Annotated in this window: 196 protein-coding genes, 1 tRNA gene and 1 riboswitch (1 of these 198 cut by a window edge); of the genes, 101 read left to right on the forward strand and 96 right to left on the reverse strand. The window is 63.9% G+C overall.

The window, feature by feature from the left end:
• Positions 1-130 precede the first annotated feature (130 nt).
• From tal to AC1DE1_RS06950, 4 genes are all read right to left on the reverse strand, one after another.
• On the reverse strand, positions 131-1,096 hold the full coding sequence (gene tal, locus AC1DE1_RS06935; protein WP_477176909.1) for a transaldolase: 966 nt from the start codon (positions 1,094-1,096) through the stop codon (positions 131-133).
• A 30-nt stretch (positions 1,097-1,126) separates the two neighbouring features.
• On the reverse strand, positions 1,127-2,431 hold the full coding sequence (locus AC1DE1_RS06940) for an NAD(P)/FAD-dependent oxidoreductase (protein WP_477176881.1): 1,305 nt from the start codon (positions 2,429-2,431) through the stop codon (positions 1,127-1,129).
• A 53-nt stretch (positions 2,432-2,484) separates the two neighbouring features.
• Positions 2,485-4,653 (reverse strand): primosomal protein N', encoded by a 2,169-nt coding sequence (locus AC1DE1_RS06945; RefSeq protein WP_441604760.1) that lies wholly within the window; start codon positions 4,651-4,653, stop codon positions 2,485-2,487.
• 473 nt (positions 4,654-5,126) lie between these two features.
• Positions 5,127-6,263: a DUF3667 domain-containing protein gene (locus AC1DE1_RS06950; protein ID WP_441604759.1), complete on the reverse strand. Its 1,137-nt coding sequence runs from the start codon at positions 6,261-6,263 to the stop codon at positions 5,127-5,129.
• Positions 6,264-6,402: 139 nt separating this feature from the next.
• Here AC1DE1_RS06950 and AC1DE1_RS06955 point away from each other — a divergent pair, with 139 nt between their 5' ends.
• Positions 6,403-7,770, forward strand: coding sequence for an MATE family efflux transporter (locus AC1DE1_RS06955; RefSeq protein ID WP_477179032.1), 1,368 nt, complete (start codon positions 6,403-6,405; stop codon positions 7,768-7,770).
• A 127-nt stretch (positions 7,771-7,897) separates the two neighbouring features.
• Complete coding sequence (gene sppA, locus AC1DE1_RS06960) at positions 7,898-9,760, forward strand: signal peptide peptidase SppA (RefSeq protein ID WP_441604757.1); 1,863 nt, start codon at positions 7,898-7,900, stop codon at positions 9,758-9,760.
• A 111-nt stretch (positions 9,761-9,871) separates the two neighbouring features.
• Here the strand turns inward: sppA and AC1DE1_RS06965 are convergent, their stop codons facing one another.
• Both AC1DE1_RS06965 and AC1DE1_RS06970 read right to left on the reverse strand, forming a co-directional pair.
• Positions 9,872-10,693, reverse strand: a complete 822-nt coding sequence (locus AC1DE1_RS06965) for an ABC transporter ATP-binding protein (protein ID WP_477176883.1) — start codon at positions 10,691-10,693, stop codon at positions 9,872-9,874.
• 58 nt (positions 10,694-10,751) lie between these two features.
• Positions 10,752-10,970, reverse strand: coding sequence for a hypothetical protein (locus AC1DE1_RS06970; protein WP_441604755.1), 219 nt, complete (start codon positions 10,968-10,970; stop codon positions 10,752-10,754).
• A 92-nt stretch (positions 10,971-11,062) separates the two neighbouring features.
• Between AC1DE1_RS06970 and AC1DE1_RS06975 the strand changes: the two genes are divergently transcribed.
• Together AC1DE1_RS06975 and AC1DE1_RS06980 are read left to right on the forward strand one after the other, a co-directional pair.
• Positions 11,063-11,845: an SDR family oxidoreductase gene (locus tag AC1DE1_RS06975; RefSeq protein WP_441604754.1), complete on the forward strand. Its 783-nt coding sequence runs from the start codon at positions 11,063-11,065 to the stop codon at positions 11,843-11,845.
• Between the two features lie 326 nt (positions 11,846-12,171).
• Positions 12,172-12,441: a hypothetical protein gene (locus tag AC1DE1_RS06980; protein WP_477179033.1), complete on the forward strand. Its 270-nt coding sequence runs from the start codon at positions 12,172-12,174 to the stop codon at positions 12,439-12,441.
• A 1,128-nt stretch (positions 12,442-13,569) separates the two neighbouring features.
• Here AC1DE1_RS06980 and AC1DE1_RS06985 read toward each other — a convergent pair.
• The 3 genes from AC1DE1_RS06985 to AC1DE1_RS06995 all read right to left on the reverse strand — a co-directional run bounded on the left by AC1DE1_RS06985 (position 13,570) and on the right by AC1DE1_RS06995 (position 17,702).
• On the reverse strand, positions 13,570-14,199 hold the full coding sequence (locus AC1DE1_RS06985; protein WP_477176884.1) for a DUF4124 domain-containing protein: 630 nt from the start codon (positions 14,197-14,199) through the stop codon (positions 13,570-13,572).
• A gap of 24 nt (positions 14,200-14,223) precedes the next feature.
• Positions 14,224-15,168 (reverse strand): DegV family protein, encoded by a 945-nt coding sequence (locus AC1DE1_RS06990; protein ID WP_441604752.1) that lies wholly within the window; start codon positions 15,166-15,168, stop codon positions 14,224-14,226.
• Between the two features lie 119 nt (positions 15,169-15,287).
• Positions 15,288-17,702 (reverse strand): acyl-CoA dehydrogenase, encoded by a 2,415-nt coding sequence (locus AC1DE1_RS06995; protein WP_477176885.1) that lies wholly within the window; start codon positions 17,700-17,702, stop codon positions 15,288-15,290.
• Between the two features lie 179 nt (positions 17,703-17,881).
• Here AC1DE1_RS06995 and AC1DE1_RS07000 point away from each other — a divergent pair, with 179 nt between their 5' ends.
• The 3 genes from AC1DE1_RS07000 (at position 17,882) to AC1DE1_RS07010 (ending at position 23,898) form a co-directional block, all read left to right on the forward strand.
• Positions 17,882-18,673, forward strand: a complete 792-nt coding sequence (locus tag AC1DE1_RS07000) for an AMP nucleosidase (RefSeq protein WP_441604750.1) — start codon at positions 17,882-17,884, stop codon at positions 18,671-18,673.
• A 353-nt stretch (positions 18,674-19,026) separates the two neighbouring features.
• Positions 19,027-21,999, forward strand: coding sequence for a TonB-dependent receptor domain-containing protein (locus AC1DE1_RS07005; protein WP_477176886.1), 2,973 nt, complete (start codon positions 19,027-19,029; stop codon positions 21,997-21,999).
• Positions 22,000-22,071: 72 nt separating this feature from the next.
• Positions 22,072-23,898: a tetratricopeptide repeat-containing sulfotransferase family protein gene (locus AC1DE1_RS07010; RefSeq protein ID WP_477176887.1), complete on the forward strand. Its 1,827-nt coding sequence runs from the start codon at positions 22,072-22,074 to the stop codon at positions 23,896-23,898.
• 24 nt (positions 23,899-23,922) lie between these two features.
• Here AC1DE1_RS07010 and AC1DE1_RS07015 read toward each other — a convergent pair whose 3' ends face one another.
• Together AC1DE1_RS07015 and AC1DE1_RS07020 are read right to left on the reverse strand one after the other, a co-directional pair.
• Positions 23,923-25,503 carry a tetratricopeptide repeat-containing sulfotransferase family protein gene (locus AC1DE1_RS07015; RefSeq protein ID WP_477176888.1) on the reverse strand — a complete coding sequence of 527 codons (1,581 nt, stop codon included), beginning with the start codon at positions 25,501-25,503 and terminating at the stop codon, positions 23,923-23,925.
• Complete coding sequence (locus tag AC1DE1_RS07020) at positions 25,500-27,080, reverse strand: tetratricopeptide repeat-containing sulfotransferase family protein (RefSeq protein ID WP_477176889.1); 1,581 nt, start codon at positions 27,078-27,080, stop codon at positions 25,500-25,502. The genes AC1DE1_RS07015 and AC1DE1_RS07020 overlap by 4 nt, the downstream gene beginning before the upstream one ends.
• 159 nt (positions 27,081-27,239) lie before the next feature.
• On the opposite strand from AC1DE1_RS07020, the gene AC1DE1_RS07025 reads away from it, so the two are divergent.
• Positions 27,240-28,562, forward strand: a complete 1,323-nt coding sequence (locus AC1DE1_RS07025) for an aspartyl/asparaginyl beta-hydroxylase domain-containing protein (protein WP_477179034.1) — start codon at positions 27,240-27,242, stop codon at positions 28,560-28,562.
• Between the two features lie 20 nt (positions 28,563-28,582).
• Here the strand turns inward: AC1DE1_RS07025 and AC1DE1_RS07030 are convergent, their stop codons facing one another.
• The gene (locus AC1DE1_RS07030) at positions 28,583-29,503 is read right to left on the reverse strand and encodes a sulfotransferase family protein (protein WP_477179035.1); all 921 of its coding nucleotides are present in this window, start codon (positions 29,501-29,503) and stop codon (positions 28,583-28,585) included.
• Positions 29,504-29,698: 195 nt separating this feature from the next.
• Between AC1DE1_RS07030 and AC1DE1_RS07035 the strand changes: the two genes are divergently transcribed.
• Positions 29,699-30,661 carry a quinone oxidoreductase family protein gene (locus AC1DE1_RS07035; protein WP_441604743.1) on the forward strand — a complete coding sequence of 321 codons (963 nt, stop codon included), beginning with the start codon at positions 29,699-29,701 and terminating at the stop codon, positions 30,659-30,661.
• Between the two features lie 7 nt (positions 30,662-30,668).
• On the opposite strand, the gene AC1DE1_RS07040 is transcribed toward AC1DE1_RS07035, so the two are convergent.
• The 3 genes from AC1DE1_RS07040 to AC1DE1_RS07050 are packed head-to-tail and all read right to left on the reverse strand — an operon-like array spanning position 30,669 to position 32,393.
• Positions 30,669-31,580 carry an ion channel gene (locus tag AC1DE1_RS07040; protein ID WP_441604742.1) on the reverse strand — a complete coding sequence of 304 codons (912 nt, stop codon included), beginning with the start codon at positions 31,578-31,580 and terminating at the stop codon, positions 30,669-30,671.
• A 34-nt stretch (positions 31,581-31,614) separates the two neighbouring features.
• Positions 31,615-32,124: a M48 metallopeptidase family protein gene (locus tag AC1DE1_RS07045; protein WP_441604741.1), complete on the reverse strand. Its 510-nt coding sequence runs from the start codon at positions 32,122-32,124 to the stop codon at positions 31,615-31,617.
• Positions 32,121-32,393 carry a hypothetical protein gene (locus AC1DE1_RS07050; protein WP_477179036.1) on the reverse strand — a complete coding sequence of 91 codons (273 nt, stop codon included), beginning with the start codon at positions 32,391-32,393 and terminating at the stop codon, positions 32,121-32,123. The genes AC1DE1_RS07045 and AC1DE1_RS07050 overlap by 4 nt, the downstream gene beginning before the upstream one ends.
• A 52-nt stretch (positions 32,394-32,445) precedes the next feature.
• On the opposite strand from AC1DE1_RS07050, the gene AC1DE1_RS07055 reads away from it, so the two are divergent.
• The 3 genes from AC1DE1_RS07055 (at position 32,446) to AC1DE1_RS07065 (ending at position 33,619) form a co-directional block, all read left to right on the forward strand.
• Entirely contained in the window at positions 32,446-32,904 is a 459-nt protein-coding gene (locus AC1DE1_RS07055) for a putative toxin-antitoxin system toxin component, PIN family (protein WP_477176892.1), read from the forward strand.
• A 65-nt stretch (positions 32,905-32,969) separates the two neighbouring features.
• Positions 32,970-33,395, forward strand: coding sequence for a hypothetical protein (locus AC1DE1_RS07060; protein WP_441604738.1), 426 nt, complete (start codon positions 32,970-32,972; stop codon positions 33,393-33,395).
• A 35-nt stretch (positions 33,396-33,430) separates the two neighbouring features.
• Positions 33,431-33,619, forward strand: coding sequence for a CPXCG motif-containing cysteine-rich protein (locus AC1DE1_RS07065; RefSeq protein ID WP_046971302.1), 189 nt, complete (start codon positions 33,431-33,433; stop codon positions 33,617-33,619).
• A 5-nt stretch (positions 33,620-33,624) separates the two neighbouring features.
• Here AC1DE1_RS07065 and pncA read toward each other — a convergent pair whose 3' ends face one another.
• Positions 33,625-34,272, reverse strand: coding sequence for a bifunctional nicotinamidase/pyrazinamidase (pncA, locus tag AC1DE1_RS07070; protein WP_477176893.1), 648 nt, complete (start codon positions 34,270-34,272; stop codon positions 33,625-33,627).
• A 216-nt stretch (positions 34,273-34,488) separates the two neighbouring features.
• Here pncA and AC1DE1_RS07075 point away from each other — a divergent pair, with 216 nt between their 5' ends.
• Positions 34,489-34,860 (forward strand): hypothetical protein, encoded by a 372-nt coding sequence (locus AC1DE1_RS07075; RefSeq protein WP_441604735.1) that lies wholly within the window; start codon positions 34,489-34,491, stop codon positions 34,858-34,860.
• 65 nt (positions 34,861-34,925) lie between these two features.
• On the forward strand, positions 34,926-36,125 hold the full coding sequence (locus AC1DE1_RS07080) for an MFS transporter (RefSeq protein ID WP_477176894.1): 1,200 nt from the start codon (positions 34,926-34,928) through the stop codon (positions 36,123-36,125).
• Between the two features lie 26 nt (positions 36,126-36,151).
• Here the strand turns inward: AC1DE1_RS07080 and cls are convergent, their stop codons facing one another.
• Both cls and AC1DE1_RS07090 read right to left on the reverse strand, forming a co-directional pair.
• Complete coding sequence (cls, locus tag AC1DE1_RS07085; RefSeq protein ID WP_477176895.1) at positions 36,152-37,555, reverse strand: cardiolipin synthase; 1,404 nt, start codon at positions 37,553-37,555, stop codon at positions 36,152-36,154.
• A gap of 56 nt (positions 37,556-37,611) precedes the next feature.
• Positions 37,612-38,541, reverse strand: a complete 930-nt coding sequence (locus tag AC1DE1_RS07090; RefSeq protein WP_441604732.1) for a LysR family transcriptional regulator — start codon at positions 38,539-38,541, stop codon at positions 37,612-37,614.
• A 148-nt stretch (positions 38,542-38,689) separates the two neighbouring features.
• On the opposite strand from AC1DE1_RS07090, the gene AC1DE1_RS07095 reads away from it, so the two are divergent.
• From AC1DE1_RS07095 to AC1DE1_RS07105, 3 genes are read left to right on the forward strand one after another with little or no spacing between them, the layout of a single operon-like run.
• Entirely contained in the window at positions 38,690-39,919 is a 1,230-nt protein-coding gene (locus AC1DE1_RS07095; protein ID WP_441604731.1) for an MFS transporter, read from the forward strand.
• Positions 39,920-39,944: 25 nt separating this feature from the next.
• Positions 39,945-41,003 carry an SDR family oxidoreductase gene (locus tag AC1DE1_RS07100; protein WP_477176896.1) on the forward strand — a complete coding sequence of 353 codons (1,059 nt, stop codon included), beginning with the start codon at positions 39,945-39,947 and terminating at the stop codon, positions 41,001-41,003.
• A gap of 26 nt (positions 41,004-41,029) precedes the next feature.
• The gene (locus AC1DE1_RS07105) at positions 41,030-42,043 is read left to right on the forward strand and encodes a zinc-binding alcohol dehydrogenase family protein (RefSeq protein ID WP_477176897.1); all 1,014 of its coding nucleotides are present in this window, start codon (positions 41,030-41,032) and stop codon (positions 42,041-42,043) included.
• Between the two features lie 43 nt (positions 42,044-42,086).
• Here AC1DE1_RS07105 and AC1DE1_RS07110 read toward each other — a convergent pair whose 3' ends face one another.
• Together AC1DE1_RS07110 and AC1DE1_RS07115 are read right to left on the reverse strand one after the other, a co-directional pair.
• Positions 42,087-43,457 (reverse strand): FAD/NAD(P)-binding protein, encoded by a 1,371-nt coding sequence (locus AC1DE1_RS07110; RefSeq protein WP_477176898.1) that lies wholly within the window; start codon positions 43,455-43,457, stop codon positions 42,087-42,089.
• Positions 43,458-43,495: 38 nt separating this feature from the next.
• Complete coding sequence (locus tag AC1DE1_RS07115) at positions 43,496-44,062, reverse strand: cysteine dioxygenase (RefSeq protein ID WP_477179037.1); 567 nt, start codon at positions 44,060-44,062, stop codon at positions 43,496-43,498.
• A 236-nt stretch (positions 44,063-44,298) separates the two neighbouring features.
• Here AC1DE1_RS07115 and AC1DE1_RS07120 point away from each other — a divergent pair, with 236 nt between their 5' ends.
• On the forward strand, positions 44,299-44,589 hold the full coding sequence (locus AC1DE1_RS07120) for a hypothetical protein (RefSeq protein ID WP_441604726.1): 291 nt from the start codon (positions 44,299-44,301) through the stop codon (positions 44,587-44,589).
• An 89-nt stretch (positions 44,590-44,678) separates the two neighbouring features.
• Here the strand turns inward: AC1DE1_RS07120 and AC1DE1_RS07125 are convergent, their stop codons facing one another.
• Both AC1DE1_RS07125 and AC1DE1_RS07130 read right to left on the reverse strand, forming a co-directional pair.
• Positions 44,679-45,338, reverse strand: a complete 660-nt coding sequence (locus AC1DE1_RS07125) for an energy transducer TonB (RefSeq protein ID WP_477176900.1) — start codon at positions 45,336-45,338, stop codon at positions 44,679-44,681.
• A 196-nt stretch (positions 45,339-45,534) separates the two neighbouring features.
• Positions 45,535-46,362, reverse strand: coding sequence for a universal stress protein (locus tag AC1DE1_RS07130; RefSeq protein ID WP_477176901.1), 828 nt, complete (start codon positions 46,360-46,362; stop codon positions 45,535-45,537).
• A gap of 285 nt (positions 46,363-46,647) precedes the next feature.
• On the opposite strand from AC1DE1_RS07130, the gene AC1DE1_RS07135 reads away from it, so the two are divergent.
• The 3 genes from AC1DE1_RS07135 (at position 46,648) to AC1DE1_RS07145 (ending at position 48,270) form a co-directional block, all read left to right on the forward strand.
• Entirely contained in the window at positions 46,648-47,082 is a 435-nt protein-coding gene (locus AC1DE1_RS07135) for a hypothetical protein (RefSeq protein ID WP_477176902.1), read from the forward strand.
• Positions 47,083-47,227: 145 nt separating this feature from the next.
• Positions 47,228-47,896 (forward strand): PAQR family membrane homeostasis protein TrhA, encoded by a 669-nt coding sequence (gene trhA / locus AC1DE1_RS07140; RefSeq protein WP_441604723.1) that lies wholly within the window; start codon positions 47,228-47,230, stop codon positions 47,894-47,896.
• Positions 47,893-48,270 (forward strand): TfoX/Sxy family protein, encoded by a 378-nt coding sequence (locus AC1DE1_RS07145; RefSeq protein WP_477176903.1) that lies wholly within the window; start codon positions 47,893-47,895, stop codon positions 48,268-48,270. The genes trhA and AC1DE1_RS07145 overlap by 4 nt, the downstream gene beginning before the upstream one ends.
• Positions 48,271-48,280: 10 nt before the next feature.
• Here AC1DE1_RS07145 and AC1DE1_RS07150 read toward each other — a convergent pair whose 3' ends face one another.
• Both AC1DE1_RS07150 and AC1DE1_RS07155 read right to left on the reverse strand, forming a co-directional pair.
• Positions 48,281-50,053, reverse strand: coding sequence for a DUF885 domain-containing protein (locus AC1DE1_RS07150; protein WP_477176904.1), 1,773 nt, complete (start codon positions 50,051-50,053; stop codon positions 48,281-48,283).
• A gap of 106 nt (positions 50,054-50,159) precedes the next feature.
• Positions 50,160-50,642 (reverse strand): DUF456 domain-containing protein, encoded by a 483-nt coding sequence (locus AC1DE1_RS07155; protein WP_477176910.1) that lies wholly within the window; start codon positions 50,640-50,642, stop codon positions 50,160-50,162.
• A gap of 13 nt (positions 50,643-50,655) precedes the next feature.
• Here AC1DE1_RS07155 and AC1DE1_RS07160 point away from each other — a divergent pair, with 13 nt between their 5' ends.
• Positions 50,656-51,399, forward strand: coding sequence for a protein kinase family protein (locus tag AC1DE1_RS07160; RefSeq protein ID WP_477176905.1), 744 nt, complete (start codon positions 50,656-50,658; stop codon positions 51,397-51,399).
• Between the two features lie 91 nt (positions 51,400-51,490).
• Here AC1DE1_RS07160 and AC1DE1_RS07165 read toward each other — a convergent pair whose 3' ends face one another.
• On the reverse strand, positions 51,491-52,390 hold the full coding sequence (locus AC1DE1_RS07165) for a LysR family transcriptional regulator (protein ID WP_441604719.1): 900 nt from the start codon (positions 52,388-52,390) through the stop codon (positions 51,491-51,493).
• A 116-nt stretch (positions 52,391-52,506) separates the two neighbouring features.
• Here AC1DE1_RS07165 and AC1DE1_RS07170 point away from each other — a divergent pair, with 116 nt between their 5' ends.
• Positions 52,507-53,109 (forward strand): short chain dehydrogenase, encoded by a 603-nt coding sequence (locus tag AC1DE1_RS07170; protein ID WP_477176906.1) that lies wholly within the window; start codon positions 52,507-52,509, stop codon positions 53,107-53,109.
• 129 nt (positions 53,110-53,238) lie between these two features.
• Here AC1DE1_RS07170 and AC1DE1_RS07175 read toward each other — a convergent pair whose 3' ends face one another.
• On the reverse strand, positions 53,239-54,015 hold the full coding sequence (locus tag AC1DE1_RS07175; RefSeq protein WP_477176907.1) for a ferredoxin--NADP reductase: 777 nt from the start codon (positions 54,013-54,015) through the stop codon (positions 53,239-53,241).
• Between the two features lie 269 nt (positions 54,016-54,284).
• Between AC1DE1_RS07175 and dusA the strand changes: the two genes are divergently transcribed.
• The 4 genes from dusA (at position 54,285) to AC1DE1_RS07195 (ending at position 57,783) form a co-directional block, all read left to right on the forward strand.
• Positions 54,285-55,289, forward strand: a complete 1,005-nt coding sequence (gene dusA, locus AC1DE1_RS07180; RefSeq protein ID WP_477176908.1) for a tRNA dihydrouridine(20/20a) synthase DusA — start codon at positions 54,285-54,287, stop codon at positions 55,287-55,289.
• Positions 55,290-55,386: 97 nt separating this feature from the next.
• Positions 55,387-55,707, forward strand: coding sequence for a hypothetical protein (locus AC1DE1_RS07185; protein ID WP_121877840.1), 321 nt, complete (start codon positions 55,387-55,389; stop codon positions 55,705-55,707).
• Positions 55,707-56,399 carry a response regulator transcription factor gene (locus AC1DE1_RS07190; RefSeq protein WP_046971280.1) on the forward strand — a complete coding sequence of 231 codons (693 nt, stop codon included), beginning with the start codon at positions 55,707-55,709 and terminating at the stop codon, positions 56,397-56,399. Before AC1DE1_RS07185 ends, AC1DE1_RS07190 begins: the two co-directional genes overlap by 1 nt.
• Entirely contained in the window at positions 56,365-57,783 is a 1,419-nt protein-coding gene (locus tag AC1DE1_RS07195) for an ATP-binding protein (RefSeq protein ID WP_441604714.1), read from the forward strand. Before AC1DE1_RS07190 ends, AC1DE1_RS07195 begins: the two co-directional genes overlap by 35 nt.
• Before the next feature lie 685 nt (positions 57,784-58,468).
• On the opposite strand, the gene AC1DE1_RS07200 is transcribed toward AC1DE1_RS07195, so the two are convergent.
• Complete coding sequence (locus AC1DE1_RS07200) at positions 58,469-59,236, reverse strand: M90 family metallopeptidase (RefSeq protein ID WP_477175203.1); 768 nt, start codon at positions 59,234-59,236, stop codon at positions 58,469-58,471.
• 11 nt (positions 59,237-59,247) lie between these two features.
• Complete coding sequence (locus AC1DE1_RS07205) at positions 59,248-59,556, reverse strand: hypothetical protein (RefSeq protein ID WP_441604712.1); 309 nt, start codon at positions 59,554-59,556, stop codon at positions 59,248-59,250.
• Positions 59,557-59,803: 247 nt separating this feature from the next.
• On the opposite strand from AC1DE1_RS07205, the gene AC1DE1_RS07210 reads away from it, so the two are divergent.
• The 9 genes from AC1DE1_RS07210 to AC1DE1_RS07250 all read left to right on the forward strand — a co-directional run bounded on the left by AC1DE1_RS07210 (position 59,804) and on the right by AC1DE1_RS07250 (position 66,193).
• The gene (locus AC1DE1_RS07210) at positions 59,804-60,772 is read left to right on the forward strand and encodes a biotin--[acetyl-CoA-carboxylase] ligase (protein ID WP_477175204.1); all 969 of its coding nucleotides are present in this window, start codon (positions 59,804-59,806) and stop codon (positions 60,770-60,772) included.
• Positions 60,769-61,527 carry a type III pantothenate kinase gene (locus AC1DE1_RS07215; RefSeq protein WP_477175205.1) on the forward strand — a complete coding sequence of 253 codons (759 nt, stop codon included), beginning with the start codon at positions 60,769-60,771 and terminating at the stop codon, positions 61,525-61,527. The genes AC1DE1_RS07210 and AC1DE1_RS07215 overlap by 4 nt, the downstream gene beginning before the upstream one ends.
• Positions 61,528-61,565: 38 nt before the next feature.
• A complete protein-coding gene (locus tag AC1DE1_RS07220; RefSeq protein ID WP_477175206.1) occupies positions 61,566-62,306 on the forward strand; it encodes an SPOR domain-containing protein in 741 nt (246 codons plus the stop codon).
• Between the two features lie 46 nt (positions 62,307-62,352).
• A tRNA-Thr gene (locus AC1DE1_RS07225) sits at positions 62,353-62,428 on the forward strand.
• A 17-nt stretch (positions 62,429-62,445) separates the two neighbouring features.
• Positions 62,446-62,826 (forward strand): rhodanese-like domain-containing protein, encoded by a 381-nt coding sequence (locus tag AC1DE1_RS07230; RefSeq protein WP_441604708.1) that lies wholly within the window; start codon positions 62,446-62,448, stop codon positions 62,824-62,826.
• A 36-nt stretch (positions 62,827-62,862) separates the two neighbouring features.
• On the forward strand, positions 62,863-63,777 hold the full coding sequence (gene rocF, locus AC1DE1_RS07235; protein WP_477175207.1) for an arginase: 915 nt from the start codon (positions 62,863-62,865) through the stop codon (positions 63,775-63,777).
• 34 nt (positions 63,778-63,811) lie between these two features.
• A complete protein-coding gene (locus AC1DE1_RS07240) occupies positions 63,812-65,179 on the forward strand; it encodes a tryptophan--tRNA ligase (RefSeq protein ID WP_477175208.1) in 1,368 nt (455 codons plus the stop codon).
• 31 nt (positions 65,180-65,210) lie between these two features.
• On the forward strand, positions 65,211-65,537 hold the full coding sequence (locus tag AC1DE1_RS07245; RefSeq protein ID WP_121877849.1) for a hypothetical protein: 327 nt from the start codon (positions 65,211-65,213) through the stop codon (positions 65,535-65,537).
• Between the two features lie 14 nt (positions 65,538-65,551).
• A complete protein-coding gene (locus AC1DE1_RS07250; RefSeq protein WP_477175209.1) occupies positions 65,552-66,193 on the forward strand; it encodes a DUF6348 family protein in 642 nt (213 codons plus the stop codon).
• A gap of 229 nt (positions 66,194-66,422) precedes the next feature.
• Here AC1DE1_RS07250 and AC1DE1_RS07255 read toward each other — a convergent pair whose 3' ends face one another.
• From AC1DE1_RS07255 to pdhA, 4 genes are all read right to left on the reverse strand, one after another.
• Positions 66,423-66,806: a VOC family protein gene (locus AC1DE1_RS07255; RefSeq protein WP_441604704.1), complete on the reverse strand. Its 384-nt coding sequence runs from the start codon at positions 66,804-66,806 to the stop codon at positions 66,423-66,425.
• Positions 66,807-66,928: 122 nt separating this feature from the next.
• Positions 66,929-68,317: a dihydrolipoamide acetyltransferase family protein gene (locus AC1DE1_RS07260; RefSeq protein ID WP_477175210.1), complete on the reverse strand. Its 1,389-nt coding sequence runs from the start codon at positions 68,315-68,317 to the stop codon at positions 66,929-66,931.
• A 174-nt stretch (positions 68,318-68,491) separates the two neighbouring features.
• Positions 68,492-69,472, reverse strand: coding sequence for an alpha-ketoacid dehydrogenase subunit beta (locus AC1DE1_RS07265; RefSeq protein WP_046972795.1), 981 nt, complete (start codon positions 69,470-69,472; stop codon positions 68,492-68,494).
• 3 nt (positions 69,473-69,475) lie between these two features.
• On the reverse strand, positions 69,476-70,561 hold the full coding sequence (pdhA, locus tag AC1DE1_RS07270) for a pyruvate dehydrogenase (acetyl-transferring) E1 component subunit alpha (protein WP_204636063.1): 1,086 nt from the start codon (positions 70,559-70,561) through the stop codon (positions 69,476-69,478).
• Positions 70,562-70,771: 210 nt separating this feature from the next.
• Between pdhA and AC1DE1_RS07275 the strand changes: the two genes are divergently transcribed.
• The 3 genes from AC1DE1_RS07275 to AC1DE1_RS07285 all read left to right on the forward strand — a co-directional run bounded on the left by AC1DE1_RS07275 (position 70,772) and on the right by AC1DE1_RS07285 (position 74,892).
• A complete protein-coding gene (locus AC1DE1_RS07275) occupies positions 70,772-71,620 on the forward strand; it encodes a tryptophan 2,3-dioxygenase (protein ID WP_477175211.1) in 849 nt (282 codons plus the stop codon).
• 82 nt (positions 71,621-71,702) lie between these two features.
• Complete coding sequence (locus AC1DE1_RS07280) at positions 71,703-73,211, forward strand: peptide MFS transporter (protein WP_477175212.1); 1,509 nt, start codon at positions 71,703-71,705, stop codon at positions 73,209-73,211.
• 175 nt (positions 73,212-73,386) lie between these two features.
• Positions 73,387-74,892 (forward strand): peptide MFS transporter, encoded by a 1,506-nt coding sequence (locus tag AC1DE1_RS07285; RefSeq protein ID WP_477175213.1) that lies wholly within the window; start codon positions 73,387-73,389, stop codon positions 74,890-74,892.
• Positions 74,893-74,935: 43 nt separating this feature from the next.
• Here the strand turns inward: AC1DE1_RS07285 and AC1DE1_RS07290 are convergent, their stop codons facing one another.
• Entirely contained in the window at positions 74,936-75,424 is a 489-nt protein-coding gene (locus AC1DE1_RS07290; RefSeq protein WP_477163120.1) for a MarR family winged helix-turn-helix transcriptional regulator, read from the reverse strand.
• An 82-nt stretch (positions 75,425-75,506) separates the two neighbouring features.
• On the opposite strand from AC1DE1_RS07290, the gene hppD reads away from it, so the two are divergent.
• Positions 75,507-76,604 (forward strand): 4-hydroxyphenylpyruvate dioxygenase, encoded by a 1,098-nt coding sequence (hppD, locus tag AC1DE1_RS07295; protein ID WP_441604698.1) that lies wholly within the window; start codon positions 75,507-75,509, stop codon positions 76,602-76,604.
• Positions 76,605-76,652: 48 nt separating this feature from the next.
• On the opposite strand, the gene AC1DE1_RS07300 is transcribed toward hppD, so the two are convergent.
• A complete protein-coding gene (locus AC1DE1_RS07300; protein ID WP_477175214.1) occupies positions 76,653-77,048 on the reverse strand; it encodes a DUF5362 domain-containing protein in 396 nt (131 codons plus the stop codon).
• Between the two features lie 141 nt (positions 77,049-77,189).
• Here AC1DE1_RS07300 and hmgA point away from each other — a divergent pair, with 141 nt between their 5' ends.
• From hmgA to tpx, 5 genes are all read left to right on the forward strand, one after another.
• On the forward strand, positions 77,190-78,488 hold the full coding sequence (hmgA, locus tag AC1DE1_RS07305) for a homogentisate 1,2-dioxygenase (RefSeq protein WP_441604696.1): 1,299 nt from the start codon (positions 77,190-77,192) through the stop codon (positions 78,486-78,488).
• Positions 78,489-78,492: 4 nt separating this feature from the next.
• The gene (locus AC1DE1_RS07310; RefSeq protein ID WP_477179038.1) at positions 78,493-79,059 is read left to right on the forward strand and encodes a lectin; all 567 of its coding nucleotides are present in this window, start codon (positions 78,493-78,495) and stop codon (positions 79,057-79,059) included.
• Positions 79,060-79,082: 23 nt separating this feature from the next.
• Positions 79,083-80,069 carry a fumarylacetoacetate hydrolase family protein gene (locus AC1DE1_RS07315; protein WP_477179039.1) on the forward strand — a complete coding sequence of 329 codons (987 nt, stop codon included), beginning with the start codon at positions 79,083-79,085 and terminating at the stop codon, positions 80,067-80,069.
• 105 nt (positions 80,070-80,174) lie between these two features.
• Complete coding sequence (gene hemN, locus AC1DE1_RS07320) at positions 80,175-81,569, forward strand: oxygen-independent coproporphyrinogen III oxidase (protein WP_477175217.1); 1,395 nt, start codon at positions 80,175-80,177, stop codon at positions 81,567-81,569.
• A gap of 79 nt (positions 81,570-81,648) precedes the next feature.
• Positions 81,649-82,149, forward strand: coding sequence for a thiol peroxidase (tpx, locus tag AC1DE1_RS07325; protein ID WP_477175218.1), 501 nt, complete (start codon positions 81,649-81,651; stop codon positions 82,147-82,149).
• Positions 82,150-82,320: 171 nt separating this feature from the next.
• Here tpx and AC1DE1_RS07330 read toward each other — a convergent pair whose 3' ends face one another.
• Together AC1DE1_RS07330 and gap are read right to left on the reverse strand one after the other, a co-directional pair.
• Positions 82,321-83,271: a hypothetical protein gene (locus AC1DE1_RS07330; RefSeq protein ID WP_477175219.1), complete on the reverse strand. Its 951-nt coding sequence runs from the start codon at positions 83,269-83,271 to the stop codon at positions 82,321-82,323.
• A gap of 84 nt (positions 83,272-83,355) precedes the next feature.
• Entirely contained in the window at positions 83,356-84,369 is a 1,014-nt protein-coding gene (gene gap / locus AC1DE1_RS07335; RefSeq protein ID WP_204636075.1) for a type I glyceraldehyde-3-phosphate dehydrogenase, read from the reverse strand.
• Between the two features lie 187 nt (positions 84,370-84,556).
• On the opposite strand from gap, the gene AC1DE1_RS07340 reads away from it, so the two are divergent.
• Together AC1DE1_RS07340 and AC1DE1_RS07345 are read left to right on the forward strand one after the other, a co-directional pair.
• Positions 84,557-85,027: an OsmC family protein gene (locus tag AC1DE1_RS07340; RefSeq protein ID WP_477175220.1), complete on the forward strand. Its 471-nt coding sequence runs from the start codon at positions 84,557-84,559 to the stop codon at positions 85,025-85,027.
• 71 nt (positions 85,028-85,098) lie between these two features.
• A complete protein-coding gene (locus tag AC1DE1_RS07345; protein ID WP_477175221.1) occupies positions 85,099-85,911 on the forward strand; it encodes a S1/P1 nuclease in 813 nt (270 codons plus the stop codon).
• Positions 85,912-85,922: 11 nt separating this feature from the next.
• On the opposite strand, the gene AC1DE1_RS07350 is transcribed toward AC1DE1_RS07345, so the two are convergent.
• The gene (locus AC1DE1_RS07350; RefSeq protein WP_477175222.1) at positions 85,923-87,947 is read right to left on the reverse strand and encodes an alpha/beta hydrolase family protein; all 2,025 of its coding nucleotides are present in this window, start codon (positions 87,945-87,947) and stop codon (positions 85,923-85,925) included.
• Positions 87,948-88,394: 447 nt separating this feature from the next.
• On the opposite strand from AC1DE1_RS07350, the gene pyk reads away from it, so the two are divergent.
• From pyk to AC1DE1_RS07370, 4 genes are all read left to right on the forward strand, one after another.
• Entirely contained in the window at positions 88,395-89,867 is a 1,473-nt protein-coding gene (gene pyk / locus AC1DE1_RS07355) for a pyruvate kinase (RefSeq protein WP_441604687.1), read from the forward strand.
• Positions 89,868-89,986: 119 nt separating this feature from the next.
• Positions 89,987-90,532, forward strand: coding sequence for a hypothetical protein (locus AC1DE1_RS07360; protein ID WP_477175223.1), 546 nt, complete (start codon positions 89,987-89,989; stop codon positions 90,530-90,532).
• A gap of 45 nt (positions 90,533-90,577) precedes the next feature.
• A complete protein-coding gene (locus tag AC1DE1_RS07365) occupies positions 90,578-91,018 on the forward strand; it encodes an energy transducer TonB (protein WP_477175224.1) in 441 nt (146 codons plus the stop codon).
• Positions 91,019-91,166: 148 nt separating this feature from the next.
• On the forward strand, positions 91,167-92,174 hold the full coding sequence (locus AC1DE1_RS07370) for a class I fructose-bisphosphate aldolase (protein WP_441604684.1): 1,008 nt from the start codon (positions 91,167-91,169) through the stop codon (positions 92,172-92,174).
• Positions 92,175-92,249: 75 nt separating this feature from the next.
• On the opposite strand, the gene AC1DE1_RS07375 is transcribed toward AC1DE1_RS07370, so the two are convergent.
• On the reverse strand, positions 92,250-92,867 hold the full coding sequence (locus AC1DE1_RS07375) for an outer membrane beta-barrel protein (RefSeq protein ID WP_477175225.1): 618 nt from the start codon (positions 92,865-92,867) through the stop codon (positions 92,250-92,252).
• Between the two features lie 303 nt (positions 92,868-93,170).
• Between AC1DE1_RS07375 and tkt the strand changes: the two genes are divergently transcribed.
• Together tkt and AC1DE1_RS07385 are read left to right on the forward strand one after the other, a co-directional pair.
• Entirely contained in the window at positions 93,171-95,174 is a 2,004-nt protein-coding gene (gene tkt / locus AC1DE1_RS07380; protein ID WP_477175226.1) for a transketolase, read from the forward strand.
• 126 nt (positions 95,175-95,300) lie between these two features.
• Positions 95,301-95,849, forward strand: coding sequence for a DinB family protein (locus AC1DE1_RS07385; protein ID WP_477175227.1), 549 nt, complete (start codon positions 95,301-95,303; stop codon positions 95,847-95,849).
• A 182-nt stretch (positions 95,850-96,031) separates the two neighbouring features.
• Here the strand turns inward: AC1DE1_RS07385 and AC1DE1_RS07390 are convergent, their stop codons facing one another.
• The 3 genes from AC1DE1_RS07390 to AC1DE1_RS07400 form a co-directional block, all read right to left on the reverse strand.
• Positions 96,032-97,576, reverse strand: a complete 1,545-nt coding sequence (locus AC1DE1_RS07390) for a rhomboid family intramembrane serine protease (protein ID WP_477175228.1) — start codon at positions 97,574-97,576, stop codon at positions 96,032-96,034.
• Between the two features lie 94 nt (positions 97,577-97,670).
• A complete protein-coding gene (locus AC1DE1_RS07395; protein ID WP_477179040.1) occupies positions 97,671-98,303 on the reverse strand; it encodes an HAD hydrolase-like protein in 633 nt (210 codons plus the stop codon).
• Positions 98,303-99,481, reverse strand: a complete 1,179-nt coding sequence (locus tag AC1DE1_RS07400) for a phosphoglycerate kinase (protein ID WP_477175230.1) — start codon at positions 99,479-99,481, stop codon at positions 98,303-98,305. Before AC1DE1_RS07400 ends, AC1DE1_RS07395 begins: the two co-directional genes overlap by 1 nt.
• A gap of 134 nt (positions 99,482-99,615) precedes the next feature.
• Between AC1DE1_RS07400 and maiA the strand changes: the two genes are divergently transcribed.
• Positions 99,616-100,281 (forward strand): maleylacetoacetate isomerase, encoded by a 666-nt coding sequence (maiA, locus tag AC1DE1_RS07405; protein ID WP_441604677.1) that lies wholly within the window; start codon positions 99,616-99,618, stop codon positions 100,279-100,281.
• Positions 100,282-100,328: 47 nt separating this feature from the next.
• Here the strand turns inward: maiA and AC1DE1_RS07410 are convergent, their stop codons facing one another.
• Positions 100,329-101,420: a PilT/PilU family type 4a pilus ATPase gene (locus AC1DE1_RS07410; protein WP_441604763.1), complete on the reverse strand. Its 1,092-nt coding sequence runs from the start codon at positions 101,418-101,420 to the stop codon at positions 100,329-100,331.
• A gap of 110 nt (positions 101,421-101,530) precedes the next feature.
• Between AC1DE1_RS07410 and AC1DE1_RS07415 the strand changes: the two genes are divergently transcribed.
• From AC1DE1_RS07415 to glmS, 5 genes are all read left to right on the forward strand, one after another.
• Positions 101,531-102,127 carry a DUF4398 domain-containing protein gene (locus AC1DE1_RS07415; protein WP_441604676.1) on the forward strand — a complete coding sequence of 199 codons (597 nt, stop codon included), beginning with the start codon at positions 101,531-101,533 and terminating at the stop codon, positions 102,125-102,127.
• Entirely contained in the window at positions 102,124-102,738 is a 615-nt protein-coding gene (locus AC1DE1_RS07420; protein ID WP_441604675.1) for a hypothetical protein, read from the forward strand. Before AC1DE1_RS07415 ends, AC1DE1_RS07420 begins: the two co-directional genes overlap by 4 nt.
• A 401-nt stretch (positions 102,739-103,139) precedes the next feature.
• Complete coding sequence (locus AC1DE1_RS07425) at positions 103,140-103,367, forward strand: HP1242/YdcH family protein (RefSeq protein WP_046972765.1); 228 nt, start codon at positions 103,140-103,142, stop codon at positions 103,365-103,367.
• 146 nt (positions 103,368-103,513) lie between these two features.
• Complete coding sequence (locus AC1DE1_RS07430; protein WP_477175231.1) at positions 103,514-104,884, forward strand: pyridoxal-phosphate dependent enzyme; 1,371 nt, start codon at positions 103,514-103,516, stop codon at positions 104,882-104,884.
• Positions 104,885-105,023: 139 nt separating this feature from the next.
• Positions 105,024-106,853, forward strand: a complete 1,830-nt coding sequence (gene glmS / locus AC1DE1_RS07435; protein WP_441604673.1) for a glutamine--fructose-6-phosphate transaminase (isomerizing) — start codon at positions 105,024-105,026, stop codon at positions 106,851-106,853.
• Between the two features lie 29 nt (positions 106,854-106,882).
• Here the strand turns inward: glmS and AC1DE1_RS07440 are convergent, their stop codons facing one another.
• From AC1DE1_RS07440 to rfbB, 6 genes are all read right to left on the reverse strand, one after another.
• Complete coding sequence (locus tag AC1DE1_RS07440) at positions 106,883-108,559, reverse strand: Wzt carbohydrate-binding domain-containing protein (RefSeq protein WP_477175232.1); 1,677 nt, start codon at positions 108,557-108,559, stop codon at positions 106,883-106,885.
• 280 nt (positions 108,560-108,839) lie between these two features.
• Positions 108,840-110,252: a mannose-1-phosphate guanylyltransferase/mannose-6-phosphate isomerase gene (locus AC1DE1_RS07445; protein WP_477175233.1), complete on the reverse strand. Its 1,413-nt coding sequence runs from the start codon at positions 110,250-110,252 to the stop codon at positions 108,840-108,842.
• A complete protein-coding gene (gene rfbD, locus AC1DE1_RS07450; RefSeq protein WP_477175234.1) occupies positions 110,230-111,192 on the reverse strand; it encodes a dTDP-4-dehydrorhamnose reductase in 963 nt (320 codons plus the stop codon). The genes AC1DE1_RS07445 and rfbD overlap by 23 nt, the downstream gene beginning before the upstream one ends.
• Positions 111,189-111,746, reverse strand: a complete 558-nt coding sequence (gene rfbC, locus AC1DE1_RS07455; protein WP_477175235.1) for a dTDP-4-dehydrorhamnose 3,5-epimerase — start codon at positions 111,744-111,746, stop codon at positions 111,189-111,191. Before rfbC ends, rfbD begins: the two co-directional genes overlap by 4 nt.
• On the reverse strand, positions 111,743-112,630 hold the full coding sequence (gene rfbA, locus AC1DE1_RS07460) for a glucose-1-phosphate thymidylyltransferase RfbA (RefSeq protein ID WP_477175236.1): 888 nt from the start codon (positions 112,628-112,630) through the stop codon (positions 111,743-111,745). Before rfbA ends, rfbC begins: the two co-directional genes overlap by 4 nt.
• Entirely contained in the window at positions 112,627-113,676 is a 1,050-nt protein-coding gene (gene rfbB / locus AC1DE1_RS07465; RefSeq protein ID WP_477175237.1) for a dTDP-glucose 4,6-dehydratase, read from the reverse strand. Before rfbB ends, rfbA begins: the two co-directional genes overlap by 4 nt.
• Positions 113,677-113,940: 264 nt before the next feature.
• On the opposite strand from rfbB, the gene AC1DE1_RS07470 reads away from it, so the two are divergent.
• From AC1DE1_RS07470 to AC1DE1_RS07510, 9 genes are read left to right on the forward strand one after another with little or no spacing between them, the layout of a single operon-like run.
• Positions 113,941-115,110, forward strand: coding sequence for a cystathionine gamma-synthase (locus AC1DE1_RS07470; protein WP_477175238.1), 1,170 nt, complete (start codon positions 113,941-113,943; stop codon positions 115,108-115,110).
• Positions 115,111-115,135: 25 nt separating this feature from the next.
• Positions 115,136-115,927 (forward strand): ABC transporter permease, encoded by a 792-nt coding sequence (locus AC1DE1_RS07475; protein ID WP_477175239.1) that lies wholly within the window; start codon positions 115,136-115,138, stop codon positions 115,925-115,927.
• On the forward strand, positions 115,924-117,180 hold the full coding sequence (locus AC1DE1_RS07480) for an ABC transporter ATP-binding protein (RefSeq protein WP_477175240.1): 1,257 nt from the start codon (positions 115,924-115,926) through the stop codon (positions 117,178-117,180). Before AC1DE1_RS07475 ends, AC1DE1_RS07480 begins: the two co-directional genes overlap by 4 nt.
• A 31-nt stretch (positions 117,181-117,211) precedes the next feature.
• On the forward strand, positions 117,212-118,648 hold the full coding sequence (locus AC1DE1_RS07485) for a glycosyltransferase family 4 protein (protein WP_477175241.1): 1,437 nt from the start codon (positions 117,212-117,214) through the stop codon (positions 118,646-118,648).
• Positions 118,649-118,651: 3 nt separating this feature from the next.
• Entirely contained in the window at positions 118,652-120,484 is a 1,833-nt protein-coding gene (locus tag AC1DE1_RS07490; protein WP_477175242.1) for a methyltransferase domain-containing protein, read from the forward strand.
• Between the two features lie 29 nt (positions 120,485-120,513).
• Entirely contained in the window at positions 120,514-121,407 is an 894-nt protein-coding gene (locus AC1DE1_RS07495) for a GDP-mannose 4,6-dehydratase (protein ID WP_477175470.1), read from the forward strand.
• Positions 121,404-122,381, forward strand: coding sequence for a GDP-mannose 4,6-dehydratase (gmd, locus tag AC1DE1_RS07500; RefSeq protein WP_477175243.1), 978 nt, complete (start codon positions 121,404-121,406; stop codon positions 122,379-122,381). The genes AC1DE1_RS07495 and gmd overlap by 4 nt, the downstream gene beginning before the upstream one ends.
• A 2-nt stretch (positions 122,382-122,383) precedes the next feature.
• Positions 122,384-123,406 (forward strand): glycosyltransferase family 4 protein, encoded by a 1,023-nt coding sequence (locus AC1DE1_RS07505; RefSeq protein WP_477175244.1) that lies wholly within the window; start codon positions 122,384-122,386, stop codon positions 123,404-123,406.
• Entirely contained in the window at positions 123,406-125,754 is a 2,349-nt protein-coding gene (locus tag AC1DE1_RS07510; RefSeq protein ID WP_477175245.1) for a glycosyltransferase family 4 protein, read from the forward strand. Before AC1DE1_RS07505 ends, AC1DE1_RS07510 begins: the two co-directional genes overlap by 1 nt.
• A gap of 254 nt (positions 125,755-126,008) precedes the next feature.
• Here the strand turns inward: AC1DE1_RS07510 and AC1DE1_RS07515 are convergent, their stop codons facing one another.
• From AC1DE1_RS07515 to AC1DE1_RS07550, 8 genes are all read right to left on the reverse strand, one after another.
• A complete protein-coding gene (locus AC1DE1_RS07515; protein ID WP_477179041.1) occupies positions 126,009-127,025 on the reverse strand; it encodes a lysylphosphatidylglycerol synthase transmembrane domain-containing protein in 1,017 nt (338 codons plus the stop codon).
• Between the two features lie 4 nt (positions 127,026-127,029).
• Positions 127,030-128,700, reverse strand: coding sequence for a bifunctional glycosyltransferase/class I SAM-dependent methyltransferase (locus tag AC1DE1_RS07520; protein ID WP_477175247.1), 1,671 nt, complete (start codon positions 128,698-128,700; stop codon positions 127,030-127,032).
• Positions 128,701-128,745: 45 nt separating this feature from the next.
• Positions 128,746-130,650 carry a hypothetical protein gene (locus AC1DE1_RS07525; protein WP_477175248.1) on the reverse strand — a complete coding sequence of 635 codons (1,905 nt, stop codon included), beginning with the start codon at positions 130,648-130,650 and terminating at the stop codon, positions 128,746-128,748.
• A gap of 198 nt (positions 130,651-130,848) precedes the next feature.
• Positions 130,849-132,192, reverse strand: a complete 1,344-nt coding sequence (locus AC1DE1_RS07530) for a phosphohexomutase domain-containing protein (RefSeq protein ID WP_477179042.1) — start codon at positions 132,190-132,192, stop codon at positions 130,849-130,851.
• Positions 132,193-132,250: 58 nt separating this feature from the next.
• Positions 132,251-132,823: a putative periplasmic lipoprotein gene (locus AC1DE1_RS07535; RefSeq protein WP_477175250.1), complete on the reverse strand. Its 573-nt coding sequence runs from the start codon at positions 132,821-132,823 to the stop codon at positions 132,251-132,253.
• A 121-nt stretch (positions 132,824-132,944) separates the two neighbouring features.
• The gene (locus tag AC1DE1_RS07540) at positions 132,945-133,889 is read right to left on the reverse strand and encodes an electron transfer flavoprotein subunit alpha/FixB family protein (protein ID WP_477175251.1); all 945 of its coding nucleotides are present in this window, start codon (positions 133,887-133,889) and stop codon (positions 132,945-132,947) included.
• A gap of 22 nt (positions 133,890-133,911) precedes the next feature.
• Positions 133,912-134,658, reverse strand: a complete 747-nt coding sequence (locus AC1DE1_RS07545) for an electron transfer flavoprotein subunit beta/FixA family protein (protein WP_477179043.1) — start codon at positions 134,656-134,658, stop codon at positions 133,912-133,914.
• A gap of 85 nt (positions 134,659-134,743) precedes the next feature.
• Positions 134,744-136,819 (reverse strand): glycosyltransferase, encoded by a 2,076-nt coding sequence (locus AC1DE1_RS07550; RefSeq protein WP_477175253.1) that lies wholly within the window; start codon positions 136,817-136,819, stop codon positions 134,744-134,746.
• 209 nt (positions 136,820-137,028) lie between these two features.
• Between AC1DE1_RS07550 and AC1DE1_RS07555 the strand changes: the two genes are divergently transcribed.
• The gene (locus tag AC1DE1_RS07555) at positions 137,029-138,396 is read left to right on the forward strand and encodes a glycosyltransferase family 2 protein (protein ID WP_477175254.1); all 1,368 of its coding nucleotides are present in this window, start codon (positions 137,029-137,031) and stop codon (positions 138,394-138,396) included.
• Positions 138,397-138,408: 12 nt separating this feature from the next.
• Here AC1DE1_RS07555 and AC1DE1_RS07560 read toward each other — a convergent pair whose 3' ends face one another.
• Positions 138,409-139,995, reverse strand: a complete 1,587-nt coding sequence (locus AC1DE1_RS07560; RefSeq protein WP_477175471.1) for an electron transfer flavoprotein-ubiquinone oxidoreductase — start codon at positions 139,993-139,995, stop codon at positions 138,409-138,411.
• 188 nt (positions 139,996-140,183) lie between these two features.
• On the opposite strand from AC1DE1_RS07560, the gene AC1DE1_RS07565 reads away from it, so the two are divergent.
• A complete protein-coding gene (locus tag AC1DE1_RS07565) occupies positions 140,184-141,581 on the forward strand; it encodes an amidase (RefSeq protein WP_477175255.1) in 1,398 nt (465 codons plus the stop codon).
• Between the two features lie 7 nt (positions 141,582-141,588).
• The gene (locus tag AC1DE1_RS07570) at positions 141,589-142,221 is read left to right on the forward strand and encodes an alpha-ketoglutarate-dependent dioxygenase AlkB family protein (protein ID WP_477175256.1); all 633 of its coding nucleotides are present in this window, start codon (positions 141,589-141,591) and stop codon (positions 142,219-142,221) included.
• 2 nt (positions 142,222-142,223) lie between these two features.
• On the opposite strand, the gene AC1DE1_RS07575 is transcribed toward AC1DE1_RS07570, so the two are convergent.
• From AC1DE1_RS07575 to AC1DE1_RS07590, 4 genes are read right to left on the reverse strand one after another with little or no spacing between them, the layout of a single operon-like run.
• Positions 142,224-142,847, reverse strand: coding sequence for an ABC-type transport auxiliary lipoprotein family protein (locus tag AC1DE1_RS07575; protein WP_477175257.1), 624 nt, complete (start codon positions 142,845-142,847; stop codon positions 142,224-142,226).
• Positions 142,844-143,782 (reverse strand): MlaD family protein, encoded by a 939-nt coding sequence (locus AC1DE1_RS07580; RefSeq protein WP_441604986.1) that lies wholly within the window; start codon positions 143,780-143,782, stop codon positions 142,844-142,846. The genes AC1DE1_RS07575 and AC1DE1_RS07580 overlap by 4 nt, the downstream gene beginning before the upstream one ends.
• Before the next feature lies 1 nt (position 143,783).
• Positions 143,784-144,599 carry an ABC transporter ATP-binding protein gene (locus AC1DE1_RS07585; RefSeq protein WP_477175258.1) on the reverse strand — a complete coding sequence of 272 codons (816 nt, stop codon included), beginning with the start codon at positions 144,597-144,599 and terminating at the stop codon, positions 143,784-143,786.
• Positions 144,596-145,741, reverse strand: coding sequence for an MlaE family ABC transporter permease (locus tag AC1DE1_RS07590; RefSeq protein ID WP_477175259.1), 1,146 nt, complete (start codon positions 145,739-145,741; stop codon positions 144,596-144,598). The genes AC1DE1_RS07585 and AC1DE1_RS07590 overlap by 4 nt, the downstream gene beginning before the upstream one ends.
• Positions 145,742-145,942: 201 nt before the next feature.
• Between AC1DE1_RS07590 and cysD the strand changes: the two genes are divergently transcribed.
• From cysD to AC1DE1_RS07620, 6 genes are all read left to right on the forward strand, one after another.
• The gene (gene cysD, locus AC1DE1_RS07595; RefSeq protein ID WP_441604983.1) at positions 145,943-146,836 is read left to right on the forward strand and encodes a sulfate adenylyltransferase subunit CysD; all 894 of its coding nucleotides are present in this window, start codon (positions 145,943-145,945) and stop codon (positions 146,834-146,836) included.
• Positions 146,836-148,719 (forward strand): sulfate adenylyltransferase subunit CysN, encoded by a 1,884-nt coding sequence (cysN, locus tag AC1DE1_RS07600; RefSeq protein ID WP_477175260.1) that lies wholly within the window; start codon positions 146,836-146,838, stop codon positions 148,717-148,719. Before cysD ends, cysN begins: the two co-directional genes overlap by 1 nt.
• 326 nt (positions 148,720-149,045) lie before the next feature.
• Positions 149,046-150,146, forward strand: coding sequence for a glycine cleavage system aminomethyltransferase GcvT (gene gcvT / locus AC1DE1_RS07605; RefSeq protein WP_441604981.1), 1,101 nt, complete (start codon positions 149,046-149,048; stop codon positions 150,144-150,146).
• Between the two features lie 105 nt (positions 150,147-150,251).
• Positions 150,252-150,647, forward strand: coding sequence for a glycine cleavage system protein GcvH (gcvH, locus tag AC1DE1_RS07610; protein WP_046972737.1), 396 nt, complete (start codon positions 150,252-150,254; stop codon positions 150,645-150,647).
• A 624-nt stretch (positions 150,648-151,271) separates the two neighbouring features.
• Positions 151,272-151,835 carry a met regulon transcriptional regulator MetJ gene (gene metJ / locus AC1DE1_RS07615; RefSeq protein WP_441604980.1) on the forward strand — a complete coding sequence of 188 codons (564 nt, stop codon included), beginning with the start codon at positions 151,272-151,274 and terminating at the stop codon, positions 151,833-151,835.
• 462 nt (positions 151,836-152,297) lie between these two features.
• Entirely contained in the window at positions 152,298-153,338 is a 1,041-nt protein-coding gene (locus AC1DE1_RS07620; RefSeq protein ID WP_477175261.1) for an energy transducer TonB, read from the forward strand.
• 85 nt (positions 153,339-153,423) lie between these two features.
• Here AC1DE1_RS07620 and AC1DE1_RS07625 read toward each other — a convergent pair whose 3' ends face one another.
• Together AC1DE1_RS07625 and AC1DE1_RS07630 are read right to left on the reverse strand one after the other, a co-directional pair.
• On the reverse strand, positions 153,424-154,725 hold the full coding sequence (locus AC1DE1_RS07625) for a serine hydrolase domain-containing protein (protein ID WP_477175262.1): 1,302 nt from the start codon (positions 154,723-154,725) through the stop codon (positions 153,424-153,426).
• Positions 154,726-154,870: 145 nt separating this feature from the next.
• A complete protein-coding gene (locus tag AC1DE1_RS07630; RefSeq protein WP_477175263.1) occupies positions 154,871-156,472 on the reverse strand; it encodes a GMC family oxidoreductase in 1,602 nt (533 codons plus the stop codon).
• Positions 156,473-156,591: 119 nt separating this feature from the next.
• Between AC1DE1_RS07630 and AC1DE1_RS07635 the strand changes: the two genes are divergently transcribed.
• Positions 156,592-157,863, forward strand: coding sequence for an NTP/NDP exchange transporter (locus AC1DE1_RS07635; RefSeq protein ID WP_477175472.1), 1,272 nt, complete (start codon positions 156,592-156,594; stop codon positions 157,861-157,863).
• Positions 157,864-157,870: 7 nt separating this feature from the next.
• Here the strand turns inward: AC1DE1_RS07635 and AC1DE1_RS07640 are convergent, their stop codons facing one another.
• The 3 genes from AC1DE1_RS07640 to mtgA all read right to left on the reverse strand — a co-directional run bounded on the left by AC1DE1_RS07640 (position 157,871) and on the right by mtgA (position 160,148).
• Positions 157,871-158,299: a CBS domain-containing protein gene (locus AC1DE1_RS07640; protein WP_121877911.1), complete on the reverse strand. Its 429-nt coding sequence runs from the start codon at positions 158,297-158,299 to the stop codon at positions 157,871-157,873.
• Positions 158,300-158,402: 103 nt separating this feature from the next.
• Complete coding sequence (locus tag AC1DE1_RS07645; protein WP_477175264.1) at positions 158,403-159,341, reverse strand: glycosyltransferase family 2 protein; 939 nt, start codon at positions 159,339-159,341, stop codon at positions 158,403-158,405.
• A gap of 66 nt (positions 159,342-159,407) precedes the next feature.
• Positions 159,408-160,148 (reverse strand): monofunctional biosynthetic peptidoglycan transglycosylase, encoded by a 741-nt coding sequence (mtgA, locus tag AC1DE1_RS07650; protein ID WP_441604973.1) that lies wholly within the window; start codon positions 160,146-160,148, stop codon positions 159,408-159,410.
• Positions 160,149-160,279: 131 nt separating this feature from the next.
• On the opposite strand from mtgA, the gene hslO reads away from it, so the two are divergent.
• Positions 160,280-161,179, forward strand: coding sequence for an Hsp33 family molecular chaperone HslO (gene hslO / locus AC1DE1_RS07655; protein ID WP_441604972.1), 900 nt, complete (start codon positions 160,280-160,282; stop codon positions 161,177-161,179).
• 121 nt (positions 161,180-161,300) lie between these two features.
• Here hslO and AC1DE1_RS07660 read toward each other — a convergent pair whose 3' ends face one another.
• Complete coding sequence (locus tag AC1DE1_RS07660; protein ID WP_477175265.1) at positions 161,301-164,198, reverse strand: bifunctional diguanylate cyclase/phosphodiesterase; 2,898 nt, start codon at positions 164,196-164,198, stop codon at positions 161,301-161,303.
• Positions 164,199-164,461: 263 nt separating this feature from the next.
• On the opposite strand from AC1DE1_RS07660, the gene AC1DE1_RS07665 reads away from it, so the two are divergent.
• Positions 164,462-165,379: a hypothetical protein gene (locus AC1DE1_RS07665; protein ID WP_441604970.1), complete on the forward strand. Its 918-nt coding sequence runs from the start codon at positions 164,462-164,464 to the stop codon at positions 165,377-165,379.
• 80 nt (positions 165,380-165,459) lie between these two features.
• On the opposite strand, the gene AC1DE1_RS07670 is transcribed toward AC1DE1_RS07665, so the two are convergent.
• The 5 genes from AC1DE1_RS07670 to AC1DE1_RS07690 all read right to left on the reverse strand — a co-directional run bounded on the left by AC1DE1_RS07670 (position 165,460) and on the right by AC1DE1_RS07690 (position 170,113).
• Positions 165,460-166,362 (reverse strand): DUF4097 family beta strand repeat-containing protein, encoded by a 903-nt coding sequence (locus tag AC1DE1_RS07670; RefSeq protein WP_477175266.1) that lies wholly within the window; start codon positions 166,360-166,362, stop codon positions 165,460-165,462.
• 19 nt (positions 166,363-166,381) lie between these two features.
• The gene (locus AC1DE1_RS07675; RefSeq protein ID WP_441604967.1) at positions 166,382-166,828 is read right to left on the reverse strand and encodes a hypothetical protein; all 447 of its coding nucleotides are present in this window, start codon (positions 166,826-166,828) and stop codon (positions 166,382-166,384) included.
• Complete coding sequence (locus tag AC1DE1_RS07680) at positions 166,825-167,376, reverse strand: RNA polymerase sigma factor (RefSeq protein WP_121877918.1); 552 nt, start codon at positions 167,374-167,376, stop codon at positions 166,825-166,827. Before AC1DE1_RS07680 ends, AC1DE1_RS07675 begins: the two co-directional genes overlap by 4 nt.
• Before the next feature lie 139 nt (positions 167,377-167,515).
• Complete coding sequence (locus AC1DE1_RS07685) at positions 167,516-169,360, reverse strand: phosphoenolpyruvate carboxykinase (GTP) (protein ID WP_477175267.1); 1,845 nt, start codon at positions 169,358-169,360, stop codon at positions 167,516-167,518.
• 174 nt (positions 169,361-169,534) lie between these two features.
• A complete protein-coding gene (locus tag AC1DE1_RS07690) occupies positions 169,535-170,113 on the reverse strand; it encodes a TetR/AcrR family transcriptional regulator (RefSeq protein ID WP_441604965.1) in 579 nt (192 codons plus the stop codon).
• 127 nt (positions 170,114-170,240) lie between these two features.
• Between AC1DE1_RS07690 and AC1DE1_RS07695 the strand changes: the two genes are divergently transcribed.
• From AC1DE1_RS07695 to AC1DE1_RS07705, 3 genes are all read left to right on the forward strand, one after another.
• The gene (locus tag AC1DE1_RS07695; RefSeq protein ID WP_477175473.1) at positions 170,241-171,131 is read left to right on the forward strand and encodes an alpha/beta fold hydrolase; all 891 of its coding nucleotides are present in this window, start codon (positions 170,241-170,243) and stop codon (positions 171,129-171,131) included.
• A 42-nt stretch (positions 171,132-171,173) separates the two neighbouring features.
• Complete coding sequence (locus AC1DE1_RS07700; protein ID WP_477175268.1) at positions 171,174-173,645, forward strand: acyl-CoA dehydrogenase; 2,472 nt, start codon at positions 171,174-171,176, stop codon at positions 173,643-173,645.
• Positions 173,646-173,742: 97 nt separating this feature from the next.
• Positions 173,743-174,210 (forward strand): hotdog fold domain-containing protein, encoded by a 468-nt coding sequence (locus AC1DE1_RS07705; protein ID WP_477175269.1) that lies wholly within the window; start codon positions 173,743-173,745, stop codon positions 174,208-174,210.
• A 1-nt stretch (position 174,211) separates the two neighbouring features.
• Here the strand turns inward: AC1DE1_RS07705 and AC1DE1_RS07710 are convergent, their stop codons facing one another.
• The 9 genes from AC1DE1_RS07710 to AC1DE1_RS07750 all read right to left on the reverse strand — a co-directional run bounded on the left by AC1DE1_RS07710 (position 174,212) and on the right by AC1DE1_RS07750 (position 185,438).
• Positions 174,212-175,207, reverse strand: a complete 996-nt coding sequence (locus tag AC1DE1_RS07710) for a diguanylate cyclase domain-containing protein (RefSeq protein WP_477175270.1) — start codon at positions 175,205-175,207, stop codon at positions 174,212-174,214.
• Complete coding sequence (locus tag AC1DE1_RS07715; RefSeq protein ID WP_477175271.1) at positions 175,204-175,773, reverse strand: chemotaxis protein CheB; 570 nt, start codon at positions 175,771-175,773, stop codon at positions 175,204-175,206. Before AC1DE1_RS07715 ends, AC1DE1_RS07710 begins: the two co-directional genes overlap by 4 nt.
• A gap of 1 nt (position 175,774) precedes the next feature.
• A complete protein-coding gene (locus tag AC1DE1_RS07720) occupies positions 175,775-176,644 on the reverse strand; it encodes a CheR family methyltransferase (RefSeq protein ID WP_477175272.1) in 870 nt (289 codons plus the stop codon).
• Positions 176,641-180,306, reverse strand: coding sequence for a response regulator (locus tag AC1DE1_RS07725; RefSeq protein ID WP_477175273.1), 3,666 nt, complete (start codon positions 180,304-180,306; stop codon positions 176,641-176,643). Before AC1DE1_RS07725 ends, AC1DE1_RS07720 begins: the two co-directional genes overlap by 4 nt.
• A gap of 92 nt (positions 180,307-180,398) precedes the next feature.
• On the reverse strand, positions 180,399-181,313 hold the full coding sequence (locus AC1DE1_RS07730; protein ID WP_477175274.1) for a lysostaphin resistance A-like protein: 915 nt from the start codon (positions 181,311-181,313) through the stop codon (positions 180,399-180,401).
• A 69-nt stretch (positions 181,314-181,382) separates the two neighbouring features.
• Positions 181,383-182,984: a peptide chain release factor 3 gene (locus tag AC1DE1_RS07735; RefSeq protein WP_477175275.1), complete on the reverse strand. Its 1,602-nt coding sequence runs from the start codon at positions 182,982-182,984 to the stop codon at positions 181,383-181,385.
• A 121-nt stretch (positions 182,985-183,105) separates the two neighbouring features.
• Positions 183,106-184,275 carry a fatty acid desaturase family protein gene (locus AC1DE1_RS07740; RefSeq protein ID WP_477175276.1) on the reverse strand — a complete coding sequence of 390 codons (1,170 nt, stop codon included), beginning with the start codon at positions 184,273-184,275 and terminating at the stop codon, positions 183,106-183,108.
• A 69-nt stretch (positions 184,276-184,344) separates the two neighbouring features.
• Entirely contained in the window at positions 184,345-185,007 is a 663-nt protein-coding gene (locus tag AC1DE1_RS07745) for a M24 family metallopeptidase (protein ID WP_477175277.1), read from the reverse strand.
• Positions 185,008-185,081: 74 nt separating this feature from the next.
• A complete protein-coding gene (locus AC1DE1_RS07750; protein ID WP_477175278.1) occupies positions 185,082-185,438 on the reverse strand; it encodes a DUF1304 domain-containing protein in 357 nt (118 codons plus the stop codon).
• A gap of 211 nt (positions 185,439-185,649) precedes the next feature.
• On the opposite strand from AC1DE1_RS07750, the gene AC1DE1_RS07755 reads away from it, so the two are divergent.
• The 4 genes from AC1DE1_RS07755 (at position 185,650) to AC1DE1_RS07770 (ending at position 190,129) form a co-directional block, all read left to right on the forward strand.
• The gene (locus tag AC1DE1_RS07755) at positions 185,650-186,441 is read left to right on the forward strand and encodes a hypothetical protein (protein WP_477175279.1); all 792 of its coding nucleotides are present in this window, start codon (positions 185,650-185,652) and stop codon (positions 186,439-186,441) included.
• Between the two features lie 152 nt (positions 186,442-186,593).
• Positions 186,594-186,709: riboswitch (SAM riboswitch) on the forward strand.
• 85 nt (positions 186,710-186,794) lie between these two features.
• Positions 186,795-187,823 (forward strand): homoserine O-succinyltransferase MetX, encoded by a 1,029-nt coding sequence (metX, locus tag AC1DE1_RS07760; RefSeq protein WP_477175280.1) that lies wholly within the window; start codon positions 186,795-186,797, stop codon positions 187,821-187,823.
• A gap of 36 nt (positions 187,824-187,859) precedes the next feature.
• Positions 187,860-189,050: a cystathionine gamma-synthase gene (gene metB, locus AC1DE1_RS07765; protein ID WP_477179044.1), complete on the forward strand. Its 1,191-nt coding sequence runs from the start codon at positions 187,860-187,862 to the stop codon at positions 189,048-189,050.
• Complete coding sequence (locus AC1DE1_RS07770; protein WP_477175282.1) at positions 189,047-190,129, forward strand: homoserine dehydrogenase family protein; 1,083 nt, start codon at positions 189,047-189,049, stop codon at positions 190,127-190,129. The genes metB and AC1DE1_RS07770 overlap by 4 nt, the downstream gene beginning before the upstream one ends.
• 152 nt (positions 190,130-190,281) lie before the next feature.
• Here AC1DE1_RS07770 and AC1DE1_RS07775 read toward each other — a convergent pair whose 3' ends face one another.
• Complete coding sequence (locus AC1DE1_RS07775; RefSeq protein WP_441604949.1) at positions 190,282-191,889, reverse strand: APC family permease; 1,608 nt, start codon at positions 191,887-191,889, stop codon at positions 190,282-190,284.
• Between the two features lie 274 nt (positions 191,890-192,163).
• Here AC1DE1_RS07775 and AC1DE1_RS07780 point away from each other — a divergent pair, with 274 nt between their 5' ends.
• Positions 192,164-193,168, forward strand: coding sequence for a tetratricopeptide repeat protein (locus AC1DE1_RS07780; protein WP_477175283.1), 1,005 nt, complete (start codon positions 192,164-192,166; stop codon positions 193,166-193,168).
• Between the two features lie 109 nt (positions 193,169-193,277).
• Here AC1DE1_RS07780 and AC1DE1_RS07785 read toward each other — a convergent pair whose 3' ends face one another.
• Complete coding sequence (locus tag AC1DE1_RS07785; protein ID WP_441604947.1) at positions 193,278-194,660, reverse strand: L-serine ammonia-lyase; 1,383 nt, start codon at positions 194,658-194,660, stop codon at positions 193,278-193,280.
• Between the two features lie 161 nt (positions 194,661-194,821).
• Positions 194,822-196,990 carry a TonB-dependent siderophore receptor gene (locus tag AC1DE1_RS07790; RefSeq protein ID WP_477175284.1) on the reverse strand — a complete coding sequence of 723 codons (2,169 nt, stop codon included), beginning with the start codon at positions 196,988-196,990 and terminating at the stop codon, positions 194,822-194,824.
• 209 nt (positions 196,991-197,199) lie between these two features.
• Here AC1DE1_RS07790 and AC1DE1_RS07795 point away from each other — a divergent pair, with 209 nt between their 5' ends.
• Positions 197,200-197,439, forward strand: coding sequence for a glutaredoxin family protein (locus AC1DE1_RS07795; RefSeq protein WP_441604945.1), 240 nt, complete (start codon positions 197,200-197,202; stop codon positions 197,437-197,439).
• Positions 197,440-197,665: 226 nt separating this feature from the next.
• Here the strand turns inward: AC1DE1_RS07795 and AC1DE1_RS07800 are convergent, their stop codons facing one another.
• Genes AC1DE1_RS07800 through AC1DE1_RS07810 form a run of 3 tightly spaced genes read right to left on the reverse strand, consistent with a single transcriptional unit; the run spans position 197,666 to position 199,412 of the window.
• The gene (locus tag AC1DE1_RS07800; RefSeq protein WP_477175285.1) at positions 197,666-198,226 is read right to left on the reverse strand and encodes a YceI family protein; all 561 of its coding nucleotides are present in this window, start codon (positions 198,224-198,226) and stop codon (positions 197,666-197,668) included.
• Entirely contained in the window at positions 198,226-198,798 is a 573-nt protein-coding gene (locus tag AC1DE1_RS07805; RefSeq protein ID WP_477175286.1) for a cytochrome b, read from the reverse strand. Before AC1DE1_RS07805 ends, AC1DE1_RS07800 begins: the two co-directional genes overlap by 1 nt.
• Positions 198,795-199,412: a YceI family protein gene (locus AC1DE1_RS07810; RefSeq protein WP_477175287.1), complete on the reverse strand. Its 618-nt coding sequence runs from the start codon at positions 199,410-199,412 to the stop codon at positions 198,795-198,797. Before AC1DE1_RS07810 ends, AC1DE1_RS07805 begins: the two co-directional genes overlap by 4 nt.
• Before the next feature lie 163 nt (positions 199,413-199,575).
• Between AC1DE1_RS07810 and AC1DE1_RS07815 the strand changes: the two genes are divergently transcribed.
• Entirely contained in the window at positions 199,576-203,160 is a 3,585-nt protein-coding gene (locus tag AC1DE1_RS07815; RefSeq protein ID WP_477175288.1) for a hybrid sensor histidine kinase/response regulator, read from the forward strand.
• Between the two features lie 120 nt (positions 203,161-203,280).
• Here the strand turns inward: AC1DE1_RS07815 and AC1DE1_RS07820 are convergent, their stop codons facing one another.
• Both AC1DE1_RS07820 and AC1DE1_RS07825 read right to left on the reverse strand, forming a co-directional pair.
• Positions 203,281-203,703 (reverse strand): DNA polymerase III subunit chi, encoded by a 423-nt coding sequence (locus AC1DE1_RS07820; protein WP_477175289.1) that lies wholly within the window; start codon positions 203,701-203,703, stop codon positions 203,281-203,283.
• A gap of 161 nt (positions 203,704-203,864) precedes the next feature.
• Positions 203,865-205,352 carry a leucyl aminopeptidase gene (locus tag AC1DE1_RS07825; RefSeq protein WP_477175290.1) on the reverse strand — a complete coding sequence of 496 codons (1,488 nt, stop codon included), beginning with the start codon at positions 205,350-205,352 and terminating at the stop codon, positions 203,865-203,867.
• 198 nt (positions 205,353-205,550) lie between these two features.
• On the opposite strand from AC1DE1_RS07825, the gene lptF reads away from it, so the two are divergent.
• A complete protein-coding gene (gene lptF / locus AC1DE1_RS07830) occupies positions 205,551-206,648 on the forward strand; it encodes an LPS export ABC transporter permease LptF (RefSeq protein ID WP_477164168.1) in 1,098 nt (365 codons plus the stop codon).
• A complete protein-coding gene (gene lptG / locus AC1DE1_RS07835; protein WP_046972693.1) occupies positions 206,648-207,748 on the forward strand; it encodes an LPS export ABC transporter permease LptG in 1,101 nt (366 codons plus the stop codon). Before lptF ends, lptG begins: the two co-directional genes overlap by 1 nt.
• Before the next feature lie 63 nt (positions 207,749-207,811).
• Here lptG and AC1DE1_RS07840 read toward each other — a convergent pair whose 3' ends face one another.
• A complete protein-coding gene (locus tag AC1DE1_RS07840; RefSeq protein ID WP_477175291.1) occupies positions 207,812-209,575 on the reverse strand; it encodes a glucan ABC transporter ATP-binding protein/ permease in 1,764 nt (587 codons plus the stop codon).
• Positions 209,576-209,728: 153 nt separating this feature from the next.
• Between AC1DE1_RS07840 and ltaE the strand changes: the two genes are divergently transcribed.
• A complete protein-coding gene (gene ltaE / locus AC1DE1_RS07845) occupies positions 209,729-210,742 on the forward strand; it encodes a low-specificity L-threonine aldolase (RefSeq protein WP_477175292.1) in 1,014 nt (337 codons plus the stop codon).
• A 798-nt stretch (positions 210,743-211,540) separates the two neighbouring features.
• On the opposite strand, the gene AC1DE1_RS07850 is transcribed toward ltaE, so the two are convergent.
• From AC1DE1_RS07850 to AC1DE1_RS07860, 3 genes are all read right to left on the reverse strand, one after another.
• The gene (locus tag AC1DE1_RS07850) at positions 211,541-212,794 is read right to left on the reverse strand and encodes a polyhydroxyalkanoate depolymerase (RefSeq protein WP_477175293.1); all 1,254 of its coding nucleotides are present in this window, start codon (positions 212,792-212,794) and stop codon (positions 211,541-211,543) included.
• 99 nt (positions 212,795-212,893) lie between these two features.
• Positions 212,894-213,637: a class I SAM-dependent methyltransferase gene (locus AC1DE1_RS07855; protein WP_477175294.1), complete on the reverse strand. Its 744-nt coding sequence runs from the start codon at positions 213,635-213,637 to the stop codon at positions 212,894-212,896.
• Positions 213,638-213,683: 46 nt separating this feature from the next.
• A complete protein-coding gene (locus tag AC1DE1_RS07860; protein ID WP_441605621.1) occupies positions 213,684-214,178 on the reverse strand; it encodes an RDD family protein in 495 nt (164 codons plus the stop codon).
• A gap of 63 nt (positions 214,179-214,241) precedes the next feature.
• Here AC1DE1_RS07860 and xerD point away from each other — a divergent pair, with 63 nt between their 5' ends.
• The 6 genes from xerD to AC1DE1_RS07890 all read left to right on the forward strand — a co-directional run bounded on the left by xerD (position 214,242) and on the right by AC1DE1_RS07890 (position 222,827).
• A complete protein-coding gene (xerD, locus tag AC1DE1_RS07865) occupies positions 214,242-215,153 on the forward strand; it encodes a site-specific tyrosine recombinase XerD (protein WP_477175295.1) in 912 nt (303 codons plus the stop codon).
• 110 nt (positions 215,154-215,263) lie between these two features.
• Positions 215,264-216,055, forward strand: a complete 792-nt coding sequence (locus tag AC1DE1_RS07870; protein ID WP_477175474.1) for a DsbC family protein — start codon at positions 215,264-215,266, stop codon at positions 216,053-216,055.
• A gap of 183 nt (positions 216,056-216,238) precedes the next feature.
• Positions 216,239-220,099, forward strand: a complete 3,861-nt coding sequence (gene purL, locus AC1DE1_RS07875; protein ID WP_477179045.1) for a phosphoribosylformylglycinamidine synthase — start codon at positions 216,239-216,241, stop codon at positions 220,097-220,099.
• Between the two features lie 39 nt (positions 220,100-220,138).
• Positions 220,139-220,885, forward strand: a complete 747-nt coding sequence (locus tag AC1DE1_RS07880; RefSeq protein ID WP_477175297.1) for a hypothetical protein — start codon at positions 220,139-220,141, stop codon at positions 220,883-220,885.
• Positions 220,886-221,025: 140 nt separating this feature from the next.
• On the forward strand, positions 221,026-221,931 hold the full coding sequence (locus AC1DE1_RS07885) for a glycosyltransferase family 2 protein (RefSeq protein ID WP_477175475.1): 906 nt from the start codon (positions 221,026-221,028) through the stop codon (positions 221,929-221,931).
• The gene (locus AC1DE1_RS07890; RefSeq protein ID WP_477175298.1) at positions 221,928-222,827 is read left to right on the forward strand and encodes a DMT family transporter; all 900 of its coding nucleotides are present in this window, start codon (positions 221,928-221,930) and stop codon (positions 222,825-222,827) included. The genes AC1DE1_RS07885 and AC1DE1_RS07890 overlap by 4 nt, the downstream gene beginning before the upstream one ends.
• Positions 222,828-222,935: 108 nt before the next feature.
• On the opposite strand, the gene AC1DE1_RS07895 is transcribed toward AC1DE1_RS07890, so the two are convergent.
• From AC1DE1_RS07895 to AC1DE1_RS07905, 3 genes are all read right to left on the reverse strand, one after another.
• The gene (locus tag AC1DE1_RS07895) at positions 222,936-223,448 is read right to left on the reverse strand and encodes a DUF2127 domain-containing protein (protein WP_477175299.1); all 513 of its coding nucleotides are present in this window, start codon (positions 223,446-223,448) and stop codon (positions 222,936-222,938) included.
• A 140-nt stretch (positions 223,449-223,588) separates the two neighbouring features.
• A complete protein-coding gene (locus AC1DE1_RS07900; protein WP_477163234.1) occupies positions 223,589-223,783 on the reverse strand; it encodes a YbdD/YjiX family protein in 195 nt (64 codons plus the stop codon).
• An 11-nt stretch (positions 223,784-223,794) separates the two neighbouring features.
• Positions 223,795-225,870, reverse strand: a complete 2,076-nt coding sequence (locus tag AC1DE1_RS07905; RefSeq protein WP_441605614.1) for a carbon starvation CstA family protein — start codon at positions 225,868-225,870, stop codon at positions 223,795-223,797.
• A 208-nt stretch (positions 225,871-226,078) separates the two neighbouring features.
• On the opposite strand from AC1DE1_RS07905, the gene def reads away from it, so the two are divergent.
• Both def and AC1DE1_RS07915 read left to right on the forward strand, forming a co-directional pair.
• A complete protein-coding gene (gene def / locus AC1DE1_RS07910; RefSeq protein ID WP_477175300.1) occupies positions 226,079-226,618 on the forward strand; it encodes a peptide deformylase in 540 nt (179 codons plus the stop codon).
• 1,354 nt (positions 226,619-227,972) lie between these two features.
• On the forward strand, positions 227,973-229,927 hold the 5' portion of the coding sequence (locus tag AC1DE1_RS07915) for an OPT family oligopeptide transporter (protein ID WP_477175301.1). The gene runs 61 nt beyond the window's last position; 1,955 of the gene's 2,016 nt are visible here — the first part of the coding sequence; the start codon lies at positions 227,973-227,975; the stop codon falls past the right edge of the window.

Here is a 229,927-nt window from a genome sequence, read left to right on the forward strand (position 1 = left end):
GTGCGCGACAAACCTACGGAGCGGTACACCGCAGCGTGGCTGTCGCGCACAGGGTGCGCTCCCACATAAGGCGTCGAACAAAAAAAGCCCCGGTTTGCGCCGGGGCTTTTTTATCGGAACCTTGTGACGATCAGCCGCCCAGCTTCTCCGCCAACAGCTTCTCCAGCTTGCGCTGATCCACAGCAAACTTGCGGATACCGTCGGCAAGCTTGTCGGTGGCCATGGGGTCTTCGTTGTGGCCCCAGCGGAATTGCGCTTCGGTGATCGGCTTGGGAGCCGCCTGAGTCGCACCGTTGTCGTTGAGCGCGCGCTGCAGCGGTGCGCTGTCCTGGTCGAGTTTTTCCAGCAGGTCGGGGCTGATGGTGAGGCGGTCGCAGCCGGCGAGGGCCTGGATCTGGCCGATGTTGCGGAAGCTGGCGCCCATCACCACGGTCTTGAAGCCGTGCTGCTTGTACCAGCTGTAGATGCGGCGCACCGACAGCACGCCCGGGTCTTCTTCCGGCGCGTAGGTCTTGGTGGCGGTGTTGGCGACGTACCAGTCCATGATGCGGCCGACGAAGGGCGAGATCAGGAACACGCCGGCTTCGGCACAGGCCACCGCCTGTTCGAACGAGAACAGCAGGGTGAGGTTGCAGTTGATGCCGCGCTTTTCCAGCTGCTCCGCGGCGCGGATGCCTTCCCATGTGGAGGCCAGCTTGATCAGGATGCGGTCGCGCGACACGCCGTGCTCCGCATACAAGCCGACCAGGCGCTCAGCCTTGGCGATGGAGGCATCCACGTCGAACGACAGGCGCGCATCCACTTCGGTGGAGACGCGGCCGGGCACGATGTCGACGATCTTGCGACCCACGGCGACGGCGAGGTGATCGCTGGCGTCCACCAATTGCTGTTCGCGCGAGTTGCTCTGGCCCTTGGCCCACGCCACCGACTCTTCGATCAGCGGCGCGAACTTCGGATTCTCGATGGCCTTGAGCAGCAGCGACGGGTTGGTGGTGGCATCCACCGGGCGCCAGCGGGCGATGGCTTCGATATCACCGGTGTCGGCGACCACGGTGGTGTACTGGCGCAGTTGTTCGAGTTGGGAAGACACGGCGATATCCGGCTTGGAAAACGCTGATTGTCCACCCTAAGCGTCGCGCGGCAAAGTCGATTCTGAGGTGGTCCGCTCATCGATCCCGGTGACGATGCGGGCATGGCGCTGGTAGGTCCAGTACGCCCAGGCCCAGTCCAGCATCACCACCAGCCGGTTGCGGAAGCCGATCAGGAAGGCGATGTGGGCGATCAGCCAGACCCACCAGGCCAGCAGGCCCGAGAGCTTCACGCGTCCAAACTGGGCGACGGCGGCCATGCGCCCGATGGTGGCGAGCGAGCCGTCGTCGCGATAACGGAAGGGTTTTGTGGCGGTCTCGCCGCGCAAGCGCGTCTTGAGCGTGGCCGCGGCATGGTGCCCCATCTGCTTGGCGGCTGGCGCCACGCCGGGCACGGGTTTCCCGTCGGCCTGGGTCACGCTCGCCAGGTCGCCGATCACGAAGACTTCGGGATGGCCGGGCAGGCTGAGGTCCGGTTCGACCAGTACGCGACCGGCGCGATCCACCGGCGCGCCAAGGCGGGCGCCCAGCGGCGAGGCCGCGACGCCGGCCGCCCACAGCACGGTGCGTGCCGGATACGGCGTTTCGCCCAGCATCACGCCGTGCTCGTCGATGGCGGTGACGGAGGTGTTCAAACGCACTTCCACGCCCAGCTTTTCCAGCTGGCGCCTAGCCTTTTCGGTGAGGTCGGGGGCGAACGCCGGCAGCAGTTTCGGGCCGGCCTCGACCAGCAGCACGTTTGCCATGCGCGGATCGGCGCGACGAAATTCGCGCGGCAAGGTGTGGCGTGCGATCTCCGCCAGCGTGCCCGCCAGTTCCACGCCGGTGGCGCCGCCGCCGACCACCACGAAATTAAGCCACGCCTGTCGCTTCGCCGGATCCTCTTCACGCTCGGCGCGTTCGAACGCGATCAGCACGCGACGGCGGATGGTGAAGGCGTCTTCCAGCGTCTTCAGCCCCGGCGCATAGCGTTCCCACTCGTCATGTCCGAAGTAGGCATGCGTGGCGCCGGTGGCGACGATCAGGGCGTCATAGGGCAGCTCGCCCTGCGCGAGATGCACGATGCGGCGATCGAGGTCGACGTCGAGCGCTTCGTCCATCAGCACTGTGACGTGTTTGTCCTTCTGCAGGATCTGCCGCAAGGGCGCCGCGATCGACGGCGCGGAAAGGCCCGCCGTGGCGACTTGGTAAAGCAGCGGCTGGAACAGATGATGGTTGCGACGGTCGATCAGCGTAACGCGGACATTGGCGTCGGCGAGTTCACGCGCAGCGGCCAGGCCGCCGAAACCGCCGCCGAGGATGACGACATGGGGACGTGGGTCGGACGATGCGTTGCCTTCCATCGGATGCTCCTACCTGAGGTGAGTATCGTGGAGGTCGCGCCGTCGTCGCCCGGTCAATAGAGATCGATCGGGTCCACGTCGAGCGACCAGCGCACGCGACGCGCCGAAGGCAGCGTCGACAATGCGGGATACCAGGGACGCAGAGCGCCATGCAGCGCGCCGCGCGTCTCCGCTTCAATCAGCAACTGCCCGCGATGGCGACCGGCGCGCAGCGGCATGGGTGCAGGCATCGGCCCGGCGAGCTGCAGCGGCAGGCCAGCCAGCGCCTGCGCCGCCTCGGCGAGGAAGGCATCGACGTGCTCGCGCTGGTGCGCATCGGCACGCAGCAGCACCTGATGTCCGTACGGCGGCAGCTGCACGGTGCGCCGTTCCTCGAGCAGGCTCTGCGCCGACGCGGCATAGCCTTGCGAGAGCAGCTGGCGCAGCAGCGGGTGATCCGGATGATGGGTCTGCAGCAGCACGCGGCCCGGTTTCTTGGCGCGGCCCGCGCGACCAGCCACCTGTACAACAAGTTGCGCGAGTCGCTCGCTGGCGCGGAAGTCCACGCTGAGCAAGCCCTCATCCACGCCGACGATGGCGACCAGGGTGAGGTTGGGCAGGTCGTGGCCCTTGGCCAGCATTTGCGTACCGACCAGGATCGCAGGCTTGTCGTCATGCAAGCCTTCCAGCAGCTGCTCGAACGAATCGCGGCGACGCGTGGTCTCGCGATCGATGCGCAACACCGGCACGTCGGGGAACTGCGCCGTCAACGCTTCTTCCAGTCGTTCGGTGCCCTGACCCTGCGGCTTGAGATCCGGCGCCGTGCATGAAGGGCATTGCGCCGGCGGGCGCGCGGTGTAATCGCAGTGATGGCAGATCAGCGCGCGACGCCCGGCATGGAAGGTCATCGGGTGCTCGCAACGCGGACATTCCGCGTGCCAGCCGCAGCTGTAGCACAGCAGCACCGGCGCATAGCCGCGACGATTGCGGAACACCAGCACCTGTTCGCCGCGCGCCACGGTGTCGCCCACCGCGGCGAGCAGGGCAGGCGAGAGACCGTGGTCGAGGCGTTGCGCACGCATGTCCACGATCTGCACCTGCGGTGCGCGCACGGCGCCCGGTCGTGCGCGCAGATGCAGCGCGCGATAGCGGCTCGCCTGCACGTTGGCCAGCGATTCGAGCGAGGGCGTGGCGGAGCCGAGCACCACCGGGATATTCAGCGCACGGCCACGCAGTATGGCCAGGTCGCGTGCGTGATAGCGAAAGCCTTCCTGCTGCTTATAGGCGCTGTCGTGTTCTTCATCCACCACGATCAGGCCGGCATGCGGCAGCGGCGTGAAGATGGCCGAGCGCGTGCCAAGAATCACCTTGGCCTCGCCCGTCCGCGCGCGCAACCAGGCGCGTGCGCGATCGCCTTCGGCCAGGTTGGAATGCAGCACCTGCACGGCGACGCCCAGGCGATCGCGCAACCGGCGCACGGTTTGCGGCGCGAGGCCGATTTCCGGCACCAGCAGCAGTGCCTGCTTGCCTTGCGCGATCACGTTTTCGATCAGGGCGAGATAGACCTCGGTCTTGCCGCTGCCGGTGACCCCGTCGAGCAGAAACGGCTGAAAGCGGCCGAGCGATTCGCCGATGGTCTGCACGGCCTGCTGCTGCTCGTCGCTCAGCGAGGGTGCCTCGGTGAGGCGGGGCGGTTCGGCGGCATTGGACTGGGTGCGTTCGATCAGGCCGGCCTGCTCAAGGCGTCGCGCCGCATCGCGCCAGCCGGGCAGCATCTCGTGCAGCAGCTCGGCGGTTTGCGGTCCGCGGGAAAGGGCATCGAGCAGGGCGCGACTGCCACCGCGTCGGCTGCCTGCATCCAGCGCGCTGCGTCCGCTCTCGGTGAGCGCCCAGGCTTCGTCATGCAGGTCCGGGAGCGGGCGATCCTCGCGCAAGGCCAGGGGCAGGGCATTGGCATAAGCCTCGCCGGGGGCGCCCAGCCAGTAATCGGCGGCACGGGCGAGGGTGGCCATCAATTCGGCGTCGAGCAAGGGGGCATCGTCGAGCACCCGCAGCACGCGCTTGAGCCGGCCATGACTCACGGCCGACTCCACGTTGGCTTCCACCACCACGCCCACCGACTTGCCCTTGCCGAACGGCACCAGCACACGGCTGCCCGCTACTGCCTCACCGCTGGCCGGCGGCAGATAGTCAAACAAGGTGGGCAGGGGTACCGGCAGGGCGACGCGAAGGACGGCGGGCATGAATACCTCTCGGCACAACAGTGTAACCGGGCCGTTCCACTCCGTCAGATATCAGCCGGATGAAACCCTCTCAAAATCTGTTTGAGGGCTTGGCCGCGGCTTGCAGGGTCTTGCTGCCTCGTCATCTAGGAAAGAGAGCTAAGTGACTATTGGCAGGGGTCTTTTGAGCTTATCCACAAGGTCTGTGGATAACTCTGTGGATGGTGCGTTGAGGGAGGCCTCTAGGGCGCATGAAAACGCCCTTCCGTACGCGCTGTTCAAGTTTTAGCCAGCAACTAAAGCCAAGTAAAAACAGCCACTTAAAATTTTCGCTATGGCGGGGTTCATCTAACTGCCACAGGCATGGGACTTGCCTTGACAGCCGTGTGACGCTGTGCAAAACCCCGCTTGAAAGCGCTTTTGAGGTGCCGCGAAACCGCGCCGCTGCGCGATTTGTGTGTGATTTGTGTCACAAAAGTTCGCGCGGCCGCGGACTAGTTGGCGATGCCCAGAACCGCGGCAAAGGTGAGCGCAAAAGTGGCCATGAAGGTGTAGCACCATCCGACGAACAGGTATTTCAGGATGGTCACGAACCAGCCCTGCCGGTAAACCCGCTTTTGCATGAGCAGCAGATAGGCCAGCGCCCACGCTCCGAGCCCCCAGGCGGCCAGGACAAGGGGCGTGCCCAGCCAGTGGGCGTGGGGCACCAGCCAGCCGTAGAGCAGATACACGCCCATGCCCAGCATCAGGGTCAGGAATAGAAAGGCGTGGCTGTGCAGGGCCACGATCAGGTGTTCCATGTAGAGCCGTCGCTTGAAGATATAGGTGAACTTCAACAACAGGGCGAACAGCGGCATCAGCACGAACATGGTCTGTGGCAGGACGTGGAACACCGCGGCGGTGATGCGCTCCTGCGCCTCCGCCGCGCGCTCGCCGCCGGCCTGGATGTCGGTGACATTGGCCCCGGCCCGCGCCACCGAACGGTTGAGACTGTGGTTGAGCGCTTCGGGCAGCCAGGAGATATGGATGGGGGTCGACTGCAGCGGAATCGATTCGAATTTGGTTTCGGCGACGCCCGTGTCGGTCAACGGCGATGCACCCAGCTGGGTCAGGCGATGGTTGGCGTGGTCGCGCTCGATGCTGAGCGGGCGATTGAAGTTCTTGCTGCCTTTCTCGTCGGACTGGCCGGCGGCCGCCTCGAGGTCCTTGCGCACTTGCGCGTAGTGCGTGCGAACCGCGCTGGGCGTGAGGTCGTGCGCAAACTGGCCGGTACCTTCGCTTGCCTCGCTGTGGACTTTCAGGATGTCCAGATTGCCCACCACCAGGTGGCACATGAAGAACGCCAGCAGCGACAGCACGAACATCAAGCGGAACGGCGCCACATAGCGCTGCCGGCGGCCTGAGAAATACTCCAGCGTGAGGAACCCCGGACGCAGGAACAACGGGGGCAGGGTGTGGATCACGCGACCGTCCACATGAAGGACCAGGTCCAGCGTGTCTTCCACCATGTGATGCATGGGGCGCAGCACGGTGTGGATGGACTGCCCGCATTCGTGGCAGAACTCCCCCTGCATCGGCGCGCTGCAATTGGCGCAATGCACGCCTTCGAACGACACGATTTCCTTCTTCATGCGCCTCCCCCGGCAGAATCAGCGGGCGATCTTGGCACAAGCAGCCAGCGCAGACAGCTGCCGTGGGCTCGTTTCCCCAGCCGTTGTCGGAAGGCACGCAGCGGGCCTGCGCTAGAATGTGCGGCCAAGGAGTCTCTTTATGCTGTCTTTCCGCCCCGATCGCGCCAGGGTGGCGCGCGAGGTCGGCGCCACGGTGCGTCTTGCCCTTCCCCTGATCGCCGCGCAGCTCGGAGCGGTGGGTCCCAACGTCGTCGATGCCATGCTCGCGGGGCATCTGAGCGCGCACGTGCAGGCCGCCGTTACCACCTCGATGAGCATCTGGGCGCTGGCCCTGGTCAGTGGCCTGGGCATGATGATGGCGGTACCGCCATCGGTGGCGCAGCTGGACGGCGCCGGTCGTCGCCATGAGGCGGGAGCGGTGTTCGTGCAGGCGATGTGGCTGGCCTTGGGCATGGGCATCGTGCTGTGGTTTCTGGTGCGTCATGCGACGCCATTGATCGACTGGATCGGCGTGGTCCCTTCGCTGCGCGCGGACGTGACCCGTTTCCTGCACGCCATCAGCTGGGCTGCGCCCGCGTTGACGAGTTATTTCGCGATACGCGGCCTGTCCGAAGGCCTGTCGATGACGCGTCCCTCGATGTATTTCAGCTTTGGCGGCCTGGCGGTGCTGGCACCGCTGGGCTACGTGCTGATGTACGGCAAGCTGGGCCTGCCAGCGCTGGGTTCGCTGGGCAGCGGCATCGCCACCGCCACGGTGCTCTGGCTGGAAATGCTGGCATTCCTGTGGTTCGTGCTCAAACATCCGGCCTACAACGACGTCAATCTGCGTGGCGGGCTGGCTTGGCCCAAGCCGAAAATGATCCTCGAGTTGTTGAAGATCGGCGGCCCGATGTCGATCACCCTGCTCGCCGAGGGCGGCCTGTTCGTGGCAGTGGCGCTGGTCCTTGCGACGCTGGGCGAGACGGTGGAGGCCAGCCATCAGGTGGCGCTGAATGTGGCGACAGTGGCTTTCATGGTGCCGCTTGGCCTTTCGATGGCGATCACTGTGCGGGTAGGCAATGCCGTCGGCCGCGGTGATGCGCAGGGGGTGCGTTACGCCGGCCTTTGTGGCGTCGGATTGGCGGTCTGCGTGCAGATCGTCTCCTCGACCGTGATGCTGACCGTCCCTCACTTGCTGGCGCGCCTGTACACACATGACGCGGCAGTGATCACGCTGGCGGTGCAGCTGATGGTGCTCGCGGGGCTGTTCCAGTTCCCGGACGGCATCCAGGTGACCTCCAACGGCGCGCTGCGCGGATTGAAAGACACCCGCGTGCCCATGGTGATCACCCTGTTCGCCTACTGGGGCGTGGGGATGCCGATCGGGTGGTGGCTTGCGTTCCACCATGGCATGGGCGCCCGAGGCATGTGGATCGGCCTGATCGCCGGTCTCACCGTGGCCGCCGTGCTGCTGCTCACGCGCTTCTGTCGCCGCGCGTTTCACCACCAGTGGCAGCTCCCCACCTGACCCAGGACTGAGGCTTTCGGCGCAGCCGGCGACCGCCAATGGCGGCAACCGCCATGTGCCGTTTGCCCCACATGACCTGCGCCCCGCGAACAGCTACGCTGTGATGGTCATCCTGAGGAACCAAGCAATGACGGAGCGCCGCCCCAACGGTTTTTGGGCCTTTCTCTGCGTCCTCGGGCGCGGCATCAACATCGTCAGGCTGACCATACTCAACCTGGTGTTCTTTGCGCTGCTGCTGATCGTGCTGCTGATCATCCTGGTCGGCTTTGCCGGCGCACGTACCGAGCACTTCATCCAGAGCGACAGCGTGCTGGTGATCCAGCCCAAGGGCGAACTGGTCGAGCAGTACAGCATCGAGCCGATGCAGCGAGCGCTGGCCAGCCTGTCGGGCAATCCGCCCAAGCAGATCCAGCTGCGCGACCTGATCGGCTCGATCGACGCGGCCGCCAAGGACTCGCGCATCACCCGCATCCTGCTCGAGCCCAGCGAGCTGCAGGGCGGCGGCTTTGCCGCGCTGCGCGAAGTAGGCGCCGCGCTCGATCGCTTCCGTGCCGCGGGCAAGCCCGTGATCGTGTGGTCGCCCAGCCTGGACCAGGGCCAGTACTACCTCGCCGCCCATGCCGACCGCGTGCTGGTCGATCCGCAAGGCGGCGTGATGATCACCGGCCTGGCCAACTACCGGCTGTTCTACAAGGACTTGCTCGACAAGCTCGGCGTGGACGTGCACCTGTTCCGCGTCGGCCAGTTCAAGAGCGCGGCAGAGCCTTACATCCTCGACCATGCCTCGCCCGAATCGAAGGAAGCGGACAGCTTCTGGATGGGCGGCCTGTGGGATACCTATATCAACGAAGTGGCCAAGCTGCGCAAGCTCGATCCGGCCACGCTGCGTCTGGACATCGACTCGCTGCCCGAGAAGATCGCCAGCGCCAAGGGTGACCTGGGCCAGCTCTCGCTCGACCAGCATCTGGTCGACGGCGTGGCCACGCCGGCCGAAGTCATTGCGATGATGCGCAAGGAAGGCGTACCCGCCGGCAAGAAGGGCGAGGGTTTCCGTCAGGTCTCGCTGCAGCGCTATGCCGATACCATTTCCGAAGACAGCTCGACGACGCCGGGCGTGTCGGTGGTGGTGGCCGAAGGCGAGATTTCCGGCGGCAAGCAGCCGCAGGGCACCGTCGGTGGCGATTCCACCGCGGCCTTGATCCGCGCTGCACGCGAAGACAAGCGCACCAAGGCGCTGGTGCTGCGCGTGAACTCGCCGGGCGGCGAAGTCTATGCGGCCGAGCAGATTCGCCGCGAAGTGGCGTTGACGCGCGAGGCCGGCATCCCGGTGGTGGTGTCGATGGGCAATGTGGCCGCCAGCGGTGGCTACTGGATCTCGATGAATGCCGATCGCATCTACGCCGAGCCCAATACCATCACCGGTTCCATCGGCATCTTCGGCATGGTGCTCACCGTGCCCGGTACCCTGGACAAGCTGGGCGTGAAGAGCGATGGCGTGGGCACCAGCCCGCTGGCCGGCGCATTCGACATCACCCGTCCGCTGGATCCGAAGGTGGGTACAGTGATCCAGGCCACCATCGAAAAGGGTTACCGCGATTTCGTCGGCCAGGTGGCCAAGGCACGCGGCAAGCCGTATGACGCCATCGACACCATTGCGCAGGGTCGCGTGTGGACCGGCCAGCAGGCGCTGGATCGCGGCCTGATCGATCAGCTCGGTGGTCTCGGCGATGCCGTTGCCGACGCGCAGCAGCGCGCCAAGCTCGGCAAGAGCGCGCCGGTGCGTTATGTCGAGGAGCCGCTGGGCGGCTTCGAGCAGTTCGTGATCAGCCTCAATGAGAACGCGATGGTGCAGATGGTGCAGTCCTACGGCGTGCAGCTGCCGTCGTGGGTCGCGCATGTCGACGCGTTCGCACCGGAGCTCAAGCTGCTGCGCACGGCGCAGTCCGGTCGGCCGAACGTGTACGCCTATTGCTTCTGCACGCCGCGCTGAGTCGAACGATCCGCTAGTGGAGCCGTCGCCGGATTCCGGCGGCGGCTTTTTTTTCGATGAGCGCGCAGTGCGACCTGACGATGCCCGCCTCGCAGATGGACGGCTAAACGCCTACTCGATGGCGGCGCTGAAATAGTCGCCGTGGCGTTCGACGCACACGGGCATGCCGAACGTATCCGAGAGCAGCGCGTTGGTGAGCACCTCGGCCTTGGCGCCTTGCTTGAGCAGCTGTCCATCGCGCAGCAGCACCACGCGCTGGATCTCGGGCAGGATTTCCTCCACGTGATGCGTCACCAGCAACAGCGTGGTGCCCTGGCGTGCGAGGCCGCGCAGGTTTTCAAGGAAGCGCCGGCGGCTTGCCATGTCCAGGCCCGCGCAGGGTTCGTCGAGCAGCAGCGCCTTGGGCCGGTGCACCAGGGCGCGCGCGATCAGCACGCGCCTCGCTTCGCCGGTCGAAAGGCTGGCCATCGAGCGGCCGAGCAGATGGGTGGCGCCCGCTTGTTCCAGCGCTTCTGCGGCGCGCTCGCGCATGGGCGGCGTGACGCGGTGGTCCAGGCCCAGCCGCTGCGCCGCGAAGAAGCTCGACAGCACCGCTTCGGAAACCTCCAGCGTGGCATCGCTGGTGCAGTCGTGCTGCAAGGACGGGGAAACGATGCCAAGCAGTCCGCGCAGATCGGAAACATGCCAGCGCTCACGTCCAAACACGTGCATGGCAGCCTGGCCGTCGCCGCGTGCAAGCGGATAGAGCTCGCGTGTGATCAGGCGCACCAAGGTGGACTTGCCCGCGCCGTTCGCACCGAGGATGGCGGTGTGTTCGCCCGCACCAATGCGCAGGCTGAAACGGTCGAGGATCAGCCGCTCGCCGCGCATGACGCTGGCCTCGTCGATATCAAGCAGTGGAGCGGAGGCAAACTCGTCGTGATGGGCGTTCATGCCGACACCATGCACGTCCAGACGTCCACTGCCAAGTCTCGAGTCCGGGATGGGTGGCTTACTGCTGGGCGGCGTCCAGTTGTTGCTGTTGTTTCTTCGCCTGCTCGTCCACCGTTTTCTGCACGTCGGCGGCGCGCTGCTTGGCCTTCTCCATGTCGTCCCAGGGCGTGGCAACGCGGGCGGTGCTGGCAGCGGCTGGCGCCGATACCGGCGCCGGCGGCTTGCCGGAGCAGGCGACCAGGGAGAGCAGGCACAGCAGGGCGGCGAGTCGTTTCATGCAGGAGCCTTGAGTCGGGTTGGAGTCGGTGTCGCGCCCATGGTAGCGGGCAGTGCTTGGCGGGAAACGTGGTCGCGTTCTAAGCTCGGCCCATGAACGCACGAATCGACGCCTGGCAGCTGCAGGGACACACCGCCTTGATCACCGGTGCCAGCAAGGGCATCGGCTACGCCACCGCCCGCGAATTGGCCGCGCTTGGCGCCAATCTGCTGCTGGTGGCGCGCGACGCCGACTACCTGGAGCAGGTGCGCGTGGAGCTGGTGGACGATTTCCCCGGCATCGACGTGCTGGCCTTTGGCGCCGATCTTGGCGAACAGGAAGAGCGCCTGGCGGTGTTCGACTGGATCGCCGATCTTGGCGCACCACTGTCCCTGCTGGTCAACAACGCCGGCGGCAACCAGCCCGCGCCGACCTTGGCCTATCGCGAGGACGACTACCGCGCGATCTTCGAACAGAACCTGTTCTCCGCCTTCGAGATGTGCCGTCTCGCCCACCCGCAACTGGTGCAGCACGCGAACGCGGCGATCGTGAACGTGGGCTCTGTTTCCGGCATCACTCATGTGCGCACCGGCTCGGCCTACGGCATGTCGAAGGCGGCGCTGCACCAGCTCACGCGCAATCTGGCGGCGGAATGGGCAGCTGATGGCATTCGCGTCAACGCGGTGGCGCCCTGGTATATCCGCACGCAGCGTTCCGAACCCGCGCTGGCGAATGACGAGTATCTGGATGAGGTGCTGGATCGCACGCCGTTGCGGCGGATTGGTGAGCCGGAGGAGGTGGCGGCGGCGATCGCGTTCCTTTGCCTTCCGGCTGCCAGTTATGTCACGGGGCAGGTGTTGGCGGTGGATGGGGGGTTTTTGAATTATGGGTTTTAGGGGTGGTGTGTTGAGGATGAGGCCCTAGCGTTTGACGCTTTGACGCTTTGACGCTTTGACGCTTTGACGCTTTGACGCTTTGACGCTTTGACGCTTTGACGCTTTGATGCTCTCAGCCCGTCGTCACTCGCCGGGCGGTTTCTTTCTCTTCATTGCTGCGAAAGCAGGAATCCAGTGACTTTGCGCCCGGTCGTCGCGTCATCGCGATCTGGCTCGCCTGCCGCGGGCTTTCGTGCCGCTGCCGCGGCCCGAGTTACTTTTCTTTGCTTGCCCAAAGAAAAGTAACCAAAAGAAAGGGCCCCCCGGATGACGCGCCTTCCGGGCCTATGGCCCTCCAGGTGCGCGGGCGGGTTACGGGGTTTTTCGACAGGACATCCCTGTCCTGTCGAAAAACTGGCCGCATCCCTGCGGCCACCCTTCGGGCTTTCCTCCACCCGCCCGCCGCGTCATACGGGGACCCCGGGGGCAAGAGCCTGATCAAGAGCCTGATCAAGAGCCTGATCAAGAGCCTGATCAAGAGCCTGATCAAGAGCCTGATCAAGAGCCTGATCAAGAGCCCAACGCTCGGCGTTGCGGGGCCGGCCGGTCTTTTGTAGGAGCGCACTTGTGCGCGACCAACCGGAGCGATGCACCGCGGCGCCACGGTCGCGCACAAGTGCGCTCCTACAGAGGGATTCGTAAGTTGTGGTCGCGCGTTAGACGTCACGAGCCGCTCTTTGTAGGAGCGCTCCCTGTGCGCGAACGCCGACCGCAGGGCGGCCTGTTAGGCCGAGGTCGCGCACAAGTGCGCTCCTACAAGGGTGACGCAGGTATGGGGATGGCGGATCAATCTTGCCGGTCGGCTCTTTGTGGGAGCGCACCCTGTGCGCGACGAGCCTACGGAGCGGTACACCCAGGCGTGGCTGTCGCGCACAGGGTGCGCTCCCACAGACAAGCAGCACGGCAGACAGAAGAAGGGATGACTAAAGCCGATGCGCAGCGAGGCCCCGCTTTAAGTCCTCAGCGATTCGGGCGCGTTGCGCAGCGCATTGAGGTACCCGCTGTGTACCCTCGGAGGTTGTCCCACAACAGCGCACCTCGAGCGTTCGGGCTTATCCCAACACGATGCTGCCGGCGTTATCAGGCCATTTTCTTTGGGTTACTTTTCTTTTGGGCCAGCAAAAGAAAAGTGACTCGAGCGGCGGCAGCCGTTCGAAACGCCCGCTGCGTAAGCGGCCCGATCGCGGTAACGCGACAACCAAACACCGTGGCTCTGGATGACCCGCCTTCGCCTGTTGAACAACGCCCCCGACCCTCCCCCCTCTCGTGCAGCACATGGATGACGAGCGAAGGCGGGCCCGCGCCGGGATGACGAGCGAAAGTGGACCTACGCCGGAATGACGCGCAAAAGCGGGAGCGCTGCCCTGAGCGAGAAAACGCCGAACAAATAAGCACGCCGCGCACTCGCGCAAACATCGCCCCGCGCACCACACCCAACCCTATCCACACCCAACCCTATGCACACCCAACCCTATCCACACCCCATGTGGATCAACACCCCACAACCCTGTGGATAGAACACCCAACCTCTCGCCACCACACAAGTTTCAGCACCCTGCGCAAACATTCACCAACCACACGTGGTGTTTTCCACAGCCGCTGGGGAAAGCCTGGTAGCAACCCTGTGGACAACTCGCCACGCGCGTTGCGTGGCGCGCACTTGCATGGCATTGCGCAAACTTTGCTCAGCAGTTCTGCAGTTGCGCGTGCAGTTCCTGTTCGCGTTGTTCAAGCGGTGGCTGGTCGCTCTTGAACGCGCGGCGGAGTTTGGTGGCGTTCTCGTCGAAGGCATCGCGCAGGGCGTGGCAGGTCTCTGCGCGCGTGAGTTCGCGGCATTGGTCCTGCACCCATACGTAGTGATTGGCGATCAGGCCGGGGGTGACGCGTCCGCGATTGAGTTCGGGGGCGGAGGCGCCGGCGGCGTTGGGTCCGCCGTAGACCTGCGATAGCGGCAGCGACCCCGCGCCGAGGATGCCGTAGGGCACCTGATAGGGCTGCGGATCGCCGTTATCGCTGAGGTAGGGCTTGCCATCGGTGGCGCGCACGCAGCCGTACATGAGGGGCAGCGCGGCCATGGGCTGCGGTGGCGCGGGCGGCGGCACGGGCTCGAAGGTTGGTGTGTCCGGCGTTGCGGGCGGCGGTGGCGAGACGGGCTGGGAATCGTCCAGCTGCAGTACCTGCTGGCGCTGGTTGGCGCTGCAGGGTTTGTCCTGGAAGGTGAGCTTGCCGCTCGCATCCGTGCATTGATACGCCGTGCCCGCCATGGCCGGCAGGCCAAGCAGCAGGAGTGAAGCGAGGATGCACAGGCGGATCATGCAAAACTCCTGAGGCGTGGTCGCTCAGAATTCGGCGACGTGTTCCTCGGCGGCAAAGCCGAGCGTCACGGCGCCTTCGCCGACGTTGACCATGCCGGTGATGCTCATCGGCGCTTCCATCAGTTCCACGCCGCACTCCTCGCAGGCGGTGCGCAGCGCGGCGTAGCCAGGCAGCTTGCCCAGTTCCGACAGATCGCCGCCGTAGCTCACGCACACCGCGGGTACCAACAGGCCGGCATGGATGCGCTTGGCGGTGTAGTTGAACAAGGTTTCCGCGCCATGCTCGAACCCGCGCACCTTGCCGACCGGACTTGTCTCGCCGCGGTAGCCACGCAGCAGCGGCTTGATGTCCAGCGCCGAACCGAGCATGGCGCTGACCAGGCCCACGCTGCGGTCGCCTTTCTTCTTGGCGCGCGCGCGCAGGTAGTACAGGTCGCGCGGCAGCATGTAGCCGTACGAATTATTGGCGATGTAGGTGAGGCGTTCGCGGATCGCCGCAGGTACTTCGCCGGCATCGATCAACCGCGTGGCTTCGACGATGGCCGGGCCCGATCCGGCGAACAATGTGCGGGTGTCGATCACGCGCATCAGGAAGGGGCCGGTGAGGCCGTTTTTCTCGCGCACCTCGCGGTAATGCTTCAGTACCGCAAAGCTGGCCTTGATCACGTGATCGTTGATGGCGCTGCGCGTGGCCGTGATGGTGAGGCAGAACACGCAGTCCCGCTCCAGCACCAGCTTGTCGAGGAAGAGCTTTTGCACATCTTCGACGGAGCAGGGAATGGTCTCGGCCGAGTGGCTGCGACTGCCCAGCTTGCGATCCAGGAAGCGATGCAGCTCCACCTGGTTGCGGTTGTCCATGAAGATTTCATCGTCGATGCGGATGGTGATGGGCATCACCGCGATGTTGTGCTTCTGCAGAAATGCCTGCGGCAGATCGCAGGCGGCATCGATCGCTATACCCATCCGCATGATGTGACTCCCCTATGACAAGCGCGGCCAACATAGCACGCACCTGTGCACGTGCCGACCCTGACCGTTGGGACAGGGCCGGGCATTGCGGTATGCCTGATCGATTGCGACGCGCAAGGTCAACGCAGCTGGCGGTACGTTGCGGGGTCGAAGGCATCGACCTGCACCACGGCGTCACGGGCCTCGTCGGCCTCGCTGAGCGCGTCGAACTCCTCTTGCGTGATGATGCCGGCCGCCAGCGCGTGCCGGCCGAGCTCGTCGCCGACCGCGCGATCCAGCGTCCCCGCCCGGATCGCGTCGCGCAGTTTGGTCTCCACCGGCAGGGCGCGCACGGCCTTGTCCAGCGCTGCTTCCAGCTGGCCCAGTCCAGGTTCATCAGGGCCCGGCACATGAATGTCGCCGGTGAGGTGGATGCGCGCTTCGCGGTCTTCCAGGATGGCCCGCGCCGCGCGCTGGCCCAGGCGATCTGAGGGCGGCTGGAAGCGCGCGCCCAGTGGGAACACCAGCAGTCGGGCGACGCTGGCTGCGAGCTCCGAAGGCAGGTTGTCCAGCACGCCGCGCAGTGCCTCCTGCGTGCGATAGAGCGCCAGGGCCACGCCCCATCGCGCCAGGTCGTAGTGAGAGGCGAGCTTGGGTCCGTCGTGGTAGCGCTTGAGCGTGGCGGCGGCGAGGTATTGCCAGGCCAGCGCATCGGCGAGGCGTCCGGAAATCTTCTCGCGGCGCTTGAGCGTGCCACCCAGCGTGGCCATGCAGGTGTCGGAGACCAACGCAAACGCCGAGGCGAAACGCGTGAGGTGCTGGTACTGGCGGGCCAGTTCGCTGTCCGGCGCCCTGGCCAGGCGAGAGCCGCTCAGGCCCAGCAACAGGGCCCGCACGCCGCGGGTAAACACGAAGTTGATGTAGCCGAAGGCGCTGCGGTCGACTGCCTTGAGGTCCTTGGCGGCAATCGCATCGATCAGCTTCTGCACCCACGGATGGCAACGAATCGCGCCCTGGCCATAGATGATCATCGAGCGGGTGAGGATGTTGGCGCCTTCCACGGTGATGCCGATCGGCACGGACATCCACATGTGCGAGAGCGCATTGCGCGGGCCGCGCTGGATCGCAGCGCCCGCACGGATGTCCATCGCGTCGCTCACCACCACGCGCATGGCGTCGGTGAGATAGGCCTTGGCGATGGAACCGAGCACCGCCGGTTTCTCGCCGGCATCGAGCGCGCCGCAGGTGAGCGTGCGTGTGGCCGTCATCAGATAGGTAAGGCCGGCGATGCGCGCCAGTGGTTCTTCGATGCCTTCGAAGCGACCGATCGGCGTGTCGAACTGCTCACGCACGGTGGCATAGGCGCCGCAGATGCGCGTCGCCATTTGTGCCGCACCTACGGCAAGCGCAGGCAGCGAAATGGAACGGCCCGCCGCCAGGCTCTCCATCAACATGCGCCAGCCATGGCCGGCCTGCTCGACCCCGCCGATGATGGCGTCGAGCGGAACGAACACGTCGTGGCCGACGATCGGACCATTGGCGAACGGCACGCCCATGGGATCGTGATGCTGCCCGATCACCACGCCCGGCAAGTCGCGGGAGATCAATGCACAGGTGATGCCGCGATCCACCGCGCCGCCCAGCAGGCCGTCGGGATCCTTCAGGCGGAACGCCAGGCCGATCAGCGTGGCGACGGGCGCCAGCGTGATGTATCGCTTGTTCCAGTTTAGGCGCAGGCCGATGACCTCCTCGCCGTTCCACTGTCCCCGCTCGACCACGCCTTCGGACTGCGTGGCCGCGGCATCGGAACCGGCCTCCGGTCCGGTAAGCGCAAAGCAGGGTACCTCGCGGCCGTCGGCGAGGCGGGGCAGGTAGTGGCGCTTCTGTTCTTCGGTGCCGTAGTGCAGCAGCAATTCGCCCGGGCCCAGCGAGTTGGGCACCATCACCGTCACGGCCGCCGCGACCGAGCGCGTGGCAATACGCGTGACCACACGCGAATGGCCGATTTCGGACATGCCCAGCCCGCCGTAGGTCTCCGGCAGCACCATGCCGAAGAAGCGCTCGCGCTTGATGAAGTCCCACACCTCGGGCGGCAGGTCGCGTTGCTGCTCGATCTGCCAGTCATCGAGCATGGCGCACAGCTGGGTAACCGGTCCGTCCATGAAGGCCTGTTCGCGTTCGCTCAGCGGCTTGCATTCAAAACGCAGCAGAGAGTCCCAATCGGGTATGCCGGAGAAGATCTGCGCATCCCACCACACCGTGCCTGCTTCCAGCGCGATGCGTTCGGTCTCGCCCAGGCGCGGCATCACCTTGCCGAGCATCGGCAGCAGGCGGCGTGCAAACAAGGCGCGGCGCAGCGGCGCGAAACCAGTTACCAATGCAACCAAGGCCGCTGCAAATAGCAGTCCATATAAAAGGAGTGGCGATTGCACGCCGCGTACGATCCAGGTGAGGAACAACACGGCCAGCGCCAGCACCCAGGCCAGCCATCCACGCCCGACGAAGGCAAAGCCGAGGAAGACGGCGAGGGCGACGATCCAACCAATCAGCAGCATGGTGTTCTCCTTGGCATGCCGCCCATCGTGGGCGGGGCCAGTTCAAGGAAATGACAACAAACCGCCCAGTGATGGCCCGTCACCCGCTAAGATGCACGCACTGATCTGGCATCTTGCCGGCGTGGCGTCGCCGGTAACGCGCAACGGAACCCACGTTGCGCCGACCTCAAGGGGTCTCAATGAAAGACAAGCAGGAGATCGTCTCCAACTGGCTGCCGCGCTATACCGGCACGCCTCTGGAGGAGTTTGGCCAGCACATACTGCTGACCAATTTTGGCCACTACGTTGACCTCTTCGCCGAGTGGCATGGCGTAGAAGTACGCGGGCGCGACCGGCCCATGCCCAATGCCACCGCCGACGGCATCACCCTGATCAACTTCGGCATGGGCAGCCCCAACGCAGCCACCGTGATGGATCTGCTCAGCGCCGTCCATCCCAAGGCTGCGCTGTTTCTGGGCAAGTGCGGTGGCCTCAAGAAGAAGAACGCCATTGGCGACCTGGTCCTGCCGATCGCGGCGATCCGCGGCGAAGGCACGTCCAACGACTATCTGTTGCCGGAGGTGCCGGCCTTGCCGGCGTTCCAGCTGCAGCGCGGTGTCTCCACCATGATCCGCGACCTTGGCTACGACTACTGGACCGGCACGGTGTACACCACCAACCGCCGCGTCTGGGAGCACGACGACGCGTTCAAGGATTACCTGCGTCGCACTCGCTGCATGGCCATCGACATGGAGACCGCCACCATCTTCGCGGCAGGCTTCGCCAACAAGATCCCGTGCGGAGCACTCCTCTTGGTCTCCGACCAGCCCATGATCCCCGAGGGCGTTAAGACGGAATTAAGCGACCGCAGCGTGACCACGCAATTTGTTGAACGCCACATACGCATCGGTATAGAAGCCTTGAAACTGGTGCGTCGCAAGGGACGCAGTGTCAAACACCTGCGCTTCGAAGCCGATACCGGCACGGAGTGAACCCCTGCCAAATCAGAGGTCTGGCGAGGCCCATGGCGGCTTGCCAGCCTTTTTTCACCCTGGCTTCACCCCATTGCAACGATGTTCCTCGCAGCGCAGCAAGCATTTGCGGGGCGTTTAGCGGCGCGGATTTGATGCCGAAATCGCAGAAAATTGCGATAGTTGTCACGGCACTTTGTTTTCTTGCCGTATAGATTTTATTGACTATCTGTAAGTAAAGCGTGATAAATGCCGAGCGCTGTAGACCAAACTTTGTAGGTCTACGCCTGAATTGTTTGGGTGAATCGGGCGCGGGTTTGAGGCGGGGAAAGTCTGTCAAACCCAGTCAATATAAATAACGGGAGGGTGTTCTCATGAAGTTCGGGGAAAATAAACTGTGCACGTCGGTGCGTCTGGCTCTGTCGCTGGGCATGCTCGCAGCAAGCGCCTACGGCACTACCGCTTTCGCGCAGGACGCGCAGTCCACTACGCCGGCACCGGCCGCTGACCAGGCCAAGAGCAAGACTCTCGAAACGGTCACCGTGACCGGTTCGCTGATTCGCCGCGTAGACGTCGAGACGGCCAGTCCCGTCGTAACCATCGATCGCGCTCAGATCCAGGCCACCGGCAAGCAGACGCTTGGCGACCTGGTGCAGCAGCTGCCGGCCATGACCGGCGGCAACGTCAACCCGCAGACCAACAACGGTGGCGGTACCGGCGGTTCGTCCATCAACCTTCGCGGTCTGGGTTCGCGCCGTACGTTGATCCTGATCGACGGTCAGCGCCTGCTGAGCAAGGATCCGAACGCCATCCCGGCCGATGCCATCGAGCGCATCGAAGTGCTGCCGACCGGTGCGTCGGCCACCTACGGTTCGGATGCGATCGGCGGCGTGGTGAACTTCATCACGCGCAAGAACTACCAGGGTGCCACCTTCACCGCGAACGTCGGCCAGTCCGATCGTACCGACGGTGACCAGAGCGGCTACACCTTCACGTTCGGCCAGACGTCCGATAAGGGCAGCATCATGGCCGGCATCAGCTACAACAAGCAGGATGGCGTGCTGTCGGCCAACCGCGACTTCTCGAAGAACGCGCTCAGCCTGTCCGGCACCCAGGTCGCCGTCGGTGGTTCGTCCTCGACCCCGGTCGGCCGCATCCAGCTTGGCGATTCGCAGGCTGCGCAGCTGGGCCTCGGCTGCAACCGCGTGTCGTTGAACGCGGGTGGCAACCCGACGGTCCTCAGCTCGGCGAACTACCACTGCTACGGCAACGCCGACAAGTACAACTACGCGGCCGTCAACCTGATCATGACCCCGCAGGAGCGCACTGGCGGCTTCATCAATGCGGAGTACCACCTGGCCGATCACGTGACGGCCTATGTGGACGCGGTCTACAACAAGACCTCGGCCAACTTCCAGCTGGCTCCGGCCGTGTACGGTTCGACCTCGACCGCCGCAACGGTTAATGCGGGCAACGGTTTCAACGTGTTCAACTCGCCCCAGCTGGTCAACGGCGTGATGTCGGGCGGCGGCTTCGGCACCGCCAGCGGCAACGCTTTCACCCAGCGCCTGACCTCGGCTGGTCTGCGTGAGGCCTTCACTGGCCGTACCGACGCCCAGATCAATACGGGTTTGAAGGGTGACTTCACCGTTTTCGACAAGAACTGGAACTGGGACGTCGGCTTCAACTACGGCCACCAGAGCATCGTCACGACGACGGCTGGCCTGGTCGACCAGACCAAGCTCTACACCGGTGATTCCACCGTCGCCAATGGTGTGGCGACCTGCCCGGCCGGTACCGATCCGGTGGCTTGCCAGTTCAATCCGTTCGAGCCCAATTCGTCGGCAGCCAGCATTGCTGCCGTGCGTGCGGCCAGCGTGACGGCCCCGTCGAACAGCTACCTCATCGAGAAGACCTACCACGCTGGTCTGAGCGGTGAGCTGTTCAGCCTGCCGGCCGGTGCCGTGCAGCTGGCCGGTGGTTTCGAGTGGCGCAAGGACTACCAGCACACCGTGCCGGCTCCGCAGCTGGAAATCGACCCGACCACGGGTAGCTGTATCCTGGGCAGCCAGTGCTTGAGCGCCGTGCAGGGTGGTTACACCACCAAGGATCTGTACGCCGAAACGTTCATCCCGATCCTGGCCGGCCTCCCGGGCATCCAGTCGCTGAACCTGACCATCGGTGACCGCTACTCGAAGATCGGTTCCTTCGGCAGCACGAACAACTTCAAGTTCGCGGTCGAGTGGAAGCCGTTCGACGACCTGCTGCTCCGCGGCACCATGGAAGACGTGTTCCGCGCTCCCAACCTGACCGAGCTGTACTTCTCGGGTTCGGATGCTCCGCTGATCCACACCGATCCGTGTACCAATTACGCTGGCGCTCCGGCAGGTTCCCCGCTGGCTATCGCCTGCGCGAACGTGCCGGCCAACGGCACCTTCCAGAACCAGTATGTCGTCTCGCAGACGCAGGCTGGCGCTGTGGTGCAGGGTTCGCGCGTCGCGGGCTTCCCGGTCAAGCCGGAGCACGGCAAGTCGTATGACTTCGGCTTCGTGTACAGCCCGTCCTACGTGCCGGGTCTGTCGACCACGGTCGACTTGTGGCGCGTCAACCTCAACGACACCATCACCACGGTGGGTCTGCAGAGCCTGCTGAACCTCTGCGCCAATGGTTCGACCCAGTACTGCCAGTACATCCAGCGTCAGGCCGGCGGCCCGAATGCTGGTCAGCTGCTGCAGTCGACGGTTGAGCCGACGGGTAACCTGGGTTCGTTGAATACCTCCGGTATCGACTTCTCGGCCAACTACAAGCTGCCGCAGTTCTCCTTCGGCCAGTTCAACGTCGGCCTGAACGCGACCTACCTGAAGTACTACGACCAGGTCACCGCACCGGGCGTGGAAGGTTCGGTCACCTACAAGAACGCCGGTCACCTGCTCCCGTACGGTTCGGCTGCCTCGGCTGCCTGCCCGGATAACGCTGGCGTCTGCTTGTTCCCCCGTTGGCGCGGTCAGGCCTTCGTGGATTGGCAGGCTGGCGGCTGGAGTGCCCAGTGGCGCATGCGCTACATCGGTCGCTTCCAGAACGGTGCAGCGACGGGTTCGCCGCAGGATAGCTTCCCGAACGGTGAGTCGGGCACGATCCTGAAGTACGGTGCGACGACGTACAACGACGTGTCGGTCGGCTACAACCTGGCCATGATCAACACCCGTCTGGACTTCGGCATCAACAACCTGTTCGACAAGCAGCCGCCCATGCTGTACGCGAACAACACGTTGAACGCCAACACCGACCCGAGCGACTTCGACCTGATGGGCCGCTACTACTGGGCTCGCGTCACGGTCAAGTTCTAAGTCGTAGATATAAGCGTTAACCTTGAGGGCCGCGTGAGTCATCACGCGGCCCTTCTTTATTTGCGTGAAGCCATGGCTCCGAACGAACTCACACAGATCACCGCAGCCATCCAGAATGGCCAACTCCAGCGTGCCGAACAACTGAGCCGCGAGGCGCTGACACGCTTCCCGCGGCAAACAGACCTGACCTTGATGCTCGCTCTCAGCCTGCACATGCAAAAGCGGGTGGACGAGGCCTTGCCCTTCTACGCCGAGCTCGCACAAGAGCTGGACAGCACCAGCAGCTGGAACAACTACGCGACCGCCCTGAAGGACTCCGGCAACGTGCCTGAGGCTGCCAAGGCCTTTGCGCGTGCGGTCGAGCTGGATCCAGGCAACTTCACGGCCAAGGGCCAGCTCGGTCTGCTGTTGATTGACCTGCGCGACTACCTGACCGCGCGCAGCCTTCTGCTCGATGTCGTCGCCGCGGATCCCGACTCGCTGGCTGCCCGCATCGATGCGGCGCGCGCCTGCTGCCACTGCCAGGACACCGAAGGTGCCTCTGAACTGCTGCGTCGTTGGCGACAATGGCTGCCGTTCAACGACGACGACCTGCAGTTGTCGTTGGCGCAAGTGTTGACCTTGAACAACGACATCCCCGACGCGGTCGACCTGCTGGAGGATCTGCTGGCGCGTTGGCCTGCCCAGTTCGACGTGCGCCTGCTGCTGGCCAATCACTATGAGCGGTTGAACCGCCTGGCCGATTCCGAAGCCGTACTCGCGCCGCTGCTGCGCACCGGATCGAACGCCTCCGAAGTGCAGTCCAAAGAAGCCAGTCACTTGCTCGCTACGCTGGCATTGCGCAAGGGCGACGCTGCCGCGGCCAGGGATCTGCTCGAGCGGGCGGGTCCGGAGGCGGAAAACAGTTACAGCCACTACTTCCAGCTGGCATCGGTGTACGACAAGCTGGGTGAAACGTCGTCCGCGATGGAAGCGCTGCACGTCGCTCACCGCATAGAAGCGAATGAGCGGCGCTTCGATTCACCGGAGTTCTTCGTGGCCGGCTCGCCCGCCATGCCGGTCGACGCGCCCCGTGTCACCGCCGAGCAATTTGCGCGCTGGCCCACGCTGACGGCCCCTGCGATCGGTGATTCGCCCATATTCGTCGTGGGTTTTCCGCGTTCGGGCACGACCTTGCTCGAGCAGGTGCTGGACGCGCATCCGGGCTTGCAGTCGATGGACGAGAACCCGTTCTTCAACCGGCTTGCCGGCGTACTGGGCAATCACGACCGACGCATCCTCGATGACCTGAGCGTGCTGCGCCAGTACGACGTCGACGAATTGCGCAAGCGTTACCACGTGATGGTGGGCGAACGCATCCAGCGCGATGGCGATGCCCGCCTGGTCGACAAGAATCCGCTGAACATGCATTGGCTGCCGATCATGTATCGGCTGTTTCCGGAAGCGAAGTTCGTACTCGCCGTGCGCCATCCGTGCGATGTCATCCTGAGCTGCTACATGCACAGCTTCCGTTCGAGTGCATTGGCGGCCGCCTGCAGCAACCTTGAGCGGCTTGCCCATGCCTACGTGGAAACCATGCAGCGCTGGCTGGACGAGGTGGGCATCCTGCATCCGTCCGTGATGGTGTCGCGCTACGAGGATCTCGTTGACGATTTCCCGCAACAGGTATCGCGCATCGCCGATTTCCTGGAGCTGGACGACGCCTCGCCCATGCTCGGTTTCGACCGCCATGCGCGCAGCAAGGAATACATCGCGACCCCGAGCTATTCGCAGGTGATCGAGCCGATCAACCGCAAGGGTGTGGGTCGCTGGCACAAGTATCGCGAACAGTTCGAACCGCTCTTGCCGATACTCGAGCCCATGCTTCGCCACTGGGGTTACGACACCGCACCGGTGTGAAGCAGTCGCGCAGCGGGGCGGCAATCAGCGCGTGTTGATTGCCGCCAGCTCGGGCATCAGGGGCAGGTAGTGCTGCCAGCGCCCGACCGAATGCGTATACACCGCCTGGCGGGCTTGCCAGGCGCTCGCCGTCGCAATGGCGTTGGTCTGTTCGGTCTGCATGTCTTGGGGCGCAGCGGACTGGGGAATGCCCAGCCACTGCGCAATGGCGGCCAGCGTGTTCTCCGGCGCCTCGACGACTTGCTCGTAGGACACGCTGAGGAAGGCGGCGGGATAGCGTTCGCGCCAATGCGCTGCCAGGCGTCGACAGTCGCGGATCACGGTGGCGATGTCGCTCATGTCATAGGCGTAATCATGGGCCGGGTCATGGAACGACTGCGACCACAATGACAGGGCGGTGTCGCGCGGATCGCGTTCGCAATGGATGATCCGCGCATTCGGCCAAAGCGCCATGGCCAGATCCACGCGCAGCAGGTTGAGCGGCTGCTTGTCGATATACCAATGCGCGGGCTCATCGTCCTGGCGGAGCTGTCGTGCGTATTGCGCGGCGGCCTCCTCCAGTTGCTGGCGCGAGGGCGAGACGGCAGCGAGTCGCTGTTGCCAGAAGGACAGCCAACCGAGTTCGCCGCGAACCTTCACCGACGGATAGCGGCCCAGGCGCTGCGCCAGCAAGGTCGTTCCCGAGCGCGGCACGCCCACGATGAACACCGGTGTCCAGTCGTCTGCCGGCTGCAGTGTCAAGCGATTGGCCGGTGCCGCCAGGCGCGCTTCGATGCTGCGCTTCCAGAGTTTGCGCGACCATTGGCTGCTCGCGTGGGCGAGGGCGTTGGCCTGCCGAAAATAGGTGGCGGCCGAGGCGAAATCACCCAGGTCGTCGTGCGCCTTGCCCAGCGCAAACAGTACGGCGCGGCGCGTAGGCTCGCTCAGGCCGGGTCGCTGCAGCACGCTGTGGAAAAAGGCGAAATCGTGATGACCACGATCGCTGTAGCGCTGCAGTCCGGCCAGGCCAAGCGGGATGTTCCAGTCGATGGCGTCGGGCGTTTGTTCCAGCGCGCGGACGTAGTGCGCACGGGTGCGTTCAAACTGCCCCAGCTGAATGCCGAGCATGCCGGCGTAGGCGTGCAGGCGTGGATCATCGGCACCCGCACGAATGGCGTTCTCGCAGATGGTGAACGCTTCGTCTGGCCGTCCATAGTCGTCGAGCATTTCGACCGCACGGATGACCGTGTCCACTTCGTGGCCGCCCTGCGCGAATGCCGAACGCAGCACTTCGCCAAGCGCAAGCAGCCGGCCCTGTTCGCGCAGCAGCGAAGCCAGCAGGAAGGCGGCGCCGGTATCGCCGGGATGGGATCGCAGCCACTCGTACAGCAACTGTTCCGCCCGTTCGCTGTGACCGTTCTGCCACAGCAGCCCAGCCAGCCCGAGGAGGATATCGGCCGACTCGGGAAAACGCGCGGCGGCGGCATCGAAAACCGCAAGCGCGGCGGCTGTGTCCGAGCGCAACGCAAGTGCGCGCCCCTGCGCCAGCCAATCATCCTGCGGCTGCGACGCGAGCGTGTCGAGCAGGGCCCTCACGCTCCCCAGGGGCGTGTTGGCGATGGTCATACGTCGTGGGCCGGCAATCCAAGCGCCGCCCGCAACGGGTTGAGCAGCGCGCCATAGCGTTGCGAACGCGCGGTGTCCGTGCGCATCGGCTGGCGTACCTGGGTTGCGCTGGGCGAACGGACCACGCGCTGGTTCTGGTGGAAGTTCACGCAGGCTTCTTCGAAGGGCAGCCCACAGAACGCCAGCAGTTCGCGGATCTGCGTTTCGGGGTCGGCGACCATCGCCTCGTAGCTGTGCTGGCGAACGTGGCCGCAATGGAGGGCGGCGCTACGCGATACGCTGCGATCGAAGTCGTGCCAGAAGGCGGCCAGATCATCGAAGCTGCGGCTGTAGCCATTGCTGCCATCCAGCGGCTGGCGATAGCACGAGAAGCAGGTCTCCAGCGGATCACGACGCACCACCACGATGTGCGCGCCCGGCAGCATGGCGCGAATGGCGCCGATATAGATCCAGTTGTTGGGCAGCTTGTCGGTGAAGACGGGGCGTTCGCTGCGCCAGCGCGCGGTGCGGTCAAGATAGCGTTGCCCCAGGCGCCGCCAGTCCTCTGGTGTCGCTTCGCGCGCCCATTGCGGAATGGGCTTGCCGCCCAGCCGCTGGGTTTCCTCGGCCAGCACCTGCGGGAGATCCGGCAATTCGCCCGCGCCTTCGACCAGGGAATGCGAAGCGAGGATCTGCTCGACCAGGGTGGAACCGGAACGGGGAAGGCTGACGATGAAGATCACGTTGCTTCCCAACGGCTCGTTGCTGCCGATGGGCGCAGGCTCGAAGGCGTCCGAAATCGTGCCGATGGCCTTGGAAAAATGCGGTGCATTCCAGGCCTGGTAGCGGCGCGCGGTGGCATTGGCGCGCGCAAGCGCCTCCAGCGACTGGGCATATTGCCCCTCGTCATCGAAGGCCTTGGCCAGGGCGAAACCGATGGCGATGCGGTCGTTTTCGGTCGCGTCGGCGCGCTGCAGCGCAGCCTGCATCTGCGCGATATCGCTTGCATCGAAACGCTGCGTGCGCAGGTCGGCCAGGCCCCACCAGGCCAGTCCGAAGGTGGGTCGTACCGAGAGCAGGCGGCGATATTCCGTCGCCGCCGCCTCGACGTCGCCGCGCGTGCGCAGCAGGTCCGCCAGCAGCGCGCGGGCGGCCACGTGATCGGGTGCCAGGGTCACGGCCCGCTGCAGCGCTTCAGCGGCTTCTTCGTTGCGTACCGACTTGGTCAGCATCACGCCGAGGTTGTACCAGGCCATCGCCAGTTTCGGCTCCAGCTCGCAGGTGCGCCGCAGGGCGCGGATGGCGCCTTCATAGTCGCCCGCCGTGCCGAGCAGGGAGCCCAGCGTGTTGTGGTAGAGCGCATCCTGTGGACGATGCACCAGCGCGCGCTGCATCAGGCGCACAGCATCGTTGTGATGGCCGCGCAAGCTCAGGATGCCCGCCTTCATGCGCAGCACTTCCGGATGGTCGGGGTAGGCGGTGAGCACGCGTTCGAGCTGGCGGTCGGCCTCGTCGGCGCGCCCGGCGTCCAGCGCCTGGGCGGCGATCATCACTTGTTGGGTGGCTGATGGTCCCAGCCCTTGCAGTCGCGAATTCATCAGTGGCCCGATCGAAGGGAAGGACTACCGCGACACAGTTTCCTGCTCACGAAAAAAGCGCGTGCGGCCCGTCGAAACGCGTCTATTATGCCCATATGCACCGGGGTGGGGACCGCGGCGCGCAATGGCATAGTGAGTTCGCAGGCGGTGGGAGCAACGATGAATAGCGGAGTGGGAGTGGCAGTGCCGGCGCTGCGCGAGATGGCGCTCAACGGATTGCGGCAGGGTGATCCGGCATTGGCCGAGCAGTATTTCGCGCGCCTGCTGGAGCAGGCGCCCGACGACGCCGAAGCGCTGCAGTTCGTTGCCAGCCGCCATCTGGCGCGGGGAGACACCAGCCGCGCGCTGGCCATGCTGGCGGCCGCGGCGAAGGCGCATCCGGAACATCCGGATCTGCTGCACCAACTTGGCGTGGCACAGACTGTCGCCGGCGACCTGAGCGGCGCCGCGGCAAGCCTGCGCCGCTGCGTGGACATCGCGCCCAACATGTTCGTGGCGCGCCTGCGCCTGGGCATCGCCCTGGAACAGCTGGGCGAGATGCAGCGTGCGCTGCTCGCCTATTTCGGCGCGGTCAATGCGGCCCAGGCACAGGGGCGCTGGATGAGCGACGCCACCACGGCGCCAGGGCTGCGCCAGGCCGTGCAGCACGCCATGCGTTTCATCGACGCCGGCCGTCGCCGTACCTTTGATGCGGTGCTGGAACCGATGCGCGCGCGCTATGGCCGCGACGCCCTGTCCCGTGTGGAAGACTGCCTTGCCATCTATCTGGGCGAGCGTCGGGCGGAGCTTCCCGATCCCCGGCAAAAGCCGAAATTCCTGTATTTCCCCGGCGTACCGAGCCAGGCCTACTACGGTGCCGAACGCTTCCCGTGGCAGGCCGACCTGCAGGATGCCACCGAGGTGATCCGCGAAGAACTGCAGTCTGTGCTCGCGGAAAATCGTCCATTCGAACCCTTTCTCGGCGAACAGACGGAAGAAGGGCTCAAGGGACATCTGCGCTCCTCGGGCGAACAGCCCGCCGCTTGGGATGCCTTCTTCTTCTATCGCCACGGCGACCGCTTCGACGAGCATCACCTGCGCTGCCCGCGCACCTCGGCAGTGCTGGAGCGCGCGCCGCTGGTGCGCATCCGCGACCACGCGCCGGAAACGCTGTTCTCCGTGCTGCGGCCGGGCACGCACATCCTGCCGCACCGTGGCGTGACCAATACGCGACTGGTCACGCATCTGCCCCTGATCGTGCCGCGCGATTGCGCGATCAACGTGGGCGGCGAGCTGCATGCGTGGAAGGAAGGCCGGTGCGTCACCTTTGACGACACCTTTGAGCACGAGGCGTGGAATCGCAGCGACAGCACGCGCGTGGTGGTGATCCTCGACAGTTGGAATCCCGACCTCACCGAGGTCGAACGCATGGCCGTCACCGACCTGGTCGAGACCATCGGGGATTTCAACCGCGCCAGCGAAGTCGCCGTACCGGGGGAATGACGGCAGCGGAAGGGCCGGACTCAGCCGACGCCGGCTGCCTGTGTGTCGTACGGCAGGCGCACGCGGGCGGCGGGACGGGCGCGTACCGCCTGGCACTGCGCGCGCAGGTCCTCGTAGGAGGCCAGGCGGCCTTGTAGCCAGCGCTGCATCCGGGGGCCAAACAGGCCGTCCACCTTGGGATCGGCCTCGTGCAGCTGGCCTTCGATGGCCGAGATCTTCCACGGTTCGTCAGTGAGGTTGGCGATGGACTGCTGGCAGGCGTTGTCCAGTGGAGCGTCCGGCGCCAGGTCGAGGAAGGCGCACAGGCGCGCCCATTCGATATCGGGCTGGCGCACCAGATCCTCGAGGAAGACGAAGTGGTGGTTGGCCCGGCCGATGTGCTGGCTGTGGATGTCCATGGCCCGGTTCCAGCGGCGCGCCCAGTGCACGGTGCCGCCGCCGAAGGCGTCGTCGTTCTCGAAGCGCAGATAGACGTCGGCCAGCGAGGCCAGTACGTCCATGCCGCGGCGTACCACGTGGACAAAGCGCGCGTCCGGCGCCAGGGTTTCGATCTCGGGGATGTAGAGCAGGTGATTGGGTGTCTTCTCCAGCCACATCGATCGCCCGGCCATCACCGCCGAGCGGTCCAGGAGTGCTAGAAACTGCCCGGAAAGCGTGCGCCAGTGGTAGGCGGAGGGCATGGCTGGGCGGGCGCCCGCCAGCTGCACGTGCAAGGCGACAAAGGTCTCGCGGATGTGCCGGCGGGTCAGGCCCAGCGACTGGCGCCAGCGGCGGCGGCGCGGCTGCACGCGGGCATCGCCCCATCGCCAGGCCAGATCGCCGTGCAGTTGTTCGAAGAACGCCGTTTCCGGCAGCGTATAGATCGCAGGGTGGCGCGCCAGCAAAGCCTGGACAATGGTGGTCCCGGAACGTGGGCAACCCACGACAAAGGTTCGCCGCATGGCGCTGTCTCCCTGAACAATGGCCGTGACCTGCCGGCCAATGACGGTGAATAACGCGTGATTTCTCGTTGCGTTGACTAAAAATACAGCTTCCCGTAAGGAAAAAGCGACTGTTTTTTCACTCTTGTCTGTTGGGAAGGCAGGCCAGCGGGCAAACTTGCCATCCTCGGCCCCCTACGCATCAGGACCCCGCCCATGTACGCACTGACCTTCGACCGCTTCGGCCCCGCCGAGGTACTGCGCTGGACCGAGCGCCCGGACCCCACCCCGGGACCAGATCAGGTGCTGGTCCGCATGCATAGCGTTGGCCTCAATTTCGCCGACGTTTACCGCCGCAACGGCAATTACCACCTCAGCGGCTCAGCGCCATGGGTGCTGGGATACGAGGGTGCGGGCGTGGTCGAAACCCCCATGCCGGGCGATACCCAGTTCCCGGCAGGCACGCGGGTAGGCTTTGCCGATATGCCCCACGCCAACGCCGAGCTGGTGGCGGTGGACCGTGATCGCCTGATCCCCCTGCCGGCGGATATCGACGCCGATACGGCGGCTGCCGTACTGCTGCAGGGGTTGACCGCCCAATACCTGGTTACCGACAGCTTTGTGGTGCGGCCCGGCGACGTCGCCGTGGTGCATGCCGCCGCCGGCGGCGTCGGGCTGCTGCTGGTGCAGATGCTCAAGGCGCTCGGCGCGGTGGTGCTGGGCATCGCCTCCAGCGAGGCCAAGCGCGATGCGGTGATAGGCGCAGGCGCCGATGTGGCCGTGGGCTACGACGATTGGGTGGATGCCACCCGTTCGCTCACCGGCGGGCATGGCGCCAACGTGGTCTACGATTCGGTGGGTCGCACCCTTGCCGACAGCATGGCCGTCGCCCGCATCGGCGGCACCGTGGTGTTCTATGGCATGGCGGCGGGCGATCCCGACCCGGTCGATCCGCGGCTGTTGATGGACCGCTCGCTCACCCTGACGGGCGGCGACCTGTGGAACGTGTTGACCGGCCCGGCCGAGCGACGCCGGCGCGCCGCGGCGCTGTTCCAGCAGATCAGGCAGGGCAGCGTGAAACCGCAGATTGCGGCGCGCATCCCGCTACGCGATGGTGCCCGCGCGCATGAATTTCTGGAAAGCCGCGCCGCCATCGGCAAGGTGCTGCTGACGCTTTAAGCGCCACTCAAAAACGATCGGTGTTCTCGTTGTCTTCCACCGGCAGCACCTGGTGGAACACCCCGTAGTCGATATGGCTGACGCCTTGATCGTCGTCGTGCACCAGGTCGATATAGCGATGATTCCAGCGCCACTCGCGATGGCTCCACTGGTGCCGGGCAAGCATCGATTGCGCGGTGGTTTCGTCGATGCCCTCTATGCACAGCATCAGGGTGGCTTCGGTCGTCGCCAGTTCCTCCTGGCTCATGCCGTACAAGGGGCTGTCTTCGTCGATCACATGCATCAGGCTCCAGCTCAGCGTGAACACCGGGTGCCGGTCGCGCAGGAGCTTGAGGTCATGAATCCGGCGCAGGCGAAAGCCCTCGGGTGAGGTTTCGCGCAGCAGCAAATGCAGTTTCGCGGAGGCTTCGGCGATCACGTTCTGGCGCGCGTTTGCCGCGCGTATCATCAGCGTGCTCTGCCCATGCACCTGGCGGATCACCGGGTGATTGGCAAACAGCATCTTGGCGCGCGGTCGCGAGAAGCGCGAAAACACGATGCCGGTGACCAAGGCGATGCTCAACATGCCGGCGAAGATCTCCACCGTCGCCACGATGTGCGCGTACATCGTTTGCGGATGCATGTCGCCGTAGCCCACCGTCGCCAGCGTTTCCACGCTGAAAAAGAAGGCACCGGCGAAATTGCGCGGAAACTGGTTGGCGATGGCGTGGTCGCCCAGCTGGTAGAGCGCGGCGAACACGGTGTTGAGGGCCAGGAATCCCGCCGCTGCCAGCGCGAAAAACGTGGGCCAGCGGATATTGAGGGCGAAATGGTAGATATCGTCCCAGATGCGCTGGGTCAGACCTTCGCTGACGAACGGCCGTCCGCCGATCTGGATCGTGCGTGGACGATTGAGCCATTGGCGAAACCAAACGAACATGGAGCCATACCTGGCGGTGAGGGGCGTGGCGATTCTATCGCGGCGTGCGCGCTTCAAGCGCATCGCGCCAGGTCAGGAACAGGCGCAGGTCCAGCTCCTGCTGGTGATAGTCCGGCTGCATGTATTCGCACAGCTGGTAAAACGCCTTGTTGTGCTCGGTTTCCTTCAGGTGCGCCAGTTCGTGCACCACGATCATTTTGAGGAACTCCGGCGGCGTATCGCGGAACAGCGAGGCGATGCGGATTTCCTTGCGCGCCTTCATGCGGCCGCCGTGCACGTGCGATATCGCCGTGTGCATGCCCAGCGCCTTGCTGATGACATCGAGCTTGCTGTCGTACCACACGCGGTCGATGCCGGGCGCATTGCGCAGGTGCTCCTGGCGCAGGGCATTGGTATAGGCATACAGCGCCTTGTCGCTCTGCACCTCGTGGCGGCCCGGGTGGCGCTGTTGCAGATACGTGCCGAGCTCATCGCGGTCGATCAGCTGGCGCACCTTGTCCAGCAGCGCCGGCGGATAGCCGCCGAGGTACTTCAGCGCCGTCATGCCGCGGGCGGTTCGTCGTCAAAGCCGGTATAGCCTTCCGGGAACACGGGCGTGCCGTCCTCTTCCAGCGACTCGATGGCGGCGAGGGCCTTGTCGGCGGCGGCTTCCGCCAGCGCCTGTTCGCGGAAGCTGCGGTTCTCGCAGATGGCGAAATACACCGGGAAACCGCTGCGTTCGCRCGGCGTGACAACGATGCAGGCGGTGTAGCGCGAGCCCTCGGCAACCGCCGTGGTGTGGACCGCATAGTGGTCGAAGAGGCGTTCGGACATGTCGGTATTCCACCAGGTAGGACGCTCATTTTAACCGGGTGGCTGTGCCACCATGCGCGCCATGTCCAAATCCGTGCCCCGTCTCGTCCTCGACACCAATGTCGCGCTCGATCTTTTCGTGTTCCGCGATCCTGCCTGCGAGCGCCTCAGCGCCGCGTTGGCACAGGGTCTCGTGGTCGCGGTGGTGGATGAGCCTTGCCGCGAGGAATGGCAGGCAGTGCTGGGTTATCCGCAGTTTGGCCTCGGCGAGGAGGCCCGCCGGCAGGCCATGGCGGCGTTCGACCTTGCGGTGTCGCTGCTGCCGGCGGCAGCCATGACACCACGCCCCGAGGTGAAGCTGCCGCGCTGCGCTGATCCGGACGACCAGAAGTTCCTCGAGCTGGCGCTGGCATCAGGTGCCGAGTGCCTGCTGAGCAAGGACAAAGCGTTGCTGCAGCTGGCCCGGCGCACGGCACGCGAGGGCTGGTTCCTCATTCTGTGCCCTTCGGCATGGGAACCACCGGTGACCTGAGCGTACGATTCACAACCGATTGATCGCCCATTGGCGATGCTAACTATCCAAGATGGAGTCCGCTGATGAAGATCATGCAGAACGCAGCAAGTGCAGTGTGGGTGGCCTTGGGCCTGGTGGCCCTGACCGGCTGCGGCGTGACCAACGACCATGACAAGGTCATCAAGGACGTGGTGTCCAATCGGCAGTTCCTCTACCAGACGCCGGGCGACGGCAATGCCACGCTGCAGATCGTGCGCAGCAACGGTTACTTCGGCGGCGGTTGTTCCAGCCAGGTGCTGGTCGACGACAAATTTGCCGCGCAGCTGGAGACCGGCGAGCAGGCCACGTTCTATCTGCCCAGCGGCGCCCACACCGTATCGCTGCGCAACTCCGGCGCGTGCCACAAGGCGGGCGACAATGCGCACGTCGACACCAACCTGGCCCCCGGCGAAACCGCGCTGGTGGAAGTGAACAAGTGGGGTTCGTCGCTGTCGCTGGCCAAGCGCTGAGCGATAGTCAGGACAGGGGAGTCGAGGAGGGCGCCATGCTCGATCAAGTCTTCATCCACTGCCCCTACTGCGGCGAAGCCATCGAGATCCTCGTCGATGGCTCCGTCGACAGCCAGCATTACATCGAGGACTGCCAGGTCTGCTGCCGTCCGATCAATATCAGCGTAAGCGTTGATGAGGACGGCGATCCGCAGGTCAGCGTGGCTTCCGAGAACGAAGGCTGACGCGCTCAGGCCAGCGCGGTCGAGTCGATCACGTCCACGCCGAGGTTCTCGAAGCGCAGGCGTGTGGGGATATCGGTCTCGGGCGACACCGGCCGGGTGAGATCCCACAGCACGTGCGTGCGATAACCCAGTTCCACCGCATCTTGCGCGGTCCACAGCACGCAGACGTCGCGCGCCAGCCCGCAGACATAGACCTCGTCCACCCCTTGTTCGCGCAGCCAGCTGTGCAACGCGGTGGATGGACGCTTGCCGTGCGGCCCGTGGTTTTCGCGAAAGCCGCTATACGAATCCACGCGGGGATCGTCACCCTTGCGGATCACCGTATCCACCGGGGACCAGTCGATCGACGGATGCAGCGCCGCGCCCGGCGTTTCCTGCACGCAGTGCGGCGGCCACAGCGTCTGCGCATGTCCATACAGCGGAATGCGGTCGAACGGCGCGCGTCCGGGGTGTGAGGTGGCGAACGAGACGTGGCCCTTGGGGTGCCAGTCCTGGGTGGCCACCACATGCTCGAAGACATCCCGCTTCAGCAGCTGGTCGATGCCCGGAACAATGGCGTCCCCCTCGTGGCAGGCGAGCGCGCCGCCGGGCATGAAGTCCGGTTGCACGTCGACCAGGATCAGGGCGGCGCGGCGGCTGATAGCTGGGCTCATAGGGATGGGCTCATGGTCGCGTCGAGTCTCGCAAAAGGTTGCGCCGGAAAGTCTAGTGGGCTGGAGGGGGGCGTGGTGTGACGCGTTCGACGGGGGATTTGTCATCCATATGGAGCGTTCAGGCTGAAAATCACCCCACCCCAGACGATGGTATGGCCCGGCGGGGACGTCGTCGCAGGCATAATGAGCCCACGGCAACCGATAGGGACCAGAGGCATGTTTTTTGACCAGTCGTGGATGGGCTACGGAATCGTAGGCGCGCTGGAGGCCGGCGGGATTGCCCTGGTCATCGGCCTGCTCGCCTACGTGATCCTGCATATGTTCGGCCGTACCCAGGGCTGGAGTCTCGGGCTCGAGGTAGGCTGGGCGAGCGTGATCGGCGTGATCCTGGCCGGTGGCAGCGATATGTGGAACCTGATCTATTTCAACTACGGCCGCGTGCAGTCGCTGCAGCTGCTGAAAATACGCCTGGCCGAAGTGCACGACCCGGACAATCTCGGTGCACGCGTGTTCTTCGAATTTGTCGGTGTCGCCGTGGGTGTATTCATCGGCTGGCTGTTGTTCGTACGTCGTCGCTCGTCCGTGTAAAGCGTTGCATCGGCATTCCCCCTCGCGCCGATGCAGCCGCTGTCTCCTCCCCCAAAGCAGTACCCATGAATACTCACGTTGAAGCGGGCGCCAGCGGCTTGCCGTTGACCCGACGAATCGTCCAGATCGTTCTTTTCACCTTTCTGGCCTATCTGGTGATCGGCATGCAGCTGGCGGTGCTGCCGCCATTCGTGCACAGCGAGCTTGGCTTTGGCGCCGTGCTGGCCGGCCTGGTGATCAGCACGCAATACGTGGCCACCTTGCTGAGTCGCGGTTTTGCGGGCCGCACCTCCGACACCGCCGGCCCCAAGCGTGCCGCGCTGATCGGCCTGGTGGCGTGCGCGATCAGCGGCCTGCTGATGATCGCCGCGGCCCTGCTGCGTGCATGGCCGGTCGCCTCAGTGGGCGTGATGCTGGTGGCGCGACTGGCCCTGGGCATGGGCGAAAGTTGCGTGGCCACCGGTTGCATCATGTGGGGCATCGGGCGGGTCGGTGCGGAACACACCGCCAAGGTCATTTCCTGGAACGGCATTGCCACCTATGGCGCGCTGGCGGTCGGTGCGCCGCTGGGCGTGGTGCTGAACGCTGCGGCGGGTTTTGCCAGCATCGGCATCGCGGCAGTGTTGTTGATGGTGCTGGGCCTGTTGCTGGCGTGGCGTCGCCCCGCCGTGCACGTCGAGGCCGGGGAGCGCCTGCCGATGCATCACGTGTTCGGCCGCGTGGCGCCCTACGGCATGGGCCTGGCGCTGGCTTCGGTGGGCTTCGGGGTGATCGCCACCTTCATCACGCTGTACTACGCGCGAGAGGGTTGGTCCGGTGCCGCTCCCACCTTGAGCGTGTTCGGCGTGTGTTTCGTTGGTGTGCGCCTGGTGCTTGGCTGGACCATCGCGCACTTCGGCGGCTATCGCACCGCGCTCGTTTCGTTGCTGGTGGAATGCGCGGGCCTGATCGTGCTGGCCATGGCCAATCACCCTGCCATGGCCATGCTGGGAGCCGCGCTGAGCGGCATCGGTTTTTCGCTGATCTTCCCCGCGCTCGGGGTGGTGGCGGTGGAGCGCGTGAGCGGAAGCAATCGCGGCGCGGCGCTGGCGTCCTATTCGGTGTTTATCGATGTGGCGCTGGGCGTGACCGGTCCGCTGGGCGGGTGGATCGCGTCGGGTGGACGCTATGGTCCGATGTTCGTGGTGGCTGCGATGTTGTCGTTGGCGGGAGCGGTGCTTACCGGCAGTCTCTATTTGCTCCATGGCAACAAGGCGACTGGCTGATCGCGACAGCAAGGCCTCGGCACGGCTTAAAGCACCGGATCAAACAAGCGCGCCACGTGCATCGCCAGTCGCCGCAGATACGGCGCCTTTTCATATTCCGCAGCCGTGACCTCGTGCGCGTGGGCGAAGTCATCGCACAGCATGGCTTCCACCTCGCCAGCGAATTCGGGATCCACGTTCAGGGCGCCGATCTCGAAGTTGAGACGGAACGAACGGTTGTCCAGATTCATGCTGCCCACCGAGGCGGTGTCGTCGTCCACCAGCAATACTTTCTCGTGCACGAAGCCCGGCTGATAGCGAAACACGCGGATGCCGGCGAGCACCGCATCGTGGGCATACAGGCTGGTGGCAAGGAATACCGTGCGGTGATCAGGGCGGCACGGAATAAGCACGCGCACGTCCACGCCGCGGAACACCGCCAGCCGCAACGCCGACATCACGGCCTGGTCGGGCACGAAATAAGGCGTGGTGATCCATAGCCGGTGACGCGCGGCGTGGATCAGCGAGACGAAGAACAGCGAGCAGGTCTCCTGTCGATCGGCCGGCCCGGTGGCCACGATGAGCGTGTGCGCGTTGCCGACCTGTTGCTGCGGTTTGAGCAGCGGCGGCAGCTCACCGGTGACCCAATGCCAGTCTTCGGCGAAGCTGCGTTGCAGATCGGCGACGGCAGGGCCTTCGATTTCCAGGTGCGTATCGCGCCATGGCGCCAGCGGGGGGCTGAGGCCGAGGTATTCGTCGCCTACGTTGAGGCCGCCGACGTAACCGCGCATGCCATCCACGACCACGATCTTGCGATGATTGCGGAAATTGAGCTGGAAGCGGTTGCTGCGCCGCTGGGTGGCGAATGAATGGATGATCACGCCCGCCTCCTGCAGCGTTTCCACATACTCGTTCGGCAGCGCGTGGCTGCCGATGCCGTCGTAGAGCACACACACATCCACACCGGCGCGCACGCGATCGATCAGCGCCTGCTGCATGCGCTTGCCGAGCATGTCGTCGTGGATGATGAAAAACTGCACGAGCACGCAGCGCCTGGCCTCATTGATGGCCGCGAAAATCGCCTCGAAGGTGGCGTCGCCGTTGATCAGCAGTCGCAGCCGTTGCCCGGCGTGGAAGCGCGCGCCGAGCATGCGCGCGATCTCGCCATAGCGATCGTTGACCTCGGGCGCGGCGGAGCCATTGGCCAGCTGGGCGTCCGCCAGTGCCTGCATCTGGTCGCGTCGTGCGCGGTGCAGGTCCACGTAGCCGTGAAAATGGCTGCGTCCCAGATACAGATACGGAATGAGCGTGGCGTAGGGCAGCAAGACCAGGCCCAGCGCCCACGCAAACGCGCCTTGCGGCGTGCGCGTATTGATCACCGCGTGCATGGCGGCGAGCACGCCGGCGATGTGCAGAACCAGCAACAGGGTGCCGACGATGGTGGTCAACATGCCGCGCCACCGGCGAGATGAGTGAGGCGATCCTTATCGAGCATGGGTTCCCCGCATCAACGCATGGCATCGCGCACAGTATCGAGCACATCGCGTTCGCGTGCCTGCAGTGCCTGCTGCAGGTGATCGACGAACAGGCGAATGCGCGCCGGCAGGTAGGCACGACTGGGATAGATGGCGTAGATGTGGGCGTCGGCCAGGAACACCTCGTTCTTCAGCGGCACCAGGCGGCCGGCGCGCACGTCGTCGGCGATATCCCAGGCGGACTTGAACGCGATGCCGTGGCCGGCAATGGCCAGGCTGCGCATGAGGTCGCCGTTGTCGCAGGTCATCGCCGCTTCCACGCGCAACGGACGGGAGCCGTCCGGCGTCTGCACCATCCACGGCAGCACGCCATGGCCCGGACGGTGCAGCATCAGGCAACGGTGCTGCTGCAGTTCGTCGGCATGGTGCGGATAGCCATGCCGTTCCAGATAGTCCGGCGAAGCGCACAGCACGCGGAAGTTGTTGGTGAGCAGGCGCGACACCAGGCGCGAGTCGACCATGGTGCCGCCTCGCACGGCGACGTCCACGCCGTACTCGAACAGATCGAGCATGGCGTCGGAATTGGTGATGCGCAGATGCAGCTGCGGGTGCTGCTCGGCGAAACCGGCCGCCATCGGGCCCACATACTGGCGCCCCATATCCACCGAGGCGGAGATGTGCAGCTGCCCGCGCACCTCCAGCTGGCGAAGCCCGACGGCCGAGTTGGCGTCGTCCACGTCGGCGATGATGGCCTGGCAGCGCTCAAAGTAGAGCGTGCCTTCCTCGGTGAGCACGAGGCGGCGCGAGCTGCGCTGGAGCAGCCGCACGCCCAGCGCGGTCTCCAGCCGGGTCAGCCGCTTGCTGGCGGCAGCGGGCGACAGACCCAGTTCGCGCCCGGCCGCTGACAGGCTGCCTTCGGTCACGGCGCGCACGAACAGGCGCATATCTTCGAAATCGACCATGTTCCAGAGACCTTGGCGAGCAGGCTGGTACGGCCTGGGAATGAGCCATCTTTAACTTTCAGGAAAAGATGCCTCTCTAGTTTGCTCAATTCCCGCAAAGATCTACAAGGCGCACAGTGGCGGCCGTTTCCTTCAGGGATCCCCTCCCATGAACTCCCCACGTTCTTCCGAAAGCGCTGCTGCGGCCGCAGCCGGTTCATCCCGGTTGGCCCTGCTTGCCTTGTCGGTCGCCGCGTTCGCCATCGGCACCACCGAATTCGTGATCATGGGCCTGTTGCCCGAAGTGGCCACGGACCTGCACGTGAGCATCCCGTCCGCCGGCCTGCTGGTGTCGGGCTACGCACTGGGTGTCGCGGCCGGCGCGCCCCTGCTGGCGGCGCTCACGGCCCGCATGGAGCGTCGCAACGCCCTGCTGCTATTGCTCGGCCTGTTCATTCTGGGCAACGCGCTATGCGCGGTGGCGCCCAACTACGGCGTGCTGATGGTGGCGCGCGTGGTGGCGGCGTTCTGCCATGGCTCGTTCTTTGGCATCGGTGCCGTGGTGGCTTCGCATGTGGTGCCGCGCGGCCAGGCCGCCCGCGCCATCGCCCTGATGTTTACCGGGCTGACCCTGGCCAATGTGTTGGGCGTGCCGTTCGGTACCTTTCTCGGCCAGTGGGCGGGCTGGCGCTCGACCTTCATGGCCGTGACCGGTCTGGGCCTGATCGCCGCGATCGCCGTGTGGCGGCTGGTGCCGGCCTTGCCGGATCTGGCGTCGCCGAACATGAAGCGCGAGCTGGGCGTGCTGCGTCAGCCGCAGGTGCTGCTGGCCTTGCTGATGACAGTGCTGGGCTTTGGCGGCGTGTTCACCGTGTTCACCTATATCGCGCCGATCCTGCAGCAGGTAGCGCATGTGAGCGTGGGCGCCACGGGTTGGGTGCTGATCCTGTTTGGCGTGGGCACCACCATCGGCAACATGCTCGGTGGCCGCCTTGCCGACTGGCGCCTGATGCCCTCGCTGGTGGGCGTGCTGATCGCGCTGTCGCTGATCATGCTGGCGTTTGCCTGGACCATGCACAACACCATCGCTGCCGTGGTCACCGTGTTCGTCTGGGGCATCGCTGCCTTTGCCACCGTGCCGCCGCTGCAGATGCGCGTGGTGCAACAGGCGAGCGATGGTCCGCATCTGGCCTCGACGCTGAATATTGCTGCGTTCAATCTCGGCAATGCGATCGGCGCCTTCATCGGCGGTTCGATGATCGGCATGGGTCTGGGTCTGCCGTCGGTAAGTGTGGCCGGCGCCGTGGTCGCCTTGCTGGGTCTGCTGGTGACCTTGGTCAGCGCGGCGCTCGAACGACGTCGCCGCCCAGTCGCGGCAGCTTGCGCCGTCGGCGCCTGATCGAACTCTCTGCGAAAGGATGGGCATGAGCAAGCAAACCAAGGTGGCACTCGTGGTGGGCGCGCAGGGCGTGATCGGTCGCAATCTGATCGATCACTTGTCGACGCTTGAGGACTGGCAGGTGATCGGCTTGTCGCGTCGCGGTGGGACAGGTGCTGGCCGTGTGCAACACATCGCCGTCGATCTGCTCGATATCGACGACACGCTGGCAAAGCTGCGCAAGCTCGATCACGTGACGCACGTGTTCTACACGGCCTATCAGGATCGCCCCAGCTGGGCCGAACTGGTGCCGCCGAACGTGGCGATGCTGGTGAACGTGCTGGACGCGATCGAGGCGGTGGCGCCGCAGCTTGAACACATCAGCCTGATGCAGGGCTACAAGGTCTACGGCGGACACCTCGGTCCGTTCAAGACGCCGGCGCGCGAAACCGATGCGGCCTTCATGCCGCCGGAATTCATGCACGATCAGCAACGCCTGCTCGAACAGCGACAACAGGGCAGGGCGTGGAGCTGGTCGGCGATCCGCCCTGCGGTGGTCGGCGGTTTTGCGCTGGGCAATCCGATGAATCTCGCGCTCGCCATCGCCGTGTATGCGTCGATGAGCAAGGAGCTCGGCCTGCCGCTGCGTTTTCCCGGCAAGCCGGGTGCCTACGACAGGCTGCTGGAGATGACCGATGCCGGTCTGCTCGCCCGCGCCACGGTGTGGGCGGCCACCGAGCCGCATTGCGCCAATCAGGCTTTCAACATCACCAACGGCGACCTGTTCCGATGGAACGAGATGTGGCCCTTCATCGCCGATTATTTCGGCCTTGAAGTCGCGCCACCACTGCCGCTATCGCTCGATAGCGTGATGGCAGGCAAGGAGCCGCTGTGGCAAGCCATGGGCGAACGCCACGGCCTCGCGCCGCATGCCTATGCCGAGGTATCGTCCTGGCGTTTTGCCGACTTCGTGTTTTCCTGGGACTACGACATGTTTGGCGACGGTTCCAAGGCGCGGCGCTACGGCTTCCACGAACATGTGGAAACGAAAGCGATGTTCACGCGACTGTTTGATGACTTTCGTCGGCGCAAGATCATTCCCTGACTTTTCAGATTCGCAAGGAGAGCTGCATGAAAGCCGTCGCGTACCGACAGATCCTGCCCATCACGGATCCGCATAGCCTGATCGACGTCGAGTTGGCGCGGCCCGCGCCGCAAGGGCGCGATCTGCTGGTGCAGGTCGAGGCGATCTCGATCAATCCGGTGGATACCAAGGTGCGCCAGCGCGCCAACCCCGAGGGTGCAGACAAAGTGTTGGGTTGGGATGCCGCCGGCACCGTGGTGGCGGTGGGCGCCGACGTTACGCTGTTCAAGCCGGGCGATGCGGTGTACTACGCCGGTGCGATCGATCGTTCCGGCAGCAACGCGCAATTCCAGCTGGTCGATGAGCGCATCGTGGGACGCAAGCCCGGCACACTCGATTTCGCGCAGGCCGCGGCGATGCCACTCACCACGATCACTGCGTGGGAATTGCTGTTCGACCGGCTCAACCTGCCTCGCGGCGCCACGGCGCGTCCTCGCGTCATCCTGGTCGTCGGCGGTGCAGGCGGGGTGGGTTCGATGGCGATCCAGTTGGCACGCACGTTGACCAATGCCACCGTGATCGCCACGGCGTCGCGTGAAGACAGCCAGGCGTGGGTGAAGGCCTTGGGCGCGCATCACGTGGTCGATCATCATGGCGATCTGGTCGCCGCGGTGAAGGCGGTGGCGCCGCAAGGCGTGGACGATGTGCTCAGCCTCACGCACACCGAGCAGCACTTCGCGAAGCTGGTGGAACTGCTCAAACCACAGGGCAAGCTGGCCTTGATCGATGATCCGGCCAAGCCGCTGGAGATCAACCTGCTCAAGCAGAAGAGCATCTCGCTGCACTGGGAATTCATGTACACGCGCTCGCTGTTCCACACCGAGGACATGCAGGCGCAGCATCGTCTGCTCAACGAAGTGGCCGACCTAGTCGACGCCGGTGTGTTGCGCACGACGCTGCGCGACAACCTGGGTGCGATCAATGCGGAGAATCTGCGTCGCGCACATCAGCAAGTGGAAAGCGCGAGTTCGATCGGCAAAGTGGTTTTAAGCGGCTGGTAATCGCTGGCACGCAAAAAGAAAGGAGCGCCAAGCGCTCCTTTTTTTATCCGCCCTTCAACAACCGGTCGGCGAGATTGCGCGCCTGCTGGCGTATCTCCGGCATGGCCGTGGATTCCCACAGCGTGCCGCGCAGCAGGGTACCGATCGCGTAGAAGTGCGGCCACGGCTGGTTGCCATGCGCAACGCGTCCTTCCGTCGTTGCCGTGACGCCCAGACCGAGCGGATCGGCGGTGACATGGCCATTGGTCGACAGCTGGCGGATCAACGGATGCTGCGTGCGCCGCACATCCGTGTTGAGGCCCACCGTCTGGATGACCAGATCGGCATCCATGGTTTCCATGCCCTTGCCGTGCGGACGGCGGATTTCCAGATGCAGCTTGTCGCCGACGACATCGACCGTCTGCAGACGACCGCGACGACGGTGCAGCCGGTCGCCATCCTCAAGCGCCTTCATGGCCGCCATGACCTGCGGCGGCATGCGATGGCGCACGCGTTCCCAGGCCCAGCGTGCATGACGCAGGAAGCGCGAGCGTTCCGCATCCGCCAGCAGCGCCCATAGCGAAGGCGTATGCGGGCGCAGGCTGTCGACCACGGTGCGCCAGTCGGCGCTTTGCGCCATGGCTTCGCGCAGCAGGCGGATCCAGGTACGGATGTAGGGTTCGTCGCGCATCGCCTCGATCAGTTCGCCGCTGTCGTCAGCCGGCGCGGAGGCGTGCTGCAGATGTGGCTCCGGCAACAGGCCGTGGCGCGAGATGGCTTCGAAGCTGGCGTTCGGCCACAGCGCCGAAAGCTCCAGCAACACGTCGACGGCGGTGAGACCCAGTCCGATCAGCACCACTTTGCGCGGACGTGTGTCCGGCTTGGCCTGCGCAAGAAAACCCCAGGGTTCAGTCACGTACTGGCCGCTTTCGAGCGCCGCATCGCTGACGCCATTCAACGGCAGCGGCGGCAACGAACCGATCGCCAGCACGGCGGCGTCGGCACGTGCGCTGTCCTCGCCATGGATCACATTGACGCCATCGTGCTCCGGCACGATGGCATCCACCTCGAACGGCAGCACGCGCACATCGTGGCCGGCTGCACGTGCACGCTCGAGCGCGCGCTCCACCTGGGCTTCGAGATAATCGCCATAGAGGCGTCGCGGCAGGAAATCGGTACCGGCGATGGTGCTGTCGCCGCGCTGGGCGTATTCCAGAAACCCGTGCGGCCGGGCAGCAAACATGCTCATCGAGGCCGCACGGACGTTCAACAAATGCTTGTCGGACCGCGTGCCATACGCGACACCACGCGGCGAGTTACCGCCGCCGGTATACCAGTCCAGATGCAACGGCTGCGGCAACTGGCGTTCCAGTAGCTCGCTCAGCAGCGCTGCCGCTGCAGCACCGCCGCCGATGATGGCGACCCGTCGATACATGCCACTCCCTCAAAAAAAGCGTCTTCACGTGTGTGGCTTCAAGCATACAGGCGGCCGGCCAAGGCGCTGCGCTGCTGGCTTGCGGTCCACTGGCCAGCTTCGCCAGCTTGTTGGTATGTAAAGTACTGTGCCAGATCGCCACCGTACACGTGAAGCGTCAAGGCGGTGTCGTGCCGGGAGAGGTTGCGGCAACGGTGCACGTGGCGGTCGTCGGCGTCGAACCAGGTGACGTCGCCGGGACCCAGCCAGTCGCGGCCGGTCAATCGCAGGTTCTTCCCGTCCTGGTCACGGTCCCAGGATTCCACTTCGAGTGCCCCATGCAGGGCCATCTCCAGGCCCCACAGGCCATCGTGATCGTGGATCGGGGTGGCGTAGTTGGCGGGCCATGCCATCACCAGCACGCTGATATCGGGCTTGTTGCGCTGCGCCACCAGCCAGCGTTCAAAGCCGCGGTTGCGTTCGCGCAGATCGGCCAGGTCGCCGACCAGGGCCTGCTTGTTCTGGTAAACCGTACGACTCAGTTCCCTTGCCATCGAGGCAAGGTCAGGGTGCTCGCCCACCCCATAATCAAATGCGATTTCACGCAGCGCCTTGAGGTGTTGCATGTGTCTGGCCATGCGCAGTCACTCATGGAAACCGGCGCGCAGTGGAGCATGCGTATCGTTAAAGTCCCGTAACACCGGGGCGAGATCGGCATGGCGAGGGACATGACTTTCGCGACATGCGCGACATGCCGCAAAAGCGCACGATGCTTTCCAAGCAGGCCTTGAAAGTTGCATCGGTTGCCACAACTGCTCGATGCGCAACGGTCGCCGGCAGTGACGCCGGGAGGAGACACATCATGTTTGCGATAAGCGTGCTCTTGATGTTGATAGTAGGCGTTTGGCTCGGGGTCGCCTTGATCGGCCTGGTCTTCAAACTCGCCTTCGCCCTGATCGGCGGGCTGTTCAGCCTGGTCGGCGCCGTGCTCGGCCTGGTGTTCGGCGGCCTTGCCTTGTTGATCGCCGCGCCCATCGTGGCGCTCGCCCTGTTGCCCTTGTGCCTGCCGGTGATATTGCTGGTAGCCGTGGTGTGGGCCATCGTGCGCCTGGCGCGCGGACCGGCGCCGGCGGCGCCCGTCAACGCCCACTAGAACTTCGCTTGCCGTGGAAGGGCCCGGCCTGCCACTGGATGCAGGTCGGGCCTTCCGCTTCAGATCGTTCTAAAGCGCGACGAAGCCGCTCAAAGCTCGTTCAAATTGAACGTGACCGGCACGCGTGCCCATGCACGCACGGCCCGGCCATTCACCATCGCCGGTTCGAACTTCCAACTCTTCAGCACCTGCTCGCGTGCACTGCGATCGAGCAGCGTATAGCCGCTGCTTTGTTCGACGGCGACCTCTTGCGGAACGCCGTTCTCGTCCACCAACACCTTCAGGATCACTTGCCCTTGCAGGCGCGCATGCAGCGCCTGTGCGGGATATTTCAGCGGCGTCGCGCGATAGGCGAGGGTGGCTTCGACGGGAGCGTTGGTAACGTCCGCTTCGGGAGGAGCGATGGTGGGCGGAGTCACGGGCGCTGGCACCGTGCCATCGTCCGTGGTGTTGACCACCGGCGGCGTCACCGGAAGGGGATGCGTTAGCGCTTGCGGATGTGGAACGGTCTTCGGCGGCGCCAGCTTTTTGATATCGATCGGTGGTGGCGGAGGCACTTCCTTCGCCGGGGTGATCCAGCTGATTGGCGTGGCGGCAATGCGTTGCACCTGCTCGGCCAGTTGCGGCGCCATCGGACGCATGAGGGCAAGCAGTGCGGCAAGGTTGAGGGTGATCGCCACGCTCATCGCGGCGATGCGGACATGGTCCGGATGGGCATGACGGGGTACAGCCAGGCTTGCGGACGACATAGGCGACCTCCTGACGTATCGATGTGAATTTTGACGCCTGTTGGAGCAGGCGGATGGCCCGTGCACGCCGCGCGGGAACGCGGAGGGATCGTGTCGGTGCGCTTGCAGCCTAAGCCCGAAAAAAAGACTTGCGCAAGTAGCCGTATGGAAGGCTATTCTGGCGGGCGGGAGCTGCCTGGCCCGGTTCGGGCTTTTTTCAGTGCGCCACCAGCATCGGCACGTCGCCATGCATGAACAGGTGGCGGGTGGTGCCGCCGAGCACCATTTGCGCGAGCCGCGAGCGGCTCCAGGCGCCCATCACGATCAGGTCGGCTCCCTGGCTATGCGCAGCCTCCAACACGGCGGGCCCCGCGGCGTGACTGGGGCCGCTATCGAGCGTATCGATGCGGGCGTTGATGCCGTGGCGCTGCAACCAGTCGGCCAGGCCGGGCGGGGGCAGCACCGGCAACATGTCCGCGTTCATTTCGCTGCCGTCGAGCACGCGCACCAGATCGGCCTTCTGCAGCAACGGCACGGCCGCGGCGAGCGCGAGCGCGGATTCGCGGCTGCCGTTCCATGCCACCAGCACATTGGCACCGACGCTGGGTACAGGCGATACATCCGGCACCACCAGTACCGGCCGCCCGCTGGCAAACACGCAACGCGACACCGAGCCGAAACCGACCGGCGCATCGCTGCGCTTCTGGCTGCGCTCCATCACGAGGATGTCGTAACCGGAGGCCGCCTGGCTCACCGCCTGGACGGTGTCGCCCTGGGTGACCCGCCAGCTGCCGTTGAGCGAGCGGGCGGCCAACGCCTGCTGCCAGTGGTGGTCATGGGTCCGTGCTTCGGCGACGCGGCGCTGTGTTTCTTCCAGCTGTACGGGTACGGCTTCGGGAAGGCTGAAGGCGGTGGCCGGAAGGTCGGCCACGTAGAGCGCGTCGAGCCGAGCCCCCAGCCGTTGCGCCAAGGCCAGGGCGGCACGCGGAGCGGCAACGCCCAGGTCGAGATGGTCCAGATGCAACAGCAGGTCGATCGCAGACATGGCGGCTCTCCTGATTCCCAATCCGATATCAGCATAGAGCCTGCCATCGGTGGCGGTGTAGCGCGCGAAATCGCAGGACAAAAAAAGCCCCGCACAGGATGGCGGGGCGGTAAGGCCGGGCATCGGGGGAGAGAGAGGGGATGCCCGGTTATCGCATTGTTTCCCCTGGCGGCTTGCTATGGCGTACATCCTGGGTGAATGGCCTGTTCACGCCGCAGCGGGCTGGCGATTGCCAGAACCGCGCGCTTGCTGCCTACTGGCAGCGCGCAACCAGGGAGAAGGGCAATGAGCATGTCGAAGTGGATGGCCGCCTCCGTGCTGGCCGTGGCCGGCTGGGCGGCATCGGTGCCGGCACATGCCGGCGATATCGAGTGCAAGATGAGTTTCAACCTCGCGGGCTGGTCGGTGTTCTATCAGACGGCCACCGGCAGCGGTACTGTCCACTGCAACAACGGCCAGAGCCTGTCGGTGCACCTGCGCGTCAAGGGCGGCGGACTCACCTTCGGCAAGAGCCAGATCACCAATGGCGTGGGCAAGTTCTCGGGTGTCAGCAGCATCAGCGAGATCAAGGGCCATTACGCCGATGCCGGCGTGCACGCGGGCGCAGCCAACTCGGCCGGTGCGCGCGTGATGACCAAGGGCAACGTCTCGCTTGCGCTCAGTGGCACGGGCAAGGGCTGGGATCTGGGCGTGGCCTTCGGCGCCTTCATCATCGAGTGATCGGACGGCACGGCGCGCCGGCGTCGTGCGGTCTTGCGTCGCGGGCATGCCTGACGGATGCCCGCTTCCGCTCTTGTTGAATCGGATCGGGCGTCCTAAGGTGGCGGGGCCGTACGCTCCAGTACGTTCCGTTTGAGGAATCCCCATGTCCGCCACCTCCGGCACGGCTCTCCCCCGCTATGCCTTCGGCGACGAGCTCGCCAGCAGTGTGATCCACGGCATCGGCATCCTGCTGAGCATTGCCGGCCTGGTGACGCTGGTGACGTTTGCAGCGCTGTACGGCGACACCCGGGCCGTGGTGGCCAGCGCGGTGTTCGGCACCACGCTGATCCTGTGCTACACGGCCTCGACGCTGTATCACTCCATTCCCGGCGCGCTGCCCAAGCGCGTGTTGCGTACGCTCGACCACATCGCGATCTTCCTGCTGATTGCCGGCACCTATACGCCGTTCACCCTGATCGCCTTGCCGGGTGCCTGGGGCTGGAGCCTGTTTGCCACGGTATGGACGCTGGCGCTGATGGGCAGCGCGCTCGAACTGGGCCTGCTGAAGAAGTACCGCAAGCTGGCGGTTCTTATGTACATCGGCATGGGCTGGGTGGGCGTGATTGCGTTCAAGCCCTTGCTGGCGCATCTGCAGACGGGCGGCATGGTGTTGCTGCTCGCCGGCGGCGTGGCATACACGCTCGGCGTGCCGTTCTACCTGTGGCGCAAGCTGCCTTACCACCACTCGGTATGGCACTTCTTCGTGCTGGCCGGCAGCGTGCTGCACTATCTCGCCGTGTTGCTCTACGTGTTGCCCGACGCGCCGATGTGAATCCCGGGATCGAGCTACTTCGTCGGGAACTGGAAGACGCCGCCACGCATCTGGGACGTCCACACGATCTGCGCTTCAAGCCGATGTTCGGCGGACTGATGGCCTGGTTCAACGAAAAGCCCTGCGCGTGGTTATCAGGTCAGGGCCTGGCGTTGCGCCTGGCGGCAGCCGATCAAGACGGATTGCTCGCACTCGAGGGCGCGGCGCGTTTTCGTCATCGCCCGGACGAGCCACCCAGCCGTGACTACATCCTGGTGCCACCGGCGCTACGCAGCGAGACGGCGGCCTTCGCGCAGTGGCTGGAACGAAGCAGCCACGCACCCGCGCCGGAAAAGAAAAGGCCGCGCTCGAAAGCGCGGCCTCGTCAGAACTAAACGGCGGCTTTTACTTCGCCTGCTTCTTCTGCGACGGAATGAACTGCGTGCGCACCGCTTCGGCGAGCTGCTCGGGCGGCAACAAGCCCTGGCCGATCACGAAGTCGTTGAAGGCCTGGCGGTTGAAGTCCTTGCCCAGCGCCAGCTCCGTGTTCAGACGCGTCTGCTGCAAGCGCATGTAACCGTAGAAATACGCAGTGGCCTGGCCCGGGCTGTTGAAGGTGTAACGGTCCAGTTCCTGCTGCGTCATCGCTTCGGACAGGCCCACGTCGTAACGCAGCACATCGTGCGCACGTTCCTTGGTGATCAGGCCAAGGTTGAGCATCGGGTCGAGATACGCACGCGCCGCACGCTGCAGGCGTGCCTGCAAGGCCACGAACTGGCCCGACGGCGGCTCGTACGGCAGCATTTCCGACTCGGCATACAGCGCCCAGCCTTCCACGTTGACGCTGTTGAAGGCGAACAGGCTGCGTGCCAGCGACACGCCGCGTTCCACCATCGCCGCGAACTGCAACTCGTGACCCGGACGGCCTTCGTGCGCGGTCAGCGTCCAGGCGGCCGCCTTATAGGTGAAGTCGTCATACGAATCGGACTTGCTGCCGCTGGGGTTGCCCATGGTCAGCACGAAGGTGCCCTGTTCGCCGTGGTTGTTGATGAAGGGCGGCGGGTCCATGTGCGGTGCCGGCACGGCGGCGGTTTCCGCTTCCGAGGCCAGGCGCATCTGCATCTTGCGCTGGGGCAGGGTGATGATGTGCTCGCGGCGGATGGTGTCTTCGATCTTGCCGATGATCTCGTGGTACCAGGGCACCACGTCATCCTTGCCCAGCTGCTGCTTTTTCAGCGCCTTCAGCACGTCGCGATAGTCGGTGGCCTGGATGCCTTCTTCCTTGGCCACCACCGGCGCCATCATCTGCATCATCGAACGCAGCTCGGTGAACTCGAACTGCGCTTCCTTGATCAGCTGTTCCGGCGGAATGTCGATGCCGACCTGCTTGAGGTTGTACGCATACAGCGGCTCGGGCAGGCGGAAATCAGTACGCTCGCGCGGCACGATGGTCGTGCGCACCCAGCTGTCGTAGTCCTTGAGCTGGCTGTCCAGCGCATCGAGCGCGGCCTTGCCCTGCGCGTCATCGAGCTTGTACTTGGCGAACAGCTGGCGGATGCCCTGGGTGTAGCGCGGCGTATTGCTGAGCTTCTGCTCCACTTCGTTCTTGTAAGGGCCGATCAGGTCCTTTTCGCCCAGGCGCGCAGTGGTCTGCGCCTTGGCCAGCTCGACCAGCGGCGTGCAGCCCGCGGTCTTGCCCACATAGCATTCCAGGCGCTTGAGCGCGGCGGGGCGACGATTGGCGGCCACGTCGTCCTTCAGCAGCACGAACTCGCCCTGGAAGATCAGCTGGCCCACGTCCTGGTACGGCAGCATGTACTTGTGATTGAGATCGATGCCTTCGATCTGCTGATCGACGGCCTTGATCATGATCTGCAGATCCTGGCGGACGTTCTCGTCCTTCTCGCTGGCCAGCATCTTTTCGAGCTTGCCCTTGGCGTCGACGAAAGCGGCGCGCGAGCGGGCGTCGACGTCCGGCTTCATGTCGACGACCTTGTCGTCGAAGCCGGGCACGCCGATCTGCGAGGCGAATTCCGGGTTGAACTTCGCCATCACATCGAGCAGCACCTTGGCGTCGGTGTTGCTGCGTTCGATCCAGGCGGGCGACTTGGTTTCCGCTTGGGCGGAACCGACGGCGACCAGCGAAACCGCCAGTGCCAGGGCGAGACGTTTGGACATGAGCACTTCCCTGAAGGTGGAGTGCCCCCGAGCCTATAGGGCGGCGCGTACGCTGCGCCATGTGCCGAAGGTCGCGCTAGCCGAATGGCCAGCCCCGGCCCCGGGCTCAGCCAAACAGCATGGCAAACGCGAACAAGCCGATCATCACAAAGGAAATCACCAGCTTCACCACGGTGCCAAACAGCAGCCCCAGCCAGGTGGCCACGCCCACATGGGCCGAACGCAGCACGCTGGTGCCCGAGCTCAGCTCGCCCAGCAGGGCGCCCAGGAACGGACCGGCAATGAGCCCGGCGAGGCCGAAGAACATGCCCACCACGGTACCGATGCCGGCTCCCCAGATCGCTCTGGGGCTGGCGCCCACCCGTTTGGCGCCCAGCGACGCAGCCACAAAGTCCAGCGCCACGCCGATGGCGCCGAGGACGCCAATGACCACCAGCCACCACGTTCCCAGGTGCCGGTACTGGTCCACCGCGGCCACCAGCCAGATGCCGCCGAAGATCATCGGGATGCCGGGCAAGGCAGGCAGGATGTTGCCGGCGAGGCCGCCGATCATCAGCAGGGCGGCCAGCACGTAGAGTGCAATCTCCAGCATGAGGTTCTCCATGTTCGAGAACCCAGCATATCGGCATGGCCATGCCGCCGGCATCACGCCGTTGGGTGACAATGGTGCACGGCCACCGCAGGGAGCATCTGTGGATACCTCAGGCGACGCGCTGCTCAAGTCCGATGAACTGGGTCGCATCGAGATGATCGAGCGGCATGGCGTGCGCGTGATCCGCCGCGATGTCCACGCGGCCTGCTGGTGGGCACGCGCTTTCGCCCGCCGCGCCGCCGCACGCGAAGCACGTGCGCTGATCAAGCTCGATGGTGTGGAGGGGGTGCCTGCGCTGCTAGGCTGGAACGGGCGAGAACTTCTGCGCAGCTATATCGCCGGCGCACCGATGCAACAAGGGCAACCTTGCGACCGCGCGTATTACCGCGATGCACTGCGATTGCTGGCGCGCCTGCATCGGCGCGGCATCGTGCACAACGATGCGGCCAAGGAGCCCAACTGGCTGGTGGGCGTGGATGGCCGCCCTGCGCTGGTGGATTTCCAGCTCGCCTGGACGCGCGGCAAGCGTGGGGCATTGTTCCGCGCATTGGCGCGCGAAGACCTGCGTCATCTGCTCAAGCACAAGCGTACGTATTGCGCGCAGGCGCTGACCGCACGGCAGCTGCTGATCCTGCAAACACCTGCTCCGCATGCGCTGCTATGGCGTGCCACTGGCAAGCGGCTGTACAAACTCATCGCGCGACGTGTGTTCGGATACTGGGACAACGAAGGTAAGGGCCGCGTGCGCCAGTGAAGGTGCCTCGCCCTTTGTAGGAGCGCACTTGTGCGCGACCGCAGCGCCTCAGGGTTTTCGTTGCGTGGGGCGGTCGCGCACAAGTGCGCTCCTACACAGAAGCTTCCGCCCCGAAGCGTTCCAGCAAAAACTCAATCATGCTGCGCAGCTTCGCCGTCGGCCGGCGATCCTGCGCGTACAACAGATGCATCGGCGTCGACGGCGGCGCCCATTCGGGCAGCACTGCCATCAGTCTTCCTTCGGCCAGATCGTCCGCCAGCAAAACCTCCGGCTGCAGCACGATGCCGGCGCCGTGCAGGGCGGCGACACGCAAGGCATCGCCATGATCGACCGATAGCCGCCCCTGCACCGGTACATCGCACTCCGCACCCTCAGGTCCGAGCAAACGCCACTGGTCCCGGCGGCGCCAGTTGGTGAGGCCCAGGCAGGTGTGCTTCGAAAGCTCTTCGGGACGCGATGGGTTGCCGTGCTTCGCGAGGTATTGGGGCGACGCCGCCAGCAGCATGCGATATGGCAGCAAGGGGCGTGCGACCAGCTGCGGGTCATCGACTGCGCCAATGCGGATGCCCAGCTCATAGCCTTCGCTGACCAGGTCGAACACACGGTTGTCCAGCGACAGCTCCACGCTGACGTCGGGATAGCGTTGCAGGTAATCGGTGAGCGCCGGGGTAAGTCGCCGGCTGCCGAAGCTCATCGGCGCGGTGATGCGCAGCCGTCCGCGCGGCGTGGCCTGCAATTCGTGGGCGCTGCGCTCGGCCAGTTCCACATCGGCCAGTACCAGCTTGCAGCGTTCGTAATAGAGCCGGCCCACCTCGGTAAGCTGTTGCCGGCGCGTGGTGCGATGGAGCAGGCGCGCGCCCAACCGTTGCTCGATCGCGCGGATGTGCTTGCCGGCCATGGTCGGCGACACCCCGCTGGCTTCCGCGGCTGCCGCGAAACTGCCGGTATCCACCACCCGCACGAACATCGCCATGCTTGCCAGCGTATCCATGATTGAAAACCCATGGTTCGGAATGGGTCGCATCATGGCACGTTTATTGTGACCGCGGCTCGGCGGACACTGGGGGCTTGGCGACCCACGCCGGGGCGCATCCACGAGGCTTCACCATGCGAATTCTTCTAGTCGGTGCCAGCGGCATCGTCGGCCAGGCGGTGGGAGGGGCCTTGGCGCCCCACCACGAACTCATCCGCGCCGGGCGTCACTCGGGCGATGTACGCGTCGATCTCACCGACATGGCGAGCGTCGAGCGGATGTACGCGGAGGTAGGTCAGCTCGATGCCGTGGTCACCGCGGCCGGCAGCGTGCATTTCGGCGAGCTGGTGAACACCACGCCCGCGCAATTCATGTCCGGACTGCAGGACAAGTTGATGGGGCAGGTGAATGCGGTGATCGCCGGCATCCCGCATCTGCGCGATGGTGGCTCCTTCACGCTGACCAGTGGCATCACCGCCGAAGAGCCGATCAAGCTGGGCACCAATGCCACCACGGTGAATGCAGCGATCGAAGGCTTCGTGCGGTCGGCCGCCACCGAGTTGCCGCGCGGTCTGCGCATCAACGCGGTGAGCGCCACCGTGCTTACCGAAGCGCTCGAAGCGTATGGGCCGTATTTCCCGGGCTTTGAGGCCGTGCCCGGCGCACGCGTGGGTCAGGTGTATCGACGCAGCGTGGAAGGCGTGTTGACCGGCCGCGTCTACAAGATCTGGGAATAAACGCAGCGCTGAGAGAAAGAAAACTGTGGGAGCGCACCCTGTGCGCGACGGCGCTTCGTTGTACCTCGACGCAGCGCCCGTCGCGCACAGGGTGCGCTCCCACAAAAAATCCGCGGTGTTCCGCGCGATTTATTTCTCGACGAACGCCCGCTCAATCACATAATCGCCCGGCTCACGTGTGCGCGGCGAAACCTGGAAACCACGCGCATCCAGCAACGCGCAGGTGTCATCAAGCATCGAAGGACTGCCGCACAGCATCACGCGGTCAATGGCCGGATCGAGCGGCGGCAGGCCAATCGCGTTGCTCATCGCGCCATCGACGATGTTGTCGGTGATGCGCCCCTGGTTGCGGAACGCTTCGCGCGTCACCGTGGGGTAATAGATCAATTTCTCGCGCACCAGTTCGCCGAGGTATTCGTGCTGCGGCAGCTCGGTTTCGAGATAGTCCTTGTAGGCAAGATCATTGACGTTGCGCACGCCGTGCGCGATCACGATCTTCTCGTAGCGATCATAGGTTTCCGGATCGCGCACCAGGCTCATGAACGGCGCCAGCCCCGTGCCCGTGCCCAGCAGGTAAAGATGCCTGCCCGGCTTGAGGTCGTTGAGCACCAGCGTGCCAGTGGGTTTGCGGCTGACGATCAGCGGATCGCCCGGCTTGAGGTGCTGCAGGCGCGAGGTGAGCGGACCATTGGCCACCTTGATACTGAAGAACTCCAGGTGTTCTTCGTAGTTGGCGCTGGCGATCGAATACGCGCGCATCAGCGGACGGCCATCCACTTCGAGGCCGATCATCACAAACTGCCCGCTGTCGAAGCGGAAGCCCGGATCGCGCGTGGTGCGGAAGCTGAAGAGACTGTCGTTCCAGTGGTGCACGTCGATCACGTGCTCCGTCGCCAATGCCACCATTGCCGGTACCGTCCTAAAAAAGCTGGGGAAGCTGCGGGCAGGGCACCGGCCAGGCCGGTACCGGACTCGTGTGGGGAAGGCGGAACCCGCTGCGCCTGACGAGTGCTGCCCTGGGGGTGCAGCGAAGGCGCCATTATGCCATGGCGTCCTGGCAGCTCAGGCTGCCGGGCGTCGCGAGACCCGGTTTATTGCGTCAACCTGCCGCATCGAGCGGGCCGCACGGGCAGGGCCTTCGCGACCCGCCGGGCCGAGCAAGTACAATAGGCCCCATGTCAGCCCCGATTTCTCCCTTGCGGCAGCCGATCCAGAAGGACGACTGGCGCCTCACCGTCGCGCCCATGATGGACTGGACGGACCGCCACTGCCGGTATTTCCACCGGCTGCTGTCGCCGCATGCGCGCCTGTATACCGAGATGGTGACCAGTGCCGCCCTGGTGCGGGGCAAGCAGCTGCGCCTGCTCGAACACAGCCAGCAGGAGCACCCCGTGGCCCTGCAACTGGGCGGCAGTGATCCGGCCGAGCTGGCCATTGCCGCGCGCTACGGCGCTGAGGCGGGCTACGACGAGATCAACCTCAACGTCGGTTGCCCGTCCGACCGCGTGCAGTCCGGCCGCTTCGGCGCCTGCCTGATGCGCGAGCCGGCCCTGGTTGGCGATTGCGTGAAGGCCATGCGCGATGCGGTCGATATCCCGGTCACCGTCAAATGCCGCATCGGCGTGGACGACCAGGACGACTACGCCGACCTGCAGCAGTTCACCGAGACGATGATCGCCGCCGGCGTGGAAGTGCTGGTGGTGCATGCGCGCAAGGCGTGGCTGCAGGGCCTTAGCCCCAAGGAAAACCGCGAGATCCCGCCGCTGGACTATGAGCGCGTGTATCGCCTCAAGCGCGAATTTCCCGACCTCGTGGTGGTGATCAACGGCGGCATCACCTCGGTCGAGCAGGTGCAGGCCCACCTGCAACAGGTCGACGGCGTGATGCTGGGGCGGGCGGCGTATCACGACCCCTATCTGCTCGCCCAGGTCGAGGCGGCGCTCTATGACGAGCCGATGCCGAGCCATGAGGACGTGCTGCTGCGCCTGCGGCCCTACGTCGAGGCCGAGCTGGCCCGCGGCACGGCGCTCAAGCACATCAGCCGCCACCTGCTGGGGCTGTACCAGGGCGAGCCCGGGGCCCGCGGCTTCCGTCGCCGGCTCAGCGAAGGCGCCCATCTGCCGGGGGCCGATTGGTCGCTGATGGAGCAGGCCATCGCACAACCGCGCATCGCCGCGTGACCGTTCAGGTTCGTCCGGCCTATATTCAGCCGCGATTCCATAGTCTGAACGCCGATGGATACCGTCCCCTGCCGTTACCCGGGCTTTGTTTAACAAAATGAAAACAATCCTGCGTCCCCTGGCATGGCTGCTGGCACTGTCGACAGGCACCGCTGCCTGGGCGGCACAGTCCACGGAGCCATCCATGTCGCTGGAGCAGGCGGTGACCCAGGTGCAGCATGAAACGGGCGGCAAAGTACTGTCCGCCAGTACCGTACGGCGGGGCCGCAGTTCCTTCGAACACCGCGTGAAAGTGCTGACGCCCACCGGGCACGTACGCGTGGTGACCGTGACCACGGAGGCCAGCAAGGCGCCGGCTTCCAGTGATTCGACCAAGAACCCGTCCAGTGACGGTGGAAGCAACAAGGAGAAACACTGATGCGCATTCTTTTGGTTGAGGACGAGGCTCCCCTGCGCGAGACCCTCGCCGCCCGCCTGAAGCGCGATGGTTTTGCCGTCGATGCGGCCCAGGACGGTGAAGAGGGCATGTACCTCGGACGCGAAGTGCCCTTCGATCTGGCCATCATCGACTTGGGCCTGCCCAAGATGTCGGGCATGGACCTGATCAAGTCGCTGCGTGAAGCCGGCCAGCGTTACCCCATCCTGATCCTCACCGCCCGTGGCGGCTGGCAGGACAAGGTCGAAGGCCTCAAGCACGGCGCCGACGACTACCTGGTCAAGCCGTTCCACGTCGAAGAGCTGCTGGCGCGCATCAACGCGCTGGTGCGCCGCGCCAGCGGCTGGTCCAAGCCCATCCTGGCCTGCGGCCCGATCAAGCTCGATACGACCGCCCAAACCGTGACGGTGGAAGGCAAACCGGTCGACCTGACCAGCTATGAATACAAGGTGCTCGAATACCTGATGCTGCACGCCGGTGAGCTGGTCTCCAAGGCCGACCTCACCGAGCACATCTACCAGCAGGATTTCGATCGCGATTCCAACGTGCTGGAGGTCTTCATCGGCCGCCTGCGCAGGAAGCTGGACCCGGAAGGCAACCTCAAGCCCATCGAGACGGTACGTGGACGCGGATACCGCTTTGCCATCCCTCGCAGCGAAAGCGAAGACGAATGATCCATCGCCGCCGCGCCGCCCGCTTTCACTGGCGGGCCGCGCGGCGCTGGCGACGGGATTTGTGCTGGCTGCGTTCCTGGGCGTGGTCGGTCTTACGCTCACGCGCACGGCAGCCGACAGTTCGCTGAAGGGGCTGCAGGATCGCCTGCAGAATTTTGTCGTGGCTTACCTCGCGGGCACCGAAGTCGGTCGCTCCGGCAAGGTGCTGCTGCCCGACACGCCGCCCGATCCGAGTTTCTCGCGACCGGGCTCGGGCCTTTACGCGGTCGCCATCGGCGACAACGGTTTCAAGTGGGAATCGCCGTCGGCCATTGGTCGCGACTTCGGCTTCCTGCATCCCCTCGCGCCCGGCGAAGAGCACTTCGTCGGCCCAGTCGATACGCGCATGGGGCGCCTCTACTACTACATCTACGGCGTGGCGCTCGATACCGCCGAGAAGAAATCGGTGCACCTCACTTTCATGGTGGCGCAGACCGAGGACCAGCTCGAAGGGCGCAACGCGGTGTTCCGACGAAGCCTCGTGTTCTGGCTGGCCTCGCTTGGCGTGATGCTGATCCTGCTGCAGATGCTGTTGCTGCGCTGGAGCCTCACGCCGTTGCGCAAAGTCGCCAACGAAATGTCGCGCGTGGAACGCGGCGAACGCGAGCACCTGGGCGATCAATACCCGCTGGAACTCACCGGTCTCACCGAACGCATCAATGCCTTCATCGACAGCGAGCGCGAACAGCGCGTGCGTACGCGCAACACGCTGGCCGATCTTGCGCACAGCTTGAAGACGCCGCTGGCGGTGATCCGCTCCAGCCTGGAAAGCGCGATCGCCCAATCGGCCTTGCGCGATCCGGTGCTTGAGCAAGTGCGCCGCATGGATGAGCTGGTGGCTTATCAGCTTGCACGCGCCGCCACCTCCGGTCGCCAGACTTTCGCCACGACCGCCATCCCCATCGCCGGTCACGCGGAAGACCTGGTGCAGAGTCTGGAGAAGGTCTACGCCGCCAAGAACGTGTTGTGCGAGTTCGATATCGACGACAACGCGGCGTTCTACGGCGAGCAGGGTGATCTGCTCGAACTGATGGGCAATCTGTTGGAAAACGCGTTCAAGTGGGCGCGCCATCAGGTGTTGCTGGTGGTGAAGATGCGTCCGGTCGCGGGCCGTCAGCGCCCCGGTTTGTGGTTGAGTGTCGAGGACGATGGTCCGGGCATCAATGACGACAAGATCGAAGCGGTGCTGCAGCGTGGCGTGCGCGGTGATGAGCGTGTGCAGGGGCACGGGATTGGCTTGTCGATCGTGCAGGACATTATTCGCGCTTATGGCGGCGAGTTGGTGGTGGATCGGTCGCCGGAGTTCAATGGGGCGCGGTTTAGTGTGACGTTTCCGCCGGGGTGAGGTTGGCCCCCATCTTCCCCGTCTTTGCTCGTCATCCCGGCGTAGGCCGGGGTCCAGTAGCGGTGCCGCTCGGTTGTCGCGATCCCGCCAACGTGCCGCCTACGACGCAAAGCTAGTCCCTGTGGGACGCGGCGGGCGTTTCGAACGGCTGCCGCCGCTCGAGTCACTTTTCTTTTGCTGGCCCAAAAGATCCCACGGGACTAGCTTCGCGTCGAAAGTAACCCAAAGAGAATGGCCTGATAACGCCCGCAGCATCGTGCTGGGATAAGCCCGAACGCTTGAGGCGCGCTGTTGTGGGACAACCACCGAGGGTACACAGCGGGTACTTCCAAGCGCTGCGCAACGCGCCCGAATCGCTGAGGACTTAAAGCGGGGCCTCGTTGCGCGTTGGCTTTGGAGCCTCCCAATTCAAACTGGGTGCCGCGCCTGGCGCTTGTCTGTGGGAGCGCACCCTGTGCGCGACAGCCACGCYGCGGTGTACCGCTCCGTAGGTTTGTCGCGCACAGGGTGCGCTCCCACAAAGAGCCSACCGGCAAGGTTGATCCKCAACCCACGAASCTGCMTAACCCTTGTAGGAGCGCACTTGTGCGCGACCGCAGCGCTGGGATGTATCTCTCCGTAGGCTAGTCGCGCACAGGGTGCGCTCCCACGGTGATGTGCTGCGGATGGCCGCTTTTACGCAGCATCAACCTGGCGCAGGCGACGGCCCGTAATACGCCTCAAGCAATCCGGCGACAGCAGCATCCGCCCGACGCAGCACCGACGGCTGCGACCAATGCAACTCACTCACCACGGCAAAAAATTCGTCCGGACTTTCGGCAGCGTACGAATCAATCAACGTGTCGCGTCCACGCGCCAAGTCATTGGACAACAGATCAAACGCGCGCTGGAACGCAACAATCCATTGTCGTCGTGGAATGTTCGCAGGCAGCAGCGGCACGCCATCAGGCGGCCCGTCGAGCATGTCGAGCTTGTGGGCAATCTCGTGCACGACCACGTTATAGCCGTCCCACGGATGGGCGAGGTCGAGCTGCACGTCGGCGAGTGACAACACCAGCGGGCCGTGTTCCCAGGCTTCGCCGATCAGTACGTCCTCGCTCTCGGTCACCACGCCACTGCGGTCGTCGTGATGGCTGCGCTTGACGCGGAACTCGCCGGGATACACCAGGATGTCGCGCCAGCCGCGCAGGTTGCGCGGGCCTTGGCGTAGCACGGGCACGCAGGCTTGCATGGCGATCAAGGCGCAATCGGCGTCAGACAATTCGACACCGCCCAGCGGATGGAACCGCTTGCGTGCGAGGAACACACCAACGAGTCGACGCAATTCGTTCTGACGCGCGTGATCGAGACGCTGAGCCAGCGGACAACCCTGCAGCGCGATGCGCCAAGGTTCGTCAGCAAGCGGGGGAGGCGTGACATAGGCGCGTAAGCGCCGCCACCAGGCAGCCGACACGAGTTGGGTCGTTACTGGATGGAGCCCGGCAACAAGGACTGCCAGCCGATGTGGTTCTGGCGGCTACGCGGCGCACGCGCCGGGGCCGTGGTGGGGCAGTTGTCGCTGGACGAAGAAGAAGCGGCAGGGGCGGTGTTGGCCTCGCGCGACAGACCCAGGGCATCGCCCCCGCTGCCGCTCGCGCCGTCGTGACTGCCGGAGCCAGTGTCCACGGTGCGCTGCATCGAGCTCAGATCCTGGCCGTCCGCATCCATGGCCGATGCAGCACTGACGCCGCCGACGCATAGAACACAGCCAAACAAGAACTTCGCGACACCCATGGCGGCTCAACCCCTTGATCCGCAATCGAAGAGCTTGATGCTGGCAGAAAAATCGCGGTGATACCAGTGCCTGCGTAACCCTCGTGCAAGGCTTGCGAGTCCCAGAAGTCATGGACCCCGAGCGGTGTGGCGAGCGGCGTAGGGCCGTCTCGGCAGGCTAGAATCGCTGGATGTCACGCTCCCTGATCCCGTCCCCAGCTCGCCACGGACGCCGCCAACGCGGTCGATCGGCGCGGGATGCCGCCTGATGCAGCCACAGGACTTGCTCGTGGCCTTGGCGGACGGCGGCATGGTGTCGGGCGCCCAGCTGGCCGAGCGCACAGGGGTGACCCGGGCAGCCATCTGGAAACAGGTCGAGGCGTTGCGTGCACGCGGCGTTCCGGTGGAGTCGCGCGGCACGGCTGGTTATTGCCTGCCCTGGCCGGTGCAGTTGTTGAACCTGCCCACGCTGCGTGACTTGCTGCCTGCCAGGCTGGGCAAACGCCTGGGCACGCTGGAGCTGCATTGGGAGATCGACTCGACCTCCAGTGAGATCCAGCGCCGCCAGGCCGATCTGCCCGACCTGAGCATGGTGCTGGCGGAAACCCAGACCGCCGGACGCGGCCGTCGCGGCCGGTCCTGGCTGTCGCCGCCGGGCCTCAACGTGTATCTGTCCTGCCTCAAGCGCTTCAACGGCGGCTTTGCCGCGCTGTCGGGACTGTCGCTGGCGCTCGGCGTCATCGTGATGCGTACGCTCGCTTCCTTGGGCATCGAAGGCGCCGGCTTGAAATGGCCCAACGATGTGCTCAGCGACGGCGGCAAGCTCGCCGGCATCCTGGTCGAACTCGGCGGCGAATATCAGGGGCCATGCGCGGCTATCGTCGGCGTGGGTTTGAACGTGCGCCTCACCGCGGCCCTGCACGAACAGGCGGGTCAGCCCGTGAATGATCTCGCCACCCTGGCGGGTCGGGCGCCCGATCGCAATCGCGTGGCGGCGGCTCTGATGACTGCGTTGGCCGAAGGGCTCGAACAGTTCGAGCGCGAGGGTTTTGCGGCCTTTGTCGATGAATACGCACGCCATGACCTGCTGCGTGGCAAGCCGCTGCGCGTGCAGGGGCCGCAGGCCATGCTGGAAGGCGTGGGCGCCGGCGTGGATGCGCGCGGCGCCTTGCTGCTGCAGGCCGCGGATGGCCTGCATCGCATCGACAGTGCCGACGTCACGGTGCGTCGCGCATGAGGCTCCTGCTCGATCTGGGCAACACGCGCCTGAAGTGGGCGCTGCGCGAGGGCACGCAATGGCGTGAGCAGGGCGCCGTTGCATGGAACGAGGACGTTGCGCTGGTGCTGCATGAGGCATGGCGGCAGCTGTCGATACCCGGTGATGTATTTGGCGCTTCGGTGGTGGATGGCGCTCGCGAAGCGCAGATTGCCGCCGTGGTGTCGACCTGTTTTACGCGGACCACGACCTGGCTGCGCACGCCGGCGGAAGCCTGTGGCGTGCGCAACGCCTATGCCGAACCAGGCCGCTTGGGCGTGGACCGCTTCCTCGGCATGGTGGCCGCTCGCGCCGAAGGGTTGGCCCCGTGTGTGCTGGCTGGCGTGGGTACCGCGCTGACCCTCGATGCACTCGACGCCGATGGCCGCCACCTCGGCGGCTTGATCGCGCCGGGACCGCAGTTGATGCAGCAGTCGCTGCTAGGCGCGACCGCGCGCGTGCTGGTCGACCGCCCCGGCCAGGTGCTGGAAGTGGCCGACAACACGCCCGATGCCGTGGCATCGGGTTGCTGGCAGGCTGCTGCGGCGCTGGTGGAACGTTTCGTCGCGCATATGTCCGCATCGCTGGGCGGTTCCCCGCAGCTGATCCTGGGGGGCGGCGATGCCGAGGCGCTGGCGCCATTGATCGCCCATCCGGCGCGGCTGAGTCAGGACAGTGTGCTGCGCGGACTATCCGTGTGGTCCGACGCACATTCACCCATCGAGCAGGCTCCCTAGAATGCCCGCTCTCCCGCCGCTTGCCTGACGGATCATCGATGTTCCTGCGCCTGCTCTTTGTCCTGCTGATCGCACTCAATATTGCGGTAGGCGCGTGGCTGTTGCTGGGCCAGGACGACGTGCACGGCCGCAGCGCCACCGATGCCGGCGTGCCCGAACTGCACCTGCTGAGCGAGCGCCCGCCGGCGCCCTCGAGCGCACCGGCACCGGCGTCGCCGACAACGACCATTGGCGCCGCGACAGCGGCGACCGCAGCAGGCCCGACGCCCAATGCCGCGCCGGTGGCGCAGGCCCCCGCGCCCGCGCCGCCGCCGCCATCGCGACCCAACACCTATACCTGCATGGCCCTGGGCCCGTTCGCTACGCAAACCGACATGCGCAACGCGCGCAGCGCGCTGACCAGTCAGGCGGCACGCATGCGCCAGCGCCAGGAACAAACCACGCAGACCACCGGGTGGTGGGTCTACCTGCCGGGCGGTGGCAGCCGCGACAAGGCGCTGGAGCTGGGCCGCCGTCTGGCCGCGGCCAATGTCGGCGAATACTTCGTGGTCAGCGCCGGTGACCAGTCCAACACCATTTCGCTGGGCCTGTTCAAGGATCCCGCCAACGCCCGCCGCCGTCGCGAGCAGGTCGTCGCCGCCGGCTTCCCCGCCCAGATGACCGAGCGCACCGAAAGCGTGGCCGAATACTGGCTGGACGTAGTGATCGCCGACAACGGCCACGCCGACTGGCGCAATCGCGTGCGCGGCGTCGGTTCGCATAGCACCGGCTGCTTCTGAGGCCTTTGGCGTTGCACCGCGGGGGCCTGTTAGACTTTGCTTCTTCGCCGGTATAGCTCAGTTGGTAGAGCAACTGATTTGTAATCAGTAGGTCGCGGGTTCGACTCCTGCTGCCGGCACCAGATCGAGGGTTTCCCGCATGCTCAAGGCCCACCTGGCCGCACTGCTGATGCTGGCGGGCATGGGTACCGCCATCGGGGCAGATGCGCCAATCAACGCCTCGCAACTGCTGCAACGCCAGCAGGCCGGGCAGGCGCCGGTGCTGGTCGATGTGCGTGGGTCCGACGAATACCTCGACGGCCACATTGCAGGCGCACTCAATATCCCCGTCGACCAGTTGGCCAGCCGCGCCGGCGTTCTCGGCGTGCCCCGCGACAGCGAGATCGTGGTGTATTGCGTCTCCGGAAAGCGTGCTGCCAGGGCGCAGGAAACGCTTACATCGCTGGGCTATACCCATGTGCGTCTGCTCGACGGCAGTTTGAACACATGGCGGCAACGTCGCCTGCCTCTGGCACACTAGGACGACTCGTATTCCGCTTTGACACTGCAGGTTTTCATGGTCAACAAGGCACTCTCCCTGATCGGCGTTCCCACGGACATTGGCGCGGGGCATCGCGGCGCGTCCATGGGACCGGAAGCGCTGCGCGTAGCGAACCTCGCCGCCCGGCTCGCCAAGCGCGGGCTGGAGGTGGTCGATCGCGGCAACCTGCAGGGACCGCTCAATCCGTGGCAGCCGCCGGTGAACGGCTATCGCCATCTGCCTGAAGTGGTGGCCTGGAACCAGGCCGTGCACGAGGCGATCTACGCCGAACTCGTCGCCGGTCGCGTGCCGGTGATGCTGGGTGGCGACCATTGCCTGGCGATCGGTTCGATCAGCGCCATCGCGCGTCATTGCCGCGACACAGGCAAGACGCTGCGAGTGCTGTGGCTGGACGCGCACGCCGACTTCAACACGGCCGATGCCACGCCGTCGGGCAATATCCATGGCATGCCGGTGGCCTGCCTGTGCGGCAACGGACCGAAGGAATTGATCGAGATGGGCGGCCACGTGCCCGCTACTTCTGCGGCAGTGTTCCGCCAGATCGGCATCCGCTCGGTGGATGAAGGCGAAAAGCGTCTCGTGCGCGAGTCGCAGGTGAGCATCTTCGACATGCGCCACATCGACGAAGTGGGCATGAAGCGCACGATGGAAGAAGCCCTCGCCGGTGTGGACGAAAACACGCATCTGCACGTGAGCTTCGACGTGGACTTCCTCGACCCGACCATCGCGCCGGGCGTGGGCACCACCGTGCGCGGTGGCCCGAACTATCGCGAGGCACAGCTGTGCATGGAGATGATCGCGGACAGTGGCCGCGTCAGTTCGCTGGACATCGTCGAACTCAATCCCGCCTTCGACAAGAAGAACCAGACCGCGCGCCTGGCCGTGGACCTGGTGGAGTCGCTGTTCGGCAAGTCCACGCTGATCCGCTGATCGCCAACACCAAACAATACGAAGAAACCAGCACATGAAGACCCGCGTACTCACCGGCATCACCACCACCGGCACGCCACACCTGGGCAATTACGTCGGCGCGATCCGCCCGGCCGTCGCCGCGAGCAGGCGCGACGACGTGGATGCGTTCTACTTCATGGCCGACTACCACGCGCTGATCAAGAGCGACGATCCGGCGCGCATCGAGCGTTCTCGCCTGGAAATTGCCGCCACGTGGCTGGCCGCGGGCCTGGATCCGCAGAAGGTCACGTTTTATCGCCAGTCCGATATTCCGGAAATACCCGAGCTGACCTGGTTCCTCACCTGCGTCACCGCGAAGGGTTTGCTCAATCGCGCGCATGCTTACAAGGCGTCCGTGGATAAGAACACGGAAAGCGGCGAGGACGCCGATGCCGGCATCACCGCTGGCCTGTACATGTATCCGGTGCTGATGGCGGCCGACATCCTCGCGTTCAACGCGAACAAGGTGCCGGTGGGCCGCGACCAGATCCAGCACATCGAAATGGCGCGCGACATCGCGCAGCGTTTCAACCATATCTACGGCCGCGAATTCTTCGCGCTGCCCGAAGTGGTGATCGAGGAACAGGTGGCGACGCTGCCCGGCCTCGATGGCCGCAAGATGTCCAAGAGTTACGACAACACCATTCCGCTGTTCGCGGGTGGGCAGAAGCATCTGCGCGATTCCATCATGCGCATCGTCACCGATTCGCGCCTGCCGGGCGAAGCGAAGGATCCGGACAGCTCCTCGCTGTTCACCATCTTCCGCGCCTTCGCCAGCGACGCCGAGTCCACCGCGTTCCGCCAGGCACTGGTCGATGGACTGGGTTGGGGCGAGGCCAAGCAGGTGTTGTTCGAGCGCCTGGAAGTGGATGTTGCGCCGATGCGAGAAAGCTACAACGCCTTGATGGCGCGCCCGGCGGTGATCGAGGAGATCCTGCAGGAAGGCGCCAAGAAGGCACGCGCGATTGCTGCGCCCAAGATTGCCGAACTGCGCGACGCGATTGGCCTGCGTTCGGGCGTGGCGGTGGCAACAAGCGCGAGCGGCACCAAGGCGACGGCTGCGAAGGGTGGCAAGTCCGCGCGCTTCGCCAGCTTCCGCGATGCCGATGGCAGTTTCCGTTTCCGTCTGTTCTCCGCCGACGGCGAAGAGCTGCTGCTGTCGCGTTCGTTTGCCGATCCCAAGGCAGCCGGCGCGATGCAGAAGCGCATCAAGGAACTGGGCAGCGTATCGGCCGTGGTGCAGGTGCAGCCGCAGGCCCTGGTGCTGGAAATCGACGGCGACCAGGTCGGCGCCACGCCGGCTTACGACGGCGAGCAGGCACGCGACGAGGCGCTTGGCCGCCTGCGTGGCGCGCTCGACCAACTGGCTGCGCAGGAATAAGGCCCCCGGCTTTCAAGGAGTGAACTGACGTATGCGTTATCTGGCCATCCTCATGCTCGCGCCCTGGTTGCTGATTTTGGGCTGGGCGTTCTGGTCCTATCCCAAGAGCCTGCCGCGCACGCGCCTGCGCCGATACTTCGATGTGGCGGCCTTGCTGCTCGCCGCGTTCGCTGCGGTGGAGTGTGCGAGCACGGCATTCGACACCGCCACGGTGCCCACGGTGGGCCAGTACGGGCCATCCAGCGGCGCCATCTGGCAGCAGGTGCTGCCGGCGCTTTACGGTTACGGCGCATGCGTCGTGGTATTGGTGCTGGCGCTGATCGTGCGCCAGCTCGTATGGCGCCCTCACGCGCACTGAAGCAGGAAACGACCATGCAAGACGCCGACCTCCAGCGATACCTCCTGCGCCTGTTCGAACGCCATGACGTCGAACTGGAACCCGACGAAGAGTGGCTGATGACGGACGGCGATTTCCCCGCCGTGCGCGCCAGCTGGTTCGAAGGCGCCGCGGGTGAACCCGGCCGTCTCGATGTCGACGTGGTGATCAGCGAGGATCGCCATATCGAAGAGAGTTTCGCCGGCGTCGGCGGTGGTGAAGCGGGTTGCCTGGATGCGCTGCGCGCGTTCGAGCACGGCGTGTTTCACGTGCTGCTGGCAGCGTGCTGGTATGTCACCGATGATCGACGCATGCAGCTGCAGAGTTGGGATTTTGGTATCCGTACGTGGGATGTGTTCGTTGCGCCGTGGCTGTCGAGTCAGGATGGCGTGGAGCCGCCTGCCGGCTTGGTTGCCCAGCTTCGCACTGCGTTGCAGAGCGAGTCGTTGAACCCGGAGCTGCATTGGGTGCGGCTGTTCTATCGTCGTGGCGACGATGGCGCGGTTACCGCCGAGGCCTTGCTCGACAATGCCGCGTGGCCGGCTGGCGATCGCCTGTTGGCGTCGCTGTCGTGGCCTGTAGCGGAGAAGGGTTACAGCGTTCGCGGGTTTGTGGCGCTGGATATTCGCGATTACTGAAACACCACCGCTGATCTTCTGTGGGAGCGCACCCTGTGCGCGACAATCCTACGGAGCGTAGACGCCATCGCGCCGCGGTCGCGCACAAGGTGCGCTCCTACAAGGGTAGGGTGTCTGGATTTTCTGTGGGAGCGCACCCTGTGCGCGACAAACCTACGGAGCGGAAGCGACGCGCTGCGTCGCGCACAGGGTGCGCTCCCACAGGTGTGGCATGGTGCTCTAGGTGGCACTAACCCCACCGATTAAGATGAGGCCCGAATTCCTCCCGCTGCGGGCGAACCACGCAGAATCGATGCCCGCTCGGCGCCTGCATGACCCACCAGCGATCGGGCACGTAATGGACTCGCGTGGCGCCGAGCTTCTCCATGCGCTGCACTTCCGCCTCGATATCGTCCGTTTCAATATCCAGATGCACGCGGTTGTCGTGCTCGACGCGTTGCAACAGGATGATGGGCTCGTCATCGGCGGACGCAAGCCGGGCGTACTTGCCATCGCCATCCTCATCCAGGGTGACGATGGATTTGCCCAGGGCGTGGCTCCAGAAGGTGGCGGCATCGGCCAGGTTGTCCGTCTTGCAGTCGATCACGATGGTGCACAGTCGGCTGTGATGCATGGCGGCGGTCCCGTGTTGAGCGACCATCGATGGTAGTGCGAGGCCGGGTGCAGGGGCCGTCAACGTTTCGCGCATAAAAAAAGCCCCGGCATGGCCGGGGCTCTTCGTGCGCTTAGATTGCCTTAGTTCGGCAGCGACAAATCGTCGAGCAGCGCCTTGAGGAAGCGCGCGGCTTCACCGCCGGTGGCGGCGCGGTGATCGAAGGTGATCGAGATCGGCATGCGGCGATGCACTTCGATGCCACCCATCACGGCCACCACGTCGTGGCTCAGCTTGCCGGCGCCGATGATGGCAACGCACGGCGGCACCACGACCGGCGTGGCGTAGCGGCCGGCGAACATGCCAAAGTTCGACAGGCTGATGGTGTAGCCGCTGAGTTCCGATGCGGGAATCGTGCGGTCTTCCACCGACGTACGCAGGCGCTTGATTGCCGCGCGGATGCCGGCGCCGTCGAGCACGTCGGCATTGCGCAGGGCCGGCACGAACAGGCCTTCCTCGGTGTCCACGGCGATGCCGATGTCCACATGCGGATGCAGCGTACGGGTGAGGTTCTTGCCGTCGAACCAGGCGTTGAGCGCCGGCACGGTCTTGCAGGCCACCACGATGGAGCGGATCAGGCGGGCAGTGATGTCCTGCTTGCCGATCCAGGCGTGCAGGTCGGCGTCGTCCACCAGGGTGGTCGGCACCACGTTGGCGTGGGCGTCGGCCATCACGCGCGCCATATTGCGACGCACGCCCTTGAGCTGTTCGGGCTGGCCGCTGGCCTGCACGCTCGGCGGCGCGGTGCGCACCGGCTTGCCGGCGAGCGAGGTGGCGGTGCGCGGAGCGTCGGGTTCCGGCAGCTGCGGGGCCAGGTGACGACCGGCGGACGCCGGCACGCTGCTGCGAGCCGGTGCGGCGCCCAGGGCGGCGCTGCCGTTGGCGGCGGCGTTCTTCACGTCCTGCATGGTGACCACGCCGTCGGCGCCCGAGGGCTGCACGCGGGCGAGGTCGACCTTGAGCTTCTTGGCGAGCGCACGCACCGCCGGCACGGCCTTGACGCCGCCGACGCTGGAGGCCTGTTCCACGTGCACGTGGCTGCCGGAGACCATCGCACCGACCACGGTGCCTTCGTCTTCGCGCTCGGCCTTGCCATTGCCGCTGTCGATCTCGCCGCCTTCATCGGAGGCAACGACCTTGTGCGTATCGGCCGTGGCGCTGCCGGTGCCCTTCTTGGGGCCGTGGTGGTGGCCGGTGGACTCGGCCTCGGCACGCTGCTTGGCGTTCGGATCGGGCTCGAATTCGGCCAGCGCCGAACCGGTTTCGATGATGTCGCCCGCGGCGCCGTGCAGCTTGGTCACCTTGCCGGTATACGGCGAAGGCACGTCGACGACGGCTTTGGCGGTTTCCATCGAGCACAGCGGTGCGTCGAGCTTGATGGTGTCGCCTTCCTTCACGTGCCACTCGACGATGGTGGCGTCGGGCAGGCCTTCGCCGAGGTCGGGCAGGTAGAAAGTCTTGATGTCGGCCATGAGTTGGTTCCGGTAATCAGGCTTGGGTATTCGGCTTTTGACCGTCATCCCGGCGCAGGCCGGGATCCAGTAGCGATGATGCTTGATCGTCGCGGAAGGTTTTGTGTGCTTCGCACGACGTATTTTGACTGGATTCCGGCCTTCACCGGAATGACGCTTCGTTCAGCGGTTCGGTTACGACGCGGCGAGCGCGCGCTTGGCGGCATCCACCACGCGCTCGGCACTCGGCATGTACTTCATTTCCAGGCGGAACAGCGGAATGTGCGTGTCGTAGCCGCTGACGCGTTCGACCGGCGCGAGCAGGTCGTACATGCATTCCTCGGCCAGGCGCGCGGCGATTTCGGCGCCGAAACCCGCGGTCTTGGGCGCTTCATGCACGATCACGCAGCGGCCGGTCTTCTGCACCGACTCGGCGATGGTGTCGAAGTCGAGCGGGGTCAAGGTGGCCACGTCGATGACTTCGGCGCTGATGCCTTCCTCGGCCAGAGCGTCGGCCGCTTCCAGCGCTTCCTTCACCTGCGCACCCCACGAAACGAGGGTGACGTCGGTGCCGTCGCGCAGCACGAAGCACACGTCCAGCGGCAGCGCTTCGCCGTCATCGGGCACTTCTTCCTTGTACTGGCGATAGATGCGCTTGGGCTCGAAGAACATCACCGGATCCGGATCGCGGATCGCGGCGAGCAGCAGGCCATAGGCACGCGCCGGCGACGACGGCATCACCACGCGCAGGCCCGGGATATTGGTGAACAGGTGCTCGTTCGCTTCCGAATGATGCTCCGGCGCGCGAATGCCGCCGCCCCACGGTGCGCGCCACACGGCCGGCACGGTGATGCGGCCGCGCGTGCGGTTGCGCATGCGCGCGGCGTGGCAGGCGATCTGCTCCATCATCGGGTAGATGAAGCCTTCGAACTGCGCTTCGGCCACCGGCTTCATGCCCTGGGCAGCGAGGCCCACGGTGACGCCGGCAATGGTGGTTTCGTCCAGCGGCGTGTCGAGCACGCGCAGTTCGCCGAACTTTTCCTGCAGGCCCTGGGTGGCGCGGAACACGCCACCGTTCACGCCCACGTCTTCGCCCAGCACCATGACGCTCTCGTCGTGGGCCATTTCATAGGCGAGTGCCTGGGTGACGGCTTCGATAAGGGTGATCTGTGCCATGACTTAATGGGCCTTCTTGTCGAGCTGGATGGCGAGATCGCGCTGCTTGGCGAGATCGGCGGGGACTTCGGCGAAGGTGTAATCAAACATCGCCGTGACCGGCTGGGTCTTGGTCTCGAGGTACGCGTTCACCTCGTTGTCCATCCAGTCGTCGCATTCCGCCTTCCAGGCTTCTTCCTTGGCGTCGTCCCACACGCCCTTGGCTACCAGCCAGTTGCGCAGGCGCTTCATCGGCTCCTTCGCCCAGGCGTCCTTCACTTCCTGCTCGCCGCGGTAACGGCGCGCGTCATCGGCGGTGGTGTGGTCGGACAGGCGATAGGTCACTGCCTCGATCACCGAACCACCCTGGCCGTTGCGAGCACGATCCAGTGCGTCTTCCATCGCCTTGCGCACGGCGATGATGTCGTTGCCGTCGACCTGGATGGAGAACAGGCCGGCCGCGATGCCCTTTTGCGCCAGCGTCGGTGCGCCGGACTGGATCTTGCGCGGCACCGAAATGGCCCACTGGTTGTTCACGATCACCGCCACCATCGGCAGGTTCTGCGCGCCGGTGATGTTGATGGCGCCGTAGAAGTCGCCCTTGGACGAACCACCGTCACCGATGGTGCACACGGCCACGCGCTTCTCGTTGCGGATCTTGAACGCCAGCGCGGAACCGGCGGCATGCAGACACTGCGTGGCGATCGGCACCGACCAGGCAAAGTCGTGGCGTGCCGGTTCTTTCTGGTAATCGTTGCCGCGCTCGTCGCCGCCCCAGTACATGTAGACCTCGCGCGGCTGCACGCCGCGATACAGCTGCGCGCCGTATTCGCGGTAGCTGGGGGCCAGCACGTCTTCGGGCTTCATGGCGCTGCCGATGCCCACATGCGCTGCTTCGTGGCCCAGGCAGCTGGCATAGGTGCCGAGCTTGCCGGTGCGCTGCAGGGCGACCGACTTGGCGTCGAACACGCGGGTCGACAGCATCAGCTTGTACAGCTCGACCATGTGGTCGAGATCCTTGGCGAATTCAGGCAGATCGTCACGGACCTGCTTGCCCTCAGCATCGAGATACTGGAGGTATTCGATTTCAAACTTGGCGGCGATAGACACGACTCGCTCCCGGAGTGAGTAATGAGAAAGTGGGGTGCCGGGCGTCGGCGGCCCATCCAGTGGGGCCAGCAGCGGACGTAAAGCCCTGAGCAAGACGGAAATGATTACAGGGGGGCATGTTGCGCTGCAAGGCACGGTGCAGCATGCGGGGTGGTACGGGGTGGGCCCAAACACCGGTTACCATGACGCTTTTCCGTTACAGGGAAGGCCATGACCGAGAATCAGCGCGACCTCGAGGCCGGTATCGAACTCGACCTGAATGGTCGACTGACCTATGGCGGCTACCTGCGGCTGGACACCCTGCTGTCGGCCCAGCAACCGCTGAGCCAGCCGGCGCACCACGACGAAATGCTGTTCATCGTGCAGCACCAGGTGGCCGAGCTGTGGATGAAATTGATCATTCACGAGCTGAAGGCCGCCGTGGCGCACCTGCGCCGCGATGAGATCGATCCATGCCTGAAGATCCTGGCGCGCGTGAAACAGGTGCAGCGCCAGCTGTTCGAGCAATGGGGCGTGCTGGAAACGCTTACCCCCGCCGAATACCTGGAATTTCGCGGCGTGCTCGGGCCTTCCTCGGGTTTCCAGTCGCTGCAGTACCGGCAGATCGAATTCCTGCTCGGCAACAAGAACGCGCAGATGCTGCAGGTGTTTGCGTACGATCCTGCGGCGCAGGACACGCTGCGCGCCGTGCTGGAAGCGCCCAGCCTGTACGACGAATTCCTCGGCTATCTGGCGCGGCGCGGCCACGACGTGCCGGGCGAGCTGACGCAGCGCGACTGGTCGCAGCCTTATCAGCGGCATGAAGGCTTGCTGCCCGTGCTCAAGCGCATTTACGAAAACCGTGCAACGTTCTGGCCCGAATACCACATGTGCGAACAGCTGGTGGATGTGGAGGAGAGTTTCCAGCTTTGGCGTTTCCGCCATATGAAAACGGTGGAGCGGATCATCGGACACCGGCGCGGTACCGGTGGTTCCTCCGGCGTGGCGTTCCTGAAAAAGGCGCTGGACCTGGAGTTTTTCCCGGAGCTGCTGGACGTGCGCACCGAACTGGGCACCTGATCGCGCGTGTCATCTTCGCCATTCATCATTCGACAACTACTGGTGGCGCGTGCAGCGCCGTTTCGCTTGCAAAGGGGCATGCATGAGCAACACCACTGAGACCGCGCACGCGTCGGCGCCTGATTTTCCGCAGACGCTGGGGCATCCGCGTCCGCTATGGATGTTGTTCATGACGGAGTTCTGGGAACGCTTCGCGTTTTACAGCGTCAGCTGGGCCCTGGCCTTGTACATCGTGGCGCATTTTTATCACGGCGATGCGTCCGGCGAAGCGTGGGCCAGCAAAATTTACGGAGCTTATACGGCGCTGATCTACGCCAGCAGCATTTTTGGCGGCTACGTGGCGGACAAGATCATCGGCTACCAGCGCTCGATCCTGATCGGCGCGGCGGTCATGGCGCTGGGCCTGTTCGTCGTGATGCTGCCAAGCAAGGACCTGTTCCTGTTTGGCCTGGCGATGGTCGTGGTGGGCAACGGCCTGTTCAAGCCGAATATTTCCTCGATGGTCGGGCAGCTCTATGGCCCGACGGACGAACGCCGCGACCGTGGTTTCACCCTGTTCTACATGGGCATCAACGGCGGCGCGTTGCTGGCGCCGCTGCTCACCGGCTGGCTGGCGAGCTATTTCTCCGACACGCCGATGCAGGAGAACTACCGGATCGTGTTCGGCGCGGCCGGCGTGGGCATGGTGCTGAGCCTGTTCTGGTTCTGGTTTGGTCGCCGCGGGCTGCACGGGGTGGGTCGTCCGGCGCCGGAAGCGGCCAGCCGCATGCGTGTCGTATGGGTGCTGCTGGGCATCGTGGTGGCGGTGCCGCTGGTTTATCTGCTGCTGGCCTTTGTCGGCGCCAATGGCCTGCAGTGGCTGCTGGGCCTGCTGTTCATTGGCGTGGCGGCGATGTTGATCGTGGAAGCGATGCGCCACGACCGCGTACAGCTGCATCGCGTGTACGCGATGCTGATCATCTTTGCGTTCAACATCCTGTTCTGGATGTTCTATTTCCAGCTCGGCACCTCGTTCAATTTCCTCGCGGCCAATATGGTCGACCGTGAGATGTTCGGCGGCTGGGTATTCCCGGTGGGCTGGTTCCAGTCGGTGAGTCCGTTGGCCATCATCGTGCTGGCGCCGCTGGTGACCCAGGTGTGGTCGTTGCTGGCGCGACGCCACAAGGAGCCGTCGATTCCGCGCAAGTTCGGCCTCGGCTTGTTGTTCAACGGCCTGGGCTTCACCGCGCTGATGTATGCGCTGACCTATTCGGTCAACAGCAAGGGATTGATCCCGTTCTGGCCGCTGACGGCCTGCTATGTGCTGCAGACCATCGGCGAGCTGTGCCTGTCGCCGATCGGCCTGTCGATGGTGACCAAGCTGGCGCCGCCGCGCCTGGTGGGTCTGGCCATGGGCGGCTGGTTCCTGTCGCTGGCGGTGGGTGGCAACTTGTCGGGCCTGTTGGCAGGGCGCATCAGTGGCGAAAGTGGCATGACGGCCGCGTCCGCGCTGGCGGGTTTCACCTTCAGCTTCTGGCTGCTGGCAGGCGCAGGCGTCTTCCTCTTGCTGATCTCGCCGCTGATCAATCGCCTGATGCACGGGGTGCGATGAAGCAGGAGTAAGGGGAGAGGAGTGAGAAGTGAGAGTAGAGCTTGGTCTGCGGCTTTCTCTCACTTCTCACTCCTCTCAACTCACTGCTCGCTTTTTGGTGCAGTGCATTTGACGGGCGTTATGTGTCCCGGTTAGAAGTCGTTGCGCAAGAAATTACGACGGATGACGGCAGCACATGAGTACGAACACAACCAGCGCCTCGACGGTGCCTGACTACCCCCAGACCCTCGGTCACCCACGCCCGCTGTGGATGCTGTTCATGACGGAGTTCTGGGAGCGCTTTGCGTTCTATGGCATCCGCTGGGCGCTCACGCTGTACATCGTGGCGGCGTTCTTCAACGGCGATGCTTCCGGCCAGGCCTTCGCCAGCCGCACCTACGGCGCCTATCTGGCGCTGGTGTATGCCACCGCCGTGTTCGGCGGCTACGTGGCGGACAAGATCATCGGCTACCAGCGCTCCATCCTGCTGGGCGCCAGCGTGATGGCGGTGGGTCTGTTCATGATCATGTTGCCCAATGAGCAGATCTTCCTGGTGGGTCTGGCCACGATCATCGTGGGCAATGGCCTGTTCAAGCCGAATATTTCCTCGATGGTGGGACAGCTCTACGCGCAGGGCGATTCGCGGCGCGACCGCGGTTTCACGCTGTTCTACATGGGCATCAATGGCGGCGCGTTGATCGCGCCGCTGCTCACGGGCTGGCTGGCCAGCCATTTCACCGACACGCCGATGCAGCAGAACTACAAGCTGGTGTTCGGCGCCTCCGGCGTGGGCATGCTGATCAGCCTGCTGTGGTTCTGGATCGGTCGCCGCCAATTGAAGGGCGTGGGCCGTCCCGCACCCGACCAGGCCAACCGCATGCGCGTGGTCTACGTGTTGCTGGGCATGCTGGTGGCGATCCCGGTGTTCTACCTGCTGATGGCCAAGGCCGGCGCCGTGGTGCTGCAGTGGCTGCTTACTGCGCTGTTCGTCGGCGTGGGCGTGATGCTGGTCATCGAGGCGGTGCGCAATGGTCGCGTGCAGGTGCATCGCGTGATCGCCATGCTGATCATCTTTACCTTCAACGTGCTGTTCTGGATGTTCTTCGAGCAGGCCGGCAGCTCGTTCAATTTCCTTGCGCAGAACATCGTGGATCGCAACATGTTCGGCGGTTGGGAGTTCCCGGTGGGCTGGTTCCAGTCGGTCAATCCGGTGGCCATCGTGGTGCTGGCGCCGATCGTGTCGGTGGCCTGGGGCTTTCTGGACAAGCGGCGCATCGAGCCCTCGATTCCGCGCAAATTCGGCCTGGGTCTGCTCGGCAATGCGCTGGGCTTCGTGGTGCTGATGTATGCGCTGGATGAGCTGGTCAGCAGCGACGGCATGATTCCGTTCTGGCCGCTGGCGCTTTGCTACGTGCTGCAGACGGCGGGCGAGCTATGCCTGTCGCCAATCGGCCTGTCGATGACCACGAAACTCGCCCCAACGCGGCTGGTGGGCTTGGCGATGGGTGGCTGGTTCCTTTCCACCGCGATCGGCAACAACTTGTCCGGCTTGTTCGCCGGCCATATCAGCGGCGAGAGCGGCATGACCGTGGCCTCGGCGCTCAGCGGCTTCACCTTCAGCTTCTATCTGCTGGCGGGTGCCGGCGTGCTGCTGTTCGTGATCGCGCCGTTGATCAATCGGTTGATGCACGGGGTGAAGTAGGGGCGAAGGAGCAGCGTGCGCCCTTTCACTCGCCCCTGAGCGGTCACTTCGGCTCGATCGCCTGCAACTTGTCCAGGATGCGCACCAGCCAGCTGCGCTCCTCGTCGTCCAGCTTGGACAGCAGGTTGCGCTCGTGTTCGCGGGCCATGGGCGCCACCACTTCGTGGATGGCCCAGCCCGCCTCGCTCAGGCCCAGCACGGAGCGGCGCTTGTCGCCGTCGTGGATGGCGCGGGTCACCCAGCCGGTCTCCACCAGCTTTGAGAGGGCGCGGCTCACGGCCACCTTGTCCATCAGGGTGCGTTCGGCCACCTCGCGGGCGGACAGGCCGTCGAAACGGGCCAGCACCGCCATCACGCGCCACTCCGTCATGCTCAGGTCGAAGCGGCGCTGATAGTCGTCGGCAATGGCCTGGCTGACCGCGTTGGACAGGATGGAGAGCCGGTAGGGCAGGAAATTTTCCAGCTCCAGCGGTGCGTGGTCGGGGTGATGTTCGTCGGGCACTGCTGCGGCGCTCCTTGCAAATGGTTTCATATGTAACTATAACGTAGGGCTTATGAGAATGGTCGCACGCTTGGACGTAGGCCATTGAGCAGCCATCCACCCGGAGAGCCCCATGAGCGCGCAGCCCAATCTTGGCATGCAGGTCACCACCTTCGAAAACCCCATGGGTATCGATGGGTTTGAATTCGTCGAATTCGCTGCGCCCGCCGGTCGCGGCCACGAGCTGCACACCCTGTTCAAGAAGATGGGTTTCAGCGCCGTGCTCAAGCACAAGTCGCGCCCCATCACGGTCTACCGCCAGGGCGGCGTGAACCTGCTGGTCAACGAAGACCCCGAATCCTACGCCGCCGAATTCGCCCAGGCCCATGGCCCATGCGCGGCCGGTTTCGCCATCCGCTTCCAGAAGCCGTCCAAGGACGTGCTCGGCGTGGTGCTCGGCAACGGCGGCGAAGCGGTCAACCAGAAGGCCGAAGCCACCAAGGCCGTGAACGCGCCCGCCGTGAAGGGCATCGGCGATTGCATGCTGTATCTGATCGACCGTTACGGCGACAAGGGCAGCATCTACGACGGCGACTACGAGCCGATCGCCGGCGCCGAGCAGCACCCGAAGGGTTTTGGCCTCACCTTCATCGATCACCTGACGCACAACCTCTACTTCGGCAACATGCAGAAGTGGTCCGATTACTACGAGCGCCTGTTCAACTTCCGCGAGATCCGCTACTTCGACATCAAGGGCGCCAAGACGGGTCTCGTGTCCAAGGCCATGACCGCGCCGGACGGCATCGTGCGCATTCCGCTCAACGAGTCGAGCGATCCGAAGTCGCAGATCAACGAATACCTCGACGCGTACCACGGCGAGGGCATCCAGCACATCGCCCTGTTCACCGACAATATCTACGAGACGGTGGAAGCGATGCGCGCGACGGGCGTGGAATTCCTCGACACGCCGGATACGTATTTCGACGTGATCGACATGCGCATCCCCAACCACGGCGAGGACGTGCCGCGCCTGGCCAAGAACAAGATCCTGATCGATGCCGACGTGGAGACCAAGCAGCGCAAGCTGCTGCAGATCTTCACGCAGAACAACATCGGCCCGATCTTCTTTGAGATCATCCAGCGCAAGGGCAACGAGGGCTTTGGCGAAGGCAACTTCCAGGCGCTGTTCGAGTCGATCGAACGCGACCAGATGAAGCGCGGCTTCCTGTAAGACTTGGCCACAAGGCCGCCCATGGAGGGCGGCCTTGGTGCCGCCGGTTCAGCGCCAGGAGCCGCCGCCGTGCAGCATGGCGAGGAACACGGCGCCGTAAAAGAACATCGCAAGCACCCACAGGATGATGCCGACCAGAATCAGCACGCCCTGGATCACGAAGTAAGTACGCAGCTTGGCAAGTGCTTCTTTCAGGGCGACGGCATCGCCGCTGAGCTGGGCACGCTCGATCGCCCCGGCCGACTGCATCACCAGCACGCCGATCCAGATCGGCAGCCAGGCGATGATGATGCCGACGAGGGTGATGGCGGTGAGGGCGCCCTGGATGATGAAGACGATGCCGACGAATTTCATCCATCCCTTGCCTGAAGCAAGCGGTTGGCTGAGGTCCTGGATCGAGGGATTCCCGGTAGCTTGGCCCAGCGAGGAGTACGAGTCGGACATGCGGTTTCCTTGAGTGTCATTGCAGTGAATGAACGTCGCCTCTTCCCTTGCGCGAGGCGGTGCCAACAGTCGTAAGCCAAGAGTAATAGGATCGCGTGGGTCGCGTTGTGACCTCTCGCCTCGGCAGATTGCGGAGCTTTCATGTCAGCCAGCCACCAGCAGTACCAAACAGGGTTCGCCAACGAATTCGCCACCGAGGCCTTGCCCGGCGCGCTGCCCGACGGGCAGAACTCGCCGCAGAGCGCGCCCCATGGCCTGTACGCGGAACAGCTTTCCGGCACGGCCTTCACGGCCCCGCGCCACAGCAATCGCCGCAGCTGGTTGTATCGCATCCGCCCCGCGGCCATGCACCATCCGTTCGAGGCGATGCCCGACGGCCGCTTCCACAACCGCTTTAACGAGGTGCCGGCTAACCCCAACCAGTTGCGCTGGAGCCCGTTCCCGCTGCCGACCAAGCCCACCGATTTCCTCGATGGCCTGTTCACCGTTGCGGGCAATGGCGGTGCGGCGGACCAGACCGGCGTGGGTATCCACGTCTATGCCGCCAATCGGTCGATGCAGGGCCGCTACTTCTACAACGCCGACGGCGAGCTGCTGATTGTGCCGCAACAAGGGCGCCTGAAACTGGCGACCGAGATGGGCGTCATCGAGCTTGAACCGCTGGAAATCGCCGTGATTCCGCGCGGCGTGCGTTTTCGCGTGGAGCTGCTGGACGACAGCGCGCGCGGTTACATCGCCGAAAACTTCGGCGCGATGCTGCGCCTGCCTGATCTGGGCCCGATCGGCAGCAACGGCCTGGCCAACCCGCGTGACTTCCTCACGCCGGTGGCGGCGTTTGAAGATGTCGAAGGCAAGTTCGAACTCGTCGCCAAGTTCCAGGGCAAGCTGTGGAGCGCGGCGATCGATCATTCGCCACTGGACGTCGTGGCCTGGCACGGCAATTACGCGCCGTACAAGTACGACCTGCGCCGCTTCAACACCATCGGCTCGATCAGCTTCGACCATCCCGACCCGAGCATCTTCCTGGTGCTGCATTCGGCCAGCGACAGCGAAGGCGTGAGCAACATGGACTTCGTGATTTTCCCGCCGCGCTGGCTGGTGGCGCAGCACACCTTCCGTCCGCCCTGGTTCCATCGCAACATCGCCAGCGAGTTCATGGGATTGATCACCGGCGAGTACGACGCCAAGGCCGAAGGCTTTTCGCCGGGCGGCGCCTCGCTGCACAATTCCATGAGCGGTCACGGTCCCGATGCGGCCACGTATGAGAAGGCGTCGACGCGCGATCTGTCGCAGGCCGATGTCATCACGGGCACCATGGCCTTCATGTTCGAGACGCGCCGCGTGATTCATCCGACCAGGCAAGCGCTGGAATCGCCGGAGCTGCAGGGCAACTACTACGAATGCTGGCAGGGTATCCAAAAGCATTTCGGCGGAGCTTGAAGCGATGACGTTGCGCCGGTTCTGCCTGTTGTGGCTATGCGTGATGCTGGCGTCGTGCCAGTCGCACGACGAGGCACCGACGCAGGCTCCCGCGTCGGCCGCGACGGCACCCGGTGATCGCGACGCGCTGAGTCAGGCCCGTTGGCAGGGCTTTGGCGACATGCGTTTTGGCATGGACGAGCCGTCGTTCCGCAAAGCCTGGCGCGGCGAGTTGAAGGGCGGGGCGCAAGTGGGCTCCGATTGCGCCATGTACGCTCCGGTGTGGGCGAAGCCGCCATTCGAACTCACCTTCATGCTCGAGCACGGTCGTTTCGTTCGTTACGACGTGCGTGGCGACAAAGAAACGGCGCCGGGCGGTGGCAAGGTCGGCATGGCCAAGGCGGACGTGATGGCGCTCTATGCGGGCAAGGGCAAGCCAGGGGCGAACAAGTACGATCCGGACGCCAGCGTGTTTCGTGTGGATGGTGAGAGCGGTGCCGTGCTGATTTTCGACATCGGCGCCGACGGCAAGGTAAAGGCGTGGCGCATGGGCGTGCCGCCACAAATCGATTACGTGGAAGGGTGCAGCTGAGTGCTGCCCGTTGGAGCGATAGCATGAAATTGGGTTCATTGAAGGAAGGCGGTCGCGACGGCACCCTGATCGTCGTCAATCGCGCGCTGACCCAGGCGGTCAAGGCCACCGGCATTGCGCCGACGCTGCAGGCTGCGCTGGATGACTGGTCGAGTGCCGCGCCGCGCCTGAACGCGCTGTACGAAGAATTGAATGGAGGCACCGCAACTGGTGCCTTCGCGCTCGACATGCAGGCGCTTGCCTCGCCGCTGCCTCGCGCCTACGAATTCGTCGACGGCAGTGCCTATCTGCCGCATGTCGAGCGCGTGCGTCGCGCACGTGGCGCCGAGGTGCCGGAGTCGTTCTACACCGATCCGCTGATGTATCAGGCCACCAGTGCCGGCTTCCTGGGTCCGCGTGATCCGGTGGTCGTGCCGAGCGAGGACTACGGCATCGATCTGGAAGCCGAGGTGGTGGTGGTCACGGACGATGTGCCGATGGCGCTGACGCCTGCGCAGGCCGCGGCGCATATCCAGTTGGTGGGTCTGGTCAACGATGTCTCGCTGCGCGGCCTGATTCCCGGCGAGCTCGCCAAGGGTTTCGGTTTTCTGCAATCCAAGCCGCGCTCCGCGCTGTCGCCGGTGTTGGTGACGCCGGACGAACTGGGCGACGCCTGGCAGGACGAAAAACTGCATCTGCCGATGCGCACCTGGCTCAACGGCAAGTGGTTCGGCGAGGCCGAGTGCGGCGTCGACATGCAGTTCAATTTCGCCCAGCTGGTGGCGCACGCGGCCAAGACGCGTCCGCTCACGGCAGGCACCATCGTCGGCTCCGGTACCATCGCCAACGAAGACACCGGCAAGGGCGCCTCGTGCCTGGCCGAGCAGCGCACGGTGGAGACCCTGCGTGACGGCAAGCCGAGCACGCCATTCCTGAGCTTTGGCGACACGCTGCGAATCGATGTGACTGATGCGTCGGGCGCGTCGATCTTCGGCTCGATCGAGCAGACCATCGCGCCGCTAAAGCGCTGAGTCCACCGGCCCGCCGTCGCCTTGCGCGGCGGCGGGCGGCAAAGTGACGCGCCACGATGATGCCCATCAGGCGCTGGTCGGGACCCGGCGACGATACTGTCGCCCATGCGTCAACCTACCATCGCGCCCGAGTTCGATCCCCAGCTCATTGCCCGCTACGACGTGGCCGGCCCGCGCTACACCAGCTATCCCACGGCACCGCAGTTCCATGACGGCTTCGGCGAATCCGCATTGCGTCGAGCCGTGCACGATTCCAACGAACGCGCTGGCCCCCTGTCGATCTATGTGCACGTGCCGTTCTGCTTCAGTCCGTGCTTCTACTGCGGCTGCAATCGCGTGATCACCCGCGATGCGCGCAAGGCGACGCAGTATCTGGACTATCTGGAAAAGGAGCTCGCACTGCTTGGTCCGTTGTTTGAACGCGGGCGGGAAGTGCGACAACTTCACCTCGGTGGAGGCACGCCGAGCTTTCTCGATATGGCCCAGATGCAACGCCTGTTCGAGATGCTCGCGCGACACTTCGACATGCAGCAGTCGTGCTCACGCGAGTGGGGCATCGAGATCGATCCGCGTGACGTCGATGCGGCCTATATCCGCGAGCTCAGCCGACTAGGCTTCAATCGCATCTCGGTGGGCATCCAGGATTTCGATGCCGCCGTGCAGAAGGCAGTCAATCGCGTGCAGAGCGTGGCGCAGACGGCCGAAGTATTGAGTGCGGCGCGCGATTGGGGATTCACCTCGGCGAGCGTCGACCTCATCTACGGACTCCCACGCCAGACGCTCGATGGTTTTGATCGAACGCTGGACGAGGTGATCGCGCTGTCGCCGGATCGCGTGGCGATCTACGGCTATGCGCACCTCCCGCATTTGTTCAAGGCCCAACAGCGGATCGACGATGGCGAACTGCCCGACGCCGCCACTCGCCTGGCGCTGCTGGGGCTGGCCTGGGAAAAGCTGGGTGCGGCGGGCTACGTGTATATCGGCATGGATCACTTTGCGCGCACGGACGACGAACTCGCGCGCGCCCAGCGTGAAGGAACCCTGCAACGAAACTTCCAGGGTTATTCCACGCATGGCGATTGCGACATCGTGGGATTGGGTGTCAGCGCCATCGGCCGCATCGCCGACACCTACAGCCAGAACGCCCGCGATCTGCTCAGTTACTACGCGGCGTTGGAGGCGGGCCAGCTGCCGGTGAAGAAGGGCATCGAGCTGAGCCGCGACGATCTGGTGCGTCGCCAATTGATCGGTGAACTGATGTGTCACGGCACACTGGACATGAGGGAATTCGGAGAACGTCACGGCCTACGCTTCGAGGCTCACTTCGCCCAGGACCTGGATCGCTTGCAGCCCCTGATCGATGACGGCCTGGTGGCGCGGCATGGCGACGACATCCAGGTGACGCCGCGCGGCAGGCCGCTGCTGCGGAATATTGCGATGTGCTTTGACGCCTATCTGGGCAAGAGTGCCGCTACGCCACGCTACTCGCGCACGATCTGAACCCGTCGGCCCGGGCGGCCTATCGTCCTGGCGGCCGTCGGCATGTTCTACTTGTGGACCCCATCCAACGAGGTGTCCCATGTCCAACGTCACGCTCAAAGGCAATCCGGTCCAGGTCGACGGTCATTTCCCGTCCAAGGGTGAAGCGGCACCGGCCTTCTCGCTGGTCGGCAAGGACCTTGCCGACGTCACGCTCGCCAACTTCGACGGCAAGCGCAAAGTGTTGAACATCTTTCCGAGTGTCGACACGCCGACCTGCGCCATGTCAGTGCGTCACTTCAACCAGGACGCCAGCCAGCTAAACAATGCGGTCGTTCTGTGCATCTCCGCCGACCTGCCGTTTGCGCAGGCGCGCTTCTGCGGTGCGGAGGGTCTCAGCAACGTGGTGACGCTGTCGACGCTGCGCGGTCACGACTTCCTCAAGAACTATGGCGTATCGATTGCGTCCGGTCCGCTGTCGGGTCTGGCGGCGCGTGCCGTGGTGGTGCTCGACGAGCACAACAAGGTCGTGCATAGCGAACTGGTGGGCGAGATCGCGCACGAGCCCAACTATGACGCCGCGCTCGCCGCGCTGGGCTGAGTCACGTCGCTCAACGCGGCATTGTCCATAGGGCAGTGCGATGCGCCGCGCGCAAGGGACGAAAAACAAAAGCCGGGCAATGCCCGGCTTTTGCATTCACAGCGTTGGGTGGTGGCTTACTTGGCTGCCATCATCGCAATCGTCATGTCGTGCATGCGGTTGGAGAGGCCCTCAATGCTTGGTGCGCTTATAGGCGTTCACGCATGAAGGGCATTGGACATCGTCGAGCGCCTCGGCAAACCAGGCATATGTCACTCCGGTAATTTCTGTCGGCGGCGTTCTCAATTTCTCCGTCTGGGCCTTCAGTGCGTACGCCAGCTGAAAATCCGGCGTCCCGTCCAGTGACCACACGCCATCCACCGACCCATCGGTTCTCAGTGAGACGATGAAGTCGGCGAAGCCTGCTTTGGGTAATGCAAAACGACGGTCGACCTCAAGGAAAGGGTCGTGGGGAAGTACCCTGATTTGTCGGTTTACCGCCAAGCCTGCGCCGATGTCCGCGCTGTGGGTGGCGATAAAGTCATTGAGGTCCGACAACGTGTCCGCATCCTTTTTGTTGGCACCCATTTGCTTGGATATGCGCCTGGCCAGCTCGCCGCAATAGCTGCGGAACGAGGGTAAGACGTTATTGGTGCGAGACGCGTAGTAGTTGAATATCTGGACCCAATCCATTGCTGCTTGCAGTTCACCTGACTCAAGCGAGATCTCGGACATCTTCGCCATGGCGTATAGATGCCCATGAATCGCCGCGTTGCTCAAATAGAGCCGCGCCTGACCGAGATCACGCTCCACGGGAGAGCCTTTCACGTTGTCGCCCGCCCGATAGAGCGACCCCAAAAAGTATTGCGATGCCGTATCTCCGGCGTCGGCCTGGGCATGCAGCCGCGCGAAGATCTCCTCGCGTTCGCTCATCGGTGTTCGAGAGTCCAGCAGGCGGGCAAGATGCTCGTAGCCTGTCTTTGGAACCGTCGCTGCCATCGGTGGCTTTGCTGCGGAAGCTTCCGTCAGGGAAGTGGATCTGATTGAAGGCGAAGGTTGGGTTTGCTGGGCGATCAGCGGGTCTGCCAACAGGACCGACAGCCCCAGCGTCATGGCGACGCGAAAAGACACTACTCCAAACATCACCGTTCCCCCCCGGACGAAGATCTGGATGGATACATGGCGGACCAACGGTGGTTGACACCGTTAGCCCGCCATAAAGATCGCTTACTTGGCAGCCATCATCGCCACCGTCATGTCGAGCATGCGGTTGGAGAAGCCCCACTCGTTGTCGTACCACGACAACACCTTGACCAGCGTGCCTTCCATGACGCGGGTCTGGGTGGCGTCATAGGTGGACGAAGCCGGGTTGTGGTTGAAGTCGATCGACACCAGCGGCTTCGTGTTGACCGCCAGGATGCCCTTCAGCGCGCCGTTGGCGGCTTCGTTGATCACCTGGTCGATCTCTTCCTTGCTGGTCGGACGCGCCGCGTCGAACACCAGGTCGACCACCGACACGTTGATGGTCGGCACGCGGATGGCGAAACCGTCGAGCTTGCCGTTGAGCTCCGGCAGCACCAGGCCTACCGCGGCGGCGGCGCCGGTCTTGGCGGGGATCTGCGAGTGCGTGGCCGAACGGGCGCGGCGCAGGTCCGAGTGATAGACGTCCGTCAGCACCTGGTCGTTGGTGTAGGCGTGGATGGTCGTCATCAGGCCGCGCTGGATGCCGATCTTCTCGTGCAGCACCTTGGCCAGCGGAGCGAGGCAGTTGGTGGTGCACGACGCGTTGGAGATCACTTCCAGCTTGGAGGTGAGCTTGTCGTCGTTCACGCCGATGACGAAGGTGCCGTCCACGTCCTTGTCGCCCGGGGCGGAGATGATCACCTTCTTGGCGCCGGCGGCGAGATGCGCGCTGGCCTTGGCCTTGGAGGTGAACAGGCCGGTGCATTCCAGCACCACGTCGACGCCCAGGGCGCCCCACGGCAGCTTGGACGGGTCACGCTCGGCGCAGACCTTGATGCGGTCGCCGTTGACGATCAGATCGCCGCCGTCCACCGTCGCGGTGCCCGGGAACTTGCCGTGGGCGGTGTCGTACTGGGTCAGGTGCGCATTGGTCTCGGCGTCGCCGAGGTCATTGATCGCAACGATCTGGATCTCGTTGGTGCGACCCGCTTCGTACAGCGCGCGCAGGATGTTGCGGCCAATGCGACCGTAACCATTGATGGCGACCTTGATTGCCATGGGACAGCGTCCTCCGATGGGATGGCGAAAGTAGCGGCTGTGGGACCGCCGTAAAACCGTCATTTTAGCCTGAACCGGCCGGGCGGTCCCATCCGGGCCGCGGTTTCCCCCGGAAGGGGCTGTTCAGGGGAGCCCAGAAGCGCTTGAATCGGCTACTTTCGGGCAGCGGCCCGAGCAGGAGAGTGGCATGAGCGAGGCAGAACAGAGCTTTGGGATCACCCTGGAGCAGGTGTCGGACTATGAATTCCGCGTCCGTTTCGACGGCACGGCGATTCCCGACCTCATCACCGACGAAACCTCGCCGCTGGGTGGCGATGCGGGGCCCAACCCCACGCACCTGATTGCCACCGCCGTGGCCAACTGCCTGGCGGCCAGCCTGTTGTTCGCGCTGCGCAAGTACAAGAACTCACCCGGCAAGATCGGCGCCAAGGCCAAGCTCACCATGACCCGCAACGAGCACGGCCGGCTGCGCGTCACCCACATCGGCGTGGACCTGCAGCTGGCCGACAAGGCGGAGGTGCTTGCGCATCTCGACCGCGCGCTGGCGCAGTTCGAAGATTTCTGCATCGCCACGCAGAGTGTGCGCCAAGGCATCAAGGTGGACGTGAGCGTGCACGACGGAGAGGGCAAGTTGCTCCCGCTGCCGGAAGCGGTCTGACCGATGTTGGCGCGGACCTGTCACGAGGCTGTGGCAGACTTCGCTTTTCCCCTGACAAGACCCACTGCACCATGCCATTCCTGCGCCGAACCGCCGCTGCCGCTTTCATCTGCCTCGCCCTGACGCCCGTTGTCCATGCCTGGGGCCAGCTAGGCCATAGCGTGGTGGCCGATCTGGCCCAGCGTCACCTGAGCCCGGCGGCGGAAGCGGCAGTGGAGCGCCTGCTGGCGCCCGAGCACACCAAGTCGCTGGCCGACATCGCCAGCTGGCCGGATGAAATCCGCAACGACCCGACCAAGGACGCGTTGTGGAAGCAGACGCGCGCACTGCACTACGTCGACTTCACCTCCGGCGACTGCAATTACACGCCGCCGCGCGACTGCAAGGATGGACAGTGCGTGGTCGAGGGCATCGACCATTACGTGAAGATCCTTGGCGACAAGAGCCAGTCGGATGCAACGCGACTGGAGGCGCTGAAGTTCGTGGTGCACTTCATCGGCGACGAGCATCAGCCGCTGCACGGTGGTTCGCGCGACGACAAGGGCGGCAACGCCTACCAGGTGCAGTTCCAGGACAAGGGCACCAACCTGCATAGCGTGTGGGACTCGGGCCTGCTCAAGACCCGTGGCCTGGAATACAAAGCCTACGCGGACAAGCTGGAGGCCGAAGGCACGGTCACCCTGCCCAAGCCGATCGCGCCGTTCGACAACGCGTACGCGCAGTGGGCCGAAGAGTCGTGCACGATCTCGCGCGACATTTATCCCGATGGCCACAAGATTGACCAGGCCTATGTGGACAAGGAGCTGCCCGTCGCCGAACTGCGCCTGCGCGAAGCGGGCCGTCGCCTTGCCGAGGTGCTCAACCTGACACTGGCCAAGGGCTGAGTGGGCGAACGTTACGGCGCGGCACTCGTTGTCGCGCCGTTGCCGCCCGGACCGATGTTGCGGTCGAGAAAGTCCAGCAGTTTGTTGTACATCGCCAGGCGATGTTCCTGCAGGAAGAAGCCATGCCCCTCCTGCGCCTCGGTCAGCGATTCGTAGTGCTTTCCCTGCTTGTCCAACGCCGAGGTGAAGACGTTGAAGTTGGCGTACGGGGCGCGCGCATCGAGACCGCCATGGATCAGGAGAAGATTGGCCTTGATGCGGTCCACACCGGCCAAGGGCGAGCGGCGCAACAGCTCGGCGCGATCGTCTCCGAGCACGATCTTCAGGTAGTCGACGCCCGCGTCGGAGCGCTTGGTGTCGCTCTTGTCCAGCTGGATGCGCAGGTCGTAGATACCGGCATAGCCAATGGCGCATCGATACAGGTCGGGCTCGCGTACCGCACCCTCTAGAGCGGCATAGCCACCATAGCTGGTGCCATAGATGCAGATGCGCTGGGCATCGGCATGGCCTTCATGGATGGCCCAGCGGGTGGCGTCGGTCAGGTCGTCCTGCATCGAGGCTCCCCACTGGCGATAGCCGAGCGCCTCAAAATGCGAGCCGAAACCGCCTGAGCCGCGGTAGTTCACCTGCAGCACGGCATAACCACGTGATGCCAATAGCTGCGTCTCCTCATCGAAGTCCCAGCGATCGGCGACACCATGCGGGCCGCCATGTGGAACCACGACCAAGGGGAAGGGGCCGCGGCCCGATGGCTCGGTGAGAAAGCCGTGCAAGGTCACGCCGTCGCGCGCCGCCAGTTCGACTGGCGTCATCGCGTGCATCTGCTTGGGCGAAAGCCAGCGACGTTCGCTGAAGAGGTAGCGGGCCTGCTGCTTGTCCAGATCGAACAAGTAGTAATCGCCTGGATCGCGATCGCCGCTGACTTTGACGATGGCAAGCCCGCCATCGTCGGTAAACGAGGTCAGCTCGACCAACTGACCAGGGAAACTCTTGCCCACCGCTACGCTGATTTGTGCTTCATGACTGGCGGGGTCGAGGTAGTGCATGCCGCGCGCGCCATCATTGGTGACGATGCCATAGACGTCCTTGCCGTCCGCCGTGGCGAGGCCGTCACCGGGATCGCCGAAGACGCCGCGGTAGACCAGGCTACGCTGGCCGGTCTGCAGATCGAGCAGCTCGACCGAACTGGGGCCTTCCTCATGCGACACCCGCACGTAGAGCCGGTGGTCATCGCGCTGAAAACTGAGCGGCACGATCGAGACCCCGGTCTTGCCCGAGTCGTTGAATAAGGTCCAGTCCTTGCCGGCCTCGCGCAGCCACAACTTGGGCCGATGATAAGTACCGCCGAGTGCGGCGCGCGGCTCACCCTGGTGATCCACGATGATGTCCGTATCCGGCGCCGGGCCGCCGATCACGCGCTTGCTGTCGCCGCTGACCGTATCCAGGCGCTCGATCGAGGGCACGCTGCCGGCCGAGTCATCGGTAAACGGTTGGGTCTGTACCAGCAGGTAGCGGCCATCCTGCAGCGGGGTTGTATCGATCAACCTCGCATAGGCCTCGCGACGCTGGCCGCCATGCAGCATGTGATTGCTGTCGGCATACGTGCCGCCGCGCGCGCCGAACAGGTAAACACCGTGGCTGCCATCGGCATCGAAGGCGATCAGCTCGCCGGTGTATCCGGGCTTTTCCAGGCTGCTGGTGCGCACGGCCAGTGCCATGACCAGTCGGTGGTCGTTGACCCAACGGTAGCGCCGGATCATGGTGCGGCTGCCGGAGCGGATCGTCGCCACCGGTTTGTTGGTGGCCGTATCGATGACGGCCAGCATGTTTTCGTACGGGGTGTCCGGTCGCGGCACCAACGCGGCGATGTGCTTGCCGTCGGGTGCGAGTTGCACCTCGCTGAACTCGGCGGGGCGGATGAAATCGCTCACCGTCGGCGCGGCGCTGACGGCAGCCTCATTGGACGACGCCGCGGCAGGCGCCACGCAGGCAGCAACCAAGGCGGCCATCAAGGCCGTGCGGATGAAAGGCGGCATGTGCGTTCCCCTTAAGTCCCTGTCGCGGATCCCTCCATCCGCCCGGCGATGCTAGCGCATGGTCGACAGGCTGTCGCAAGTCCATGCGACGCGCAGGGTCGTCACGTTGCTGATCATTTTTCGAGCATGTTTGTTGCGATGCAGAATGAAATGGCGCTGCACTGGAAGGCGCCGCAAAGGCGGCTGCCGCCCGATGGTTCTGCGGCCAGCGCGGATCGGTGGAGTGGAATTGAAGACGGCGCGCCATGACACCAGTGTTTGGACGTCTGTCCGGCCATCGAGCAGACCAGTTATTTGTCTTGACCCCATTCTCACTGTCAATGCGTAATACCAGTGCAGGCCTGTGGTACGCATGCCACAAGCAGTCCACTTGGGCAAAGGAAAACAGGACAAAAAAGCCCGCGCCAACCCTCTGGAAGATCCGCGTGATTTTGCTAGTCTCGATGTATGACTACTGAAAATCCGCTGCGCCGCACAAAAATTGTTGCCACCCTCGGTCCTGCTACCGATGCGCCTGGCATGCTCGAAAAAATCATCGCCGAAGGCGTGGATGTGGTTCGCCTGAACCTCTCCCATGGCCAGCCGGACGATCACCGCGCCCGCGCGGTGGCCGTGCGTGATGCGGCGACGAAGCTGGGTCGCGAGGTAGGCGTGCTCGCCGACCTGCAAGGTCCGAAGATTCGCGTCGAGCGTTTCGCCAACGGCCCGATCGAACTCAAAGTGGGCGACAGTTTCGTGCTCGATTGCAGCCCGGGCGCGCCGCTGGGCGATACCACGCGCGTCGGCGTCAGCTATTACGACCTGCCCAAGGACGTCTCCGCCGGCGACGTGCTGCTGCTCGACGACGGTCTCGTCGCGCTCACCGTCGAGGCGGTGGTCGGCCAGGAAATCCGCTGCCGTGTGCTGATCGGCGGCAAGCTATCCGATCGCAAGGGCCTCAATCGCCAGGGCGGTGGCCTCTCCGTGACCGCGCTGTCGGAGAAGGACAAGTCGGACATCAAGCTCGCCGCCGAAATCGGCTGCGACTTCCTCGCCGTGTCCTTCGTGCGCTCCGCCGACGACATGCACGAGGCACGTCGCCTGCTCGAAGAAGCCGGTGGCAAGGCCTCGCTGGTGGCCAAGATCGAACGCGCCGACGCCATTCCGGTGCTCGGCGAAATCATCGACGCCTCCGATGTGGTGATGGTGGCGCGTGGCGACCTGGGTGTGGAAATCGGCGATGCCGAGCTGCCGGGCCTGCAGAAGAAGATCATCCGCGAGTCGGTGCAGCGCAATCGCGCTGTGATCACGGCCACGCAGATGCTGCAGTCGATGGTGCGCTCGCCCATCCCGACCCGCGCCGAAGTGATGGACGTGGCCAACGCCGTCATCGACGGCACCGATGCGGTGATGCTGTCGGAGGAATCCGCCGCCGGCGCGCATCCGGACAAGGCCGTGGCCGCGCTGCGCCGCATCTGCCTGGGCGCCGAACGCCAGTTCGAGCCGAAGGAAGATCCCGCCACGCAGGGTCATCTGCTCGATCGTACCGACCAGGCCATTGCGCTCGCAGCGATGGTGCTGGCCAGCCAGCTCGGCGTGCGCGCCATCGTCGCGTTGACCGAGTCGGGTGCCACGGCGCAGTGGCTGTCGCGTTATCGCAGTGCGGTGCCGATCTATGCGCTGTCGCCGTTCGACGACGCACGCCGCCGCATGTCCATCTTCCGCGACGTCACCGCGGTGAAGTTCACGCATATCTCGCAGACGCCGGCCGGCTCGGCGCGCGACGCGGTGCGGCAGCTGTTCCTCGCCGGCAAGCTCGTCGAGGGCGATCGCGTGGTGCTGACCCATGGCGATCACATCGGCCAGGGCGGCGGCACCAACACCTTGAAGCTGCTCTCTGTGGGCGCCGAGGGTGTGGTGGAGTGCCTGCGCGACCTCTAAGCGATCGTTGAGATGCCTCGTCCGCCGACCGGGTGTGGGCCCGGTCGGCGGACGATGGCTCTCCGTCAACCTGATACTGTCTAGGCAGGATTTCGTCAGGCAATCCATCAGGGGGATGCATGAAAACGACGTTGTACAGCGTGCTTTGCATGGCCATCAGGCTAGGCGCCGTGCTCATGGCGGTAGGTCTGATCGAGCAATGGCCACGGCTATTCGTCATTTGCGCCGATGGACAAGTGGCGATCGATGCCCTGGTGCTGGATGGATTGGGTCTCGTGCTCGCCTTTGTCCTGTGGATCAAGCCCGGGCTACTGGCCTGGTGGGCGGCAGGTAGCGCCCACCGTGATGTGTTCGAAAGCGATATCAGCGCGACACAATTGCAGTACATCGCGTTTTCGGTGGCGGGCATCTACAAGCTCATCACCGGGCTTGCGGGCATGCTGGCGCATGGCCTGAATCTGCTGGCCTATAACCACATGATGGAGGGTGGCGTGCCGGTATCTGTGCCCCCTTACGAAAAGACCATGTTTGTGGAGTACGTGGTGGCCACGGTGGCGGGTCTCGCGCTGACGCTTGGCGCACGTGGCTTGACGGCGTATCTGCAGCAATTGCGAACAGCTGGGCAGCCGGTGGCCATTGCAGTCGACGAGGCTCGTGAAGGCTAAACTAGCCGCGTGCCGCACGCCGCGGTTTGGGAGACGATCATGCAAATGAAGCTTTTAACGATCTGTTCGGCCGCCGCCATGGCTTTTGCCGGCATGGTTTCTCCGGCTGAGGCGCAATCCCAGGCCCGCATGGTGGGCCCCGAGCACATCCAGGCGTACTGGCTGATGCTCAACACCAAGGTGGACGCGGATATCCCCAACAGCGGCCGCAATATGGACAAGCCCGGCTGCGTCGCCGTGAGCTTCATGATCGGCACCGACGGCGTTCCGCAGAACGTCACCGTGCGCAAGGTGGTTCCGCAGAGCGATCTGGACGCCGTGGCCAAGAGCGTGGTGACCAATCTTCGCTATGGTCCGTCGCTGAAGAACAGCACGCATGAGCCGGTGACCACCTATTACATCGTGCCGTTCAACCTGCCCGCCGATGCCGCGCAGAAGCAGGCCATCATCGACGCCTGCAAGCTGCCCAACTTCGACCAGGCCTGAGGGCCGCGCCGGCCCAGCGCTGGCGCCGTTCAGGGCCAATCCGGCCCTCGGCGGCCTTATGACCTATAATCCCGGCCTTTCACGACCTTGCCGCCCCCGGGCGGCATCACCTTGTGCGGCCCACACCGCCTAAGTATCCGGAGTTGTCATGAGCATCGAAGATCTCGAAAGCGTTGCCCTCGCAATGGTTGCGCCCGGCAAGGGCATCATCGCCATCGATGAGTCGACCAACACCATCAAGAAGCGTTTCGAGGCCGTCGGCATCGACAACACCGAAGAGAACCGTCGCGCCTACCGCGAGCTGCTGCTCACGGCGCCGAACCTCAGCGAGCACATCTCCGGCGCGATCCTGTACGACGAAACCATCCGCCAGTCGACCAAGGACGGCGTGCCGTTCACCCAGGTGATGAAGAAGAACGGCATCATCCCGGGCATCAAGGTCGACAAGGGCCCGGTGCCGCTGGCCGGCTTCCCCGGCGACGTGATCACCGAAGGCCTCGACGGCCTGCGTGAGCGTCTCGCCGAGTACGTCAAGCTGGGCGCGCAGTTCGCCAAGTGGCGCGCCGTGATCAACATCAGCGAAGACAACCCGTCCTCCACCGCGATCGAAGCGAACTGCCACGCGCTGGCCCGTTACGCCGCGCTGTGCCAGGAAGCCGGCCTGGTGCCGATGGTCGAGCCGGAAGTGATCATGGACGGCGACCACAGCATCGAAGTCAGCTACGAAGTGCACGAAGCCGTGCTGCGCAGCCTGTTCAACGCGCTGTACGAGCAGAACGTGATGCTGGAAGGCACCATCCTGAAGGTCAGCATGGTCATTCCGGGCAAGGATTCGGACGAGCAGGCCGAAGTGGAAGAAGTCGCCGAAGCCACCGTGCGCGTGCTCAAGACGACCGTGCCGGCCACGCTGCCGGGCATCGTGTTCCTCTCGGGCGGCCAGACCGACGAGCAGTCCACCGCTCACCTCAATGCGATGAACCGCATGGGCCCGCACCCGTGGCCGCTGAGCTTCTCCTACGGCCGCGCCATGCAGCAGGCCGCGCTGAAGCTGTGGTCCAAGGACATGAAGGCTAACTTCGCCGACGCGCAGAAGACGGTCCTGGCTCGCGCCAAGGACAACGGCCTGGCCGCGCTGGGTCAGTGGAACGCCAAGTAAGCGATCGCTTCTCATCGCTGCAAAAGAAAACGGGCGCCTCGCGGCGCCCGTTTTTGTTTTGCACTATCTGACAGATCAGAAGCGGTATTCCGCGCTCACGCTGTACAGGTTGGTCGGCAGGTGGATGTTCTTGTCGCTCTGGCTGCCGTCGTAGTAATCCCAGTTCAGGCCGACGCTGATGTTCTTGTTGATGTTGTAGCCCGCACCCAGGCCGGCGTAGTAACGGGTGCTGTTGAAGTTGACCATCTCGGGGTTGGTCTTGTCGTTGGTCAGGCCCGAGCCCTTGGCGAAGAAGGCGCCGCCACGGACTTCGCCGTACCAGTTCGGGCTGAAGCTGTAACGCAGGTTCAGGCCGGCGGTCGCGCCCTGCAGCTTGGACTTGCCGTTGTCGCCGTTGTAATTGGCGTAATTCTGGGTGTACTGGCCACGCGCGTCAGCGCGGCCCAGGTAGACGTAACCCACTTCCGCACCCAGGGAGGTATCCGGGTTGATCGCGAAACGGTAACCACCCTTCACGCCACCAGCGAACGCGCCGTTGTCGTAGGGACCCTTCTGCGTCTGGGCGTAGCCGGCGTTGGCGCCGACGTACCAGCCCTGTTGGGCGTTGCCTTGAGCGGCGTCCTGGGCGAAAGCCGCCGGGACGACCGCGAGACCGGCCGTAGCCAGGGCGAGAGCAAGAATGGTGTTCTTCATGGGGGACTCCTCATCATCTTATTGGGCCAGTCCGCGGCGCCGGGGGTTCGGTGGAGCGCGGCTGGGTACCTTGTGGACCCGGTACTTTTACTTAGATGGTGAGTGGGTCGATTAGTTTCAATACTGGTTAGTTCATTATTAAGGCGGAGTTAATTTTCTTAACATTTGGGCAAGAGGGCGTGGGGATGCTCTGATCTATTGCGCATGGACGGCACGACTTCAGAGCATCCCTGGTGGCGACAGGGGTAAGCGGGATCGGCGACAATGGGTACTTTTATGGCCGCCTTCCCCGGAGACCCCTAGATGACAACCCGTCGCGAACTTGCCAATGCCGTACGCGCCCTAGCCATGGACGCTGTGGAGAAGGCCAATTCCGGCCACCCGGGCATGCCCATGGGCATGGCGGATATCGCCGAAGTGCTGTGGAACGACTTCCTCCAGCACAATCCGACCAACCCGAAGTGGTTCAATCGCGACCGATTCGTGCTCTCCAACGGCCACGGCTCGATGCTGCAGTACGCGCTGCTGCACCTGACCGGTTACGACCTGCCGATGGATCAGCTCAAGCGCTTCCGCCAGCTGCATTCCAAGACCGCCGGCCACCCGGAAGCCAGCGAAACCCCAGGCGTGGAGACCACCACCGGTCCGCTCGGCCAGGGTCTGGCCAATGCGGTCGGTTTTGCGCTGGCCGAGAAGGTGCTCGCCGCGCACTTCAACCGCCCGGGCCACGAGATCGTCAACCACCACACCTATGTGTTCCTGGGCGATGGCTGCCTGATGGAAGGCATCTCGCATGAGGTCGCCTCGCTCGCCGGCACCTGGAAGCTCGGCAAGCTGGTCGCTGTGTACGACGACAACGGCATCTCCATCGACGGCGAAGTACACGGCTGGTTCACCGACAACACGCCGGAGCGCTTCGAGGCGTACGGCTGGAACGTGATCCGAGGTGTGGACGGCCACGACGCCGACGCCGTCAAGAAGGCCATCGCCGCCGCCATCAGCCAGTCCGACAAGCCCACCCTGATCTGCGCCAAGACCATCATCGGCTTCGGTGCCCCGCACAAGCAGGGCAAGGAAGAGAGCCACGGTGCCGCGCTGGGCAAGGACGAAGTGGCCGGCGCACGCGACGCGCTGGACTGGCGTTACGCACCGTTCGAGATTCCGGCCGAGATCTACGCCGGCTGGGATCACAAGACGTCGGGTGCCGAGCGCGAGCAGAAGTGGCATGACGCGGTTGCCAAATATTCGGCGGCCTTCCCGGAGCTGGCCGCGGAATTCAATCGCCGCGTGTCGGGCGAGCTGCCGTCCGATTGGGCGGCCAAGTCGCAGGCTTTCGTCAACAAGCTGCAGGCCGACGGCCCGGAGATTGCCTCGCGCAAGGCCTCGCAGATGACCATCGACGCGTTCGCGCCGCTGCTGCCGGAACTGATCGGCGGCTCGGCCGACCTGGCCGGCTCCAACCTCACCAAGTGGAAGGGCAGCGTCGACGCCGGCAACGGTTTCGACCCGAAGGGCAACTATGTGTATTACGGCGTGCGCGAGTTCGGCATGACCGCGATCGCCAATGGCCTGGCCCTGCACGGCGGCTTCATTCCGTATGACGCCACCTTCCTGGTGTTCTCCGACTATGCGCGCAATGCCGTGCGCATGAGCGCGCTGATCCCGGCACACGCCATCCACGTCTACACGCACGACTCGATCGGCCTGGGCGAAGACGGCCCGACCCATCAGCCGGTCGAGCACCTCGCCGCGCTGCGCTACATCCCGAACAACCAGCTGTGGCGCCCGTGCGACGCGGTGGAATCGGCGATGTCGTGGAAGCTCGCGATCGAGCGCAAGGGCAACCCGGCGTGCCTGGTGTTCTCGCGCCAGAACCTCAAGCACCAGCAGCGCAGCGCGCAGCAGGTGGCCGATATCGCACGCGGTGCCTACGTGCTGTCCGATCCGCAGGACACCAAGTTCAAGGCCATCCTGATCGCCACCGGTTCGGAAGTGGAGCTGGCGATGGAAGCGGCCCGCACGCTGGCGCAGCAGAACGTCCCGGTGCGCGTGGTGTCGATGCCTTGCACGGAAGTGTTCGATGCGCAGCCGCTGGAATATCGCGAGGCCATCCTGCCGGGCTGGTGCCGCGCACGCGTCGCGGTGGAAGCGGCGACTGGCGACTTCTGGCGCAAGTACGTCGGCCTGGACGGCGACGTGGTCAGCATGACCACGTTTGGTGCCTCGGCACCGGCGCCCCAGTTGTTCGAGCACTTCGGTTTCACCGTGGCCCATGTGGTCGATGCGGTGAAGCGCGTGCTCGGCTAAGTCGATTGCGTTGAATGAAAAAGCCGCGGCATGCCGCGGCTTTTTTTATGAGTGCGCCAACCGGCACGTGATTCCCTGCGCGCCGCTGGTTACGCTGGCGCTTTCCAGGAACAAAGTCGCTGAGCCATGAATACACACGCTCCCTCGCGCCGCGACCACCTACGGCAAATGGCCGCCTACAACCGCTGGATGAACGAGAAAATCTATGCGGCGGCGGCCTCGCTTCGGCCTGACGATGTGATGACGGATCGCGGCGCATTCTTCGGTTCGATCCATGCCACGCTCAGCCATATCGCGGTGGCCGACACGATCTGGCTGCAACGCTTCGCCGCGCATCCGGCGAACTATGGGGCGCTGGAACCGTTGCGGGGCGTGCCCATTCAACGCGATCTAGCCGCGCAACCCTTTGGCGATCTGGCTGCCTTGACCTCGCATCGTCGCTTTCTCGATGCCGTGATCGAGGCGTGGGCGCAAGCCGTGAGCGAGGAAGACCTCGATCATGCGCTGGCCTATCAGAACACCCGCGGCGAAGCGTTTCGCAAGCCGTACTTCTATTTGGCCATGCATTTTTTCAATCACCAGACGCACCATCGCGGACAGGTGACGACGCTGCTGACACAGGCCGGCGTGGATGTGGGTTCGACCGATTTGTCTAGCTTGATCGACGACGCGTGACGCCCGACCTGTGGGAGCGCACCCTGTGCGCGACGGCCCAACAGAGCAGAAGTCTTACAGGTTGCAGTCGCGCACAGGGTGCGCTCCCACAAGGGTTGGGCTCAACCTCATGACGCCGTCAACGATCAAGCTGCAAAAAAAAAGCCGCGACAATCGCGGCTTTTTTCCATGCGTGTGCCGGCTTACTTTCTGGCGGCCGTCAGGCGATTGAGCTCCGCCAGCGCGTCCTGCGTGTTCTGGTTGGCCTCCTTCACGGCTTGCTCCGCCGCCGAGCCACCGTCGGTAGTGGCAAGTGCATAGGCGTGAATTGCCTGGCGACGTGCATCGATGTAATGCAGCACGGCCTGCTGGAAGGTGTAGTCACGATTGTCAGGAGCAAGCTTGATGGCCACCACGTCGGCGTACATGGCGTCCCACTGGGGTGCAACGTCCTTCTCGAGTCCGTCGGCGAAGGCCTGCGTCGAGATGGCTCCGGCGTGGGCCTTTTCGTAGAGCGCCGTGGTGGCTTCCATCACTGTTTTCTCGCGCGCGTCGAACGTTATCAGGCTGCCCTCGAAGCGCGCCGTCGCCTGTCGTTGGCTGTTGGGATTGGCCAGCGGCCAAAGCATCGCTGCGAGCACGACGACGCCGGAGACCGCGGCCAGCAACAGGCGCGGGACATTCGGGCTGATCCGGTGTTCGGCATTGAGCGGACGAGAAAGCAGCAGACCCATGAGCAATCCGCCCGCCAGGCCGCCGATATGCGCAGCATTGTCGATGCCGCTGTGCGCGAAGCCATAGAACAGCGAGTAGCCGGCGAACAGCAGGGTGCTGTTGCGATGCTCTGCCATCACTTCCTTGGGGACGTCGTTGCGAGGATTGATGACAAACGCCAGCAAGCCGCCAAAGATGCCAAAGATCGCGCCCGAGGCACCCGCGCTGTTCACCTGCGGATTCCACAGCAGGCTGGCCACGCTGCCGGTCAGGCCGGCAAAGACGTACAACAGAAGAAAACGCGTGCTGCCGAACAGGCGCTCGATCGTGCGGCCGTTCTGAAACAGCGCCCACATGTTGAGCGCAAGATGGATGATGCCGAAGTGGATGAAGGTGGCCGAGAACAGGCGCCACCATTGGCCACCGATGGTCATCGGGCCGAAGTTGGAACCCCAGCGAACCGCCGTTTCGCCATCGGGCGTGAGGATGTTCATCCCGCCGATGCACATCGCCACAAACATGGCTACGTTCAAGGCCACCAGGGTCGGTGTGACCGGTGCGCGCGGGCTGAACTGATCCAGGCGTCGGTGGAAATCGGCAACAGCCGCCTGCGATTGCGCGAACTCCTGCGTCTGCTCCGCAGGCAAGTGCGCCATGATCGCCAGGCCCTGTGGCACCGAGGCAGCCGACAACTGCACCGTGCGAAGCGGCTGGTTTTCCCCGCGCACCTGAAAACGTACGGTCTTGCCGGACAGCGCTGCATTGGTGATGTCGTTGCGCGCGAACCGGTGCGTTTCCTTGAGGCTCGTCATGAACGGGCGCTTGCGGCCGCCGGCGATGGTCACGGCATCGCCGGAGAAGGCGATGCTGCCCTTGCCGACGAAACGGAACGAATCGGCCGGCGTGGTGTTGAGGCATACCCGCAGGCCAAATTCCACCTTGAATGATTCGGCCGCCACCGTCGGGGCGGGCGCCGTCACTGTTTCCTGCTCAGAACCGCTGCCGTGCGTCGGCGCGGCGTCGTGCTGCGTCATGTCTGATCCCTGTGGCTGCGCCGCCCCCTCGTCCAACGGCCCGGCAAGCATGCCAGCGGGCGTTGGAAAGAAACAATCGGGCGCTCGGCCTGGGTCAGGGCGGGAGGAGGTTGCCCAGTTCCTCGGGATCGCTAGCCAGTGCATGTGCGCCGGCCTTTTCCAGTTCCGCCCGGCAGCCGAAACCCCACAGCACGCCGATGCCGCGAACGCGGTTGGCCACGGCGCCGTCGATGTCGAAGTGCCGGTCGCCGATCATCACTGTGTGCTCCGGCTCGGCGCCGAAATCGGCCAGGGCGGCGGCAATCATCGTTGCCTTTTCGCTGTGCGGGCTGCTCGGGTCCGGGCCATATAGACGGCTAAATGCGGTACCGAACGGCAGGTGTTCGATGATCGGCCGTGCGTGCCGTTCCGGCTTGCTGGTGACAACGGCCAGCGTGTGGCCTGCGGCCTGAAGGCGCGCGATCATCGCCTCGATGCCCGGGTATACCGAGTGCTCCCGCCAGCCGATGGTGTGGAAACGCTCGTGGTAGAACTCCACCGCCTGTTCGATGCGCTCGTGATCGTGGTCGAGCAGCGGCGCGAAGCTGTGCCGCAGCGGCGGACCGATCCAGTGGCGCATCTCCGGGGGATGCGCCACGCCCAGCTGCGTCAGCGCATGGCGGACGCAGCCCAGGATGCCGATCTCCGAATCGATCAGCGTGCCATCGAGATCAAACAGACACAGCATTACTTGCCCGCGCGCGCCTTGAGGGCGGCCACGGCGGGCAGCTCCTTGCCTTCGAGGAATTCGAGGAAGGCGCCGCCGCCGGTGGAGATGTACGACACGTCTTTTTCGATGCCGTATTTGTCCACCGCGGCCAGCGTGTCGCCGCCGCCGGCGATCGAGAACGCCGGCGAGGCCGCCACGGCACGGGCCAGGGTCTCGGTGCCATGGCCGAAGGCGTCGAATTCGAACACGCCGACCGGGCCGTTCCACACCACCGTGCCGGCCTTGGCGATCATCTCGGCATAACGGCGCGCGGTCTCCGGCCCGATGTCGAGGATCAGCTCGCCTTCCTTGACCGCGTCCACCGGCTTTACCGTGGCGGGCGCATGCGCCGAGAACTCCGGCGCGACGACCACATCCACCGGCAGCGGCACGTCAGCGTTGCGGCGCTTGGCGTCGGCGATCACTTTCTTGGCGGCGCCGATGAGGTCGGGTTCGTACAGCGAATTGCCCACGGAATAACCCATGGCCGCGATGAAGGTGTTGGCGATGCCGCCACCCACGATCAACTGGTCGACTTTGCCGATGAGGTTTTCCAGCAAGGTGAGTTTGGTCGAGACCTTGGAGCCGGCGACGATCGCCAGCAGCGGACGGGCGGGATGCTCCAGCGCCTTGCCCAGCGCGTCCAGTTCGGCTGACAGCAGCGGGCCGGCCGCAGCGATGGGGGCGAACTTGATCACGCCGTGGGTCGAAGCCTGCGCGCGATGCGCCGTGCCGAAGGCGTCCATGACGAAGATGTCGCACAGTGCGGCGTACTTCTTCGCCAGCGCGTCGTCGTCCTTGCCCTCGCCGACGTTCATGCGGCAATTCTCCAGCACCACCACTTCGCCTTCGGCAACGTCGACGCCGTCGAGATAGTCGGCGACCAGGCGCACCGGCTGGCCCAGTTTGTCGCTCAGCCACTTGGCGACGGGCGCCAGCGAGGACTCGGCGTCAAACTGGCCTTCCTTCGGGCGGCCCAGGTGCGACAGCACCATCAGCCTGGCGCCGGCGTCGCGGGCGGCCTTGAGCGTCGGCAGCGCCGCATCGAGGCGCTGGGTGGAGGTGATCCGGCCGTTCTCGATCGGTACGTTCAGATCTTCGCGAATCAGCACGCGCTTGCCGCGCAGATCAAGATCGCTCATGCGGGTAACGGACACGGCGCAACTCCCTGGTTTGGATTCATGAATGCGGCGCCGATGGGCGCGAACCGCCTATTGTCCCGCCCGGTTCGCGGTGATGCAAACCGTATGACAGGTATCCTATGAACCTCACCGTGGTTGGAGGACAAGGTATGGGGCAGGATCTGGTGTTGTACGGCTACTGGCGCTCGAGCGCCGCCTACCGCGTGCGCATCGCCTTGAACCTCAAGGGCTTGCCGTACGAGTCCGAAGCGGTGCACCTGGTGAACCACGGCGGCGAGCAGCATCTGCCGGACTTCCAGGCCTTGAACCCGCAGGAGCTGGTGCCGGCCCTGGTCGATGGCGGGCGGGTGTTCACCCAGTCCATGGCGATCATGGAATACCTGGACGAGACCCGTCCCGAGCCGCCGTTGCTGCCTTCGGACCCGGTCGGGCGGGCGCGTGTGCGCGCCCTGTCACAGGTGATCGCGTGCGACCTGCATCCGCTGGGCAACCTTCGGGTGCTTCAGTACCTGAGCTCGCAACTCGGGGTCGACGATGCCACCAAGGGCGTGTGGTCCCGCCACTGGATCAGCCTGGGCCTGCAGGCGATGGAAACGATGCTGGCGGGCAATGTGGCGACGGGCCGGTTCTGTCATGGCGATACGCCCGGCATGGCCGATGCGTGCCTGGTGCCACAGGTCTATAACGCAGTGCGCTGGAAGCTGCCGATGGATGATTACCCGACCATTCGTCGCATCCATGAAGCCTGCGAGGCCTTGCCGGCGTTCCAGCGGGCGGCGCCGGAAGCACAGCCGGATGCGCCGGCGGCGGTCTGAGCAAAGTGCGCGGGGCGATGTGCGCCCCGCGACTTGAAGGATCGAGCTTAGAAGCCCAGCCCGTACGGATCGTTACCCGCCAGCTCGGTGTTTTCCGTGTTGCCGCCGCTATCGGACAGGCGCACCTTGAGTGCCAGGCCATCGCGCGAGTCGGCCTTGTTGAGCGCTTCTTCGAGCTCGATGCGGCCTTCCTTGTAAAGGCGATACAGCGACTGGTCGAAGGTGCGCATGCCTTCCTGCAGGCTGCGATCCATCGCTTCCTTCACGTCGTGCACCTGGCCGCGGCGAATCATGTCGCGGATCAGCGGCGTGTTGAGCAGCACTTCGGTAGCCGGCAGACGGCGTCCGTCCTTGCCGATCACCAGGCGCTGGCTGATCACCGCGCGCAGGTTGAGCGCGAGGTTCATCAGCACGTTCTTGTGCGCCGATTCCGGGAAGAAGTTGAGGATGCGCTCGAGTGTCTGGTCGGCGTTGTTCGAGTGCAGCGTCGCCAAACAGAGGTGACCGGTTTCGGAAAACGCGATGGCCGCTTCCATGGTGTCGGTATCGCGGATTTCGCCGATCATGATCACGTCCGGCGCTTCACGCATCGCGTTGCGCAGTGCCTCGTGATAGCTGTGCGTATCCAGGCCGACTTCGCGCTGGTTGACGATGGATTTCTTGTGCCGGTGCAGGTATTCGATCGGATCCTCGATGGTGAGGATATGGCCCGAGGAATTCTGGTTGCGATGGTCGATCATCGCCGCCAGCGTGGTCGACTTGCCCGAGCCGGTGGCGCCCACCACCAGGATCAGCCCGCGCGGTTCCATGATCAATTCACGGAAGATGCTCGGCAGCTGCAACTGGTCGATGCTGGGGATTTCGCTCTTGATGGCACGGATGACCATGCCCACTTCGCCGCGCTGCTTGAACACATTGATGCGGAAACGGCCGGCTTCCTTCACCGCCAGCGCCATGTTCAGCTCCAGGTCGCGCTCGAACTGCGGTACCTGGCCCTCGTCCATCAGCGAATAGGCGATTTTCTTGACCATGCCGCTCGGCAGGCCGGTATTGCCCAGCGGGTAAAGCTTGCCCTCGACCTTAATGTTCACAGGGGCGCCCGTCGTCAGGAACATATCCGACGCGCCCTTGTCAACCATTAGCTTGAGGAAATAACCAATGTCCACTCGAATCCCCTAGTTCCGTGCGCATTGCTAAAGTGGATTATGCCCGCCCACAATACGCTGTGACACTCTGAGAGGACTGAGTGATGGTGCACATCTTTTCCCCGCCAGGGCAGCGACCCAAGTTCGCGCGCCTTGCGGTATCCACCCTGGCGCTGGCCATGACGCTGGCGCTGGCGGGTTGCGCGTCCGCGCCACCGCCGGACGGGATCATGAATCAGGCGCAGATGCAGCTGCAGGCGGCACGGGATGCCGATGCGGCGGTCTACGACCCGATTGACCTGGGCAATGCCCAGGACAAGTTCCAGCAGGCCCAGAACGCGATAGCCAAGCGCGATTACGACGTCGCCGCCCAACTGGCCGACGAGGCCAGGGCCAGCGCCGAACTGGCCCGCACCAAGGCCCGCCTGGGCGCCGCCCGGGCGCAGATCCAGAACAAGACGTCGGCCAACCAGCAGCTGCGCGAGCAGATCGACCAGTCCCTGGCCGACCAGCAACAGCAGAACCAGAGCCAGGCGTCCGGCCTGCCGCAACAGCAGCAGACCGGCGATATGCCGGCGCCGCCGAGTTCCGCGCTGGGCGAGCCTGTACCGCAGGGGCAGGGCTTCCAGACCTACCCGCAGAATCCCAATCCCGACCAGCCGGCACCTCCGTCGAGCACTGACCAGGGAGGCCATCTATGAAACACCTGACCCTCCGCCTTTCGACGCTGCTGTTTGCAGTAGCCGCCGTGGGCAGCGTCCATGCGGCCAAGGACGATATGGACGTGGCCCGGCTCACCAATAGCCTCGACCAGCTCTCCAGCGATCCGTCCATCGGCACCTATGCCCAGGCCGAGCAGGCGCGCGCCCGTGACGCCGTGAATCAGCTGGCCCAGGCCCGTTCGCGTGACCGCGTGCATGCGCTTTACATCGCCGAGCGTCGCGTTGACCTGGCCCGCGCCACGGCCCAGTTGCAGGACGCGCAGCTGCAGATCGGCAAGCTCGATCGCGAACACGACCAGATCCAGCTCGACGGCAGCCGCCGCGAGACGGAAATGGCGCGCCGCGAGCTCGAACGCCAGCGCCTGCAATACCAGGCCGCCCAGGAAGAATCGGCCCGCCAGCTCGCTGCCGGCGCCGAAGCTGCCGCCCAGGCCCAGGCCCAGGCCGACCAGGCGAAGAAGCTGGCCGCCGCCCAGGCCAAGGTCGCCAATGCCGCCAAGAAGCAGGCGGACCTGGCCGCGCAGGCCGCGCGCGCCATGCGCCAGCAGATGCAGGGCGACAGCACGACCAACAAGGACCAGGGCAAGTAAGTCCTGCGCGGGTGTTCACGAGGCCGGCGGTCAACCCGCCGGCCTTTGTTTTGTCCCTGTGTCGCTGAGATATCGCCGGCCGCGAGCCGCTCTGTTCAAATTTCGCGACGCCGCCGTTCGACTTGTGCAAAAGACTGTTCTGGCAGTCTTTTTTAGGAAAGTTCCGCTATTTCCTGCCGCTCATATGACGCTTGCATGACCCCAGATCGGGGAGTAGGGTCAAGTTCCCAGGGGCATCTCCGCGCCTGGGTCACCGACGTGAGTCATGCGCCCAACCTTCCTCCTTTATCGATCTCCATGGACCGGACAACCGGCATGGATGGCGGGTGGGTGTGCGTGATTCCTCGTCAGCGGGTGTCCCCAAAACGGTCCCCGCCGTACTCTCCAGAGGAGGTTCCATCATGTTTGAAAACCAGCAGCGTGATGATGTCGAAGCTTTGATGAAGGCCGATGCCGAATTCCGTCGGCTCTATCAGCACCACAAAGAACTCGACAGCAAGGTGCACGACGCCGAAATCGGCGTGCTTCCCATCGATGACATGACGTTATCGGGCATGAAGAAGGAGAAACTCCACGCGAAGGAGCGACTCCAGCGCATGTGGGATAGCCGAGCGCACCACATCAACTGAATCTGCGGCGTTTTCGCATGAACGCGGCCCCGGCGCCTCACGGCTCCGGGGCCGCGCTGTTTCTGTGGGGGCGGGAGCCGCTCGGTTATCATCGTCCTCCCGAGCGGTCGCCAAGAAGCAGCCGCTGCCTACAGGAAGGAGTTTTTATGTCGGTCCACAACAGTGTCCTTGAACTGATCGGACGTACCCCGATGGTACGCGCGCAGCGCCTGGACGTTGGACCGTGCGAGCTCTTCCTGAAGCTGGAAAGCGCCAATCCCGGCGGCTCGGTCAAGGACCGCATCGGCCTGTCGATGATCGAAGGCGCCGAGCGGGCCGGCCGGATTCGCCCGGGCGACACCCTGGTGGAAGGCACGGCCGGCAACACCGGCCTGGGCCTGGCGCTGGTCGCCCAGCAGAAGGGCTACCGCCTGATCCTGGTGGTGCCCGACAAGATGAGCCGCGAGAAGATCTTCAACCTCAAGGCGATGGGCGCCGAGGTGGTGCTGACGCGCTCGGACGTGGCCAAGGGTCATCCGGAGTATTACCAGGACATGGCCGAGCGCATCGCGCGCGAAACGCCAGGCGCCTACTTCATCAACCAGTTCGGCAATCCGGACAACCCGGCCGCGCATATCGCCACCACCGGCCCGGAAATTCTCGAACAGCTCGATGGCAAGGTCGACGCCATCGTGGTCGGCTGCGGATCGTCGGGCACGCTCAGCGGCCTGTCCAAATTCTTCGCCGAACATTCGCCCAACACCGATTTCGTGCTGGCCGACCCGGTCGGTTCCATCCTGGCCCAGTACATCAACGAAGGCGTGCTCTCGACCAAGTCGGGCAGTTGGATGGTGGAAGGCATCGGCGAGGATTTCCTGCCGAGCATCAGCGACTTCACGCGCGTGAAGAAGGCCTATGCCATCCCCGACAAGGAAAGCTTCCTGGCCGCGCGCGAGCTGCTGGCGAAGGAGGGCATCCTCGGCGGCTCGTCCACCGGCACGTTGCTGGCCGCCGCCTTGCGCTATTGCCGCGAGCAGACGGCGCCCAAGCGCGTGGTCACGCTGGTGTGCGACACCGGCAACAAGTACCTGTCCAAGATGTACAACGACTACTGGATGCTCGACAACGGCTTCATCGAGCGCGAACAGCGCGGCGACCTGCGCGACCTGCTGCTGCGTCCCTTCGCGCAACGCGACACCGTGGTGATCGGCCCGAACGAGCTGCTGATGACGGCCTATACGCGCATGAAGCTGTACGACGTGTCGCAGCTGCCGGTGATGGATGGCAGCCGCCTGGTCGGCATCCTCGATGAATCGGACGTGCTGATGCACGTGCATGCCGATGAAGCGAAGTTCCGCGATCCGGTGTCCACGGCCATGATCACCAGCCTGCACATGCTCGATGTGCGCTCGCCAATCGAATCCTTGCTGCCCGTGTTCGACCGCGGCCACGTGGCCATCGTGGTGGACGGCGAACAGTTCCTGGGCCTGATCACCCGCATTGATCTGCTGAACTATCTACGCCGCAAGGTGCATTGAAGACCGTGTAAGCGTGCGTCCAGCATAGGCCATCGGATCAACCGCCCATGGCCCCCGAAAGTTTGCTGAAATCGGCTGCGACCAAAGTCGCGGTTTCGCAACCGTGACTGGCCGCGTTCGTTCTAAGGAGTAACAGCTCATGTGTGGAATCGTTGCCGCCGCCGCCCAGCGTGACGTGGCCCCCTTGCTCATCGCCGGCCTCAAGGCGCTCGAATACCGCGGCTACGATTCGGCGGGCCTGGCCGTTTTGGATCGAGGCGAAGTCCAGCGCGTGCGCGCCAAGGGCAAGGTCCGTGAGATGGAAGCCTTGTATCTGGCCGATCCGTTTCCCGGCGGCACCGGCATCGCGCATACGCGCTGGGCGACGCATGGCGTGCCCAATGAGGCGAATGCGCATCCGCACATGGCCGGCAGCGTGGCCCTGGTGCACAACGGCATCATCGAGAACTACGCCACGCTGCGCGCGGACCTGCAGGCGCGCGGCCATGTGTTCACCTCGGAAACCGACACCGAGGTGATGGCGGCGTTGATCAACGAGCATGTGCAGTCCGGCGTAAGCCTGCGCGAAGCAGTGCTGGCCACCGTGCGCGAACTGGAAGGCGCTTATGCGATCGCCGTGATCAGCAGCACGGAGCCGGGCCGCGTGGTCGGCGCGCGCCACGGTGCGCCCCTGCTGGTGGGCGTGGGCATTGGCGAGCACTTCCTTGGCTCGGACGCCCAGGCGCTGATCCAGGTCACCAACAAGATCATCTATCTCGACGAAGACGATGTCGCCGAGATCACCCGCGACCAGGTGGAGATCTTCAATCTCGACGGCCAGCGGGTCGAGCGTTCCATGCACGAGAGCGAGCTTTCGGCCGACGCGGTGGAACGCGGCGAATATCGCCACTACATGCAGAAGGAAATCTTCGAGCAGCCCCACGCCGTGGCCGCGACGCTCGAAGCGCGCATCGGTCCGCATGGCGTGTTGCCGAACATCTTCGGCGTGGACGGCGACGAACTGCTCGCCAAGGTGCGCGGCCTGCACATCATCGCCTGCGGCACCAGCTATCACGCGGGTCTGGTCGCCAAGTACTGGATCGAGGAACACGCACGCCTGCCGGTGAGCGTGGAAGTAGCGAGTGAATATCGCTATCGCGAGGCCGTGGTGCCCGATGGCACGCTGTTCGTGGCGATTTCGCAGTCCGGTGAAACCGCCGATACGCTGGCTGCCATGCGCGAGTCCCGTCGCCGCGGCTATCTGGGGACGCTGGCGATCTGCAACGTGCCCGAATCGTCCGTGGTGCGCGAAGCCGACCTCAAGCTGATGACGCGCGCCGGCCCGGAAATCGGTGTGGCTTCGACCAAGGCGTTCACCACGCAGCTCGCCGCGCTCGCCCTGCTGACGCTGCATCTTGCGCAGCACCGCGGCATGGACAACACCCGCTACATCGATCTCTGTGCCCAGCTGCAGCATTTGCCGCGTGCGCTCGAAGACGCGCTCAAGCTGGAACCGCAGGTGATCGACCTGGCCGCGCACCTCATCCATCGCCAGCATGCGCTGTTCCTTGGGCGCGGAGCGCAATACCCGGTAGCGCTGGAAGGCTCGCTCAAGCTCAAGGAAATCTCGTACATCCATGCCGAGGCGTACCCGGCGGGCGAGCTCAAGCACGGCCCGCTGGCGCTGGTCGATGAGGACATGCCGGTCATCGCCGTGGCCCCCAACGGCCCGCTGCTGGATAAGCTCAAGTCCAACCTGCAGGAAGTCCGCGCCCGCGGCGGCGAGCTGCTGGTGTTCGCCGATGGCGAAGCCAGCCTCGAAGGCAACGGCGCCCGCGGCGTCACGCTGCGCATCAACGGCGGCGGCGATTTCATCGCCCCCGCGGTGTTCACCGTGCCACTGCAGTTGCTCGCCTATCACGTGGCAGTACTGCGCGGCACCGATGTGGACCAGCCGCGTAATTTGGCGAAGTCGGTGACGGTGGAGTGAATGGAGGATTTCGCCTCCGCGAAAGCCAGCTAAACCACGGTGATGGCTAGTGTTTGACCGTTGGAAGCATCGCGGTCTTTGAACCAGGCAACGTGCTCCTGTACCAATGACGGGGTCAAATAGAATCGGCCGGGTTTATCGGGTGCCCGGACATGCATACAGGTCAATGTGGTTGCGGACGGCGCGACGTCGCCAGGAAGGTCGGAGCGAATGCCGTCCGCAACGATCATCGTTCCCACTTCGCTGTGCCATCGATAGGAAAGCTTGACTGGAAAGCGTCCGTTAGATGGCCAGGTTTCAGTACCGCGATTTTCAATTTTGACCTGCAAGAGCAAATCTGAGTTCTGCTGCACAATGTCCACTAAAGACATCACATCGATCGTCGAGTGAAACGATGTGAGGGGTCTACAGATGCTGCCAAACGAGCGAGCGACGATGCCTTCGTTCGCTGGCTTTCTTTTGCTCCAAGTCGCTTCTTCAGAATTGCTCTCGACGTTGATACCCACGTCCAGCAGTACGTTTCCTTCAAAATGCTGCGTGGCGTAGGCCGCAACCGTGAGGTTCGCTACCTCGTGCCGCCAGTGAAAGCAGCCGTCATAATGCGAAAGCGTTGGCGTCAACGCGGCATCGATCGTGTAGCTCCCTGGGCCAAGACGGTTCAGAGTGGTAAAGCGAATGATGTACTTCCCCGGCATTAGAGAATAGACCTCGCCGAGCAATGATGAGTTAGTGCCAAATGCCAAAGATCCCATTTCGTCTCTAATGGCAATTCCGGCGACTACCTGGTCCAACGATTCCTTGGAAGTCACTTGGAACAACACATCCATGACTTCGCCCGTCATGCTCTGGCCTGGGCCGGAAATGTGGCCGATGACCTGGACATCGTCAATCACGCATCGATGATCACCGAAATCTTCTTCGACCGATCTTTGAGTCGAGGCGGATTGCTGGGTCAGATCGAGATCATGGCTATTGTTGCTACGCTCGCCCTCCATGTCCGAGGCGGCAATGAAGTGGCGTCTATCCTGCTTGAATCGCGTTTTCGCATGCGCGTAGAGGATGATTTCTGGTTCCAGCAGTGATTCCAGATTGTCGCGTTGCTTCGTCGTTAGATCCGTGACTTGAAGGCGTCTGGATGTCACATTGAGCTCATCGGGCGATGACGGTGGCCAATGGAATTTGGCGCAGAGCATGCCGCAGAAGTCGTCCATTTCTTCCTGAATTCCTACGAATGCGCTGTGATCGATTGTTTTGATGGCGCATGAGAGCATCTCATCTGAACTCAGGCGATGCTGATCCTGGGTTCCGAGTGGGTAAAGCATGTCGATCTGCACCATTGGGCGCTGCGCAGATGAGGACATGAGGCTCTCGATGTACGCGTCGAGCTGCAGGGCGCGGCACTTCGCCTCCACCAGGAGTTCATCAATATCAAATCGGTTGTAGAAGTACTCGGAAAGAAAGCGATCTACGGGGTCCCGCAATACTGTGACGATCAAACGATCGTCGGGGACTTTATCGCCTTGGCGCGCCAGGAAATGGCCGCTGATGATCGACTTGTGCTGCCAACGCAGCAGGGCCTCGCGCAATGCAATGCCTTGAAGAGGGGGGCTGACTGAGTCCTGGCCGAGTTTATCGACAAAGAATCGACGGAGAGCGGTGCCGCCGGTTTTGGGTAGGTGAAGGTGCAATAACTTTAGGTCGGTCATGGATGATGGACTCCAGCTCAATAGTCCGTTCACCATCCTGTTGGCATCCGGCGATGCACATCCATGTTGCGTTTTTATGACGCACAGGGAGCCTACCAAGGCCGTCGCCAACGATTCAACCGGTAGTATTGCAAGATGAATGCCTAATCCCGGCAATTGAGCAACGCGGGACCTAAGCCGCACTGCTCACGCCCGCCGGTGATTTTGCAGCGGGGAGGGAAGCTCAACGAAGAAGCCGTGCTTAAGCACGGCTTTTTCTCAATCAGCCATCTAATTAAGGTCAGGCGCGCCCATAAACATCTTCGATGCGTACGATGTCATCTTCGCCCAAATAGCTTCCAGACTGCACTTCAATAAGCTCCAGAGGCACTTTGCCCGGATTCCGTAGCCTGTGAACACTTCCTAGAGGGATATAGGTGCTCTGATTCTCGCCGAGCAGGAACACCCGCTCGTCGCAAGTAACTTCTGCTGTTCCGGACACCACAATCCAATGCTCGGCACGGTGATGATGTTTTTGCAGGCTGAGGGCAGCGCCCGGCTTCACAACGATGCGTTTAACCTGGAAGCGCCCCCCTGACTCGATCGAGTCATAGCTGCCCCATGGACGCCGCACCACGCGATGCAGCGAATGCTCGCTACGGCCCGCGGCTTTGAGTTCATCAACCACGCGCTTCACGTCTTGCGCTGAATCTCGATGCGCCACCAGGGTCGCATCCGGTGTAGTGACCACGATTAGGTCGTCTACACCTACGGTAGCCAACAAGTGGCGATCGTGTGAACGCAGGAGTGAATTGCTGGTGCTGACGGCGATGGTGTCGCCTTCTCGCAGATTTCCCTGCTCATCGCGTAGCCCGGCCATCCAGAGCGCGGACCATGAGCCGATGTCGCTCCAGTCGCAGGTCACCGGGATCACCGCAGCGCGTTGGGTCTTTTCCATCACGGCATAGTCGATGGAATTATCCGGTACTTTGGCGAAGGCTTCCGCATCAATACGCACAAAGTCTAAATCCACCTGGGCCGAGGCATGCGCCGCCTGAACAGCCTGCAGCATCTCCGGTACGTGCTGCCCCAGCTCCTCGATGTAACGAGAGGCTTTGAAAAGAAACATTCCCGAGTTCCAGTCATAGCTGCCGTCGGCTAGATATGCCTCGGCGGTAGCGAGTTCTGGCTTCTCGACGAATTTTGCGACTTGGTACGCGCCTTCACCGATCGATTCGGAACGCCGGATGTATCCGAAACCAGTTTCCGGGCGATCGGGACGAATACCGAAGGTCACCAGCCAGCCTGCGCGAGCGGCCGGGAGCGCTAGGCGCACGCCTTCAGTAAAGCTGCTCTCATCGCCAATCAAATGGTCAGCAGGTAGAACTAGCAAGATGGCGTCTGGGTCTTGCTCTATCGCCTGTAAGGCACCCAGTGCAATGGCGGGGGCAGTGTTTCGCGCGACAGGCTCAAGCACGATTTTTGCGTTCTGGATGCCCGATTCCAGCAGTTGCTCCGCGGCCAGGAACCGGTGGTCCTCACTGGCAACCACGATCGGTGCGCCCACGTCCGGCAGCAGGCGAGTGCGAGCCAAGGTCTGCTGAAATAGCGTGCCTTGCCCCGTCAACGACAGAAACTGCTTGGGAAGGTTCTTGCGCGAGACGGGCCACAGCCGCGTGCCACTGCCGCCGCTAAGAATGAGAGGGATCAACATGGGTTTCACTGTCCTTACGAGCTAGTTTGCTCACGACAGCCGCCAGACCGTCGCGCCAAGAGGGAAGTGTAACGGCGAAACGCCGTTGAAAGTCTGTATTGTCCAGCACCGAATATGCTGGTCGCTTAGCCTGCGTTGGAAACGCTGCCGTGTCGATCGCCTCGATCTTTGGTTTGCAATGCAACAAGCCATCGGCCTGCGCCAGATCGAAAATCGCCTGCGCGAATCCGTACCAACTGGTTTCCCCGCTGGCGACGAGGTGGTGAATGCCTTCCAAGGTATGTCGCTCCGCCATGGGGATGGCTAGCCACTGCCGCAGTGCAGCAATTGTCCCATTCACGATGATGTCGGTGGAGGTGGGGGTGCCATGCTGATCGGCCACCACGCGCAATACATCGTGTTCTGCGCCGAGGCGGAGCATCGTGCGGAAAAAATTGTGCCCATGGCTCGAATAGACCCAGGCTGTGCGAAAAATGAAGTGACGAGCGCCGCTCGCTTGCAGAGATTGCTCTCCACTCAGTTTGGTGCGCCCGTATGCGCTCATTGGGGCAGGGAGGGCGTCGACGGCATATGGCTGGGTGGCACGACCGTCAAAGACATAGTCCGTCGAGTAGTGAACGACTAGTGCCTCGTGCTGCCGCGCCCAGTTTCCAAGCTGGCCCAGAGCGTCGCTGTTGATCGTATGGGCCAGCATCTCCTCGTTCTCCGCACGATCGACAGCCGTATAGGCAGCGGCGTTTACGATGACGTCAGGATTCGTGCGCTCGAGCAGCGCAGCCAGTGCACCCGGTAGCGCCAGATCGGCCACCTCGATACTTGCCCCATCAAAACGAACGCCGTCCCGGCTGGCGCAAGTCAGCTGCCCTATATCTGCGAGGCCGCCATGCTCAACCAGTCCGCGACCAAGCTGGCCGTTTGGACCGAGCAGTAGCACATTCATTCGGATAGCTCGGGGAGGGAGGCCAGTGCGATATCGGCGAGGAGGGGTGCCTTGGCGTCCTTTTCCGACAAAAGCGGGTCACTGATCGGCCAATCAATGCCGATCTCTGCATCGTTCCAGCGAATGGTGCGGTCCGCCGAGGGTTCGTATAGCGCCGTGCATTGATACGTGAACACCGCCGACTCGGACAGTACGCAGAAACCGTGGGCAAAGCCTTCCGGTATCCAAAAATGGCGATGGTTGTCGGCAGTGAGCATCACCCCCGTCCAGCGGCCGAATGTGGGCGATCCGCGACGGATATCGATCGCAACGTCATAGACCTCGCCCTGCAGGACGCTGACAAGTTTGCCTTGGGGGTTCGGCCACTGGTAGTGCAGGCCGCGCAATACGCCGCGAGCGGATCGGGAGACGTTGGACTGCACAAATCCGACGGCTAAGCCCGCCAGTTCGAATCGTTCGCGATGGTAGCTTTCGTAGAAGTAGCCGCGGGTATCCCCGAAGACTTTGGGTTCGATAATCAAGGCGCCTGGCAGCGCCGACGGAATGACCTTCATTGCGCCACATCCTGTTCGCAAAGTTGGCTTAGGTACTGGCCATATCCAGTCTTGATCAGCGGAGCGGCGAGTCGTCGCAGCTGTTCCGTGTCTATCCACCCATTGATGAAAGCAATCTCTTCAGGGCAACAGACCTTGAGGCCCTGCCGCTTTTCAATGGTCTCGATGTAGTTCCCTGCCTCCATTAGGGACTCGTGTGTGCCCGTATCGAGCCAGGCGTAGCCTCGGCCCAATTGCTCCAGATGTAGATGACCTTCCCGCAGGTAACGCTTGTTGAGATCGGTGATTTCCAGTTCACCGCGGGTGGAGGGCTGGAGATCGGCAGCATAGTCACAGGCATGACTGTCGTAGAAATACAGTCCGGTGACAGCGTAGTGCGATTTCGGCTTCTGGGGCTTCTCCTCCAGGCCGATTACGCGCCCACCCGCATCGAATTCAGCCACACCGTAGCGCTCTGGATCGCTGACCCAATAGCCGAATATCGTTGCGCCTGCGTCGCGTGCGCTGGCTCGCTTGATTCGTTCGGTCAACCCCACGCCGTAGAAAATGTTGTCGCCCAGAACCAGGCAGCTAGGCGAACCATCAATAAATCGGCGGCCTATAAGGAAGGCCTGCGCCAGGCCATCGGGTGATGGCTGTACGGCGTAACGGATATTGACGCCCCATTGTGAGCCATCACCCAGAAGGCGCTGAAAGAGAGCCTGCTCATGCGGCGTATTAATGATGAGGATGTCGCGAATGCCTGCCAGCATCAACGTGGCGAGCGGGTAGTAGATCATTGGTTTGTCGTAGACGGGCAGCAGTTGTTTGCTCACCGCCTGTGTGACCGGATACAGACGAGTGCCGGATCCGCCTGCGAGGATGATGCCTTTACGCGTGCTCATGCGCCCAGGCGCTCCATGCGGTAGCTCCCATCCAGCACACGCTGAACCCAGGGTTGATTGGCCAGATACCAGTCGACGGTTGCCGCCATGCCGGTTTCGAAGGTCATGAGGGGTTTCCACTGCAGTTCGCGCCGGATCTTGGCCGAGTCGATCGCGTAGCGGCGGTCGTGACCCGGGCGGTCCTTCACGAACGTGATCAAGGAGGCGTGATCCGTGCCGTCAGGCAAGGGGTGGCGCTGGTCGAGCAGGTCGCAGATGGTCCTGACCACGGCGATATTCTCTCTCTCGGCGTTGCCGCCGATGTTATAGGTTTCACCGATGCGCCCCTTCGCCAGAACCGTGCGTATGGCACGGCAATGATCGCCCACGAAGAGCCAGTCGCGGATGTTTCGGCCGTCGCCATAGACGGGCAAAGGCTGCCCGGCCAAGGCTTTTTGGATAACCAGGGGGATCAGCTTTTCGGGAAACTGATGAGGGCCATAGTTATTCGAACAGTTCGTCGTAAGCGTGGGGAGGCCATAGGTGTGATGGTAGGCACGTACCAGGTGGTCAGACGCTGCTTTGGATGCCGAGTAGGGGGAGTTGGGCGCATAGGCCGTGCTTTCGGAGAATTTCCCCTCGCTTCCCAGCGACCCGAAGACCTCATCTGTGGAGACGTGCAGGAACCGGAAGCTATCACGCGCCGGCTTGGGCAGCTCCCGCCAGTAGTCGCGAGCACAATCCAACAAATTGAATGTGGCCACTACGTTGGTCTCAACGAATGCCGCCGGCCCTTCAATGGAGCGGTCTACGTGGGATTCGGCCGCGAAATTGACGATGGCATCCGGACGGAGATCGCGCAGCAATCGGCCGACCAGGGCCCGATCTCCAATATCGCCTTGTGTGAAATGGTGCCGGTCATTTCCCTCAAGCCTTGACAGGGTATTCAGGTTGCCTGCATAGGTGAGCTTGTCAAGGTTAATTACCCGAAGGCCATCGGACACGGCGTCCAAAACGAAATTGGCGCCAATGAAGCCGGCACCGCCGGTAACTAGCAGGGTTTCCATTAAGGTGCAGGGCCTAATAGTTGAATGGTAAGGGCTATTGTGCCATTCGTGGGGCCTCCGGTCTGGCTTCGGCAAGGCGAGCGCGCTGGCCGACACGGTCGAGCCTGACCATCTGTCGCATGGCTGAGGGTACGGAGGCCTCGGTGGGCGCATTATGAATGACTCGCCATGGCTTTCTTTGGGCCGGAGACCTGCAAAACCTAAGCTGATAACATCGCGTTTTTGCGTTCCGGCGCGCCTGCAGACCGACGAAAGCCATTGACTATGACGACAAAATCTGACGCACGTCTCAATCTGGCGACTCGCGCCATCCATGCAGGTCAGCACCCGGATCCCAGCACGGGGGCAATCATGCCGCCCATCTATGCCACTTCGACGTACGTGCAGCAGAGCCCGGGTAGCCACCTGGGTTACGAATATTCGCGCACCCAGAACCCCACTCGCGGTGCCTACGAGGCGTGCATCGCTGACCTTGAAGGCGGTGTGAAGGGATTCGCCTTTGCCTCGGGCATGGCAGCAACGGCCACGACTCTGGAAATGCTCGATACCGGTGACCATGTGGTGGCCATGGACGATCTTTATGGTGGCAGTTTGCGCTTGTTTGAAAGGGTTCGCCGGCGCAGTGCGGGCTTGCAATTTGATTATGCGGACCTGTCGATACCGGCCTTGTTCAAGGCAGCTATCAAGCCCAACACCCGGATGGTTTGGATTGAAACACCAACCAATCCGATGCTGAAAATTGTCGATATTGCTGCCATTGCCGAGATCGCACGCGAACGCGGCATTCTTGTTGTCGTCGACAACACGTTTGCCTCGCCGATGCTCCAACGCCCTCTCGATCTCGGTGCGCAGTTGGTCATTCACTCGGCGACCAAGTATCTCAACGGACATTCCGACATGGTCGGTGGCATTGCCGTGACGGGAGACGAAGCCCTCGCCGAGCGAATGGCTTTCTTGCAGAACTCGGCTGGCGCCGTACAGGGTCCGTTTGACAGCTTCCTTGCATTGCGGGGCCTCAAAACGCTGCATTTGCGCATGAAGGCGCATTGCGAAAATGCGCAGAGTCTCGCCGAGTGGCTTGAGGGGCACCCGTCCATCGACAAAGTGCTCTATCCCGGCCTGAAGTCGCATCCTCAGCACGACCTCGCGATGCGGCAGATGAGCGGCGGTGGTGGCATCATCTCTATCCTGCTCAAAGGTGGTTTCGAAGCGGCGCGCAAATTGTGCGAGAACACCCGCCTATTCGCATTGGCGGAGTCACTCGGGGGCGTCGAAAGCCTCGTCAATCATCCGGCTCGCATGACCCACGCCTCGGTGCCCGCGGATCGTCGCCAAGCCCTCGGTATCGTCGATGGCCTGGTTCGATTGAGCGTTGGCGTAGAGCATGTCGATGATCTCCGCGATGATCTAGAACGTGCCTTGTCGGCCTCTTGATCGAACTCACGAGTAAGGAAGCACGATGTCTCAACTGTTGAGTGCCGCCTGGAGGTACCGGGGTTTCATTGCCTCTTCGGTGGCGAATGAATTCAAGGCGCGCCTGAAACGCAGCCGCTTAGGCACCGCGTGGGTGGTACTGCAGCCGCTTGCGCAAGTGTTCATCTACGCCACTGTGCTGTCCAACGTGCTCGCTGCGAAGCTTCAGGGTGTAAACAACAAGTACGCGTACGCTGCCTATCTGGTGGCCGGTTCGGCGTGCTGGTCGCTCTTCGTCGAGATTGTTCAGCGCTGCCTGACGGTGTTCATCGACTTCACGTCGCTGCTGAAAAAGATGCAGTTTCCACGCATCACGCTGCCGATGATCGTGATCGGAACGGCTTCGGTGAATAACGTGGCCTTGGTTGTCGTTGTACTGATGATCTTGCCGATATTGGGTTTCTACCCAAGCTGGAATTTGCTCTGGTTGCCTGTATTGATGGCTCTCACCATTGCTTTAGCCACTGGCTTTGGTCTTTTCCTCGGTACGCTCAATGTGTTCCTGCGGGACATTGGACAGATCATTCCGATCGTCCTGCAGTTTTGGTTTTGGCTCACGCCGATCGTTTACCCCGTGACAATCATTCCCGAGGCCATGCGTAAGTTCCTGGTGCTCAATCCGGTGATTCCGCTGGTCGGGGGTTACCAGAACGTTCTCGTATACGGGAAGGCTCCTCCACCGGGGCTGCTGTGGGTGGCTGTCATCTCTGTCGTGTTGCTTGCTGTGTCGATGCTGTTGTTTCGACGCGCATCGAGTGAAATGGTGGACGTGCTGTGAAGATCCCTGCGCTTGTCGTAGAGCAAGTAGGCAAAGCGTACGTCGAGTATCGCAGCGAGACTCAGCGTGTTGCGCGCTGGTTCGGTGCATCGGTGTCCCCAAAGCATGAGCATTGGGTTATCCGCGACGTAAGTTTCAAGGTGAATCCTGGCGAGTCGCTCGGCATCATCGGGCAGAACGGCGCTGGCAAAAGTACCTTGCTGAAAATGATCACGGGCACTACGCGACCGACGGAGGGCAACGTTGCCCTTAATGGGCGCGTCTCGGCGCTTCTGGAGCTCGGATTGGGGTTCAATCCCGAATTGACTGGGCGAGAAAACGCCATCTATTCGGCTGGCCTGATGGGAGTTCCGCGCGAGCGCATCCAAAAGCTGCTTCCCGGCATCGAGAACTTCGCAGAGATCGGCGAGTATTTCGATCAGCCCATGCGAACCTACTCGAGCGGCATGCAAATGCGAGTCGCATTTAGCGTTGCCACGGTGATTAGGCCGGACATACTAATCGTTGATGAAGCTTTATCCGTGGGCGATGCTTATTTCGTTCATAAGTGCTTCAAGCGAATTCGTGAGTTTCGCGAAGCGGGCACGACCTTGCTTATCGTTTCGCATGATGCATCGGCCATTCAGTCGCTGTGCGATCGCGCTGTGCTGCTGGATGGTGGGCGCATGGTGCTTGATGGTGATCCGCAGCAGGTCCTGGATTACTACAACGCATTAATTGCGGAAAAAGAGAATCGTACGGTTCGGACTGCTCGCACTTCGGACGGCGCGGTAGCCACGGAGTCAGGAACGGGCGAAGCACAGATCGACAGCCTAGTGATGCTTGATGAGAGCGGTGAGGCCGTCGAGTACGTCAGCGTTGGTCAGCAGGTCAACTTGCGCGCACGCATCAAAGTCACGTCGCCCCTCGAACGCCTTGTGTTCGGTTACATGATAAGAGATCGATTGGGGCAGCCTATATTTGGAACCAATACCCACCACACTGGGCAAGTATGTCGTGACTTGGTGGCAGGTGATGTGGTCGAGATACGGGCGCACTTTCCGGCCAATTTTGGGCCAGGCAGTTACTCGGTTTCTGTAGCCTTGACCGACTCGGATACCCATTTGGTCAAGAATTTCCAATGGCGCGATTTGGCTTTGGTATTTACTGTGGCCAATGTGGCCCATCCACCATTCGTTGGTACCGCGTGGATTCCTCCGCGCATAGAAATAACGAAATCGTCGTCCATCGTGGACGTCCCATCGGGCACATGAAGGAGCGTGCCCGCTACCTCGGGAGTCTAAAGTGAGTCAGGGCCAGTCGCGTCTGCTGCTCATGACATCGAACGAGCGACGGCTGTGGCTGGAGCTCGTCCAGCAGTCCGCCCGTTCCGATCGGCTCGAGGCAGAAGTGTCAGCAATGCGCACGAGTCTCAGCTGGCGCGTGACGGCTCCCTTGCGTGCCTTGCGAGCTGCGCTTTTGAGGCGACCTTCAACGCTGACAACTCTCACGCCCGCCGGCTCGTTTCCCAAAGGAGAAATGCAGCTGGGCGAGCTGCCTCTTTTCTGGCATACGTTGCGTCCGCGTCCAGATGACGAGCGCGTTCAGTGGTTCATCGACGTCACCGAGCTTTCGCGTGAAGACCTGGGAGCCGGAGTGGAACGGGTTACCCGCCGTTTTCTTTCGGAACTTCTGCTGGATCCACCTGAGGGCGCACGCATCCAGCCGGTAAGATTGAGTCCCGATGGTCGGTATGTCTACGCCAATGGTTTCCTAGCTCGTTTTCTCGGCTTTCCTTCCGGGGTCTTTTGCGCAGATATTCCCCTGGAACCTAGGCGCGGCGATCAGTTCATCGGTTTGGATTTTTGTCGCAATCATGCTGCGCTCTTGCGGCAAGCGCTGATGACGCTCCGGGAAAACGGTGTGTCGATAAGTCTTGTTGTCCATGATGTGCTGCCATTGACACACCCGGAGTGGTTCCCCGTCGATGTTCCCGTGGCCTTTGAAGCGTGGCTTCGTGTGTTGGGCGACGTCGCCGATCAGGCTCTTTGTGACTCGCAGCAAACGGCACTAGAGCTCGGCTCGGTGCTGGCGAGCAGGGGCATTCGGGCGGCAGCACTCCGCGTGGAGGTTATCCCTCTTGGGGCCGATTTTCCCCTGGCTCCCCATATCGAAGTGTTGCCGGCACGCAAGGGTAAAGTCACTCGTGTGCTGACTGTGGGGACACTCGAGCCCCGAAAAGGGCATGTGCAGGCGTTAAAGGCCTTCGAAACATTGTGGGACAGCGGCCACGCCTTCGAGTGGGTAATTGCCGGGAAGCAGGGGTGGAATGTGACGTCTCTGATTGCCGATATCCAACATCATCCGGAATTAGGTCGACGACTGTTTTGGATGAATGGACCCGACGACCGGGAGTTGTCCGCGCTGTATCGCGAGTGCGATGTTTTGCTGGCTCCATCGCTGGGGGAGGGTTTTGGACTTCCTATAATTGAGGCTGGCTGGCATGGGATGCCTTTGATCGTGAGGGACTTGCCCGTGTTTCGCGAGGTAGCTGGTGAGCGGGCGATGTATTTCTCCGGCACGGACAGCGACAGCCTCGTTCGTACGCTGATTGAATGGATTCGAGCTGGGCGATCGAGTCAACGGGAATTCGAAGGCTGGAACTCTTGGGCGCAGAGCGCTTCCCGGCTTAAAGAGCTTTGTGCATCCGGCTCGGTTGCACATGGCCAGATGAGGAGTTGATGTATGGGTACGCAAACAGAATCGGAACTTGACCAGCTGATGGAGCAGATTCGCGCGGAAATTGGCGTAGGCGGGGTCGTGGGTAAGGTCAGCGATACCCCCCGTTCTGGTCGTCCGAGCACGTCCGAGATCATGCGTCGCGTGAAGGCAGAGATTGCCCGCAGACGCGGGAACATGTTGGCGGGGAATTCTTCGTCGGCTTCCGGTTCAAGCGAAGATGGTGGGGCCGGATTCGCACATTGGCAGTCCGTGGCCGGAGCATTCTCGGTCAGGGCTCAATACAGCCTCGGCGAATTGCTTAAGTATTCTGACGAGGACTTTCTGCACGCTGCTTATCGGGCCGTACTTCGCCGTAGCCCCGATGAGGTTGGCCTGAGTCACTACCTCTCTAGGCTAAGGGACGGTCATACGTCCAAAGTCGAGGTGCTGGGTGATCTTAGGTGGTCGACAGAAGGTCAGACGCGTGGCGTCCACATCGATGGCCTCTTGATTCCATATACGTTGTGGAAGTGGAAGCGGAAGCGGTTTATTGGGCACTTTATCCGCTGGTTCCATGCGTTTCTTATGCTGGGCCGCTTGTTGGACCGACAGGCAGCCCAAAAGGCCAGCCAGGACTACGAGGTTCATGCTTTAGGCCGCACACTGAACGCGCTATCAAGTGCCGTTGAGCATTGGCAGGTAAGCGGGCAGGAACAACTCGACGCACGAGCGACGGTCAAGGCGGTTGATGATGTCACGAGGCGCCTGGATGCTCGAGCCGAGGCGACAGCAAAGCAGGCGCAAGCGGTCTTGGAGCTTCTACCTGCCATGACAGCGCGCGTCGATGATTTGGAGCGAAAGGGGGGCACGTATGCGAATAGTCTCGAAGTTCGTTCGCTCGATGCTGCGATAAGTGGACTCCGTTCGCGTGTCGAACAGATAGCGAGGGAGCAGGCCTCTGGTAGAGCTTCTATTGCAAGCCTGGCCAAAGAGGCATTGCACGTGCAGCAGCATGTGGAGCACATGGAGCGAGTTTGGTCTGCCCAGACTGGCGCACCTAACGAGCAATTCGTGCGTTTGAACGAACTTGGGGCCGACCCGAACATGGAGTCGGCTTCGCAGGCCAGCACCGTTGCTCATTTCTCTGGCGAGAACGAAGTATCAAGCAGTGGTCCGGATCTCGATCCGTTCTATGCTGCTTTTGAAGATCGTTTTCGCGGAGATCGCAGTCTGGTGCGCCAGCGCGCAGAGCCCTATCTCGACTGGATCAAGGCAGTCGGCGCTGGAACGGCGAATGCCCCGGTGCTCGACATTGGCTGTGGTCGCGGCGAGTGGCTTGAACTCTTGCGCGAACACGGTCTGGTGGCCAAAGGTATCGACCTTAATCGAGTCTTTGCAGATATCTGCCGCGGATATGGGCTAGACGTCATTGAAGGAGACGCCATTGCCATCTTGTGCGCCATGCCATCCGCATCCATCGGCGCCATCACCTCGATGCATTTGGTGGAGCATCTGTCTTTCGAGCAGATGATTGTCTTGATTGACGAGGCCAATCGCGTACTCGTTCCGGGCGGACTCATCGTGCTGGAAACTCCGAATCCGGAAAACCTGACGGTAAGTTCTCACACGTTCTACATGGACCCGACCCACCGCAATCCGATTCCTCCCGAGGCACTGCGTTGGATCGTTGAAGCCCGGGGATTCTACGGGTCCACCATCGAACGGCTTACAACTGCGCGTGAGTTGAATGCTCCCCCGTTGTTGCAGGACGACATTCCCGGGGCTCAATCGATTAACGCGCTACTCTCGTCGCTCCATGCGGCCCCCGATTATTCCATCGTGGCCAAGAAACTATGAGACAACCGCGAGAAATCGGTTGCTTGTTGGTGACCGGCGCGCATGGTTTCGTGGGTGGCCATGTCGCGGCCATGGTTGAATCCGGGGCATTGCCGGCCAAGAATCTGGTCACACCTCCGAAGGGCTGGGACCTGCGTCACGAGGATGAGGTCAATGCGTGGATCGAAACCGTCAGGCCCGATTCAGTCCTTCACCTTGCCGCTCAAAGCTTTGTACCAAGATCATTTCAGAATCCTCGTGAAACGCTGGAAATCAATGTCCTCGGTACTCTGAATCTGCTACAAGCGCTTAAGCGTGCCGGGTTCAGTGGGCGCATGGTGTATGCGAGCTCCGGCGACATTTACGGCCAAGTACCAGAAGAGCGCCTTCCGGTAGACGAAGACCTCTGCCCCGCACCCAGGAATCCCTATGCGGTAAGTAAGGTCGCAGGAGAGCAGCTATGCCTGCAATGGCATCGTTCGGAGGGAATGGACATAATAGTCGGCCGTCCTTTCAATCATGTAGGCCCGGGGCAGGATGACCGTTTTGTCCTGTCGTCTGTGGCTCGACAATTAGTTAGGATTACAAACGGCGAGCAACCGGCAGTTGTTGAGGTGGGGGATATTGACACCACCCGGGACTTCACCGACGTCAGAGACGTCGTGTCGGCGTACGGCGCGCTATTGAGGTTTGGCCAGTCCGGGGGCACCTACGTCATCGGCTCCGGGGAGGAGCGGCGTATCCGGGATTTGCTGGATAACCTGTGCAAGATCGCGGGTGTTTCACCGGAATTTCGTCAAGATTCGAGCCGAATTAGGCCTACGGAACAGCGACGGATGGTGGCAAACGCGTCTCGACTGCGGCGAGATACGGGTTGGTCTCCCACCATTCAAATTGAAACTACTCTTAAAGACATTCTGAAAGACGCAAGGGATAATTCATGAGCAATAACGGCAAGAGCGCGCTCATTACGGGCATCACGGGCCAGGACGGTGCCTATCTTTCGCAGTTGCTGCTCAGCAAGGGCTATGCGGTCCATGGCGTTCTCCCACGTCGAAGCACCGATACTCTTTGGCGTCTTCGCGAGCTGGGGATTGATCGTGAGGTCCGCTTGTTTGATGGCGATCTCACCGATTTGTCCTCGCTCATTCGAGCGATGGACGCATCGAAGGCAGACGAGGTCTACAACCTTGGTGCGCAGAGCTTTGTGGGTAGCTCCTGGCAGCAGCCTGTGCTGACGGCGCAGGTGGATGGCGTAGGTACGCTTAACGTGCTCGAGGCTGTTCGTCTGGTGAATTCCAAAGCGCATTTCTATCAGGCGTCGACCAGTGAAATGTTTGGTCTGATCCAGGCTGAAAGGCAGGATGAAACGACTCCTTTCTATCCGCGCAGCCCCTATGGGGTCGCCAAACTGATGGGTCACTGGGCCACTGTGAACTACCGCGAAAGCTTCGGAATGCATGCGTCAAGCGGGATTCTTTTCAATCATGAGTCGCCGCTGCGAGGCATCGAGTTCGTCACCCGCAAAGTGACTGACGGCGTAGCGCGCATTAAGCTCGGTTTACAAAAAGAGCTTCGCTTGGGCAACATCGATGCAAAGCGCGATTGGGGTTTTGCAGGAGACTACGTCGAAGCCATGTGGTTGATGCTCCAACAGGAGAATGCAGACGATTATGTCGTCGCGACCGGGCAGACGCACACGGTGCGAGAGATGTGTCGTATCGCTTTCGAGCACGTTGGGCTGAAGATGGACGATTACCTCATCATCGACCCTGCGTTCTTCCGCCCAGCGGAGGTGGATGTTTTGCTTGGCAATCCGGCGAAAGCGAACACCAAGCTCGGCTGGAAGCCGAAAACGTCGTTGGAGGACCTGATCGTCATGATGGTAAGTGCTGACCTGAAGCGTCTCGGCAGCTAACTGTGAGAGTTGCAGTCGTTACAGCGCGCGGTAGCAGCGGGGAAGAGGGCGGAGCCGAGCGCTTTTACGACGCGTTGGTCAATGCATTTGGCAGCCTTGGCCACCAAGTGGAAGAAATTCCCGTCACGGTGGATGAGCCTAACTTCGACCAGATCAAACGCAACTATCTTGCCTGCTACGACTTGGACCTCAACGGGTTTGATGTCGTGGTCTCGACGAAGGCGCCCACTTGGGTGCTTCGACATCCAAGGCATGTCTGTTATCTGGTGCATACGATTCGCGCCTTTTATGACATGTTCGATGACCTCTTTCCTCAGCCATGGCCAGAACTCAACGAACAGCGGAATTTGATCCAGAAGCTGGACTCATTGGCGCTGTCATCTCCACGCTGTCGGGAGGTTTTCACTATTGGCAGTGAGGTTAGCCAGCGGCTGACACGGTGGAATCGCATTTCATCCACCGTGCTCCATCCTCCTCTTTGGCAGAATAATTTTCGAGAGGGTCCGCAGGGAGACTACTTCTTTCTGCCAGGCAGGCTGCACGAGTGGAAGCGCGTAGATCTGCTGATTGACGCCTTCAAACAAGTTCGCGCGCCGGTGCGGCTCAAGATCGCCGGAACAGGCGGCGCAGAAGCACAATTGCGCGCGCTGGCAGGAGGAGACCCACGCATCGAATTCCTGGGGCGTGTGACCGACGCTGAGTTGATCTCTTTGTACAGCGGCGCCCTCGCGGTGCCGTTCGTTCCAAAGAGGGAGGACTATGGATACGTGACGCTTGAGGCTTTCGCCAGCGGCAAGCCAGTCATCACCTGCAGTGATTCTGGAGAGGCTGCGTCGATCGTGCACGCCGCGCGTGGCGGCACCGTGACTGCCCCAACGGCGAATGCGCTGGCTGAGGCACTTGAATCAATCGCCAGAGACCGTGCCGCAGCCATTGAAATGGGGCGGCAAGGATTGACCTGGGTGAACTCCCTGAGCTGGGAACAGGTGGCAAAGACGTTGCTGGGCGCGGCGGGCGGGCAATAATGGATCAGCTAAAAGTACTCGTTCTCGATATGCAGCCCATCAGCCCGGCTGTCGGCGGCGGGCGACAGCGTTTGCTTGGCCTCTACCATGATCTAGGCCCGTCCGTAGACACGGTTTACGTTGGCACGTACGACTGGCCCGGCGAGTCCCGCAGAGACCAGATGCTCACCCCGACGCTGCGCGAAATCTGTGTTCCGCTGAGCGAGGCTCATCACAGCGCAGCGCGGGAGACCGCGGCCCGGATGGACGGGCGCGGCATGATCGATATTGAGTTCCCGGAGCAGGTACGCCTTTCGCCCGAGTATCTGTCCGTGGCCAGACGGGAGATGGCCGACGCCAGCGTCGTGATTTTTTCCCATCCTTGGTGTTACCCGCCTCTGGCGGCCGATATCCGGCCGGACCAGCTGGTTGTCTACGATGCTCACAACGTGGAGTCCATCCTGCGGGTGTCGTTGCACGATGATTTGCCGCAGGGTGCCGAGTTGATGGATCTCGTCGTGGCGACGGAAGCGGCCTTGCTGGAGCGTAGTGGTCTCGTTTACTGCTGTTCGGCCGAAGAAGTCACCTTATTTCACAGTATTTTTGAAGTACCTCTGGGCAAACTGCGCATCGCACCGAACGGTACCTTTACTGACCGCTTCTCTACCGGATTGCTGGAGCTTCGTAGTGAGGCGCGTGAAGCTTCGTCCGAGAAGAGGCGGCCCGTCGTAGTGTTCATGGGTAGCCAGTATGGGCCGAACGCGGAGGCCGGTCAGTTCATCGTGGAAAAGCTGGCGCCGCACGCCCCTGATGTCACTTTTCTGCTGGTTGGTGGCGTTGGCGATGGCCTTGCGGCCTCTCCGTTCCCAAAAAATATCGTTTGTACGGGTATCGTGGACGATGATGCCAAATGGCGACATTTGCTGTCAGCCGATATCGCAATCAATCCCATGTTTTCGGGAGCAGGCACCAACGTCAAGATGTTTGATTTTCTGGCGGCCGGATTGCCCGTATTGACTACAGCCGTTGGCGCACGAGGCATATCCGAGCAGTCCACGGATAAGGGCGAAATGGTCATATCTGACCGTCACCAGTTTCTTGCCGATTTGCTGCGGATGATCAGGGAGCCAATTTCTCCGACACGGCGGTTGGCGTGCTACCAATATGTGCAACGGCGTTTCAGTTGGGAAGCCATCTCGCGATCGCTGGGCGATGAACTAAGATTGCACGCGACCTCGTGGCGCAAACCTCATGTGCCTGTGCTCATGGTTTCCACATGGGGTGTTGCCTGCGGCATCGCAGAACATGGGCAGTATCTTGCAGACGGGCTAAGAGATGCGGGGGCCGATCTCGTCATTTTTGGCAACGAGCTGGATGGGCACGAGTTGTTGGGAGTTGGTCCGGAGCTAAAGTTTCCCGTCGTCCGTGGCTGGCGTTGGGACAACAAGAATTGGCGCGAGAGCGGGGCAAATCTCGCCGTTTACGAAGCAACCCTTGAATCATTGAAGCCATCCTTGGTGATCTTGCAACACCATACGGGTTTCATGCCTGCTGGCGAATACCACCGTTTGGTTGAAACTGCCGTTAAGCGGACGATCCCCGTAGTGATCGAATGCCATGACGCCTCTCGCTTAGAACCGGGAGAAGTGGCACTACTGCGTGAAGCGGGCGCTTCTATCATGGTACACAGCGCGAGAGAAGCGGAGCGGTTCGGTATCGCCGAGGGGATCACCGTTTTGCCATTGCCTGTGAAGCTTCATTCGAAGCAGGCCCTTCCGGAAAAGGCCGATTTTGAAAAAGGGCCGGTAGTCGGCGGCTTTGGCTTCTTTCGCGAATACAAGGGAATCGACATAACCCTTGAAGCGATAAAGCTATTGCGTCGCCGTTACCCCAATCTGCGATATCGCGGATGGCACGCCATATACCCGGGCGAGGAGAATTCGGCGTTCGTGGTGAAATGTCTGGAGATGGCTGCGCAACCTGGCCTCAAGGACCACATCGAGCTGGAAACCGCCTTTGTCGATATTGGCACGGTCATTGATGGCTTGTCACGGTGTGATCTTGTTGTGCTCCCTTATGCCGATTCCAACGAAGGCGCCAGCGCTTCGGCAAATATGGCGCTGGCAGCAGGTGTCCCCTTGGTTGTGTCGAACTCGGCCATTTTTTCCAGTTTGAACGGGATCGCGGAGGTTGTGCCTCAGCGATCCGCAAAGGCATTCGCCAAGGTAATCGACGATCTACTGAGCGACGAGGGGAAGCGATCCGGGCTCGCTCAAGCGGCGCAACGCTGGTCGGAGACCAATAGCTATTCGTCCATGGCCCGCAGTTTGCTTGAAAAGGTGAATTGGCGAGCTGACTCAGCTGGCTGAAAGTGGCCCTCACTTTTGTGAGAGGCCGCTGCCAATTTCTTGCTGGACCTATCGCTGCTCTTCCTCGCGAGGACCCTTTCGCCAGCCCCGGAGCCCGCGGTGGGGAGCTATGGACTCCATGTAGGGCGCCTGCCTGTGCCTTCGTGGTTATCCCATTTGCCCTGGTTGGCCAGTTCTGGGCGCCTCGGTAACTCTTCGAGCGCGTTGCGTGCCGAGGCGCCGGTGCTCAGATCTCTGCAAGCGTCAATTAAGACTTAGCGGCTGCCACGATTCGCCCTGTCGGCCTCGAGCGCACTTGTTGTGGGTTGCTTGCGCTGAGCCTTTGGTAAGGCAAAGCCGAACAGCAGGGAAGCGCCACCGGGTAGAGCACCGATTAGCGTGGACAGGCCGAACGCCACTCCCAGCGCGAACGCCGTCGATCCATCGACGCCAAGAGGGACAAGCAAGGCAATGAAGCCCGCTTCCCTTACCCCCCACCCCGCCAGGGAAATCGGGATCATCGACAGCAGCAAAATGATCCCGGTGATTGAAACCAGGAGACCGGCCGGCACGGAGATGTGTAGCGCGCGCGCGAGGGCGTAAACAGCGACACCAGCAGATAGCTGCCCCGCAACTCCCAAGGCCACCAAATTCGTCATCCCGATGGCGCGCGGGCGCCAGTTGGCAAGGACTTCCAGGAGCGACTGCAGGCGTGCAATGTTGGCGAACAGGCCGCGGAACCAGTTCCATCTGACCAAGAAGAGCGCAACCGCACCCAAGGTAAAGACGGACACCGCCAAAGCGACAGTCAGTAGGATCTTGTAGGGTTCCACGGGCGTCCCCAGCATCAGCATGCATGCCGCGAGAGCCAACACGGCAGCGCCTAGGGCACCAAATACACGATCCAGCAAGACTGTGAGAGCGGCCGTCCCGGTCGATACACCATTCTCATGCCAACGCATGATGCGGACAGCATCTCCGCCGACGAAGGATGGCAGGGCTTGGTTGAAAAAAGCGCCCTCAAGATACGCCCAGAGGCTTCGCGCAAAGCTTGGATGAGAAAACGAAGTGCGGGCAATCATGTTCCAGCGATAAGTGCAGATGAATGACTGCAAGACGTTCAGGAGTGCTGCGCTTGTTAGGGCGACGATGAAAGCCGGCCTACCGAATTCCCTGAGATCTGGAAGATGGATCTTGACGGAGATCAGCCAAAAAACCGCAGCGGCGCAAAGAATCCGCACCGCTACGAGTAGCCATTTTTTGTGCCGGAGAGCAGTGGACACAATGTTCATTGATTTAGCTGGCGCTCGATTTGCTGGCGGTGGGCGAAGCCTTCAGGACATAGGTCCTTATGTCACCAAAGGAAACCGGGACGATGAAGTCTGGTACAAGTCTGGTTATCCAGTTAACCGGTCGGCCCAGAAACGCAGGCAGCACGCGAGTCGCGCCATTTAGCAAATATTGCAGGCGAGCATAGTGAACGTAGGGCGATTCGTGAGTGATATCGAACCCCGCCTGTTTGAAGACGTATTTGATCGAGCGATTGCCGAAGTAGAACAAATGCATATTGATCAGCCATGGCCAGCGAGTGCCAAGGAGTCGAGGCATCCACGTGTCGACATCAAGCGTGGATATACAAAGGACGCCTCCTTCGCGCACATATGAACCGCATTCGCGCAGAAAGCCGACAGGGTCCCGGACGTGCTCCAGGACATCCCAGGAAACAACGACGTCATATTTCTCTTCGAGCTGCGCGGCATTCTCCGAGAGATATCCCGTATGAACATTGACCCCTGTGGTCTTACGCGCGTAGTCGCTGGCCCAGCGCGATGGCTCGACGCCGATCGTCTGCCAGCCCTTCTTGTTTGCCGCTTCCAGGAAAAGTCCGCAATAGGACCCCACTTCCAGCAAACTCCCCGTAGCGGGCAGATAGGCCGAGATCGATTCCAGGTTCCGGCTGAAGGTCTTCTGGCGAGCTTTGATGTTCTTGAGATACGTCTCGTCAGTAACGTCCCTGTAGATATCCTCAAGCGTGTGCGGAATCAGAGATCGTGGCACCTGCTCCAGTCCGCAACAAAGACAGGTATAGACGGGAGGATATTCGCGGCCGCCCACCGAGGTGCAGCGATAAGCCGGCATGGACGTTGTATCGGCATTCTGCACGCCGGAACTGCCGAAATGCTTCATGGCTAGAACCCGATCGCCGCATTCCGCGCACGCATCGTTTACAAATTCATCTGGCTGCAAATCCTTGCGCCGATTGAGCCGTCCCATGGCCAGGCGAAGCAAGTCATATGCGCTCCAAAATATCTGGAGCTTGGGGATCTTTGATTTGCCGCGAGTGCGATCGACGAAGTGAATTGGAACTTCGCGCAGCTCCGAGCCTGTCTTGCGGAGATAGTAGACAAGCTCGACACCGTAGCTGTAGCCGGATGCAGCGATGAACCGCAAAGGCAGGCGCCGCAGTGCGGCGACATCGAAGACACGAAAATACGTGGTGAGTTCTCGCATCTTCACGCCCAATGCCGCTCTGGCCGCAACATTGCCCAGGCGGCTCACGATATTGCGATAGCCCTTGTAATCGGATGTGCCGCCTTCGCAGTAGCGGGAGCCGGTCACAAATACATTCGGGCCATGGGCGGCCAGGAGGGCGGGAATGCTCTTGGGGTCGTGAGAAAAGTCCGCGTCCATGGTGAGGAGCGAGTCATACCCCTCACGGATCGCATAGAGGATGGCGTATTTGTGAGCGCTGCCGATGCCGAGCTTTCCTGGACGCTTGACGGCGAAGATGCCTTCTCGCTGCTGAGCTTTCTCTTGAATGACGTCCCATGTCCCATCAGGGGAGTTGTCATCGACGACTAGAATGTCGGCATCCGGGGCGTATTGAGATATGCCATCGAGAAGGAGACCGATGTTGTCCCGTTCGTTGTAGCACGTGGTGAAGATGAGCACGTTGGAGCGTTTCACGATTGTCCTCGAGGAGTCTTCGGGGCAGTTTGACGCGGATATCGATTACAGCGGATCTATCGTTGCCTTGAACAGTGCTAAGCCAAGATGTCTGTTATCGGCACTTTCGCCCAATTCTGCAGGTGAAGCAGGCGTCCTCGCGAAGCTGATACGAATGTCGCCGCAATTCGTCCCATCAAAGTCCGCTCGGCTAATATCAATGGTTCTTGTGACCCAGCCGGATGTTGATGGGGCGAATGTCCAGGTTGTGGCGCGACCGGATCCCGGGCGAACCTCCGCGGACATCGGCAAATGTTGCCGATCAAGATGGGGAGTCACTGTGAAACTGATCCTATAGGCGTTTGCAGCGGGCTCGGAAGGAAGGCAGAAGTGAAGAACAGCTGTTTGCCCTTCGGTCCACGTCAAGGAGCTCTCACTAAAAGAGAAGCCGCTCCGTAGTAAAGAAGCACCCCGGGCACCTTTGCCAAAGCTGATTTCGCCGCTCAGTTCGGTGTTTTGCTCATGCTGAAGTGAGCGCAGATAGGGCCCATAGTTAAATGCCCCATTTGAAGCCCCGGGAAGCGACGCGGGATTGGCAAAGTCGAACGCCTGAAACGCGCTTCTTGTAGTAAGCAGCGTATGAATCTCGCGATTGGGGTTCTCCAGAAGCGAAAAAGGCGTCGCCCACCAAGTGCACATCACAGTGGACGCGCTGGGGCCGTGATGTCTTTTCTGCGCGGCATCGATCTGCTCGCAAGGGATGGGCCCGCTCTCTTCACGAATCGTGGCGCGGGTGGCGCGGGCGGCGGATTCCCAGGAGTTCGTAGCCATCAGCTGCCACGAGACCTGGCCAAAGCACAGGCCACACAGGAGAACTGCGATGTACCGAAAGCTGTCAATGGATGTGCGCTGGACCAGGACGACCCCGAGGAATATGACGAGCAATCCGGCCTGCATGACCAGGCCAGCAAACCCTCGGTCGGTCACCGCGTACGATAGATCCACACCCGATCCGAGCAGGTGGAAGTGAATTGGCGGAGCTGCGGCGACAACCAGAGCAAGGAAGGCGACGGGCCACCAGAGTGCCCTCGTCATGAAGCGTTGGGGGAGCGCGACGAGCACCAGAACGCAGCCCGAAACCAACACCGCGACCATGGCGCCGATATGCCAGTGGGATGGGCCGGCAAAACTGTCGTATATGATGCGGAGAACCCCATTGACGAAGCCGTCCTTGTTGGCTGGGTCACGGGGAAAAAGAATGGCGCACCAGTTGATAACGGCACACACAACTAGCGCAAGAGCCGGGCCTAGCGGAAGGCGGAAAGCCTGGTTTGACGTTATCCGTTTGATAATTAGCCCAACCAATAGCATGGGCGCGAAGAAGGCCCATGATTCATAGGTAAAGGCGGCGAGCACAATGGTCGCGCTGGCAATCCAGTACGCAAGGTTCGTTAACGGTCGTTGACGAAAAAGTAGTATGGCGATAGGCCAGAGAAACGATGCGGAGATGTGGATCTCCGTAACGATATAGACCTCCGAAACAATGGAGCCTGCCAGCAACCCAAGCAGCGGAAACGCAATAAGATGTTTCTCGTCTCTATCGAGAAGCAAGTGACAGATAACGAGCGAAATCATCCGGTGGCTGAAATAGGTTGCACCAAAGATTAGGGAAAGCAGCCAAACTGACGACAGACCGGCGTGGATGCCGATGACTGTGGGAAGCTGCGTCAGCCAATATGCAACTACGCGGCTGTAGTAAAACTCATGCGCGAAGCTTGTATAGAAGTTTGTTGGCTTCGCTTCGCTAATCATGCGAACAAGAAACCAGCTGGCATCCCCGTACAGATGGCGTTGTGTAATCACCGCGTAGCATGCATGCAAGAGATAAAGCCCGCCCAAAATAATCAGGAGCCGGGTCCATGGGGACCTTGCGTCAATAGTTCGGGTAGCGGCGAGTGATTGGGGCATCATGGAGTGTCAGCTTTGATGGGCAGCCTGAAGCGGCTAGTCTAGCAGGCGCAAGCTGCTTTGATTTTCGAAAGCGTGGCCAACGCCCACACAGCAGAAAGCTGAGCCAATATCTTGTCTCAGCTTTCTTTTCAATCTTCTGATTGGCTTACTGTGAGTAAGTAAGCACTTCTTGTGCTGTATTTGCTGGGTTGAAGAAGGTTACCGACTCAGAAGGTTTCCAATTTCCTCCGTGCGCGCCGTCATCAGGCAGGAATCGCCGCGTGATTCCACATTGAGGCGAAGGAGAGGCTCTGTGTTGGAGCTACGCAAATTGAATCGCCAATCTCCAAAATCGGCACTCACGCCGTCCGTGTAATCGAGCGTGGGATTCTGGTTCGCAAAATGCTCCAAGACCCTGTCGATGGAAGCTTTGGCATCGGCGACTTTGAAGTTGATCTCACCGCTGCAGGGGAATGCCGCCATGCGATGCTCCACCATATCGGCGAGGGACTTGCCGGTCGAAGACACGAGGCTCGCGATCAGCAGCCAGGGGATCATTCCCGAGTCGCAATAGGCGAAATCCCGGAAATAATGATGCGCGCTCATTTCGCCGCCATAGATGGCGTTTTCGGCGCGCATGCGTTCCTTGATGAAGGCATGGCCCGTCTTGCTCATGACGGGGACGCCACCGGCAGCTTCCACCATTTCGATGGTGTTCCAGGTAAGTCGGGGGTCATGGATGATTTTGGCTCCTGGATGCTTGCGCAGCATCGAGGTGGCTAGTAGTCCGACAAGGTAGTAGCCCTCGATGAAGCGTCCTTGGGCATCAAAGAAGAAGCACCGATCGAAGTCACCGTCCCAGGCCACCCCGAAGTCGGCAGCATGGTCGATAACGGCCTTGGCGGTATCCTGACGACACTCTGGCAGGAGCGGATTGGGGATGCCATTGGGGAAGCTGCCGTCCGGTTCGTGGTGCACCCGGATGAACTCAAAAGGCAGGTTCGGAGCGAGCTCGTCGACGACTAGTCCGGCGCCGCCGTTGCCTGCGTTCACCACGATCCTCAGCGGCTTGAGCGTTGCCATGTCCACATAGCCAAGCAGGTGCTCGACGAAAGCGGAGCGGTCATGGTGATTTGTCTCGTGGCCGGTCGCTGGTTGACCGGGTAGCGGGTGCTCGCAGGCATCGCGAATGGCGAACAGTCCGGAGTCGCCGCTGATGGGACGCGCGCCTTCACGGACGAGCTTCATGCCGTTGTAGTCCATGGGATTGTGGCTGGCCGTTACCATGACTCCCCCGGCCGCCTTGAGATGTGCGGTCTGGAAGTACACCTCTTCGGTGCCGCCCACGCCAATGTCGATGACATCGCGCCCACCACGGCGCAGGCCCTCGCTTAATGCTGCCTGGAGGGCCGGGCTGCTCAGGCGAACGTCGCGTCCGAGCACCACCGGACCGGGATCGAGCTGCGCTGCTAGCGCGAAGCCGATGCGCTGAGCCAAGGTCTCGTCGAGTTCTTCTGGAACCCGGCCGCGAATGTCATAAGCCTTGAAACAACGTAGATCCATTACCGGTACATCCTGTCGAAAGGTGAAAAGTCGTAGAAGTCAATCACGATGAGTATCCTCAGTTCGAAACGCCAAGGGCTCTATTGTCTTGGCCGCACAGCGAATGGTCATTTCGTTCGCAACGCTTATAGGGGCCGATTTGCAATGGTTCCTGCCCATAGACGGAAAACCAGTTCACGCCTTCCTGAACTAGCTCGAATCGAATGGGAAGATTTACCAATGCTGCTGCCGGCAACCTGCTTTCGACAGTCACAGTGCTGCCGGGTGCGATGGCGGGCAACGGGATACGCACGAAATCGCGATTCCCGGGTGATTGGTCGGGCCCATGTGGACCCATCAGCATCGCACCAAGACGAACCATCGCCGTGCCGGCACTAACTAAGGTGACTTTGCCGTTGTTGTTGATGCGGATACTCACACGAAGTGTGTCATCGCTGGCGCCGTAAGTCGGAGGTTCCGCGATCGTCAGTTGAGCTGCTACGGCCTCACGGGGTAGCGCGCTGTTGATGCCACTTGAGCTGGCGGTCACCGAGGGCGCAGACTCATCGGTGGACGCAGCTTCGTGGCTGCCACAGCCACTTAGAACGAGAACCAGCCCGATCGCTGCATGGGTGGCACGAATGAGTCTCATGAGCCGGATCCTCGCTAGATCGACGGCGGTCACCGAAATCGGGATAGGCCCCGGCGATAAGCGCAGCCAGATGATAAAAGGTGGCGCCCAGATCATTGTTCAGTCCGGGGCGCCGTTCCACTTAGCCCAGTGCGGTTTCAAGCTCAGGAATGATCTTGAACAGATCCCCCACCAGGCCGATATCGGCGATCTCAAAGATCGGCGCCTCGCCGTCCTTGTTGATGGCGACGATGGTGCCGGCGTCCTTGATGCCGGTGAGATGCTGGATGGCGCCGGAGATGCCGATGGCCATGTACAGCTCCGGCGCGATGATCTTGCCGGTCTGGCCTACCTGCAGGTCGCTCGGCACGTAGCCGGCGTCGACGGCGGCGCGCGAGGCGCCCACGCCGGCGCCGATCTTGTCGGCAAACTTGTAGATGATGTCGAAGTTTTCCTTCGAGCCCACGCCACGGCCGCCGGAGACCACTTTGCTGGCGCTCTGCAGGTCCGGGCGGTCGCTTTTGCCCGACTGCAGTTCAACGAAGCGGGTGTGCGAGGGCAGGGCGGCGTCGACGCTCAATGCCTCGACCGGGGCGCTGTTTGCGCCGCTCGCTGCGGCGGCCCACGAGGCCGTGCGGATCGTGGCGACGACCGTGCTGCCGGCGTCGGCTTCCACCGTGATGATCGCGTTGCCGGCGTAGATCGGGCGCTTGAAGGTATGGCTGCCTTCCACGCTCATCACGTCGCTCACCTGGGCGACGCCGAGCAGGGCGGCTACGCGGGGCAGCACGTCCTTGCCGAAGGTCGTGGAAGGGGCAAATACGTGGCTGTAGCCGGCGGCGGCCTTGGCGATCTGCGGCGCCAGCACGGCGGCGAGCGGGTGTGCATTCTCGGCGCGGGCGATGGTGAGCACGCGGCTCACGCCGTCGATCTTGGCGGCATCGGCAGCGATGGCGTCGGCGTTGTCGGCCAGCACCAGCACATCGATGGATTCGGGCTTGATCGAAGCGGCGGCGCTCACGGCGCGGGCGGTGGAGGAGTTGAGCTTGCCGTTCAGGTGTTCGGCGATGACGAGGATCTTGGACATGTCGTTATCTCCCTCAGGCTGCTTAGAGCAGCCCCTTTTGCTTCAGCGCCGCGACCAGTTCAGCCGCATCCTTGACCATCACGCCCTTGCTGCGCTTGGCCGGCGCGGCGTAGTGCGTGGTCTTGAGATGATCGTTGGCTTCCACGCCCAGCGAGCCGAACTCGATGGTGTCGATCGGCTTGGACTTGGCCTTCATGATGTCCGGCAGCTTGATGAAGCGCGGCTCGTTGAGGCGCAGGTCGGTGGTGATCACGGCGGGCAGTTCCGCTTCGATCACTTCCAGGCCGGCATCGACTTCGCGGGTCACCGTGACCTTGCCGCCGGCGATCTCGACCTTGCTGGCAAAGGTGGCCTGCGGGCGATCCCACAGCGCAGCGAGCATCTGGCCGGTCTGGTTGGCGTCATCGTCGATGGCCTGCTTGCCCAGGATCACCAGGCCCGGCTCTTCCTTCTCGATCAGCTTCTGGAAGATGCGGGCGGCGGTGAGCGGCTGCACGGCATCGGTCGTGACCACATGGATGGCGCGGTTCGCGCCCATGGCCAGGCCGTTGCGCAGGTGGGCGGTGAGGTCGGCCGGGCCGATGCCCACCACGATCACTTCCTCGGCGACGCCTTTTTCGCGAAGGCGCAGCGCTTCTTCCAGCGCAATATCGTCGAAGGGGTTGGCGGAGAGCTTCACGCCATCCGTCACCACGCCCGTGCCATCGGGCTTGACCTGAATGCGGACGTTGTAGTCCACGACACGCTTGTAGCCAACCAGTATCTTCATGAGAAATCCTTGCTTTACAGGGTGTTTCGCTCGGTACTTTGCTCGAGGATTCTACAGCGAACCGTACGGCTGGGTACGGTTCGCCTCAGCCAAGAGCTCGGCGCAGGGTTTCCCTAGCCTTGTCGAAGGAAAAATGATGCCGGATGTTGTCGAGCGCCGCATCAGACAGCCGCAGCCACAGAGCGCCGTCCTCGTGCAGTCGTAAGATGGCTGCCGCGAAGTTTTCCCCGTCGTCGGCCAGCAGTACATTCTCGCCGTCGACCAGACTCATTCCTTCTGCCGCCATGGACGTAGCCACAACAGGCAGCCCGTGGCTCATCGCCATATTAACCTTGCCTTTGACTCCCGCTCCATAACGCAGTGGGGCGACGGAGACGCGGCAACCTACCATCCACGGCGTCAAGTCATCGACTCGTCCGTGAATGCGGATGCCCGGGCCGGCAAGTCGCTGATGTTCGCTTTCCGGGATGTCGCCGATCAAGTGCAGCTTGATGTCCGGCCGAGTAGCGCGTACGCGCGGATAGATATCTCTCACTAGCCAGTTCACCGCATCGATGTTCGGTGGATGCGCAAATCCGCCAACGAACACCAGGCCGTGCCGGTCCTCAAAAGGCTGTGTTCGACCGAACAATTCGTGCACGTTTGATAGCAACTCTACCCGTGCCTCCGGCACTTCAGTCGCTATGAGCTTCTGCTCTATCGGGCTCACCACGAAGGTAACGTCGCAAGCACGGATAAGAGCCAGCTCCGCCTGGCGCGATGCATCGGCCTGTCGGGCCAGTGCTGGGTTGTCGTCATGTTCGGCAGCGCGCTTTTCGCGCAGAAAATGAAGGTCGACCGTGTCGAAAAGAACCTTTGCCTTGGGAGCCAGTTTTCGCACCAGGGGCAGATGCGGCGGCGCCACATAATGGCGGCAGAGCATCACGGCATCGAGTGTCTTGCCCTCACGTGCCAGCCATGTCGGCAGCGCTGGCGCCCATGGTTTGCACAGCACGCGCACGCCCAGGCTGCCGAGGTAGGCGATCTCACTTTGGTTAGAGCGCCGATTATCGGCCATGAAGGTGACGTGCCAGCCAAGCTCGCGTAGTAGGCGCATGATGTTCACAAGCCTCTGCGAGCCCGAGTCACGGGTCGGATCGGGCGTCAGCGCATCAATGATGAGGATATGTCGCTGGCCGTGCAGCAGCGCCTGTTCCACCGACAACTTGCGCAATGGCTGATGTGCAAGTGCCTCGCGCCATTTCTCGCGGAACTTGTGTCGATTGATGGTTTGGTAACGCTTGACGCCGCTGAACGGATCGATGCCGGAACTGACGCCCTCGAAATGAACGACTTGGCTGGCCGGTTCGTAGATAACGCGTCGCCCCGCAGCTCGCACGGCGAAGGCGAGATCCAGATCCTCGCAATACGCGGGCGCATAAAGGGTATCGAAGCCGCCAACTTGTTCGAACAGTGCGCGCTCTACAAGCATCGCAGCCCCCGATACATAGTCAGCATCGCGGCGGTAGAGGAAACGCGGATCCTCCCGTGGTTCAAAGCGTCCGATGTTCCAGCTTTCGCCATCGGAAAAGACGATGCAGCCTGCCTCCTGCAGCCGACCGTCAGGATAGACCAGGCGGCTCCCGACAATGCCGGCGTCCGGTTCCTCCAGATACGTATGCCATAGCGCGTCCAGCCAGCCCGGAAGGACCTGGGTGTCGTTGTTTAGGAAGAACAGCAGTGATCCTTTGGCTGCGCGCGCGGCGGCATTGCAACTACCGATGAAGCCGAGATTGCTCTCATTGCGCAGGACATGGAGGCCCTTGATGGTGGACAGCGTGGCGTACGTTTCATCGGGTGACGCGTCATCGACGACAATTACTTCGAAAGGCACGCGGGCCGCGTGTCGGGCGATCGAGCGCAGGCAGGCGACGGTCCACTCCAGCTTGCCATGGACGGGGATGATGACCGAAACGGTGGGGGCGTCCGAACACGGAATCTCCACGGGCGCAGGCGCGCCGCTTGCTTCAAGCGATAGCGCCAGGTCTTCAACCTGGGGACTCTGGAGTTCCTGGCGAATGCGGTTGATGGTGCCCTTTATGCCGCGCTGCGCCAGGCTACCCCGGAGTCGCTTCAGCACATATCCGAGCTGCTGGAGCTTCCAGCCAACATGAGAAGACATTTGTTACCTAGTCAAAGAAGGCTGGTCATGCCCTAACATGCGATAATCGCATGCTGGCAGTAACCTATTCAATTAAACGAATTCCGTATACCAAGTACTGTGACTTCGAGTCGCCCTGCCTGCAAGTGGTTAAAATTACTGCGCTTTTTAATCGAGCCGTATGGTCTTCGTTGTGGCTCGAAGCGAGTGTCGCGAGCACGACGACCTGAATGGCGGATGAGCTAAATGCCCGCGCGGAAACCTCTTCTATGAATTCTCGATGGTCGCTGCCCCTGCGCAACGCGTGGCAGGGTCTGCGCCGCGACGGCGCTCTACGTACCTTGGACCGCAGCATCGACTATGTGCGGAGGCGCTTGCCCTGGACGCCAAGACACGTTTTGGTTCAGCCCGATGCGGCGGCGATTGCTGCGCTGGTCGCCGTGCCGCAAGCCGACGTTCCATTGGTGAGCATCATCGTGCCGGTATTCAATAAGGTCGAGTACACCCTGGGGTGTCTGGCCGCTTTGGCCGCCTCTGAGGATGCGAGTCCCTATGAAGTGATCGTAGTGGACGACGGCTCTTCCGATGACACCTCCGTGCGCGTCGCGGCAATCTGCGGCGTTCGTTACATCCGCAATCCAAGCAACTTGGGATTCATCGGCAGTTGCAACCGTGGTGCGGCGCAGGCTCGTGGCGAATACCTTGTATTCCTCAACAACGATACCGCCGTGCAGCCTGGCTGGCTTGATGCTCTACTGGAGACCTTCGAACGCCATCGCGATGCAGGTCTCGTTGGCGCGAAGCTGCTCTATCCAGACGGGTCCCTGCAAGAGGCGGGCGGCATTCTCTATGCCGATGGCCGGGGTGGCAACTATGGGCGGTTCGATGCTGCCCTCGATCCTCGCTATACCCACGTGCGCGACGTCGATTACTGCTCGGGCGCTGCCATTGCCATTCGCAAGGATCTCTTTGAGCGCCTGGGAAAGTTCGACGACCGCTATCGTCCCGCTTACTACGAAGACGCCGATCTCGCGATGCGTGTGCGGGAGGCGGGGCTGCGCGTGCTGTACCAGCCGCGGGCAGTGGTGATCCACTTCGAAGGAATCACCTCGGGCACGTCAGAGGCATCCGGCGTCAAGGCTTACCAGGTGCGCAACCGAGACATTTTCCTGGAGCGCTGGCGGGATACCTTGCGTCGAAATCACCCTGTGTGGGGGGCTTCGCTGGATGTGGCCGTGCTTCGTCAGCCGTTGCTCCTGCTTGTGTTTAAGGATGAGCATGCGGTAGATCAAGCGGCCATCGAAGTGGATAACCTGATCGCCGATGGTCAAGCCCTGATGGTCCTGGTGGAGCAAGGGCATCTGCCCGTGCACCTGCAGGAGCAATGGGAAGGGCAGGGTGTGGAAATCTGGTCGGGATACTGGCGTGCCGGACTGCGTCGATGGGCCAGGCGGCACAGTCAGCGTTTGCGAGGTGTGTGGGTTGTGCCTCCCCTTGACGCCAAGGCATATGGACGCCTATTTGGCAATGCCTCAATCGGTGGCGGGGTTCCGATCGATACTTGGTCAAATGCAACGCATCAGATGCCCGATACCTGATGCTCAGGGATATCAGAGATTCTGATAATTCGGACCCGAACCACCTTCCGGGGTGACCCAGTTGATGATCTGGTAGGGATCCTTGATGTCGCAGGTCTTGCAGTGGACGCAGTTGGCGGCGTTGATCTGCAGGCGTTTGCCGGCATCGTCGCTGACGATTTCATAGACGCCCGCGGGACAGAAACGCGTGCACGGGTTGCCGTATTCCACGGCGCACTGGGTCACGCACACGTTGGTGTCGGCGACGTGCAGGTGGATGGGCTGGTCTTCGTCGTGTTCGGTGGCGGCGAAGTAGACGCCGGCGAGGCGGTCGCGTGGTGGCAGTTCGCGCGGCTGGACGTAATCGCGCTTGGGCTCTTCGTACTCACCCAGTTTGTGCAGCGAGGACCAGTCTGCCTTGTTCTTGAGCGTCCACGGCGAGGCGCCGCGCAGCACGGTTTCCCATGCGGCGTTCAACATGCCGAACCACAGGCCCTTCTTGAACGCGGGCTTGATGTTGCGGACCGATTTGAGCTCGGCCATCACATCCGAAGCGCGCAACCTGGCGTCGAAGCCGGCCGGGTTCAGCTGGTTGGCCACCAGGTGTTCGGCGGCGAGCATGCCGCTCTTGATCGCCTGGTGCGTGCCCTTGATCTTGGGCACGTTGAGCAGGCCGGCGGTGTCGCCGATCAGCAGGGCGCCGGGCATTTCAACTTTCGGCAGCGACTGGTAGCCACCGGTGACGATGGCGCGCGCGCCGGCGGAAAGGATGCTGCCGCCTTCCAGCAAGGACTTTACCGACGGATGATTCTTCCACTGCTGGAACGCTTCCCACGGCTGGTAGTTGGGATCGCTGTAATCGAGGCCGCTGACGTAGCCCAGCGCGATGCGATCCTTGTCCAGGTGATAGAGGAAGCTGCCGCCATAGGTGTGATTGTCGGCGGGCCAGCCAAAGCTGTGCACGATCTTGCCCGGGTGCACGCGGCCCGGCGGTAGCTGCCACAGTTCCTTGATGCCGATGGAGTAGCCCTGCGGGTCGCTGTCCTTGTCCAAGGCAAAGCGCTTGATCAGCTGCTTGGTCAGGCTGCCGCGCGCGCCTTCGGCGAGCACGGTGACCTTGGCCTTGATGTCGATACCCTGCGTGTAGCCTGCCTTGTGCGAACCATCCTTGGCCACGCCCATGTCGCCGATACGCACGCCGGCGACGGAGCCGTCGTCGTTGTACACGGTGTCGGCCGCGGCAAAACCGGGAAACACATCCACGCCCAGCGCTTCGGCCTGCGGCGCGAGCCAGGCGCACATGGCGCCCAGCGAAACAATGAAATTGCCGTGGTTGTTCATGCCCGGGGGCACCGGCAGCTTGCGGCCGCCGGTCTTGCTGAGCAGCCAGAACTCATCCTCGGTGGCGGGCACGCAGATCGGCGGCGGATTGTGGCGCCAGCCGGGCAGCAGGGCGTCAAGCGGCTGCGGCTCGATCACCGCGCCGGAGAGGATTTGTGCGCCGATGGTCGAGGCCTTCTCGATCACGCACACGCTCGTGTCCGGCTGCAACTGCTTGAGGCGGATGGCGAACGCGAGCCCGGACGGGCCTGCGCCAACGACGACGACGTCGTATTCCATGATTTCGCGGTCGCTCACGGCTCACTCCAGCTGATCTTGTACGGCATGCCTACCGTTCTCTGACGTACGGTACGGGTAATCCGGCATTGTCCGGGTTCGGGCCATTGGGGGCAACGGTGGCCGAATCCTTGCAAACCCTTCATGTGTGATAGCGATAATCCCCCCAAAAGCGACCCAGGGAAGAAAGAATGAATTTGCAGCCCCCGATCAGCGAACTCGACCTGCGTCGCGCCACCATGTGCCAGCTCTTGCACTGGCTGGCGGTGGATCGTGTGCAGCCACAGGGGCTGGCCGAGACCTATCTGGAGGCCATCGAGCGCGTCAATCCACAGCTCAATGCCTATGTGAGCCTGAGCTCGGCCATGCTGCAGGAGCAGGCGCTGGCGGCCCAGCATCGCCGCCGCGACGGCGTAATCGGGCGGCTTGACGGCATTCCCATCGCGCTCAAGGACAATTTCGACGTTGCCGGCTGGCCCACCAGCGCCGGCCTGGCGGGACGGCGCAAGCCGGTCGCCGACGACGCCCATGTGGTGTCGCGCCTGCGCGCTTCAGGCGCCGTCTTGATCGGCAAGACCAATATGGACGAGGGCGCGCTGGGCGCGGTCACCAACAATCCGCATTTCGGTGCAACGCACAATCCGCATCGCCACGGCTACACCGCGGGTGGCTCATCGGGCGGCGCGGCGGCGGCGGTGGCGGCGGGGCTCGCGGTGGCTGCGGTGGGTTCAGACAGCCTGGGCTCGATTCGCATCCCGGCCAGCTATTGTGGCGTCTACGCGCTCAAGCCCACCCACGGTGAGATTTCCGCGCGCGGCATGGTGCCGGCGGCGCGGCGGCTGGATACGGTGGGTCTGATTGCGCGCAGCGCCGATGATTTGACGGTGTTGCTGCAGGTGCTGGCCGGTTACGACGCCGACGATGCGCGTTCGCGCCGTCGACGCGTGGCCTTGTCGCCGCCGGATTGGGAGCCGGGCCGCCTGCGCGCGGGCTTCCTGCCCAATCTGAGTGCCGTCGGCGTGAAGCCGGAGGTGATCGAGGTGTTCGAAGCGGCGCTGGCGAAATGGCCGCGCGAGCTCGGTGAGCGCCGCACGGTGGATTTTGCCGACTGGGATTTCGCCCGCACGCGTCGCGCCGGCCTGTTGCTGATGGAGGCCGAGATGCTCGGCACCTTCGCATCCGATCTGGCCAACACGGACGACCGTGCGTCCGAGCATTTCCGTCGGCTGCTGAGCTACGCCGCCGGCAAGAGCGCCGCCGACTATGCGACCGCCGATCGCGTCCTCGATGCCGCCACCTTGAAGATGCGTCGCCTGTTTGCGCAGATCGACGTACTGGTGCTGCCGACCACCCCGCAGGGCGCGTTCCCGCTGGATGGCCCCGTGCCCGATTCGCAGGCCGACCTCACCAGCTTTGCCAGTCTCGCCGGCTGTCCGGCGGTGAACATACCGATGGGCTATCTGCCCGACGGCATGCCGATCGGCCTGCAACTGGTGGGTGCGCGCGGTTCGGATCTGCGATTGCTGGAACTGGCATCCGTGTGCGCCGCGACGCTCGATGTGGAACCGGGATTCCCGGCGATTCGTTGAGGCGGGTGTGAGCCTGTTCGATCAAACGACGCAAGGTGGTTGGCAATTACTGCCACTGCCGGGCGCGGCGCTTTCGCTGTGGCCGCAGTGGCTGGACCGTGGCGAGGCGGACGCACTGTTCGCCGAACTGCGCTCGACGATTGCGTGGGAAGTGCACCGCATCCGCATCTTCGGACGCGAGGTGGATTCGCCGCGCCTCAGTTGCTGGATCGGCGACGACGATGCCAGCTACGTTTATTCACGCACGCGCTTCGCGCCACATCCATGGACTCCAGCCTTGCGCGCTCTGCGTGATCGCGTGGCCGATGCCTGCGGTGCGCGCTTCAACAGCGTGCTCGCCAATCTTTATCGCAACGGCCAGGACTCGATGGGCTGGCACAGCGATAACGAGCCCGAGCTGGGCCGCGAACCGGTGATCGCTTCGCTGAGCCTGGGCGAGGCCAGACGCTTCCGGCTCAAGCCGCGCGGCGAAGCGACGCGCGGCGATGTGCTGGCGATCGAGCTGGCGCACGGCAGTCTGTTGCGCATGGCGGGCGATACACAGCAACGCTACGTGCACGATCTGCCCAAGACGAGCGCGGCCGTCGGGCCGCGCATCAATCTCACCTTTCGCTGGGTGGATGCCTCGAAGCGCGTGTAGCGTCAGTTCGTCCGCACGTCATGGCCATCGAGTGGCTGCTGCAGCGTCCAGCTCACCAGCTGCGAGGCGAGCGCATCGCTGGCCTGCCCGAAGGCCGCAACCACTTGCGGTACGGTGGTGCCGCCCACCGGCTGGGTGATGTCGAAGCGGCGCGTGGCCACGATGCGCAGGCCGCTGTTCTTCACCAGCCGCGCATCGAAGCGGATCACCACCACGGGTTGCCCGTTCTCATAGACCGACTGAAATGAGCGCAGGTCGCCGGCGAGCGAATAGTCCGCTTGCAGGCTGGTCTCGTCGCTGCTCAGGCCGGCGATGCGGCCGTTGTCGCGGAAGGCATCCATGATGCGGTTGCGCAGCAAGGTCGTGGCGTTGTCAGCCCAGCGCGCGCCCTGGTACACGCTGACCACATTGCCTTGCGGCAGCACGGCGATGCGCGAGCTGTCGATCATGCGTTCGGCGTTGGGCGTGTCCACCCGTAACGACCAGTTCACCGCTGTCGCGCTGTCGCGCGGGAGTGGCGTGGACGGCAGGCGGTAGACATCGGGTGATTCCGCCTTGGGCAGGATGGTACAGGCGCCGAGCAGCGCGATCGCTGCACAAGCGGAAAGGCGCAGGCGCAACCTCATGGCACGAACTCCTTGTTGCGATCACGGCCGAGCAGGAAGCCCGCCGGGTTGTCGTCGAGGCGGCGCGATACGCCGCGCAGCGAGCCGGCTGCGTCGCGCAGTTCGCGCACGGCCGGGCCCAATTCACTGAAGCCTTGCAGGCCGCCGTTGATGGCGGCACGGTTGTCGGTCAGCAGGCGGTCGATATCCGCAGCGGAATGGTCGAGCGAGGCCATGGCGTTGCGCGCGCTTTCCAGCGCGGCGCGTGCCTGGTTGTCGACCAGGCCGTTCGCATTGCGTACCAGCTGGTTGGTCTGAGCCAGGGTCTCATTCGCCTGCTTGCTGGCCTGCGCCAATTGCTGCAGCAGCTGATGAATGTCTTCGCGCTGGTCGGCGACCGTGCCGGTGATCTGGTCCAGATGCTGCAGCGTGTGGCTGATGCGTTCGGAGTTCTCAGGCGACAGCAGCATGTTCGCCTTCGCCACGACTTCGTTGATGTTGGTCACCAGGTCTTCGCCGTTGGCAAGGATCTGGCTCAGCGGGGAGGGGTCGGCCACGATCACCGGCAGCTGGTCGTCCTTGGACTCCAATGGCGGACTGGTCGGCGAACCACCGCTGAGCTGGATCACGGACAGGCCCGTCACGCCGGTGAGAGTGAGCTTGGCATGCGTGTCCTGCTTCACCGGAACATCGCCGCCCAGACGAATGCGCGCCAGCACTTTGCGCGGGTCCTGCGGATCCAGCTTGAGCTGGGTGACGGCGCCGACCTTGATGCCGTTGTACTGCACCGCACTGCCCTGCGAGAGGCCGCTGACCGCTTCGTTGAACACGATCTGGTACTCGGTGAACTGGCGGTCCGAACTGGACTTGGCCAGCCATAGCGCAAACAGCAGCGCGGCGGCGACCACGATCACCGTGAACAGGCCTATGAGTACGTGATGGGCACGCGTTTCCATGTCATTTCACCTCGGGGGTATCGTCGCGTTCGTGCGCCTCTTCGGCGGCGCGGCCACGCGGGCCGTGGAAATACGCCTGCACCCATGGATCGGGATAGCGGGCCACCTCATCGAGCGGGCCTACGACCAGCACCTTCTTCTGAGAAAGCACCGCCACGCGGTCGCAAATCGTATAAAGCGTGTCCAGGTCGTGGGTGACCAGAAATACGGTGAGGCCCAGCGCATCGCGCAGGGTGAGAATCAACTGGTCGAATGCCGCCGCGCTGATCGGATCCAGGCCGGCGGTGGGTTCGTCCAGGAACAGGATTTCAGGATCCAGCGCCAGCGCACGCGCCAAGGCCGCGCGCTTCACCATGCCGCCGGAAAGCTCGGACGGAAATTTGGTTTCCGTGCCCATCGGCAGGCCGGCGAGGGCGAGCTTCACGCCACCCAGATGCTGGGCATCGGGACGCGTGAGGCCGGCGTGTTCGATCAGCGGCATCGCGACGTTCTCCACGATATTGAGCGAGGAGAACAAGGCGCCATTCTGGAACAGCACACCGAAGCGCCGCTCCACGCGGGAGCGCTGCTCGGGCGAGAGGCTCAGCAGGTCCTGGCCGAATACGTGCACACGTCCGGAGGTCGGACGCTGCAGCCCTACGATGCTGCGCAGGAGCACAGACTTGCCGGTGCCCGAGCCGCCGACCACGCCGAGGATTTCACCGCGGCGCACATCCAGATCCAGGTGCTCGTGGACGATCTGCGTGCCGAAGCGGTTCACCAGGTGGCGAACCTCGATCACGTTTTCGGCGGCTTGCGGTTTCGCGACGGCGTTCACCAGCCCATCTCCATATAGAAGAGTGCGGCCAGCGCATCGATCAGGATCACCACGAAGATCGACTGCACCACGCTGGAGGTGGTGTGTTCGCCCACCGATTCGGCACTCCCGCTGACCTTGAATCCTTCCAGACAGCCGATCACCGCGATCAGGAAGGCAAACACCGGCGCCTTGGCGATGCCGACCAGGAAGTTCTTTACGCCGATATCGGACTTCACCAGGTTGATGAACATCACCGGCGGTATGTCGAGCACCATCGCGCAGACCAGACCGCCGCCGATCAGGCCGGCAATCATGGCCAGGAAGGTGAGCATCGGCAGCGAGGCGAGCATGGCCAGCACGCGCGGCAGCACCAGCAGTTCCATCGGGTCGAGGCCGAGCGCGCGGATCGCGTCGATTTCCTCGTTCGCCTTCATCGAGCCGATCTGCGCGGTGAACGCGCTGGCGGTGCGGCCGGCCAGCAGGATGGCGGTGAGCAGCACGGCAAATTCGCGCAGGAACGAGAACGCCACCAGATCCACCGTGTAGATGGTGGCACCAAAATCCGCCAACACGGTCGAGCCGAGGAAGGCCACCACCGCGCCCACCATGAAGGTCAGCAGCATCACGATGGGCACGGCATCCAGGCCGGTCTGCTCGATATGCGCCACCAGGGAGGTGACGCGCCAGCGACGCGGGCGCCAGACGGTCTGCACAAAGGTTTGCAGGGTGAGCCCGATGAAGCCCAGCAGTTGCACCTGCTGGTGCCAGACGTTGTCCATCGCCGCGCCGATGCGCGCGAGCAGCTCGGTCACCGTGTTGTGGCGACGCCGGGCCTTCGGTTTGACGTAGCTGGCCATCGCCTTGCCGACGGTCTGCAGCAATGCGCGTTGGGCAGCGGGCAGGGTCGGATCCTGCGTGGCCAGGTCGCCCAGCCGTTCGGCGCCCAGCAGGCCGGCCAGCAGCGCGGCGCCGGCCGTGTCCAGCGCACCCAGGGCGCTCAGATCGATCGGCGTGGTCTGATGAAGGCGGCTCTTGAGCGCATCGACCGCGCGCTCCAGCACAGCGTAGTGGGCCAGCGTCCAGTCGCCTGCCACACGCAGGCGTGGGGGCGTGGCCGTGGCATCGAGTTGTGCGCTTCCTGTCGCCATCGATGTACTCATGAAGCTCGATCTTAGTGGAGTGTGGCCTAGATCAGGTGACGAAACGATGGTGAGGTCAGCGGCGGTGGGCCTGATGCGTTTTGCTACATCCTGTCGACGCCGTGCCTGCCACGGCGCCCGTTTTCCGCTAGATTCCTCCCTTGACCGCGCGCCCCCAGGCGCTACCGGACCCAGGAAACAGTGACGCCAAGCATGCCTTCCATGTCCCATCTGGACGCCCTCGAAGCCGAGAGCATCCACATCTTTCGCGAAACGGCGGCCGCTTTCGAGCGTCCCGTGATGTTGTATTCGATCGGCAAGGACTCATCCGTCCTGCTGCATCTGTTGCGCAAGGCGTTCTATCCGGCCCGGCCGCCAATGCCCCTGCTGCATGTGGATACGACCTGGAAGTTCCGCGAGATGATCGCCTTCCGTGACCAGGTGGCCGCCGAGGGTGATGTGCAGGTGCTGGTGCATATCAACCAGGACGGTGTGCGCCAGGGTATTTCGCCGCTCACCCACGGCTCGGCCGTGCATACCGACGTGATGAAGACGGTCGCGCTCAAGCAGGCGCTGGACCAGTACGGCTTCGATGCCGCCATCGGCGGCGCGCGTCGCGACGAGGAGAAATCCCGCGCCAAGGAGCGCGTGTTCTCCTTCCGCAATGCACAGCACCACTGGGATCCCAAGCATCAGCGTCCCGAGCTGTGGCACACCTTTAATACGCGCATCCACAAGGGCGAAAGCGTACGGGTGTTCCCGCTGTCGAACTGGACTGAGATGGACGTGTGGCATTACATCCGCCGCGAGAACATTCCGGTGGTGCCGCTGTATTTTGCCAAGCCGCGCCCGGTGGTGGCGCGCGACGGCGCGCTGATCATGGTCGATGACGAACGCTTTACCCTGCGCGATGGCGAGCAGGTCGAGCTGCTCGACGTGCGCTTCCGCACCCTGGGCTGCTATCCGCTGACCGGCGCGGTGGAGTCCTCGGCCGATACGCTGGACAAGATCATCGAGGAGATGGCCGCGTCCCGCACCTCGGAACGCCAGGGCCGGGTGATCGACAACGATGGCAGCGCCTCGATGGAGCGCAAGAAGCAGGAGGGGTATTTCTGATGGTCACGATGGACCCCACCCCGACGCTCACCGAGGACACCAACCTGCTGCGCTTCATCACCTGCGGCAGCGTCGACGATGGCAAGAGCACGCTGCTCGGCCGGTTGCTCTACGACGCCGGCATGGTGCCGGAAGACCAGCTCGCTGCACTCGCCCGCGACAGCCGCAAGTTGCATGCCGAAGCCGAGGACGCGCTGGATTTCTCCCTGCTCACCGACGGCCTCGACGCCGAACGCCAGCAGGGCATCACCATCGACGTGGCCTACCGCTACTTCCACACGCCACGCCGCAGCTTCATCGTGGCCGACTGCCCCGGGCATGAGCAGTACACCCGCAACATGGCCACCGGCGCCTCCAACGCCCAGCTGGCGGTGGTGCTGGTCGACGCGCGCAAAGGGTTGCTGCCGCAGACGCGCCGCCACAGCTATATCTGCGCCCTGATGGGCATCCGCCAGGTGGTGCTGGCGGTGAACAAGATGGACCTGGTCGATTGCCGCGAGGACATCTACGCGGCCATCGCCCATGAGTACCGCGAGCTCGCCGCGCAGCTGGGCATCACCACCGTGCATTGCCTGCCGGTGGTGGCGACGGGCGGCGACAACGTGGGTCATCGCTCGACGCGCATGCCCTGGTATCAAGGACCCAGCTTGCTCGAGCTGCTGGAGTCGGCCGACACCAGCGCCACGCAGGCGCAGGATTTCCGCATGCCAGTGCAGTGGGTCAACCGACCCGATGCATCGTTCCGCGGTTACGCCGGCACGGTCTGCGGTGGCCGCGTCGCCGTGGGTACCGAGATCGTGGTGCAGCCGGCCATGCGCCGCGCACGCGTGGAGCGCATCGTGACGGCCGACGGCGATCTGCCTGAAGCCGTGGCCGGCCAGGCGGTGACGCTCACCTTCGACCGCGAAGTCGATGTGAGCCGCGGCGATGTGATCGCCGACGCCGCGTGCCCTGCGCCGGTGGCCGACCAGTTCGCCGCCCACGTGCTGTGGATGGGCGACGAATCGCTGCTGCCCAACCGTGCCTATTGGCTGAAGATCGGCACCCGCACCGTGAACGCGCGGATCACCTCGATCAAGCACAAGGTGGACGTCAACACCCAGGCCGAACTGGCTGCCCGCCGCCTCGAGCTCAACGAGGTCGGCTACTGCAATATCGACCTGGACCACGCCATCGCGTTCGAGTCCTACCAGGACAACCGCACGCTCGGCAGCTTCATCCTGATCGACCGCACCACCAACGCCACGGTGGCCTGCGGCATGCTGGACTTCGCGTTGCGCCGCGCCTCCAACGTGCACTGGCAGCACACCGACCTGGACCAGGAAGCGCGCAGCATCAGCAAGGGTCAGCAGGCACGCTGCCTGTGGTTCACCGGTTTGTCCGGCGCGGGCAAGTCGACCGTGGCCAACCTGGTCGAGCGCCGCCTGCATGCGCTCGGTTACCACACCTATATGTTGGACGGCGACAACCTGCGGCACGGTCTCAACAAGGATCTGGGCTTCACCGCCGAAGCGCGCGTCGAAAACGTGCGCCGGGTCGCCGAGGTGGCGCATCTGATGGTCGATGCCGGGCTGATCGTGCTGGTCTGCGTGATCTCGCCGTTCCAGAGCGAGCGCCGCTTCGCGCGCGGTTTGTTTGGCGAAGGTGAATTTCTCGAGGTGTTTGTCGACACTACCCTGGAAGAATGCGAGCGCCGCGATCCCAAAGGGCTCTACCGCAAGGCGCGTGCCGGCGAGATCTTCAACTTCACCGGCATCGACTCGCCATACGAAGCTCCGGAGCATGCCGAGCTGCATCTGCTCACGGCTGGCCTGCGGGCCGAGCAGCTGGCGGAGCAGGTGGTGGAGCAGTTGCTCGCCGGGCAGGGTCACGCGCCGCGTTGAGCTAGCCGCGACCTCCCACGATCGTCATTCCGGCGTAGGCCGGAATCCAGTAGCCATACGACACGGTTGTCGCCCTGCTCCACGATCGCCGCGGGTTGATGACAGTCTTGTGTGTCGCGATAACCGGGCTGCTCGGCCACTGGATTCCGGCCTGCGCCGGAATGACGAGCGGGAACAGTCGTCGCTCGACTTGGCTCGCGGTTCACATGTTGCGCCGCACGATCCTCCGCCGATACGCCAACGCACGGTAAGCGCGCGGGCGCGCTCGGCTTGGAATGTATCCATGCGCCCGGCGATAATGCTTCTTTCCCCAGAGCACGACTGCGATGACCGACAAGACCGTACTCAATGACACCCATCGTGCGCTGGGCGCACGCATGGTCGATTTCGGCGGGTGGGACATGCCGATCAACTACGGCTCGCAGATCGAGGAACACCACGTCGTGCGCCGTGACGCCGGCATGTTCGACGTCTCCCACATGACCGTGGTCGACCTGCACGGCGCACGCACGCGCGAGTTCCTTCGCCACCTGCTGGCCAACAGCGTCGACAAGCTCAAGGTGCAGGGCAAGGCGCTGTACTCCTGCATGCTCAACGAGCAGGGCGGCGTGATCGACGACCTGATCGTCTACTTCCTGGGCGAGGAATTCTTCCGCCTGGTGGTGAACGCGGCCACCCGCGAGAAAGACCTTGCGTGGATCACCAAGCAGGCCAAGGCGTTCGATGTCGAGGTCAAGGAGCGTCCGGACTACGCCATGATCGCGGTGCAGGGTCCGAACGCCCGCGCCAAGGTGATCGGCCTGCTGGCCGAGGTGGATCACGAGCGCATGAAGAAGCTCGGCAAGTTCGCCGCCGCCGCGGCGCAGGGTCCGCATGGCATGCCGCTGTTCGTCGCGCGCACCGGCTATACCGGCGAAGACGGATTCGAAATCATCGTGCCGCAGGAACACGCCGTGGCCCTGTGGCAGGCGCTCGCCGCCGCCGGCGTCGCGCCGGCCGGACTGGGTGCGCGTGACACGCTGCGCCTGGAGGCGGGCATGAACCTCTATGGCCAGGACATGGACGACACCGTGTCGCCATGGGAAGCGAACCTGGGCTGGACCATTGCGCTGGACGAAGGTCGCGACTTCATCGGCCGCAAGGCGCTCGAGGCGCAGAAGGCGGCGGGTGTACAGCGCGTGATGGTCGGCCTCGTGCTCGACGACAAAGGTGTGCTGCGTCACGGTCAGGCCGTGCTCACCGCCAACGGCGCCGGCGAGATCCTGTCCGGCAGCTTTGCGCCGACGCTCAACAAGGCGGTGGCGTTTGCGCGCATTCCGGTCGGCGAGCCGGGTGACGTGCGCGTGGATATCCGCGGCCGCGAAGTGCCGGTACGCATCGTGAAATACCCCTTCGTGCGCGACGGCCAACCCTGCGAAGGCATCTGACTTCAGGCATCAATGCGGCACGGGCGCAGCCCGTGTTGCCCATCGGGTGAAGGCAGCTAGAATTGGCGCTCCACCCACGACCCATACCAACGACTGGATCCGATCATGAGCGAGATTCCCGGCGATCTGAAATTCCTCAAGTCCCACGAATGGGCCCGCGTCGAAGACGACGGCCTGGTTCGCGTGGGTATCTCCGACCACGCCCAGGGCCAGCTTGGTGACCTGGTGTACGTCGAGCTGCCGGAGATCGGCGCGAGCGTGCAGGCCGGTCACGGCGTTGCCGTGGTCGAGTCGGTCAAGGCCGCTTCCGACATCTACAGCCCGGTCTCCGGCGAGATCGTGGCAGTCAACGAAGAGCTCAACGACAAGCCCGAAACCATCAACGAAGACGCCTTCGGCAACGGCTGGATCTTCCTGGTCCGCGCCAGCGATCGCGGCGAGCTCGATGAGCTGCTCGACGCCGACGCCTACGCCGAGCTGGTCGAAAACGAAGACCACTAAGCCCTGACGTTCGATGCTGCACCCGATGCCGGCCGCCTCAAGCGGCCGGCTTCTTTTTGAGTCGCAGGATCGGTTTTTTCGACGCGCGAAGAACCGATCTGGAGAGCATTGGAGGCGTCGATTTTTACGTTGAAGTTATCGCCGTCCATGCCGATAGAAGTCCAACATGGCGATCCGGCAAGCCGGGGTCGCGTCGCGAGTCGACCCTCTTCGACGCCTCCGGACCTGCCGATGACGGTCCGGAACGACCCTCCGGACCGGTCTTTGAAAAAATAAATTCAGTCGCCTTTCGTTCATCAAAAGGGGTGTGCCGGGGAGGCCCCCGGCATGTCGTTGATGTGTCTCGACTTGTGAGACGCACGTCTGTCAGGCGGCTGTGCACGGAAAAGACAAAATGGCTTGTTTTAAGCGGTTTTGTCGGTGTCGAGGTAATCAAAAGGGCATTAACATCTGGATGTATGGACGTCCAAACGAAAATGCCTTCAAACCCCCGTAAGGCCTTGTCTGGCGGGGGTTTGGACCCTCCCGGGGGTGGATGAAACGGATTGATTTAATGGTTAAAATCAATTGACAGCTGAAATCTTCAGGAATAGCTTTCGCATCGGAACACGGAGAACGGGTGCCATGGCAACATCGAAATTCATCAAGCCTTATGTCGATCATGGAGAGAAGGCCGGCGCAGTACGCAAGATCACGGTCTCGATCCCATTGCACATTTTGAGGCCCTTGTCTGACGAACGCACCCGTCGTCAGGTGAACAATCTTCGGCACGCCACGAACAGCGATCTGCTGGTTGAGGCGTTCCTGCACGCTTTTACTGGGCAACCACTGCCAACTGATGAGGAGCTGAGACGAACTATGGCCACTGCCAAGAAAGCCACCGCAAAGAAGGCCGCCAAGAAGGCGTCCAAGAAGACCGCCGTGAAGAAGACCGCTGCCAAGAAGCCGGTCGCCCGCAAGCCGGCCGCCAAGAAGGCTGCCAAGAAGGTCGCCAAGAAGGCTGTTGCTAAGAAGCGCCCGGCCGCTGCCAAGAAGGCTGCCGTGAAGAAGGTCGCGACCAAGAAGGTTGCGAAGAAGGCTGTTGCTAAGAAGCGCACCGTGAAGAAGGCTGCCGCTGCCAAGGTCGTCAAGGCGACCAAGGCTGCGAAGGCCCCCAAGGCTGCCAAGGCCCCCAAGGCCAAGAAGTAAGCTTTAAGCTTTACTCTTAATAACAAGCAAGAACGACTTTTCTCCCCGCGGTGCCCAGCGCGGGGAGAGTCCTTCGAAAGAGCGACTCGTCCCGGCCCTTGCCGGGACGCTTCGTTTGTGGGGCCTGAAAAACTCTGTAGGAGCGCACTTGTGCGCGACCGGGGGCACGGCTCCGTAGGGTTGTCGCGCACAAGTGCGCTCCTACAGGAGACAGAGAGCCTTACCTCGGCGGAATCTTGGGTAAGAAAATTTCCTAGCGACGACGGTCAGGCGTCAGCGACGCCCGAGCAAGCCCGATACGACGCGATGTGCGGCTAGTCGCCGACACGACGACCGATTTGCCGTAGTGCTGCATTACGGTTACCTTTCACACATCCGCGCCGCGGTGGCCTGGGGAGGCTGCCGCTCCTGGATTCACAGGGGGAAAAAGCGCGGGTATCTGATGCCACTCGGTGAGAGATCATGGATACCCGAAACAAACGTCATGCGCGTAGCCACGCGCGTGGGGCCATTCGGCCCGCTGCCATTGCCATTGTTGCTGTCGTTGCCGTCCTTGCCGCAGCTTCATGGTTCCTCATCATCAAACCGCACCAGGACCTGGTCGATGCCGACGTCGGTGCGCATCCGTCCACGCCGATAAAGGCGGGTCCTGAAGCACCGCCACCACCGGTCAACGTGGCCGCCATGAGCATGAACCAGCTGCTCTCGGAAGCCCGCAAGGCGGTCAACGAACAGCGTCTGCTGGCCCCGGCCGGCAACAACGCCTTCGAGTTCTATCTAAAGGTGCTGGAGAAGCAACCCGGCAACCCGGTGGCCACCGATGCGCTGCGCGAAACCTTCCCGGTGGGCGCCAGCGTGGCCGAACAGGCGATCAACCAGCGCGACTTCAACGAAGCCCAGCGACAGATCGATCTGCTCACCAAGGCCGACCCGGCGAACTACACGCTGACCATCCTGCGCTCCAAGCTCGATGCCCAGCGCAAGTTGCTCGATCGCGAGCAGCAGCTGGCCTCGGACAAGGAGAAGCAACAGCAGCTGGCCACGCAAAAGGCAGCGTCGGATAAGGCCGATGCCGATCGTCTTGCTGCCGAAGCCCAGCAGAAGGCGCTGGCTGACCAGCGTGCGGCACAGGCACGCGCGGCGCAGCAACAGGCGGCGGAAGCGGCCCGTCAGCAGCAGGCCTCGCCCACCACCGCCAGCGCCGGCAACAGCGGGACGGCGAGTGCCGCCGGTACGCATCCGGCCGTGCTGTTGCGCAACGTGCCGCCGCGCTATCCGACCACCGCCGTCCGTGCGAACCAGGAAGGCTGGGTGGAAGTGGCCTTCACCATCACGCCCGAAGGCACGGTGGACGACGTCAAGGTAGTGGATGCCGAGCCGCGTCACGTGTTCGATCGTGCAGCCACCGAAGCGGTGAGTCGCTGGAAGTACCAGCCGGCCACGCAGGACGGCAGCCCGGTGTCGTCGCAGGACAAGCGCCGCATCGTGTTCAAGCTCAACTGATGGATGACTGACCGCACTGGCGGCCAGCGCCCGGCAACGCAAAGCGCCGCATGGAAACATGCGGCGCTTTTTCATGGGCTGGTCGTTAGCGCTTGCTGCCGTGCGCCGTGGTCGCGCTCTTGCTCTTCTTGCGCGTCTTGCCCTTGGCCGTGTTGGCTGCCGGCGCATCGCTTTCGATGCCCGCCCAGTCCACGTGCGGAAGCCCGAGCAGGCTGTCGAATACCATCGGCAGCAGGCCGGCGGGCAGGGGGTCGGCGGAGTTCCACATCATCACCAGGCCCACGTGCTGCCGGGGCAGGAAACCGATCATGGTGCGATAGCCTTCGACCGCGCCGGCGTGGAAGATCATCGTTTCGCCTTCGTAATCGAACACGCGCCAGCCCAGTGCGTAGGAGGCATCCTCCAGCCGCGCGCGACGCCACGGCGCCGAATGCATCTCGACCGGGGTGGACACCTCCGGTGCGTGCAGCGTGTTGAGCAGCGAGGCCGGCAGCACATCCGGGCGACCGCCCATCTGCGCGATCAACCACTGCTCCATGTCCTTCAGGCTCGCATTGACGCCCGCCGCGGGAGCCACGCGGTAATACGCATCCTTGGGCTCGAACGGAATCCAGCCGTTGCTGCCGGGACGATGCGGGCGTGCCCAGCTCTTGCTCGCTTCCAGTGCTTCGCGACCGTAGCTCGCCGTTTTCATGCCCAGCGGGAAGAAGATGTTCTTGTCGACCTGGCGGGTGAAGAAGTCGCCGGTCTGCGCATAGACCACGTCGCCGATCAGGCTGAAAGCGATGTTTTGATAGCCATAGCACTGACCCACATCGCAGGTAAGCGAGACCTCGTCGAGCCGGCGCACCAGTTCTTCATAGGGCACGTTGTCCTCGAGCATGCTGTCGTAGGTGTTCTTGGGCAGGCCCAGACGCTGGCCGAGAATGTCGCGCACCGTCGCCTGCTGCGCGGCGCTGTCGCTCTTGAGCCGGAAGAACGGCAGCACGTTGACGAGCCTGGTATCCCAGGAGAGCTTGCCATTGCCCACCAGCACGCCCGTGAGGGCCGTCGCGAACGCCTTGGATAGCGATGCCAGCCGGAACACCGTCTCGGGCGTCACCGGCTCGCGCGTGGCGGCGTTGGCGTAACCGATGGTGTCTTCGAACACGACTTTGTTGTCGGCCACCACGGCGGTCGCCAAACCGGCCACCACGTTGCGCTGATCCACGCGCCCCAGCCACTGCTGGTAAGCACTCAGCGTGTCCTTCATGCGATCGGCAGGCACGCCCGGCGAGGACGCAGAAACATTGGCGTCGTTCGCCGGTGCCGCCGCATGTGCGGCGGGCAGGGTGCCGGCCCATCCCAGGGCGGCGGCAATGAGCAGTGGAAGCGTGCGTAACGTCATGCTGTTCGAATGGGCTGGGCGTCGCGTGACGCGGGTCGAAGGACAGCTCGGAGCGAGCTGGGCGTTGAGCCAGGTCGATCCATGACGGCCGGCGGAGAGTAGCGCAGGAAACCTGGAAAATCCTCTGCCCATATGGCGGATGGATCTACTGGGACAATCCCGCCGCCTGCTTGGTTTCATTCAGGATCAGCGCGCTGGCCCGCTCGGCGATCATGATGACCGGCGCATTGGTGTTGCCGGTGGGCAGGCTGGGCATCGCCGATGCATCGACCACGCGCAGGTTCTGCACGCCGCGTACACGCAGCTCGCTGTCCAGCGGCGCATCGCTGTCGCCGCCCATGCGGCAGGTTCCCACCGGGTGATAGATGGTCTCCGCCTTGCGCCGGATGAAGTCGGCGTACTCGGCATCGCTGGCGATTGCACGTTCGGGAAAAACCGGGGCGCCGCGAAACCGGTTGAAGGCGGATTGCGAGAGGATCTCACGCGACAGGCGGGCGCCTTCGATCATCCGCTGGAGATCGTGCCCTTCGGCATCACCCAGATAATTGGCGTGGATGGCGATGGGTTCGGCAGGATCTGCCGAGCGCAGGCGCAGCATCCCGCGACTGCGCGGATGCAGGTAGCAGGCGTGCACCGTATAGCCGTAACCGGGCAGGCGATGGCGGCCGTGATCGTCGAGCAGGGCCGGCACAAAGTGGAACTGCAGGTCGCAGCGTTCGTCCGTGGCCAGCCGGCTGCGCACGAAGCCGCCGGCCTCGGCGATGTTGGAGGTGCCCGGCCCCTCGCGATGACGCAGGAAGCGCCACCCTGCCGCCAGTTCGTTGAGATGGTCGTAGGTGATCTTCTGCGTGCTGCCGTCGAGCGTGCAGATGTCCAGGTGATCCTGCAGGTTCGCGCCCACGCCGGGCTGATCGACCTGCACGGCTATGCCATGTTCGCGCAGATGATCGGCCGGCCCGATGCCGGAAAGCATCAGCAGCTGCGGCGTGTTCACCGCGCCGCCGGCAAGAATCACCTCGCCGCCTTCGATCAGTACATCGCTGCCTTGCAATTGCACCCCGACCGCGCGCCCTTGGGCGATCACCACGCGCGCCGCCAGGGCGCCGGTACGCACCTGGAGATTCGGTCGCTCCTTCGCGGGTCGCAGATAAGCCGCTGCAGTGGAGCAGCGCGCGCCGTGGCGCTGGGTCACCTGATACAAGCCAAAGCCGTCCTGGCTCGGGCCGTTGAAGTCGTCATTGCGCTGGTAGCCGGCGCTTAGGGCGCTGTCGATGAATACCTCCGACAGCGGGTTGCGATACCGAAGGTCGCTGACGCCCAGCGGACCACCGCTGCCATGCAGGCTGCTGGCGCCGCGCGTGTTGTCTTCGCTGTGCAGGAACCACGGCAACACTTGCTCCCATGACCAGCGCGCGTCACCGGTGGCCTGCGCCCAGCGATCGTAGTCGCCCGGCACGCCGCGGACATAGCACATGGCATTGATCGAACTGGAACCGCCCAGCGTCTTGCCGCGCGGCCACCACAGCGTGCGGTCATGCAACTGCGCCTGCGGTTCGGTGCGGTAGTTCCAGTTGAGGTGGCGGTTGTTGGCCAAGCGTGCAATGCCCGCCGGCATATGGATGAGCGGGTGCCAGTCCGAAGGCCCGGCTTCGAGCAGCAGCACGCGCTTGCTACCGTTCGCGCTCAAGCGGTTGGCCAGCACGCAACCGGCCGAGCCCGCGCCGACGATGATGATGTCGTATGCCATCCTGATCCCCCGGTCCTTGTCGGCGTTCGCTAGGCCGCATGCTAGTCTGTGACGGACCCCCGCTGGAAACGCCGGTGAATACCCCCCGACCCGCCGCAGCGAACGAAGGCCTCGCGTCGATCCTCTCGGCAGTGGCGTTCTTCTTCGTGATGACGGCTTACTACATCATCCGGCCTGTGCGCGACCAGCTCAGCGGCGCCGTCGGATCCCAATCGCTGCCCTTGTTCTACGCCAGCACCTTCGGCGTGATGCTGTTGCTGACGCCGGTGTTCGGCGCGCTGGTCTCGCATTTTTCGCGCAAGCGACTGCTCGGCTGGAGCTACAGCTTCTTCGTCGCCTGCCTGCTTGCCTTCGTGCCGGCCTTCATGGCGCAGGATCGTATCGGCGCTCGCACGCTCGGCGTGGGCTTCTTCATCTGGGTCAGCGTGTTCAACCTGTTCGTGGTGTCGCTGTTCTGGAGCTTCATGGCGGACATCTTCAAGAGCGTGCAGGCGCGGCGCGTGTTTCCGCTGATCGCGCTGGGCGGCATGGCCGGCGCCATCTTCGGGCCGCTGGTCACCAAGTTCCTGGTGCAGATCATCGGCGTGGCCTCATTGCTGGTGGTCTCGGCGGTGGCGCTGGTGATCGCGCTGACCCTGCTGGTGACACTCTCATCTCGACACGATTGCCGCGAAGAGGCGCGCAACGACGAACCCATCGGCGGTTCGCTGTGGGCCGGCATCAAGGAATTGTGGACGCGTCCGTTCCTGCGCTACATGGCGGTGCTGATGGTGCTGGGTGATGGCATCGGCACGCTGGCCTATGCGCTGATGGCCGACTACACCAAGGCGCATCTGCCGGATCGGGTGGCGCGCACCTCGTTCTACAACGACCTGGATCTCTACGCGAACCTGCTCGGCGCGGTGCTGCAACTGACGCTGACGCGCTGGCTGCTGGTGCGCAAGGGAGCGGGCCCGGGGCTGGTGCTGCCTTCGATCGTGAACTTCGTGCTGCTCGTGTTGCTGGTGATCGTAGGCATCGGCAACGTGAGCCTGTTCGGCGTCATGGTGCCCATGCTCTCGATCATGCTGGTCGGCTCACGGGGGTTCGCCTATGGCATGACCAAGCCGGCGGTCGACGCGCTGTACACCCGCGTACCGCGCGAGACGCGCTACAAGGGCAAGAACTTCGTGGAGACGGCGATCTGGCGTTTCGGCGACGTGCTGGTCACCAGTGGCGTGAGCGTGCTGGGTACGCTGGGCATGGCAGCCACCGGCATGGCCGGCATCGGTGCGGGCGTTGCGGTGGTAGCCACGTGGGTGGCCGCGCGCGCCGGTCATTCACCCGACCTGCTGCCGGAGCAGCGGGCCGGAGAGGACGCGGCCGCGCAGGCCGAAACCGCCAAAGCCTGAGCGTCGCTCAGCTGGTGATGTAGCGCTGCAGTTGTTCGATCTGTTCGGCCTGGGCGTCGATCACTTCCTTCACCAGGTCGCCGATGGAGATGACACCCACGACCCGTTCGCCGGTCACCACGGGCAGGTGACGGATGCGGCTGTCGGTGCACAGGCGCATGCAGTCGAATACGTCGGTATCGGGCCCCACCGTCAGCGGCGGGCTGCTCATGATCTCCGAGACCGCGGTCTGCGCGGAGGAACGACCCTGCAGGATCACCTTACGGGCGTAGTCACGTTCGGAGACGATGCCCACCAGCCGATCCTCGCGCATCACCAGCAGCGCGCCGACTCGGCGTTCCGCCATGTGCTTGATCGCTTCGAGCACGGGCGCGTCCGGTGCAATGCTGAAAATGTCGGTGCCCTTGCCTTCCAGCAAATGCTTGACTTGTCGCATGCTTGAACCTCCCAGGAGGCCGCCGATCGGCCGCATGCAGGGAGTCTAGCGCCGCCGCGTGGACGTGGTGTTGGCCCGATGTGAAGCGCGCGGCGAAAGCCGCTCAGGGCTTGGGACGCGCGTCGTAACGCTCTTCGATGAAGTACAGCGGACGCTGTTTGCTCTCGGCATAGTTGCGCCCCAGGTACTCGCCGATCACGCCCAGCGCGAGCAGCTGCACGCCGCCCATGAACAGGATCACCACCATCAGGGACGGGTAGCCACGCACCGGATCGCCGAGCAGCATCGCCTTGCCGAACACCCAGATGCCAAACAGAAAGGCGAGCAGCGAGGCCAGTACGCCCGTCCAGGTGGCCAGCCGCAGGGGCGCGGTGGAGAACGAGGTGAAGCCTTCGACGGCCAGCTGCAGCAGGCGCCAATAATTCCATTTGCTGGCGCCGGCCTGGCGTGGCTCGCGCAGGTAATGGACGGCCGTCTGCCGGTAGCCGATCCAGGTGAACAGCCCCTTCATGAAGCGCTGGCGCTCGCGCAGCTGGCGCAAGGCGTCCAGCGCGCGGCGCGACAGCAGGCGGAAATCGCCGGTGTCGCGCGGCACCTGGATATCGGAAACCTGTTCCATGCTGCGATAGAACAGGGCCGAGGTGAAACGCTTGAAGCCGGTATCGCCCTGGCGCGTGTTGCGCGTGGCGTAGACCACGTCGAAGCCCGCGTGCCAGCGCTCCACCAGCGAGGGAATCAGCTCCGGCGGGTCTTGCAGGTCGGCATCGATCACGACGGCGGCATCGGCGTCGACCTGATCCAGGCCGGCGGTCAGCGCCGCTTCCTTGCCGAAGTTGCGCGAGAGTTTGATCGCGCCGACGCGGGCGTCGCCGGCGGCCAGGGTGTTGATGAGTTCCCAGGTGGCGTCGGTGCTGCCGTCGTCGACGTAAAGCACGTCGCAAGAGAACGGCAGTTCGTCCAGCACCTGGCTCAGGCGGAGGTGGAAGCTTGGCAGCACGGCTGCCTCGTTATAGGCCGGCACGACAACGGTTAGGCGTGACATGGCAGGCGCGACGATTCCCCGGAGAGTGGGCGCATGCTAGTGCACTGGCAGGTCGCGGGGCGAGCCTCAGTGTCGCCGCGTGTCGCGCGGGGGCTGTCGGCTTTGCAGGTAACCCGGGCCACCCAGTTGCCCCATCTGCTGCTGGATCCAGTTCGCACGGCTCTGTACGTAAGGCGTGGGGCGATCCGCGTGGAAGCGTCGAGGGCTGGGCAGCACCGCGGCGAGGCGCGCCGCCTGCGCCGCGCCAAGGCGCGCCGGGGCCATATGAAAATACGCGTCGCTGGCCGCACCGACGCCGTAAATGCCATCGCCCAGCTCCGCGATGTTCATATACACCTCGAGAATGCGTTGCTTGGGCCAGGTCAGCTCGATCAGCACGGTGAAATATGCTTCCAGCCCCTTGCGGATGAAACTGCGTCCGTTCCACAGGAACAGGTTCTTGGCCGTCTGCTGGCTGATCGTGCTGGCGCCGCGCAGGCGACGGCCTTCATCGGCGGCATCGACGGCGGTCTGGATGGAGTCGAAATCAAAGCCATGGTGGTAGGGGAACTTCTGGTCCTCGCCGGCCACCATCGCTAGTGGCACATACGGCGACACCTGACTCCAGGGCACCCACCGATGCTGCAGGCGAAAGTCTTTCTCGCCATGGATGAGCGCGCCCAGCTGGCGCTCCATCATCACCGCCGAGGTCAAGGGCGGCACGAAGCGCAGCACCAGTACCACCAGCCAGCTCAGCGCCAGCCAGGAGATCGCAAGCAGCATCAGGGTGCGGAGCAGGCGGGCGGCGAACGGGCGTCGTGGATTCATGGCGGCGCTTGGACGGAATTGGCGGCAGTATAGGAGGCGCCAGCCCCTTCCCCGACAGCCCGTATCAAAGGTCGTTGTGCCTGGATGCAGGCGCCCCCATCTAGGGGGATTGCTCTTGAGAGGTCGATCCCGTGGAAACCGTGCTAGTCGAAGATGTACTGCATCGCTTCATGCTTGAGCGCGCCGGCGTGCGCGGCGTGCTCGTCCGTCTCGGCCCGGCCTGGCGCGAAGTTGCCGGCCGCGCCCACTATCCGGCCGCGCTGCGCTCGGTGCTCGGCCAGACCCTGGTCGCCAGCGCGCTGCTGACCGGCAACATCAAGCTTGATGGCGCGCTCTCGGTGGAATTGAAGAGCAGCGGCCCGCTGCGCCTGTTGTTCGCCGAGTGCACCGATCACGGCCGCCTGCGCGGCCTGGCGCGCTGGAACGATCCGCTGCCCGAAACGCTGGACCTGGCGGCGATGCCCGACGCCATCATGGCGATCACGATCGGCAATGCCGAGCGCGGCCAGCGCTACCAGGGCCTGGTCGACCTGCAGCATCCGGAGCTCGCTTCGGCGCTGGAAAATTATTTCAGCCAGTCCGAACAGCTGCCGGCACGCATCGTGCTGGCGGCCGATGGCGAGCATGCCGTGGGCCTGATGCTGCAGAAGCTGCCGGACGAAGGCGGCCACGACGCCGTGGAAGACGAAGACGCCTGGACGCGCATCCAGCATCTCACTGCCACGCTGGGCCAGCAGGAGCTGCTGTCCACGCCGCCGGAGCAGCTGTTGTATCGCCTCTACCACGAGGAGTCCGTGCGCCTGTTCGACCCGCGCCCGCTGGCCTTCGGTTGCAGCTGCACGCGCGAGCGCGTGGAAGCGGTGCTGCGCTCGCTTGGCCGCGATGAAGTGGAAGCAGCGCTGGAAGCGCGCGAAGGCGAAATCGAAGTGATCTGCGAGTTCTGCGCGCAGCGCTACACCTTCGATCGCGTGGATGCAGAGCATCTGCTGAGCGTGACCCCGGCGGCTAGCGCGCCGCATACGGCGCAGTAAGCCTGCGGTGTCACAATAAGGCCGGTCACCGAAGGGGCCGGCCTTTTCTTTTGCCCGTCATTCCGGCGTGCACCGGAACGGCGGTTGATTGGAACTGAGGGGGCAGAACGAAGAGCTACGCCTACGGCAACGCAAAATGATGCTCTCGCTGCAACCACACCTCAGCCATCTTCGGCGTCGCAAACAGGAAGCCCTGGCCGAAGCGACAGCCGATGCGCAGCAGCGCCTCGCGCTGGTCTTCTTCCTCGATGCCTTCGGCGATCACCTGCATCTGCAGTGAATTGGCCAGCGCCTGGATGGCGCGCACCACCGCGGCGCCGTGACCGCCTTCGCGCGGCAATTCCACGATAAAGGAGCGGTCGATCTTCAGCGTCTCGATCGGGTACTGGTGCAGATAGCTCAGCGACGAGTAACCCGTGCCGAAGTCATCCAGCGCGATGCTCACGCCATGGCCGCGCAGGTTGTCGAGCATGCGCTTCACCTGGACCGCGTTCTCCAGCAGCGCGCGTTCGGTCACCTCGACGCGCAGGCAGCGCGGCGGCAGGTGATGCGACTCGATCAGGTCGAGCAGGCGCTTGTCCAGGTCCAGCGAACGGAAGTGGCGTCCAGACACGTTGATGCTGACGAAGCCATCGCTGCCGGCCAGCGCTTCGGCCTGTGCGCAGACCTGCTCGAAGATCTGCCAGTCGATGGCTTCCGAGCAGCCGCTTTCTTCGGCCACGGCAAGGAAATCGCCGGGCGTGAGCAGGCCGCGGTCCGGATGGCGCCAGCGCAACAGCGCTTCATAGCCCACCGTGCGGCCGGTCTGCAGCGCCACGATGGGCTGGTAGAACGGCACGAATTCGTTGCGGCTCAGCGCGCGGCGCAGGTCGCCTTCCATTTCCAGCAGCGACAAGGCTTCGCGGCGCAGGCGATCGTCGAACACCGCGGCGCGATGGCGACCCTCGTCCTTGGCGCGATACATCGCCGCATCGGCGTCACGCAGTAATTCTTCCGGACGCTGGTAATGCGGACTGGGCAGGGCGATGCCGATCGAGGCCGAGGTGAAGATTTCCTTCGCGCCGAGGCGGAACGGCGTCTGCAATTCGTCGATGATGCGTTCGGCGATCAGCATCGCCATCTTCGGATCGGTGATGCCTTCGGCCAGCACGGCAAATTCGTCGCCGCCCAGGCGCGCCACCACGTCGCGCGTCTTCAAGCACGCGCGGATGCGGCCGCCGACCTGGAACAACAGATCGTCGCCGACCAGGTGGCCGACGGAATCGTTGATGACCTTGAAACGGTCCAGGTCGATGAACAGCACCGCGAACAATTCCTGCGTGTCGCCGTGATAGCGCTGCAGGGCCTGCTCGAGGCGCTGCAGCAACAGCGTGCGATTGGGCAGGCCGGTCAGCGAATCGTGCAGGGTCTCGTACTTGAGGCGGCGCTCCACGCGCTCGCGCTCGGCAATCTGTTCGCGCAGGTCGCGGTTGGCCAGCGCGAGGGCGCGCGTGCGCTCGGTGACGCGGCGCTCCAGGCTGGCATAGGCCTGCTTCAGCGATTCGGTGGTGTGCTTGCGTTGCAGCGCGTTGGCGACGTGGTAGCCCACGAAGGTGAGCAGCTCCTGGTCGCGCACGTCGTAAGTATGTTCCGGCGAGTAGCTCTGCACGGCCAGCACGCCCATGGCGCGATCGCCCCAGACCAGCGGCACGCCCAGCCAGCACACCGAACGCGAACCACGATGGGTGATTTCGCCGCTCTGCTGCAGGCGATCGAATTCCGCCGGATCGGCCAGCAGTGGCTTGGCGTGGCGCAGCACGAATTCGGTGACGCCGCGGCCATGCGCGCGCGGCAGGCGCACGGTGTCGAATTCGTCGACGGAGTAGGGGAAGCTAAGGGTTTTCTGCTCTTCGTCCAGCAGCGCGATATAGAAGTTGCGCGCATAGAGCAGGCCGCCGATCACCCGGTGAACGGCGGCATAGAAGTTGTCGATGCTTTCGGACGCGTTGGCCAGCTCCGCGATGCGGAACAGCGCCGCCTGCAGGCGCTCGCCGCGCTGGCGTTGCAGCACCTGCTGGCGCAGCACGCGGTTGGCTTCGCGCAACGCGGCAGTACGGCTGGAGACGCGGCGTTCGAGTTCCTCGTGCGCCTCGCGTCGTTCCAGCGCGGTCTGCACGTGCTTGGCGACGTAGCTGAGCAGTTCGCGGTCGTGCTCGCTGTAATGGGTGTCTTCGCGATAGCTCTGCATCACGATGCCGCCGACCACGCGACCGTCGCGCAGCAGCGGCACGCCCAGCCAGTGTTCGCACACCGGGCCCAGCAGCACGAAGCGTCCCTTGAACTGTTCGGTCAGCTCGGCCACCGATCCCATGATCGCCTGGCCGCCCTGCAGCAGATTCCAGGTGAGGCTGTAACGCATCTCCTGCAGCGGCACCGATTCGTCGGGCGAGGGCGGTTCCTTGTCCATCGTGTCGACGTAGTACGGAAAGCGCACCGTATCGGTCGCGGCGTCGTACAAGGCGATGTAGAAATTTTCCGCGTACATCAGGCTGCCGAGAATGGCGTGCAGCGAGTGCATCATCTCGGTCATGTTGTGCTCGGCGCCCGCCTGGTCGGCAATGGCGTAGAGCGCGCGCTGCAGACGCTCGGCCAGCGCCAGCCGCGAAATGGCTTCGTACAGGCGCGAGGTTTCCGCCAGCTGGCGCAGGCGGCAGGCCAGCAGCCGGCCGATCCACGCCAGGTTCTCTCTCATCGGGTCCGAGATCGAGCCCGTGGGCAAGGCCAGCACCAGCGAACGCAGGCCTTGCGGATCCTCCGCCAGATCCAGCTGGGTGATCTGCTCGTTCGGCGGCTCGGTGTCGCCCAGCAGGCGCCAATGCAGGCGGCCTTCGATGCCCAGATCGCGCAGCATGACTTCGCAGATTTCCGCCACGCTCGCAGCATCAGCCGCGCGGAAGAGACGCTCCACCGCGGCATGCATGGCTGCGACAGCGCTGTCCGCAGGCCATGAGGGCATTGTGCTGGAAGGGACCGATGTCATCAGTCGTGGGGCGATTCCGGGCATTGTCGACAGGAGAGGACTATATATCGCCTCCATTCAGCTTTGTCGCCGGGTCTGTAAACCGGGAACCTATTGGGTTGGCAGATGTCAAAAATTCGTGAGATGGGCCATACGGACTTGGTTCACAAACTGGGAATCTGGGTGTTAGCAAAAAGTAAAATGTGGTATCGTTAGGCCTAACTCGTCTCTGGGAGGGGGCGAATCCGTTCCTGCCTATCTGTATCGCGGGGGTTTCGCGTTTCATGCGTCGTCTGTTCTTGTCATTGCCACTGCTGTTGATGCCGCTGATCGCGGCAGGACAGACTGCGGCCAGTGATTCGTACAGCGCGGCCGGTCGCCTGCTCTCGCAGACGCCGGATCAGACCTCCCAGGCCGCTGCCAACGGCGTGCCCCTGTGGCGCGGCTCCGATGGCCGCTGGCTGGCGTTGCAGTCGAACAGCGACACGCTGGGTTCGGCGCAATTGGCCGATACGCCGCTGCAGTTCCGCGCGGTGGATTCGGCCACCGTGCAGTCTTCCGAATTCCGCTATGGCATCGCTCCCAATGTGCAGGCGCACGTGGGCGTGAGCGAGCACAACTGGGCGAACAACCAGGCGCCGCGCATCATCGGCAGCGAAGTGGGCGCAACGTATAACGATGGTCGCTATTCGCTCGGCCTGAGCGTGGGCACCGACAATGTGCAGGGCGCTGCCACGCTGCCGCGTCTGCTCCCCGGCGCCATGCCGGGTGTCAACGGCCTCTCCGGTTTCGACAGCAGCACCCAGGTCAATGCGCGTGGCCGCTTCGCCCTGGATGGCAAGAGCGGCATCGATCTGGGCGCCAGCGTCGGCCGTGTGCGTCTGCTGCCTGGCAACGTGCTGGGCGTGAATGCACTCGACCAGAAAGCGGTGAGCTTTGGCGTCGATCGCGGTCCGCTGAGCGGCAGCATCGTGGGTCGTACCATGGCGCCGGAAGCGGGTGTGCCCGGTGGCGCCGGCTACAACCCGGATCGTCGCTGGAACAGCATCGACCTGGGCGTGACCTGGCGTCTGCCGTGGCAGGGCCAGTTGAGCATCGGCGCGCAGAATCTGTGGTCGTCGGGCAACGCCATCAATACGCCGGCGGGCCCGGAACCGGACCAGTCGCGCACGCCGTACGTGCAGTACCACCAGGATCTCTGATTCAAGCCGTCGACCTTCGGTTGAACGCGCAAAGAAAACGCCGGGCTTGCCCGGCGTTTTTCGTTGCTGCCAGTCGGTGATCAGTCCTGCCGGCGGATGCGCAGGTCGCCGCTGAAGGTTTCGACATTCATCTTGGCGCCGCCCGCACCCGCCGTGGCTTCCAGCTCGCTGCCGGGGCCGTGTTCGGGCTTCTTCACCGTGCCAAAGTCGCTGCGCAGGTCGCCGCTGAAGGTGGAGGCCTTGATGATCGCCGACAGGCTGGACGGCACCTGGATCTGCACGTCGCCGCTCATGCTGTCGACGTCGTAGCTGCCATTGGGCGCGACGCCGCCGGCCAGCTGCACATCGCCGGAGACGGTGCTCAGGTTGAGCCTGCGCCACGGACCACCGCTGACATGGATGCGGCCGGAGACCGTCTGCAGGTTGGCCTCGGTGCCCACGTTCGGCGCGAGGATGTCGCCGCTCACCGTCTGCAACGCCACCTTGTCCGCGCTGCCGGCCAGCTCCAGGCTGCCGCTCACGGCGTCGGCATCGACGCTCGGCGAGCGGGCATTGATGCGTGCCTTGCCGCTGACGGTGTTGACCTTGATGCTGCCGCCGTCGATGCCGTCGATGTTCATCGGCGCGCTCACCACGTCGACATCGAGCGAGGCGCCCTTGGGCACGCGCACATCCAGCGTGGTGGAACCCATCGAGCTGTCGCTGCCCCAGCTGAACAGGCCGGACTTGCCCTGCGGTTCGACCTTGATACTCAAGCTGCTGTTGCTGCCTTCGATGGCCAGCGGCTTGGCGCCGTCGCCGAGTCGGCCGGTGACTTGCACCTGGTTGCGATCCCAGGCGCTCACGGTCACGGCGCCCTTGACGTTGCTGATGCTCACATGCGCGTTGGGCAACGCGTCGTGGCTGAGGTTGATGGGCGTGTCGGCCAGGGCCTGGCCGATCGACAGGCTGAGCAGGAGTGGGATGACGCGTGCGGTTTTCATGGTGAAGGCTCCGCTGGACTCAACCAGCCTGGTGTTCCATCTGTCGCAGCTGCGACTGTTGTTTCTGGGTGCGCATCAGCAGTCGCTGCAGCGCCGGTGAGTCGGGCGCCTGTTCGATGGCCTGGCGCAGTTCCATGTTGGCGGCATCCAGTTCCACCGCCGCGCCGGCAAGGCGCGGATCGTTCGGACGCCAGCGGCTCACGTCCGGCGTGGTGGACGCCGTGGCATTGGCCAGCGTGCGATCGCGCAGGTGCACCGCAAGACTGCCGGCAAACAGCGACAAGCCGACGAAGCTGGCGGCGATCAGCCAGTTTTGCGGCTGGCGCCATGCGCGTCGTGCAGTGGGCACGACCGTGCTGGTATCGGCTGCATCGAGTGCAGCGTCGATCCCGGACCACAGATCGCGACGTGGAGTAACCGGTTCGCGCAGGGCGCGTGTCTGGCGCAGCCATTCAAATTCGTTCATGAGCGTTCTCCCAAAACTTTCCGCAGCAGGCCGCGGGCGCGATGCAATTGCGCCTTGGACGAACCCACTGCCATGCCGAGTTCGGCACCGATCTCCTCGTGTCGCCAACCTTCCACGTCGTGCAGCACCAGCACGGCGCGCGCCCGTGGCGGCAGTTTGCCAATGGCACGTTCCAGTTCGTCGCGTTCGGCGGCGCAGAACGGCGTTTCACCGTGATCGGGGATAAGTTCCTCGTCCATCATGGTGACCGGGTCCGAACCGCGCGACCTGATATCCATCAACGCGACATTCACCGCCAGGCGATACAACCAGGTACTGAACGCACTATCGCCGCGAAAGCCGGACAGTTTCTGCCAGGCGCGGATGAAAGCTTCCTGGGTGAGATCCTCGGCGCGGGCGTGGTCGTAGCCGGCCAGGCGCAAGATGGCGCCGTAGATGCGGTCCACATGCGCCCGATAGAGCCGCTGGAAAGCCGCGCGATCGCCACTCGCCGCCGCCTGGACGTCGTCCATGTCATGAGACTCCGCGGCGGGCGCTGGCGGCGGCATGGTGGTTCCGGTGGCGGGGCAGGCAGCAATCATCTTGCCAGCTTGGATGCACCGGCGCGCAGCAAGGTTTAGAGCCGAGGGAGAGGGTCAGCTGCAGGAGATCCTCGCCGGCCGCGTCGGGCCGGCGAGGGGGAGGGCGTCAGGAGGCGACGGCCGCGCGCGGCGGCACAGCCGCATCGTTGAGCGCCTTGGCGACGCGCTTTTGTTCGGCATGCAGTTCCTGCGGCATGCGCTGGCCGAAGCTTTCCAGGTATTCGCCGATGGCGGCGAGCTCGGCGGTCCAGCCGGCCTGGTCCACTTCGAACAAGGTGTCGACCGTGGCGCGGTCGAGCTGGAGGTCGTCGAGCTTGATCTCGCCCGCCTTCGGCAGCGTGCCGATCGGTGTGTGGTTGCCCGCGGCGCGGCCTTCCACGCGATCGATCATCCACTGCAGCACGCGCAGGTTGTCGCCGAAGCCCGGCCACAGGAAGCGGCCGTCCTCGCCCTTGCGGAACCAGTTGACGTGGAAAATCTTCGGCAGCTTGGCGCCCGGCTGGTCGAACGACAGCCAGTGACGGAAGTAGTCGCCGTAGTGATAGCCGGCGAACGGCTTCATGGCCATCGAGTCGCGTCGCAGCACGCCGACAGCGCCCGTGGCGGCGGCGGTGGTTTCCGAGCCCATGGCGGCGCCGACGAGTACGCCGTGCTTCCAGTCCTTCGCCTCGAACACCAGCGGGATCAGTGAAGGACGGCGACCGCCGAACACGATGGCGCTGATCGGCACGCCCTGCGCGTCTTCCGCGCGCGGCGACCAGGTCGGGCACTGCTTGGCGCTGACGGTGAAGCGCGAATTGGGATGCGCGGCCGGACCGTTCGCCGGGTCATACGGACGACCCTGCCAGTCGGTGACCGGTGTGCCCGGCAAGCCTTCCCACCACGGCTGGTTGTCGGCGGTGACGGCGACGTTGGTGAAGATGGTGTCGCGCGCAATCGTCGACAGCGCATTGGGATTGGTGGCGTCGCTGGTGCCCGGCGCCACGCCGAAATAACCCGCTTCCGGATTGATCGCGTACAGACGGCCATCCGCACCCGGGCGCATCCAGCAGATGTCGTCGCCCACCGTCCACACTTTCCAACCGTCCTGGCGATAAGCCTCCGGCGGAATCAGCATGGCCAGGTTGGTCTTGCCGCAGGCCGACGGGAACGCGGCGGCGATGTAATGCGTTTCGCCCTGTGGGTTTTCGATGCCCACGATCAGCATGTGTTCGGCCAGCCAGCCCTCGGACTTGGCCTGGTAGCTGGCGATGCGCAGCGCGTGGCACTTCTTGCCGAGCAATGCATTGCCGCCGTAGCCCGAGCCGTAGGACTTGATGGTCAGCTCTTCGGGGAAGTGCATGATGAAGCGGCGCTCGGGATCGAGTTCGCCAGTGGAGTGCAGCCCCTTCACGAACGTGCCTTCGCGCTCGATGCGCGCCTGTGCGGCGGCGCCCATGCGCGTCATGGTGCGCATGTTGGCGACCACGTAGGGGCTATCGGTGATCTCAACGCCGCAACGGGCGAGCGGGGAGTCGATCGGGCCCATGCAGTAGGGAATCACATACATGGTGCGGCCTTCCATGCAGCCGTCGAACAGCGCGTCCATCTTGGCGTGCGCATCGGCCGGGGCCATCCAGTGATTGTTCGGGCCGGCGTCGACCTCGTCCTTGGTGCACACAAAGGTGAGGTGCTCGACGCGGGCCACGTCGGAGGGGCTCGAGCGATGCAGGTAGCAGCCCGGATGGGTCTCCTGGTTCAACTCGATCAGGTCGCCGGTGTCCAGCATGTGCTGCACCAGCTGCTGGTACTCGGAGTCCGAGCCGTCGCACCAATGGATCTTTGCCGGACGGGTCAGCGCCGCGACCTCATCAACCCAGCGCTGCAGCGCTGCCAGCTTGCTCGACATCGTTTCCTCACTCTGGTCTTGAGCTAAAAAAGAACAGAAACGGTAACTTACGTGCACTGGCATGGCAAGGCATGGCGCAGCAAAAGCCAACTGGGCGCACCCCTAATTCGCTGCCAGACCCGATAGTTACAGGTGTAACTGCAGACCACTTTGCCAGCTGGACTACCAGTGGTTGGCAACATAAAAAAACGCCGCCCGAGGGCGGCGTTCGTGCGAGCGATGGTGCCTGGCCGAGGGTCAGGCCGGCGTGAGGGTGCGGATCATGTGCTCCACGTACGCATCGAACTCGTCATGGCTGATGCGCGGCAGGCCCAGCGTAAAGTTGAGCTGGAGGAAGCCCACATAGGCGGCATAAGTCAGCCGGGCGCGATTGAGCGCTTCTTCCGGCACCAGGCCGGCCTCGCTGTAAATGGTGGTGAGGAATTCCATGCGGCGCTGCGAAACGCGCGCCATCACCGGCACCACCTGCGGGTGATCCAGCGCCTTGAGCAACGCGGCATACACGCGGTGCGGTGCGATTTCATGCGCCACGCGACGGAACAATTCGGGCAGGCGCGCGCGGGGATCGGGCATGGCCTCGATCTGGCTGATCACCTCTTTCTCGCCGTATTGCTCCCAGCGTTCCAGCGCCGCCTGCAGCAGCGCCTCGCGGGTACGGAAATGCCAGTAGAAGCTGCCCTTGGTGACGCCCAGCTGGCGTGCCAGCGCCTCGACGGCGAGTGCGCCAACGCCTTGGTCGGCGATCAGCCGGAGGGCGGCGTCTTCCCAATCCTCGGCGGACAGGCGGGTGCGTTCGGGTTTGGCGCTTGCATTCATACGCGTATGGTAGCCCCTGCGGGCCGCTTTGCAATTGGCGTCCGGGCAAGTCGTTGAATCGACGGAAACTCCGCGTTGCCGCAGCGCATATTGACGCAGACATTTGTTGCAATCCATACTCATGCGTATGGTATCGACAACCCCGACCCAGAAATCCAGTCACTACGTCACGGCCGTCGACGGCCTGACGCTGGCTATCGATATTCGCCAGCCCACCGGCCATCCCACGCTGCTCTTCGCACACGGCTTCGGCCAGACGCGCGGGGCGTGGCGCACCACTGCCGAAGCGCTGGCAAACGAAGGCTTCCGCTGCGTCACCTTCGATGCGCGCGGGCATGGCGAGAGCGGCCACGTGGCGGGCGGCGATTACCACATGGAGCAATTCATCGGCGACCTGCGCCTGCTGGCGCACGCCGAGCTGAGCAAGCCGATCCTGGTCGGCGCCTCGATGGGCGGTCTGCTCGGGTTGGTGATCGCGGGCGAGATCGATCCGGAGGCGTTTCGGGCACTCGTGCTGGTCGACATCACGCCGCGCTGGGAGACCAAGGGCGTGGAACGCATCCTGGCCTTCATGCAGGCCCATCCCGATGGCTTCGAAAACTATGCGCAGGCGGCGGACGAAATCGCCAGGTACATGCCGCATCGCGCCGAGCGCAAAACCGAAGATCAACTGCGCCCCCTGCTGCGCGAAGGCGACGACGGTCGCCTGCGCTGGCATTGGGATCCGGCCCTGCTCAACGGATTGGTGAGCGAGAGCGAACGTTACCAGCCGCGCCTGATGTCGGCGGCGGCCAAGGTGCGCGTGCCGGTGTTGCTGTTGTCGGGCGGTCGCAGCGATGTCGTTTCGCGCGACACCGTCGATGAATTCCTGCAGCTGGTGCCGCATGCCGAGCATGTGGAGCTGCCGCGCGCCACACACATGGTCGCCGGCGACGCCAACGACGCATTCACCCGCGAGATCGCACGATTCGTGGGCCAGCTTTCTTCTACCGATCGCAGCGATGCGGTCACCGCCTGAATCCATGTTCCACCAAGACGTCATGCGTAACGAGGTGTTTGAATGTCCGTGATACTGACTTTGCTGGCGGCGCTGATTGCCACTGGCGCCTGTGCCTACCACCGCAGCAGTCTGCGCACGTGGGCGATTGCCACGGTGATCACGACCGTCGTGGTCGGCCTGGTCGCCGGCGCGCCGTGGACGACTTTCATCCTGGTGGTGATCGAACTGGCGATCGCCGTGCCGCTGCTGATGGACGGTTTCCGCCGCAAGCAGATCAGCGCGCCGCTGCTGAAGATGTTCGCCAAGGTCACGCCCAAGCTTTCCGAAACCGAACAGACCGCGCTTGAAGCGGGCACGGTCGGTTTCGAAGGCGAGCTGTTCTCGGGCAAGCCCGACTGGCATGAGCTGCTCAAGCAGCCCAAGCCGGAATTGAGCGTGGAAGAACAGGCCTATCTCGACGGTCCCGTGGAAGAACTCTGCGGCATGATCGACGACTGGCAGATCACCCACGAGCTGGCCGACCTGCCGCCGGAAGTCTGGGCCTTCATCAAGAAGCACAAGTTCTTCGGCATGATCATTCCCAAGTCGTATGGCGGCCTGGGCTTCTCGGCGCTGGCGCACTCGGCGGTGCTGCAGAAGCTCGCGACTATGTCGGCCACGGTGGCATCGACGGTGGCCGTGCCCAATTCGCTGGGCCCGGCGGAACTGCTGCTGCACTACGGCAGCGACGAGCAGAAGAACCACTACCTGCCGCGCCTCGCGGTGGGCGAAGAAATTCCGTGTTTCGCGCTCACCGGCCCGTATGCCGGTTCCGATGCCACCTCGATCACCGACTTCGGTGTGGTCTGCAAGCAGGTGGTGGATGGGGTCGAAACGCTGGGCATGAAGCTCACCTTCGACAAGCGCTACATCACGCTGGCGCCGATCGCCACGGTGGTGGGTCTGGCCTTCCGTCTGTACGACCCGGAGAAATTGCTGGGTGACAAGGAAGACCTCGGCATCACGCTGGCGCTGCTGCCGCGTTCCACGCCGGGCCTGGAAATTGGTCGCCGTCACTTCCCCCTCAACGTGCCGTTCCAGAATGGTCCGCTGCACGGCAAGGACGTGTTCGTGCCGATGTCGGTGCTGATCGGCGGCCCGCATATGGCCGGCCATGGCTGGCGCATGCTGGTGGAATGTCTCTCGGTGGGTCGTGCCATTTCGCTGCCGTCCAATGCCACCGGCGGCGTGCGCGCTGCCGTTGCTGCGACGGGTGCGTATGCGCGCATGCGCAAGCAGTTCGGTCTTTCGATTGCACGCTTCGAAGGCGTGGAAGAAGCACTCGCCCGCATCGGTGGCCTGACATACGCGACGGCCGCTTTGTCGCGTGCCACCGCAGCCGCAGTGGATCGCGGCGAGAAGCCGGCGGTGCCGTCGGCGATCGCCAAGTACCACGCCACCGAGTGGGGCCGCATCATCGCCGGTGATGCGATGGACGTGCACGGCGGCAAGGCCGTGCAGCTGGGTCCGAAGAACTACGCCGGCCGCGCCTGGCAGGGCGTGCCCATCGCCATCACGGTGGAAGGCGCCAACATCATGACGCGCAGCCTGATGATCTTCGGTCAGGGCGCCATCCGCTGCCATCCCTATGTGTTGAAGGAAATGCAGGCGCTGTCGATCCCAGATTACGGCGATCGCCTCAAGGCGTTCGACCGCGCGCTGTTCGGTCACATCGGTTTTGGCATCTCCAACGCCGTGCGTTCGCTCACGCTGGGCCTGACCGGTTCGCGCATTGGCGACACCGCGGGCGACGCCTATGTGCGTCGCTACTACCGCAAGCTCAACCGCTACTCGGCGGCGCTCGCGCTGTGTGCCGATACCTTCATGGGCGTGCTGGGCGGCAAGTTGAAGTTCAAGGAAAAGCTGTCCGCCCGCCTGGGTGACGTGTTGAGCTATCTCTACATCGCCAGCGCCATGCTCAAGCGTTATGAGGATACCGGCCGTCCGGAAGCCGATCGTCCGCTGCTGGCATGGGCGTTCCATGAGTGCATGTGGCGCATCCAGACCTCGCTCGACGGCGCCATCCGCAACTTCCCGGTGCGACCGGTTTCGTGGCTGCTGCGTGCGCTGGTGTTCCCGTGGGGACGCCGCGAAGTGCCGCCGTCCGATCGCCTGGGCCGTCGCGTTGCCGCCATCATAACGGCGCCGGGCGAGGCGCGTGATCGCCTGATCGAGTGGACCTATCTCACGCCGACCGCCAACAACACCATCGGCCGCATGAACGCACTGCTGCCGGACGTGATCGCGGCCGAGCCGGTGGAACGCAAGTTCGGCAAGGCGCAGAAGGCCGGCCAGTTCAAGTCGCACGACTACGTGGGGCAGCTGGTCGAAGCGATGCAGGCGGGGGTGATCAATGCCGCCGAATTCGAACTGCTCAAGCGCGTGCGCGAGGGCGTGTTCGAGTTCATTTCGGTAGACGACTTCGATCCGTCCGAACTCCGTGCCGCGGTGACGCGCGCCGACCGCAACAAGAAGCTGGCCGACGCGGCCTGACGTTGCCGGCCGCCATGCCTGTTCACGCAGGCATGGCGGCAATCCATCGACATACGAAAGGGCGGCGCCGCCGCGTTGCCCGCGAGGGAGGTTTGGCATGAACCAGGCACTGTCGCTGTATCGTCGGTTGGTCACACTGCCCGGTGGCCGCTGGCTCTATGGCCGCCTGATCTGTTTGAAGGCGCCTTACTTCGCCACGATTGCTCCTCAGTTCCGCGCACTGGAACCGGGGCTCTGCGAAGTGGCGATCCGCGATCGCCGCCGCGTGCACAACCATATCGGCACCGTGCACGCGATTGCCCTATGCAATGCCGCCGAACTCACCGCGGGCATGATGACCGACGTGACCATCCCGTCGAGCATGCGCTGGATTCCCAAGGGCATGACGGTGGAATACCTGGCCAAGGCCACGGGCACCCTGGTGGCGCAGGCCAGGCCGGAATCGCCGGCGCGCGAGGCGACCAGCGGTTATGCGTGGCCGGCGCTGGTAAGCGTGCGCAACGTAGCGGGCGAGGAAGTCTTCCGCGCGCGCATCGACATGTGGGTGTCGCCGCGCAAGTCGTGAATCAAGGCGACATCACACAGCAATTCTTGCCGCTGTCCTTGGCCTGATAGAGCGCGCGATCGGCGGACTGGATCAGATCCTCGTCGGCTTGTCCGTCGCCCTTCCACAGGGTCACGCCAATGCTTGCGCTGACCTGCGCGTTGAACGGGCCGTGGCGCCCCTCAAGCGGGTAGGGAGCGGCGAGCGCGTTGCCGATGTCCTGGCAGCGGCGCATGAGCAAATCCACGTCAGCCACGTCTTCCAGGATCAATGCAAACTCATCGCCACCGAGGCGCGCGACCGTGTCGTTGCTGCGCACCTGATCGCTGAGTCGTTCCGCAATGGCTTTCAGCAGGGCATCGCCCGCCGGGTGGCCGTGGTTGTCGTTGACGCCCTTGAAGCCATCAATGTCGAGCATGGCCAATGCGAAGCCGGGCCCGTGCCGCGGTACGCGTTGCATGGCGGTGAGCAGGCGGTCGTGGAACAGCGTGCGATTGGGCAGGCCGGTGAGTGTGTCGTGGGTGGCCTGGTGGCGGATCTGCGCTTCGATGCGCCGGCGTTCTGAAATTTCCGTGTTGAGCTGCTCGTTGCGCTCCTCCAGTTCGGCCAGCGTCGACTTAAGCGCCGCTCGCGCGCGGTACAGCTCGAGGAAAACGCGCACCTTGGACTGCAGGATCATGTCGTTGATCGGCTTGGCGATGTAATCCACCGCGCCAAAGTGGTAGCCGCGCACGCGATTGATGTCGTCGGCATAGGCCGCTGTGACGAAGATGATCGGCGTTTCGCGCAGACGTTCATCCTCGCCGATCAGGAAGGCCACCTCAAAGCCGTCCATCTCCGGCATGTTCACGTCGAGCAGGATCAGCGCGAACTCATGGTCCAGGCACAACGCGAGCGCTGCGTTGCCGTTGTCGGCCTCGTACAGCTGTGCGCCGCTGTCGGCAAGCAGGTGGCGCATGGCGACGAGGTTGGCGGGGGTGTCGTCGACGACGAGGATCTTTGGGGCTGGCAGGTTCATGGCAGGCATAGACGGTTGAGCAGCGGCGCGATCGCCGCCAGTGGAAGGCAATGGTCCGCGCCGGCGCGTTCGAGCGCGGCGGCGGGCATGGTCGCAACGTCGGCATCGGCCGGATCCTGCACGACGGCAATCCCCCCGGCCTGCCGTACATGCAGCAGTCCATCGGCGCCATCGCTGTTGGCGCCGGTAAGCACGATGCCGATCAGCGACTCGCGATACGCCTCGGCAGCTGATTCAAACAGCACGTCGATGGATGGGCGGGCAAAGCTCACGCGCTGATCCACCGACAACGAAAAACGTCGACTTGCTTCGACCAGCAAGTGATAGCCGCTTGGCGCCACATGGATCACGCCGCCGCGCATGGGCGCGCGCTCGCGCGCCTCCTCCACCGGGAGCGTGGCGTGCTTGGCCAGCAGCTCGCACAAGAGATCCACCGTGGCCGAACCGGTGTGGCAGCACACAGCAATCGGCTGGGGCAGGGCGGGATCGATGCCGGCGAACAGATGCTCCAGCGCGGTGAGGCCGCCCGCGGAACAACCGATCACGATGGCCTGTGGGACGGCCATGTCACTCTTTGCCTGCGCCGCGTGCGCCGAGGCGATAGATGCGGCGTGCCGCATCCACCGGCACGAAGTCGGCAGCCGCGGGCGCGAAATCCAGGCTTTCGCGCGTGCCCAGGCAGAGGAAGCCACCGCGTACCAGGCTGTCGCGAAACAGCGCCAGCGTGCGGTCCTGCAACGGGTCCGAAAAATAGATCAGCACGTTGCGGCACAGCACCAGATGCGCTTCGCAGAACACTTCGTCGGTGACCAGGTTGTGATTGGCGAACGTCACATTGCGGCGCAGGCGCTGATCCAGTTTGATCAATTCGTAGCGTGCGCTGTAATAGTCCGCCAGCGTATGGCTGCCGCCGGCAGCGAGATAGTTGCGCGACCACAGCTGCGCATCGCGTGAGGGGTAGATTCCTTCCTGCGCGTGCTTGAGCGCGGCCTCGTTGAAGTCGGTGGCGTAGATCTGCGTGCGGTCGTACAGGCCGGCCTCTTCGAGCAGGATGGCCAGCGAATAGACTTCCTGCCCATGTGCGCAGCCGGCCTGCCAGATGTTGATCTGCGGATAGGAGGCGAGCACCGGAAACACCTGCTCGCGCAGCGCGCGGAACACATCCGGGTCGCGGAACATTTCCGATACCGGCACCGACAAGCCTTCCAGCACGGCGGGCAGGAAATTGGCCTCATGCAGCACGCGGGTGGTCAGCGCGCTCACCGTATCGGCGTGCTGCGCGTGGGCCAGCTGCAGCACGCGCCGCTTCAGCGAGGCCGGCGCGTACTGGGTGAAGTCGTAGCCATGACGCAGCTTGAGCGCGCGCACGAACAGCTCGATCTCGATATCTTCGAGCGCCGTGTCGACCACGTTCGCCTTGTCGGCCCGCTTGCTCATCGGTGCAGCCACACGTGCATCATCGACGACAGCTTGTCGATGTCGATCGGTTTGGACAAGTAATCGTTGGCGCCAACTTCCAGGCATTTCTCGCGATCACCGCGCATCGCCTTCGCCGTGAGCGCGATGATCGGCAGCTTGGCCAGCTGCGGCTGCGCACGGATCTCGCGGATGGTGTCGTAGCCGTCCATCACCGGCATCATCACGTCCATCAGCACCAGTTCGATATCGCTGTTGTCGGCCAATGCCTTGAGCGCTTTCAGGCCGTCCTGCGCCATCGTCACGTGCATGCCCCAGCCACGCAGCACCTTGGACAGCGCGAACAGGTTACGCATGTCGTCATCCACCAGCAGTACCTTGCGATGGACGAGTTCGTGGGCGTCGGTGATCGACGGTGCGGGCGACGCCGCCGCCTTTGCGCCCACAGCGACCTGACGCACGCGGCCACCCTGGATGCTGTGCAGGAACAGGCTCACTTCATCCAGCAGGCGTTCCGGCGAGCGTGCGCCCTTGATGACGATGCTGTCGGTGTACTGGCGCAGCTTCAGGCTTTCCTCGCGGCTCAGCTCGCGGCCCGAATAGACCACCACCGGCGGAATGCTGCCGGCCGCGGAGAGGCGCTCGAGAAACTCGATGCCCGAGATACCTGGCAGGCCGAGGTCGAGCACGATGCAGTCGTAGGTGGTGTCGCGCATGCGCTCGAGTGCCTCTTCGGCGCTGCCGGCTTCCTCGATGGTGACGTCCTCGTTGCGCAGCAGGGTGCGCATGGCGGCGCGCGAATCGGCGTCGTCGTCCACGATCAGCAGGTGCCGCATGCGGCCTTCGGCAAAATGCAGCAGCCGATCGAAAGCATCGCCGATCGCTTCGCGGCTGACCGGCTTGGTGAGAAAGCCCACGGCACCCAGGTCGCGGCCGCGGTTCGCTTCGTCCACCGCGGAAATGAAGTGCACGGGGACGTGCCGCGTAGCGGCGTTTTCCTTCAGGCGCTCGATCACCGTCCAGCCATCCATGCCCGGCAGCATCACGTCGAGCAGGATGCCGGTGGGGCTGTGCTTTGCCGCCAGTTGCAGGCCCGACTCGCCATCGGCGGCGGCGAGCACGCGATAGCCCTTACGACGGACCATGTCGGCGAGGATGCGCGCGAACACCGGATCGTCCTCGATGATGAGGATGGCAGTGTCGCCCGGCATCACGCTGGCGCGATCGTCTTCGATGGTTTCCGGCAGCAGCGCCTGAGTCATCGTGGGTCGGATTGGGCTGGGCGCTGCCACGCTGCTGGAGGGTGCCGTGATGGGGACGCCGGAGGGCCCTTCCAGCGGCAGCAAGATGGTGAATGTGCTGCCGTGCCCAACCTCGCTGTGCAGCACGATGTCGCCGTCGAGCAATTCAGCGATGCGCTTGGATATGGTCAGGCCCAGGCCGGTGCCGCCGTACTGGCGGCTGGTGCTGGCGTCGACCTGTTCGAACGCCTGGAAAATCTTCTGCGCTTTATCCGGCGGAATACCGATGCCGGTGTCGGTCACGGCGATGGCGATCACATCCTTGCCCTGCATGCCCGGCGGCAGGCTGATGGCCGCCGAGGGGCGCCCGATATGCGCCGTGACCGAACCCTGGTGGGTGAACTTGAAGGCATTGCCGATGAGGTTGTTGGCGATCTGCTCGAGCTTGGTGGCGTCGGTGCGCAGCGTGGTCGGCAAACCAGCATCGATCTTCACGATGAAGTCGATCTGCTTGTCCTGCGCCACATGGTTGAAGGTGCGCTTGAGCGCGCGTTCCAGGTCGGCCAGCGGGAAATCGTCCAGTACGACGTCCATCTTGCCGGCTTCGACCTTGGACAGATCGAGGATGTCGTTGATCAGGCGCAGCAGGTTGCTGCCCGAGTCGTGGATGATGCGCGCCGATTCGACCTGCTCCCCATCAAGGTTGCCCTCGCGGTTGTCGGCAAGACTGCGCGACAGGATCAGCAGGCTGTTGAGCGGAGTGCGCAACTCGTGCGACATGTTGGCGAGGAATTCGGATTTGTACTGGCTGGCGCGGGCCAGTTCCTCTGCCTTCTCCTGCGTTTCGCGCTGCAAGGTTTCCAGCACGTGTTTCTGCTGGTTGAGCGTGTCGGTCTTCTGGCGCAGTTCTTCGTTGGATGCCTGAAGTTCTTCCGTTTGCACGCGCAGTTCTTCTTCCGACGCGAGCAGGCGCTGGGATTGCTCCTGCAGCTCGTGGGTCTTGGCGTTGAGCTCTTCGTTGGTGACCTGAAGATCCTGCTGTTGGCGGCGCAGCGTTTCTTCCGAAGCGCGCAGCTCGTCGGCCTGCTCGCTGGTGCGCTTGAGCAAGTCCTGCGTGCGAATGGCGCGGCCCAGGTTCTCCAGCGACAGCGACGCAATCGGCAGCAGTTCGTTCAAGAGGCGCTGCTGGGGTTCGCTGAAATGGTGAAAGCTGGCCAGTTCCAGCACACCGAGCAGTTTGTCCCGCAGGATCAGCGGCAGCACGCTGATGGTGTTCGGCGACGCCTCCCCGCTGCCGGAATGGATGCGCACGTAATCGTCGGGCACGTCCTGCAGCGTGATCGGCTTGCGTTCCAGCGCGCTCTGGCCGACCAGTCCTTCACCCAGCGCGTATTCGGTGCTCAGGTGGCGACGCTGCTGGTAACCGTAGCTCCCCTGCAGACGCAATCGCTGATCCTGCTCGTCAAAACGATAGAACACGCCCACGCCGCATTCGAGCAGCGGTCCCAGCGTGCCGGTGAGCTGCTCGGCGAAGTCGCGTTCGGTCTCCACTTTCTGCAGGTCGCTGGCGATCTGCGAAACCTGCGTCTTCACCCAGGTCTGCGCCGCGGTTTCGATGGCCATCTGCTTGAACACCTGCAGGGCCCGGGCGATCTCGCCGATTTCGTCGCGACGTTCCAGCTGGCGTATTTCCACGCTGTGATCGTGGCTGGCCAGGCGCGTCATCAGATCCGTCATGCGGCGAATCGGGCGCGTGATCAGGCGGAACGTCATGTACACCACCGAGCCGCCGAGCAGCAGGCTGAGCAGCATGGTGATCCAGGTGACGGCGCGTACTTCCCTCACGTCGCGCTGTTGCGTGGCTTCGCGCTGGTCCAGCAGGGCAGCCTCGGTATCGTCCATCTGCTTGAGTACGCCGAGGATGTCGGCCACGAAGACGGTGCGGTGCGCGAGGTAGCTGGTCTGCACACGCACGCGTTCCATCGCCACTTCGGTGGCGTCGTTGGCACGGATCGCCTGCATCGGCTCGATGCCGTTGGCCAGTGCGTCCTTCTGCCATTGGTCCGCCATCGATTCGATACGGTCGATGCGGCCTTGCTGCAGCGGGTTGTCGCTCGTCAGGGTGCGCAGCTCGCTCAGGTCCCGGGCGAGCGCCGCGTCGGCCTGCTGGTGCGCTGCCAGCTCAGAGCCTTGCGGGTTGAGCAGGAAACCGCGCAGCGCCATCTGGCTGGCCTGCAGTTGTTCGGTCACGTCGTCGATCTTGGCGCGCACGTCGTAGGTGTGCCGCGACCAGTGCGTACTGACGTCCTGCCGCGACAACGACTGCAAGCTGACGACGCTGCAGATCACGAACAGCAACACGAGGGTGCCGATCGCGACCAGGATTTTCTGCTGCATCGGCTGGTGGGCCAGCCAGGAATAGCGGTTTTTCGGGGCGGCCATACGTCTTCACAATGGGCAAGGCCTGGCAGTCCTGCCAGGCCGGGGCGGTTCCCTTCAGGGTATCCGCAGATTTGTGAAGACGATAGCTGGCCTCAGGACTTGCTGGAGATACGACGCCACGATGGCGGCACGATGCTGCCGCGACGCACGGCCACGATCAGCAACAGGGCCGAGCAGGAGGAGCAGACGATCAGCGCGACGACCGAAGCCTCAGCACCGAACACGCCGCCGCTCAACCAGTCCGGCCCGGTGCAATTGGACACCAGCCAGCCGTGGGCGGCCGTGCCCGAAACCGGTATGCCGTAGACCGTGCCCTGCATCACATTCCATGCCGCATGCAGTCCGATGCACGGCCACAGCGAGCGCGTCACGTGATAGAGCAGGGCCAGCAAAATGCCGGCCTCGATCGCGATGGCGAGCGAGCTCCACAGCGTGGCACCGGGATTGAAGATATGGGCCGCGCCGAAGAACACCGCCGAGATGGCCAGCGCCCACCAGGTGCCGAGGCCTTCTTCGAGCGTGCGGAAGAGGATGCCGCGCGCGACGATTTCCTCAAACACGCCGGCGCCAATGCCCGTCAGCAGTACCGCTGGCAGCCAGTCCACGTCCGGGTTCGTACCGGTGACGTGATAGCTGCCGGCGAGCCATAGCACGAACACGACAAGGCTGATCAGCAAGGCGCCAGCCAGCAGTCCGGCGAGGCCGAGCGTGAACATGTCGCGCACCGCAAGTTCTCGCAGGGGGCGGCGTTCGATGGCCTTCACCAGCACGGCATACGCCACGAGCGATGAAATCAGCTCCATCGCAAGAATGCCGACGGCGCGCGACAACGGCGACACGCCAGGGCCGACCAGGCCCATGGCTGCAACGCTCACGGAAACGAGCTTGAACAGCACAAAGCACAATGCGCCGAAAAAGAAGATGCGGCCCATCGGCGAGAACACCATCCAGCGTTGCCACGGCGTGGCGGTGGCGGGCGTGGTGAAGGCGAGCTGTCCTGCTGGCATGGATGGATTCCCCTGAGAATGAAGGGGAGGGTAGCAGGCCCCGGCCGTTGCCGGGGCCGCCCATCCGGCTTACAGATCCAGCGAGGTCGCGTGCTCGCGCGTCGCCGAGAAACGCACGCCGGGCGAGCGCTCTTGCGCCAACTGCAGGTTCACTCGCGACGGCGCGAGATAGACCAGTTCGCCGGCCGCATCGATGGCCAGGTTGTTGGCGTTCTTCTCGCGGAATTCCTCGAGCTTCTTGGCATCGTCGCAGTGGATCCAGCGCGCGGTGGCGACGGTGACCTGCTCGAAGCTGGCGTCCACGCCGTACTCGTCCTTCAGGCGATAAGCCACCACGTCGAACTGCAGCACGCCGACCGCGCCCAGGATCAGGTCGTTGCTCATCAGCGGACGGAAGAACTGCGTGGCGCCTTCTTCGGACAGCTGCGCCAGGCCCTTCTGCAGCGCCTTCATCTTCAGCGGATCGCGCAGGCGCGCGCGGCGGAACAGTTCCGGTGCGAAGTTGGGAATGCCGGTGAAGCTCACCATCTCGCCTTCGGTGAAGGTATCGCCGATGCCGATGGTGCCGTGGTTGTGCAGGCCGATCACATCGCCGGGATACGCGCTCTCGACGATTTCGCGGTCGCTGGCCATGAAGGTGAGCGCGTTGGCGATGCGCACGTCCTTGCCGGTGCGCGTCTGCATCATCTTCATGCCGGCGCTATAGGTGCCCGAGCACACGCGCATGAAGGCGATGCGGTCGCGATGCGCGGGATCCATATTGGCCTGGATCTTGAACACGAAACCGGTGAGGGCTTCTTCTTCCGGCTTTACTTCGCGCGACAGCGTGGCGCGCGAACGCGGCGACGGTGCGTGCTCGACGAAGAAATCCAGCAGCAGCTGCACGCCGAAATTGTTCACCGCCGAACCGAAGAACACCGGCGTGAGCTTGCCGGCGAGGTACTGCTCGATATCGAACGGATGCGAGGCGCCTTGCACCAGTTCCAGCTCGTCGCGCAGTTCCGACAGCGCCTCGGCACCGATCATCGCTTCCAGGCCCGGTGCATCGAGGCCCTTGAAGATGGTCGAGTCCTGGCGCGTGAAGTTCTTGCCCTGCTCGAACACGTGCACTTCATCGAGCAGCAGGTGGTACACGCCCTTGAGGCGCTTGCCCATGCCGATCGGCCAGGTGAGCGGCGCGCAGGCGATGCCCAGCACGGATTCCACTTCGTCCAGCAGTTCGATGGGCGAGCGGCCTTCGCGGTCGAGCTTGTTGATGAAGGTCATGATGGGCGTGTCGCGCAGGCGGCACACCTCCATCAGCTTGATGGTGCGTTCTTCCACGCCCTTGGCGCAGTCGATCACCATCAGCGCGGAGTCCACCGCGGTGAGCACGCGATAGGTGTCTTCGGAGAAGTCCGCGTGGCCCGGGGTGTCGAGCAGGTTGACGATGCGGCCTTCGTACGGAAACTGCATCACCGACGAGGTCACCGAAATGCCGCGCTCCTTTTCCAGCGCCATCCAGTCGGACGTGGCGTGGCGGGCCGCCTTGCGGCCCTTCACCGAGCCGGCCATCTGGATCGCACCGCCGAACAGCAGCAGCTTTTCGGTCAGCGTGGTCTTGCCCGCGTCAGGGTGGCTGACGATGGCGAAGGTGCGGCGGCGGCGGGTTTCGGTCAGGTGGGCAGACATGGAGGCGGGGTCGGCAGGAAGGCTAGCCGCCAATGATAGCGTGGAACGGCCGGCCAGCCGGGTTTGGCGCCCCGCCGGCCCGGCTGCGCCTGGCTTCCGGCAGGCCAGCCCGCCGAGTCGTTCAGTTTTGCGGGAGGGGTTCCAGCACCACGGTCGCTGCTAGGGCCTCCGGCTGGCCCATGCGCTTCAGCCACCGGTAGTGCGAGGCGAGGCCCGCGCCAAACGAGGCATTGGCGTGATAGGGCACACCGTATTCGCGGCAGGTGGCTTCGACCACCTTTGAGATGGCCGGGTAATGCACGTGGCAAATGCGCGGAAACAGATGGTGCTCGACCTGGAAATTCAGGCCGCCGACCAGCCAAGTGACGAGCCGGTTGTCGCGCGAGAAATTCGCCGTGGTTTGCAGCTGATGGATCGCCCACGGCGTGTTCATGTGGCCCGGTTCGCTGGGCTCGGGAAACGCGGCCTCTTCCACCGCATGTGCGAGCTGGAACACCAGGGCCAGCTGCAGACCCGCCACCACGGCGACCAGGCCATAGCAAAGCAGCACGGCGCTCACCGAATGGAAGATCAGTGGCAGGCCCAGGGCCAGCGTGAAGAACACCAGCTTGCCGATGACGAAGACCGCCAGATCCTTGCCTTTGGGGCGCGGAAAGCGGCGCTTGCCGATGGTGCCGGTGATCACGTCGCGAAAATCGTCATGCAAATGCCAGCTCACCACCGTCAGGCCGTACAACATCCACAGATAGATGTGCTGCCAGCGATGATGCCAATAGTGCTTCTGCTGCGGCGCGAAGCGCGCCAGCGCACCGAGGTTGATGTCGCTGTCGTAGCCGTCGATGTTGGTATTCGTGTGGTGAAAATGCGCGTGCTTCCAGTGCCACACATACGAGCTGCCACCGACCAGGTCCAACGTCATGGCCATCCACTTGTTGACGCGGCGATGCTCGGAGAAGGCCTGATGGCCGGCGTCGTGCATGATGTTGAAGCCGATCTGCGCGGTCGCCACGCCGAGCGCGACGCTGAACAGCACGCCCTGCCACCAGGTGGCCGCGAAAAAGACCAGCAGCACATACGTGGCGACGAAGCTCGCCAGGATGATCGCCGTCTTCAGATAGATGGCCGCGCCGTCGCGCTGCTTTTGCCCGCTGTGCTTGAAATGGGCCTCGACACGCCGTCGCAACTCGCGCTGGAACGTGTTGTCGCCGTTGAATTTGAGCCGATCCGAGGAGGCAGCCGCATGCGACGTTCGAGCGGCCTCGGCCGTTCGATGAGGTGAAACAGGGGACATGCAGAGCACTCGGGCGGGCGGGGAGTGAGTGCATGCTAACTGATGCACCGATAACGGTTTGTTCGGCGACTAGTCGCGGGTCAGCAGGTCCTCGTAGAACGCGCCGTAGGGCTCGGTCGGGTGCGCGATCTGGATCTCAAGGATCCATAACCCGCTGGACGGTGGTTCGCCGTATTCGCCCAGATCGCCCGCCTTGTGCACCGAATGAGGGAAGTCGCTGACGCGATGACCTTTGATCTCATGGTTGAGGCGCCAGCCCATGGCCTGAGCCTGCTGCTCGGCAAACGTGTACAAGGCTTCGCCGCTGAGGCCTTGGCTCCGCCATGCATCGGCGGTGACGCGGAACAGCTCTCTTGCGGCATCCGCGCAGGCCTGCAGCTCCGGCGCGTTGCCCACCACGAAGGTGTCGCCCACATCGCCTTCATGGCCTTCGAACACCAGGCCCAGGTCGATGAAATAGATGTCGTTCTCGCCCAGCCGGACCGGCTCGGAACGCTCGCGATAAGTCTTGGTGGTATTGCGGCCGATGCGGATGATCACCGGATGCCACAGCCGCTCCATGCCCAGCGCGCGGAACACCTCGGCGGCTTCGGCCTTCGCCTCATCCTCGGAAATGCCCGGACGCATGCGCTCGCGGATGCCGTGCAGCGCCGCCCACGTGCGTTCGCGGGCATGTTGCATCTGTTGCGGGTCGAAACGGTCGCCGACCGCTTCCTGAGGCACGAGAGTCATGACAGGCCGGTGCTGGCGGGGAAGAAAAGCATCGCACAGAGGAGGGTCCGATGCAGGCCCGCCTTCGCAAACGCTCAGGACAGCACCACCAGCACGATGCCGATCAGGGCAGGCAGGGCCTGGATCCACAGCACCTTGCGGCTGGCGGTGAAGCCGCCATAGATCCCGGCCACCAGCACGCAGCCCAGGAAGAACAGCGTGATCGGGCGCCCGGCGTCGCCCAGCCACAGGCCCCAGCCCAGTCCGGCCGCCAGAAAGCCGTTGTACAGGCCCTGGTTCGCCGCCAGCACTTTGGACTGCTCGGCAAACTCTTGGCTCAGCCCAAAGGCGCGGCGACCGGCGGGGCGAGTCCACAGGAACATCTCCAGCACCAGGAACCACACGTGGAGCAGGGCGACGAGGGCAACAACGAGATGGGCGACGAGTGACATCGGAATCCAGGGGCAGAGAGGTCAGGCGCGCAGTGTTGCAGCCCGCGTAGAGGCCCGCAAACCCGTCAAAACTAACCCTTCCGGCCAGTGGCTGTGGTGCTGCCCCCGGCGTAGGTTGATCGGGCTGGGTCTTGGCGCCCGAAGGACAAGGACGTGGCACCTGGGGGTTAGGGCATGGCCTGGCCATTCCTTACTCCGGGGAGTCACCTCCATGAACAAGTCAGTATCGCTAGGCCTGTGCCTGCTTCTGCTGTTTCCCGTTGCCGCGATGGCCGATGGGCCGTTCGACGGCACCTGGAAGGTCGACATGAGCAAGGTGCAGATGCCCAAGAAGCCCGATGTCTTCGTGCTCAAGGACGGCATGTACGACTGCAAGACCTGCGTGCCACCAGTGAGCATCAAAGCGGACGGGCAGGATCATGCGGTCAGCGGCCATCCGTATCTCGATTCGATGGCCGTGCAGGTGGTGGATGCGCACACCATCAAGGAAACCGACAAGAAGGGCGGCAAGGTCGTCGCCACCACGACGATTACCGTGGCACCCGACGGCAAGACCGCGCATTTCGAGTTCAGCGACAGCAGCAACAGCAGCGGTGCGCCGGTCACCGGCAATGGCGAGATGAAACAAGTGGCGGCGGGCCCTGCAGGCTCGCATGCGGTATCGGGCTCATGGGTCACCGCCAATATCGCCAATATGTCGGAGAACGCCACCGAAATCACCTTCAAGGAGGAGGGCGGCATGCTCCACATGAGCGCGCCGACGGGCCAGTCCTATCAGGCGAAACTGGACGGGACCGAAGCGCCGTACAAGGGCGATCCGGGCATCAACAGCGTGACCGTGAAGCAGACCGGCAAGATGTCGATGGTGGAAACCGACAAGCGCGACGGCAAGGTGGTGAATGTACTTACCTCCACCGTGTCCGCCGATGGCAAGACCATGAAGGTCCTGATGGACGACAAACTGCACGATCGCAGCATGGCATTCGTTGCGGTGAAGCAATGATGATCGCCGCGCCCGGCCTCCTTGCAGGCCGGGCGCGGGCTTGATGTGGTTGCAGCTGTAACCGTCACATCCGTCGAAAAATGTCGATGGCTAGATGCATAGACGTTTAGACGTCTATTGACACAGCAGATCAGGCTCGTTAGATTCCCCTTTACTCATCGAGACCGGCGGAGGGACAGGCCCTTTGAAGCCGGGGCAACCTGCGGAATTTTCCGCGACGGTGCCAATTCCTGCGGCAGCGCCTAGGGCGCAAGCCGCGAGATGAGGGCAAACCAGCACCACCGCGCCCCGTGCCGGTCGTGCCTTGCTCTCCTCTCCGGTCCGCAGGTCGATGCCGACCGGAGAAGAGCCCCATGTCCAGCCAGCCGCAACCCATCCCGTCCGTCGCCACCGCTCACGCCGCGGTCGCTGGCGGCATGCGGCCGGACCTGACCACCCAGCGCTGCAGCCGTCGCATCGTCATCACGCCCAAGTACGGCAGCGCGCCGTGCGAACTGGAAGTGGGCTACCTGTGGTGCGGCGCGCCGGATGCGCCCACGGTAATCGTGCAGGGCGGCATCTCGGCCACGCGTGACGTGGTGGCGCTGGATGGCGAGACCCCGCCGGGCTGGTGGCAGTCCCAGGTGGGCGCCGGCCAGCCGCTGGATCTGGACCGCTATCGCGTGCTTTCCATCGACTGGATCACCCCGGCCGATCTCGATGGCGCGCAGGCCGTGTCCAGTGAGGACCAGGCTGACGTGCTCGCCGCCCTGGTGGACTCGCTCGGCATTGGCCGCGTGCATGCCTTCATCGGTTCGTCCTACGGCGCCATGGTGGCCCTGGCCTTTGCCGCGCGACACCCCTATGCCCTGGGTCGGCTGGTGCTGCTGGCTGGCGCGCACCGCCCGCATCCGCTCGCCACGGCGCAGCGCTCGGTGCAGCGCGGCATCGTGCGGCTGGGGCTGGCCAGCGGTCAGTCCGACGAGGCCTTGTCGCTGGCGCGCCAGCTGGCCATGACCACCTATCGCGGCAGCGAGGAATTCGCGCGGCGCTTCAATGCCGCGCCGGAGTATCGCGACGGCCGTTTCCATTTCCCGGTCGAGGACTATCTCGAACACGCCGGCCGCCGCTTTGTTGAGCGCTTCGATGTCGAGCGCTTTCTGGCCTTGTCCGAATCCATCGACCTGCATGACGTGACGCCCGAGCAGGTGGCCGCGCCGGCCACGCTGATCGGCTTCCCGTCCGATCGCCTGGTGCCGCTGGCCGACCTGTGCGAGCTGCAGCGCCGCCTGCATGGCCCGGCCACGCTCGAAGTGGTCGAGTCGCCCTACGGCCACGACGCCTTCCTCAAGGAAACCGACCGCCTCGCGCCGCTGCTGCGCGACGCGCTGGCCGGTTGTTGACCCGAATTCAAAACGCATCACGCACGGAGATTCACCATGAGCGACACCCCCAGCCTGTTCACCCGCGCCGTGCGCGCCGGCATCGAATCAGACACCCAGCACGGCGCGGTGGTGCCGCCGCTGCATCTGTCGACCAACTATGCATTCGAAGGCTTCGGCAAGAAGCGCGCGTATGACTACTCGCGCAGCGGCAACCCGACCCGCGATCTGCTGGCGGAGGCCCTGGCCGAGCTGGAGCAGGGTGTGGGCGCGGTGGTCACGGCCAGTGGCATGGCGGCGGTGGCGCTGGCGCTGGAACTGGTGCCTGCCGGTGCCCTGGTGCTCGCTGCGCACGATTGCTACGGCGGCACCTGGCGACTGCTGGATGCCTGGGCCAGGAAGGGCCGCTTCCAGGTCCGTTTCGTCGATCTCACCAATGCGCACTCGCTGGCCGAAGGCCTGGCTGCGAAACCGTCGCTGGTGTGGGTGGAGACGCCGTCGAACCCGCTGCTGCGCATCACCGATATCCGCCACGTGGCGCAGGCTGCGCATGCCGTGGGCGCGCTGGTGGTGGTCGACAACACCTTCCTCTCGCCGGCGCTGCAACAGCCGCTGACCCTGGGCGCTGACGTGGTGGTGCATTCCACCACCAAGTACATCAACGGCCACAGCGATGTGGTGGGCGGCGCGGTGGTGGCACGCGATGCCGCCGTTGCCGAGCAGCTGAAGTGGTGGGGCAACTGCAACGGTCTGACCGGCGCGCCGTTCGACAGCTTTCTCACGTTGCGCGGCTTGCGCACCTTGAACGTGCGTTTGCGCCAGCATCAGGAAAACGCCGTACGCATCGCCGAACGTCTGGACGGCCATGCGGCCGTGCGCAAGACGTATTACCCGGGCCTGCCGAACCATGTCGGCCACGCGCTCGCCGCGCGCCAGCAACAGGGCTTCGGCGCCATGCTGAGCTTTGAGCTGGAGGGCGGCGAGGAGCAGGTCGCCGCCTTCGTCGAAGGCTTGCACTACTACTCGCTGGCCGAGTCGCTCGGTGGCGTGGAAAGCCTGGTGGCGCATCCCGCTTCGATGACGCATGCCTCGATGGCGCCTGAAGCGCGTCGCGCCGCCGGCATCGCTGACACGCTCCTGCGCCTGTCGGTGGGCATTGAAGATGGCGACGATCTGTTGCGCGATCTGGATGCTGCATTGCTCCGCGCCGAAGCGGTGAGCCACGCCAAACGTCGGGTGATCGCGTGAGTGCGGTGCTGATCGAGCCTGTGCAGGCATCGAAAGCGCAGGCGTCTCCGGCCATCGCCGCCGTGCTGCTTGGCACCGGCGTGGTCGGTGGCGCCTTCCTGAAGTTGCTCAACACGCCGGCGGCGGCATCGATCAGGCTGGTGGGTGCGGCCAATTCGCGACGCCAGCAGACACAGGTGGAGCAGCTCGCTGACCGTGCCTTGCGCGAAAAGCTCAAGACCCACGGCGACGTGCGCAATGACGCGGTGTTGCTCGAAGCGCTGGAGACGAACGCTGCGGCGGTCAAGGTAATCATCGACGCCACCGCCTGCGGCACGCTCGCCTCGCGCCATGCCGAGTGGCTGGCGCGTGGGTATCACGTGGTGACGGCGAACAAGTCCCTCGCTGGTGGCGATCTGCCGGGATGGCGCGCGTTGCAGGCGGCGCTTGCGCAGGGCGGACGCTATGGGGATTCGGCCACCGTCGGCGCGGGGCTTCCGGTCATCTCGACCTTGCGTCGCCTGCGTCATTGCGGCGATGCATTGCTTACGCTGGAAGGCGTGTTCTCCGGTTCGCTGTCGTATCTGTTCAACCAGTACGACGGCAGCCAGCCGTTCTCCGCGCTGCTGCGCCGAGCGCGTGAACTGGGCTATACCGAGCCCGATCCGCGCAGCGATCTTTCGGGAGAAGACGTGGCGCGCAAGCTGCTGATCCTCGCGCGCTGTGCGGGTTTTGCGTTGCGTCCGGATGAAGTAGAAGTGGAAAGCCTGGTGCCGGAAAGCCTGCGACAGCTCGACGTCGAAAGCTTTCTGTCGCGCCTGGAGGAACTCGACGAACCGCTTGCTGCGCGCTACGCCGAAGCAAAAGCGCGCGGCGGTGCATTGCGCTTCCTCGCCCGCCTCAACCAGCGTGGCCGTGCGCGCGTCGGTCTGGTCGAAGTGCCGGCAAACCATCCGGCCACGCGCCTGTACGGCACCGACAATCAGTTTGCACTCAGCACCACGCGCTACAACTCGCAGCCGCTGGTGATTCAGGGGCCGGGTGCGGGACCAGAGGTGACGGCGCAGGCGTTGTTGGGCGATGTGTTGGCGTTGGTGTGAAGCCTGAGGGTTCGTGAGTCGCGCTCCCACAGGTCACTCGAAACCTTGTGGGAGCGCACCCTGTGCGCGACTAGCCTGTCGGGAATCTGCCACCGACAAAAGAAAAACGCGCGGTGGTAAGCCGCGCGTCTTTCATGTCACACCACTGACGATCAATCGTGCACGTGCGGATTGGCCTCAGCCTCTTCCACCGACGGCGTGCGCCAGCCGGACTTCACGCCCCACACGTAGAACACCAGTCCAATCAAGGCGACGACGGCCAGGTCCCAGCCATAGCTGAGGTAGCCCTGGCCACCGAAGTCGGTGCTGCCCACGTGCGACACCAGCGCCAGCGTTGGCAGGTAGAAGATCAGCCACCACGCGCCCTTAAGCTGGCGGCCGAAGTCGTGCCACTTCACCTTGGCTTGGTAATACAGGTAGACCGGAAGCGCCACGACCATCAGCAGGATGATCTCGCCGGTGAGCGGCCAGCGTGCCCAGTACAGCAGCTCGGTCGCCATGATGAAGGCGACGCCGGCAAGGATCGGCAAGCCGGTGATGCGCAACGGGCGATGCAGGTTCGGCGCGGTACGGCGCAGCGTCATCGCACTCACCGGGCCGGTGAGATACGAGATGATCGTAGCGACCGAAATCACCGCCGCCAGCGTGCCCCAGCCGCGGAACTGGAACAGGAACAGGTAGGACACGACCAGGTTGAACCACATCGCCGGACGCGGCACGCCCCACTTGGGGTGAATGCGGCCGAGCACCTTCGGCAAGGTGCCGTTGCGCTCCATGCCGTAGATCATGCGCGCCGTGGTGGCGGTATACGTCATGCCGGTGCCGCTGGGGCTGATGAACGCATCCACGTACAGCAGCATCGCCAGCCAGTGCAGGTTGACGATGATGGCCAGCTCGGCGAACGGCGAGCGGAAATCGATGCCGTGCCAGCCGGCCTTGGCCAGCATGTCCGGTGGCACCGAACCCAGGTAGGCGACCTGCAGGATGATGTAGACCACGGTGGCGAGCAGGATCGAGCCGATCACCGCGAACGGGATGCTCTTGCCCGGATTGCGCGCTTCGCCCGCCAGATTCACCGGGCTCTGGAAACCGTTGAAGCTGAAGACGATGCCGGCGGTGGCCACCGCGGTCAGCACGGCGGCAAAGTCGATCGCGTGCGTATCGCCATTCACGCCCACCGAGAAGTTTTCGCTGTGGAAGCCGCTGGCGATCAGGGCCAGGCCAGTCGCGGCCGGCACCACCAGCTTGAATACGGTGATCAGCGTGTTGGAGCGCGCGAACAGTTTCACGCTCCAGAAGTTGACCAGGAAGTAGATCAACACCAGCACGGCGGCGATATACAGGCCGGGCAGGCTCAGTTCGCCATGGCCGTCGGGCATGTGGATGTAGAGATCGTGCGCCCACTGCCACGGCCACGAGGCCATGTACTGCACCGAGGCCTCGGCTTCGACCGGGATCACCGAGACGATCGCGATCCAGTTGGCCCACGCACCGATAAAGCCGACCAGCGAACCGTGCGAATAGTGGCTGTAGCGCACCATGCCGCCGGACTCGGGGAACATCGCGCCCAGTTCCGCATAGGTCAGGGCGATGGTCATGATGATGGCGGCGCCAAGCACCCAGGCCCATACCGCACCCGGACCGGCGAGGCCGGCCGCACGCCAGGCGCCAAACAACCAGCCGGAACCGATGATCGAGCCCAGGCCGGTAAGCATCAGGGCGAACGGGCCGACATCGCGGCGCATTGAAGATTGAGACATGCAGGTCCCCAGGGACAGTGGATCGACGGCCGCCTCCCGGGCGACACAAGGGGCGGATGATGACAGACCGGTTGGGGAACTGTCAGCCCGCTCGCCGCCGCGCAACGTGGCGCAACGCAGCACCCAGGTCATTGAATCGACGGCTGAAACGACTAGTCCGGCGGCCGGACGAGGCCCTTCTGGAGCGGATTGGCGGCATTCCCGGCATCCCGGAAATTGGCGTAGGCGGGGCGGACAGCTAGTATCGGGGCTCCCCCCTCGAGGTCGGCGAACCATGATCCGTGCGACGTGGTTGGTGGTGATGGCCGCGGCGGTTGCCGCGCTTTCCATGCCGGCGGGCGCGGCATCGGGCGATGCGACCCGCGACGCGCTGACCAAGCGCGCCCAGGCCGGCGACACTCAGGCGCAGGTAGCGCTGGGGCGCTCTCTGCAGGACGACGGCATAGCGGCCGACAAGGCCGCCGGCACCGAGTGGTATCGCAAGGCGGCCCTTGCTGGCAGTGCGGAAGGCGCCTGGATGCTGGGCTCGGCCACCATGGCCGGGGTGGGCGTCGCCCGCGATGTTCCCGCTGCGATCGACTGGATGCGCAAGAGCGTGACCATCGACCAGAACCCCGACCACATGGCGGTGCTCGCCGTGGCGCTGTTGTCCACCGGTGGCATGCCCGAAGCCTTGCAATGGGCTCAGAAGGCCGCCGACAAGGGATCGTCCAAGGGCATGGAAGTGCTGGCGATGGCGCGTCTGTCGGGAGAGATGGGCGTGCCCAAGGACATCGCGCTTGCCGAGAAGCTGTTGAACGCAGCGGCGCAGAAGGGCGATGTCGATGCCGAGCTGTCGCTGGGGCAGTTCTATATCACCGGTCTGTTCGGTCGACAGGACGTGGCCGCAGGCGTGCGCTGGCTGCAGACGGCTGCCGATGCCGGCAGCGCGAAAGCGGCGGGCACGCTGGCGTATTTCCTGATCACCGGCAAGCAGGGCGTGCCCGTGGATGCCCCGCGCGGCGTGGCGCTGGCGCGCAAGGCGATGGCCGCCAACGAGATGCTCGGCCACTACGCGATGGGCGTGGCTTATGTCTCGGGAGCGGGCGTTGCGGAGAATCCAGCGGAAGGCTGGTACCAGATCTCGCTGGCGCAGCGCATGGACAACCAGCAGCAGTTGAAGAGCGCCGCCGACTATCTGGCCAAGGCCTCGGCCAAGTTGACGCCGGCGCAGCTGGCGCAGTTGAAGGCGCGCGTGGATGCGGATGCGGGAGCCGCCACGGCGGCATCGGGTTCGTGATTTAGCTGGTGGAGGCGGTGGGGCGCGCAACGCACGTCCAAGGCTTCCATCAGACTTTCCACGGGCGAAGGGGCGCCAATGTCGGCGCCCACGCTACGCAATTGCCAACTCAGCACTCGATGACGTTGACCGCCAGACCGCCGCGCGAGGTTTCCTTGTACTTGTCCTTCATGTCGCGACCCGTTTCGCGCATGGTCGCGATCACCTTGTCCAGCGACACGCGGTGCTTACCGTCGCTCTTGAGCGCCATGCGGCTGGCGTTGATCGCCTTCACCGAGCCCATCGCATTGCGCTCGATGCAGGGAATCTGCACCAGGCCGCCGATCGGATCGCAGGTGAGGCCAAGGTTGTGTTCCATGCCGATTTCGGCTGCGTTTTCCACCTGCAGCACATTGCCGCCGAGTGCGGCGGTGAGGCCGCCGGCCGCCATGGAGCACGCCACGCCCACTTCACCCTGGCAGCCCACTTCGGCGCCGGAAATCGAGGCGTTCTCCTTGTAGAGAATGCCGATGGCGCCGGCGGTCAGCAGGAAATCGACGATGCCGTTCTCGTCCGCCTTCGGAATGAAGCGGTGGTAGTAGTGCAGCACGGCCGGCACGATGCCCGCGGCACCGTTGGTCGGCGCGGTGACGACACGGCCGCCGGCGGCGTTTTCTTCGTTCACAGCGAGCGCGTAGAGATTGACCCAGTCGAGGATGGTCAGCGGATCTTTCAGCGCCGCTTCGGGCTGGCTGCGCAATTCCTCGGCCATCGCCGGCGCGCGACGCGCCACCTTCAGGCCGCCAGGCAGCACGCCGGGCGAGCGCAGGCCGCGATTGACGCAATCCTGCATCGCCTTCCAGATCACCAGCAGTCCGGCGCGTGTTTCCGCTTCGCTGCGCCACACCTTTTCGTTTTCCAGCATCAGCTGGGCAATCGTGAGCTGGTGCTTCTCGCACAGCGCCAGCAGCTCGTCGCCGGTCGAGAACGCGTAGGGTTGCTCGGTCGTATCGGCGACGATGCGGTCTTCAGCCGCTTCGTCGTGGTTCACCACGAAACCGCCGCCCACCGAGTAGTAATCGCGCGTGGCCAGCTCATGGCCTTCGGCGTCATAGGCGGAGAAGCGCATGCCGTTGGTGTGGAACGGCAGCTTCTGGCGCTTGTTGAACACCAGGTCGCGCTTTTCTTCGAACTCGATCTCGTGCTTGCCCAGCACGCGCAGGCGATGGGTGGTGCGGATGCGCTGCAGCGTCTCAGGGATGTGGTCCGGGTCGACCGTATCCGGATGCGCGCCTTCAAAGCCCAGCAGCACGGCCTTGTCCGTGCCATGGCCGCGACCCGTCATCGCCAGCGAGCCGTACAGCTCGGCGCGCACGCGCACGACGCGGTCGAGCACGCCTTTTTCTTCGAGCCAGCGTTCGGCGAACCGCGCTGCGGCGCGCATGGGGCCAACGGTATGCGAGGAGGACGGACCGATGCCGATCTTGAACAGGTCAAATACGCTGACAGCCATGGAGACACGCAAAGTGGGCGGGGAGAATCACCTATTCTACGCGCGCCGCCGGGCGTGCGTTACCGCGCCGCAGCGATGCGACGGTGCGCGGGCGTATGGACTGATTCGTCACATGTCGGAAGGCAGCGTAGCGAGAAGGCGTCCCGCTACGCTGCACCCGTTCAGAACGAGTAGCGGACATTCACCATGTAGCTGCGCGGCGCCGCGTAAAAGCCCTGATCCCAGTACAGGCTCGGGATGTACTTGCGGTTGGTCACGTTGTCGAGGTTGAGCGTGGTGCTCCAGTGCTGGCCGAAGTCGTAGCCCGCCATCAGTCCGACGACCGCGTAAGAACCCTGCGTGGTGAAGATCTCGCTGCCGTCGAGCGCCACCGCCTGCTGGTCGCGGTAGATGCGATCCTGCCAGCGCAGCGTGCCGCCCACCTTGAAGCCGGGCAGGGCGTCGAAGCGGTAGCTGGTGGCGAGACGGAACATGCGGCGCGGCACATAGGTGCGCACGTTGTTGCCCTGCGGATCGACCAGGCCCAGCTGCGTGTAACCGCCACTGAGCTGCCAGTTGTCGGTGAGCTGGCCGCTCACGTCGAACTCGTAGCCCTTCGAGGTGGCATCGATGCCGGTGTAGTAGTCCTGGTTGGTCGCCAGGTTGTGGCCGGCGTATTCGGCCAGACCGTCCTGGCGCGAGCGGAACAACGCGAACGTTGCGTTTAGACGTCCGTCGTACCACTCGCCCTTCACACCCACTTCGACATTCGCACCCGTGACCGGATCGAGCACCTTGTTGTTGATGTCGAGCGAGGTCTGCGGATTGAACAGCTGCGCGTAGCTCGCGTATGCCGAGTAGTGCTGTGCAAAGTCATACACCAGGCCGACGAACGGCGTGGTCTGCGTTTTCTCGAAGTTGCTCGGCACGCCGTAATTGGCGCCGTATTGCTCGATATGCACAAGGCTGGCGCCGGTGATCAGGGTCACCGGGTCGGTCAGGCTCCAGCGCGCGGTGGCGTACATGGTCTTGCGCTTGATGTGAAAGTCGCCGTTGCCATACGACGCATCGAACGGCGGTTCCGGATAATCGCCGGTCCACTCGTTGAGCGGCGGCAGCGGCGTGCCGATGCCTTCGCCATAGCTGGACAGCTGATGCACGTTGTCCTCGGCCCAGTTGGCGCCGAGCACCAGCTCGTGCTTGCGGCCCAGCAGTTCGAACGGACCGGTGGCGTACAGGTCGGCCACGTACTGGCGTTCCTTGCTGGTATACGCGGACGGGTAGGCATAGAGGCCCAGGCCGGTCTGCGCGTCGGGTGTGCCGTAGACGTAGAACAGGTTGCTGTCCTCGGCGATGCGGCGATAGTTGAGCGATCCCTTGATGCTCCAGTCGTTGCCCAGCTGCTGGGTGAGTTCGACGAAGGCGCGCGTATCGGCCACATTCCAGCGCGACCAATCGGCCGACGTGCTGGTGCTGCGGTCGTAATCGGTCGGCGTGCCATCACTGTTGTACAGCGGCAGCGCGCCCCACATGCCGCCGTGGGTTTTGTTCTTCTGGTAAGTGACGCCTGCGGTGAGCAGGGTGCTGCTGCTCAGGTCGGCTTCGACGATGCCGCCGAGCACTTGCTTGCGCAGGTTGTAGCGATCCAGATAACTGTCGGTGTCCTGGCCGGCGGCGATCAGGCGGCCGCGCACGCTGTGCGACTCGTTGAGCGGGCCGGACAGATCCACATCCAGGCGACGGTTGTCCCAGCTCCCCACGGTCAGGCCGACGCTGCCCTGGAAGTCGGCCGTGGGACGCTTGCGCACGAAGTTGATCGTGGCCGACGGATTGCCGGTGAACGACAGCAGGCCGTTCGCGCCGCGCAGCACTTCGACGCTTTGGTATAGCGCCGTATCCAGGTCGCCTTCCTGCTGACCGTTGGCGAACGGCAGGCCGACGCCGTCGACGAGGAAGTTGGTGATGTCGAAACCGCGCGCGCTGTAATAGGTGCGGTCGGTTTCCACCCGTTCCACGTTCACGCCGGTGGTGGTGTCCAGCACCGCATTGATGTTGGTCAGACCGAAGTCCTTCATCTGCTGCTCGGTCACCACGCTGACCGACTGCGGCGTCTCGCGCAGCGACAGCGGCAGGCGCGTGGCGCCCGAGGCGGCCTTGGTGGTGTAGGAGTCGCCATCGCCGGTCACCGTGGCGGTGGTTTGCACGCCTTCCAGATTCTTGACCTTGGTGGTGTCGGACGAATCGGGCACGTCTTCGGCGTGCAAGAGGGGAGCGGACAGAGCTAGCGACAGCGCGAGGAACAGGGCGCGGTAAGGCAACTGGCGTCGCGCGGGCGATGCGAGGGAGGGCATGGGCAGGCCTTGGGTCTTGTTGGTATCGGGAACCGGGGCGGCGGCAACCCGGTGGGCTCGTGTGGCCCTTGGTGCAAATGATAGGCATTATCATTTACGTTTACCAGTCTCGACCTTGGTCGAGATGCCGCAGTAGTCCCTCGCTACCGCCGCTGGCCTGCCCGGAGGGCATCGCGAAAACGCGGGGCGCAAGCTATTGTCGCGGCCCTATGCCGATGCGATACGTGCTCTATCAGCGGGACTACTGCCACCTGTGCGACCAGGCGCTGGCCGTGATGGCCCAGGCGCGTGCGCCTGATTTCGACAGCCTATGGGTGGACGACGACGAGGCGCTTGAGCAGCGCTACGGCACGCGCGTGCCGGTGTTGCGTGACAGCCACGATGGGCGGGAGCTGGATTGGCCGTTTGATGCAGCGGCGGTCCAGGCCTTCGTGGATCTTCCCCTGTAGGAGCGCACTCGTGCGCGACCGCGGCCTCTGGCGCTACCGCACCGTGCGAGGTGGCGGTCGCGCACAAGTGCGCTCCTACAAAAAAGAGGGGCGCTGCCTGGTCGGGAAGTTCATGGAGCAACCTTGTAGGAGCGCACTTGTGCGCGACCGCGGCATCTGGCGCTACCGCACCATGTGAGGCGGCGGTCGCGCGCAAGTGCGCTCCTACAACAAAAACGCTGTGCGCTTATTTGGCGGTCAACGCCAGATGCGCGTTGATCTTCACCTCGTTCGCGATCACCGAGGTATCGGCGTAATCGCCAGTGCCCACGCCGAAATCAAGGCGCTTCACCGTACCGGTGACGTCCATGGTGGCGCCGGTGCCCTGCGGCTTGAACACCACGGTGAGGCTCACCGGCTTGGTCAGGCCGCGCAGGGTCAGGTTGCCATCGGCAACCACCTGCGCGCCGTTTTGACGGAAGCCGGTGGTGACGAAATGGGCCTTGGGAAATTTGGCCACGTTGAAGAAATCCGAACCGGGCAGGGCGCCGTCGCGATCCTTGTCGCCCGTCTTCACACTGGCCAGGTCTACTTCCACGTCGAACTTCGACGCGGCGAGTTTGGCCGGGTCGTAGCTGATCGCGGCGGTCCACTGGCCAAACGTGCCATCGAACGACTGCCCCTGGAAACTGCCGCTGAAGGCGAGCTTGCTGGCTGCGGGCTGCACGGTGTAATCGGCGGCGCCGGCCAGGCCGGGCACGGCCAGAGCGAGCAGCAGCGGGGCGAGCTTGAGCGCGTAGCGGTTCATCAGCGTTCTCCTTGAGAGTTCGGGCGCACACGAGCAAAGGGCAGCATGCGCCGCAGAGTGTTGTCGCGATCGATCAGGTGATGCTTGAGCGCACCGGCGATGTGCAGGACCAGCAGCAACACCAGGAACCAGAACAGGTATTCGTGCACGCTGTGCCACAAGCGGCGCGTATCCTGGTTGGCGGCGGTAAGCGCGGGCAGGTTGAACATCTTGAAATACTGCAGCGGCTTGCCGGCGATGGAATTGAACCACCAGCCACTCAGTGGCAGCAGCGCGACCAGCGCGTAAAGCGTCGTATGCACACCATGCGCCACATAGTGCTGCAGGCGTGAGGTGGGCTCATCTCGCGGCGGGCGATTGGCCAGGCGCCACAGCACGCGCAACAGGAACAGCGCCAGCACGGTCAGGCCGATCGACTTGTGCAGGGCGAGCCAATTGATTTTCTGCATGGGGCCATGGGCGAGATCCATGCAAAGGCCGAAGATGCCGTTGCCCAGGATCAGCAGCGCGATGGTCCAGTGAAAGAATTTGGCGACCGATCCCCATTGATGGTCGGTGTTGCGAAAACTCATGGTGATTCCTTGCTATGGGCCTGGTCTTCCTGGATGGCTTCCAGTTCCAGCCACACGCTCACGCCGTGGCCGATGGAATTGGGCGTCGCGGTGATGCCGTAATCGTCTCGATTGAGCATCGCCGTGCCAGAGAAGCCTGCAATCGTATGCATGCCGTAAATCGTGGTGCCGTGCCGGTTGAAGGTGAATGCAATATCCACCGTATGTGTCACGCCACGCAGGGTTAGGTTGCCATGCAGAACGCCGTGCGTGTCGTCCTTGCGCTCCACGGAAGTACTTGCGAAATGCGCATAACGGGACTTTTCCGCGTCCAGATAGGCCGGCTTGAGCACCGCCGCGTTCCATTCGGCGTCGCCCATGTCCAGGCTGGCCAGGTCGATATCCAGCTCGGTGGCCGATTGCGTCCAGTCATCGGGATCAAAACGCAACCAGCCTTTCGCTATATGCAGCCGCCCGAACGGACGCGAGAACCCGTTGTGGTCGATGCTGAAAAGGATCTGGCTGTGCGTGGTGTCGTAACTGTACGTGGTCGCTGCAGCCTGCACGGAGGCAAGCGGAGCGCAGGCGCACAGGAGGGCGAGCAGCAGGCGGCTGGAGCGGCGTGAGCTTGGCATGCCGGGAAGTCTGGACGATCCGCCGCGGTGGCGCCAGCCGTCGCGCCGGAACGGATTGTTTCCCCACGGCAACGTCGTCGGGGTGGCCCGTCGCGTCGGCCAAAAGCCATGCTCGTTCCTGCGCGGCAGGTCTGGCAAAATCGAAAGATTCCGGGGGAAGTGCATGCTGCCGTCCTTGCTGCTTCGCGTTGTCCTGATCATGGGCGCGTCCACGCTGGTGGCAGTGTGCGTGCCCGCGGCCGCGCAAATCGCGCCGGCGGCAGCAGCGCCTGAGCACGTCAATGCGGCACTGGCGACGCCACAGTTCCGTCGCTTCGGGACGGCCGAAGGCTTGCCGAGCAGCAGTGTCTATACCGTGGTGCAGGCGCCGGATGGTTCGATGTGGTTCGGCACCAAGAGCGGCATTGCGCGCTACGACGGCGTCAACTTCAAAGTGTTCCGCCATGTGGCGGGCGACAGCCAATCCTTGTTCAACAACGGCATCTCCGCGCTGATCTTCGATCGCGCCGGCGGCTTGTGGGCCGCGGGCCTCGAGGCAGGCCTCAACCGCTACGACGATCGCTCGGGCACGTTCCACCACTGGGGTCATGACGCCAACGATCCGGCGAGCCTGGGCAGCGACAAGGCCTGGTCGATCGCACAGACCGGCGACGGCTCGATCTGGGTGGGCACGGCGCTGGGTCTGGACCGCATGCGCCGCGATGGCCGCGGCTTTGACCACGTGCTGGTGACGGGCAGTGCACCGGAAGCCCTGGGCACGGTGGGCGCGCTCTACGTGGACGCCCACGGCCAGCTATGGGTGGGCAGCGACAACGGCGTCTTCCGTCGCGACCCGGATGGCGAGTTCCATCCGATCGCCATGGCGTCGCCGGAGAAGTCGCTCGACGCATGGCGCATCGAGGGCGACGGCGATGAAATCCGCGTGGCCTCCTCGCACGGCCTGTTCATCATCGGCGCGGACGACGTGGCGCGACAGGTGGGCAGCAGCGAACTGCCCGACACCAATATCCTCAGCAGCGTGCGCGACCGCAGCGGGCGCCTGTGGGTGGGCACGCAGCACGGACTTTTCCTCAAGAAGGCACACGACGCAAAGATCGAGGCGGTCACCAACCAACCGGTGCTCTACGGCAACCTGCCGGGCACCTGGGTGTGGCAGATCCGTCCCGACAGCGAAGGGGGCCTTTGGATCGCCTTGTTCGATGGCGGCGTGGCCTACCTGGCGCCAGGCTGGGACAGTGTCAGCCGTTTCACGCACATTCCCGATGACGACAACAGCCTGCGCGATTCCGTCGCCTACGCGGTGGCGCGCGGCCGCGATGGTGCGATCTGGGTCGGCGAACGTGGCGGTCGCGTCGATCGCCTGTGGCCGGCTACCGGCAGAGTCGAGCACGTGATCTCGGGCCTGCGCGGCGACGTGCTCGGTCTTACCGAAGATGCGCAGTCGCGCCTGTGGGTGACCGTGCAGGGCGCATTGTTCCGCTACGCCGACGGCAAGCTCGATGCCGTCGATGGTTCCAAGCACGGACTCAAGCATCCGCTCGAAGTGGAAGTGGGGCCGGATGGCAAGCTGTATGCGCGCAGCTTCGGCGAAGGGCTGTTCCGGGTCGACCAGGACACGCTGGCGGTGACTTCGGTGTCCGTGCAACCCGCGCAGGAAAAAGCACGCTGGGGCAGCCAGCTCACCCTGAGGAACGGCACGTTCTGGTACGCCAGCGACGGCGGCATGCTGCGGCTGGATCGCAGCTACGATCATTTCGAACCGGTGCCCGGCGTCGACAATCGCCAGGCGGTGGATGCGTTCGACTTCACCGACGATGGCGTGTGGATGGCTCGTCCCGATGGCCTGGAGCATTACCACTACGACGGCGACGGCCTGGTGCTCGATCGCAAGATCGACGCCACCCGCGGATGGCCCTCGGTCAACGTGGTGGATCTGGCTGTCGACCAGCATCAGCGTGTATGGGTATTCGGCCGCGATGGCCTGTGGCGTTTCGATCCCGCCATCGCACAGTTCCGCGAGCTCGGGCTGCAGGATGGCCTGAGCAACGGCGAATTTCTCCGCGGCTTCAGCCGCATGCCCGACGGCATGATTTATTCGCCCACCCTGGGTGGCGTGATGGGCTTCAATCCCAATCGCGCGTCACGTGCCACCGAACCGCCGCGCCTGGCGCTCACCCGCATCAGCGTGCGCCGCGAAGGCGCCGTGCGCGAGCTTCCCGTGCCGGAGTCCGGTCATCTTTCCATCGGTTGGCGCGATTCGGGCCTGATCGTGGACACGCGCGTGTTTTCCTATGTGGATCCCGCCGCGAATCGCTATCGGTTTCGCCTCGCCGGCCTCGACAACACCTGGGTGGATACCGGCGGCCATGGCGAGCGCGACCTCACCGGCCTGCCGCGCGGCGATTACACGCTGGAGGTCATGGCCGCCGGCGCGGACGGCGTGTGGACGCAGCTTGCGCAGCCGCTGCACATCCATGTGCAGGCGCCGCCGTGGGCGCGCTGGTGGGCGTGGTGTGCGTATGTGTTGCTGGCGGCGCTGCTGGCGTGGCTGGCCTTGCAGGCGTGGCGTCGTCGCCTGGCCGAGCGGCACCAGATGCAATTGGCGGAGCAGCGCAGCCGCCTGGCCGAGCAGGCCAGCGCCGCGAAAACGCAGTTCCTCGCCACGCTCAGCCACGAGATCCGCACGCCGATGACGGGCGTGATGGGCATGGCCGAGCTATTGCTGACCACCACGCTCAGCCGCACCCAACGCGACTACGCCGAAGCCATGCAGCGCTCGGGCGGCATGCTGCTCAAGCTGGTCAACGACGCACTCGATCTCGCGCGCATCGAAGCTGGCAAGCTGGAGCTGGACAACGCACCGTTCGACCCGCGCACGCTGATCGACGACGTGGCGAAACTCGAGCTGGGCCAGGCGCGCGCCAAGGGCCTGCGCTTCGAGCTGGACATGCCCGGCGATCTGCCGCCGCGCATGATCGGCGATGCGCTGCGCATCAAGCAGGTCTTGCTCAATCTGGCCAACAACGCCCTGAAGTTCACCGAGCGCGGCGGCGTGACCCTGCGCGTGCGTCGCACCGACGACGGCCTGCGCTTCAGCGTGATCGATACCGGTCCGGGTATTCCCGAGGCGAGCCAGGCACGCTTGTTCGAGCGTTTCGAGCAGGTCATCGGCCCACAGCGCCGCGCAGGCAGCGGCCTGGGCCTGGCGATCTGCCGCGAGCTGGTGGCGATGATGGGTGGCAGCGTCGAACTGGAATCAAAGGTTGCCTTTGGCAGCACCTTCCACGTGCGCCTGCCGCTGCCGGTGACGCAGGAGCCGCTGCCCGCGACGACGCAGCGCGGCGATGGCCTCGAGGCATTGCCGCTGCGCATCCTGCTGGTCGAAGACGACGTGATCGTCGCCGCCGTGATTCGCGGCCTGCTCGAACGTGCGGGGCACGAGGTGCGCTATGTCGGCAATGGTTTGGCGGCGTTGGCCGAGCTTGCCCAGGCACCGTGCGATGTGATCCTGCTGGATCTGGACCTGCCGGGCATCGATGGTTTCCAGATCGCCCGGCTGATCCGTCAGCGCGAGGCATCCGAGCAGCGCACTCCGATCGTGGCGATCACCGCGCGTTCGGGCGGCGATGAGGAAGCGCGGGCTCGCGAAGCGGGCATGGATGGCTTCCTGCGCAAGCCGCTGACGGGCGAGCAGCTGCAGGATGCGATCAACCTGCAGATGGCGGTGCACGCGTCGGTCGACGACTGACGCAATGGATTCTCTGTGGGAGCGCACCCTGTGCGCGACAGGCACCCATGGTGAGGCAACGCTACGTAGCTGCCGTCGCGCACAGGGTGCGCTCCCACAGGTGAATGCCGTGGCGCGGCATCACATATCGTGCTTGCTCACCTCAAACTGCCGCCGCTTGTATTCGGTCCACCGGGTGCGCGAACCCTCGCGCTCGGCCGGATCGGCGGCCACCACTTCCAGCACGCGGTCGTAGCGGCCCGGCGCACACTCTTCGCGCAGATTGATCAGCATCGGGCGATCGGGCGTATCGATGCCGGGCGGCACGATCAGCACCGCCGTCGTGTGGTCGTCATCGTCACCGGCGATCTGATGCGTGATGAAGCCGTCCGGATCGAACTCCCACAGCAACTCGTCGATCGCTTCGGCTTGCGCAAAGTCGCGCGCCAGCACCAGGGTGGGCTGCTGGGCGGCGTGCGCACGCTTGGCCAGCTCGCACACGAGCAGCAGGGGCTGCTCGCGAAAGCGCGGCTTGTCGATCAGGTAGAAATCGGCGCGAGGCATAGCGGGAGCCTTTCAAATTTCGTCATTCCGGCGCAGGCCGGAATCCAGTGACGTCGGTATTCGATTGTCGCGATATGCTCAGTGCATTCAAGCGCACCGGCGACAGCCGACCAATACGGCTGCTGGATTCCGGCCTGCGCCGGAATGACGGCAGTGATGGTTTACGCGGCGCGGTCAATCAGCCACTGCACCAGCAGCGACACCGGGCGGCCAGTGGCCAGGCCCTTGCGGCCTTCGTCCCACGCGGTGCCGGCGATGTCCAGGTGCGCCCAGCGCTGGCCCTCGGTGAAGCGCGCCAGGAAGCAGCCTGCGGTGATCGCGCCCGCGTTCTTGCCGCCGATGTTGGCGACGTCGGCAAAGCCCGATTCCAGCTGCACCTGGTAGTCGTCCCACAGCGGCAGGCGCCATGCGCGATCGAGCGTGGTTTCGCCGGCGGCGATCAGCTCGGCGGCGAGGTCGTCATGCTTGCTCATCAGGCCGCTGGCGTGCTTGCCCAGCGCGATGACGCAGGCGCCGGTCAGCGTGGCGGCGTCGATCATCACCTTGGGCTGGAAGGTCTGCGCGGTATAGGTCAGCGCATCGCACAGGATCAGGCGGCCTTCGGCATCGGTATTGAGCACTTCGATGGTGAGGCCCGAGAGGCTCGTGAGCACGTCGCTGGGACGGTAGCTGTCGCCGTCGGGCATGTTTTCCACCGCCGGCACCACGCACACCAGGTTCACCGGCACGCCGAGCTTCACTGCCGCAACGAAGCTACCGAGCACGCCGGCGGCGCCGCCCATGTCGAACTTCATTTCTTCCATGCCCGGGCCGGGCTTCAGACTGATGCCGCCGGTGTCGAAGGTGATGCCCTTGCCGACGAAGGCGTACGGCTTGTCGCCTTCCACGCCGCCCTTGTATTCGAGGATGACGAGCTTGGGCTTGTTGGCCGAGCCGCGGGCCACGGCCAGCAGCGAGCCGAAGCGCAGCTCTTCCATCTTCTCGTGATCGAGCACCGTGCAGCTCACCTTGTCGTGCTGCGCGGCGAACTGTTCGGCCTGCGCGGCGATATAGGCGGGGTTGCAGATATTGGGCGGCAGGTTGGCCAGCTCACGGGCGAAGCGCACGCCTTCGGCGATGGCCGAGGCCTGGGCCAGACCCGTCTTGGCATCGTCGGCGCCGGCAAAGGTGATGGCGGTCAGTTCGGGCTGCGCGGACTTCTCGCGCGGCTTGAAGGTGGCGGTATAGCGGTAGGCGGCGTAGTCGGCGGCCAGGGCGGCCACGCGCACGCGCCAGGAGGCATCGTGACCGGGCACGTCCACCTCGGTGAGGTAGGACACCGCGCTGTCCAGCGGCAGGCGGCCCAGGGCGCGCGCGGCTTCGATATTTATCTTCTGATAGCGTGCACCGTCGAAGGTCTTCTGCGTTCCCAGACCCACCACCAGCACGCGCTTGGCTGCCACGCCCTCGGGCGCGAACAGCACGGCCGTGGTGCCGGCCTTGCCGTTGATGTCCCCGCTCTCGACCTGGCGCTTGATCGCGCCGTGCGCAGCGGTGTCCACGCGGGCGGCGGCACTGGTGAGCAAACCGTTCTCATAGACGCCGACCACTACGCAGGGGGTTTCGACGGATTCGGGAGCGGCGGAGCCAAGGCTGAACTGGAGAGTCATGGAGAAGTCCTACGGAAAGGTCCGGAAAGGCCCGGACAGGCTAGACTTGGGGATTGCCGCGCCCGGGGCGGGCCGGCGCCAAGCCCTTCATCTTATCGCATGTCGAGAAACTGTCCCTCCAACCCGTACACTGCGCAGTCGTTTCTCCTCCCGTGCGACGCGCGCGGGTTCGACCCTGCCTGAGGACCGGTTCTGAGCATCCTCGATCGTTATTTCCTGCGTGAGCTGGCACAAACCGTGGCCGCGACCGCCATCGTGCTGCTGGCCGTCATGGCCGGCACTTCGTTTGCGCACGTCCTGCAGCAGGTGGCGAACGGCAGCTTCCCGGCCAGCGTGATGTTCCAGGTGCTGGGCCTGAACATGCTCGATGGCCTGTCGACCCTGCTGCCGCTGGCGGCCTTCCTGGGCATCCTCAACGGCCTGGGCCGCATGTACCGCGAGAGCGAGATGCATGTGCTCGCGTCCTCCGGCATGGGGCCCGACGGCTTGCTCCGCCCGGTGTCCATCCTCGCCGTGATCCTGGCCATCCTGGTCGGCATCGTGGCGTTGTGGCTGGGCCCCTGGGCCGCGCGCACCTCCGACCAGCTGGTGGCTGCCGCCAACCGCTCGGTGATCGCCGCGGGCCTGGACGCCGGCCGCTTCACCCCGCTGCCGGGCAAGGGCGGCATCATCTTCGTCGATGAGCTGAGCCGCGACGGCAGCACGCTGGGCAACACCTTCATTGCCACCGAGCGCATGGGCCACGACAACGTGCCGCACCTCAAGCTGGTCACCGGCAAACACGGCCAGCTGTATCAGGAAACCGACGGCAGCGGCCGCTTCCTCGCCTTGTGGAACGGCTTCCAGTACGACATCCCGCTGGGCGCGGACAACTGGCGCAAGATGAAATACGAGCGCAATGACGCCTCGCTGGACAGCATCCAGTCCGATGAGGACGCCGAAGATCCCGCGCACTCGATGACGCTGGCGCAGTTGCTGCGCACCGACAACCCGGACACGCGCGCCGAATTCGCGTGGCGCAGCATTGCGCCGGCGATGACCCTGGTGCTGCTGGCGCTGGCCTTGCCGCTGTCGCGCCAGAGTCCGCGCGAGCCGCGCTTCGGGCGCATGTTCCTGGCCATCCTCACGTTCTACTTCTACTACCTGCTGCTGGCGATCTGTCGCGGCCAGATCATCAAGGGCCACTGGCACCACTCGTTCCCGATGTGGATGGTGACCCTGATCGTGTTTGCCGTGGCGGCCCGCATGTTCCAGAACCAATACTCGCCGCGTAAACCGCGCAAGGCAGGTGCCTGATGGCTGCACTGCGCATTCGTCGCGTCGACTGGCTGGTCGGCACCACCGTCCTTGGCGCCATGCTCACCGTATGGCTGGTGATCACCGGCCTCGATGCGGTGTTCCAGTTCCTGCGCCAGCTCGGCAACGTGGGCAAGAACGGCTACACGGTGACCAACGCGGTGGTCTACGTGCTGGTCACGTTCCCGCGTCGTCTGTATGAAATGTTCGGCAACGCGGCGTTGATCGGCGGCTTGCTTGGCCTGGGTGGCCTGGCCGCCACCAACGAGCTCACCGCATTGCGCGCCTGTGGCCTGTCCAAGCTGCGCATTGCCGCGTCGGCCGTGGGCGTGGTGGCCATCCTCGTGGTTGGCGTGGTGATCCTTGGCGAGACTGCGGCGCCCTGGGGCGACCAGCAGGCGCAAGCGATGCAGTTGCGCCTGAAATCCAACAACGTCGGCCTGGGCGGTGAATCCGGCCTGTGGGCGCGCGATGGCGATCGCGTCATCAATGCCAAGGGATGGATGGCCAAACACACCGCGACGCACAGCACCGTGCAGCTGCATGACGTGCGCGTTTTCACGCTCACGCCCGACGGCCAGGTGAAGCGCTTCGACTGGGCGCAGACGGCTGAACACGACGGCCACCAGTGGGTGATGAGCAAGGTGCGCAGCACCACCCTGGACGATGCCGGGACGCATTCCACCACCGCCGATAGCCAGACCTGGGATTCCAAGCTCAATCCGCAGGTGCTGGAGCAGTCGGTGATCCAGCCGCAATACCTGCCGATGCGCGACCTGCGCCGCAATATCACCTACCTCGAGCAGAACGGCCAGAATCCCGGCGTGTATGCCTCCGCGTTCTGGACGCGCGCACTGTATCCGCTCAACGTGCTGGTGCTGGTCTTGCTGGCCATGCCGTTCTCGTTCGGCACCTTGCGTTCCGGTGGCCTGGGCAAGCGCATGTTCATCGGCATGCTGCTCGCCATTGGCTGGTACTTCCTGCAGAAGGCGATGGTGAACTTCGGCACCGTCTATGGCGTGCCGCCGCTGGTGGCCAATGTGCTGCCCGCCTTGATCCTGGCGGTGATTGCCTGGGTGTACTTCCGAAAACACGGCTGACGTGGCGCCGCCCGGCACGGGTGGCAGATCCCGTCGTGTCTTGGCCATCGCCATCACGCATGGCTAGGCGTTGGCGACAGTGGAATCGTCCGGTGCATCCGGCGCGAACTGGCCTTCCTGGGCGAGGCGGGCGAATAGTCCGCCTTTGGCGATGAGCTCTGCAAAGCGCCCCTGTTCCACCAGCCGACCCTGGTCCAGCACCAGGATCAGATCGGCGTTGCGTACGGTCGACAGGCGGTGCGCGATCACGAACGTCGTGCGGCCGACGGTCAGCCGATCCAGCGCCCGCTGGATGCGCGCCTCGGTAGCGTTGTCGAGCGCGCTGGTGGCTTCGTCGAGGATCAGGATCGGCGCGTCCTTCAACATCGCACGGGCGATCGCCAGGCGCTGGCGTTCGCCGCCCGAGAGGGAGCGCCCGCGCTCGGCGACCAGCGTTTCCAGGCCGGCGGGCTTGCGTGCGATGAACGCCGCTGCTTCGGCTGCCGCAACGGCGGCGTCGATCTGGCCAGGCTCCGCTTCGGGATTACCCACGCGCAGATTGTCCAGGATCGAGCGATAGAACATGCCGGCATCCTGAAACACCACGCCGATGTTCTGTCGCAGCGATTCCAGCGTGACTTCGCGGACATCGTGGCCATCGACCGTCACGCGCCCGGCACTGGGGTCGTAAGCGCGATACAGCAGGCTCAGCGCCGTGCTCTTGCCGGCGCCGGTGGGGCCGACCAGGGCGATGGTGCTGCCCGGCCGTGCGCGGAAGTTCAGCTCATGCAGGGCCGGCTGCACCGGGTCGTAGCCAAAACTGACCTGCTCGAATACCACTTCGCCACGCACGCGGGGCAGGGCGATGGCCCCCGGGCGATCGGCGATCTCGGACTGGCGGTCAAGCACGGTGAAGAAATCGCGCAGCGACTGCGATTGGAAGAACAGGTTCGACAGGAAGGTGGCGAATTGCTCCAGCCTGCCGATCAGCAGCATGGAGAAACCCACGAAACTGACGATGCCGCCCACGCTGATCTCGCCACGCGAGTGCAGCGCTGCGCCCACCGCAAAAATCGCCACGATGGTGAGCGTGCTCGCCGCACGATTGAGCACCGAAAGTATCGCCCAGCCGCGCAGCACCGGATATTGCGCATTGAGCGTGCGCGTCATCAGCTCGTGCAGTGCGCGCGATTCGGCGGCCAGTCGCGTGAAACTCTGCACCACCGTCACGTTGCCGAATACATCGCCGGCGCGCGTCGCGATCTCGTGGTGCAATTCCTCCACTTCGCCTTGTGCCTTGTGCGTGCGCTGCACGGCGACGGCGTTGAAAATCGAGAAACACAGCAGTAGCGCAATCATCAGCAGTGCCAGCTTCCAGTTGATCCACAGTGCCACGGGCACCATCACGAAGATCGACAACAACGTAGCCAGATGCTCGCGGAAGAAACTCAGCCAGAGATTGAACAGGTTGCTGACGCCAACGTTCATGATGCGTGACAGCCGGCCCGTGTGATACTCGCCGTGGAACGACATCGGCATGGCCGCGGCATGTTCGAAAAACAATGCGATCGCGGCGAGGCGTCGGCGATGCGCGAGCCGGTCCGCATGCAGCGACACCCACACATTGGCCAGCACGCCGGCAAAGCCCACGCCGGCCCATAGCGCGATCAGGCGAGGCGCATCGCCGGCATGCGTGCTGCCCAGCGCGTCTACCACGCGGCCAAACAGCACCGGTTCGAGGAAAAACACACCGGCCAGCGCCAGGTTGGCCAGCGCCAACGTGATTGCCAGCTTCTTTTCGGGAGCCAGCAGAGCAATCACCCGAAGATACAGACGCAGGAACGACATGCCGTCGCCTCGATCGGCTCGCGTCCCCGCCGCATGCGGAGACCCGATGACAAGGCTAGCCCAAGCCGCTGTGGCCCGTCAGGCCCGCCGCCTTTGATTCTGCCAAAGCGAGCGTTCAAACTCGGGGTCTGATCCAGCTACCGGAAGTCCATCGTGGAACTCATCGACCTGCGCAGCGATACCGTCACCCGTCCCACCCCGGCCATGCGTGCGGCCATGCTGGAAGCCGCCGTGGGCGACGACGTCTACGGCGAAGATCCCACGGTGAACGCCTTGCAGCAGCGGCTTGCGGCGGATCTCGGCTTTGAGGCGGCGCTGTTCGTGCCGACCGGTACGCAATCGAACCTCATCGCGCTGATGTCGCATTGCGAGCGCGGCGATGAGTACCTGGTCGGTGCCGATGCGCATACCTACAAATTCGAAGGCGGCGGCGCCGCCGTGCTTGGCTCGATACAGCCGCAACCGATTCCGCACGACGTGGATGGCATCCTGCCGTTGGACAAGCTCGCCGCGGCGATCAAGCCGGTCGATCCGCATTTCGCGCGCACGCGGCTGCTCGCGCTGGAAAACACCTGGCATGGGCGTGCCCTGCCGCTGGGCTACCTGAAAGCGGCACGCGATTTCGCGCGCGAACGCGGGTTGGGGTTTCATCTGGATGGTGCCCGCTTGTTCAATGCCGCCGTCGCCAGTGGCGTGCCGGCTCGCGAGATTGCCGGTCTGTTCGACAGTGTGTCGGTCTGCTTGTCGAAGGGCCTGGGTGCGCCGGTGGGTTCGGTGCTGGTCGGCTCGGCGGCGCTGATCGACAAGGCGCGGCGGTGGAAGAAGGTGACCGGTGGCGGCTGGCGTCAGGCTGGCATGCTGGCTGCTGCTGCGCAGTACGCGCTGGATCACCATGTGGAGCGTCTCGCCGAGGATCACGCTCGCGCGGTGATGTTGGCGGCGGGGCTGGGTGACCTTCCTGGCGTGAAGCTGCTGGGGCAGCACACCAATATGGTGTTTATCGATGTACCTGCCGATCGCCTGCGGGAATTGGACGTCCATTTGCGGCAGGCGGGTATCCGCATCAGCATCGGCTACCTGCCGACGCTGAGGTTGGTGACGCATCTGGATATCGATGATGAGGGTGTGGCGCGGACGGTGGCGGCGTTCCGGCAGTTTTTTGCGTGATGCTGCGAGTGCCGGCGATCTTCTCCCTCTCCCCTGCGGGGGGAGGGTTGGGGTGAGGGGCGGGTGCTCGCGGGAACGTTTCTACTTTGTCATTCCGGCGTAGGCTGGGATGCTGCGACTTTGCGCTGGATTGTCGTGATACCGCGACCTGGCTCGCCTGCCGCGGGCTTCCGACCTCCTGCCGGAGGCCGGGTCACTTTTCTTTGCTTGCCCACGCACGCGCTTCGAGCGCGTGCGAACGGCGAAGCCGGCCCGAAGGGCGGAGGGCAGGATGCCCGGAGTAAAGCAAAGTAACCAAAAGAAAGGGCCCCCCGGATGACGCGCCTTCCGGGCCTTTGGCCCTCCAGGTGCGCGTGCGGGTTGCGGGGTTTTTCGACAGGACATCCGTGTCCTGTCGAAAAACTGGCCGCATCCCTGCGGCCACCCTTCGGGCTTTCCTCCACCCGCCCGCCGCGTCATACGGGGACCCCGAAGGGCGAGAGCCTGATCAAGAGCCTGATCAAGAGCCCAACGCTCGGCGCTGCGGGGCCGGTCGGTCTTTTGTAGGAGCGCACTTGTGCGCGACCAACCGGAGCGATGCATCGCGGCGCCGCGGTCGCGCACAAGTGCGCTCCTACAAGGGATCGCGCTGGCCTGTGGATGGCGGATCAATGCTGCCGCTCAGTTCTTTGTGGGAGCGCACCCTGTGCGCGACAAACCTACGGAGCGGTACACCGCGGCGCGGCTGTCGCGCACAGGGTGCGCTCCCACAGGCACGCAGAGCCCTCTCCCAGAACGGGAGAGGGGCATAAAGCAGGCTTAGGCAGCCCGCTTATCAAACTTGCGAATGAAATCCCGCACCTGCGGATACACCGTCTGGCGCCAGCGCCGCCCACTGAAAATGCCATAGTGGCCGGCGCCGTCGACCACGCGATGTTCGCGTCGGTCAGCTGGGATCCCGCTGCACAGATCATGCGCAGCTTCGGTCTGGCCAAGGCCGGCGATGTCGTCCAGCTCGCCTTCGACGGTGAACAGCGCGGTCTTGGTGATGGCTGCAGGCTTCACGCGTTCGCCGGAGACATCCCAGAGCCCGCGCGGCAGCAGGAACTGCTGGAACACGGTGGCGATGGTGTCGAGGTAATACTCGGCCGGCATGTCGAGCACGGCGTTGTATTCGTCGTAGAACTTGCGGTGCGCCTCGGCGTCATCCTGATCGCCGCGACGCAGGTTCTCGTAGAAATCCCAGTGCGAGTTCAGGTGACGGCCCGGATTCATCGCGATGAATCCGGCGTGCTGCAGGAAGCCGGGGTAAACCTCGCGGCCGGTGCCCGGATAGTTCGGCGGCACGGTGTGGATGAGGTTGCCGCGGAACCAGCTGAGCGGTCGCGTGGTGGCGAGATTGTTGACGCCGGTCGGATTGCTGCGCGGCTCGATCGGGCCGCCCATCATGGTCATGCTGAGCGGGGTGGCTTCGCCGCGCGCCGCCATCAGGGACACCGCGGCAAGCACCGGCACGGTCGGCTGGCACACGGAGATGACGTGCACGCGCTCGGCGCCGATATGGCGGATGAATTCCTCGATGTACGCCACGTAGTCGTCCAGATGGAACGGCCCCGCGCTGGTCGGCACCATGCGCGCGTCGACCCAGTCGGTGATGTACACCTTGTGGTCCTGCAGCAGGGTTTTCACCGTATCGCGCAGCAGCGTGGCGTGGTGTCCGGAGAGCGGCGCCACGACCAGCACGGTCGGGTCGTTCTTCAACTTCTCGATGGTCTCCGGATCGTCGCTGAAGCGCTTGAAGCGCTTGAGCTGGCAGAACGGCTTGTCCAGCATCACGCGCTCGATCACGGCAATTTCCTGGCCGTGCGCCGTCACCTGCGGGATGTTGAACGCGGGCTTCTCGTATTCCTTGCCCAGACGGTGCAACAGCTCGTAGCCGGCGGCCATGCGTGGCGCTCCGGGGAAATGCGAGAACGGGCTGGTGATGTCGCTCAGCAGCTTGGCGCTGGCTTCGGCGTAGTGGCTCAGCGGGCCAAGGAAAGCGCGCTGCCACTCATGGATCTGATAAAGCATCGGGGTGGAACCGGGAAGCGTCAGAGAGAACCATCTTACCCGGTTTTGGCGCAGTCGTGCTGCGCCGCCGCATTGTCTCAATCCTGCTGAATCAGGTGCTTAGGCGCGGCGACAAAGCAGCAGCAATTCGTCCACGCCGTCGCTGTCGGCCATGCCGCGCTGCCAGCGCAGCGGCTTCTGCAGGCGCAGGCCCAGCGGCATGATCACGCGGTTGTACCACCACAGCGCGCGCTCGCGCTGGTGGGTGAGATACCACTGGCCCAGGCCGAGCAAGGTCTTGGAGGTGGGCTGCATGCCGTAGATGGCGCTCTGTTCGATAGTCCATCCATTGGACTCGAGCTTGCGCAGAATCTGGGCGGGCTCGTAGCGGCGGTAGTGGCCGACGAACTCGTCGAACTCGGTCCAGGCCGCTTCGTGCAGTGGCACGGAGAGCAGCATGCGGGCATCGGGTGCTGCAACGCGGGAAAGCTCGCGCAGCGCCTTGTCGTCGTCCAGCACGTGCTCAAGGATGTCGAGCGCACAGACCAGATCGAAGCTGGCGTCGGCACAGGGCAGGGCGCTGATGTTGGCGCGCGCGGCACTGGCGCCGTGCGAGCGAAGTTCACCCAGGGCGGCCGTGCTGATGTCGACGAAGTAGGTGCCATCGATCGGCAGCCGCGGCCGCAGACCGGGCGCCACTTCCAAGCGGCGCGGCAGCGCCATGGCCAGTTCGCGCACCATCGGCCAGGTATTGAAGCGGCTGGGATCGACCAGTCGCGATCCTGACCACAGCGAGTCGTAGAACGCCTGATTGATGCGTTTAAGCTCGGTGGCGTCGCGACGGGGTAAGGCAAGCGAGGGCATATAACAGTGTTGCCCGAATCCACCTCACTTTCATGTGAAGCTTTCCTTACTTGCGCAAAACCGTGCGCGCGATCACATCATGGAGCGCTCGTCGACGCGGATCGAAAATAGATACGCCAAACCAGACGATCCATGCGGCGGCCATCGCCCACAGTGCCGCCCTGGTGCCGATCCACGGCGCCAGTACCAGCAAGCCCATCGGCGCTGCCGCCACGAGCAATCGCACGAGCGCCTGGGTGAACGTGATGCCAAATCCTTGCTCGTTGCTGACGCGAATGCGCCAGGGGCGCATGCCCAGCGTGCGTCCGCCGCGCAACCACGATGCGATGAAATAGGCCGATACCAGCAGCGCCTGCAGCGGCTGATACCACCATGCGATGTGCGCGTGCCCGTCGGTGCTGATCAGGTTGCCGCCGGTGACGCGCTGGCACACGTAACCGACCACCATCACGATCGCCACCACGGCCAGCAGGTCGTAGAGCAGGGCGAACAGGCGGCGCCATAGCGGGCAATAGATATCGGTGGCGGTGCTGGAAGTCATCGAAACGGCAGCCTGCGTAGGGAACGCTTGCACGTGGCGAGGCGGGCAGCCAGCATCGCGTCCATGCAGCAAGAAGAACCCAGTATCGCCGAAGCCGACCGTCGCAGCATCGATGCTTTCATCGAGCGCGTGTGGTCCGAAGATGGATTGTCCGACCGCACGCTGGAGGCTTACCGCAGCGATCTCGAAAGTCTCGCGCGCTGGCTGGGCTCGCAGGGGCAGAGCCTGCGCAGCGCGCAGCGTCAGCACTTGTCCGCCTATCACGGCAGCCAGCCGGTGGCGGTGCGTTCGCTGGCGCGTCGGCAGTCGGCGTTTCGTCGCTACTACGCCCATGTCGCGCGCACCGAACCGGGTTTCGACGATCCCACGCTGTTGATCGAGCGTCCCAAGATGCCGCGCAGCCTGCCCAAGGCCTTGGCCGAGCGCGAGATCGAGGGCCTGCTGGATGCGCCGGATCTTGGCACGACCCTGGGTCTGCGCGATCGCGCGATGCTGGAACTGATGTATGCCTCGGGCTTGCGCGTGTCCGAACTGGTGCAGTTGCCGCTGGCTTCGCTCAACCTGCGCCAAGGCGTCGTGCGGGTCACCGGCAAGGGCGGCAAGGATCGCCTGGTGCCGATCGGTGAGGTGGCGGCCGAGCGCATCGAGGCTTATCTCGCTGCGGCACGCCCGTCGCTCGCGCGCGGCCGCCAGCCGGTGGCGCTGTTTCTAAGCAACCGCGGCGAGGGCATGACGCGGCAGATGTTCTGGACGCTGGTGAAGCGCTACGCCGTGCAGGTAGGCATCGTCTCAAAGCGCATTTCGCCGCATGTGCTGCGGCATTCCTTCGCCACCCACCTGCTCAACCACGGCGCCGACCTGCGCGCGCTGCAGATGCTGTTGGGCCATAGCGCGCTGAGCACCACGCAGATCTATACGCTGGTCGCCAAGGAAGGTCTCAAGCGGCTGCACGCCCAGCACCATCCGCGCGGCTGACCGGGGCCGCGGCTGTGCCAAACGGCCCGCATCCGCGTTCAGGCGCCTGTGCGAGAATGGCTTTCCCCCACGTTTCCCCCACGGGGAAATGCATGTCCACGAGGTCTGCGATGTTCAAGAAATGGTTGCTGGCGCTGTGCGTCGGCGGATTGGCACTCAATGCCTGCGCCGCGCCGGACGGCACAACGGGTGCGACTGGTGTGGCCACCGCTGCGCCCGCCGCTGTGGCCACCGGGTCGGAAGCCGCCATTCGCCGTGCCGTGCAAGGCCTGGTGCCCAACGCGAGCATCGACTCGATCCGTCCGGCGCCGATGCAGGGCTTTTACCAGGTCATCGCCTCGGGCCATCTGGTCTATGTGTCCAGCGACGGCAAGTACATGCTCAATGGCGACCTGATCGACCTGGGCAGGAAAAAGAACATCACCGAGGATGGCTGGGCCGAGTTCCGCAAGGCCGAGCTGGCCAAGGTGCCCGAGGCCGACCGCATCGTGTTCGCGCCGGCCAATCCGCGTTATCGCGTCACCGTGTTCACCGACGTCAACTGCGCGTACTGCCGTCAGTTGCACGAACACATGGCCGATTTCAACAAGGCCGGGATCGCGGTGGAGTACATCGCCTGGCCGCGCGAAGGCGTCATCAACGAGGCAGGCCGTACCACGCCCACCTATAACGAGATGGTGTCGGTGTGGTGCGCCAGCGACCGCAAGGCCGCGTTCACCTCGGCCAAGCAAGGCAAGGCGCCCAAGGCCACCAACTGTCCGAACCCGGTGAAAGACGAGTTCGAGCTGGGCGTGAAGCTCGGCGTGTCCGGCACGCCCACCATCATTGCGGCCGATGGCTCGATGGTCGGCGGCTATGTGACGCCCGAGCAGCTGCTGCAGGCGCTTAAGACCGGCGGCTGATGTCGGGCGACCGATGCGGCTTTGTGCCCCTGGCATGCGGCAATTGGCCGTAGATTCATTAAGTTAGACTGACTGGGCGGCGTTGGAGTGCCAGCGTCGCCCGAACGGTCGCGATGCTGCGTCGCGGCAGTGTTGATGCGCGATGAGGTACAATCGGCGTTTTCGCCTACCTCCTGTCCCCGCATGATCGCACTCGACGGGCAGAGCGCCCTCTCCCCTTTTCGCCTTGAACGTCTGAACGCACGCCTGGAAGCCATTCACCGTGGCACGCGTGTGCAGGCGTCGTGGTTTATTTATTTCATCGACGCCGACCGCGAGCCGGAGGGCGAGCAGCATCGCCGCCTGCTGGAAGTGCTCGAAGCCAAAGAAGGCAAGCCCGAACACGCCTCGCTATGGGTGGTTCCGCGCCTGGGCACGATTTCGCCCTGGTCCAGCAAGGCCACCGATATCCTGCATGGCGCCGGCTTTGACGTGCGCCGCGTCGAGCGCGGCGTCGCCTGGCAGGTCGCCAGTCTGCCGGCCATTGGCAGCGCGCAGTACGACGCCGTCGTTGCCGTTCTGCATGACGCGATGACGCAGTCGGTGCTTACCGATCTGAGCCAGGCGCACAGCTTGTTCCTCGGTGGCCAGCCCGGTCCGGTGGTCTACATCGAGCTGGGCAGCGAGCCCAAGGCCGCGCTGGACATGGCCAACCGGGAACTGGGCCTGGCGCTGGCCGACGACGAGATCGAATACCTGGTCGCGCGCTACGCCGAACTGGGTCGCAACCCGACCGACGCCGAACTCTTCATGTTTGCGCAGGCCAATTCCGAGCACTGCCGCCACAAGGTGTTCAACGCCAGCTGGACGCTCGACGGCGAGGCTCAGGACAAGAGCCTGTTCGGCATGATCAAGAACACCCACCAGCATTCGCCGGCTCATACGTTGTCTGCCTATAAGGACAACGCAGCCGTGATCGAAGGCTCCGAAGGCAAGCGCTTTTTCACCGATCAGGACGGTGTGTGGCGTTCGCATCCGGAGCGCATCGATTATGCGATCAAGGTCGAAACGCACAACCATCCCACGGCCATCGCGCCGTGGCCGGGTGCGGCCACCGGCGCCGGCGGCGAAATCCGCGATGAAGGCGCCACCGGCCGTGGCGCCAAGCCCAAGGCCGGCCTGACCGGTTTCTCCGTGTCCGACCTGCGCATTCCTGGCCTGCCGCGACCGTGGGAAGTGGATCGCCCGCTGCCGCCGCATATGGCGACCGCCTTCGAAATCATGCGCGACGGCCCGCTGGGCGCCGCTGCATTCAACAACGAATTCGGCCGTCCGGCGCTGGGCGGTTACTTCCGTACGTACGAGCACGAGACCGGTGAAGCGGGCGTGCGCCGTGGCTACGACAAGCCGATCATGATCGCCGGCGGTCTGGCCAATATCCGTGCCGACCATGTGCAGAAGCGCGACGTGCAACCGGGCAACAAAGTGATCGTGCTCGGTGGCCCGGCCATGTTGATCGGCCTGGGCGGTGGCGCTGCCTCGTCGGTGGCCTCGGGCACGTCGAGCAAGGAGCTGGATTTCGCTTCCGTGCAGCGCGACAACGCCGAGATGGAGCGTCGCGCGCAGCAGGTGATCGACAGCTGCTGGGCGCGCGGCGACAAGAACCCCATCGTCAGCGTGCACGACGTAGGCGCAGGCGGTCTTTCGAACGCCATTCCCGAGTTGCTCAACGACGCGGGCGTGGGCGGTCGCATCGACCTGTCCAAGATTCCGTGCGATGACCCTTCGCTGTCGCCGATGCAGGTGTGGAGCAACGAATCGCAAGAGCGCTATGTGCTCGCGATCGGGCCCGAGGATCTCGCCGAATTCGAGGCCTACTGCAAGCGCGAGCGTTGCCCGTATGCGGTGGTTGGCGATGCCACGGCCGAGCGACGCCTGGTGGTGCACGATCCGCGAACCGACACGCTGGTGATCGACCTGCCGATGGATGTGCTGTTCGGCAAGCCGCCGCGCATGCATCGCGATGCCAAGCGTCTGAAGCCGCGCGTCGATCTCTTGCCTGATCTGGCCGGCATCAGCATGGACGAAGCGCTGATGCGCGTGCTGCGCCTGCCCACCGTGGGCAGCAAGAGCTTCCTCATCACCATTGGCGACCGTACCGTCGGCGGCCTCAATGTGCGCGATCCGATGGTCGGTCCGTGGCAGGTGCCGGTGGCCGATTGCGCCGTGACCGTCACCGATTTCGACAGCTACACCGGTGAAGCGATGGCGATGGCCGAGCGCGCACCCGTCGCGTTGCTGAGCAGCCCGGACGCCGCCCGCCTCGCCGTGGGCGAAGCCATCACCAATCTTGCCGCCGCACCGATCGCCTCGCTGGGCGAAATCCGCCTTTCGGCCAACTGGCAGGCGGCGGTGAATTTCCCCGGCGAAGATGCGGCACTGTTCGACGCGGTGAAGGCCGTGGGCATGGAATTGTGCCCGGAGCTCGACATCTCGATCCCGGTCGGCAAGGACTCGCTGTCCATGCAGACGATCTGGAAGGATGGCGACACCATGCAGTCGACGGTGTCGCCTGTGTCGCTCGTCATCACCGGCTTCGCGCGCGTCACCGACGTGCGCCGCACGCTCACGCCGCAGCTGCGCCTGGACCGCGGCGATTCCGAACTCTGGCTGCTCGACCTTGGCGCCTGCCGCGATCGCCTCGGCGGTTCCGCGCTGACCCAGGTGTTCAACCGCGGCGGCGGCGTGCCGCCGGACCTGGATGATGCCAAGCGCCTGAAGTCGTTGTTCGACCTGGTGCAGGAAGCGAACGCCAACGGCCTGTTGCTGGCCTATCACGACCGTTCCGACGGCGGCGTCATCGTGACCTTGCTGGAAATGGCGTTCGCCGGTCACTGCGGCCTGGAAATTCAGCTGGACGGCTGGGCGGAAGCGACGCTGCGCGCGCTGTTCAACGAAGAACTTGGCGCGGTGATGCAGGTGGCCTCGGCCAATCGCGAAGCCTTCGAGGCGCTGCTGGTCAAGCATGGCCTGACCAGCATGGCGTACCGCATTGGACGTCCGAAGGAAAAGCTCGGCATCAAGCTGTTCCACAACGGCGACACCATGTTCAAGTGGAACTGGCGCACGCTGTTCGAAGCGTGGAACGAAACCAGCTACGCCATGCAGCGCCTGCGCGACAACCCGGCGTCGGCCGATGCAGAAAACGCCTGGCGCCTGGACGACTCCGACCCGGGTATCCATCCGAAGCTGAGCTTCGAGCCGGCCGACGACATCGCCGCACCGTACATCGCCAAGGGCGCACGCCCGCGCGTGGCGGTGCTGCGCGAGCAGGGCGTCAATGGCCAGGTCGAAATGGCGGCTGCGTTCACGCGTGCCGGCTTCGATGCGGTGGACGTCCATATGTCCGATCTGGCCAGCGGTCGCATCAAGCTGGCCGACTTCCGCGGCTTTGCGGCATGCGGCGGTTTCTCCTATGGCGACGTGCTGGGTGCGGGTCGCGGCTGGGCCACCTCCATCCTCTACAACGAATACCTGCGCGCGGAATTCAGCACGTTCTTTGCCGACACTTCGCGTTTTGCGCTGGGCGTCTGCAACGGCTGCCAGATGATGGGCCAGCTCAAGGACATCATCCCCGGCGCGCAGCACTGGCCGAAGTTCCTGCGCAATGCGTCGGAGCAGTACGAGGCCCGTCTGGCCACGGTGGAAGTGCTCGATTCGCCGAGCATCTTCTTCAAGGGCATGGCCGGTTCGCGCATCCCGGTGGCGGTGGCGCACGGCGAAGGCCGCGTGAGCTTCCCGTACAGCTGCAGCCCGTCCAAGGCCGGCGCGGCGCTGCGTTATGTGGACAACCGCGGCAAGCCCACCGAAGACTATCCGCTGAACCCGAACGGTTCGCCGGGCGGTCTCACCGGTTTCACCGCCGCGGAGGGACGCGTGACGATCATGATGCCGCATCCGGAGCGCGTGTTCCGCAGCGTGCTGATGAGCTGGCATCCGGAAAAGTGGGGCGAGGATTCGCCGTGGATGCGCATGTTCCGCAACGCACGGGTGTGGTGCGGCTGATGCGTTCGAGCCGCGTCAGGCCTGTGTTGAAGGCCTGACGTGGCCGCCGTCGCGCGCTGGTTGTTGAGAGTAGTTCCGGGGCTCGCCTGGGCGGGCGTGATGGCGCTGTTGCCCTGGTGGCTAGGCTTGCCGCTGCTGTTGTTGTCGGTACTGGGTGCGGTGTGGTTCGACCGACGCGTCGCGCGCTACGCCGAGCTCTGCCGACGCGCCTTGCGCTGGGGCTTGCCTGGCCTCCTGTTCGCGGTACAGCGAGCCTTGGGCGGTGATCTGCTGGCCTGGGGCGCGGCCTTGCTGGGCGCCCTGGTCGGCTTCTCGCTGGTGGTGTTAATGGAGTCGCTGCTCGACCATCGCGTGCAAGGCACGCCGGCGGCGAAGGCATCGCCGGAGTGGAGCGAGCTGGCGATGGCGCCGGTCGGTCCGCCCGCGCACATCATCGAACTGACCCGGGCTCACTGGCAGGTCGCGACTGCTGAATTCGTCGACGCGACTGGCGCTGCGCGCTTCGAGGCGATCGACGATGGGCGAGGGCGTTACGTGTTCGCCCAGGGCCAGGTGATCGACAAGGCGAGTCCGCGCTACTGCAGTAGTCCTGGCGGCCGCTGGTTTGTGGCCAATCTGCCGGGCGGCCGCGGCGAGATACTGTGGGACCGGCAAAGCCGGCACATGCATCGGCTGAGCGGGTGGCAACTGAGCGGCTGGGACGGCGAGCAGCCTTGGCTGGCCGCGGGCAGCGATGCGGCGCCGGCTCCCCTGCATGAAGTGCTGGGGCAGCTGCCGCGACCGTAGTCAAGGCGTTTCATCGGACGGCCCGTCTCGACATACACTTCACAGTTCTCCCCGGGTAGACGCGCCCACAGCGATCTGCGTGAACCCTTGGAACACTTTCAGTCACTCAATCTAGCCCCGGACAACGCATACTTGTGACTGTGACTACCGACGCACCTTCTTCCTTGTCCTCCGTGTTGCCGGTCAGTGTGATCGTGGTGGCCGCCGACAGTGGTCCCAGCCTGCGCGACTGCGTGCGGCGCGTGCTGGCGTGCGAGCTGCCGCTGGAATTGGTGCTGGTGGACAACGCCTCCTCCGACGGCATTCCGCAGGCGATTGCGCGCGCGCACGAGAGCGATACGCGGCTGCGCGTGGTCTACAACCACGCCAACCTGGGTTTCGGCCCGGCAGTAAACCGCGGCGCGGCGCAGTCGCACGGCAAGTCGCTGCTGGTGCTCAATCCCGATTGCCTGATCGACAACGAGACGCTGCAGCGTCTGCTCGACCTGCTGGCCTCGCATCCGCGTGCGGGCGTGATCGGCGCGGTGGTGTGCGATGAAAGCGGTACGCCCGATCCGGCGTCTTATCGTCGCGATCCGTTGCTGCGTCGCGCGTTGAATACGCTGTTCCATCGCGCGGGCGAAGGCATCAATATCGAAGGCCCCATGCCGGACAGCCTGGTCGAGGCCGAGGCGGTGTCGGGCGCGTTGATGCTGATGCCGCGGCGCGTGTTCAACTATCTCGCCGGTTTCGACGAAGCCTATTTCCTGCATTGCGAAGACCTGGACCTGTGCCGCCGCGTGCGCGACGCCGGTTATCACGTGATGCTGGCGGGCGATGTGCACGTGCTGCACGGCAAAGGCAGTTCGAGCCGTCATCGGCCGGTGTTCGTGAGCAGGCACAAGCATCGCGGCATGTGGCGCTGGTTCCGCAAGTTCGATCCGGATTCGCGCAAGCCGTGGATCGCCGGCGTGGTGTGGCTCGGCATCTGGACGCACTTTTTGCTGCAGATTCCCGGGCAGCTGTGGCGACTGGCGCGGCGCAAGCGATCGCAGGACGCCGCGTGACGGCGCGCGAGTCGCGAACCGCGACCTGGGCTACGCTGGGCCTGGTGTCAGTCACCGCCATCTGGGGTTCCACCTTTTTCCTGATCAAGGACCTGGTGGCACGCATGCCCGTGGCCGATTTCCTGGCCGTGCGCTTTCTCATCGCAGCCCTGGCCATGGCTGCGTTGTTTCATCGCCCGCTGCTGCGGCTGAGTCGGCGCGAGTGGTGGCAGGGCAGTGCGCTGGGTGCGATCTACGGCATTGCGCAGCTATTGCAGACCTCCGGGCTGGAACATACGTCGGCGAGCATCAGCGGCTTCGTCACCGGCATGTACGTCGTGTTCACGCCCTTGCTCGGCACGGTGCTGCTGCGCCAGCGGCTGCCGTCGGTCACCTGGATTGCCGTGCTGCTTTCCGTCGGTGGTCTTGGCCTGCTTGCGTTGCACGGTTTGAGCGTCGGTTACGGCGTGTGGCTCACGCTCGCCTCAGCGGCGTTGTATGGCCTGCACATCGTCGGACTGGGAACCTGGTCGCGTCCCGGCAGCGCATTCGCCTTGTCGACGGTGCAGATGATGGTGATTGCAGCGATCTGCCTGCTGGCTACGGTGCCTTCCGGTCCCTCGCTCCCGCCCGATCTCGGCGCCTGGGCGGCCGTCGTGTATATGGCGCTGGCGGCCGGCGCGGGCGCTATGCTGGTGCAGACCTGGGCGCAGGCCCATCTCTCGCCGACGCGCGCGGCCATCGTGATGACGCTGGAGCCGGTGTTTGCGGCGGGCTTCGCGGTCAGCTTCGGCCATGACGCGCTGACCTGGCGCATGCTCGCCGGCGGTGCGCTGGTGCTGGCGGCGATGTATCTGGTGGAGCTGGCGCCGCGCAGCAGTGCGGTGCAGGCGGAAGGGCTGCACCACGAGGTGTGAGCGCCCTCCGTTCTGTGGGAGCGCACCCTGTGCGCGACTGCGGCGCCGGGACGTTATCGCTTCGTAGGTTTGTCGCGCACAGGGTGCGCTCTCACAGGTGTCGCCCTTTCAGTCTTTGCGCTTGGCCGGATGCGGCTGCAACGCAAGACGTACCAGATAGATCACGATGGCGATGTTGGCGATCAGTGCACCCAGCTTGAGCCAGCCAAACTTGTGGATCGTCTCGTACAACTCCAGCGGAATCAGCGAGCCGGTGGCAATCACCGTGAACCATTCCGCCCAGTGCTTGCGCAGCCACAGTCCGGTGCCTTCGGTGGCGAAGATGGCGGCATAAGCGAGCGCCACCAGGCCGATCGCGACGAACTTGCTCGGTCCCAGCGATTGCAGCACCTCCACGAGGCGCCAGCGCAGGCCGTTGCTGTCGGTCAGCGACAGGTGCTCCAGCCAGTGCACCAGCTTTTCGAAGTTCTGCTCGCGGTCCAGGTGGAAGGCGAAAATCGCCACCAGGATCAGGCACACCGTCTTCACGCCCTTGTAGATGGCGATGATGCGCAGGCCGAGGCTGTGTTGGGCCTCGATCTCCGACGAAGGCTGCAGGCGGGAGTGGTGGTGTTTGGTCATCGGGAGTCGTGCAGTGGCGAGCGGCCATGATCTGTGCGGGATGATGAAGGCTAGGGTATCGGATGCCCAGCCCCGTTCAGAGACGAGAAAGGCCATGCCCGGCAGGGCACGGCCTTTGGGATGCTCCGACCGGTCTCAGCCTAGCAGCAGCGTCCGCCGGTTCCCTTGTAGCGGGCAATTTGCCGCTCCCTGAAAAACTCCTTGTAGCTGGGCACGGCGCGATCCGGGTGGTGTTCGCGCAGGTGCTTCACGTACACGTCGTAGTCGGGAACGCCACAGCAGAGGCGGGCGGTTTGCACCGCCCACTTCCTGATCGCCTGCAAGTCCATTTTCATGATGGCAGCCCTCAGCGGCTGGGCACGGTGCCCAGCGCCACGTACGGCTCTTCGTGAGCGGTGGGATGGTTGATGCTCCAGGCCCTGACGATCGCCCGGATGGTGAAGGCGAGCATGGTCAGGATCAGCAGCATGAAAATGCCGGTGAGCGCGGCGTCGACATAGTTGTTGGTCACGATGCGCTGCATTTCCTCCGCGGTCTTGGCCGGCGCCAGCAGTTTGCCGTCGGCGATGGCCTGCGCGTATTTCTGCGCCGCCGCCGTGAAGCTGATCGGACCGCTGAGCTTCTCCCAGCCTGCCGTGAGTGTGCACACGCACAGCCAGATCGCGGGAATGCCCGGCACGAGCACGTAGCGCTCGCGCTTGAGCTTCACCGTCACTACCGTGGCCAGCATCAACGCCACCGCCGCCAGCATCTGGTTGGCGATACCGAACAATGGCCATAGCGTGTTGATGCCGCCCAATGGATCGACTGCGCCTTGATACAGGAAGTAGCCCCATAGACCTACGCAGATGGCGGTAGCCAGCAGGTTGCCGGTCCACGATTCGGTGTGCTGCAGCGGCTTGTAGATGAGGCCGGCGATCTCCTGGATCATGAAGCGGCCCACGCGCGTTCCCGCATCCACGGTGGTGAGGATGAACAAGGCTTCGAACAGGATGGCGTAGTGGTACCAGAACGCCATCATGCCCTCGCCCGGAACGATGCCGTGCAGCAGCTGGGCCATGCCCACCGCCAGCGTCGGCGCTCCGCCGGCGCGGCTCAAGATGCTCGACTCGCCGATGTTCTTGGCGGTATTGAGCAACTCGTCCGGCGTCACCACGAAGCCCCACTGGCTGATCGCGGTGGCCGCCGATTGCGCGGTGGTGCCGATCAGGGCCGCAGGCGAGTTCATCGCAAAGTACACGCCGGGGTGCAGCGAGGCCGCGGCCACCAGCGCCATGATGGCGACGAAGGCCTCCATCAGCATGCCGCCGTAGCCGATCATGCGCGCCTCGCCTTCATTGGCAATCAGCTTGGGCGTGGTGCCCGAGGCGATGATCGAATGCCAGCCCGACACCGCGCCGCAGGCGATGGTGATGAACAGGAACGGGAACAGGTTGCCCTGGAACACCGGGCCGGTGCCGTCGATGAACTTGGTGATGGCCGGCATCTGCAACGTGGGCGCAGCCAGGAAGATGGCCAGCGCCAGCAGCATGATGGTGCCGATCTTGAGGAAGGTGGAGAGATAATCGCGCGGCGCCAGCAGCAGCCACACCGGCAACACCGAGGCGCAGAAGCCGTAGGCGATCAGCAGCCAGGCCAGCGACTTCGCATCGAAATCGAACACTGCCGACCACGTGGGCGAGGCGGCGACGTGCGCGCCGAACCAGATCGAAGTCAGCAGCAGGATCAGGCCGATGATCGACACTTCGAGAATCTTGCCCGGCCGCAGCCAGCGCAGATAGACGCCCATCAGCAGCGCGATCGGAATGGTCGCCGCCACGGTAAAGGTGCCCCAGGGACTGTGCGTCAGCGCCTTGACCACCACCAGCGCCAGCACCGCCAGCACGATCATCATCAGCACCAGCACGCCGAACATGGCCACCACGCCGGCGGTTGGCCCGAGCTCGTCGCGCAGCATATTGCCCAGCGAGCGGCCATCGCGTCGTACCGAGAGGCCCAGGATCATGAAGTCCTGCACCGCGCCGGCAAACACTACGCCGAACAGGATCCAGAGCGTGCCGGGCAGGTAACCCATCTGCGCCGCCAGCACCGGACCGACCAGTGGGCCGGCACCGGCGATCGCGGCGAAGTGGTGGCCGAACACCACCCACTTGTCGGTGGGTACATAGTCCAGGCCATCGTTGCGCAGTACGGCTGGCGTGGCCCGGCTGGGGTCCATGCGCAGCACTTTTTCGTTGATGAACTTGCTGTAGAAGCGGTAGCCGATCACGAACACGGCAATGGCTGCGGCAACCAGCCAGATGGCGTTGATCGGTTCGCCCCGGCGTAGCGCGACCACCCCCAGGCACCAGGCGCCGACGATGGCGATGGCGGCCCACAGGATCTTCCCTGCGGGACTTGGTTTGACGGCGACGGTAGACATTCGCATTGGCTCCTGGGAAGTCCCCCGCAAGGTTCGTCCCGGGGGAGGCGGGGGTCAACAACATATTGCGTCGCCTCGCATTAGCCATTGGTCGAATGGGCGGAGGGGGCGTGCGCATGCGCGGGCATCCCGGCCGGCGCGTACACTGGCGGTCTGTCAGCCGCCCCGCGCGGCCTTGCTAAATCGATGAAGAGGCGAGGATTTTTCCATGATCCGCGAGATCCTGAAGATGGGCGACCCACGGCTGTTGCGGGTGGCCCCGCCGGTGCCTGACGGCATGATCGGCAGCGCGGAACTCGATGCGCTGATCGCCGATATGTTCGACACCATGCACGACGCCGGCGGCGTCGGTCTTGCTGCACCGCAAATCGGCGTGGACCTGCAATTGGTGATCTTCGGCTTCGACCAGTCCGAGCGCTATCCGGACGCCCCGGCGGTGCCGCGCACGATCCTGCTCAATCCGGTGATCACGCCGCTGTCGCAGGACATGGAGGAGGGGTGGGAAGGTTGTCTGTCGGTACCGGGCCTGCGGGGTGCGGTGAGTCGGTATTCGTTGATCCGTTATCAGGGGATCGATCCGCACGGTGCGCAGATTGATCGCAACGCGGAAGGTTTCCATGCGCGCGTGGTGCAGCATGAGTGCGATCACTTGATCGGGCGTTTGTATCCCTCGCGGATCACGGATTTCAGCAAGTTCGGGTATACCGAGGTGTTGTTTCCGGGGATGGATCCGGGGGCGGATGAGTGAGTCAGCTTTGCTCCCTCTCCCCGTCGGGGAGAGGGTTGGGGTGAGGGGCGGGTGCTCGCGGGAACGTCTCTACGCGTCCCAGTTTAGGTAGCTTTTGCTCGTCCTGCGAAGGCGGGAAGCGCTTCTCAACAGCCGAATGGCGGGTCATCTAGAGCCTCGGAGTTTAGTTGTTGCGATACGGCGACCTTGCCCGCCTGCCGCGGGCTTCCGTGCCGCTGCCGCGGCCCGGGTTACTTTTCTTTGCTTGCCCAAAGAAAAGTAACCAAAAGAAAGGGCCCCCCGGATGACGCGCCTTCCGGGCCTTCGGCCCTCCAGGTGCGCGTGCGGGTTACGGGGTTTTTCGACAGGACATCCCTGTCCTGTCGAAAAACTGGCCGCATCCATGCGGCCACCCTGCGGGCTTTCCTCCACCCGCCCGCCGCGTCATACGGGGACCCCGGTGGCAAGAGCCTGATCAAGAGCCCAACGCCCGGCGTTGCGGGGCCGGCCGGTCTTTTGTAGGAGCGCACTTGTGCGCGACCAACCGGAGCGATGCGCCGCGACGCTGCGGTCGCGCACAAGTGCGCTCCTACAAGGGATCGCGATGGCCTGTGGATGGTGGATCAATCTTGCCGGTCGGCTCTTCTGTGGGAGCGCACCCTGTGCGCGACAATCCTACGGAGCGGTACACCGCAGCGTGGCTGTCGCCCACAGGGTGCGCTCCCACAGACAAGCCCGCGTGGCAAAGGGAAGTGGGACAAGGAAAGCCGATGCGCAGCGAGGCCCCGCTTTAAGTCCTCAGCGATTCGGGCGCGTTGCGCAGCGCTTGGCAGTACCCGCTTTGTACCCTCGGAGGCTGTCCCACAACAGCGCACCTCAAGCGTTCGGGCTTATCCCAGCACGATGCTGCGGGCGTTATCAGGCCATTCTCTTTGGGTTACTTTCGACGCGAAGCTAGTCCCGTGGGATCTCTTGGGCCAGCAAGAGAAAAGTGACTCGGTCGGCGGCAGCCGATCGAAACGCCCGCCGCGTAGGCGGCGCCCTGGCCGCAAGGTGACAATCAGAAGCCAAGGATCTGGATGGTCAGCCGTGCGACGGTTGAAAAGCGCCTCAGGCCAACGCCGGGACCGGCAAAAGGGAAATCCCGCCCCCCGCCGGGACGACGAGCAAGCAGATGCGGCTCCGGGGCAAGCCCCGCCCCCTCCAAACCTGCCCCAAACGAGGAAGGCAGGCCCCCAACCCCGTCAACCCGTTGCGATTCCAAGCAAATCCGGCAACCCTACGCGCTGACCCGCCTTCCGGCGGGCTGTCGTATTCATGCTATGCCGCCCCAGGGTGGCCAACAGGGGACCCATCACATGACCGGACGACTTTCGTGAGCGGCAATCTTTCTCAGACCGAAAATCGCAAAGAGCTGACCGTTCGCGGTCTCATCCTGGGCGTGATCATCACGGTGGTGTTCACTGCCGCCAACGTCTTCTTTGGCCTCAAGGCCGGCCTCACCTTCGCCACATCGATTCCCGCGGCGGTGATTTCCATGGCCCTGCTGCGCGGGTTCAAGGATTCCACCATCCAGGAAAACAACATCGTGCAGACCATCGCGTCGGCGGCGGGCACGTTGTCGTCGATCATCTTCGTGCTCCCGGGCATGATCATGATCGGCTGGTGGACCGGCTTCCCGTTCTGGACCTCGTTTGCCGTGTGTGCCTTGGGCGGCATCCTGGGCGTGATGTATTCGATCCCGCTGCGCCGTGCACTGGTGACGACCTCCGACCTGCCGTACCCGGAAGGCCTGGCCTGCGCCGAGGTGTTGAAGGTCGGCAGTGGCGACGATGCCGATGCAGGCAGTGTGGAAGAAGGCCGTGCGGGTCTGCTTGCCGTGCTGTGGGGCTCCATCGTTTCCGCCGTGTTTGCGGTGATCGTGGCCACCCAGGTGTTCGCCAGCGACTTCGTGCGCTACTTCCGCGTGGGCGACAAGGGTTCGGTCAGCGGCTTCGACTTCAATCTTTCCTTCGCGTTGTTCGCCATTGGCCACCTGGTGGGCCTGTCGGTGGGTATCGCCATGCTGATTGGCGCGATCATCGGCTGGGGCTGGGGCGTGCCGCATTACTCGCTGCTGGGCGACATGAGTGCGTCGGTGGCGGATCTGGCCAATGGCACCTGGAGCCACAAGGTTCGTTTCGTCGGTGCGGGCGCGATCGGCGTGTCGGCCATCTGGACACTCGCCAAGCTGGTGAAGCCGGTGATCAGCGGCCTGACTTCGGCCATGGCTGCCTCCAAAGTGCGCAAGGCCGGCAAGGCCGACTCGCTGCCGCGCACCGAGCGCGACATCCCGATTGGCATCGTGGGCCTGATCACGCTGGCCTGCTTCGTGCCGATCGCCTGGTTGCTCGGTTACTTCGGTGAGATCAGCGGCCTGGGTGCCCATGTCGGCGTGCTCGCCATCGGCGGCGTGGCCTTCGTGGTGCTGATGGGTTTCTTTGTCTCCACCGTGTGCGGCTACATGGCCGGCCTGATCGGTTCGTCCAATAGCCCGCTGTCGGGCGTGGGCATCCTGGTGGTGATCGCAGCCGCCTTGCTGCTGGTGGCGTTCGTGAAGCCGTACGTCGGCCCGGAAGAAGGCAAGGCGCTGGTGGCGTTTGCGCTGTTCATTACCGCGGTGGTGTTCACCGTGGCGGCCATCGCCAACAACAACCTGCAGGATCTCAAGACGGGTCAGCTGGTGGACGCCACGCCGTGGCGTCAGCAGGTGGCGCTGGTGATCGGTGTGATCGCGGGCGCAGCGGTGATCCCGCCGGTGCTCGACCTGCTCAACAAGGCCTATGGATTTGTCGGTGTGGCGGGCGTGGGTGCGCATGCGCTGCCGGCGCCGCAGGCCGGCCTTATTTCGGCGCTGGCGAACGGCGTGATCACCGGCAATATCGACTGGAGCCTGATCATCACCGGCATCTGGATCGGCGTGGCGATCATCATCGTCGACGAGATCCTGGCGCGGACCACCAAGCACATGCGCATACCGCCGCTGGCGGTAGGCCTGGGCATCTATCTGCCGACGGTCAGCACGCTGATGGTGGTGGTCGGTTCGGTGGTCGGCTGGTATTTCGATCGTCGTGCCGATCGTTCGAAGAAGCCTGAAACCACCAAACAGCTTGGCGTGCTGCTGGCCTCCGGCTTGATCGTGGGCGAGAGCATTATTGGCGTCCTGATCGCAGCGATCGTGGCATTCGCGGACCGCCTGGGTTTCAGCAACCTGCAAGCGCCCTTGGCACTCGTGGGACCTGAGTTTGCCGACAAGGCCCAGTGGATCGGCGGCATCGCCTTCGCGGTGAT

It is taken from the genome of Dyella sp. 05T440 (assembly GCF_056395965.1).

Bases quoted from the DNA above. Each gene is read 5' to 3' on its own strand.
- AC1DE1_RS06940 (WP_477176881.1), bottom strand. From the start codon at position 2,431: ATGGAAGGCAACGCATCGTCCGACCCACGTCCCCATGTCGTCATCCTC.
- AC1DE1_RS06945 (WP_441604760.1), bottom strand. From the start codon at position 4,653: ATGCCCGCCGTCCTTCGCGTCGCCCTGCCGGTACCCCTGCCCACCTTG.
- AC1DE1_RS06950 (WP_441604759.1), bottom strand. From the start codon at position 6,263: ATGAAGAAGGAAATCGTGTCGTTCGAAGGCGTGCATTGCGCCAATTGC.
- AC1DE1_RS06955 (WP_477179032.1), top strand. From the start codon at position 6,403: ATGCTGTCTTTCCGCCCCGATCGCGCCAGGGTGGCGCGCGAGGTCGGC.
- sppA (WP_441604757.1), top strand. From the start codon at position 7,898: ATGACGGAGCGCCGCCCCAACGGTTTTTGGGCCTTTCTCTGCGTCCTC.
- AC1DE1_RS06965 (WP_477176883.1), bottom strand. From the start codon at position 10,693: ATGAACGCCCATCACGACGAGTTTGCCTCCGCTCCACTGCTTGATATC.
- AC1DE1_RS06970 (WP_441604755.1), bottom strand. From the start codon at position 10,970: ATGAAACGACTCGCCGCCCTGCTGTGCCTGCTCTCCCTGGTCGCCTGC.
- AC1DE1_RS06975 (WP_441604754.1), top strand. From the start codon at position 11,063: ATGAACGCACGAATCGACGCCTGGCAGCTGCAGGGACACACCGCCTTG.
- AC1DE1_RS06980 (WP_477179033.1), top strand. From the start codon at position 12,172: ATGGCCCTCCAGGTGCGCGGGCGGGTTACGGGGTTTTTCGACAGGACA.
- AC1DE1_RS06985 (WP_477176884.1), bottom strand. From the start codon at position 14,199: ATGATCCGCCTGTGCATCCTCGCTTCACTCCTGCTGCTTGGCCTGCCG.
- AC1DE1_RS06990 (WP_441604752.1), bottom strand. From the start codon at position 15,168: ATGCGGATGGGTATAGCGATCGATGCCGCCTGCGATCTGCCGCAGGCA.
- AC1DE1_RS06995 (WP_477176885.1), bottom strand. From the start codon at position 17,702: ATGCTGCTGATTGGTTGGATCGTCGCCCTCGCCGTCTTCCTCGGCTTT.
- AC1DE1_RS07000 (WP_441604750.1), top strand. From the start codon at position 17,882: ATGAAAGACAAGCAGGAGATCGTCTCCAACTGGCTGCCGCGCTATACC.
- AC1DE1_RS07005 (WP_477176886.1), top strand. From the start codon at position 19,027: ATGAAGTTCGGGGAAAATAAACTGTGCACGTCGGTGCGTCTGGCTCTG.
- AC1DE1_RS07010 (WP_477176887.1), top strand. From the start codon at position 22,072: ATGGCTCCGAACGAACTCACACAGATCACCGCAGCCATCCAGAATGGC.
- AC1DE1_RS07015 (WP_477176888.1), bottom strand. From the start codon at position 25,503: ATGACCATCGCCAACACGCCCCTGGGGAGCGTGAGGGCCCTGCTCGAC.
- AC1DE1_RS07020 (WP_477176889.1), bottom strand. From the start codon at position 27,080: ATGAATTCGCGACTGCAAGGGCTGGGACCATCAGCCACCCAACAAGTG.
- AC1DE1_RS07025 (WP_477179034.1), top strand. From the start codon at position 27,240: ATGAATAGCGGAGTGGGAGTGGCAGTGCCGGCGCTGCGCGAGATGGCG.
- AC1DE1_RS07030 (WP_477179035.1), bottom strand. From the start codon at position 29,503: ATGCGGCGAACCTTTGTCGTGGGTTGCCCACGTTCCGGGACCACCATT.
- AC1DE1_RS07035 (WP_441604743.1), top strand. From the start codon at position 29,699: ATGTACGCACTGACCTTCGACCGCTTCGGCCCCGCCGAGGTACTGCGC.
- AC1DE1_RS07040 (WP_441604742.1), bottom strand. From the start codon at position 31,580: ATGTTCGTTTGGTTTCGCCAATGGCTCAATCGTCCACGCACGATCCAG.
- AC1DE1_RS07045 (WP_441604741.1), bottom strand. From the start codon at position 32,124: ATGACGGCGCTGAAGTACCTCGGCGGCTATCCGCCGGCGCTGCTGGAC.
- AC1DE1_RS07055 (WP_477176892.1), top strand. From the start codon at position 32,446: ATGCGCGCCATGTCCAAATCCGTGCCCCGTCTCGTCCTCGACACCAAT.
- AC1DE1_RS07060 (WP_441604738.1), top strand. From the start codon at position 32,970: ATGAAGATCATGCAGAACGCAGCAAGTGCAGTGTGGGTGGCCTTGGGC.
- AC1DE1_RS07065 (WP_046971302.1), top strand. From the start codon at position 33,431: ATGCTCGATCAAGTCTTCATCCACTGCCCCTACTGCGGCGAAGCCATC.
- pncA (WP_477176893.1), bottom strand. From the start codon at position 34,272: ATGAGCCCAGCTATCAGCCGCCGCGCCGCCCTGATCCTGGTCGACGTG.
- AC1DE1_RS07075 (WP_441604735.1), top strand. From the start codon at position 34,489: ATGTTTTTTGACCAGTCGTGGATGGGCTACGGAATCGTAGGCGCGCTG.
- AC1DE1_RS07080 (WP_477176894.1), top strand. From the start codon at position 34,926: ATGAATACTCACGTTGAAGCGGGCGCCAGCGGCTTGCCGTTGACCCGA.
- cls (WP_477176895.1), bottom strand. From the start codon at position 37,555: ATGTTGACCACCATCGTCGGCACCCTGTTGCTGGTTCTGCACATCGCC.
- AC1DE1_RS07090 (WP_441604732.1), bottom strand. From the start codon at position 38,541: ATGGTCGATTTCGAAGATATGCGCCTGTTCGTGCGCGCCGTGACCGAA.
- AC1DE1_RS07095 (WP_441604731.1), top strand. From the start codon at position 38,690: ATGAACTCCCCACGTTCTTCCGAAAGCGCTGCTGCGGCCGCAGCCGGT.
- AC1DE1_RS07100 (WP_477176896.1), top strand. From the start codon at position 39,945: ATGAGCAAGCAAACCAAGGTGGCACTCGTGGTGGGCGCGCAGGGCGTG.
- AC1DE1_RS07105 (WP_477176897.1), top strand. From the start codon at position 41,030: ATGAAAGCCGTCGCGTACCGACAGATCCTGCCCATCACGGATCCGCAT.
- AC1DE1_RS07110 (WP_477176898.1), bottom strand. From the start codon at position 43,457: ATGTATCGACGGGTCGCCATCATCGGCGGCGGTGCTGCAGCGGCAGCG.
- AC1DE1_RS07115 (WP_477179037.1), bottom strand. From the start codon at position 44,062: ATGCAACACCTCAAGGCGCTGCGTGAAATCGCATTTGATTATGGGGTG.
- AC1DE1_RS07120 (WP_441604726.1), top strand. From the start codon at position 44,299: ATGTTTGCGATAAGCGTGCTCTTGATGTTGATAGTAGGCGTTTGGCTC.
- AC1DE1_RS07125 (WP_477176900.1), bottom strand. From the start codon at position 45,338: ATGTCGTCCGCAAGCCTGGCTGTACCCCGTCATGCCCATCCGGACCAT.
- AC1DE1_RS07130 (WP_477176901.1), bottom strand. From the start codon at position 46,362: ATGTCTGCGATCGACCTGCTGTTGCATCTGGACCATCTCGACCTGGGC.
- AC1DE1_RS07135 (WP_477176902.1), top strand. From the start codon at position 46,648: ATGAGCATGTCGAAGTGGATGGCCGCCTCCGTGCTGGCCGTGGCCGGC.
- trhA (WP_441604723.1), top strand. From the start codon at position 47,228: ATGTCCGCCACCTCCGGCACGGCTCTCCCCCGCTATGCCTTCGGCGAC.
- AC1DE1_RS07150 (WP_477176904.1), bottom strand. From the start codon at position 50,053: ATGTCCAAACGTCTCGCCCTGGCACTGGCGGTTTCGCTGGTCGCCGTC.
- AC1DE1_RS07160 (WP_477176905.1), top strand. From the start codon at position 50,656: ATGTTCGAGAACCCAGCATATCGGCATGGCCATGCCGCCGGCATCACG.
- AC1DE1_RS07165 (WP_441604719.1), bottom strand. From the start codon at position 52,390: ATGGATACGCTGGCAAGCATGGCGATGTTCGTGCGGGTGGTGGATACC.
- AC1DE1_RS07170 (WP_477176906.1), top strand. From the start codon at position 52,507: ATGCGAATTCTTCTAGTCGGTGCCAGCGGCATCGTCGGCCAGGCGGTG.
- AC1DE1_RS07175 (WP_477176907.1), bottom strand. From the start codon at position 54,015: ATGGTGGCATTGGCGACGGAGCACGTGATCGACGTGCACCACTGGAAC.
- dusA (WP_477176908.1), top strand. From the start codon at position 54,285: ATGTCAGCCCCGATTTCTCCCTTGCGGCAGCCGATCCAGAAGGACGAC.
- AC1DE1_RS07185 (WP_121877840.1), top strand. From the start codon at position 55,387: ATGAAAACAATCCTGCGTCCCCTGGCATGGCTGCTGGCACTGTCGACA.
- AC1DE1_RS07190 (WP_046971280.1), top strand. From the start codon at position 55,707: ATGCGCATTCTTTTGGTTGAGGACGAGGCTCCCCTGCGCGAGACCCTC.
- AC1DE1_RS07205 (WP_441604712.1), bottom strand. From the start codon at position 59,556: ATGGGTGTCGCGAAGTTCTTGTTTGGCTGTGTTCTATGCGTCGGCGGC.
- AC1DE1_RS07210 (WP_477175204.1), top strand. From the start codon at position 59,804: ATGCAGCCACAGGACTTGCTCGTGGCCTTGGCGGACGGCGGCATGGTG.
- AC1DE1_RS07215 (WP_477175205.1), top strand. From the start codon at position 60,769: ATGAGGCTCCTGCTCGATCTGGGCAACACGCGCCTGAAGTGGGCGCTG.
- AC1DE1_RS07220 (WP_477175206.1), top strand. From the start codon at position 61,566: ATGTTCCTGCGCCTGCTCTTTGTCCTGCTGATCGCACTCAATATTGCG.
- AC1DE1_RS07230 (WP_441604708.1), top strand. From the start codon at position 62,446: ATGCTCAAGGCCCACCTGGCCGCACTGCTGATGCTGGCGGGCATGGGT.
- rocF (WP_477175207.1), top strand. From the start codon at position 62,863: ATGGTCAACAAGGCACTCTCCCTGATCGGCGTTCCCACGGACATTGGC.
- AC1DE1_RS07240 (WP_477175208.1), top strand. From the start codon at position 63,812: ATGAAGACCCGCGTACTCACCGGCATCACCACCACCGGCACGCCACAC.
- AC1DE1_RS07245 (WP_121877849.1), top strand. From the start codon at position 65,211: ATGCGTTATCTGGCCATCCTCATGCTCGCGCCCTGGTTGCTGATTTTG.
- AC1DE1_RS07250 (WP_477175209.1), top strand. From the start codon at position 65,552: ATGCAAGACGCCGACCTCCAGCGATACCTCCTGCGCCTGTTCGAACGC.
- AC1DE1_RS07255 (WP_441604704.1), bottom strand. From the start codon at position 66,806: ATGCATCACAGCCGACTGTGCACCATCGTGATCGACTGCAAGACGGAC.
- AC1DE1_RS07260 (WP_477175210.1), bottom strand. From the start codon at position 68,317: ATGGCCGACATCAAGACTTTCTACCTGCCCGACCTCGGCGAAGGCCTG.
- AC1DE1_RS07265 (WP_046972795.1), bottom strand. From the start codon at position 69,472: ATGGCACAGATCACCCTTATCGAAGCCGTCACCCAGGCACTCGCCTAT.
- AC1DE1_RS07275 (WP_477175211.1), top strand. From the start codon at position 70,772: ATGACCGAGAATCAGCGCGACCTCGAGGCCGGTATCGAACTCGACCTG.
- AC1DE1_RS07280 (WP_477175212.1), top strand. From the start codon at position 71,703: ATGAGCAACACCACTGAGACCGCGCACGCGTCGGCGCCTGATTTTCCG.
- AC1DE1_RS07285 (WP_477175213.1), top strand. From the start codon at position 73,387: ATGAGTACGAACACAACCAGCGCCTCGACGGTGCCTGACTACCCCCAG.
- AC1DE1_RS07290 (WP_477163120.1), bottom strand. From the start codon at position 75,424: ATGAAACCATTTGCAAGGAGCGCCGCAGCAGTGCCCGACGAACATCAC.
- hppD (WP_441604698.1), top strand. From the start codon at position 75,507: ATGAGCGCGCAGCCCAATCTTGGCATGCAGGTCACCACCTTCGAAAAC.
- AC1DE1_RS07300 (WP_477175214.1), bottom strand. From the start codon at position 77,048: ATGTCCGACTCGTACTCCTCGCTGGGCCAAGCTACCGGGAATCCCTCG.
- hmgA (WP_441604696.1), top strand. From the start codon at position 77,190: ATGTCAGCCAGCCACCAGCAGTACCAAACAGGGTTCGCCAACGAATTC.
- AC1DE1_RS07310 (WP_477179038.1), top strand. From the start codon at position 78,493: ATGACGTTGCGCCGGTTCTGCCTGTTGTGGCTATGCGTGATGCTGGCG.
- AC1DE1_RS07315 (WP_477179039.1), top strand. From the start codon at position 79,083: ATGAAATTGGGTTCATTGAAGGAAGGCGGTCGCGACGGCACCCTGATC.
- hemN (WP_477175217.1), top strand. From the start codon at position 80,175: ATGCGTCAACCTACCATCGCGCCCGAGTTCGATCCCCAGCTCATTGCC.
- tpx (WP_477175218.1), top strand. From the start codon at position 81,649: ATGTCCAACGTCACGCTCAAAGGCAATCCGGTCCAGGTCGACGGTCAT.
- AC1DE1_RS07330 (WP_477175219.1), bottom strand. From the start codon at position 83,271: ATGTTTGGAGTAGTGTCTTTTCGCGTCGCCATGACGCTGGGGCTGTCG.
- gap (WP_204636075.1), bottom strand. From the start codon at position 84,369: ATGGCAATCAAGGTCGCCATCAATGGTTACGGTCGCATTGGCCGCAAC.
- AC1DE1_RS07340 (WP_477175220.1), top strand. From the start codon at position 84,557: ATGAGCGAGGCAGAACAGAGCTTTGGGATCACCCTGGAGCAGGTGTCG.
- AC1DE1_RS07345 (WP_477175221.1), top strand. From the start codon at position 85,099: ATGCCATTCCTGCGCCGAACCGCCGCTGCCGCTTTCATCTGCCTCGCC.
- AC1DE1_RS07350 (WP_477175222.1), bottom strand. From the start codon at position 87,947: ATGCCGCCTTTCATCCGCACGGCCTTGATGGCCGCCTTGGTTGCTGCC.
- pyk (WP_441604687.1), top strand. From the start codon at position 88,395: ATGACTACTGAAAATCCGCTGCGCCGCACAAAAATTGTTGCCACCCTC.
- AC1DE1_RS07360 (WP_477175223.1), top strand. From the start codon at position 89,987: ATGAAAACGACGTTGTACAGCGTGCTTTGCATGGCCATCAGGCTAGGC.
- AC1DE1_RS07365 (WP_477175224.1), top strand. From the start codon at position 90,578: ATGAAGCTTTTAACGATCTGTTCGGCCGCCGCCATGGCTTTTGCCGGC.
- AC1DE1_RS07370 (WP_441604684.1), top strand. From the start codon at position 91,167: ATGAGCATCGAAGATCTCGAAAGCGTTGCCCTCGCAATGGTTGCGCCC.
- AC1DE1_RS07375 (WP_477175225.1), bottom strand. From the start codon at position 92,867: ATGAAGAACACCATTCTTGCTCTCGCCCTGGCTACGGCCGGTCTCGCG.
- tkt (WP_477175226.1), top strand. From the start codon at position 93,171: ATGACAACCCGTCGCGAACTTGCCAATGCCGTACGCGCCCTAGCCATG.
- AC1DE1_RS07385 (WP_477175227.1), top strand. From the start codon at position 95,301: ATGAATACACACGCTCCCTCGCGCCGCGACCACCTACGGCAAATGGCC.
- AC1DE1_RS07390 (WP_477175228.1), bottom strand. From the start codon at position 97,576: ATGACGCAGCACGACGCCGCGCCGACGCACGGCAGCGGTTCTGAGCAG.
- AC1DE1_RS07395 (WP_477179040.1), bottom strand. From the start codon at position 98,303: ATGCTGTGTCTGTTTGATCTCGATGGCACGCTGATCGATTCGGAGATC.
- maiA (WP_441604677.1), top strand. From the start codon at position 99,616: ATGGGGCAGGATCTGGTGTTGTACGGCTACTGGCGCTCGAGCGCCGCC.
- AC1DE1_RS07410 (WP_441604763.1), bottom strand. From the start codon at position 101,420: ATGGTTGACAAGGGCGCGTCGGATATGTTCCTGACGACGGGCGCCCCT.
- AC1DE1_RS07415 (WP_441604676.1), top strand. From the start codon at position 101,531: ATGGTGCACATCTTTTCCCCGCCAGGGCAGCGACCCAAGTTCGCGCGC.
- AC1DE1_RS07420 (WP_441604675.1), top strand. From the start codon at position 102,124: ATGAAACACCTGACCCTCCGCCTTTCGACGCTGCTGTTTGCAGTAGCC.
- AC1DE1_RS07425 (WP_046972765.1), top strand. From the start codon at position 103,140: ATGTTTGAAAACCAGCAGCGTGATGATGTCGAAGCTTTGATGAAGGCC.
- AC1DE1_RS07430 (WP_477175231.1), top strand. From the start codon at position 103,514: ATGTCGGTCCACAACAGTGTCCTTGAACTGATCGGACGTACCCCGATG.
- glmS (WP_441604673.1), top strand. From the start codon at position 105,024: ATGTGTGGAATCGTTGCCGCCGCCGCCCAGCGTGACGTGGCCCCCTTG.
- AC1DE1_RS07440 (WP_477175232.1), bottom strand. From the start codon at position 108,559: ATGACCGACCTAAAGTTATTGCACCTTCACCTACCCAAAACCGGCGGC.
- AC1DE1_RS07445 (WP_477175233.1), bottom strand. From the start codon at position 110,252: ATGTTGATCCCTCTCATTCTTAGCGGCGGCAGTGGCACGCGGCTGTGG.
- rfbD (WP_477175234.1), bottom strand. From the start codon at position 111,192: ATGAATGTGCTACTGCTCGGTCCAAACGGCCAGCTTGGTCGCGGACTG.
- rfbC (WP_477175235.1), bottom strand. From the start codon at position 111,746: ATGAAGGTCATTCCGTCGGCGCTGCCAGGCGCCTTGATTATCGAACCC.
- rfbA (WP_477175236.1), bottom strand. From the start codon at position 112,630: ATGAGCACGCGTAAAGGCATCATCCTCGCAGGCGGATCCGGCACTCGT.
- rfbB (WP_477175237.1), bottom strand. From the start codon at position 113,676: ATGGAAACCCTGCTAGTTACCGGCGGTGCCGGCTTCATTGGCGCCAAT.
- AC1DE1_RS07470 (WP_477175238.1), top strand. From the start codon at position 113,941: ATGACGACAAAATCTGACGCACGTCTCAATCTGGCGACTCGCGCCATC.
- AC1DE1_RS07475 (WP_477175239.1), top strand. From the start codon at position 115,136: ATGTCTCAACTGTTGAGTGCCGCCTGGAGGTACCGGGGTTTCATTGCC.
- AC1DE1_RS07490 (WP_477175242.1), top strand. From the start codon at position 118,652: ATGGGTACGCAAACAGAATCGGAACTTGACCAGCTGATGGAGCAGATT.
- gmd (WP_477175243.1), top strand. From the start codon at position 121,404: ATGAGCAATAACGGCAAGAGCGCGCTCATTACGGGCATCACGGGCCAG.
- AC1DE1_RS07510 (WP_477175245.1), top strand. From the start codon at position 123,406: ATGGATCAGCTAAAAGTACTCGTTCTCGATATGCAGCCCATCAGCCCG.
- AC1DE1_RS07515 (WP_477179041.1), bottom strand. From the start codon at position 127,025: ATGAACATTGTGTCCACTGCTCTCCGGCACAAAAAATGGCTACTCGTA.
- AC1DE1_RS07525 (WP_477175248.1), bottom strand. From the start codon at position 130,650: ATGATGCCCCAATCACTCGCCGCTACCCGAACTATTGACGCAAGGTCC.
- AC1DE1_RS07530 (WP_477179042.1), bottom strand. From the start codon at position 132,192: ATGGATCTACGTTGTTTCAAGGCTTATGACATTCGCGGCCGGGTTCCA.
- AC1DE1_RS07535 (WP_477175250.1), bottom strand. From the start codon at position 132,823: ATGAGACTCATTCGTGCCACCCATGCAGCGATCGGGCTGGTTCTCGTT.
- AC1DE1_RS07540 (WP_477175251.1), bottom strand. From the start codon at position 133,889: ATGTCCAAGATCCTCGTCATCGCCGAACACCTGAACGGCAAGCTCAAC.
- AC1DE1_RS07545 (WP_477179043.1), bottom strand. From the start codon at position 134,658: ATGAAGATACTGGTTGGCTACAAGCGTGTCGTGGACTACAACGTCCGC.
- AC1DE1_RS07550 (WP_477175253.1), bottom strand. From the start codon at position 136,819: ATGTCTTCTCATGTTGGCTGGAAGCTCCAGCAGCTCGGATATGTGCTG.
- AC1DE1_RS07555 (WP_477175254.1), top strand. From the start codon at position 137,029: ATGGCGGATGAGCTAAATGCCCGCGCGGAAACCTCTTCTATGAATTCT.
- AC1DE1_RS07560 (WP_477175471.1), bottom strand. From the start codon at position 139,995: ATGGAATACGACGTCGTCGTCGTTGGCGCAGGCCCGTCCGGGCTCGCG.
- AC1DE1_RS07565 (WP_477175255.1), top strand. From the start codon at position 140,184: ATGAATTTGCAGCCCCCGATCAGCGAACTCGACCTGCGTCGCGCCACC.
- AC1DE1_RS07575 (WP_477175257.1), bottom strand. From the start codon at position 142,847: ATGAGGTTGCGCCTGCGCCTTTCCGCTTGTGCAGCGATCGCGCTGCTC.
- AC1DE1_RS07580 (WP_441604986.1), bottom strand. From the start codon at position 143,782: ATGGAAACGCGTGCCCATCACGTACTCATAGGCCTGTTCACGGTGATC.
- AC1DE1_RS07590 (WP_477175259.1), bottom strand. From the start codon at position 145,741: ATGAGTACATCGATGGCGACAGGAAGCGCACAACTCGATGCCACGGCC.
- cysD (WP_441604983.1), top strand. From the start codon at position 145,943: ATGTCCCATCTGGACGCCCTCGAAGCCGAGAGCATCCACATCTTTCGC.
- cysN (WP_477175260.1), top strand. From the start codon at position 146,836: ATGGTCACGATGGACCCCACCCCGACGCTCACCGAGGACACCAACCTG.
- gcvT (WP_441604981.1), top strand. From the start codon at position 149,046: ATGACCGACAAGACCGTACTCAATGACACCCATCGTGCGCTGGGCGCA.
- gcvH (WP_046972737.1), top strand. From the start codon at position 150,252: ATGAGCGAGATTCCCGGCGATCTGAAATTCCTCAAGTCCCACGAATGG.
- metJ (WP_441604980.1), top strand. From the start codon at position 151,272: ATGGCAACATCGAAATTCATCAAGCCTTATGTCGATCATGGAGAGAAG.
- AC1DE1_RS07620 (WP_477175261.1), top strand. From the start codon at position 152,298: ATGGATACCCGAAACAAACGTCATGCGCGTAGCCACGCGCGTGGGGCC.
- AC1DE1_RS07625 (WP_477175262.1), bottom strand. From the start codon at position 154,725: ATGACGTTACGCACGCTTCCACTGCTCATTGCCGCCGCCCTGGGATGG.
- AC1DE1_RS07630 (WP_477175263.1), bottom strand. From the start codon at position 156,472: ATGGCATACGACATCATCATCGTCGGCGCGGGCTCGGCCGGTTGCGTG.
- AC1DE1_RS07640 (WP_121877911.1), bottom strand. From the start codon at position 158,299: ATGCGACAAGTCAAGCATTTGCTGGAAGGCAAGGGCACCGACATTTTC.
- AC1DE1_RS07645 (WP_477175264.1), bottom strand. From the start codon at position 159,341: ATGTCACGCCTAACCGTTGTCGTGCCGGCCTATAACGAGGCAGCCGTG.
- mtgA (WP_441604973.1), bottom strand. From the start codon at position 160,148: ATGAATCCACGACGCCCGTTCGCCGCCCGCCTGCTCCGCACCCTGATG.
- AC1DE1_RS07660 (WP_477175265.1), bottom strand. From the start codon at position 164,198: ATGACATCGGTCCCTTCCAGCACAATGCCCTCATGGCCTGCGGACAGC.
- AC1DE1_RS07665 (WP_441604970.1), top strand. From the start codon at position 164,462: ATGCGTCGTCTGTTCTTGTCATTGCCACTGCTGTTGATGCCGCTGATC.
- AC1DE1_RS07670 (WP_477175266.1), bottom strand. From the start codon at position 166,362: ATGAAAACCGCACGCGTCATCCCACTCCTGCTCAGCCTGTCGATCGGC.
- AC1DE1_RS07675 (WP_441604967.1), bottom strand. From the start codon at position 166,828: ATGAACGAATTTGAATGGCTGCGCCAGACACGCGCCCTGCGCGAACCG.
- AC1DE1_RS07680 (WP_121877918.1), bottom strand. From the start codon at position 167,376: ATGCCGCCGCCAGCGCCCGCCGCGGAGTCTCATGACATGGACGACGTC.
- AC1DE1_RS07685 (WP_477175267.1), bottom strand. From the start codon at position 169,360: ATGCCAGTGCACGTAAGTTACCGTTTCTGTTCTTTTTTAGCTCAAGAC.
- AC1DE1_RS07690 (WP_441604965.1), bottom strand. From the start codon at position 170,113: ATGAATGCAAGCGCCAAACCCGAACGCACCCGCCTGTCCGCCGAGGAT.
- AC1DE1_RS07695 (WP_477175473.1), top strand. From the start codon at position 170,241: ATGGTATCGACAACCCCGACCCAGAAATCCAGTCACTACGTCACGGCC.
- AC1DE1_RS07700 (WP_477175268.1), top strand. From the start codon at position 171,174: ATGTCCGTGATACTGACTTTGCTGGCGGCGCTGATTGCCACTGGCGCC.
- AC1DE1_RS07705 (WP_477175269.1), top strand. From the start codon at position 173,743: ATGAACCAGGCACTGTCGCTGTATCGTCGGTTGGTCACACTGCCCGGT.
- AC1DE1_RS07710 (WP_477175270.1), bottom strand. From the start codon at position 175,207: ATGAACCTGCCAGCCCCAAAGATCCTCGTCGTCGACGACACCCCCGCC.
- AC1DE1_RS07715 (WP_477175271.1), bottom strand. From the start codon at position 175,773: ATGGCCGTCCCACAGGCCATCGTGATCGGTTGTTCCGCGGGCGGCCTC.
- AC1DE1_RS07720 (WP_477175272.1), bottom strand. From the start codon at position 176,644: ATGAGCAAGCGGGCCGACAAGGCGAACGTGGTCGACACGGCGCTCGAA.
- AC1DE1_RS07725 (WP_477175273.1), bottom strand. From the start codon at position 180,306: ATGGCCGCCCCGAAAAACCGCTATTCCTGGCTGGCCCACCAGCCGATG.
- AC1DE1_RS07730 (WP_477175274.1), bottom strand. From the start codon at position 181,313: ATGCCAGCAGGACAGCTCGCCTTCACCACGCCCGCCACCGCCACGCCG.
- AC1DE1_RS07735 (WP_477175275.1), bottom strand. From the start codon at position 182,984: ATGTCTGCCCACCTGACCGAAACCCGCCGCCGCCGCACCTTCGCCATC.
- AC1DE1_RS07740 (WP_477175276.1), bottom strand. From the start codon at position 184,275: ATGTCCCCTGTTTCACCTCATCGAACGGCCGAGGCCGCTCGAACGTCG.
- AC1DE1_RS07745 (WP_477175277.1), bottom strand. From the start codon at position 185,007: ATGACTCTCGTGCCTCAGGAAGCGGTCGGCGACCGTTTCGACCCGCAA.
- AC1DE1_RS07750 (WP_477175278.1), bottom strand. From the start codon at position 185,438: ATGTCACTCGTCGCCCATCTCGTTGTTGCCCTCGTCGCCCTGCTCCAC.
- AC1DE1_RS07755 (WP_477175279.1), top strand. From the start codon at position 185,650: ATGAACAAGTCAGTATCGCTAGGCCTGTGCCTGCTTCTGCTGTTTCCC.
- metX (WP_477175280.1), top strand. From the start codon at position 186,795: ATGTCCAGCCAGCCGCAACCCATCCCGTCCGTCGCCACCGCTCACGCC.
- metB (WP_477179044.1), top strand. From the start codon at position 187,860: ATGAGCGACACCCCCAGCCTGTTCACCCGCGCCGTGCGCGCCGGCATC.
- AC1DE1_RS07775 (WP_441604949.1), bottom strand. From the start codon at position 191,889: ATGTCTCAATCTTCAATGCGCCGCGATGTCGGCCCGTTCGCCCTGATG.
- AC1DE1_RS07780 (WP_477175283.1), top strand. From the start codon at position 192,164: ATGATCCGTGCGACGTGGTTGGTGGTGATGGCCGCGGCGGTTGCCGCG.
- AC1DE1_RS07785 (WP_441604947.1), bottom strand. From the start codon at position 194,660: ATGGCTGTCAGCGTATTTGACCTGTTCAAGATCGGCATCGGTCCGTCC.
- AC1DE1_RS07790 (WP_477175284.1), bottom strand. From the start codon at position 196,990: ATGCCCTCCCTCGCATCGCCCGCGCGACGCCAGTTGCCTTACCGCGCC.
- AC1DE1_RS07795 (WP_441604945.1), top strand. From the start codon at position 197,200: ATGCCGATGCGATACGTGCTCTATCAGCGGGACTACTGCCACCTGTGC.
- AC1DE1_RS07800 (WP_477175285.1), bottom strand. From the start codon at position 198,226: ATGAACCGCTACGCGCTCAAGCTCGCCCCGCTGCTGCTCGCTCTGGCC.
- AC1DE1_RS07805 (WP_477175286.1), bottom strand. From the start codon at position 198,798: ATGAGTTTTCGCAACACCGACCATCAATGGGGATCGGTCGCCAAATTC.
- AC1DE1_RS07810 (WP_477175287.1), bottom strand. From the start codon at position 199,412: ATGCCAAGCTCACGCCGCTCCAGCCGCCTGCTGCTCGCCCTCCTGTGC.
- AC1DE1_RS07815 (WP_477175288.1), top strand. From the start codon at position 199,576: ATGCTGCCGTCCTTGCTGCTTCGCGTTGTCCTGATCATGGGCGCGTCC.
- AC1DE1_RS07820 (WP_477175289.1), bottom strand. From the start codon at position 203,703: ATGCCTCGCGCCGATTTCTACCTGATCGACAAGCCGCGCTTTCGCGAG.
- AC1DE1_RS07825 (WP_477175290.1), bottom strand. From the start codon at position 205,352: ATGACTCTCCAGTTCAGCCTTGGCTCCGCCGCTCCCGAATCCGTCGAA.
- lptG (WP_046972693.1), top strand. From the start codon at position 206,648: ATGGCTGCACTGCGCATTCGTCGCGTCGACTGGCTGGTCGGCACCACC.
- AC1DE1_RS07840 (WP_477175291.1), bottom strand. From the start codon at position 209,575: ATGTCGTTCCTGCGTCTGTATCTTCGGGTGATTGCTCTGCTGGCTCCC.
- AC1DE1_RS07850 (WP_477175293.1), bottom strand. From the start codon at position 212,794: ATGCTTTATCAGATCCATGAGTGGCAGCGCGCTTTCCTTGGCCCGCTG.
- AC1DE1_RS07855 (WP_477175294.1), bottom strand. From the start codon at position 213,637: ATGCCCTCGCTTGCCTTACCCCGTCGCGACGCCACCGAGCTTAAACGC.
- AC1DE1_RS07860 (WP_441605621.1), bottom strand. From the start codon at position 214,178: ATGACTTCCAGCACCGCCACCGATATCTATTGCCCGCTATGGCGCCGC.
- xerD (WP_477175295.1), top strand. From the start codon at position 214,242: ATGCAGCAAGAAGAACCCAGTATCGCCGAAGCCGACCGTCGCAGCATC.
- AC1DE1_RS07870 (WP_477175474.1), top strand. From the start codon at position 215,264: ATGTTCAAGAAATGGTTGCTGGCGCTGTGCGTCGGCGGATTGGCACTC.
- purL (WP_477179045.1), top strand. From the start codon at position 216,239: ATGATCGCACTCGACGGGCAGAGCGCCCTCTCCCCTTTTCGCCTTGAA.
- AC1DE1_RS07895 (WP_477175299.1), bottom strand. From the start codon at position 223,448: ATGACCAAACACCACCACTCCCGCCTGCAGCCTTCGTCGGAGATCGAG.
- AC1DE1_RS07900 (WP_477163234.1), bottom strand. From the start codon at position 223,783: ATGAAAATGGACTTGCAGGCGATCAGGAAGTGGGCGGTGCAAACCGCC.
- AC1DE1_RS07905 (WP_441605614.1), bottom strand. From the start codon at position 225,870: ATGTCTACCGTCGCCGTCAAACCAAGTCCCGCAGGGAAGATCCTGTGG.
- def (WP_477175300.1), top strand. From the start codon at position 226,079: ATGATCCGCGAGATCCTGAAGATGGGCGACCCACGGCTGTTGCGGGTG.